The organism is Streptomyces sp. DSM 106670, from assembly GCF_055792845.1.
Map to the genome: position 1 here is coordinate 5,628,346 of NZ_CM147704.1, position 226,378 is coordinate 5,854,723.

Annotated in this window: 204 protein-coding genes, 2 tRNA genes, 2 pseudogenes and 1 riboswitch (2 of these 209 running past the window's edge); of the genes and pseudogenes, 109 read left to right on the forward strand and 99 right to left on the reverse strand. The window is 72.0% G+C overall.

Going from position 1 to position 226,378, the window contains the following annotated elements; all coding sequences use genetic code 11:
* A protein-coding gene (locus tag ACSMXR_RS25040) for a GNAT family N-acetyltransferase (protein ID WP_473169971.1) crosses the window boundary here: on the reverse strand, positions 1 to 607 show its 5' portion. The gene continues 389 nt to the left of window position 1, outside the view; only the first 607 of its 996 coding nucleotides appear in the window; the start codon lies at positions 605 to 607; the stop codon falls past the left edge of the window.
* 117 nt (positions 608 to 724) lie between these two features.
* Between ACSMXR_RS25040 and fdxA the strand changes: the two genes are divergently transcribed.
* Both fdxA and dapC read left to right on the forward strand, forming a co-directional pair.
* The gene (gene fdxA / locus ACSMXR_RS25045; protein ID WP_003966501.1) at positions 725 to 1,045 is read left to right on the forward strand and encodes a ferredoxin; all 321 of its coding nucleotides are present in this window, start codon (positions 725 to 727) and stop codon (positions 1,043 to 1,045) included.
* A 111-nt stretch (positions 1,046 to 1,156) separates the two neighbouring features.
* Positions 1,157 to 2,251 carry a succinyldiaminopimelate transaminase gene (gene dapC / locus ACSMXR_RS25050; RefSeq protein WP_473169972.1) on the forward strand — a complete coding sequence of 365 codons (1,095 nt, stop codon included), beginning with the start codon at positions 1,157 to 1,159 and terminating at the stop codon, positions 2,249 to 2,251.
* 93 nt (positions 2,252 to 2,344) lie between these two features.
* Here dapC and ACSMXR_RS25055 read toward each other — a convergent pair whose 3' ends face one another.
* Together ACSMXR_RS25055 and ACSMXR_RS25060 are read right to left on the reverse strand one after the other, a co-directional pair.
* Entirely contained in the window at positions 2,345 to 2,827 is a 483-nt protein-coding gene (locus tag ACSMXR_RS25055) for an ATP-binding protein (RefSeq protein ID WP_164615843.1), read from the reverse strand.
* A gap of 290 nt (positions 2,828 to 3,117) precedes the next feature.
* Entirely contained in the window at positions 3,118 to 4,047 is a 930-nt protein-coding gene (locus ACSMXR_RS25060; RefSeq protein WP_218524837.1) for a hypothetical protein, read from the reverse strand.
* Between the two features lie 61 nt (positions 4,048 to 4,108).
* Between ACSMXR_RS25060 and dapE the strand changes: the two genes are divergently transcribed.
* Together dapE and ACSMXR_RS25070 are read left to right on the forward strand one after the other, a co-directional pair.
* On the forward strand, positions 4,109 to 5,200 hold the full coding sequence (gene dapE / locus ACSMXR_RS25065) for a succinyl-diaminopimelate desuccinylase (protein ID WP_364891617.1): 1,092 nt from the start codon (positions 4,109 to 4,111) through the stop codon (positions 5,198 to 5,200).
* A gap of 131 nt (positions 5,201 to 5,331) precedes the next feature.
* Positions 5,332 to 6,117: an LOG family protein gene (locus ACSMXR_RS25070; RefSeq protein ID WP_137231847.1), complete on the forward strand. Its 786-nt coding sequence runs from the start codon at positions 5,332 to 5,334 to the stop codon at positions 6,115 to 6,117.
* Positions 6,118 to 6,332: 215 nt separating this feature from the next.
* Here the strand turns inward: ACSMXR_RS25070 and folP are convergent, their stop codons facing one another.
* On the reverse strand, positions 6,333 to 7,205 hold the full coding sequence (gene folP, locus ACSMXR_RS25075; RefSeq protein WP_137231846.1) for a dihydropteroate synthase: 873 nt from the start codon (positions 7,203 to 7,205) through the stop codon (positions 6,333 to 6,335).
* Between the two features lie 116 nt (positions 7,206 to 7,321).
* On the opposite strand from folP, the gene ACSMXR_RS25080 reads away from it, so the two are divergent.
* Positions 7,322 to 7,732 (forward strand): cell division protein DivIVA, encoded by a 411-nt coding sequence (locus ACSMXR_RS25080; protein WP_473172445.1) that lies wholly within the window; start codon positions 7,322 to 7,324, stop codon positions 7,730 to 7,732.
* The gene (locus tag ACSMXR_RS25085; protein ID WP_103511797.1) at positions 7,729 to 8,322 is read left to right on the forward strand and encodes a DNA-3-methyladenine glycosylase I; all 594 of its coding nucleotides are present in this window, start codon (positions 7,729 to 7,731) and stop codon (positions 8,320 to 8,322) included. Before ACSMXR_RS25080 ends, ACSMXR_RS25085 begins: the two co-directional genes overlap by 4 nt.
* Before the next feature lie 7 nt (positions 8,323 to 8,329).
* On the opposite strand, the gene chcB is transcribed toward ACSMXR_RS25085, so the two are convergent.
* Positions 8,330 to 9,142, reverse strand: a complete 813-nt coding sequence (gene chcB, locus ACSMXR_RS25090; RefSeq protein WP_137232037.1) for a 2-cyclohexenylcarbonyl CoA isomerase — start codon at positions 9,140 to 9,142, stop codon at positions 8,330 to 8,332.
* 316 nt (positions 9,143 to 9,458) lie between these two features.
* Here chcB and ACSMXR_RS25095 point away from each other — a divergent pair, with 316 nt between their 5' ends.
* Positions 9,459 to 9,626 (forward strand): DUF3117 domain-containing protein, encoded by a 168-nt coding sequence (locus tag ACSMXR_RS25095; RefSeq protein WP_003966491.1) that lies wholly within the window; start codon positions 9,459 to 9,461, stop codon positions 9,624 to 9,626.
* 97 nt (positions 9,627 to 9,723) lie between these two features.
* Here ACSMXR_RS25095 and ACSMXR_RS25100 read toward each other — a convergent pair whose 3' ends face one another.
* Positions 9,724 to 10,389, reverse strand: a complete 666-nt coding sequence (locus tag ACSMXR_RS25100) for an O-methyltransferase (protein WP_078846036.1) — start codon at positions 10,387 to 10,389, stop codon at positions 9,724 to 9,726.
* A gap of 178 nt (positions 10,390 to 10,567) precedes the next feature.
* Here ACSMXR_RS25100 and sigE point away from each other — a divergent pair, with 178 nt between their 5' ends.
* The 5 genes from sigE to ACSMXR_RS25125 all read left to right on the forward strand — a co-directional run bounded on the left by sigE (position 10,568) and on the right by ACSMXR_RS25125 (position 15,739).
* Positions 10,568 to 11,329 (forward strand): RNA polymerase sigma factor SigE, encoded by a 762-nt coding sequence (sigE, locus tag ACSMXR_RS25105; protein WP_170994517.1) that lies wholly within the window; start codon positions 10,568 to 10,570, stop codon positions 11,327 to 11,329.
* Entirely contained in the window at positions 11,326 to 12,387 is a 1,062-nt protein-coding gene (locus ACSMXR_RS25110; RefSeq protein WP_473169973.1) for an anti-sigma factor family protein, read from the forward strand. The genes sigE and ACSMXR_RS25110 overlap by 4 nt, the downstream gene beginning before the upstream one ends.
* A gap of 89 nt (positions 12,388 to 12,476) precedes the next feature.
* Positions 12,477 to 14,273 carry a S1C family serine protease gene (locus tag ACSMXR_RS25115; RefSeq protein WP_473169974.1) on the forward strand — a complete coding sequence of 599 codons (1,797 nt, stop codon included), beginning with the start codon at positions 12,477 to 12,479 and terminating at the stop codon, positions 14,271 to 14,273.
* 168 nt (positions 14,274 to 14,441) lie between these two features.
* A complete protein-coding gene (locus tag ACSMXR_RS25120) occupies positions 14,442 to 14,942 on the forward strand; it encodes a sec-independent translocase (protein WP_137231842.1) in 501 nt (166 codons plus the stop codon).
* Positions 14,943 to 15,079: 137 nt separating this feature from the next.
* The gene (locus ACSMXR_RS25125) at positions 15,080 to 15,739 is read left to right on the forward strand and encodes a hypothetical protein (protein ID WP_218524832.1); all 660 of its coding nucleotides are present in this window, start codon (positions 15,080 to 15,082) and stop codon (positions 15,737 to 15,739) included.
* Positions 15,740 to 15,875: 136 nt separating this feature from the next.
* Here ACSMXR_RS25125 and ACSMXR_RS25130 read toward each other — a convergent pair whose 3' ends face one another.
* The 3 genes from ACSMXR_RS25130 to ACSMXR_RS25140 are packed head-to-tail and all read right to left on the reverse strand — an operon-like array spanning position 15,876 to position 18,889.
* Positions 15,876 to 17,009: an Mrp/NBP35 family ATP-binding protein gene (locus ACSMXR_RS25130; protein WP_030082902.1), complete on the reverse strand. Its 1,134-nt coding sequence runs from the start codon at positions 17,007 to 17,009 to the stop codon at positions 15,876 to 15,878.
* A 43-nt stretch (positions 17,010 to 17,052) separates the two neighbouring features.
* Positions 17,053 to 17,613, reverse strand: coding sequence for a DUF1003 domain-containing protein (locus ACSMXR_RS25135; RefSeq protein ID WP_030082904.1), 561 nt, complete (start codon positions 17,611 to 17,613; stop codon positions 17,053 to 17,055).
* Positions 17,603 to 18,889, reverse strand: coding sequence for a magnesium transporter MgtE N-terminal domain-containing protein (locus tag ACSMXR_RS25140; protein WP_381853752.1), 1,287 nt, complete (start codon positions 18,887 to 18,889; stop codon positions 17,603 to 17,605). Before ACSMXR_RS25140 ends, ACSMXR_RS25135 begins: the two co-directional genes overlap by 11 nt.
* Before the next feature lie 222 nt (positions 18,890 to 19,111).
* Here ACSMXR_RS25140 and ACSMXR_RS25145 point away from each other — a divergent pair, with 222 nt between their 5' ends.
* On the forward strand, positions 19,112 to 19,879 hold the full coding sequence (locus ACSMXR_RS25145; protein WP_473169975.1) for a hypothetical protein: 768 nt from the start codon (positions 19,112 to 19,114) through the stop codon (positions 19,877 to 19,879).
* A gap of 26 nt (positions 19,880 to 19,905) precedes the next feature.
* Here ACSMXR_RS25145 and ACSMXR_RS25150 read toward each other — a convergent pair whose 3' ends face one another.
* Positions 19,906 to 20,421 carry a hypothetical protein gene (locus ACSMXR_RS25150; RefSeq protein ID WP_218524829.1) on the reverse strand — a complete coding sequence of 172 codons (516 nt, stop codon included), beginning with the start codon at positions 20,419 to 20,421 and terminating at the stop codon, positions 19,906 to 19,908.
* A gap of 34 nt (positions 20,422 to 20,455) precedes the next feature.
* Complete coding sequence (locus tag ACSMXR_RS25155; protein ID WP_137231837.1) at positions 20,456 to 21,580, reverse strand: magnesium and cobalt transport protein CorA; 1,125 nt, start codon at positions 21,578 to 21,580, stop codon at positions 20,456 to 20,458.
* 465 nt (positions 21,581 to 22,045) lie between these two features.
* On the opposite strand from ACSMXR_RS25155, the gene ACSMXR_RS25160 reads away from it, so the two are divergent.
* Complete coding sequence (locus tag ACSMXR_RS25160; protein ID WP_137231836.1) at positions 22,046 to 22,630, forward strand: suppressor of fused domain protein; 585 nt, start codon at positions 22,046 to 22,048, stop codon at positions 22,628 to 22,630.
* 20 nt (positions 22,631 to 22,650) lie between these two features.
* Here the strand turns inward: ACSMXR_RS25160 and ACSMXR_RS25165 are convergent, their stop codons facing one another.
* Complete coding sequence (locus ACSMXR_RS25165) at positions 22,651 to 23,889, reverse strand: MFS transporter (protein WP_137231835.1); 1,239 nt, start codon at positions 23,887 to 23,889, stop codon at positions 22,651 to 22,653.
* Positions 23,890 to 24,055: 166 nt separating this feature from the next.
* Between ACSMXR_RS25165 and ACSMXR_RS25170 the strand changes: the two genes are divergently transcribed.
* The 3 genes from ACSMXR_RS25170 (at position 24,056) to ACSMXR_RS25180 (ending at position 26,447) form a co-directional block, all read left to right on the forward strand.
* Entirely contained in the window at positions 24,056 to 24,733 is a 678-nt protein-coding gene (locus ACSMXR_RS25170) for a DUF6758 family protein (RefSeq protein WP_137231834.1), read from the forward strand.
* 100 nt (positions 24,734 to 24,833) lie between these two features.
* The gene (locus ACSMXR_RS25175; protein ID WP_137232036.1) at positions 24,834 to 25,700 is read left to right on the forward strand and encodes a PHP domain-containing protein; all 867 of its coding nucleotides are present in this window, start codon (positions 24,834 to 24,836) and stop codon (positions 25,698 to 25,700) included.
* Positions 25,701 to 25,841: 141 nt separating this feature from the next.
* Complete coding sequence (locus tag ACSMXR_RS25180) at positions 25,842 to 26,447, forward strand: MarC family protein (RefSeq protein WP_030087329.1); 606 nt, start codon at positions 25,842 to 25,844, stop codon at positions 26,445 to 26,447.
* A 90-nt stretch (positions 26,448 to 26,537) separates the two neighbouring features.
* On the opposite strand, the gene ACSMXR_RS25185 is transcribed toward ACSMXR_RS25180, so the two are convergent.
* Entirely contained in the window at positions 26,538 to 26,690 is a 153-nt protein-coding gene (locus ACSMXR_RS25185; protein WP_007446805.1) for a hypothetical protein, read from the reverse strand.
* Positions 26,691 to 26,907: 217 nt separating this feature from the next.
* Between ACSMXR_RS25185 and ACSMXR_RS25190 the strand changes: the two genes are divergently transcribed.
* Positions 26,908 to 27,819 carry an NYN domain-containing protein gene (locus ACSMXR_RS25190; protein WP_086779297.1) on the forward strand — a complete coding sequence of 304 codons (912 nt, stop codon included), beginning with the start codon at positions 26,908 to 26,910 and terminating at the stop codon, positions 27,817 to 27,819.
* A gap of 4 nt (positions 27,820 to 27,823) precedes the next feature.
* Here the strand turns inward: ACSMXR_RS25190 and ACSMXR_RS25195 are convergent, their stop codons facing one another.
* Positions 27,824 to 28,684, reverse strand: coding sequence for an alpha/beta fold hydrolase (locus ACSMXR_RS25195; protein WP_473169976.1), 861 nt, complete (start codon positions 28,682 to 28,684; stop codon positions 27,824 to 27,826).
* 158 nt (positions 28,685 to 28,842) lie between these two features.
* Positions 28,843 to 31,035 carry a DEAD/DEAH box helicase gene (locus tag ACSMXR_RS25200; protein WP_473172446.1) on the reverse strand — a complete coding sequence of 731 codons (2,193 nt, stop codon included), beginning with the start codon at positions 31,033 to 31,035 and terminating at the stop codon, positions 28,843 to 28,845.
* A gap of 475 nt (positions 31,036 to 31,510) precedes the next feature.
* On the opposite strand from ACSMXR_RS25200, the gene ACSMXR_RS25205 reads away from it, so the two are divergent.
* On the forward strand, positions 31,511 to 32,257 hold the full coding sequence (locus tag ACSMXR_RS25205; RefSeq protein WP_473169977.1) for a ferritin-like fold-containing protein: 747 nt from the start codon (positions 31,511 to 31,513) through the stop codon (positions 32,255 to 32,257).
* A 7-nt stretch (positions 32,258 to 32,264) separates the two neighbouring features.
* On the opposite strand, the gene ACSMXR_RS25210 is transcribed toward ACSMXR_RS25205, so the two are convergent.
* The 4 genes from ACSMXR_RS25210 to ACSMXR_RS25225 all read right to left on the reverse strand — a co-directional run bounded on the left by ACSMXR_RS25210 (position 32,265) and on the right by ACSMXR_RS25225 (position 34,131).
* Entirely contained in the window at positions 32,265 to 32,537 is a 273-nt protein-coding gene (locus ACSMXR_RS25210; protein WP_242741233.1) for a hypothetical protein, read from the reverse strand.
* Between the two features lie 201 nt (positions 32,538 to 32,738).
* Entirely contained in the window at positions 32,739 to 32,966 is a 228-nt protein-coding gene (locus ACSMXR_RS25215) for a DUF3107 domain-containing protein (RefSeq protein WP_010061602.1), read from the reverse strand.
* Between the two features lie 140 nt (positions 32,967 to 33,106).
* On the reverse strand, positions 33,107 to 33,748 hold the full coding sequence (locus ACSMXR_RS25220; RefSeq protein WP_010061601.1) for a TetR/AcrR family transcriptional regulator: 642 nt from the start codon (positions 33,746 to 33,748) through the stop codon (positions 33,107 to 33,109).
* A gap of 167 nt (positions 33,749 to 33,915) precedes the next feature.
* A complete protein-coding gene (locus ACSMXR_RS25225; RefSeq protein ID WP_137231828.1) occupies positions 33,916 to 34,131 on the reverse strand; it encodes a hypothetical protein in 216 nt (71 codons plus the stop codon).
* Between the two features lie 112 nt (positions 34,132 to 34,243).
* Between ACSMXR_RS25225 and ACSMXR_RS25230 the strand changes: the two genes are divergently transcribed.
* The 12 genes from ACSMXR_RS25230 (at position 34,244) to moeZ (ending at position 49,030) form a co-directional block, all read left to right on the forward strand.
* Positions 34,244 to 35,209 (forward strand): alpha/beta fold hydrolase, encoded by a 966-nt coding sequence (locus ACSMXR_RS25230; RefSeq protein WP_030087316.1) that lies wholly within the window; start codon positions 34,244 to 34,246, stop codon positions 35,207 to 35,209.
* An 8-nt stretch (positions 35,210 to 35,217) separates the two neighbouring features.
* Positions 35,218 to 36,666, forward strand: coding sequence for a DUF3152 domain-containing protein (locus ACSMXR_RS25235; RefSeq protein ID WP_473169978.1), 1,449 nt, complete (start codon positions 35,218 to 35,220; stop codon positions 36,664 to 36,666).
* An 80-nt stretch (positions 36,667 to 36,746) separates the two neighbouring features.
* A complete protein-coding gene (locus ACSMXR_RS25240; RefSeq protein ID WP_309544399.1) occupies positions 36,747 to 36,842 on the forward strand; it encodes an Ms4533A family Cys-rich leader peptide in 96 nt (31 codons plus the stop codon).
* A 232-nt stretch (positions 36,843 to 37,074) separates the two neighbouring features.
* Positions 37,075 to 38,799, forward strand: a complete 1,725-nt coding sequence (locus ACSMXR_RS25245) for an ABC transporter substrate-binding protein (protein ID WP_170994515.1) — start codon at positions 37,075 to 37,077, stop codon at positions 38,797 to 38,799.
* 2 nt (positions 38,800 to 38,801) lie between these two features.
* Positions 38,802 to 39,797 carry an ABC transporter permease gene (locus ACSMXR_RS25250; protein ID WP_137231824.1) on the forward strand — a complete coding sequence of 332 codons (996 nt, stop codon included), beginning with the start codon at positions 38,802 to 38,804 and terminating at the stop codon, positions 39,795 to 39,797.
* Entirely contained in the window at positions 39,794 to 40,783 is a 990-nt protein-coding gene (locus ACSMXR_RS25255) for an ABC transporter permease (RefSeq protein ID WP_137231823.1), read from the forward strand. Before ACSMXR_RS25250 ends, ACSMXR_RS25255 begins: the two co-directional genes overlap by 4 nt.
* The gene (locus ACSMXR_RS25260) at positions 40,780 to 42,426 is read left to right on the forward strand and encodes a dipeptide ABC transporter ATP-binding protein (RefSeq protein ID WP_473169979.1); all 1,647 of its coding nucleotides are present in this window, start codon (positions 40,780 to 40,782) and stop codon (positions 42,424 to 42,426) included. Before ACSMXR_RS25255 ends, ACSMXR_RS25260 begins: the two co-directional genes overlap by 4 nt.
* A 190-nt stretch (positions 42,427 to 42,616) precedes the next feature.
* The gene (locus ACSMXR_RS25265; protein WP_473169980.1) at positions 42,617 to 44,554 is read left to right on the forward strand and encodes a DUF3492 domain-containing protein; all 1,938 of its coding nucleotides are present in this window, start codon (positions 42,617 to 42,619) and stop codon (positions 44,552 to 44,554) included.
* 34 nt (positions 44,555 to 44,588) lie between these two features.
* Positions 44,589 to 45,779, forward strand: a complete 1,191-nt coding sequence (locus ACSMXR_RS25270; protein WP_473169981.1) for a hypothetical protein — start codon at positions 44,589 to 44,591, stop codon at positions 45,777 to 45,779.
* A 176-nt stretch (positions 45,780 to 45,955) separates the two neighbouring features.
* Positions 45,956 to 46,921 carry an NAD-dependent epimerase/dehydratase family protein gene (locus ACSMXR_RS25275; protein WP_030087305.1) on the forward strand — a complete coding sequence of 322 codons (966 nt, stop codon included), beginning with the start codon at positions 45,956 to 45,958 and terminating at the stop codon, positions 46,919 to 46,921.
* Positions 46,909 to 47,751 (forward strand): spherulation-specific family 4 protein, encoded by an 843-nt coding sequence (locus ACSMXR_RS25280; RefSeq protein WP_137231820.1) that lies wholly within the window; start codon positions 46,909 to 46,911, stop codon positions 47,749 to 47,751. Before ACSMXR_RS25275 ends, ACSMXR_RS25280 begins: the two co-directional genes overlap by 13 nt.
* A 100-nt stretch (positions 47,752 to 47,851) precedes the next feature.
* The gene (gene moeZ / locus ACSMXR_RS25285) at positions 47,852 to 49,030 is read left to right on the forward strand and encodes an adenylyltransferase/sulfurtransferase MoeZ (protein ID WP_137231819.1); all 1,179 of its coding nucleotides are present in this window, start codon (positions 47,852 to 47,854) and stop codon (positions 49,028 to 49,030) included.
* Between the two features lie 70 nt (positions 49,031 to 49,100).
* On the opposite strand, the gene ACSMXR_RS25290 is transcribed toward moeZ, so the two are convergent.
* From ACSMXR_RS25290 to ACSMXR_RS25300, 3 genes are all read right to left on the reverse strand, one after another.
* Positions 49,101 to 50,696: an alpha/beta hydrolase gene (locus tag ACSMXR_RS25290; protein WP_473169982.1), complete on the reverse strand. Its 1,596-nt coding sequence runs from the start codon at positions 50,694 to 50,696 to the stop codon at positions 49,101 to 49,103.
* 109 nt (positions 50,697 to 50,805) lie between these two features.
* Positions 50,806 to 52,398, reverse strand: a complete 1,593-nt coding sequence (locus tag ACSMXR_RS25295; RefSeq protein WP_473169983.1) for an alpha/beta hydrolase — start codon at positions 52,396 to 52,398, stop codon at positions 50,806 to 50,808.
* 153 nt (positions 52,399 to 52,551) lie between these two features.
* Positions 52,552 to 55,308, reverse strand: coding sequence for a lysylphosphatidylglycerol synthase domain-containing protein (locus ACSMXR_RS25300; RefSeq protein WP_137231816.1), 2,757 nt, complete (start codon positions 55,306 to 55,308; stop codon positions 52,552 to 52,554).
* A 221-nt stretch (positions 55,309 to 55,529) separates the two neighbouring features.
* On the opposite strand from ACSMXR_RS25300, the gene ACSMXR_RS25305 reads away from it, so the two are divergent.
* The 5 genes from ACSMXR_RS25305 (at position 55,530) to nudC (ending at position 65,686) form a co-directional block, all read left to right on the forward strand.
* Positions 55,530 to 56,024 carry an MGMT family protein gene (locus tag ACSMXR_RS25305; RefSeq protein ID WP_473169984.1) on the forward strand — a complete coding sequence of 165 codons (495 nt, stop codon included), beginning with the start codon at positions 55,530 to 55,532 and terminating at the stop codon, positions 56,022 to 56,024.
* Between the two features lie 236 nt (positions 56,025 to 56,260).
* Complete coding sequence (locus tag ACSMXR_RS25310) at positions 56,261 to 59,614, forward strand: ATP-dependent helicase (RefSeq protein WP_473169985.1); 3,354 nt, start codon at positions 56,261 to 56,263, stop codon at positions 59,612 to 59,614.
* Between the two features lie 54 nt (positions 59,615 to 59,668).
* Entirely contained in the window at positions 59,669 to 63,259 is a 3,591-nt protein-coding gene (locus ACSMXR_RS25315; protein ID WP_473169986.1) for a UvrD-helicase domain-containing protein, read from the forward strand.
* Between the two features lie 10 nt (positions 63,260 to 63,269).
* Positions 63,270 to 64,667: a dipeptidase gene (locus ACSMXR_RS25320; protein WP_473169987.1), complete on the forward strand. Its 1,398-nt coding sequence runs from the start codon at positions 63,270 to 63,272 to the stop codon at positions 64,665 to 64,667.
* A gap of 62 nt (positions 64,668 to 64,729) precedes the next feature.
* Positions 64,730 to 65,686 (forward strand): NAD(+) diphosphatase, encoded by a 957-nt coding sequence (nudC, locus tag ACSMXR_RS25325; protein WP_137231811.1) that lies wholly within the window; start codon positions 64,730 to 64,732, stop codon positions 65,684 to 65,686.
* 84 nt (positions 65,687 to 65,770) lie between these two features.
* Here the strand turns inward: nudC and ACSMXR_RS25330 are convergent, their stop codons facing one another.
* Entirely contained in the window at positions 65,771 to 66,025 is a 255-nt protein-coding gene (locus ACSMXR_RS25330; RefSeq protein WP_006127421.1) for a glutaredoxin domain-containing protein, read from the reverse strand.
* Between the two features lie 239 nt (positions 66,026 to 66,264).
* On the opposite strand from ACSMXR_RS25330, the gene ACSMXR_RS25335 reads away from it, so the two are divergent.
* From ACSMXR_RS25335 to ACSMXR_RS25355, 5 genes are all read left to right on the forward strand, one after another.
* A complete protein-coding gene (locus ACSMXR_RS25335; protein ID WP_473169988.1) occupies positions 66,265 to 68,484 on the forward strand; it encodes an ATP-dependent DNA helicase UvrD2 in 2,220 nt (739 codons plus the stop codon).
* Positions 68,485 to 68,651: 167 nt separating this feature from the next.
* Entirely contained in the window at positions 68,652 to 68,981 is a 330-nt protein-coding gene (locus ACSMXR_RS25340) for a hypothetical protein (RefSeq protein WP_218524813.1), read from the forward strand.
* A 176-nt stretch (positions 68,982 to 69,157) separates the two neighbouring features.
* Positions 69,158 to 69,526, forward strand: coding sequence for a WhiB family transcriptional regulator (locus tag ACSMXR_RS25345; RefSeq protein WP_006127424.1), 369 nt, complete (start codon positions 69,158 to 69,160; stop codon positions 69,524 to 69,526).
* Positions 69,523 to 69,882 (forward strand): hypothetical protein, encoded by a 360-nt coding sequence (locus tag ACSMXR_RS25350; protein WP_137231808.1) that lies wholly within the window; start codon positions 69,523 to 69,525, stop codon positions 69,880 to 69,882. Before ACSMXR_RS25345 ends, ACSMXR_RS25350 begins: the two co-directional genes overlap by 4 nt.
* A gap of 99 nt (positions 69,883 to 69,981) precedes the next feature.
* Positions 69,982 to 70,185: a hypothetical protein gene (locus ACSMXR_RS25355; RefSeq protein ID WP_137231807.1), complete on the forward strand. Its 204-nt coding sequence runs from the start codon at positions 69,982 to 69,984 to the stop codon at positions 70,183 to 70,185.
* 104 nt (positions 70,186 to 70,289) lie between these two features.
* Here the strand turns inward: ACSMXR_RS25355 and ACSMXR_RS25360 are convergent, their stop codons facing one another.
* Both ACSMXR_RS25360 and ACSMXR_RS25365 read right to left on the reverse strand, forming a co-directional pair.
* Positions 70,290 to 71,741, reverse strand: a complete 1,452-nt coding sequence (locus ACSMXR_RS25360) for an ABC1 kinase family protein (RefSeq protein ID WP_473169989.1) — start codon at positions 71,739 to 71,741, stop codon at positions 70,290 to 70,292.
* Positions 71,742 to 71,806: 65 nt separating this feature from the next.
* Positions 71,807 to 73,045: a ThiF family adenylyltransferase gene (locus ACSMXR_RS25365; RefSeq protein ID WP_473169990.1), complete on the reverse strand. Its 1,239-nt coding sequence runs from the start codon at positions 73,043 to 73,045 to the stop codon at positions 71,807 to 71,809.
* 270 nt (positions 73,046 to 73,315) lie between these two features.
* Between ACSMXR_RS25365 and ACSMXR_RS25370 the strand changes: the two genes are divergently transcribed.
* The 4 genes from ACSMXR_RS25370 to ACSMXR_RS25385 all read left to right on the forward strand — a co-directional run bounded on the left by ACSMXR_RS25370 (position 73,316) and on the right by ACSMXR_RS25385 (position 77,173).
* On the forward strand, positions 73,316 to 73,939 hold the full coding sequence (locus tag ACSMXR_RS25370; protein ID WP_137231804.1) for a M48 metallopeptidase family protein: 624 nt from the start codon (positions 73,316 to 73,318) through the stop codon (positions 73,937 to 73,939).
* A gap of 120 nt (positions 73,940 to 74,059) precedes the next feature.
* Positions 74,060 to 75,706, forward strand: a complete 1,647-nt coding sequence (locus ACSMXR_RS25375; RefSeq protein ID WP_473169991.1) for a TerD family protein — start codon at positions 74,060 to 74,062, stop codon at positions 75,704 to 75,706.
* A gap of 11 nt (positions 75,707 to 75,717) precedes the next feature.
* Entirely contained in the window at positions 75,718 to 76,398 is a 681-nt protein-coding gene (locus ACSMXR_RS25380; protein ID WP_030631285.1) for an AIM24 family protein, read from the forward strand.
* 19 nt (positions 76,399 to 76,417) lie between these two features.
* Entirely contained in the window at positions 76,418 to 77,173 is a 756-nt protein-coding gene (locus tag ACSMXR_RS25385; RefSeq protein ID WP_218524808.1) for an AIM24 family protein, read from the forward strand.
* Positions 77,174 to 77,259: 86 nt separating this feature from the next.
* On the opposite strand, the gene ACSMXR_RS25390 is transcribed toward ACSMXR_RS25385, so the two are convergent.
* Positions 77,260 to 77,808: an NUDIX hydrolase gene (locus ACSMXR_RS25390; protein ID WP_473169992.1), complete on the reverse strand. Its 549-nt coding sequence runs from the start codon at positions 77,806 to 77,808 to the stop codon at positions 77,260 to 77,262.
* Positions 77,805 to 79,253 carry a zinc-dependent metalloprotease gene (locus ACSMXR_RS25395; protein ID WP_473169993.1) on the reverse strand — a complete coding sequence of 483 codons (1,449 nt, stop codon included), beginning with the start codon at positions 79,251 to 79,253 and terminating at the stop codon, positions 77,805 to 77,807. The genes ACSMXR_RS25390 and ACSMXR_RS25395 overlap by 4 nt, the downstream gene beginning before the upstream one ends.
* Positions 79,254 to 79,443: 190 nt before the next feature.
* On the opposite strand from ACSMXR_RS25395, the gene ACSMXR_RS25400 reads away from it, so the two are divergent.
* The 3 genes from ACSMXR_RS25400 (at position 79,444) to ACSMXR_RS25410 (ending at position 82,676) form a co-directional block, all read left to right on the forward strand.
* Positions 79,444 to 80,595 (forward strand): SDR family oxidoreductase, encoded by a 1,152-nt coding sequence (locus tag ACSMXR_RS25400; RefSeq protein ID WP_098026620.1) that lies wholly within the window; start codon positions 79,444 to 79,446, stop codon positions 80,593 to 80,595.
* A gap of 105 nt (positions 80,596 to 80,700) precedes the next feature.
* Positions 80,701 to 81,162, forward strand: coding sequence for a molybdenum cofactor biosynthesis protein MoaE (locus tag ACSMXR_RS25405; protein WP_030087249.1), 462 nt, complete (start codon positions 80,701 to 80,703; stop codon positions 81,160 to 81,162).
* A gap of 398 nt (positions 81,163 to 81,560) precedes the next feature.
* The gene (locus ACSMXR_RS25410; protein WP_137231799.1) at positions 81,561 to 82,676 is read left to right on the forward strand and encodes a YlbL family protein; all 1,116 of its coding nucleotides are present in this window, start codon (positions 81,561 to 81,563) and stop codon (positions 82,674 to 82,676) included.
* A gap of 48 nt (positions 82,677 to 82,724) precedes the next feature.
* Here the strand turns inward: ACSMXR_RS25410 and ACSMXR_RS25415 are convergent, their stop codons facing one another.
* Positions 82,725 to 83,285 (reverse strand): PPA1309 family protein, encoded by a 561-nt coding sequence (locus ACSMXR_RS25415; protein ID WP_240805885.1) that lies wholly within the window; start codon positions 83,283 to 83,285, stop codon positions 82,725 to 82,727.
* Between the two features lie 135 nt (positions 83,286 to 83,420).
* On the opposite strand from ACSMXR_RS25415, the gene ACSMXR_RS25420 reads away from it, so the two are divergent.
* From ACSMXR_RS25420 to ACSMXR_RS25435, 4 genes are all read left to right on the forward strand, one after another.
* Positions 83,421 to 86,456 (forward strand): UPF0182 family membrane protein, encoded by a 3,036-nt coding sequence (locus ACSMXR_RS25420; protein WP_364890097.1) that lies wholly within the window; start codon positions 83,421 to 83,423, stop codon positions 86,454 to 86,456.
* Positions 86,457 to 86,498: 42 nt separating this feature from the next.
* Positions 86,499 to 86,572 (forward strand) — tRNA-Met (locus tag ACSMXR_RS25425).
* A 225-nt stretch (positions 86,573 to 86,797) separates the two neighbouring features.
* On the forward strand, positions 86,798 to 88,888 hold the full coding sequence (locus ACSMXR_RS25430) for a tetratricopeptide repeat protein (RefSeq protein WP_473169994.1): 2,091 nt from the start codon (positions 86,798 to 86,800) through the stop codon (positions 88,886 to 88,888).
* A gap of 144 nt (positions 88,889 to 89,032) precedes the next feature.
* Positions 89,033 to 89,106 (forward strand) — tRNA-Met (locus ACSMXR_RS25435).
* Between the two features lie 115 nt (positions 89,107 to 89,221).
* Here ACSMXR_RS25435 and ACSMXR_RS25440 read toward each other — a convergent pair.
* Positions 89,222 to 89,641 carry a Fur family transcriptional regulator gene (locus ACSMXR_RS25440; protein WP_137231797.1) on the reverse strand — a complete coding sequence of 140 codons (420 nt, stop codon included), beginning with the start codon at positions 89,639 to 89,641 and terminating at the stop codon, positions 89,222 to 89,224.
* Positions 89,642 to 89,812: 171 nt separating this feature from the next.
* Between ACSMXR_RS25440 and ACSMXR_RS25445 the strand changes: the two genes are divergently transcribed.
* The gene (locus tag ACSMXR_RS25445) at positions 89,813 to 91,282 is read left to right on the forward strand and encodes a catalase (protein WP_137231796.1); all 1,470 of its coding nucleotides are present in this window, start codon (positions 89,813 to 89,815) and stop codon (positions 91,280 to 91,282) included.
* Positions 91,283 to 91,361: 79 nt separating this feature from the next.
* On the opposite strand, the gene ACSMXR_RS25450 is transcribed toward ACSMXR_RS25445, so the two are convergent.
* Positions 91,362 to 91,763, reverse strand: a complete 402-nt coding sequence (locus tag ACSMXR_RS25450) for a CBS domain-containing protein (protein ID WP_473169995.1) — start codon at positions 91,761 to 91,763, stop codon at positions 91,362 to 91,364.
* Positions 91,764 to 91,899: 136 nt separating this feature from the next.
* Positions 91,900 to 92,700, reverse strand: coding sequence for a histidinol-phosphatase (gene hisN, locus ACSMXR_RS25455; protein ID WP_030087233.1), 801 nt, complete (start codon positions 92,698 to 92,700; stop codon positions 91,900 to 91,902).
* Between the two features lie 125 nt (positions 92,701 to 92,825).
* Between hisN and ACSMXR_RS25460 the strand changes: the two genes are divergently transcribed.
* Positions 92,826 to 93,482: a TetR/AcrR family transcriptional regulator gene (locus ACSMXR_RS25460; RefSeq protein ID WP_473169996.1), complete on the forward strand. Its 657-nt coding sequence runs from the start codon at positions 92,826 to 92,828 to the stop codon at positions 93,480 to 93,482.
* On the opposite strand, the gene ACSMXR_RS25465 is transcribed toward ACSMXR_RS25460, so the two are convergent.
* The 4 genes from ACSMXR_RS25465 to ACSMXR_RS25480 form a co-directional block, all read right to left on the reverse strand.
* Complete coding sequence (locus ACSMXR_RS25465) at positions 93,439 to 93,762, reverse strand: DMT family transporter (protein ID WP_030087230.1); 324 nt, start codon at positions 93,760 to 93,762, stop codon at positions 93,439 to 93,441. The two genes, ACSMXR_RS25460 and ACSMXR_RS25465, sit on opposite strands and share 44 nt — an antisense overlap.
* A 145-nt stretch (positions 93,763 to 93,907) precedes the next feature.
* Positions 93,908 to 94,924, reverse strand: coding sequence for a ribosome small subunit-dependent GTPase A (gene rsgA, locus ACSMXR_RS25470; RefSeq protein ID WP_103510551.1), 1,017 nt, complete (start codon positions 94,922 to 94,924; stop codon positions 93,908 to 93,910).
* A 3-nt stretch (positions 94,925 to 94,927) separates the two neighbouring features.
* A complete protein-coding gene (gene aroA / locus ACSMXR_RS25475; protein ID WP_381789714.1) occupies positions 94,928 to 96,280 on the reverse strand; it encodes a 3-phosphoshikimate 1-carboxyvinyltransferase in 1,353 nt (450 codons plus the stop codon).
* A gap of 103 nt (positions 96,281 to 96,383) precedes the next feature.
* On the reverse strand, positions 96,384 to 97,097 hold the full coding sequence (locus ACSMXR_RS25480; protein ID WP_030087216.1) for a M50 family metallopeptidase: 714 nt from the start codon (positions 97,095 to 97,097) through the stop codon (positions 96,384 to 96,386).
* Positions 97,098 to 97,149: 52 nt separating this feature from the next.
* On the opposite strand from ACSMXR_RS25480, the gene ACSMXR_RS25485 reads away from it, so the two are divergent.
* From ACSMXR_RS25485 to ACSMXR_RS25515, 7 genes are all read left to right on the forward strand, one after another.
* Complete coding sequence (locus ACSMXR_RS25485) at positions 97,150 to 97,965, forward strand: SOS response-associated peptidase (protein ID WP_473169997.1); 816 nt, start codon at positions 97,150 to 97,152, stop codon at positions 97,963 to 97,965.
* Positions 97,966 to 97,990: 25 nt separating this feature from the next.
* Positions 97,991 to 98,632 carry an alpha/beta hydrolase family protein gene (locus tag ACSMXR_RS25490; RefSeq protein ID WP_473169998.1) on the forward strand — a complete coding sequence of 214 codons (642 nt, stop codon included), beginning with the start codon at positions 97,991 to 97,993 and terminating at the stop codon, positions 98,630 to 98,632.
* Positions 98,633 to 98,944: 312 nt separating this feature from the next.
* Complete coding sequence (locus ACSMXR_RS25495; RefSeq protein ID WP_010061546.1) at positions 98,945 to 99,601, forward strand: sigma-70 family RNA polymerase sigma factor; 657 nt, start codon at positions 98,945 to 98,947, stop codon at positions 99,599 to 99,601.
* Positions 99,598 to 99,918: a mycothiol system anti-sigma-R factor gene (gene rsrA, locus ACSMXR_RS25500; RefSeq protein ID WP_030087211.1), complete on the forward strand. Its 321-nt coding sequence runs from the start codon at positions 99,598 to 99,600 to the stop codon at positions 99,916 to 99,918. The genes ACSMXR_RS25495 and rsrA overlap by 4 nt, the downstream gene beginning before the upstream one ends.
* 427 nt (positions 99,919 to 100,345) lie before the next feature.
* Positions 100,346 to 101,341 (forward strand): tetratricopeptide repeat protein, encoded by a 996-nt coding sequence (locus ACSMXR_RS25505; protein WP_030087209.1) that lies wholly within the window; start codon positions 100,346 to 100,348, stop codon positions 101,339 to 101,341.
* Positions 101,342 to 101,415: 74 nt separating this feature from the next.
* Positions 101,416 to 102,054 (forward strand): peptide deformylase, encoded by a 639-nt coding sequence (gene def, locus ACSMXR_RS25510; RefSeq protein WP_030087207.1) that lies wholly within the window; start codon positions 101,416 to 101,418, stop codon positions 102,052 to 102,054.
* A 168-nt stretch (positions 102,055 to 102,222) separates the two neighbouring features.
* Positions 102,223 to 102,960 (forward strand): D-Ala-D-Ala carboxypeptidase family metallohydrolase, encoded by a 738-nt coding sequence (locus ACSMXR_RS25515; RefSeq protein WP_381789709.1) that lies wholly within the window; start codon positions 102,223 to 102,225, stop codon positions 102,958 to 102,960.
* 16 nt (positions 102,961 to 102,976) lie between these two features.
* Here the strand turns inward: ACSMXR_RS25515 and ACSMXR_RS25520 are convergent, their stop codons facing one another.
* A complete protein-coding gene (locus ACSMXR_RS25520; RefSeq protein WP_103510544.1) occupies positions 102,977 to 103,957 on the reverse strand; it encodes a GlxA family transcriptional regulator in 981 nt (326 codons plus the stop codon).
* A gap of 81 nt (positions 103,958 to 104,038) precedes the next feature.
* Between ACSMXR_RS25520 and ACSMXR_RS25525 the strand changes: the two genes are divergently transcribed.
* The gene (locus tag ACSMXR_RS25525; protein ID WP_473169999.1) at positions 104,039 to 104,254 is read left to right on the forward strand and encodes a hypothetical protein; all 216 of its coding nucleotides are present in this window, start codon (positions 104,039 to 104,041) and stop codon (positions 104,252 to 104,254) included.
* Here the strand turns inward: ACSMXR_RS25525 and ACSMXR_RS25530 are convergent.
* The 7 genes from ACSMXR_RS25530 to ACSMXR_RS25560 all read right to left on the reverse strand — a co-directional run bounded on the left by ACSMXR_RS25530 (position 104,251) and on the right by ACSMXR_RS25560 (position 112,786).
* The gene (locus ACSMXR_RS25530; protein WP_218524800.1) at positions 104,251 to 105,267 is read right to left on the reverse strand and encodes a ribonucleotide-diphosphate reductase subunit beta; all 1,017 of its coding nucleotides are present in this window, start codon (positions 105,265 to 105,267) and stop codon (positions 104,251 to 104,253) included. The genes ACSMXR_RS25525 and ACSMXR_RS25530 overlap by 4 nt on opposite strands.
* Positions 105,267 to 107,681, reverse strand: coding sequence for a ribonucleoside-diphosphate reductase subunit alpha (locus ACSMXR_RS25535; RefSeq protein ID WP_218524799.1), 2,415 nt, complete (start codon positions 107,679 to 107,681; stop codon positions 105,267 to 105,269). The genes ACSMXR_RS25530 and ACSMXR_RS25535 overlap by 1 nt, the downstream gene beginning before the upstream one ends.
* Before the next feature lie 137 nt (positions 107,682 to 107,818).
* A riboswitch (cobalamin riboswitch) is annotated at positions 107,819 to 107,972 on the reverse strand.
* 33 nt (positions 107,973 to 108,005) lie between these two features.
* On the reverse strand, positions 108,006 to 108,515 hold the full coding sequence (locus ACSMXR_RS25540; RefSeq protein WP_473170000.1) for a GNAT family N-acetyltransferase: 510 nt from the start codon (positions 108,513 to 108,515) through the stop codon (positions 108,006 to 108,008).
* Positions 108,515 to 109,198 carry a hypothetical protein gene (locus ACSMXR_RS25545; RefSeq protein ID WP_473170001.1) on the reverse strand — a complete coding sequence of 228 codons (684 nt, stop codon included), beginning with the start codon at positions 109,196 to 109,198 and terminating at the stop codon, positions 108,515 to 108,517. The genes ACSMXR_RS25540 and ACSMXR_RS25545 overlap by 1 nt, the downstream gene beginning before the upstream one ends.
* 147 nt (positions 109,199 to 109,345) lie before the next feature.
* Positions 109,346 to 109,549, reverse strand: coding sequence for a YbdD/YjiX family protein (locus tag ACSMXR_RS25550; protein WP_010061528.1), 204 nt, complete (start codon positions 109,547 to 109,549; stop codon positions 109,346 to 109,348).
* A complete protein-coding gene (locus ACSMXR_RS25555; RefSeq protein ID WP_364890011.1) occupies positions 109,546 to 111,771 on the reverse strand; it encodes a carbon starvation CstA family protein in 2,226 nt (741 codons plus the stop codon). Before ACSMXR_RS25555 ends, ACSMXR_RS25550 begins: the two co-directional genes overlap by 4 nt.
* Positions 111,772 to 112,021: 250 nt before the next feature.
* Positions 112,022 to 112,786 (reverse strand): GntR family transcriptional regulator, encoded by a 765-nt coding sequence (locus ACSMXR_RS25560; protein ID WP_007458216.1) that lies wholly within the window; start codon positions 112,784 to 112,786, stop codon positions 112,022 to 112,024.
* 279 nt (positions 112,787 to 113,065) lie between these two features.
* Here ACSMXR_RS25560 and ACSMXR_RS25565 point away from each other — a divergent pair, with 279 nt between their 5' ends.
* The 4 genes from ACSMXR_RS25565 to ACSMXR_RS25580 all read left to right on the forward strand — a co-directional run bounded on the left by ACSMXR_RS25565 (position 113,066) and on the right by ACSMXR_RS25580 (position 117,894).
* Positions 113,066 to 114,364 carry a sugar ABC transporter substrate-binding protein gene (locus tag ACSMXR_RS25565; RefSeq protein WP_103510538.1) on the forward strand — a complete coding sequence of 433 codons (1,299 nt, stop codon included), beginning with the start codon at positions 113,066 to 113,068 and terminating at the stop codon, positions 114,362 to 114,364.
* A 114-nt stretch (positions 114,365 to 114,478) separates the two neighbouring features.
* Positions 114,479 to 115,486, forward strand: a complete 1,008-nt coding sequence (locus ACSMXR_RS25570) for a carbohydrate ABC transporter permease (RefSeq protein WP_030087188.1) — start codon at positions 114,479 to 114,481, stop codon at positions 115,484 to 115,486.
* Positions 115,483 to 116,355 (forward strand): carbohydrate ABC transporter permease, encoded by an 873-nt coding sequence (locus ACSMXR_RS25575; RefSeq protein ID WP_137231784.1) that lies wholly within the window; start codon positions 115,483 to 115,485, stop codon positions 116,353 to 116,355. Before ACSMXR_RS25570 ends, ACSMXR_RS25575 begins: the two co-directional genes overlap by 4 nt.
* Positions 116,356 to 116,364: 9 nt before the next feature.
* Positions 116,365 to 117,894, forward strand: coding sequence for a glycoside hydrolase family 3 protein (locus ACSMXR_RS25580; protein WP_137231783.1), 1,530 nt, complete (start codon positions 116,365 to 116,367; stop codon positions 117,892 to 117,894).
* 206 nt (positions 117,895 to 118,100) lie between these two features.
* Here ACSMXR_RS25580 and nagB read toward each other — a convergent pair whose 3' ends face one another.
* On the reverse strand, positions 118,101 to 118,886 hold the full coding sequence (nagB, locus tag ACSMXR_RS25585) for a glucosamine-6-phosphate deaminase (protein WP_137231782.1): 786 nt from the start codon (positions 118,884 to 118,886) through the stop codon (positions 118,101 to 118,103).
* A 240-nt stretch (positions 118,887 to 119,126) separates the two neighbouring features.
* Between nagB and ACSMXR_RS25590 the strand changes: the two genes are divergently transcribed.
* Positions 119,127 to 120,209 (forward strand): SIS domain-containing protein, encoded by a 1,083-nt coding sequence (locus ACSMXR_RS25590; RefSeq protein ID WP_473170002.1) that lies wholly within the window; start codon positions 119,127 to 119,129, stop codon positions 120,207 to 120,209.
* A 361-nt stretch (positions 120,210 to 120,570) separates the two neighbouring features.
* A complete protein-coding gene (locus tag ACSMXR_RS25595) occupies positions 120,571 to 122,037 on the forward strand; it encodes a sensor histidine kinase (RefSeq protein ID WP_137232033.1) in 1,467 nt (488 codons plus the stop codon).
* A gap of 172 nt (positions 122,038 to 122,209) precedes the next feature.
* Here ACSMXR_RS25595 and ACSMXR_RS25600 read toward each other — a convergent pair whose 3' ends face one another.
* Entirely contained in the window at positions 122,210 to 122,467 is a 258-nt protein-coding gene (locus ACSMXR_RS25600; protein ID WP_003953983.1) for a WhiB family transcriptional regulator, read from the reverse strand.
* A 320-nt stretch (positions 122,468 to 122,787) separates the two neighbouring features.
* Positions 122,788 to 123,756 carry a diacylglycerol/lipid kinase family protein gene (locus ACSMXR_RS25605; protein ID WP_137231780.1) on the reverse strand — a complete coding sequence of 323 codons (969 nt, stop codon included), beginning with the start codon at positions 123,754 to 123,756 and terminating at the stop codon, positions 122,788 to 122,790.
* Between the two features lie 327 nt (positions 123,757 to 124,083).
* Here ACSMXR_RS25605 and ACSMXR_RS25610 point away from each other — a divergent pair, with 327 nt between their 5' ends.
* Complete coding sequence (locus ACSMXR_RS25610; RefSeq protein ID WP_376188623.1) at positions 124,084 to 124,533, forward strand: hypothetical protein; 450 nt, start codon at positions 124,084 to 124,086, stop codon at positions 124,531 to 124,533.
* 35 nt (positions 124,534 to 124,568) lie between these two features.
* Here the strand turns inward: ACSMXR_RS25610 and ACSMXR_RS25615 are convergent, their stop codons facing one another.
* From ACSMXR_RS25615 to ACSMXR_RS25625, 3 genes are all read right to left on the reverse strand, one after another.
* A complete protein-coding gene (locus tag ACSMXR_RS25615) occupies positions 124,569 to 125,525 on the reverse strand; it encodes an RNA polymerase sigma factor SigF (protein ID WP_374202247.1) in 957 nt (318 codons plus the stop codon).
* The gene (locus ACSMXR_RS25620; protein ID WP_003966375.1) at positions 125,522 to 125,935 is read right to left on the reverse strand and encodes an ATP-binding protein; all 414 of its coding nucleotides are present in this window, start codon (positions 125,933 to 125,935) and stop codon (positions 125,522 to 125,524) included. Before ACSMXR_RS25620 ends, ACSMXR_RS25615 begins: the two co-directional genes overlap by 4 nt.
* A gap of 232 nt (positions 125,936 to 126,167) precedes the next feature.
* Positions 126,168 to 126,428 carry a UBP-type zinc finger domain-containing protein gene (locus tag ACSMXR_RS25625; protein ID WP_137231779.1) on the reverse strand — a complete coding sequence of 87 codons (261 nt, stop codon included), beginning with the start codon at positions 126,426 to 126,428 and terminating at the stop codon, positions 126,168 to 126,170.
* A 35-nt stretch (positions 126,429 to 126,463) separates the two neighbouring features.
* Here ACSMXR_RS25625 and ACSMXR_RS25630 point away from each other — a divergent pair, with 35 nt between their 5' ends.
* Positions 126,464 to 128,065, forward strand: a complete 1,602-nt coding sequence (locus ACSMXR_RS25630) for a Na+/H+ antiporter (RefSeq protein ID WP_473170003.1) — start codon at positions 126,464 to 126,466, stop codon at positions 128,063 to 128,065.
* Here ACSMXR_RS25630 and ACSMXR_RS25635 read toward each other — a convergent pair.
* The 3 genes from ACSMXR_RS25635 to ACSMXR_RS25645 form a co-directional block, all read right to left on the reverse strand.
* Positions 128,041 to 128,988 (reverse strand): 1-aminocyclopropane-1-carboxylate deaminase/D-cysteine desulfhydrase, encoded by a 948-nt coding sequence (locus tag ACSMXR_RS25635; RefSeq protein WP_473170004.1) that lies wholly within the window; start codon positions 128,986 to 128,988, stop codon positions 128,041 to 128,043. The genes ACSMXR_RS25630 and ACSMXR_RS25635 overlap by 25 nt on opposite strands.
* Before the next feature lie 37 nt (positions 128,989 to 129,025).
* A complete protein-coding gene (locus ACSMXR_RS25640; protein WP_381906295.1) occupies positions 129,026 to 130,222 on the reverse strand; it encodes a globin domain-containing protein in 1,197 nt (398 codons plus the stop codon).
* Between the two features lie 98 nt (positions 130,223 to 130,320).
* A complete protein-coding gene (locus ACSMXR_RS25645; RefSeq protein WP_137231775.1) occupies positions 130,321 to 130,767 on the reverse strand; it encodes an RrF2 family transcriptional regulator in 447 nt (148 codons plus the stop codon).
* A gap of 176 nt (positions 130,768 to 130,943) precedes the next feature.
* Here ACSMXR_RS25645 and ACSMXR_RS25650 point away from each other — a divergent pair, with 176 nt between their 5' ends.
* The 6 genes from ACSMXR_RS25650 (at position 130,944) to ACSMXR_RS25675 (ending at position 136,403) form a co-directional block, all read left to right on the forward strand.
* Positions 130,944 to 132,350: a family 2B encapsulin nanocompartment shell protein gene (locus tag ACSMXR_RS25650; protein ID WP_137231774.1), complete on the forward strand. Its 1,407-nt coding sequence runs from the start codon at positions 130,944 to 130,946 to the stop codon at positions 132,348 to 132,350.
* 91 nt (positions 132,351 to 132,441) lie between these two features.
* Positions 132,442 to 133,485, forward strand: coding sequence for a family 2 encapsulin nanocompartment cargo protein polyprenyl transferase (locus ACSMXR_RS25655; RefSeq protein ID WP_473170005.1), 1,044 nt, complete (start codon positions 132,442 to 132,444; stop codon positions 133,483 to 133,485).
* An 89-nt stretch (positions 133,486 to 133,574) separates the two neighbouring features.
* Complete coding sequence (locus tag ACSMXR_RS25660; protein WP_473170006.1) at positions 133,575 to 134,171, forward strand: GNAT family N-acetyltransferase; 597 nt, start codon at positions 133,575 to 133,577, stop codon at positions 134,169 to 134,171.
* A 56-nt stretch (positions 134,172 to 134,227) separates the two neighbouring features.
* On the forward strand, positions 134,228 to 134,896 hold the full coding sequence (locus ACSMXR_RS25665) for a DUF6304 family protein (RefSeq protein WP_381909731.1): 669 nt from the start codon (positions 134,228 to 134,230) through the stop codon (positions 134,894 to 134,896).
* A 179-nt stretch (positions 134,897 to 135,075) separates the two neighbouring features.
* Complete coding sequence (locus ACSMXR_RS25670) at positions 135,076 to 136,044, forward strand: SdpI family protein (protein ID WP_381856463.1); 969 nt, start codon at positions 135,076 to 135,078, stop codon at positions 136,042 to 136,044.
* A 2-nt stretch (positions 136,045 to 136,046) separates the two neighbouring features.
* Positions 136,047 to 136,403, forward strand: coding sequence for a GntR family transcriptional regulator (locus ACSMXR_RS25675; RefSeq protein WP_137231769.1), 357 nt, complete (start codon positions 136,047 to 136,049; stop codon positions 136,401 to 136,403).
* A 151-nt stretch (positions 136,404 to 136,554) separates the two neighbouring features.
* On the opposite strand, the gene snpA is transcribed toward ACSMXR_RS25675, so the two are convergent.
* Entirely contained in the window at positions 136,555 to 137,211 is a 657-nt protein-coding gene (snpA, locus tag ACSMXR_RS25680) for a snapalysin (protein WP_376188851.1), read from the reverse strand.
* Positions 137,212 to 137,526: 315 nt separating this feature from the next.
* Here snpA and ACSMXR_RS25685 point away from each other — a divergent pair, with 315 nt between their 5' ends.
* The 5 genes from ACSMXR_RS25685 (at position 137,527) to ACSMXR_RS25705 (ending at position 142,474) form a co-directional block, all read left to right on the forward strand.
* Positions 137,527 to 138,480: a LysR family transcriptional regulator gene (locus ACSMXR_RS25685; RefSeq protein ID WP_137231767.1), complete on the forward strand. Its 954-nt coding sequence runs from the start codon at positions 137,527 to 137,529 to the stop codon at positions 138,478 to 138,480.
* Positions 138,481 to 138,583: 103 nt separating this feature from the next.
* A complete protein-coding gene (locus tag ACSMXR_RS25690; protein WP_473170007.1) occupies positions 138,584 to 139,582 on the forward strand; it encodes an NAD-dependent epimerase/dehydratase family protein in 999 nt (332 codons plus the stop codon).
* Between the two features lie 127 nt (positions 139,583 to 139,709).
* Positions 139,710 to 141,194 carry a choice-of-anchor A family protein gene (locus ACSMXR_RS25695; protein WP_473170008.1) on the forward strand — a complete coding sequence of 495 codons (1,485 nt, stop codon included), beginning with the start codon at positions 139,710 to 139,712 and terminating at the stop codon, positions 141,192 to 141,194.
* A gap of 33 nt (positions 141,195 to 141,227) precedes the next feature.
* A complete protein-coding gene (locus ACSMXR_RS25700; protein WP_030079494.1) occupies positions 141,228 to 141,596 on the forward strand; it encodes a DUF952 domain-containing protein in 369 nt (122 codons plus the stop codon).
* On the forward strand, positions 141,593 to 142,474 hold the full coding sequence (locus ACSMXR_RS25705) for an SDR family oxidoreductase (RefSeq protein WP_103538094.1): 882 nt from the start codon (positions 141,593 to 141,595) through the stop codon (positions 142,472 to 142,474). Before ACSMXR_RS25700 ends, ACSMXR_RS25705 begins: the two co-directional genes overlap by 4 nt.
* Positions 142,475 to 142,489: 15 nt before the next feature.
* On the opposite strand, the gene ACSMXR_RS25710 is transcribed toward ACSMXR_RS25705, so the two are convergent.
* The 8 genes from ACSMXR_RS25710 to ACSMXR_RS25745 form a co-directional block, all read right to left on the reverse strand.
* Complete coding sequence (locus ACSMXR_RS25710; protein WP_374935572.1) at positions 142,490 to 143,704, reverse strand: DUF1266 domain-containing protein; 1,215 nt, start codon at positions 143,702 to 143,704, stop codon at positions 142,490 to 142,492.
* Entirely contained in the window at positions 143,701 to 144,879 is a 1,179-nt protein-coding gene (locus tag ACSMXR_RS25715) for a DUF1266 domain-containing protein (RefSeq protein WP_473170009.1), read from the reverse strand. Before ACSMXR_RS25715 ends, ACSMXR_RS25710 begins: the two co-directional genes overlap by 4 nt.
* Before the next feature lie 43 nt (positions 144,880 to 144,922).
* Positions 144,923 to 145,597: a response regulator gene (locus ACSMXR_RS25720; RefSeq protein ID WP_473170010.1), complete on the reverse strand. Its 675-nt coding sequence runs from the start codon at positions 145,595 to 145,597 to the stop codon at positions 144,923 to 144,925.
* Entirely contained in the window at positions 145,594 to 146,913 is a 1,320-nt protein-coding gene (locus ACSMXR_RS25725; protein WP_473170011.1) for a sensor histidine kinase, read from the reverse strand. Before ACSMXR_RS25725 ends, ACSMXR_RS25720 begins: the two co-directional genes overlap by 4 nt.
* 36 nt (positions 146,914 to 146,949) lie before the next feature.
* Positions 146,950 to 148,122, reverse strand: a complete 1,173-nt coding sequence (locus tag ACSMXR_RS25730; RefSeq protein WP_473170012.1) for an acyltransferase family protein — start codon at positions 148,120 to 148,122, stop codon at positions 146,950 to 146,952.
* Positions 148,119 to 149,084 (reverse strand): alpha/beta hydrolase, encoded by a 966-nt coding sequence (locus tag ACSMXR_RS25735; RefSeq protein ID WP_473170013.1) that lies wholly within the window; start codon positions 149,082 to 149,084, stop codon positions 148,119 to 148,121. The genes ACSMXR_RS25730 and ACSMXR_RS25735 overlap by 4 nt, the downstream gene beginning before the upstream one ends.
* A 140-nt stretch (positions 149,085 to 149,224) precedes the next feature.
* On the reverse strand, positions 149,225 to 150,094 hold the full coding sequence (locus ACSMXR_RS25740; protein WP_473170014.1) for an alpha/beta fold hydrolase: 870 nt from the start codon (positions 150,092 to 150,094) through the stop codon (positions 149,225 to 149,227).
* A gap of 141 nt (positions 150,095 to 150,235) precedes the next feature.
* The gene (locus ACSMXR_RS25745; RefSeq protein WP_473170015.1) at positions 150,236 to 150,907 is read right to left on the reverse strand and encodes a TetR/AcrR family transcriptional regulator; all 672 of its coding nucleotides are present in this window, start codon (positions 150,905 to 150,907) and stop codon (positions 150,236 to 150,238) included.
* 85 nt (positions 150,908 to 150,992) lie between these two features.
* On the opposite strand from ACSMXR_RS25745, the gene ACSMXR_RS25750 reads away from it, so the two are divergent.
* From ACSMXR_RS25750 to ACSMXR_RS25760, 3 genes are all read left to right on the forward strand, one after another.
* Complete coding sequence (locus tag ACSMXR_RS25750) at positions 150,993 to 152,156, forward strand: serine hydrolase domain-containing protein (RefSeq protein ID WP_473170016.1); 1,164 nt, start codon at positions 150,993 to 150,995, stop codon at positions 152,154 to 152,156.
* Positions 152,157 to 152,577: 421 nt separating this feature from the next.
* The gene (locus ACSMXR_RS25755; protein ID WP_473172498.1) at positions 152,578 to 152,766 is read left to right on the forward strand and encodes a hypothetical protein; all 189 of its coding nucleotides are present in this window, start codon (positions 152,578 to 152,580) and stop codon (positions 152,764 to 152,766) included.
* Positions 152,682 to 153,038: a DUF4262 domain-containing protein gene (locus tag ACSMXR_RS25760; RefSeq protein ID WP_473170017.1), complete on the forward strand. Its 357-nt coding sequence runs from the start codon at positions 152,682 to 152,684 to the stop codon at positions 153,036 to 153,038. The genes ACSMXR_RS25755 and ACSMXR_RS25760 overlap by 85 nt, the downstream gene beginning before the upstream one ends.
* Before the next feature lie 348 nt (positions 153,039 to 153,386).
* Here the strand turns inward: ACSMXR_RS25760 and ACSMXR_RS25765 are convergent, their stop codons facing one another.
* From ACSMXR_RS25765 to ACSMXR_RS25795, 7 genes and pseudogenes are all read right to left on the reverse strand, one after another.
* On the reverse strand, positions 153,387 to 153,794 hold the full coding sequence (locus ACSMXR_RS25765) for a hypothetical protein (RefSeq protein WP_473170018.1): 408 nt from the start codon (positions 153,792 to 153,794) through the stop codon (positions 153,387 to 153,389).
* Between the two features lie 47 nt (positions 153,795 to 153,841).
* Positions 153,842 to 153,994, reverse strand: a complete 153-nt coding sequence (locus tag ACSMXR_RS25770) for a hypothetical protein (RefSeq protein WP_473170019.1) — start codon at positions 153,992 to 153,994, stop codon at positions 153,842 to 153,844.
* A 65-nt stretch (positions 153,995 to 154,059) separates the two neighbouring features.
* Positions 154,060 to 154,647 (reverse strand): immunity 21 family protein, encoded by a 588-nt coding sequence (locus ACSMXR_RS25775; protein WP_473170020.1) that lies wholly within the window; start codon positions 154,645 to 154,647, stop codon positions 154,060 to 154,062.
* 78 nt (positions 154,648 to 154,725) lie between these two features.
* Entirely contained in the window at positions 154,726 to 155,658 is a 933-nt protein-coding gene (locus ACSMXR_RS25780; RefSeq protein WP_473170021.1) for a hypothetical protein, read from the reverse strand.
* A 345-nt stretch (positions 155,659 to 156,003) separates the two neighbouring features.
* Positions 156,004 to 156,828 (reverse strand): S1 RNA-binding domain-containing protein, encoded by an 825-nt coding sequence (locus ACSMXR_RS25785; protein WP_473170022.1) that lies wholly within the window; start codon positions 156,826 to 156,828, stop codon positions 156,004 to 156,006.
* Positions 156,829 to 156,838: 10 nt separating this feature from the next.
* Positions 156,839 to 157,369 carry an NUDIX domain-containing protein gene (locus ACSMXR_RS25790; RefSeq protein ID WP_473170023.1) on the reverse strand — a complete coding sequence of 177 codons (531 nt, stop codon included), beginning with the start codon at positions 157,367 to 157,369 and terminating at the stop codon, positions 156,839 to 156,841.
* A gap of 1 nt (position 157,370) precedes the next feature.
* A pseudogene (locus ACSMXR_RS25795) lies at positions 157,371 to 157,562 on the reverse strand (tetratricopeptide repeat protein); the annotation flags it as partial.
* Between the two features lie 320 nt (positions 157,563 to 157,882).
* Here ACSMXR_RS25795 and ACSMXR_RS25800 point away from each other — a divergent pair.
* Positions 157,883 to 158,686 carry a hypothetical protein gene (locus ACSMXR_RS25800; protein ID WP_473170024.1) on the forward strand — a complete coding sequence of 268 codons (804 nt, stop codon included), beginning with the start codon at positions 157,883 to 157,885 and terminating at the stop codon, positions 158,684 to 158,686.
* A gap of 44 nt (positions 158,687 to 158,730) precedes the next feature.
* On the opposite strand, the gene sodN is transcribed toward ACSMXR_RS25800, so the two are convergent.
* Complete coding sequence (gene sodN / locus ACSMXR_RS25805) at positions 158,731 to 159,126, reverse strand: superoxide dismutase, Ni (protein ID WP_015611295.1); 396 nt, start codon at positions 159,124 to 159,126, stop codon at positions 158,731 to 158,733.
* A gap of 189 nt (positions 159,127 to 159,315) precedes the next feature.
* On the opposite strand from sodN, the gene sodX reads away from it, so the two are divergent.
* Positions 159,316 to 159,744, forward strand: coding sequence for a nickel-type superoxide dismutase maturation protease (gene sodX, locus ACSMXR_RS25810; RefSeq protein WP_230543409.1), 429 nt, complete (start codon positions 159,316 to 159,318; stop codon positions 159,742 to 159,744).
* Here sodX and ACSMXR_RS25815 read toward each other — a convergent pair.
* Entirely contained in the window at positions 159,657 to 160,277 is a 621-nt protein-coding gene (locus ACSMXR_RS25815; RefSeq protein WP_030079464.1) for a CGNR zinc finger domain-containing protein, read from the reverse strand. The genes sodX and ACSMXR_RS25815 overlap by 88 nt on opposite strands.
* A gap of 88 nt (positions 160,278 to 160,365) precedes the next feature.
* Between ACSMXR_RS25815 and ACSMXR_RS25820 the strand changes: the two genes are divergently transcribed.
* Complete coding sequence (locus ACSMXR_RS25820) at positions 160,366 to 161,127, forward strand: class I SAM-dependent methyltransferase (protein ID WP_137233460.1); 762 nt, start codon at positions 160,366 to 160,368, stop codon at positions 161,125 to 161,127.
* Between the two features lie 81 nt (positions 161,128 to 161,208).
* Here ACSMXR_RS25820 and ACSMXR_RS25825 read toward each other — a convergent pair whose 3' ends face one another.
* From ACSMXR_RS25825 to ACSMXR_RS25835, 3 genes are read right to left on the reverse strand one after another with little or no spacing between them, the layout of a single operon-like run.
* On the reverse strand, positions 161,209 to 161,973 hold the full coding sequence (locus ACSMXR_RS25825) for an amino acid ABC transporter ATP-binding protein (RefSeq protein WP_030626119.1): 765 nt from the start codon (positions 161,971 to 161,973) through the stop codon (positions 161,209 to 161,211).
* Complete coding sequence (locus tag ACSMXR_RS25830; protein ID WP_137233461.1) at positions 161,970 to 162,938, reverse strand: amino acid ABC transporter permease; 969 nt, start codon at positions 162,936 to 162,938, stop codon at positions 161,970 to 161,972. The genes ACSMXR_RS25825 and ACSMXR_RS25830 overlap by 4 nt, the downstream gene beginning before the upstream one ends.
* A gap of 28 nt (positions 162,939 to 162,966) precedes the next feature.
* On the reverse strand, positions 162,967 to 163,929 hold the full coding sequence (locus ACSMXR_RS25835) for an ABC transporter substrate-binding protein (protein ID WP_098025097.1): 963 nt from the start codon (positions 163,927 to 163,929) through the stop codon (positions 162,967 to 162,969).
* Positions 163,930 to 164,452: 523 nt separating this feature from the next.
* Between ACSMXR_RS25835 and ACSMXR_RS25840 the strand changes: the two genes are divergently transcribed.
* The 6 genes from ACSMXR_RS25840 to ACSMXR_RS25865 all read left to right on the forward strand — a co-directional run bounded on the left by ACSMXR_RS25840 (position 164,453) and on the right by ACSMXR_RS25865 (position 169,814).
* Positions 164,453 to 165,694, forward strand: a complete 1,242-nt coding sequence (locus ACSMXR_RS25840) for an NAD(P)-dependent malic enzyme (protein ID WP_137233462.1) — start codon at positions 164,453 to 164,455, stop codon at positions 165,692 to 165,694.
* A gap of 276 nt (positions 165,695 to 165,970) precedes the next feature.
* Entirely contained in the window at positions 165,971 to 166,939 is a 969-nt protein-coding gene (locus ACSMXR_RS25845) for a zinc-binding dehydrogenase (protein ID WP_218524773.1), read from the forward strand.
* 66 nt (positions 166,940 to 167,005) lie between these two features.
* A complete protein-coding gene (locus tag ACSMXR_RS25850) occupies positions 167,006 to 168,448 on the forward strand; it encodes a glycoside hydrolase family 5 protein (RefSeq protein WP_473170025.1) in 1,443 nt (480 codons plus the stop codon).
* Complete coding sequence (locus tag ACSMXR_RS25855; RefSeq protein ID WP_473170026.1) at positions 168,426 to 168,965, forward strand: GNAT family N-acetyltransferase; 540 nt, start codon at positions 168,426 to 168,428, stop codon at positions 168,963 to 168,965. Before ACSMXR_RS25850 ends, ACSMXR_RS25855 begins: the two co-directional genes overlap by 23 nt.
* A gap of 31 nt (positions 168,966 to 168,996) precedes the next feature.
* Positions 168,997 to 169,206: a sigma factor-like helix-turn-helix DNA-binding protein gene (locus ACSMXR_RS25860; RefSeq protein WP_006127526.1), complete on the forward strand. Its 210-nt coding sequence runs from the start codon at positions 168,997 to 168,999 to the stop codon at positions 169,204 to 169,206.
* Positions 169,206 to 169,814: a Clp protease N-terminal domain-containing protein gene (locus tag ACSMXR_RS25865; RefSeq protein ID WP_137233465.1), complete on the forward strand. Its 609-nt coding sequence runs from the start codon at positions 169,206 to 169,208 to the stop codon at positions 169,812 to 169,814. The genes ACSMXR_RS25860 and ACSMXR_RS25865 overlap by 1 nt, the downstream gene beginning before the upstream one ends.
* A 58-nt stretch (positions 169,815 to 169,872) precedes the next feature.
* Here ACSMXR_RS25865 and ACSMXR_RS25870 read toward each other — a convergent pair whose 3' ends face one another.
* Positions 169,873 to 170,934 carry a PadR family transcriptional regulator gene (locus ACSMXR_RS25870; RefSeq protein WP_473170027.1) on the reverse strand — a complete coding sequence of 354 codons (1,062 nt, stop codon included), beginning with the start codon at positions 170,932 to 170,934 and terminating at the stop codon, positions 169,873 to 169,875.
* A gap of 1 nt (position 170,935) precedes the next feature.
* Complete coding sequence (locus tag ACSMXR_RS25875) at positions 170,936 to 171,793, reverse strand: DUF4097 family beta strand repeat-containing protein (protein ID WP_030079439.1); 858 nt, start codon at positions 171,791 to 171,793, stop codon at positions 170,936 to 170,938.
* Between the two features lie 153 nt (positions 171,794 to 171,946).
* Between ACSMXR_RS25875 and ACSMXR_RS25880 the strand changes: the two genes are divergently transcribed.
* Positions 171,947 to 172,768, forward strand: a complete 822-nt coding sequence (locus ACSMXR_RS25880; protein WP_381909702.1) for a hypothetical protein — start codon at positions 171,947 to 171,949, stop codon at positions 172,766 to 172,768.
* A gap of 38 nt (positions 172,769 to 172,806) precedes the next feature.
* Here ACSMXR_RS25880 and ACSMXR_RS25885 read toward each other — a convergent pair whose 3' ends face one another.
* The 5 genes from ACSMXR_RS25885 to ACSMXR_RS25905 form a co-directional block, all read right to left on the reverse strand.
* Positions 172,807 to 172,992: a DUF6104 family protein gene (locus tag ACSMXR_RS25885; protein WP_010061466.1), complete on the reverse strand. Its 186-nt coding sequence runs from the start codon at positions 172,990 to 172,992 to the stop codon at positions 172,807 to 172,809.
* A 90-nt stretch (positions 172,993 to 173,082) separates the two neighbouring features.
* Positions 173,083 to 176,898 carry a multifunctional oxoglutarate decarboxylase/oxoglutarate dehydrogenase thiamine pyrophosphate-binding subunit/dihydrolipoyllysine-residue succinyltransferase subunit gene (locus ACSMXR_RS25890; protein WP_218524768.1) on the reverse strand — a complete coding sequence of 1,272 codons (3,816 nt, stop codon included), beginning with the start codon at positions 176,896 to 176,898 and terminating at the stop codon, positions 173,083 to 173,085.
* 282 nt (positions 176,899 to 177,180) lie between these two features.
* Positions 177,181 to 178,257 (reverse strand): HAMP domain-containing sensor histidine kinase, encoded by a 1,077-nt coding sequence (locus tag ACSMXR_RS25895; RefSeq protein ID WP_137233469.1) that lies wholly within the window; start codon positions 178,255 to 178,257, stop codon positions 177,181 to 177,183.
* The gene (locus ACSMXR_RS25900; RefSeq protein WP_030079431.1) at positions 178,254 to 178,991 is read right to left on the reverse strand and encodes a response regulator transcription factor; all 738 of its coding nucleotides are present in this window, start codon (positions 178,989 to 178,991) and stop codon (positions 178,254 to 178,256) included. The genes ACSMXR_RS25895 and ACSMXR_RS25900 overlap by 4 nt, the downstream gene beginning before the upstream one ends.
* A gap of 235 nt (positions 178,992 to 179,226) precedes the next feature.
* Complete coding sequence (locus ACSMXR_RS25905) at positions 179,227 to 179,937, reverse strand: spermidine synthase family protein (RefSeq protein WP_473172447.1); 711 nt, start codon at positions 179,935 to 179,937, stop codon at positions 179,227 to 179,229.
* A 262-nt stretch (positions 179,938 to 180,199) separates the two neighbouring features.
* Here ACSMXR_RS25905 and lon point away from each other — a divergent pair, with 262 nt between their 5' ends.
* The gene (gene lon, locus ACSMXR_RS25910; protein ID WP_473170028.1) at positions 180,200 to 182,617 is read left to right on the forward strand and encodes an endopeptidase La; all 2,418 of its coding nucleotides are present in this window, start codon (positions 180,200 to 180,202) and stop codon (positions 182,615 to 182,617) included.
* Positions 182,618 to 182,739: 122 nt separating this feature from the next.
* Here lon and ACSMXR_RS25915 read toward each other — a convergent pair whose 3' ends face one another.
* A complete protein-coding gene (locus tag ACSMXR_RS25915) occupies positions 182,740 to 183,492 on the reverse strand; it encodes a polysaccharide deacetylase family protein (protein WP_376185263.1) in 753 nt (250 codons plus the stop codon).
* 310 nt (positions 183,493 to 183,802) lie between these two features.
* Here ACSMXR_RS25915 and ACSMXR_RS25920 point away from each other — a divergent pair, with 310 nt between their 5' ends.
* Entirely contained in the window at positions 183,803 to 184,285 is a 483-nt protein-coding gene (locus ACSMXR_RS25920; RefSeq protein WP_137233472.1) for a MarR family winged helix-turn-helix transcriptional regulator, read from the forward strand.
* A gap of 85 nt (positions 184,286 to 184,370) precedes the next feature.
* Here ACSMXR_RS25920 and ACSMXR_RS25925 read toward each other — a convergent pair whose 3' ends face one another.
* Positions 184,371 to 185,165, reverse strand: a complete 795-nt coding sequence (locus tag ACSMXR_RS25925) for a hypothetical protein (RefSeq protein ID WP_381789613.1) — start codon at positions 185,163 to 185,165, stop codon at positions 184,371 to 184,373.
* Between the two features lie 364 nt (positions 185,166 to 185,529).
* Here ACSMXR_RS25925 and ACSMXR_RS25930 point away from each other — a divergent pair, with 364 nt between their 5' ends.
* Genes ACSMXR_RS25930 through ACSMXR_RS25950 form a run of 5 tightly spaced genes read left to right on the forward strand, consistent with a single transcriptional unit; the run spans position 185,530 to position 191,641 of the window.
* Positions 185,530 to 188,799: a sensor histidine kinase gene (locus ACSMXR_RS25930; protein ID WP_473172448.1), complete on the forward strand. Its 3,270-nt coding sequence runs from the start codon at positions 185,530 to 185,532 to the stop codon at positions 188,797 to 188,799.
* Positions 188,796 to 189,302 (forward strand): roadblock/LC7 domain-containing protein, encoded by a 507-nt coding sequence (locus tag ACSMXR_RS25935; protein ID WP_050504843.1) that lies wholly within the window; start codon positions 188,796 to 188,798, stop codon positions 189,300 to 189,302. Before ACSMXR_RS25930 ends, ACSMXR_RS25935 begins: the two co-directional genes overlap by 4 nt.
* Positions 189,299 to 189,715, forward strand: a complete 417-nt coding sequence (locus tag ACSMXR_RS25940; protein WP_137233474.1) for a DUF742 domain-containing protein — start codon at positions 189,299 to 189,301, stop codon at positions 189,713 to 189,715. Before ACSMXR_RS25935 ends, ACSMXR_RS25940 begins: the two co-directional genes overlap by 4 nt.
* On the forward strand, positions 189,696 to 190,367 hold the full coding sequence (locus ACSMXR_RS25945; protein WP_103507136.1) for a GTP-binding protein: 672 nt from the start codon (positions 189,696 to 189,698) through the stop codon (positions 190,365 to 190,367). The genes ACSMXR_RS25940 and ACSMXR_RS25945 overlap by 20 nt, the downstream gene beginning before the upstream one ends.
* Positions 190,368 to 190,405: 38 nt before the next feature.
* Positions 190,406 to 191,641: a styrene monooxygenase/indole monooxygenase family protein gene (locus ACSMXR_RS25950; protein WP_030079408.1), complete on the forward strand. Its 1,236-nt coding sequence runs from the start codon at positions 190,406 to 190,408 to the stop codon at positions 191,639 to 191,641.
* An 80-nt stretch (positions 191,642 to 191,721) separates the two neighbouring features.
* On the opposite strand, the gene ACSMXR_RS25955 is transcribed toward ACSMXR_RS25950, so the two are convergent.
* From ACSMXR_RS25955 to ACSMXR_RS25975, 5 genes are all read right to left on the reverse strand, one after another.
* A complete protein-coding gene (locus ACSMXR_RS25955) occupies positions 191,722 to 193,023 on the reverse strand; it encodes a C40 family peptidase (protein WP_473170029.1) in 1,302 nt (433 codons plus the stop codon).
* A 165-nt stretch (positions 193,024 to 193,188) separates the two neighbouring features.
* On the reverse strand, positions 193,189 to 196,098 hold the full coding sequence (locus ACSMXR_RS25960; protein ID WP_473170030.1) for an outer membrane protein assembly factor BamB family protein: 2,910 nt from the start codon (positions 196,096 to 196,098) through the stop codon (positions 193,189 to 193,191).
* A 114-nt stretch (positions 196,099 to 196,212) separates the two neighbouring features.
* A complete protein-coding gene (locus tag ACSMXR_RS25965; RefSeq protein WP_086779598.1) occupies positions 196,213 to 196,488 on the reverse strand; it encodes a hypothetical protein in 276 nt (91 codons plus the stop codon).
* Between the two features lie 4 nt (positions 196,489 to 196,492).
* A complete protein-coding gene (locus ACSMXR_RS25970; RefSeq protein WP_137233477.1) occupies positions 196,493 to 197,269 on the reverse strand; it encodes a TetR/AcrR family transcriptional regulator in 777 nt (258 codons plus the stop codon).
* Between the two features lie 34 nt (positions 197,270 to 197,303).
* Positions 197,304 to 198,239, reverse strand: coding sequence for an AurF N-oxygenase family protein (locus ACSMXR_RS25975; RefSeq protein ID WP_137233478.1), 936 nt, complete (start codon positions 198,237 to 198,239; stop codon positions 197,304 to 197,306).
* 257 nt (positions 198,240 to 198,496) lie between these two features.
* Here ACSMXR_RS25975 and ACSMXR_RS25980 point away from each other — a divergent pair, with 257 nt between their 5' ends.
* From ACSMXR_RS25980 to ACSMXR_RS25990, 3 genes are all read left to right on the forward strand, one after another.
* A complete protein-coding gene (locus ACSMXR_RS25980) occupies positions 198,497 to 199,609 on the forward strand; it encodes a ferritin-like domain-containing protein (RefSeq protein ID WP_030079396.1) in 1,113 nt (370 codons plus the stop codon).
* Positions 199,610 to 199,676: 67 nt separating this feature from the next.
* Positions 199,677 to 200,609: an ADP-ribosylglycohydrolase family protein gene (locus tag ACSMXR_RS25985; RefSeq protein ID WP_473170031.1), complete on the forward strand. Its 933-nt coding sequence runs from the start codon at positions 199,677 to 199,679 to the stop codon at positions 200,607 to 200,609.
* 9 nt (positions 200,610 to 200,618) lie between these two features.
* Positions 200,619 to 201,476 carry a hypothetical protein gene (locus ACSMXR_RS25990; RefSeq protein WP_473170032.1) on the forward strand — a complete coding sequence of 286 codons (858 nt, stop codon included), beginning with the start codon at positions 200,619 to 200,621 and terminating at the stop codon, positions 201,474 to 201,476.
* 45 nt (positions 201,477 to 201,521) lie between these two features.
* On the opposite strand, the gene ACSMXR_RS25995 is transcribed toward ACSMXR_RS25990, so the two are convergent.
* The 9 genes and pseudogenes from ACSMXR_RS25995 to ligD all read right to left on the reverse strand — a co-directional run bounded on the left by ACSMXR_RS25995 (position 201,522) and on the right by ligD (position 212,211).
* Entirely contained in the window at positions 201,522 to 202,649 is a 1,128-nt protein-coding gene (locus ACSMXR_RS25995; protein WP_473170033.1) for an amidase family protein, read from the reverse strand.
* A gap of 38 nt (positions 202,650 to 202,687) precedes the next feature.
* On the reverse strand, positions 202,688 to 204,145 hold the full coding sequence (locus ACSMXR_RS26000; protein WP_381789593.1) for a peptidoglycan D,D-transpeptidase FtsI family protein: 1,458 nt from the start codon (positions 204,143 to 204,145) through the stop codon (positions 202,688 to 202,690).
* Positions 204,142 to 205,530 (reverse strand): FtsW/RodA/SpoVE family cell cycle protein, encoded by a 1,389-nt coding sequence (locus ACSMXR_RS26005; RefSeq protein ID WP_137233483.1) that lies wholly within the window; start codon positions 205,528 to 205,530, stop codon positions 204,142 to 204,144. The genes ACSMXR_RS26000 and ACSMXR_RS26005 overlap by 4 nt, the downstream gene beginning before the upstream one ends.
* A gap of 169 nt (positions 205,531 to 205,699) precedes the next feature.
* Positions 205,700 to 206,200 carry an SH3 domain-containing protein gene (locus tag ACSMXR_RS26010; RefSeq protein ID WP_137233484.1) on the reverse strand — a complete coding sequence of 167 codons (501 nt, stop codon included), beginning with the start codon at positions 206,198 to 206,200 and terminating at the stop codon, positions 205,700 to 205,702.
* A gap of 92 nt (positions 206,201 to 206,292) precedes the next feature.
* The gene (locus tag ACSMXR_RS26015) at positions 206,293 to 207,675 is read right to left on the reverse strand and encodes a sensor histidine kinase (protein ID WP_137233485.1); all 1,383 of its coding nucleotides are present in this window, start codon (positions 207,673 to 207,675) and stop codon (positions 206,293 to 206,295) included.
* Complete coding sequence (locus ACSMXR_RS26020) at positions 207,672 to 208,442, reverse strand: hypothetical protein (RefSeq protein ID WP_473170034.1); 771 nt, start codon at positions 208,440 to 208,442, stop codon at positions 207,672 to 207,674. Before ACSMXR_RS26020 ends, ACSMXR_RS26015 begins: the two co-directional genes overlap by 4 nt.
* Positions 208,443 to 208,585: 143 nt before the next feature.
* On the reverse strand, positions 208,586 to 208,903 hold the full coding sequence (locus ACSMXR_RS26025; RefSeq protein ID WP_098026030.1) for a zinc ribbon domain-containing protein: 318 nt from the start codon (positions 208,901 to 208,903) through the stop codon (positions 208,586 to 208,588).
* The gene (locus tag ACSMXR_RS26030; RefSeq protein ID WP_473170035.1) at positions 208,900 to 211,122 is read right to left on the reverse strand and encodes a HEAT repeat domain-containing protein; all 2,223 of its coding nucleotides are present in this window, start codon (positions 211,120 to 211,122) and stop codon (positions 208,900 to 208,902) included. The genes ACSMXR_RS26025 and ACSMXR_RS26030 overlap by 4 nt, the downstream gene beginning before the upstream one ends.
* Before the next feature lie 181 nt (positions 211,123 to 211,303).
* A pseudogene (ligD, locus tag ACSMXR_RS26035) lies at positions 211,304 to 212,211 on the reverse strand (non-homologous end-joining DNA ligase).
* Positions 212,212 to 212,289: 78 nt separating this feature from the next.
* On the opposite strand from ligD, the gene ku reads away from it, so the two are divergent.
* The 3 genes from ku (at position 212,290) to ACSMXR_RS26050 (ending at position 216,606) form a co-directional block, all read left to right on the forward strand.
* The gene (gene ku / locus ACSMXR_RS26040) at positions 212,290 to 213,501 is read left to right on the forward strand and encodes a non-homologous end joining protein Ku (RefSeq protein WP_473170036.1); all 1,212 of its coding nucleotides are present in this window, start codon (positions 212,290 to 212,292) and stop codon (positions 213,499 to 213,501) included.
* 165 nt (positions 213,502 to 213,666) lie between these two features.
* Positions 213,667 to 214,701 (forward strand): beta family protein, encoded by a 1,035-nt coding sequence (locus tag ACSMXR_RS26045; protein ID WP_473170037.1) that lies wholly within the window; start codon positions 213,667 to 213,669, stop codon positions 214,699 to 214,701.
* 135 nt (positions 214,702 to 214,836) lie between these two features.
* Positions 214,837 to 216,606, forward strand: a complete 1,770-nt coding sequence (locus tag ACSMXR_RS26050) for a serine/threonine-protein kinase (protein ID WP_473170038.1) — start codon at positions 214,837 to 214,839, stop codon at positions 216,604 to 216,606.
* Here the strand turns inward: ACSMXR_RS26050 and ACSMXR_RS26055 are convergent.
* Both ACSMXR_RS26055 and ACSMXR_RS26060 read right to left on the reverse strand, forming a co-directional pair.
* Positions 216,575 to 218,227 (reverse strand): hypothetical protein, encoded by a 1,653-nt coding sequence (locus tag ACSMXR_RS26055; protein ID WP_473170039.1) that lies wholly within the window; start codon positions 218,225 to 218,227, stop codon positions 216,575 to 216,577. The two genes, ACSMXR_RS26050 and ACSMXR_RS26055, sit on opposite strands and share 32 nt — an antisense overlap.
* A gap of 416 nt (positions 218,228 to 218,643) precedes the next feature.
* A complete protein-coding gene (locus ACSMXR_RS26060; protein WP_473170040.1) occupies positions 218,644 to 221,874 on the reverse strand; it encodes an AfsR/SARP family transcriptional regulator in 3,231 nt (1,076 codons plus the stop codon).
* Between the two features lie 277 nt (positions 221,875 to 222,151).
* Between ACSMXR_RS26060 and ACSMXR_RS26065 the strand changes: the two genes are divergently transcribed.
* Positions 222,152 to 223,402 (forward strand): hypothetical protein, encoded by a 1,251-nt coding sequence (locus ACSMXR_RS26065; protein WP_381789572.1) that lies wholly within the window; start codon positions 222,152 to 222,154, stop codon positions 223,400 to 223,402.
* Positions 223,403 to 223,847: 445 nt separating this feature from the next.
* On the opposite strand, the gene ACSMXR_RS26070 is transcribed toward ACSMXR_RS26065, so the two are convergent.
* The gene (locus ACSMXR_RS26070) at positions 223,848 to 226,079 is read right to left on the reverse strand and encodes an ATP-binding protein (RefSeq protein WP_473170041.1); all 2,232 of its coding nucleotides are present in this window, start codon (positions 226,077 to 226,079) and stop codon (positions 223,848 to 223,850) included.
* A 287-nt stretch (positions 226,080 to 226,366) separates the two neighbouring features.
* On the opposite strand from ACSMXR_RS26070, the gene ACSMXR_RS26075 reads away from it, so the two are divergent.
* Positions 226,367 to 226,378, forward strand: the 5' portion of a protein-coding gene (locus ACSMXR_RS26075) for a hypothetical protein (RefSeq protein WP_473170042.1). Its footprint extends 309 nt past the window's final position; 12 of the gene's 321 nt are visible here — the first part of the coding sequence; it begins with the start codon at positions 226,367 to 226,369; its stop codon lies off the right edge, out of view.

Consider the following 226,378-nt stretch of genomic DNA (forward strand, 5'->3'; position numbering starts at 1 on the left):
CCGCGACGTCCGCGGCCACGTCACCGACCGGCGCCAGCGCGGCGATCCGCACCTCCGCCGAGACCTCGCGCCGCCAGCCGTGCCGCTCCAGCTCCGCGCACAGGAGCTCCTGCGTGCCCTCGGCCCCGGTCGCCGTCTGGACGTACGCGGGCAGGCCCCGCTCCTCGTACCAGTCGCGGACCCGCCCCAGCGCCTCGCCGAGCGGCAGGCCCGGATCGCCGAGCGGCAGCGCGGAGTTGGCCCGCCGGGTGAAGCCCCCGGCGGCGCGCAGCCGCCAGTCGCCCAGCGGTTCGCTCTCCACGGGCTGCCAGGCGCGCGCCGTGACGGCGGCCAGTTCCTCGAAGGAGGCGGCGGGGCCCCGACGGCGGGCCGGCGCGGCGGGCACGATCTTGCCCGCGACCAGCGCGGATTCCACGATGTGGACGGACTCCCCGCTCTTTCGTGTGATCGCGAGCACACCGTGGTCCCATGATGTGAGCACCCCGACCGTGTCGGTGAACTCCGCGCCCGTGCCGCCGCCGTCCGTCCGGCGCCGCACGGACACGCGTTTGCCCACGTCAGCGGGGGTGATGCGGACTTCCAGCCGTCCGCCGATGGTGAATTCCACAGCTCTCTCCGCCCCTCCTGTTCGGATCGTGCCCGAGAACGGAGATACTAGGGGCGGGCATCGACGACGCCGCGCTCCCGCGCGAGAGCCAACGCCCTACCGAGGAGGAACGACAGCGTGACCTACGTCATCGCGCAGCCTTGTGTCGACGTGAAGGACAAGGCCTGCATCGAAGAGTGCCCCGTCGACTGCATCTACGAGGGCCAGCGGTCCTTGTACATCCACCCGGACGAGTGCGTCGACTGTGGAGCCTGTGAGCCGGTCTGCCCGGTCGAGGCCATCTTCTACGAGGACGACACTCCCGAGGAGTGGAAGGACTACTACAAGGCGAACGTCGAGTTCTTCGACGACCTCGGCTCGCCGGGCGGTGCGTCCAAGCTCGGACTCATCGAGCGCGACCACGCGTTCGTCGCCGGACTGCCGCCGCAGAACCAGTAGGCGACGGCACCACGCGCGCGGCCCGGTCCCGTACGGCTTGTCACCGTGCGGGACCGAGGCGTTTTCCGTACGGCCGGGAACGGCCTGAGCAACCCGAGAAAGCAGAGCCCCGTGTCCGCACTCTCCTCCCGCCTGCCGGTCTTCCCCTGGGACAAGCTCGCGCCCTACAAGTCGACGGCCCAGGCCCACCCGGACGGCATCGTGGACCTGTCCGTCGGCACCCCGGTCGACCCGGTCCCCGAGCTGATCCAGCGGGCCCTGGTCGCCGCGGCGGACAGCCCCGGGTATCCGACGGTGTGGGGGACCGAGGCCCTGCGGGACGCGCTCACCGGCTGGGTGGAGCGCCGGCTCGGCGCGGTCGGCGTGACCCACGCCAACGTGCTGCCGGTCGTCGGCTCCAAGGAGCTGGTGGCCTGGCTGCCGACGCAGCTCGGGCTCGGCGCGGGCGACAAGGTCGCCTACCCGCGGCTCGCCTACCCGACGTACGAGGTCGGCGCCCGGCTCTGCGGCGCGGAGCCCGTCGCCTACGACGACCCGACCGAGCTGGACCCGGCGGGGCTGAAGCTGCTCTGGCTGAACTCGCCGTCCAACCCGACCGGGAAGGTGCTGTCCCAGGACGAGCTGACCCGGATCGTCGCCTGGGCGCGCGAGCACGACGTCCTGGTCTTCAGCGACGAGTGCTACCTGGAGCTGGGCTGGGACGCCGAGCCGGTCTCGGTGCTCCACCCGGACGTCTGCGGCGGTCACTACGACGGCATCGTCGCCGTCCACTCGCTCTCCAAGCGCTCCAACCTGGCCGGCTACCGGGCCGCCTTCATCGCGGGCGACGCGGCCGTCCTCGGCGAGCTGCTGCTGATCCGCAAGCACGGCGGGATGATGACGGCCGCCCCCGTCCAGGCCGCCACCGTCGCCGCCCTCGGCGACGACGTGCACGTGTCCGAGCAGCGGGCCCGTTACGCGGACCGGCGGCTGGCCCTGCACGCGGCCCTGGAGGCGCACGGCTTCCGGATCGAGCACAGCGAGGCGAGCCTCTACCTCTGGGCGACCCGCGACGAGCCGTGCTGGGACACCGTGGCGTACCTCGCGGAGCTGGGCATCCTGGTGGCGCCCGGCGACTTCTACGGTCCGGCGGGCGCGAGCTTCGTCCGGGTGGCGTTCACCGCGACCGACGAGCGGGTGGCGGCGGCGGTCAAGCGCCTGTCCTGACCCCGCCCGCCGCCATGACGGCGGCACAACGTGCCGAGGGGCCTCGGGAGTGCGCACTCCCGAGGCCCCTCGGCACGTTCCTGGTGCGGCGGATCAGCCGCCGATCGGCAGACCACCCAGCGGCAGGCCGCCCTGGGTGAGGGAGTCGGTGGGCAGACCGCCACCGATGGCGTCCGTGGGCAGGCCGCCGCCGAGCGCGTCGGTGGGCAGGCCGCCACCGGCGGCGTCGGCCACGCCGCCCACGGCCTGGCCCGCGTTGCCCGCGGTCTGGCCGGCGGTCTCCTGGGCCGCCGGGACGGCCACCGCGGCGGACTTGCCGACGGTCTGGCCCGCGGCCGGGAGCGCCGTGCCGACGAGCCGGCCGCCGGTCTCACCGGCCGCCTGGGTGCCCTGCTGGGCGGCGCTGTCCACCGTGTTGCCGAGCCCGGCGCCGTCCAGCGCCGTCAGGCCGCCCAGGTCCGGGGTCGCCGGGAGATCTGCGGCGCTCGCGGCGCCGGCCGCACCGACCACGGGGGCTGCGCCTGCGGCGATCAGCAGCGCGGCACGAGCGATCCGACGGGTCAGGGGGAGGGACATGATGCTCCTTCAGCGGTTTGTGCACGAATCTGTCTGTCCGGTGATCGGACGCACTGACAACCGCTTCGGGGGAGGGGAAGGTTGCGGTGGGCAAAGGTAAAGGCTGAGTAATGCGTCCGATAATCCGCAGCGGAAGAACCCGGGCAAACAATCCATACCGCCGGAGTCCGATGAACCGTCACTTCCCTTGCACGGCAAGGGAATCGGACCAGGCCGGAGAGGCTTGGAGAAGTGGTGCGGAAAGGGTCCCGGGCCGTGGCCCGCAGGGTCCGAACGGGTGATGGGCCGTACTACTGAACGACCCTGATCCTGACCGCGGACGTGCCCGTTTCCGTCGCCTTCGAGCGTTCCGTCCGCCAGCCCGTACCGGCGTCCCAGACCCGGTCCGCGTAGCTCACGCGCTCGATCCGCAGCGCCTCGGACTGCGCCACGGCCCAGTGCGCCAGCTCCCAGCCGCGCCGCGGCGAGGCCTTGTCCTCGGCCCGCGCCGAGGTCGCCGGGACGGGCACCGAGACGGTCGAGGCGGCGGACGCGCCCGCGGCCTTCGCGGCGGGCAGCACATCCTTGCCGAAGGCCCGCACCAGCTCGGCCCGCACCTGCCCGGCATCCCCCGGACCGTCCGCCGTGGCCGTCGACGGGGTGCAGTTCAGCGAGGCCGGCCTGCGCCCGGTCAGCGCGGCGGCCAGCAGCGCGGCATCCGGCTCGTGCTTCGCGTACGCCTGCGGGAAACCGCTGCGCTGCACGCGCTGCGCGGCCACGGTCAGCGGCAGCCGCGAGTAGCCCGGGACCTCGGCGAGATGGTCGTAGAACTCACCGGCGGAGTAGACCGGGTCCATGAGCTGCTCGGGCGTGCCCCAGCCCTGCGACGGGCGCTGCTGGAACAGCCCCAGCGAGTCCCGGTCCCCGTAGTCGATGTTGCGGAGCGTGGACTCCTGGAGCGCGGTGGCCAGCGCGATCGTCACCGCCCGCTCGGGCATGCCCCGGGTGGTGCCGACCGCGGAGATCGTCGCCGCGTTCACCGCCTGGGCCAGGCTCATCTCGTACGTGTGCGACGCCCCGCCGTCCTCGTCGGTGGCCTCCACGACGCAGCGCGGCGGGTTCTTCGAGCCGGAGGAGGAGTACTGCACGGCCACATAGCCGCCCAGCGCCGCGAGCACGGCGAAGGCGGCCGCGAATCGGAAGAGGCGGCTGCGACGGGCGGGGCTGGCTGTCCGGGGCACGGGCCCACCGTACTGGAGGGTCCGGTCCGGACCGATACCCCTGTCGCTTAGGGTCGGGCCCATGGCCGACAGCACACCTGACCTCGCCCTGGACCTCACCCTGGACGGACCGGCGCTCACCGCCCGGCTCGTCGACTTCCCCTCGGTCAGCGGGGAGGAGAAGGCCCTCGCCGACGCGATCGAAGCGGCCCTGCGTGCCCTGCCCCACCTCACCGTCGACCGCCACGGCAACAACGTCGTCGCCCGGACGAACCTGGGCCGCGCCGAGCGCGTCGTCCTCGCCGGGCACATCGACACCGTGCCGATCGCCGACAACGTCCCCTCCCGCCTCGACGCGGACGGGATCCTCTGGGGCTGCGGGACCTCCGACATGAAGTCCGGTGTCGCCGTCCAGCTCCGGATCGCCGCGACGGTCCCCGAGCCCAACCGCGACCTGACCTTCATCTTCTACGACAACGAAGAGGTCGCCGCCCACCTCAACGGCCTCGGCCACATCGCCGACGCGCACCCCGAGTGGCTCGCCGGAGACTTCGCGGTCCTCCTGGAGCCCTCCGACGGCGAGGTCGAGGGCGGCTGCCAGGGCACGCTCCGGGTCCACCTGCGGACGACGGGCGAGCGGGCCCACTCCGCGCGCAGCTGGATGGGGTCCAACGCCGTCCACGCGGCCGCCCCGATCCTGGCGAAGCTGGCGGCGTACGAGCCCCGCCGCCCGGTCATCGACGGCCTGGAGTACCACGAGGGGCTCAACGCGGTCGGCATCGAGGGCGGCGTCGCCACCAACGTCATCCCGGACGCCTGCACCGTCGTCGTCAACTACCGCTACGCCCCCGACCGCACCGAGGAGGAGGCGATCGCCCACGTCCGCGAGGTCTTCGCCGACTGCGGTGTGGCCGAGATCGTCATCGACGACCACTCCGGCGCGGCCATGCCCGGCCTCTCCCACCCCGCCGCGAAGGCCTTCATGGCGGCGGTCGGCGGCACCGCCCGGCCCAAGTTCGGCTGGACGGACGTCTCCCGTTTCGGTGGCCTCGGCGTCCCCGCGGTGAACTATGGCCCCGGCGACCCGATGTACGCCCATAAGCGCGACGAGCACGTGGCGGTCGAGAAGATCACCCACTGCGAGACGCGCCTGCGCTCCTGGCTGACCGGCTGACCGGCCGAGGCGCTGACCGGCTGACCGGTGGACGCCCCGCATTCCCCCGTACGTAACCTCCGCCGATCTACGCTGGCCGTACGCAGTACGACACGACCCAGCACGATGCGGGTCGGTGGAGGGAGCGGAACATGGGCAACGCCGAGGACGCACGGATCCCCGAGGGCGCGGAGACTCCCGAGGGAGCGGTCAGCCCCGAGGAACAGTGGCTGGGCCCGGTCCTGCGCCGCAGGGAGCAGGTCCAGCCCGGCACGACCGACCAGCGGCTGCTGGACTCCGAGGGCGACTCCGAGTGGGTGCACACCGACCCCTGGCGGGTGATGCGGATCCAGTCGGAGTTCGTCGAGGGCTTCGGCGCGCTCGCCGAACTGCCGAGCGCGATCAGCGTCTTCGGCTCGGCCCGCACCCCGGCCGGATCGCCGGAGTACGAGGCCGGGGTGGCGATCGGAAAGGCGCTGGTCGACGCCGGCTTCGCGGTGATCACCGGCGGCGGCCCGGGCGCGATGGAGGCCGCCAACAAGGGCGCCCGGGAGGCGAAGGGCGTCTCGGTCGGCCTGGGCATCGAGCTGCCCTTCGAGTCGGGTCTCAACCCGCACGTCGACATCGGGGTCAACTTCCGCTACTTCTTCGTCCGCAAGACGATGTTCGTGAAGTACGCCCAGGGCTTCGTGGTCCTGCCCGGCGGCCTCGGCACCCTGGACGAACTCTTCGAGGCCCTGACCCTCGTCCAGACCGGCAAGGTCACCCGCTTCCCGATCGTCCTGTTCGGCACCGCCTACTGGGGCGGCCTCGTCGACTGGCTCCGCGACACGGTGGTGGCCGGCGGCAAGGCCTCGGAGAAGGACCTGCTGCTCTTCCACGTGACGGACGACGTGGAGGAAGCGGTGATGCTGGTGACGAAGGAGGTCGGCCGGTAACCCCCTCAAGCCTGCCCGGCGAAATCAAGCCTGCCCGGCCCCTTCAAGCCCGCCCGGCGATTGAGGGCATCTTTTCACCGGCACCTCCCGGACGGGCCCGCCAAAATCAAGCCCGTCCGGCGCTTGAGGACATCGGTTCCAGCCCCTCCGGCGCTTGAGGAGCGGGGCCCAGGGGCAGCGCCCCAGGCCCCGCCCGCCGGGCAGGCGGCCAGAAACTACGCCAGCCCCCGCCGCGCCACGGCCGGCGCCCGATGCCCCGCGATCGACGCCACCATGTCCAGAACCTGCCGCGTCTCCGCCACCTCATGCACCCGATACACCCGCGCCCCCAGCCACGCCGAAACCGCCGTCGTCGCCAACGTGCCGACGACACGTTCCTTCACCGGCCGGTCCAGCGTCTCGCCCACGAAGTCCTTGTTGGACAGCGACACCAGCACCGGCCACCCGGTCTCCGCCATCTCCCCGAGCCGACGCGTCGCCTCCAGCGAGTGCCGGGTGTTCTTCCCGAAGTCATGGCCCGGGTCGATCATGATCCCGTCCGCCCGCACCCCGAGCTCCACCGCCCGCTCGGCAAGCCCCACGGTCACCCGCAGGACGTCCGCCATGACGTCGTCGTACGCGATCCGGTGCGGCCGCGTCCGGGGCTCCGCGCCGCCCGCGTGCGTGCACACGAGCCCCGCCCCGTACCGCGCCGCGACCTCCGCCAGCTTCGGGTCCACCCCGCCCCACGCGTCGTTCAGCAGGTCCGCCCCGGCCTCGCAGACCGCCTCGCCCACGTCGTGCCGCCAGGTGTCCACGCTGATCACCACGTCCGGGTGGCGGCGGCGGACCTCGGCGACGAACCCGACCGTGCGGCGCGCCTCCTCCTCGGCGGTCACCTCCTCGCCGGGACCCGCCTTCACCCCGCCGATGTCGATGATCGCGGCGCCCTCGGCCACCGCCTGCTCGACCCGGGCGAGCGCCGGCTCGTCCCCGAACGTGGCGCCCTGGTCGTAGAAGGAGTCCGGGGTCCGGTTCACGATCGCCATGATCACCGGCTCGTGCGGCCCGAATTCCCGCCGCCCCAGCCTGAGTGCACCGCTTCGCATCCCGTATTTCCTCCTCAGATAGCCCGCCTGCGACCCTAAGGCCTCCCGAGGTCGGCCCCGACTGTCCGTGCCGCATGGCACGATCGGAGCCGGACGAGGTTTCCGCCCCCGGGGAGATGCGCGTGTTCTGGTTCTTGCTGCTCACGATGGTCGTGGTCGTCACCGCGGTCACCCTCGCGGTGGTCGGCGGCGGTGGGAGCGCGGTGCTCCAGGACGTCCCGCCCGAGCGGTTCACCGACCCCCTGCCCGCGAGCCGCCCGGTCGGCCGGGCGGACATCGAGGCGCTGCGCCTGCCCATGGCCGCCCGCGGCTACCGCATGGCGGACGTCGACGAGGCCCTGTCCCGGCTCGGCGCCGAGCTGGCCGAGCGCGACGCCCGGATCGCGGAGCTGGAATCCACCCTGGCCGGAGCCCAGGCGGCCGCGGTGACGAGCGGCACCGACCTGTTCAAGCAGCCCGGCGACCGGCCCGCGGAGCCGGCGGACCGGGGCGAGGGCCCGGACCGCGCCGAGGAGGACGGCCGATGAGCGCCGCCCTGCCCGCCCCCGACGGCGGCCTGCGCTGCCCGTGGGGCCTGTCCACCGAGGACTACCTCGCCTACCACGACACCGAGTGGGGCCGGCCGGTCCACGGGGACGACGCCCTGTTCGAACGGCTCTGCCTGGAGGCCTTCCAGTCCGGGCTCTCCTGGCTGACGATCCTGCGCCGCCGCGCGACCTTCCGTACCGCGTTCGAGGGATTCCGGATCGGGGCGGTCGCGAAGTTCACCGACACCGACCGGGAGCGGCTCCTGGCCGACCCGGGGATCATCCGCAACAAGGCCAAGGTCGACGCGACCCTCGCCAACGCCAAGGTGCTCGCCGAGTGGCGGGCCGGGGAGCTGGACGAGCTGATCTGGTCCTACGCCCCCGACCCGGCCGGCCGCCCCGCCCCGCGCGCGCTGTCGGACGTCCCCGCGGTCACGCCGGAGTCCACCGCACTCGCCAAGGCGCTGAAGAAGCGCTCGATCCGCTTCGTCGGCCCCACCACCGCCTACGCGCTGATGCAGGCCTGCGGACTGGTCGACGACCACCTCGTGGACTGCGTGGCGCGCGGCGGCGGCAGCGCACCGGGCTGAGCCGCGGCTACTTCCCGAGGTAGACCGGCTTCTCCTTGGCGAGGAACGCCTCCACCGCGATGGTGTGGTCCTGCGACGCGCCCGCCCGGGTCTGGAGTTCGTCCTCCTTCTCCAGGGTCTCCGCGAGCGTGTGCCCGGCGCCGTACGCCATCGACTCCTTCAGCGCCGCGTACGCCACCGTGGGGCCGTCCGCGAGGGTGCGGGCCACCGCGGCCGCCTGCTCGGCCAGCTCGGCCGCCGGGACGACCCGGTTGACGATCCCCAGCTCCAGCGCGTCCTGCGCGGAGATCGACCGCGGGAAGAACAGCAGATCGGCGGCGCGGCTCTGCCCGATCAGCCGGGGCAGGGTCCAGGACACGCCCGAGTCCGCGGTGAGTGCGACGCCCGCGAACGAGGTGTTGAAGGAGGCCGTGTCCGCGACCACCCGGTAGTCCGCCGCCAGCGCGAAACCGAACCCGGCCCCGGCCGCGACGCCGTTCACCCCGGCGACCACCGGCTTGGCCATCTCCGTGATCGCCCGCACGATCGGGTTGTAGTGCTCCTGCACCGTGCTCAGCGCGTTCCCGCCGCCCGCCTCACGGGTCGCCGTGAGCGTGGCGACGTGCTCCTTGAGGTCCTGGCCGACACAGAAGGCGCGCCCGGTGGCCGTGAGCAGCACCGCCCGCACGCCCGCGTCCGCCGACGCCGCCCGCAGCGCGTCGCGCAGCGCGACCTTCGCCGCGGTGTTCATCGCGTTCATCGCGTCGGGCCGGTTGATCGTGATCGTCGCGAGCCCCTCGCTCACGTCGTACAGAACGGTGTTCGCCTGCTCGTCGGCCATTCCGGTGTCCCCTCGCTGCTCGGGCATCGTTGCTCCTTGCAGGCAAGCATGGCCGACGCGGACCGGGGCAGGGATGTGACCTGCGTCTAACAATTGGCCCTCACCTGGGGGTCCTGGGCGGCGCAGTATCGCAGCCGGATCGCCGAATTGGGTGGTTTTGCGAGAGCGCGTTGCGCAAGCGATGCAGACCGATGTTGGTCATCGGGGTCCTTGATGCGGGATAATGGCGAAGAAGCAATGTGTTCGATGCCGGTGAGGCAGCGCCTGTCATGGGGCCGCCGGTTGCGATGAGCTGGTTTCAGGAAGGGGAACGAGCATGGCGGCCATGAAGCCGCGGACGGGCGACGGCCCGCTCGAGGTGACAAAGGAGGGGCGGGGCATCGTCATGCGCGTTCCGCTCGAAGGCGGCGGTCGGCTTGTTGTCGAGCTGACTCCGGACGAGGCCGATGCCCTCGGCGACGCGCTGAAGAAGGTCGTCGGCTGACGCGGAACGCCCATCACCTTCACGACTGCCCGGCACGGTCTCCGTGCCGGGCAGTCGTGCGTTCGCCCGCCTGTGGTTTTCGGGGGTCCCGCGCGGCTCAGCCGCGCCGGACCGCGCAGAGCAGTCCGTCGCCGACCGGCAGCAGGGTCGACATCAGCTCCTGGCTCTCGCGCACCGCCCGCAGCAGCTCGCGCAGCCGCAGCACCTCGGCCGGCTGGGCCGCGGAGTCGACGGTGCGGCCGTCCGCGAAGACGCCCTCGAAGCAGACCAGACCGCCGGGACGCAGCAGGCGCAACGATTCAGCGAGCACATCGAGGCTCTCGAGGCGGTCGCCGTCGCAGAAGACGAGGTCGTAACCGCCGTCCGCGAGCCGGGGCAGGACGTCCAGGGCGCGGCCGGGGATGAAGCGGGCCCGGTTGGTGGCGAAGCCCGCCTCGCGGAACGCCTCCCGGGCGAACTGCTGACGCTCGGGCTCGGGGTCCACCGTGGTCAGGACCCCGTCCGGCCGCATTCCGTGCAGGAGATAGATGCCGGACACGCCCGTGCCCGTGCCGATCTCCGCCACCGCTTTGGCGTCCGCGGCGGCTGCCAGCAGGCGCAGCGCAGCGCCGGTGCCCGGTGACACCGGGCGAAGCCCCAGCTCGCGAGCCCGCTCCCGGGCCACGTGCAGTGCTTCGTCCTCGGCGACAAAGGCGTCGGCGAACGCCCAGCTCGTCTGCCGGTTGGCGGTAATGACCCTCTCCTGTCCCCGTAGTTGGCGCAACGGTGACTGTATCCGCTGGACCCGGGAACCCGCAGATGGGACCGGGCGTTGTGCAAGGAGTGGGGAAAGCGCAGTGACCGGGTCCGCGGATCGGACCGGCGAGCTGCGGCGAAGTCCCGGGTGACGCCCGGCCCCATCAGGGAAAAAGGCTTATCCGGAGCTAACGGGCGAGGTGGCTATGGTAGGGGCTCCACTGGACACCACCAGAGCCGATAGGGGAGGTGCGGCTGCGCCTGTGGACCGGGGAGGGGTGCTGAGGCGCCTTCTCAGGTCGGCCGGTGAGCCGAAATCCGTGACCAACATTGCTGACCGTTCTTCCGAAGACTCCGCACCGACCGCGACCTTCGCCTCTGATGCGGATTCTCAGGCGTGGACCCCGCCCTCATGGGAAGAGATCGTCAGCACGCACAGCGGTCGCGTGTACCGCCTTGCCTACCGGCTGACGGGAAACCAGCACGACGCCGAGGACCTGACCCAGGAGGTCTTCGTCCGGGTGTTCCGCTCGCTGTCGACCTACACGCCCGGCACCTTCGAGGGCTGGCTGCACCGCATCACGACCAATCTCTTCCTGGACATGGTCCGGCGCAAGCAGCGCATCCGTTTCGACTCGCTCGGCGACGACGCGGCCGAGCGGCTGCCCAGCCGTGAGCCGTCCCCGCAGCAGGTCTTCAACGACACCCACTTCGACGCCGACGTGCAGCAGGCGCTGGACACCCTCGCGCCCGAATTCCGTGCGGCCGTGGTCCTCTGCGACATCGAGGGCCTCAGCTACGAGGAGATCGCCGCGACCCTCGGGGTGAAGCTCGGCACCGTCCGCAGCCGGATCCACCGCGGTCGCTCGCATCTGCGCAAGGCGCTCAAGCACCGTTCGCCCGAGGCCCGCGCCGAGCAGCGCTCCCTGGCGGACGCGGTCCTGGCGGGGGAGGGCGGACTGGCGTGAGCGGCACAGGACCCACCCCCGCGGAAGCACACCTGGGGGACCGCCTCGCCGCGCTGGTCGACGGCGAGCTGAAACACGACGCCCGCGAGCGGGTCCTGGCCCACCTGGCGACCTGCGCCAAGTGCAAGGCCGAGGCCGATGCCCAGCGCCGCCTCAAGAGCGCCTTCGCCATGTCCGCCTCACCCTCGCCCTCCGAGGGGTTCCTGGCCCGCCTGCAGGGCCTTCCCGGGGGTCCTGGCGGCGACGACACCGGCTCCGGCGGCCCGTTCGGCGGCCGGGGCCCCTTCGCCGACGAGTTCTTCCCCGGGCTGCGGCCCTCCGCCGGCAGCACCCGCGCCGACACCGCGCCCTCCCCGCTGGACGGCTTCGGCTACCTCCCCGCCACCCACGGCTCCACCGCCGTGCTGCGCGGCGGCGCCGCTTCCGGTTCGGCCTTCCGCATACACGAGGTGGCCCGCGACGCGGACCGTTCACCCTGGCGGGGGCGGCGCTTCGCGTTCGCCGCGGCCAGCGCCGTCTCCCTCGCGGCCATCGCGCTGGGCGGCACCCTGCCGCTGGGCTCCGGCCCCGAATCGCCCCTGCGCGCCGAGGGCACCGGGAACACCGTCACCCCGCTCGACGCCGAGACCCGCGCCGAGAGCGGTGCCACGGCGGTCAGCCGCCGGGGCGGCGGCGCCCTCGCGGCGACCGGCGACGGCCCGGCGGCCGAGCGGCCCGTGTCCGGCACGGCCATGGTCGGGACGAACGGCATGCCTCCGTCACTCACCGGGACGACCCCGGTAATCCCGGCCGTCACCCCTCCGCCGAACCGGCAGGCGCCGCCGGCCGTTCCGCACCTGTTCGGCGGCCCGGCCGCGGGTGTGCACCCCTTCACCCTTCCCGTGCTGAATGTGTCCGTGCCGCCCCTGATACGCCCGACGACGTCCGCGGCCCCGCTGCTGGCGGCGGCGCTCGGCGGCGGTGCGGTGCCGAAGTCCACGCCCTCCCCGGTCTTCTCGGGGCCGCCCCCGGGCTCGCCCACCAACGATCTGGCGAGCCCGCTGTCCCCCCGGCGCTGACCGGACCCTGCGCGGGGATTCGCAAACCTGGTTGAATTCCGGTGAGGGACGCCTCGGTGGGGCGTACAGAGGCCAGTTGCGGGGAGAGCATGGACGACGGGAAGCCCACCGGGCCGCAGGCGAAGTGGTGGAGCCGCCCCTCGGCGGCCGGCCCGGCCGCCGAGGACCGTACGCCGGCCGCGGAGGACCGCGAGCCGGTTGCCGAGGGCCGTGGTCCGGCCGTCGAGGACCGTGAGCCGGCCGCCCAGAGCCCGGCCCCGGTTCCGGTTCCGGCGCAGCCTTCCGACAGCTCCGGGCGGCCGGACGAGCACGGCCAGGAGGTCCCGGCCCCCCGCCCGTCAGGGCAGCCGCTGCACGAGCCCGACGAGTACAGCACCCCGCCCTACGGCGGCCCCGGCCCCTGGGCCCCCGCCCCGCCGGTGCAGCGGCCGACCCCGGCCCACGGCACCGTCGTACCGCCGGGCACCGGAGGACCGCCCCCGCAGTACGCCGCGACGAACGCCGCCGGCCCCCAGGCCCCCGCCCCACCCGCGCAGCCCGCACCCGCCGACGCCTTCGCACCCCCGCAGGGCGCCACGCCCGCCGACGCCTTCGCGCCTCCGCAGCCCGCACCCGCCGACGGCTTCGCGCCCCCGCCGCCGCACCCGCACCCGGGGCCGGCGGCGCCCGCGCAGCAGCAGCACACGCAGTGGCTCCAGTACGACCCGTGGGGCGCTCCGGGGCAGCCGCTGACCCGGCCCGGACCTCCCGAGGGCATGGAGCCCGGCGGCAGGAAGAAGCGCCGGGGCGGGGCGTTCATGGGGGTGCTCCTGCTGACCCTGGTCGCCGGCGGCATCGGCGGCGGGGTCGGCGCGTACATCGAGCGCAACGGCGGACTGACCACCGTCGAGCTGCCGCAGGCGACCCGCGACAGCGGCGACCGGGCCCCCGAGAGCGTCGCGGGCATCGCCGCCAGCGCCCTGCCCAGCGTGGTCACCCTGCACGTCAGCGGCACCGCCGAGTCCGGCACGGGCACCGGCTTCGTCCTCGACGGCCAGGGCCACATCCTCACCAACAACCACGTCGTCGCCCCGGCCGGGTCCAGCGGCGACATCACCGTGACGTTCAGCAGCGGCGAGACGGCCTCCGCCGAGCTCGTCGGCAAGGACAGCGGCTACGACCTCGCGGTCGTCCGGGTCCGCGGGGTCTCCGGCCTCACGCCCCTGCCGCTCGGCAACTCCGACAACGTCCAGGTCGGCGACCCGGTGGTGGCCATCGGCGCCCCCTTCGACCTGTCCAACACGGTGACCTCGGGCATCATCAGCGCCAAGCAGCGGCCGATCACCGCGGGCGGCGAGAAGGGCGACGGCAGCGACATCAGTTACGTCGACGCCCTCCAGACCGACGCCCCGATCAACCCGGGCAACTCCGGCGGTCCCCTGGTCGACACCCAGGCCCATGTCATCGGCATCAACAGCGCCATCCGCGCCGCCGACAGCGGCCGGGGCCCCGAGGCGGGCGGCCAGTCCGGCTCCATCGGCCTCGGCTTCGCCATACCCATCAACCAGGGCAAGCGCGTCGCCGAGGAGCTGATCAGCACCGGCAAGGCCACCCACCCGGTCATCGGCGTCACGCTGGACATGAAGTACACCGGCGACGGGGCCAAGGTCGGCGCCAAGGGCGCCGACGGCACTCCCGCCGTCGCGAAGGACGGCCCCGCGGACAAGGCGGGCATCAAGTCCGGCGACGTCATCACCCAGGTCGAGGGCCAGCGGGTGCACAGCGGCGAGGAGCTGATCGTGAAGATCCGGGCCCACCGTCCGGGCGACGACCTCGACCTCAAGCTGACCCGCGGCGGCAAGGAGCGGACCGTGACCCTGAAGCTCGGCTCGGCGAGCGGCAGCTGATGCGGCTCCGCCGGCCGCCCGCGCCCGTGGTCGCACGGTCACCCGCCCCGCGGCACCGCGAGGTACCGCCCGGACACCTTCGACAGGTACCTTTGAGCGGTCCGGGCAGCTGGGAGCCCCGGGCCGCGATCGCACGGAGAACACGCGGAGAACACGAGGAGCAGCAAGGTGTTCAATGACATAGGCGCACTGGAGCTGCTGACGCTCGGGGTGCTGGCCGTGCTGGTCTTCGGCCCCGACAAGCTGCCCAAGTTGATCCAGGACGTCACGCGCACCATCCGCAAGATCCGCGAGTTCTCGGACAGCGCCAAGGAAGACATCCGCTCCGAGCTGGGCCCGCAGTTCAAGGACTTCGAGTTCGAGGACCTCAACCCCAAGACGTTCGTCCGCAAGCAGCTGATGGACGGCAACGACGACCTGGGGCTGAAGGAGATCCGCGAGAGCTTCGACCTGCGCAAGGATCTTGCCGACGTCACCGACGCGGTCAACGGGCGTACCCCGGCCGCATCCGATACCGCCAACAGTGCGGCGAACGGCTCGGCGGGCGCATCGGCGGACGGTGCCACCACCAGCCTCACCAAGACCGGCGACACCGCTCCTGACCTGCTGAAGAAGACTCCGCCGCAGGCGCAGCCCGAGCGCCCGCCGTTCGACGCCGACGCCACCTGACGCGCCACCTGACCCCGGTCAATCCCGACTCGTCCGGACGGTATGGCTATTCTCCATCTGTCCGGTTGCGAGGACGCCCAAGCCCGCGGGGGGCGGGCCGCTCCGGATCATGACTGATCGAGGAGGCGGCCGCGCAGATGGAGACGACGAGTCGGATTGATACGGACGGAGCACCGGGCACGGCCACGGCGGAGGAGGTGCCGGCGGCCCGGCGTACCGTCGACGGCTACCTGAAAGCGCCCTTTTCCTGGTACGGGCTGGACGAGGCCTTCACCGGCCCGCGCTGGCTGATGCAGGTCGGCACCGCGGCGGACGGCACGGTGCAGCACGGGGCGGTCGGGCACGGCGACGAGCCCTCCGTGAAGACGGACGGCTCCGCCGACAAGGAGCGGTTCGCCGCCGTGATCACGGTGGCCGCGAGCCCGGTGAGACGCAGCGGTGACGGTACGGGCGTGCTGGACGCCACCACCGTGTCCTCGGCGGCCTGGCTCGCGGGCTCCGGACTGCTGGCGTACACCTGGCCGCCGCAGATGGACCACTCCCTGCGCGACGACTGGCTGGACCAGCAGACCGAGACGGCGTTCACCCTCGCCGACGACCTCGGCAACGCGCCCTGGTCGACGCTCTCGCTGCCGGTGGACGGCGTCCCGGTGGAGTTCCACTACCGCGAGTCCGAGTTCGGCTGGGTGCTCGCCGGGTCGGCCCACGAGGGCGTGCACATCGGGGCGTACGGGCGGGGGATGAGCGCGTACGGTCTGGGCTTCGCGGTGATCAAGGACATCGCGTCGTACGAGTAGGCCGGGGGCGTCCGGCGGGCCGCTTCGTCCTCGAGCGCCGGACGGGCTGGGTGGTGCTCGGCCTCGTCCGGCGCTGAGGTGAAGAGATGTCCTCAAGCGCCGGACGGGCTGATTGTGCTCGGGTTGAGTGGGTGGGTCAGAACTTGTTGCGGGGGGTGATTCCCAGCGACATGCCCGACAGGCCGCGCTGACGGCCGCCCAGCTTCTGCGCGATCGAGCGCAGCGCGCTGCCCGCCGGGGAGTCCGGGTCGGACAGGACGACCGGCTTGCCCTCGTCGCCGCCCTCGCGCAGCCGTACGTCGATCGGGATCGAGCCGAGCACCGGCACCTCGGCGCCGACCGTACGCGTCAGCCCCTCGGCGACGCGCGCGCCGCCGCCCGAGCCGAACACGTCGACCATCTCGTCGCAGTGCGGGCACGGCATGCCCGACATGTTCTCCACCACGCCGACGATCTTCTGGTGGGTCTGCACGGCGATCGAGCCGGCCCGCTCGGCCACCTCGGCCGCCGCCTGCTGCGGGGTCGTGACGACCAGGATCTCGGCGCCCGGCACGAGCTGCGCCACCGAGATCGCGATGTCGCCGGTGCCCGGCGGCAGGTCCAGGAGCAGGACGTCCAGGTCGCCCCAGAACACATCGGCGAGGAACTGCTGGAGTGCGCGGTGCAGCATCGGACCGCGCCAGACCACGGGCGCGTTGCCCGGGGTGAACATGCCGATGGAGATGACCTTCACACCGTGTGCGGACGGCGGCATGATCATGTTCTCGACCTGGGTGGGCTTGCCGTCCGCGCCGAGCATCCGGGGCACGCTGTGCCCGTAGATGTCCGCGTCCACGACGCCGACCTTCAGCCCGTCGGCCGCCATCGCCGCGGCGAGGTTCACCGTCACCGAGGACTTGCCGACGCCGCCCTTGCCGGAGGCGACCGCGTACACCCGGGTCAGCGAGCCGGGCTGGGCGAAGGGCACCTCACGCTCGGCGGTGCCGCCGCGCAGCGAGCTCGCCAGGTCCTTGCGCTGTTCGTCGCTCATGACGTCGAGGGTCACCTCGACCCGCGAGACGCCCTCGACCCGGGCGACCGCGTCGGTCACGTTCCGGGTGATCGTGTCGCGCATCGGACAACCGGAGACCGTGAGATACACCGTGACAGCGACTACACCGTCAGGATCGATCTCGACCGATTTCACCATGCCCAGCTCGGTGATCGGGCGGTGGATCTCCGGGTCGTTCACTGTCGACAGTGCCTCAAGCACCGCGTCTTCCGTAGCCATACCGACGATGTTACGGCGCTGGGCCCTACGGGCGGGTAGCCCGTCAGCGGTCGCCTTCGTCACTCTCGGACGTGAGGAGGATCTGCCGGTCCTCCATGTCTCTCACCATGTCCTGGAGTTCCGAGCGGATCCAGTCGCGGGTGGCGACCTCGCCGAGGCCCATCCGCAGCGCCGCGATCTCCCGGCTGAGGTATTCGGTGTCGGCGATGGAGCGCTCGTTCTGCTTGCGGTCCTGCTCGTGGGTGACCCGGTCGCGGTCGTCCTGCCGGTTCTGCGCGAGCAGGATCAGCGGGGCCGCGTACGAGGCCTGGAGCGAGAGCATCAGGGTCAGGAAGATGAACGGGTACTCGTCCCAGCGCAGATCCTTCGGCGCCCAGACGTTCCACGCCACCCAGACGATGATGATCAGCGTCATCCAGACGATGAACCGTCCGGTCCCCAGGAACCGCGCGATCCGCTCGGAGAACCGGCCGAACGCCTCCGGGTCGTACTCCGGCAGCAGCTTCAGCCCCGGCGCCTTCGGCTGGTCGAGCCGGGTGCGCGGCGGGCGCACCAGACCGGACGCGCCCGTCGACGCGGCCTTCGACCGCTCCTCACCGGCCATGCCGGATGCCCTCCTCGCCGTGGAAGTCGGTCTCGCGCCAGTCCTCGGGCAGCAGGTGGTCCAGGACGTCGTCCACGGTCACCGCGCCCAGCAGCGAACCGCTCTCGTCCACGACGGGCGCCGAGACCAGGTTGTACGCGGCCAGATAGCTGGTCACCGTCGGCAGCGGGGTGTCCGGGGGCAGCGGCACCAGATCGCTGTCGACGATCGAGCTGACCAGCGTGAACGGCGGGTCGCGCAGCAGCCGCTGGAAGTGCACGGTGCCCAGGTACTTCCCGGTCGGCGTCTCGTCGGGCGAGCGGCACACGTACACCTGTGCGGCGAGCGCCGGCGACAGGTCCTGCTGACGGACCCGGGCGAGCGCGTCGGCCACCGTGGCGTCCGGGCGCAGTACGATCGGCTCGGTCGTCATCAGACCGCCCGCCGTGCGCTCCTCGTACGCCATCAGCCGGCGCACATCGGCGGCGTCGTCCGGCCGCATCAGGGTCAGCAGCCGCTCCTTGTCCTCCTCGGGCAGCTCGGAGAGCAGGTCGGCCGCGTCGTCCGGGTCCATCGCCTCCAGGACGTCGGCGGCCCGCTCCTCCTTGAGCTTGCCGAGGATCTCCACCTGGTCGTCCTCGGGCAGCTCCTCCAGGACGTCGGCGAGCCGGTCGTCGTCCAGCGCGGCGGCCACCTCGGCCCGGCGCTTGGGGGAGAGGTGGTGCAGGGCGTTGGCCACATCGGCGGGGCGCAGCCGCTCGAACGTGGCGACCAGGTTCTCCGCGCCCTGCCCGTGCTCCTCCAGCGAGAAGCCGCTGACCGCGGACCAGTCCACCGTCAGCGTCTCGCCCTTGCGGCGCAGCGCCCCGCCGCGCCCCTTGCGGACGAAGTACTTGTCGATCTCCCAGTCGCGGCGGGCGGGCAGCTGCTGGATGGCCACATCCAGGACGGTGACCTCCTCACCTTCCCGGCCATGGCCGTCCACCAGCCGGACCCGCCGGTCGAGGAACTCGCCGAGGACGAGCCGTTCGGTGGGCCGCTGTTCGAAGCGGCGCATGTTGACCACACCGGTGGTGATGACCTGGCCGGACTCCACGCCGGTCACCCGGGTCATCGGCAGGAAGATCCGCCGCCGGCTGACCACCTCGACGACCAGACCCAGGATGCGCGGCGGCCGTCCGCCGACCCGCAACATCGCCACCAGGTCCCGGACCCGGCCGACCTGGTCACCGTTCGGATCGAACACGGGCACCCCGGAGAGATGCGAGACGAAGACCCTGGGGGCTCCTGCCGCCATGCGCCGCCTCCTTCTCCGTATTCCTTCGCGCTTCTCTGTGACCGCCTCCGCGACCAGCGCGTTTCACCGTACGCGGACAGTCGCACGCCGGGATCAGGCTAGCCCGTGCCGCCGCACCGCGCCCCGGCGGACCCGTCCGTACGGCTGGCCGCCGGAGGGCGCGCTCCGCCCGGGTACGCTGCCGTCTGCCACCCCCGATCGCAGTTGAGAGGCAGTGCGCCCGTGACCTCTTTTGCCCCGGCCGTGCGGAACCATCGCCGGACCGCCCTCGCTCTCGTGCTGTGCGGAGGGCTCACCGTGGCCCTGGCCGCCTGCGGCACGGAGGAGGACCCGGACAAGGGGACCAACGGCGTCGCCAGACTCACCGCAGCCGAGATCGACAAGAAGGCCAGAGCGGCGGCCGACGCGGCCAGTGCCGTACGGCTGTCGGGCACGCTCGTCAGCAAGGGCGGCACCTACCGGCTGGAGATGAAGCTCAACGCACGGGGCGGCATGGGCTCGGTGACCTCGAAGAAGCAGAGCTTCGCGCTGCTGCGGGTCGAGGACGAACTCTTCCTGAAGGCGCCCGCCGAGTTCTGGACCCACGAGGGCAGCGCCGACGCGGGCGGGTCCGCCGATGTGGCGGCCGCCGACAAGCTGGGCGGCAAGTACGTGAAGGTCCCCGAGGGCGACCCCAGCTACCGCCAGCTGCGCGGCTTCACCGACAAGAAGGTCCTGCTCGACGGGCTCCTCGCGCTCCACGGCAAGGTCAACAAGGGCGGCCGTGACACGGTCGCCGGGCAGCGCACCATCCAGATCCTGGGCGGCAAGGGAGAGGGCGGGGCCTTCGACGTATCGCTGGAGGAGCAGCCGTATCCGGTACGGGTGGCCCGGGGCGGCGGCGGGGGCACGGTCACCCTGGCCGACTGGGGCAAGACGTTCCCGCTGGAGGCCCCGCAGGAGGACGACACCGTGGACTACGGCGGCCAGCTCCCCAAGTCCTCCGGCTGATCCGAAGCCCCGGGCAGGACCCCGGCTCAGCGCTTCCCGCGCCGCTTCAGCAGCAGCCGGGGGAGCGCGGCCGGGGCGGGCCGGCGGGTGGTGGCCCCGGTCGGCAGCGGCACGGCCGCCAGCGAGCTGTCCGGCAGCGCGGCGCCGACCGTGTCGGGCGTCAGCCGCACCACCGTGCACCCGCTCGCCCACCGCTCCGTCAGCGACTCGGCGTCCGGCGCGTTCAGCCGCTTGCCCTTCAGCTCGGCGACCGCCGCCTCCCACTCCTCGGAGCGCGGCGGGAGGAAGGCCACGGTCGCGGTCCAGGCGACGATCCGGCCGCCCTTGTCCTTGCTCCGTACGGTCACCTCGGCGCGGCCGCCGTCGGCCAGCCCCTCGGGCAGCGGCTGCTCGCCGGGGCCGCCGACCAGCAGCGCCGCGCCCTCGTGCCAGATGTGCCACACGGCACGGGCCGGCCCGGTGCCCCGCACCCAGACGAGCCCGGACTTCTTCGTGGCCTCCTCGACGAGGGCCCTCTCCAGCAGGTCGGCGGCATCAGTCATGGCGCGAGCTTACTCAGCGACCCGGCGCGCGGGCTCAGAGCCAGCCGTTGCGCTTGAGGATGCGGTGGATGGAGAAACAGACCGCCCCGATGACGCCCAGCACGATCGGATAGCCGTACTTCCACTCCAGCTCGGGCATGTAGTCGAAGTTCATGCCGTAGACGCCGCAGATCATCGTCGGCACGGCGATGATCGCCGCCCAGGAGGTGATCTTGCGCATGTCCTCGTTCTGGGTGACGGTCGCCTGCGCCAGATTGGCCTGGAGGATCGAGTTCAGCAGTTCGTCGAAGCCGAGGACCTCCTCCTGGACCCGGGCGAGGTGGTCGGCGACATCGCGGAAGTACTTCTGGATGTCGGGGTCGATCAGCCGCATCGGGCGCTCGCTCAGCAGCTGCATGGGCCGCAGCAGCGGCGAGACGGCCCGCTTGAACTCCAGCACCTCCCGCTTGAGCTGGTAGATCCGGCCCGCGTCCGAGCCGCGCGGGGTGCCCTTGGCCGGGGTGGAGAAGACATCGATCTCCACCTCGTCGATGTCGTCCTGCACCGCCTCGGCCACCGCGATGTACCCGTCGACCACATGGTCGGCGATGGCGTGCAGCACGGCGGAGGGGCCCTTGGCGAGCAGCTCCGGATCGTCCTGGAGGCGGTGGCGCAGGGCGCGCAGCGAACCCTGGCCGCCGTGCCGGACCGTGATGACGAAGTCCCGGCCGGTGAAGCACATCACCTCGCCGGTCTCCACGACCTCGCTGGTCGCGGTCAGTTCGGCGTGCTCCACGTAGTGGATCGTCTTGAAGACGGTGAACAGGGTGTCGTCGTACCGCTCCAGCTTGGGCCGCTGGTGGGCGTGGACCGCGTCCTCGACGGCCAGCGGGTGCAGCCCGAACTCCCGGGCGATGCCGGCGAATTCGGCCTCGGTCGGCTCGTGCAGTCCGATCCAGGCGAAGCCGCCCTCCTCCCGCACCTGGAGCATCGCCTCGTGCGGCGTCGGGGTGGGTGTCACCAGCCGGCGGCCGTCGCGGTAGACCGCGCAGTCGACGACGGCGGAGGAGGCGGACGGGTCGCGGGTGGTGTCGTACGCGCTGTACGGGGCGGTGTTCTTACGGAGGGACGGGCGCAGGGACGGGCGCACGGCGGCGCGCAGGTCACGGATCATCGACATGGCTGGCTCCTTCACGGAGGGCCGTCGGCGAGGGCGTGGAACAGCCCGGAATGGGGACGTGTGCTCACGTCCGCAAAGCGGGCTCCACCGCGCGGGCGCGATGACGGCGTTCGCTACAGACAGGCAAAATTCGCTACAGGCAGGCAGGAACGAAGGGCTCTTCCGTCGTGCGAACCGCTGTCGGGGAGTCGTCCGGACACGACGGCGATGTCGGCCCGGAACGACCGACGAGGCGTCGGATCAACGGGAAGTGCGAGGCGCGGAAGAGCGGTCGGTACTGCACGGTCGACTTGGATCCATAGCAGTCCCCACCTCCTCCGGCCGGTCCCCCGTGGGGGACGACGTGTCGTCGGGACGAAGAAGAGCGACGCTTCTGCGTGCTGTCCCGACCGGCGGCCAGGCTATCAGCCGCCCAAGGCCCAATCCCGTACTTTGCCCATTCCCTACGCGATCTATGCTCGCCGCATGGCAGAAATTCTCGCTCTGGTCGAGGCACGGCTCATCTCCGCCCTCGGGGAACCGGACGCCCGCGCCGATGTGACCTTCCTCGGCACGGACCGCATCGAGGTGCTGCGCTTCCTCGACGGCGACATCGTGCGCTACGCGACGCTCGGCATGTCGGGGCAGCCGATGGCCGACCCCACCTCCCCGCTCGCCGACCCGGTGAAGGGCCCCCGCGCCGAGCTGGTCCTGTCCGTACGCGGCGGACTCGCCGACACCGACCAGGTGCTGCGCCCGCTCGCCGTGCTGGCCGCCTCCCCGCAGGTCGAGGGGCTGATCGTGGCCGCCGGCGCCTCGCTGGACCTGGGGGAGCCGCTGTGGACCGGGGCGCCGTTCACCTCGGTGCTGGTCGCGGAGTCCGGCGGTCTGGTGGAGGACCTGGAGCTGGACGAGCCGATGGACCCGGTGCGCTTCCTGCCGCTGCTGCCGATGACCCACAACGAGGCCGCCTGGAAGCGGGTGCGCGGGGCGCAGGAGCTCCAGGAGCGGTGGCTGACGCACGGTACGGACCTGCGCGACCCGCTGCGCACGTCCGTACCGCTGGACTGACCACCCGCCCTGAGGGGGCGTCAGTCGGCGAAGGCCGCCACCCCGTCCTCCCGCGCGTGGACCGGCGCCAGTTCCTCGGCCTCGTGGGTCAGCGCCGTACGCCGTACGCCCACGACGGCCGCTCCGACGAGGGCGGCGAGCGCGGCCACCACGAACGGGATGTGGAGGTCGGTCCACTCCTCGATCTTCGGGGCGAGGAAGGGGGCGGCGGCCGCGGCGAACCAGCGGACGAAGTTGTATCCGGCGCTCGCCACCGGGCGCGGCGCGTCCGAGACCCCGAGGGCCAGTTCGGTGAAGACGGTGTTGTTCATGCCGATGAACGCGCCGGAGACGATCGTGGCGACGATCGCCGTGCTGTGGCTGCCGTATCCGAGGACCAGCAGGTCGACGGCGAGCAGCACCAGCGAGGCCCCGAGCACCTTGAGCGAGCCGAAGCGGCGCTGGAGGCGCGGCGCGACGAGCACCGAGAAGACGGCCAGCAGCAGGCCCCAGGCGAAGAAGACCGCGCCGGACCGGTACGGGGTCATGTTCAGCACGAACGGGGTGAAGGCCAGGATCGTGAAGAACGCGTAGTTGTAGAAGAACGCCGAGGCCGCGACCGAGGCCAGGCCGCCGTGACCGAGTGCCTTGACCGGGTCGAGCAGTGAGGTCTTGACGGCGGGCTTCGGCTGCTCCTTGAGGAACGCGGCGATGCAGAGGAAGCCGATCGCCATCAGCGCCGCCGTACCGAAGAACGGGTAGCGCCAGCTGGCGTCCCCGAGCAGCGCGCCGAGCAGCGGCCCGCACGCCATGCCGAGGCCGAGCGCCGACTCGTACAGCAGGATCGCCACCGCGCTGCCGCCCGCCGCCGCTCCGACGATCACCGCGAGGGCGGTGGAGACGAAGAGGGCGTTGCCCAGGCCCCAGCCGGCCCGGAAGCCGACCAGTTCGGCGACGGAGGAGGAGGTTCCGGAGAGCGCGGCGAAGACGACGACGAGCGCGAGGCCGGCCAGCAGGGTCTTGCGGCCGCCGATGCGGCTGGAGACGAAGCCGGTGACCAGCATCGCGAACGCGGTGATCAGGAAGTACGAGGTGAACAGCAGCGACACCTGGCTCGCCGAGGCGTCGAGACCCTGGGCGATCGACGGCAGGATCGGGTCCACCAGGCCGATCCCCATGAAGGCCACCACCGAGGCGCCGGCCGTGGCCCAGACGGCCTTCGGCTGGCGCAGGATGCCGGCCCCCGTCGCCCCTTCGTCGAACGGATCCTCTTCCCGCATGGGCTCTCTCCTTCTCCTCGGGCCTCACAAGGTCGATGCGTTATGCACAGAATAAGTTAGACAATCTAATAAATGCAAGCTACATCTATTCTTCCCGGTCAGGGCCACGCTCCGGACGGGTGATCGTCCTTGACGCGAGGACCGGCGGGGAGGACGGTTGGTCCTTATGAGGGGCGAACCCAGTTGCCCGAAGTGCGGTGGCCGGGTCAGGGCGCCCGGTCTCTTCGCCGACGCCTGGCAGTGCTCCGTGCACGGCCAGGTCCACCCGATGCAGCCGGTCATCCCGCCGAGCGTCGAAGGCCTCGGCGTCGTGGTGCACCGCGCGCAGGTCCCCGTCTGGATGCCCTGGCCGCTCCCCGTGGGCTGGCTGTTCACCGGTGTCGCCAGCGCGGGCGACGACCGCAGCGGCGGACGCGCGAGCGCCGTGGCCTGTTCCGGACCCGGTCCGCTGGGCGGGATGGGCGAACTGCTGCTCGTCGCCGAGGAACTGGGCGTCGGACTCGGCGCCCGGTACGCCGGAATCGAGGGCCCGGACCCCGGCCACCACCTGAACGTCGACTCCGCCCCCGACGCCAAGGTGCACGCCGCCGGCCGCCCCACCCCGCTCTGGCACGTCAAGAACGCCCCGGAGGACCGCGCCGTCTTCGCGGGCGAGGCGCGCGGGCTCTGGCTCTGGGCGATCCTGTGGCCCGAGCAGTCGGGGCTCCTGATGTACGACGAGCTGGTGCTGACCGATCTGCGGGACGCCGGGGGAGAGGTGGACCTGGTGCCCTGCGGCGCGCTCACCCCGCGCCTCCTCACCGCCCCCGACGCACCGCCCCGGCAGGCGCCGGGCGAGCGGTAGATCACGTGGGACCGGGGGCTTTCGCGGCCTGAGGCCCGGTCCGCGACGGTTATCCTTGAGCGGTCCCCCCGTCCGCCCGCGAGCCCCGGAGTCCAGCGTCGTGCGCATCGATCTGCACACCCACTCCACCGCGTCGGACGGCACGGACACCCCCGCCGAGCTGGTCGCGAACGCCGCCGCCGCGGGCCTGGACGTCGTCGCGCTCACCGACCACGACACCGTGGGCGGCCACAAACAGGCCATCGACGCGCTGCCCGACGGGCTCACCCTCGTCACCGGCGCCGAACTCTCCTGCCGCGTCGACGGCGTGGGCATGCACCTGCTGGCGTACCTCTTCGACCCGGCCGACACCGAGCTGGCGCGCGCCCGGGAGCTCGTCCGCGACGACCGGGTGCCGCGCGCCCAGGAGATGGTCCGCAAGCTGCGCGCCCTCGACGTCCCCATCACCTGGGAGCAGGTCGCCCGCATCGCCGGGGACGGCTCGGTCGGCCGCCCGCACGTCGCCGCCGCCCTCGTCGAACTCGGCGTCGTACGCACCGTCTCCGACGCCTTCACGCCCGACTGGCTGGGCAACGGCGGCCGGGCGTACGCCGAGAAGCACGAGTTCGACCCCTTCGAGGCCGTCCGCCTGGTGAAGGCGGCCGGCGGGGTCACCGTCTTCGCCCACCCGGCCGCCGTGAAACGCGGCGCCGTGGTCCCCGAGTCCACGATCGCCGCGCTCGCCGAGGCCGGCCTCGACGGCGTCGAGGTCGACCACATGGACCACGACGAGCCCGCCCGGGCCCGGCTGCGCGGTCTCGCCCGCGACCTGGGGCTGCTCACGACCGGCTCCAGCGACTACCACGGCAGCCGGAAGACCGTCGAACTCGGCGCGTGCACCACCGACCCCGAGATCTACGGCGAGATCACCCGGCGCGCCACGGGAGCCTTCCCGGTGCCGGGCGCCGGTGGAGCCGGCCGCAGCTAGGCTTCCCCTTCTCCGCCGCACCTGTTTCTTTCTCCCCGCGCACCCCCGTGCGTGCCGCCGCTGTGCTCGACGCACCGCGACGGACGCTGCCCGGACCCGCGCCTCCTCCGTACCACCCGCTCTTCTCTCGCAAGGCTCACTGTGTTCGACGTCGCTGTCTTCGGATCCCTTTTTCTCACCCTATTTGTGATCATGGACCCGCCCGGGATCACGCCGATCTTCCTCGCCCTCACTGCGGGACGCCCCGCCAAGGTGCAGCGCAAGATGGCGCTCCAGGCGGTCACGGTCGCGTTCGGCGTGATCGCCGTCTTCGGCCTGCTCGGTCAGCAGATCCTCGACTATCTGCATGTCTCCGTGCCCGCGCTGATGATCGCGGGCGGACTCCTGCTGCTGCTCATCGCGCTGGACCTGCTGACCGGCAAGACGGACGAGCCGACGCAGACCAAGGACGTCAACGTGGCGCTCGTACCGCTGGGCATGCCGCTGCTGGCCGGGCCCGGCGCGATCGTCTCGGTCATCCTCGCGGTGCAGCACGCCGACGGCGTGGGCGGTCAGCTCTCGGTCTGGTCCGCGATCGTCGCCATGCATGTGGTGCTCTGGCTGACCATGCGCTACTCGCTGGTCATCATCCGCGTGATCAAGGACGGCGGCGTGGTCCTGGTGACCCGGCTCGCCGGCATGATGCTCTCCGCCATCGCCGTCCAGCAGATCATCAACGGCGTCACCCAGGTCATCCAGAACGCCTGAGGCCGCCGAGCGCTTCTGAGGCCCCGCGCACCACAGCGCCCCCGCACGGACGTTCCGTGCGGGGGCGCTTCGTCTTCACAACGTCAGGTGTTACGAGGCCGAACTGTCGGCCGGCCGGATGTAGATGCGCTGGCCCATCGCCGCGGCCTGCTGCACGATCCGGTTGACGGAGGCGGCGTCCACGACGGTGCTGTCCACGGCGGTACCGTCGACGTCGTCGAGTCGCATGATCTCGAAGCGCACAGTGCTTCCCTTCGTCTGATCCTCCTGCGGAGAACTGCTGGAGAACTACTGGCGCCGGTGGGGCGTCCCACCGGCAAGACTAGGAACGCGAGGCTTCCCTCGCGTTCCACGTGGGTTACAACGGCTTGCCCCTTACAAACATTCCCTACGCTAAGGAAATTTTTTGGATGTCTAAGTACCCGTCGGTAGCCACGTCACCACAGACCATGAGGTTCGCATGAACGAGGCGGACCCGCAGCTCATCGGCGGAGCCGACCTCGGCGCCCGCCTGGACCGCACCAACGAGCTGCTCCAGCGCATGCTCATCGAGGTTTCCAAGACTCCGTCGACGCATGCCATCTTCGTGGACGCCGGATATGTGTACGCGGCGGCCGGGCTGCTCGTCACCGGCACCGAGGACCGGCGCTCCTTCGACCTCGACGCCGAAGGGCTGATCGAGGCCTTCATCGACAAGGCCCGCACGATCTTCGCGGACAGCAGGCTGCTGCGCGTCTACTGGTACGACGGCGCCCGGCGCCGGATCCACACCACCGAACAGCAGGCCATCGCCGAACTCCCCGACGTCAAGGTCCGGCTCGGCAACCTCAACGCCAACAACCAGCAGAAGGGCGTCGACTCGCTCATCCGCACCGACCTCGAATCCCTCGCCCGGCACCGCGCCATCAGCGACGCGGCGCTCGTCGGCGGCGACGAGGACCTGGTCTCGGCGGTGGAGGCCGCCCAGGGCTACGGGGCGCGCGTGCACCTCTGGGGCATCGAGGCGGCCGAAGGCCGCAACCAGGCCGAACCGCTGCTGTGGGAGGTCGACAGCCAGCGCACCTTCGACCTCGACTTCTGCCGCCCCTACGTCACCCGGCGCCCCGTCACCACGTACGAGGACGACACCCCGGCCCCCTCCCGCGAGGACGTCCGCTTCGTCGGCGCGCAGATCGCGGCCGCCTGGCTCGCCGCCCGGGGCCGCGCGTCCCTCGCCGACCTGCTGCCGGGCCACCCCTATCTGCCGGGCTCCGTCGACCAGGACCTCCTGGTGGAGGCCGAACGCCTGCTCCAGCACTCGCTGCGCGGCCACGCGCATCTGCGGCGGGCGCTCCGCGACGGCTTCTGGCAGCACCTGCAGTCGCAGTACTGACCCGTCAGACGGCCGGCAGGCCGTCCCAGAACGCGGCCAGCGCCTTCGCGGTCTCCTGCGGGCGCGCGGTGTTGGGGGAGTGCTCGGCGCCGGCGATCGTGGTGCGGCGGGCGCCGAGACGCCGCGCCATGGAGTCGAACAGCTCCACCGGCCAGACGTCGTCGCGCTCCCCGGACAGCACATGGACGGGCAGCCCGACGGCGGCCAACTCGTCCACCCGGTCCGGTTCGGCGGCCAGCTGCGCCCCGGTGGCGATCAACTGGGCCGGGTGGTGGGCCAGCCAGCGACGGCGCAGGTCCGCGCCGTCGCCGGTGTCCGCGTCCTGCGGCGGATCCAGCGCCTGCATCGCCTGCCACACCTCGTCCATGGACAGCACGGACAGCGCGTCGCTCAGCATCTTCACCTTGTCCCGCTGGGCCGCGACGACCTCGGCCGGACCCGAGGACATCAGCGTCAGCGAGCGGAACGGAGCGGCGTCCAGCAGGACGGCGGCCCGGGCGATCTGACCGCCGAGCGAGTGCCCGAGCAGATGCAGCTCCCCGTCGCCGACCTCGTCCAGGGCCGCTGCCTGGGCCAGCACATCACGGGCCAACTCGCCCTGGGCGTACGACTCCTGACGGTCCGTACCCTGCGACTCGTACTGCCCCCGGCCGTCCACGGCGACCACCCGGTAGCCCGCATCGGTCAACGGTTCCAGCAGCGCGATGAAGTCCTCCTTGCTGCCCGTGTAGCCGGGCAGCAGCAGGGCGGTGGCCCGTGCCGGGGTACGCGGTACGGCGTCCAGGACGGCGAAGTCGCCGCGCTCGGTACGCAGGACACGGGCGCGGGCGCAGGGCGGCGGGGTGAAGGTGGGCGGGCGGCTCATACGGCGAGGCTATCCCCGCCGCCCCTTTCCCGACGCCACCGGGCGGCCCGCCCGGCGTCATCGGCCGGCTCCTCCGACGCCACCGGACCGCGAAACGGCCCCGGCCCCCGCGTGTGCGGGGGCCGGGGCCGTCGGGTATCGCGGTGTCGCCGGAAGCGTCAGCTCTCGGTCGTCGTCACCGATGCCTTGCCCGCCGGGCGGGTGGCACGGCGGCGGCGCGGCTTCGTCTCGGCGGCGGCCTCGCTCACCACGGCCTCGGCCTCGGAGACCACGGCGGCCTCCTGGGCGGTGGTCGAGGTGACGGCGCGCGTGGCACGGCGGCGACGCGGCTTGGCCTCCGCCTCGGCGGCCGGGGCCTCGACGACGGGCTGCTCGGCGGCGACCGCCTTCGAGGCGACCTTCGCGGTGGACTTCTCGGTGACCTTCTCCGCGGTCTCCGCCTTCGCCCGGGACCGGGTCGCGCGGGGCGCCTTCGCCTTCGGCTCGGCGGACGCGGCCTCGGCCTTCGGCTCCGACTTCTTCGCCGTGGCGCGGGCCGGACGACGACGGGTCTTCACCTCGGGCTCCGGCTCGGCGGCCGGGGCGATCTGGAAGTCGACCTCGTCGGCCGGCTTCACGATCCGGGCGCGGCGGCGCGGCTTGACGGCCTTCGGCTCGGCGACCGGCTCCGCGATGCCCGCGGCGACCGCCACGGTCTGGAACTCGGCCGGGGCCTCGGCGACGGGCGCGGCCGTCTCCTCGGTCACCGGCTTCGCGACGGCACGGCTGCGACGGCGACGCGGCTTGGTCTCCGCCACGACGGCCACGGCCTCCGCGACCGGCTCGGCCACGGGCGCGGCCTCGATCACCGGTGCGGCCTCGGCCACCGGGGCGGGAACCACCGGCGCCTCGGCCACCGCCACGGCCGTCTCGACGACGGCCTCGGGGGCGCTGGCACGGGTACGGCGGCGACGGCGCGGCGTACGCGGGGCCTCGGGAGCCTCGTCACCGGCCGGGGTGACCGGTGCGGCCTCCTTGGCGGGTGCGGGCACCGTCGCGGCGCCCGTTTCCTCCGCAGCGGCTCCGCCACGGGTGCGGCGGCGCTGGCGCGGCGTACGGGTGCGCGGCTCGCGCTCCTCACGGGCGGGGGCCGGGGAGGCGGCCTTGCGGCCGCGGCCGCCGGTCTCGCCGAGGTCCTCGACCTCCTCCGCGCGCAGCCCGGCACGGGTCCGCTCGGCGCGCGGCAGCACACCCTTGGTGCCCGCCGGGATGCCCAGCTCCTCGAAGAGGTGCGGCGAGGTGGAGTACGTCTCCGGCGGGTCCGGGAACTTCAGGTCCAGGGCCTTGTTGATCAGCTGCCAGCGCGGGATGTCGTCCCAGTCGACCAGCGTGATCGCGATGCCCTTGGCGCCCGCGCGGCCGGTGCGGCCGATGCGGTGCAGATAGGTCTTCTCGTCCTCGGGCGACTGGTAGTTGACGACGTGGGTCACACCCTCGACGTCGATACCGCGCGCGGCGACGTCGGTGCAGACCAGGACGTCGACCTTGCCGTTGCGGAAGGCGCGCAGCGCCTGCTCGCGGGCGCCCTGGCCGAGGTCGCCGTGGACCGCGCCGGAGGCGAATCCGCGCTTCTCCAGCTGCTCGGCGATGTCGGCGGCGGTGCGCTTGGTCCGGCAGAAGATCATCGCGAGCCCGCGGCCGTCGGCCTGGAGGATGCGGGCGAGCATCTCCGGCTTGTCCATGTTGTGGGCGCGGTAGACGTGCTGGACCGTGTTCTTGACGGTCGTGCCCTCGTCGTCGGGCGACGTGGCGTTGATGTGCGTCGGCTGCGACATGTAGCGGCGGGCGAGGCTGATGACGGCACCGGGCATGGTGGCCGAGAACAGCATCGTCTGGCGCTTGGGCGGCAGCATCGTGATGATGCGCTCGACGTCGGGCAGGAAGCCCAGGTCCAGCATCTCGTCGGCCTCGTCGAGGACGAGCCCGCGGATGTGGGAGAGGTCGAGCTTGCGCTGGCCCGCCAGGTCCAGGAGACGGCCCGGGGTGCCGACGATCACGTCGACGCCCTTCTTGAGGGCCTCGACCTGGGGCTCGTACGCCCGGCCGCCGTAGATCGCGAGAACGCGGACGTTCCGGACCTTGCCGGCGGTCAGCAGGTCGTTGGTGACCTGCTGGCAGAGCTCACGGGTGGGGACGACGACGAGCGCCTGCGGCGCGTCGGTCAGCTGCTCGGGGGTGGCGCGGCCCGCCTCGACGTCGGCGGGGACGGTCACGCGCTCCAGGAGCGGAAGACCGAAGCCGAGCGTCTTGCCGGTGCCGGTCTTGGCCTGGCCGATGACGTCGGAGCCGGAGAGGGCTACGGGGAGCGTCAGCTCCTGGATGGGGAAGGGGGACGTGATGCCGACCGCCTCGAGGGCTTCGGCCGTCTCGGAAAGAATGCCGAGGTCGCGGAACGTAGTCAGGGTGCTGCCTCTTCTGTGAGACGCGGCCCGAGGCGAACGCTGGGGGTCGTACCGTGCCGGGGTTGGTCATCCGGCCGTGGATGGGCCGGGTGGCGCGGGACCACTGCCGTCGCTCGAGCGCTCGTGCCGCTGAGGGGGCCCCTCATCTGCAGTCGTACGTGTCGTACGCACCGCGTGGAGGGCTGTCGGGTCGGAGCCGATCGGGCCACCGACCGGGCATCCTCATTCAAAGGGCGCGCCTCTGGCACAGCACAGTGCTCAGTAGGCGCATTACCACTGTACCCCGGATTCGCGCATGTGTGTTGGACGAATTCATCGGAACGGTATGAGGTCCCCGGCTGACCAGGCCCTTCCGCCCTGCGCTGAGCGGGCTATCGTTCCGTTCATGGAGACGCCTGACCACGCCACAGAGAACCCCGCCGAAGCTTCCGGAGCCACCGGGATCGCCGCCCAGGACTGGGCCACCGCGGCCGCCGACCCGCAGTACCGCGCCGCGGTCGTGGACCTGCTCGGCGCCCTCGCCTACGGAGAGCTGGCGGCCTTCGAGCGGCTGGCCGAGGACGCGAAGCTCGCACCGACGCTCGGCGACAAGGCGGAGCTGGCGAAGATGGCCGCCGCGGAGTTCCACCACTTCGAGCAGCTGAACCGGCGGCTCACCGAGGTGGACGAGGACCCGACCGCCGCGATGGAGCCGTTCGCCAAGGCGCTCGACGACTTCCACCGCCAGACGGCGCCGTCCGACTGGCTGGAAGGCCTGGTCAAGGCGTACGTCGGCGACTCGATCGCCAGTGACTTCTACCGCGAGGTCGCGGCCCGCCTCGACATCGACACCCGGTCCCTGGTGCTGGCCGTGCTGGACGACACGGGCCACGGGAACTTCGCCGTGGAGAAGGTGCGCGCCGCGATCGAGGCGGACCCGCGGGTCGGCGGGCGGCTCGCGCTGTGGGCGCGCCGGCTGATGGGCGAGGCGCTGTCGCAGGCACAGCGGGTGGTCGCCGACCGCGACGCCCTCTCGACGATGCTGGTGGGCGGCGTCGCGGACGGCTTCGACCTGGCCGAGGTGGGCCGGATGTTCTCCCGGATCACCGAGGCCCACACCAAGCGGATGGCCGCGCTGGGGCTGGCCGCGTAACACCCCGCTACTGGGCCGCCGCCGACCGGGCGAGGCGGCGGCCGCGTGGGCGGATCAGGAGCGACAGCGTCACCGCCCCGACGGACACGGCTCCGATCAGCGTCGCCAGGACATGGCCGGGACCCAGCGCCGCGTGCGTCAGATACGCGCCGAACAAGGCGCCCAGCGCGCCGGTGAGATAAACCGCACGGCCGGACGGCAGCCGGTCCGAGAGTGATCGCAGGGCCGCCCAGGACAGGGCGAGCCCGAGCAGGGCGGCGGTGAAGGATTCCCAGATCACAGACGATCACCTCGCGGGGGTGTGCGGGGCGGGCAAATCGGTCGTAGGCGGTACTACCCCCCGCTCGCGGAGAACAACCCTCCGGCGGCCCGTTCCGACCCGTACGGGAACGGGCGGAGTGGTCCTCCCGCACACGACACAGGAGCGGCCCGGCGGGGAAACCCCCGCCGGGCCGCTCCTGCGATCAACGCGTCCGGTGGACTACAGCGCCCCGAACCCCACCCGTCGGGTGGTCGGCTCACCGATCTCCACATACGCGATCCGGTCGGCCGGCACCAGAACCTTGCGGCCCTTGTCGTCCGTGAGGCTGAGCAGCTCCGCCTTGCCGCCCAGTGCCGCGGCGACCGCGCTCTCGACGTCCTCGGCGGAAAGCCCGCTCTCCAGAACGATCTCGCGGGGCGTGTGCTGCACCCCGATCTTGACCTCCACGGCTATGTCCCTCCGACGGTCAGTCCTTGCGCGGCGAACCGCGCCGTACGCAGCCACATTAGCCCGGCGGGAGCGGCGCTCAGGGCCCGACCGGCAACGCCCGCAGCGAACACGGCGTCCCCCGTCCCGTCACGGAGGGCTCAGTGCTGCTCGACGCCGTGCAGCGGGAAGCCCGCGATGCCCCGCCAGGCCAGCGAGGTGAGGAGCTGTACGGCGGTGTCGCGCGGGATGGCCGACCGGCTGGAGAGCCAGTAGCGCGCCACCACCTGGGAGACGCCGCCCAGCCCCACCGCCAGCAGCATGGACTCGTCCTTGGACAGCCCGGTGTCCCCGGCGATCACGTCGGAGATGGCCTCGGCGCACTGGAGGGAGACCCGGTCGACGCGCTCGCGCACGGCGGGCTCGTTGGTCAGGTCGGACTCGAAGACCAGCCGGAAGGCGCCGCCCTCGTCCTCCACGTACGCGAAGTAGGCGTCCATCGTCGCCTCGACGCGCAGCTTGTTGTCCGTCGTCGAGGCCAGCGCCGTGCGCACGGCCTGGAGCAGCGACTCGCAGTGCTGGTCGAGAAGGGCCAGGTAGAGCTCCAGCTTTCCGGGGAAGTGCTGGTAGAGCACCGGCTTGCTGACCCCGGCCCGCTCGGCGATGTCGTCCATCGCGGCGGAGTGGTAGCCCTGCGCGACGAAGACCTCCTGTGCGGCGCCCAGCAGCTGATTGCGTCGGGCGCGGCGGGGCAGCCGTGTGCCCCGCGGGCGCGCCGCCTCTGTCTGCTCGATGGCTGTCACGCCGCCTCCCAAATATGTGTTCCAGCACAGCCGGTCCGTGCACGCTGCGCCGTACAGCCATCGTACTTTTGGGTAACCCTGGTATGCGCGGCGCGGACGCAGAATTTCATGGACCGGACGGCTGTGGAAGCCACAGTTCATTGTGGTCGTGAGCAAACCGGGGCGTATCAGCGGTAATCGTCCTCGTCGAGGGGGATCACCCTGCGCTGTTCCGCCACATCGGCCTCATTGGCGGTGGCCAGGTCGGCGTTCTCCAGCCGTTCGTCGTCCTCGGGCCGGACGTCCGCCCGCTGCTCGGCGGTGTCCGCCTCGGGGGCCTCGGGCCCCGCGTCCGCCGGTTCGGTGTTCTCGAACGTGTCCGGGTCGCTCGGGTCGACCGTCATGGCGCGCTCCCTTCCTTCCCCTAGAGCCTAGGAGTTACCCGTCCACCCCGCGATGCGGGCTTGTGACGGCGAACACATGAATGAGGGCGTGATCGTCTCGTAACATTGCCGCATGTCTTCGACCGAGCTGCCGGGTGTCCAGGCCGCCGCCGCCGCGGTGGCCCCCACGGTCAGTGCCGTCCGGGTCGCCGACGGCGAACGGCTGCGCTCCGTGTCCCTGCCGGGGATCGGTCTGAACATCCGCTGCCGGCCGGGCGACCGGACCGGACTGCCTCCCGCGCTGTACGTGCACGGGCTCGGCGGATCGTCGCAGAACTGGTCCGCGCTGATGCCCCTGCTGTCCGACCTGGTCGACGGCGAGGCGGTCGACCTGCCCGGATTCGGGGACTCGCCGCCGCCGGACGACGGCAACTACTCGGTGACCGGACACGCCCGTGCGGTGATCCGGCTGCTGGACGCGGAGGAGCGGGGCCCCGTCCATCTGTTCGGCAATTCGCTGGGCGGCGCGGTCGCCACCCGGGTCGCCGCCGTCCGCCCCGACCTGGTGCGCACCCTCACCCTGATCTCGCCCGCCCTGCCGGAGTGGCGGGTGCAGCGGCCCGCCGTCCCGACCGGTCTGCTGGCCGTGCCGGGGGTCGCCTCCCTGTTCGCCCGGCTCACGAAGGACTGGACGGCGGAGCAGCGGACGCGTGGAGTCATGGCACTCTGTTACGGCGATCCGGCACGGGTCTCCGACGAAGCCTTCCGTCACGCGGTGGCCGAGATGGAGCGCCGGCTGGAGCTGCCGTACTTCTGGGACGCGATGACGCGTTCGGCCCGGGGCATCGTGGACGCGTACACCCTGGGCGGCCAGCACGGACTGTGGCGCCAGGCCGAGCGGGTGCTCGCACCGACCCAGCTCGTGTACGGCGGACGGGACCAGCTCGTCTCGTACCGGATGGCACGCAGGGCGTCCGCGGCCTTCCGCGACGCCCGGCTGCTGACCCTGCCCGACGCGGGGCACGTGGCGATGATGGAGTACCCGGAGGCGGTCGCCCAGGCGTTCCGGGAACTGCTGGACGATAGCGGCGGGAGCTGATCCGGGGCGTGGGACGACACAGTCGAAAGGGCTCCGGGGCGATCCGCCCGGACGCGGCGGAACCCGGCGGCGAACGCGTCGCGGCGAGGCCCGCGTCCGGCGGCGGCCGGCGCAGGCGGACCGGGCCCCCGCCGACCGGTGACGGGCGGGGCCCGTTCACCGCGGACGCCCCGCAGGTGCGCGGCGGCCACCCCGAACAGCGTGAGCAGGGCGGCGGCTGGGGGACCGGCCCGGTGCCCCGCTACGGCCAGGGCCACGACGCCCCCGCACCGCACAGCGCCCCCCAGCAGCATCCGCCCCACCCGTACGCCGGTCCGGGCGGCCACCCCGCCGACGCCCGGTCGTACGCCACCGGGCCGGGCGGACCCGGTGGATCCGGCGGGCCCCAGGACGCCGCCCGCCGGCAGGCCGTGGCCCGTCAGGTGTCCGCCCAGCGCGCGGCCCAGCGCGCCGCGGACGGCCGGGCGGCCCAGCAGCCGACGCTCGACGGCCCCCCGGTGCCGGGCCCGCGCCGGGAGTTCCTGGACGCCTTCGACGCCGAGGCCCCCGACACCGCCCCCGCCGCGCCGCCCGCCGGACCCTCCGACGGTGCGGACGACGCCGAGGCCGGTGAGCCGGACGAACGCCCCGCGCCCCGGGGCTCCAAGGGCCGCACGTTCACCGGGATCGCCGCCGCCGCGGTGACCACCGTGCTCGCGGTCGTGGTGGCCGGACAGGTCGCCGAGGACTCCGGCGACCGTGCCGCGGCCGCCCGCGCCGCCGAGGTGGAGCGGCAGGGCCAGGGCGAGGAGGCCTCCCGCTCCGACGCCCGCCCGACCCCGGAGCAGCCCTCGGCCAAGCCCGAGGTCAAGCCCCTCTCGTACGCCGCCAAGATGGCGCAGCCGTATCCGCTCGCCGCGGATCTGAAGGCGAGCGGCACGTTCGAGGCCGTGCCCGGTCTGGCGAAGGCCCCCGGAAAGGGGCAGAAGCACCGCTATCGCATCGATGTGGAGAAGGGCCTCGGTCTCGACGCCGGACTTTTCGCCGAAGCCGTGCAGAAGACGCTCAACGACAACCGGAGTTGGGCGCACAACGGCGCGATGACCTTCGAGCGGATCTCGTCGGGCACCCCGGACTTCGTGATCACGCTCGCCAGTCCCGGGACCACCGGCGACTGGTGTGCCAAATCCGGTCTGGACACCACGATCGACAATGTCTCCTGCGATTCCGCCTCGACCGACCGCGTCATGATCAACGCATATCGCTGGGCGCAGGGCGCCGCCACCTTCGGCCCGGACCAATTGCTGCCCTACCGTCAGATGCTCATCAATCACGAGGTCGGCCACCGGCTGGGTCACAACCATGTGAGCTGCCGCACTCCCGGCGCCCTGGCTCCGGTCATGCAGCAGCAGACCAAGACCCTTGAGCTGGAAGGCATCAAGTGCAAGCCCAACCCCTGGGTGCACCCCACCGGCTGACCCCCCGTACGTCCGCATGATGAGACGGCCGTCTTGTTCCGCTTTGACAGCGGTCAGGGCGGTCGTTCATATTTCTCGGCATGTCGCGCAGCCCCGCACCTTCCGAGATCGCCGCCCTTGAGCTGGCGCTTCTCGGCGTGACCGGGCACTGCGTAGCCGACATTCTCTGTCGCTGACGCCTGTCCGAGCGCGCGTCGGCCCTTTTTCTTCACCTTTCCCGTGAGCCCCTTCCCCGGCTCCGGCGGGCCCCCATGACTGCCGCGCCCGGACGTATTTCCGTCCGCAGGCGCGGCCTTTTCCTTTTCGTTCCCCGACAGCGGGGTCCGGTCCGTCTTCTCGTCGTCGCCTGCGCGGATGCCGCCCTGTTCCGCTCTTTTCCGCCGCAGCATTCCGAGAGGTCATCTTCCGATGCGTCAACCGTCGCTCATATCCCGCCGCGTGGCAGCGTCCACCGCCGTTCTCGTCCTGGCCGCGGGCGTCGCGGCCTGCGGCCCCGAGGACAGCAAGAACGCCTCCGGCGCCTCCGGGGCCGATGGCAAGCCGCAGAAGGGCGGCACCCTCACCATCCTGAACAGCAACGCGCAGCAGGACTTCGACCCCGCCCGGCTCTACACCTCCGGCGGCGGCAACGTCCCCTCCCTCGTCTTCCGCACCCTCACCACCCGCAACCGCGAGGACGGGGCCGAGGGCGCGAAGGTCGTCCCCGACCTGGCCACCGACCTGGGCACGCCCAGCAGAGGCGCCACCGTGTGGACGTACACCCTCAAGGACGGCCTCAAGTACGAGGACGGCACCGCGATCACCTCGGCCGACATCAAGTACGGCATCGAGCGCTCCTTCGCCGCCGAACTCTCCGGCGGCGCGCCCTACCTGCGCGACTGGCTGATCGGCGGGGCCGACTACCAGGGCCCGTACAAGGGCAAGAAGGGCCTCGACTCCATCGAGGTGCCCGACGAGAAGACGATCGTCTTCCACCTCAACAAGCCCGTCGGCGAGTTCCCCTACCTCGCCACCCAGACCCAGACCACCCCGGTCCCGCAGGCCAAGGACACCGGCACCAAGTACGAGGAGCACCCGCTCGCCTCGGGCCCGTACAAGGTCGTCACCAACGAGAACGACGGCGAGCGCCTCGTCCTGGAGCGCAACCCGCACTGGTCGGCGAAGACCGACGAGGAGCGCAAGGCCTACCCCGACCGGATCGACGTCCGCTCCGGCCTCGACTCCGCCGTCATCAACCAGCGCCTCTCCGCCTCCCAGGGCGCGGACGCCGCCGCCGTCACCACCGACACCAACCTCGGCCCGGCCGAACTCGCCAAGGTCGGCAGCGACAAGAAGCTCGCCGCCCGCGTCGGCACCGGCCACTTCGGCTACACCAACTACCTCGCCTTCAACCCGAAGGTGAAGCCCTTCGACGACCCGAAGGTGCGCCAGGCGATCTCGTACGCCATCGACCGCTCCTCGATCGTCAACGCGGCCGGCGGCTCCTCGCTCGCCGAGCCCGCGACCACCTTCCTGCCGGAGCGGGACTCCTTCGGTCACACGCCCTACGACCACTTCCCGGCCGGCGAGACCGGTGACGCGGCGAAGGCGAAGGAGCTGCTGAAGGAGGCCGGGCACGACAAGGGCCTGACCATCACCCTCACCCACTCCAACGACAAGGACTTCGAGACCAGCCCGGAGATCGCCACCGCGATCCAGGCCGCGCTGAAGAAGGCCGGCATCACCGTCAAGCTCCAGGGCCTGGAGAGCAACGACTACTCCGACACCATCCACAGCGCGAAGAAGGAGCCCGGCTTCTTCCTCGCCCACTGGGGCGCCGACTGGCCCTCCGGCGGTCCCTTCCTCGCCCCGATCTTCGACGGCCGGCAGATCGTGAAGGACGGCGCCAACTTCAACACCGGCTTCCTGAACGACCCCGAGGTCAACAAGGAGATCGACGAGATCAACAAGATCACCGACCTGAAGGCCGCCGCCACCCGCTGGGGCGCGCTCGACCAGAAGATCGGTGAGAAGGCCCTGACCGTCCCGCTGTTCCACCCGGTCTACAAGCGGCTGTACGGCGAGGACATCAAGAACATCGTCATCAGCGACTGGACCGGCGTCCTCGACGTCTCCCAGGTCGCGGTCAAGTAACCATGTCCGAAGCCCTGTTGGTCCAGGAGGCGGGAGCGGCGCCGGCCGTCGCCCCCGCCTCCGGGGCCCGGCTGTTCCTGCGGAGGCTGCGCGCCCAGCGCGCGGCCTCCGCCGCGGCCCTCGTCGTCCTCCTGCTCGTCCTGGTCGCGCTCGCCGCACCGCTGCTCACCGCACTGGCGGGCCAGGACCCCAACGCCTACCACCCCGACCTCGTCGACTCGGCGGCCGGCGGCGTCCCCATCGGCCCCTTCGGCGGCATCAGCGCCGAGCACTGGCTCGGCGTCGAACCGCAGACCGGCCGCGACCTGTTCGCCCGCGTCGTGTACGGAGCCCGGGTCTCGCTCGGCGTCGCCCTCGTCGCCACCGTCCTCCAGATCACCCTCGGCCTGGTCATCGGGCTCGCCGCCGCCCTCGGCAGCCGGTGGGTCGACCAGCTCCTCGGCCGGATCACCGACATCAACGTGGCCCTGCCGGTCATGGTCATCGCGCTGGCGCTCCTGGCGATCGTGCCCGAGTCCTTCCCCCGGCCCGTCCTGATCGCCCTCGTCATCGGGGGGATCGGCTGGTCCGGTACGTCGAAGATCGTGCGGGCCCAGGCGCTCACCCTGAAGTCCCTCGACTTCGTCTCGGCGGCCCGGCTCAGCGGGCGCGGAAAGTGGTCCATCGCCCGCCGCGAGCTGCTGCCCTCGCTGGCCGCGCCCGTCATCACCTACGCGGCGCTCGCCTTCCCCACCAACATCATCGTCGAGGCGGCCCTGTCCTTCCTCGGCGTCGGCATCAAACCGCCCACCCCGTCCTGGGGGCAGATGCTCACCGAGGCCGACACCTGGTACCAGGCGGCCCCCACGTATCTGCTGATCCCCGCCGGGCTGCTGTTCATCACCGTCCTCGCGCTCACCGTCCTCGGCGAGGGCATCCGCACCGCACTCGACCCGCGCGCCGCCTCCCGGCTGCGGGTGGGCACCGGCAAGCACGACACCGAGGGAGGTGCGGCATGACCGGCTTCCTGCTCCGCCGGCTCGGCGGGGCCGCCCTCGTCCTGCTCGCCCTGACCGCCATCCTCTACGCGATCTTCTACGTGGCCCCCGGCGACGTCGCCCAGATCGCCTGCGGCCCCCGCTGCTCACCCGCCCAGGTCGCCCAGGTCACCGAGCAACTGCGGCTGGACGACCCGGTGTACGTGCAGTACGGGCACTTCCTCCAGGGCATCGTCGCCGGCCGCGACTTCTCCACCGGCACCGGCACCGAGCACTGCGCGATGCCCTGCCTCGGCGTCTCCTACCAGTCCGACCAGCAGGTCACCCAGCTCATCCTGGCCAAGCTCCCGGTCACCGGCTCCCTGGTGATCGGCGCGTTCGCCGGCTGGCTGCTGCTCGGCGTCGGCACCGGCGTGCTCTCCGCCTGGCGGCGCGGCCGGATCACCGAACGGGTGCTGACCTGGCTGACCCTGGCCGGCTCCGCCACCCCGGTCTTCGTCATCGGGCTGCTGCTCATCATCGTGTTCTGCTCCACCCTCCAGTGGCTGCCCGCCCCCTCCTACGTACCGTTCACCGAGAACCCCGAACAGTGGGCCTGGGGACTGCTGCTGCCCTGGACGTCGCTGGCGCTCATCGAGTCCGCGAAGTACGCCCGCCTCACCCGCAGCGCCATGCTGGAGACCCTCGCCGAGGACCATGTGCGCACCTTCCGCGCGTACGGCGTCGGCGAGCGGGCCATCATCGGCCGGCACGCGCTCCGGGGCGCGGTGGCGCCCGTCATCGCGCTCAGCGCACTGGACTTCGGCTCGATGTTCGGCGGCGCGGTGCTCACCGAGTCGCTCTTCGGCATCCCCGGCATCGGCCGCGAACTGGTCCACGCGGTCAAGGTCGTCGACCTGCCCGTCGTGGTCGGCATGGTGCTGGTGACCGGCTTCTTCGTCGTCCTCGCCAATGCCGTCGCGGACCTGCTGTACGCGCTGGCCGACCGACGGGTGGTCCTGTCATGACACCGCACGAACCTCTGGTCGAGGTCTCCGGCCTCACCGTCGACTTCGGTTCCGTCCGGGCCGTCGACGGGCTCTCCTTCACCCTGGAGGCGGGCGGCGCGCTCGGCGTGGTCGGGGAGTCCGGATCCGGCAAGAGCGCCTCCGCCTACGCCCTGCTCGGCCTGCACCGGGGCACCGGCGCCCGGGTCGGCGGCCTGGTCCGCGTCGCCGGTACGGACGTGAACGCGGCCGACGACCGCGGCCTGCGGGCGCTGCGGGGCGCGAAGGCCGCCATGGTCTTCCAGGACCCGCTGTCCTCGCTCGACCCGTACTACCCGGTCGGCGACCAGATCGCCGAGGTGTACCGGGTCCACCGCCCCGTCTCCCGCAAGGCTGCCCGCGCCCGGGCCGTCGAGGTGCTGGACCGGGTCGGCATCCTGGACGCGGCCCGGCGCTCCCGGCTGCGCCCGCACGAGTTCTCCGGCGGCATGCGGCAGCGGGCCCTCATCGCGATGGCGCTCGCCTGCGAACCGCTCCTCCTGATCGCGGACGAGCCGACCACCGCGCTCGACGTCACCGTGCAGGCCCAGATCCTCGACCTGCTGCACGACCTGCGCCACGAGACCGGCATGGGGCTCCTGCTGGTCACCCATGACGTGGGCGTCGCGGCGGAGAGCGTGGACGAGGTGCTGGTGATGCGGCACGGCAAGGAGGTGGAGCGCGGCCCGGTCGCCCGGGTGCTCGGCGCGCCGCGCGAGCCGTACACCAAGGAGCTGCTGGCCGCGGTGCCGAGGGTGGAGACCCGCCGGGTCGTGCCGGTGCCCGTGCCCCGGGCGGAGGAAACCTCCGTACCGCTGCTCGAAGCCGTCGGTCTGCGGCGCGAGTTCGGCCGGGGGAGCGGGCGGGTCGCCGCCGTGGACGGGGTCTCGCTCACCGTGCACGCCGGGCGCACGCTCGGCATCGTCGGCGAGAGCGGCAGCGGCAAGACCACGCTCGGCCGGATGCTGGTCCGGCTGCTCGACCCGACGGCGGGCCGCCTCCGTTACGGGGGTACGGAGATCGGCTCGCTGCCCGAGAGGGAGCTGCGGTCCTTCCGCCGCGACCTCCAGATGGTCTTCCAGGACCCGGTGGCCTCGCTCAACCCGCGCCGCTCGGTCGGGGAGTCCGTCGCCGATCCGCTGCGGGCGGCGGGGGAGAGCGACGAGGGGCGCATCCGGGACCGGGTGGGCGCGCTCCTGGAGCGCGTCGGGCTGGACCCGGCGCACTTCGAGCGCTACCCGCACGAGTTCAGCGGCGGACAGCGCCAGCGCGTCGGGATCGCCCGCGCCCTGGCCGCCGAACCGAAGCTGATCGTCTGCGACGAACCGGTCTCCGCACTGGACGTCACCACCCAGGCCCAGGTCATCGAACTGCTCTCGGAACTCCAGCGCGAGCTGGGCATCGGCCTGGTCTTCATCGCCCATGACCTCGCCGTGGTCCGGCAGGTCAGCGACGAGGTCGCGGTGATGCGCCGGGGCGTGATCGTGGAGCAGGGCGGCGCCGACGAGGTCTACGGGAATCCGCGGGACCCGTACACCCGGCAGCTGCTGGCGGCCGTTCCGGCCCTCGATCCCGGCCTCGCGGACACCCGCAGGGCCGCCCGCAAGGAGCTGGCCCGGGCCTGACCCTCCGTAACAACCGACCGCTGTATCGCGACGGAACGCGACCGGGGCGGGAAAGTTACGACGGTTCACCCCTTTCGGTGGCGCGACGGACAACCGTCCGTCGCGCCACCGGCGTATCCGCTTACGGTCGTCCCGCTGCGAGTCGCCGTTTCAACGGCGGCCGCCCACAAGGGAGATCGGGGGTGTACTCGTGCGGATCGGACTGCTCACCGACGGTGGTTATCCGTATGCGACCGGTGAGTCCAGACTCTGGTGCGACCGACTGGTGCGCGGGCTGCCGCAGCACGAGTTCGACCTGTTCGCCCTGAGCCGCTCCGCCCACCAGGAGGACCAGGGCTGGGTCCGGCTGCCGCACCAGGTCAGCCGGGTGCGCACCGCACCGCTGTGGACCCCCGAGGACGGCACCCTGCGCGGCAGCGGCGAACGCGGCCTGCTGGCCCGGCTGGTGACCGGCGGCGAACAGTCCTACGGACGACGCGACCGCCGACGCTTCACCGAGCACTTCACCGCCCTCGCCACCGCGATCTGCACCTCCGACGAGGCCGGTACGGAAGCGGGCACCGGCCCCGGCGCGGAACTCTTCGCCGAAGGGCTCTACGGCCTCGCCGAGCTCGCCCGCGAACGCGGCGGACTCCACCTCGCCCTGCGCTCCGAGACGACCGTCCGGATCCTGGAGGCCGCCTCCCGCGCCCACGGCACCGGCCGCACCGTGCAGAGCGCCACCGTCCCCGACCACCTCGCCCTCGCCGCCGAGCTGGAACGCGCGCTGCGCCCGCTCTCGCTGGACTGGTACGACCAGGAGAGCCTCGGCGCGGTCGACCTCTGCCACGCGGCCTCCGGCGGGGCGGCCGCCCTTCCGGGGCTCCTGGCCAAACGCTTCTTCGGGGTGCCGCTGCTGGTCACCGAGCACGGCGTCCCGCTGCGCGCGCACTTCCTGGCCGCCTCCGACACCCCGTACGGCACCTCCGTGCGCGCCCTCCTCGCCGGCTTCCACGGCCGCCTCGCCACCGAGGTCTACCGCCAGGCCGCGCTCGTCACCCCCGGCAACACCCACGTCCGCCGCTGGCAGCAGCGCTGCGGAGCCGACCCCGCCAAGCAGCGCACGGTCTACCCGGGCATGGCCGCCGAGCGCTTCGGCCCGGTCGGCGAGGACGCCGAACGCCTCGGCGCGGCGGGCGAGGACGACGGACCGGGCGGCCCCGGCACCCTGGTCTGGGTCGGCCGGATCGAGCCCGCCAAGGACCTGATCGCTCTCCTCCACGCCTTCGCCGAGGTCCGCCGCGCCGAGCCCGCCGCCCGGCTGCGGGTCTTCGGCGCACCGGCCGAGAGCGAGGAGGCCACCACCTACCTCGCCCACTGCAAGGCCCTGGCCGCCCAGCTCTTCCCGGACGAGGCCACCGGCGCGCACACCGAGGGCGTCAGCCCGGTCACCTTCGAGGAGATCGGCGGCCCCGAGATCCCCGACCTCGCCGAGGCCTACGGCGCGGGCGGCGTGATCGTGCTCTCCAGCGTCGTCGAGGGCTTCCCGGTCAGCCTCGTCGAAGCCATGTTCTGCGGCCGGGCCACCGTCTCCACCGACGTGGGCGCGGTCGTCGAAGTCATCGGCGGCACCGGCCTGGTGGTGCCCCCGCGCAACCCCAAGGCGCTCGCCGACGCCTGTATCGCGCTGCTGCGCGACCCCGAGCGCCGGGCCCGGCTGGGCGCCGCCGCACGGGCCCGCGCGCTCGAACTCTTCACCGTCGAACAGAACCTCGCGGCATTTCGCGGCATTTACCTGGAGCTGATGTCGCACACCCCGGTGCGCCGGGAGGCCGACACGGTGGACGCCCACGGCGACCCGCTGCCCTTCGCCACCCCGCCGGAGGCACGCCTCCTCGGCCACTGGACCCAGCCCGGGGCCCACCTTCGGCCGGCGGCGGACCCGGACGGTTCGGGTCGGCCCGATGTCGATGCCGATGCCGGTGCTGACGTCGCCGCCGTCGCCGCCGCAGCGCCGAGCTGGGCCGCCGCGCCCGGGGGCCGGCTGCCGGACCGGCCGGGCGAGCCCGAGCCGCAGCACAGCCGGGAGCCGGAGCCCGAAGGCGTCTGCGCGGTCGCGGCGGGACCGGCGGGGGACGGCGATGCGTGACCACCCGACCCGCCACGACCACGGAGACCACCCGATGACCCGTCCGGACGACCCGGCGACCCTTCCGGCCGACCCGGCGCCCTTCGCCCCCGTCCCGGAGCGGCCCGCCGAGATCCCGCCCCGCTCCACGGCACGCCGGGCGCAGTCCGGCACCGCCCGCCGCGGCCCGGCCGACCCGGTGAAGTCCCTGCTGCACCACCACCGCGACCTGTGCGAACGGGCCGTGGACCCGCTGGAGATCGCCGCCGGTCTGGAGGCGCACGGCCTCACCGACCGCACCGCCGCCCGCTACCGCCACCGGGACGTCTTCGCCCTCGCCGAGGAGCTGTACGCCCGGATGCCGCCCCGTACCCGGGAGCCCGCCGCCGGCGGGCCGCCCGGCCCCGGACCCGACACCGACGCGCGGGCCGCCTGGGCGCTCCTCGCCCTGCTGCCCGGGGCCGCCGCGCTGGCCACCGCCGGGGTGCTCCGGGTCACCGAGGGCGTCCTCGGCGACGGCACCCGGGCCCTGGTCACCGTCGTCGGCGCCGTCCTGGCCTGCCTGGGACTCCGGGCCTGCCTCGGCCGGGGGCCCCTGCGCGCCCCCGAAGGAGCGGGCCGGGCCGGGATGTACGCCTGCTGGCTGCTCAGCTACGCGGTGTACGGCGAGGGGCTGCTGGGCCAGGTGATGACCGGCGGCCCGGACGGCCCCTGGGTCGGCACCCCCGGCGCGCTGCTCGGACTCGCCGCCGCCGTCGCCCCGGCCGCCTGGTGCGCCCACCTCTTCACCGTCCAGGCCCACCGCAAACTGGCCGGCAGCCGCGCCCTGGAGGAGTTCGGCGCGGGCGTGCGCCCCCTGCTGCTGGCGGCCGTCACCCTCTTCCTCCTCGCACTGCTGCCCCTGCTGTACCTGGCCGACCTCGGCCTCGGCGGGGGCGGCACGCCCGTCGCGGCGGTCGCCCTCGGGGTGCTGTTCTTCGTGGCCCGGCTGCTCGCCGCCCACGGGCTGCCCGAGCCGGGCACCGTCGCGCTGGCCGGCGCGTGTGCCGTCGAGGCCGGCGCCCCGGCCCTCGTCCTCGCCGCCCGGCTCCCCGGGCTCGAACCCCTCGCCCGGCCTGTGGACGCCCTCGTCTCGGCAGGCGGGACGGGCGCCGTGTCCGCGCTGGCCTGCGGCGGGGCCGCCATCGGACTGCTGCTGCACGCGGCCCTCGCGCTCTCCCGGGCCTCCGCCCACACCCGGAGCTGAGAGACCCGAGAACCCACGCCGCCCCACCGACGTACCACCCGCCCCACTCCCGCGGAGCCGACGCCGCGGGCCCCGCCCCAGCACCGTACGACCGACTGACTGACCTAGGAGAACCCCGCCATGACCCCCCAATCCCCCGCACCGGCAGCCCGCCGTCGGCACCGAGGCGGTGCGCGATGAGGGTGCTGCTGCTCGGAGCCAACGGATTCCTCGGCCGCTTCGTCGCCGACCGTCTGCTGGCCGACCCCGCCGTCCACCTCACGGCCCTCGGCCGCGGCGACGACGCCGACGTCCGGTTCGACCTCGCGGGCGGCAGCCCCGGGGCCCTCACCCGCTTCCTGGACGCCGTCCACCCCGGCGTCGTCGTCAACTGCGCGGGCGCCACCCGCGGCGGCGCCCGGGACCTCACCCGGCACAACACCGTCGCCGTCGCCACCGTCTGCGAGGCGCTGCGCCGCAGCGGCTGCGGGGCCCGGCTCGTCCAGGTCGGCTGCGCCTCGGAGTACGGGCCCTCGCAGCCCGGCTCCTCCACCGCCGAGGACGCCGTGCCGCGCCCCGGCGGCCCGTACGGCGTCAGCAAGCTCGCCGCCACCGAACTGGTCCTCGGCTCGGGCCTCGACGCCGTCGTGCTGCGGGTCTTCTCGCCCGTCGGCCCCGGCACCCCGGCCGGCTCGCCGCTCGGCCGGCTGGCCGAGGCGATGCGCCGGGCCATGCAGATGGGCGACGGCGAGCTGAAGCTCAGCGGGCTCGGCGTGCAGCGGGACTTCGTCGACGTACGGGATGTGGCGCGGGCCGTCCACGCCGCCTCGCTCTCCGCCGCCCAGGGCGTCGTCAACATCGGTACCGGGCGGGCCGTCCGGCTCCGCGACGCCGCCGCCGTCCTGGCCAGGGTCGCCGGGTACGCGGGCGCGCTCCACGAGCTGGACTCGCCGCCTCCGCGGCTGCCCATCGGCGCCCCGCGCACCTCCGCCGAGTCCGTCATGGAACACCTCTCCGCCACCCCGTCCCCGTATCCGGACGGCTGCGGGGCCTGGCAGCAGGCCGATGTCCGCACCGCCCGGGACCGGCTCGGGTGGCGGCCCCGGATCAATCTGGAGGAATCCCTCGCGGACATCTGGATGGAGGCGGCGTGCCGTATCTGACCGCTCCCGCCGACGCCCGCCGGACCGCGGGCGGCGAACAGCTCGGCTTCGGCGTCCCGGGCTACGCGCACCCGCTGCTCGCCCCCGCCGAATGGGCCGAGCTGGCCCGCCCCGGCACCCCGCTGCACTGGGCCGTCCTCAACATCGCGAACGGCCCCGGCACCCGGCCCGACCCGCACTGCCTGGAGGCGGCGGGCCGGCTGCGCAACGCCCGCGAGCGCGCCCTGCACGGCGAGGCCCCGGACGACACCGTCCGGGCCTCCGGCGGCCGGCTGCTCGGCCATCTCGACCTGGCCCACGGCGAGCGCCCCTTCGACGAACTGATCGCGGACGCCCGGTCCTTCATCGACTGGTACCGCATCGGCGGCTTCTATCTCGCCCGCTGCCCCACCGAGCGGGCCGAGCTGCCCGCCGTCCGCCGCCTCACCGGCACGCTCCACGCCCTGCTGGCGGAGAGCGACAGCGCGGACGGCGGGGGCCGCCTGGTGCTGGGCCACGGCGCCCACCCGTATCCCGGATACGCGGAGGCGGCCGACCAGCTGGTCACCTTCCAGGGCCCCTGGACCGACTACCGCTGGTCGCAGGTGGCCGAATGGACGGCCGACTATCCACCGGAGCGGTTCGCCCACTTCGTCCACGGGGTGCCGCGCACCCATCTGGAGGAGGCCATGCGGATCGCCCGCTGGCAGGGCGCCGGGACCATCTTCTTCACCGACCGGAACGACCGGAACGACCGCGACGGCCGAACCGGACAAAGCGATCCATTCGCGACGCTGCCCAGGTACTGGGACGAAATCGTCTCGCGGATCGGACCCGGTATCTCGGAATGAGAAGGGGCGTGGCAGTGTTACGGGGAGAACAACCGTACGTAGTCGACCGTAAGAAGCCGGTCTACGTAGACATCCGACCACCTGCATTGTTGAGGTTCCTGTGTCGCTGCCACCCCTGGTCGAGCCAGCTGCTGAGCTCACCGTCGACGAGGTCCGCAGGTACTCCCGCCACCTGATCATCCCGGATGTCGGGATGGACGGACAGAAGCGCCTGAAGAACGCCAAGGTGCTGTGTGTCGGCGCCGGCGGCCTCGGCTCGCCGGCCCTGATGTACCTGGCCGCGGCCGGTGTCGGCACGCTCGGCATCGTGGAGTTCGACGAGGTCGACGAGTCGAACCTGCAGCGCCAGATCATCCACAGCCAGGCCGACATCGGCCGCTCCAAGGCCGCGTCCGCCAAGGACTCGGTGCTGGGCATCAACCCGTACGTCAACGTGGTCCTTCACGAAGAGCGGCTCGAAGCCGACAACGTGCTGGAGATCTTCGCGCAGTACGACCTGATCGTGGACGGCACGGACAATTTCGCCACCCGCTATCTCGTCAACGACGCCGCCGTGCTGCTGAACAAGCCGTACGTATGGGGCTCGATCTACCGCTTCGACGGCCAGGCCTCCGTGTTCTGGTCCGAGCACGGCCCCTGCTACCGCTGCCTCTACCCGGAGCCCCCGCCGCCGGGCATGGTCCCCTCCTGCGCCGAGGGCGGCGTGCTGGGCGTGCTCTGCGCGTCGGTCGGCTCCATCCAGGTCACCGAGGCCATCAAGCTGCTCGCCGGCGTCGGCGACCCGCTGGTCGGCCGGCTGATGATCTACGACGCCCTGGAGATGCAGTACCGCCAGGTCAAGGTCCGCAAGGACCCCGACTGCGCGGTCTGCGGCGAGAACCCCACCGTCACCGAGCTCATCGACTACGAAGCCTTCTGCGGCGTCGTGTCCGACGAGGCCCAGGAGGCGGCGCTCGGCTCGACGATCACTCCCAAGCAGCTCAAGGAGTGGATCGACGGCGACGAGAAGATCGAGATCATCGACGTCCGCGAGCCGAACGAGTACGAGATCGTCTCGATCCCCGGCGCCACGCTGATCCCGAAGAACGAGTTCCTCATGGGCACCGCCCTCCAGGACCTCCCGCAGGACAAGCGCATCGTCCTGCACTGCAAGACGGGCGTCCGCAGCGCCGAGGTCCTCGCGGTCCTCAAGTCCGCGGGCTTCGCCGACGCGGTGCACGTGGGCGGCGGCGTGATCGGCTGGGTCAACCAGATCGAGCCCGAGAAGCCGGTGTACTAGAGCATTCCGTACGGGCAGGGGCCCGGTCCGCGCACCGCGGACCGGGCCCCTTTCCCGTGCGCGCGTCCGGTCACCCGCAGGTGGTGCCGTCCGCCGGGACCTTGCCGTCCAGGAAGTAGTCGTCGATCGTCGAGGTCACACAGTCGTTGGAGCCGTAGGCCCCGTGCCCCTCGCCCTTGTTGGTCACCAGGACGCCGACGCCCTCGCCCAGCTCGTCCGCCATCCGCCGCGCTCCCTCGTACGGGGTCGCCGGGTCGCCGGTCGTCCCGACGACCAGGACCGGCCCCGCGCCCGGCGCACTGGTCTCCGGCGTCTCGTGCTCGCCCTCCACAGGCCACTGGGCGCACCAGCCCGCGGTGTCCCAGGCCAGGAACGGGCCGAAGACCGGCGACAGCTTCCGGAACTCCGGCAGCAGCGCACGGGCCTCGTCCACCGTGGGACGTGACGTCGAGTCGGCGCAGGAGATCGCCCGCTGGGAGTGGCTCTGGGTGTCGTAACGGCCCTGCTCGTCCCGGCCGTTGTACGAGTCGGCGAGCCGGAGCAGACCGTTGCCCGTGCCGTTGTTCTCCGCCTCGTCGAGGGCGGCGGTCAGGGCGGGCCAGGACGACTCGGAGTACAGCGGGGCGACGATGCCGGTGATGGCGAGCGACTCGCTCAGCTCCCGGTCCGAGTCGGTCGGCAGCGGACTCCGGTCGATCCGGGCCAGCAGCCGGGCGATGCGCTCGGAGCCCTCCTTCGGACTCCGGCCCCGGTCCTTCAGATAGTTCTCCAGGGCGCGCTGGAAGCCCATGGTCTGGTTCCGGGCGTGCCCGATCCCGTCGGCCGTCGGGTCGACGGCCGCGTCCAGCACGGTGCGCCCCACCGTGTGCGGGAAGAGGTGCGCGTACGTTCCGCCCAGCTCCGTACCGTAGGAGAAGCCGAAGTACGACAGCTTCTCGTCGCCCAGGACCTGGCGGATCAGGTCAAGGTCGCGGGCGGCGTTGGCGGTGCCGACGTGCGGCAGGACCGCGCCCGAGCGGCGTTCGCAGCCGGCGCCGAACTCCGCGGCGTCCTCGATGAAGGCCGCCTCCTCCGCCGCCGTGTCCGGGGTCAGGTCGACGTTGCGGTGGGCCTGTTCCTGTTCCTTGTCGGTGCGGCAGCGCACCCCGGAGCTGGCGGCGACCCCGCGCGGATCGAAACTCACCAGGTCGTAGCGGGTGTTGAGCTTCGCGTACGACCGGGAAGCGCGCGGCAGGGTCGCGACGCCGGACCCGCCGGGGCCGCCGAAGTTGAACAACAGCGAGCCGAGCCGCCGCCCCTTGTCACGGGCCTCCTTGCGGATCAGCGCGACGGACAGCGTCTCCCCGGACGGATCCGCGTAGTCCAGCGGTACGTCCACCCGTGCGCAACGCCAGGCGGAACCGGGGGCGTTGCCGCCGCGCGGGGCCGTGCAGCGCTTCCAGTCTAGGCGCTGGGAGGTGAGCTCCGACGGCAGCTCCGGCGTCCTGGGGTAGTCCTTGTGCCCGGTCGGCGTGGGCGCGGCGGAGGCGTCGCCGGGGCGGCCGTCGGCGGGCGCGTCCGCATCCGGCTCCGAGCCCGACAGCCCGCAGCCGGCGAGCAGTCCCGCCGCGAGCAGGGCCGCTCCTGTCGTGACGGCGGCCCGCTGGGCACGACGGTGCGCACGCATGATCCGGCTTCCCTCCCTCGGAGGCCCGAAGCCGGTGGCGACGCGTCGGGCGGCTGTGGTGTGCGGACATGCTAACCGCCGTGCGGCGTACGGGAGTCGGGGCCCGGGATCAGCCGCAGACCGTTCCGGACGTGGGTACCTTCCCGTTCAGCAGATAGCCGTCCACCGTCCGTTGCACACAGGCGTCCTTGCTGTTGTACGCCCCGTGCCCCTCGCCCTTGTAGGTGAGTTCGACGCCGACGCCCTTGCCCAGCTTCTCCACCATCGCCTTGGCGCCCGCGTACGGGGTCGCCGGGTCGCCGGTGTTGCCGATGACCAGGATCGGGGCGGCGCCCGGGGCGCTGACGTCCGGGGTCTGCCAGGCGCCCGCGACCGGCCAGCCGGTGCAGCTCATCAGGCCCCAGCCCAGATAGTCCCCGAACAGCGGGGACGCCTTGCGGAACGCGGGCAGGGCCGCCTTCGTCTGCTCCAGCGAGAACCGCTGCTTGCTGTCGGCGCAGTTGATGGCGATGTTGGCGGCGTTGGAGTTGTCGTAACGCCCGTCCTCCGAGCGGCCGTTCAGCGAGTCGGCCAGCGCCAGCAGCAGCCCGCCGTTCTTGCCGTCCGCCTCGTCCAGCCCCTGTTCCAGCAGCGGCCAGGTCTCCTTGGAGTAGAGCGCGGACGCGATACCGGTGGTCGCCAGCGTCTGGGTCAGCGCCCGGTCGCCGAGACCGTCGATGGGCTGCTCCTCCAGCTCGGCCAGCAGATCGGCGATGAACTGCTCGACCTCCTGCTGGGTGGCCCCGGGCAGTGCGCAGTCGTCGCGCTCCGCGCAGTCCTTCGTGAAGTTGTCCAGGGCGAGCTGGAAGCCCTCGGCCTGGCCGAGGGAGGACTGCTCGGCGTCCTTCGTGGGGTCGACCACCGCGTCGAAGACCGCCCGCCCGACCTTGTCCGGGAAGAGGTGGGCGTACACGCCGCCCAGCTCGGTGCCGTACGAGATGCCGAAGTAGTGCAGCTTCTCGTCGCCCAGCACCGTGCGCATCAGGTCCATGTCGCGGGCGGCGTTCGTCGTGCCCACGAAGGGGAGTTCGGCGCCGGAGTTCTCCTCGCAGGCCGCGATGAAGTCCTTCTGCCCCTGGACGAACTGCTTCTCCTCCGCCGCGTCGTCCGGGGTGGCGTCCTCCTGGTAGAAGGCGTCCAGCTGGGCGTCGTCCGCGCACTGGACGCCCTCGCTGCGGCCCACCCCGCGCGGGTCGAAGCTCACCAGGTCGTAGCGGGTGCGGAGCTTGTCGTACTCGGTGCCGAACGCGGGCAGCGTCGCCACCCCGGACGCCCCGGGCCCGCCGAAGTTGAACACCAGCGAGCCGATCCGCCGCTGCTGGTCCTTGGCCTTCGCCCGCACCAGCGCCAGCTCGATCGTGCGGCCGTCCGGCTTCGCGTAGTCCAGGGGGGCGTCCATGAAGGAGCACTCCCACACCACACCGCCGGGCAGCGGCGACGGCGACTCCCCACCGCCCTGGGACGTGTTCGGCGGCGGACAGGGGGACCACTCCAGCTTCTGCGAGGCCAGGTCCTCGGCGGTGGCGGTCGGCGAGGCGGTCGAGGCCCCGGTGGGCGTCGAGGACCCCTCCCCGTCGCCGTCGTCCGAACAGGCGGCCAGCGGCAGCAGCACGGTGGCGGTGGCGGCGAGGGCGGCGGCGCGCAGAGCGGGGGAAGTCCTCATGCCCCCATCGTGCGGCGGGGCGCCGGGGAGCGCGGCCGGGCGCGGTCCATGCGGGTGGCGGCGGGGGCCGCTACGGGCGGTCGGCGGGCGGCGGCACCGCCCCAGCCCGACCCGGCGGCTACTGCTCGCCCGGCCACCGGATGTGCGTACGGATCACAGCTCGCCCTTGCGGGTCAGCTGGTTGAAGGCGATCCACCCCGGCAGCACCGGCAGCCACAGCGTCATCACGCGGTACAGCAGCACCGCCGGAGCCGCGACCTCCTTCGGCAGCCCGACCGCGATCAGGCCCAGCGTCAGGGCGCCCTCGACCGCGCCCATACCGCCCGGCGTCGGGGCGGCCGAGCCGAGCGCGTTCCCGGCGAGGAAGACCACCGCGATGCTCGCGTAGCTCAGCTGCGGCACGTCCGGGCCGCTGAACGCCCGGATCGAGGCGTCCAGACAGAGCACGAACAGACCGGTCAGCAGCAGCATGCCGCCGATGCCGGTGAGCAGCTTCTGCGGCCGCTGCACCACGTCCAGCATGCGCGGCACGACCCCGGCGAACAGCGAGCGCACCCGGGTCACCACGAACTTCCGCAGGAACGGAATCGCCGTCACCACCAGCACCAGCACCGCGACCGTCAGCAGACCCGCGATCACCGTCCGGGACGGGGTCAGCGAGTCCGGGGTCTTCTCCGTGCCCGTGAGATAGCCGAACAGCGCCAGCAGCATGATGTGGGCGCCGAGACCGAACAGCTGCGAGGCCCCGACGCTCGCCACCGCCAGACCGGGGCGCACCCCGGCCCGCTGGAGGAAGCGGGTGTTCAGCGCCACGCCCCCGACCGCGGCGGGCGCCACGATCTTCACGAACGACCCGGCCACCTGCGCCTGCACGGTCTTCAGGAACGACACCCGCTCCGGTACGAAGCCCAGCAGGCTCATTGCCGCCGCCACGTAACTCAGCGCCGAGAAGCCGAGGGCGGCCGCCACCCAGCCCCACTCCGCCTGCTCCACGACCGCGCCGAAGTCGGCCTGGGTGACCTGCGAGATCAGGAAGTACGCGGCGATGGCGCCGGCGATGAAGCTGAACAGGGTGCGCGGCTTGATGCGCTCCAGGCGGACCGGTTCGACCGGGGCCTGCGGGCGGATCAGCAGCACCTGGCGGCGGATCTGGGCGAGCAGATCCTCCTCGCGGGCCTCCTCCAGCGCATCGTCCATGGCGCGCTTCTCGGCCTGCTTCTCGGTCCGCAGCGACTTGCGCTCCGCCTTGGAGCCCGCCTTGCCGTCCACCGGGCCCGCGGTCAGCTCGGCCCTCGCCTGCTTGGCCGCCTGCGAGGCCTCCAGCACCGCCTCCCGCTCGCGCTGCGAACGCTCACGGGCGATCCGGCGCAGCGTCGCCCGGGTGGAGCGGCTCAGCGCGATCGGCTGGAGCAGCGGCAGACAGTCCGCCACCGCGTCCGGGCCGAGCACGGCCAGCGCCCCGGCCACCGACCGCTCGGCGCCCACCCGCAGCCCCAGCGTGGTCAGCAACTGGGCCACGTCCATCCGCAGCACCAGATCACCGGCGGCGATCTCGCCGCCGCGCAGATCCGTCACGAACGCCCTGCCGGAACGATCCACCAGGAGGGCGTCACCGGTCAGCCTGCGGTGCGCGATCCGCCGCGACTGGAGGGCCTTCACCTGACGCCAGGCGCTGCGCACCAGATCGTCGGTGATCTCCTCGTCCTCCATCGAGTCCAGCGACCGGCCGCCGATGTGCTCGTAGACGAGCATCACCGCGTCCGGGCCCAGCTCCGAGGTGGCGATCAGCTTGGGCGCGTTCGCCCCGGCGGCGATGGCCGCGTACGCGAGCAGCGCCTCCTGCTCCAGCGCCTGGCGCAGCGACTGGATGGAGCGCCGCTGGGTGATCCCGCGCAGGGTGAGCCGCCGCCAGGCCCGGTAGAAGAACCCCTGGGCCTGCTGCTCCCGGTCGACGACGGTGACGTCCAGCGGCGGCCCGTCCTCCAGGGTCACCAGATAGCGCCGCCCCCGGTCGCCCTGGTCGGTGCCGTCCTTGTCCGGGGTGTCCTCGGTGCGCATCGCCGCGACCGGGCGGAAGCCCACGTGCCGCAGACCGGCCATCAGGTGCTGGCCGGTGGGGCGGACGTTCGGCGAGCCGACCGCGTACAGCGTTCCGTACGCCACCGTCCAGCCGATCAGCACGGTGAGGATGATCGAGAACGGGGTGGTGTACCCGCCGACGAGCATCGCGAACGCGTCGAGCAGCAGCACCACCCACAGCACCACGCGCCAGCGCGGCCGCCGGGCCATGCCGACCGCCGTCATGTACGCGATGACCGGTGCGAGATAGCCGTGCACCGGGTCGGTCAGCCCGCCGGCCGTCTGCGGCTGGGTCAGCGCGTCCTGGATGGTGCCGGGAGCGGTCCGCGACACCCACAGATCGGTGGCGAGCGTCACCCCGTGGGCGAGCACGGCGGCGAGCACCCCGTCCGCGATCCGCAGCCCGTCGCGTTTGATCAGGCGCTCGATGGCGAAGGCGACCGGCACCAGCAGCACGGCGATGCTGGAGACCAGACCGGCGATCTTGATCAGCAGATCGGGCGCCTGCTCGGTGCCCTTGGAGATGTCGTCCTCAAGACCGGTGGTGGTGCCCTGGGCGAACGCGGCGATCGAGAACAGGACCGCGATCGCGAGCACCCCGATGAGCAGCCGCATCAGGTCGGAGGGGCGGTGCACCCGGGCGGGGAGCAGCGGTTCGTCGCCGGAGACGCGGTCGGTCAGGGCGGCCTCGGCGGAGGCGAGCGTCGAGCCCGCCAGATGTCCGGTGGTGGACGTCGTGGGGCCGTCGGCGCGGGGGGCTGCGGGGGACTCGGGACCGCCCTGCGGGCGCTCCCCGGCATCGGAGGCGTCCGCCGCCTTCGGTGGCTGCACGCCCTGCTCCTTCGTCGCCTCTGGTTCGTCTTCGTGTTCTGGTATCACCGGTCACCGCCCGCATGATGGTGGCACGGCCCGTAGACGGAGGAGGGCATCAGGGTGCATCGCACGGGCGCGGGAAGCGCAACATACGCCCCTTTGCACCCGCGCGCACGCTGTGTGCGCGGACGGACACCGTTTCGGCCGGGCTGTCGGTGGCGTACGGCAGGATGGGGCGGATGAGCCAGCACCAGACGGACGGGGGCGGCCCCGGCACCGCCCCGGCCGGCGGCGGTCCGCCGGAATACGCGGAGCTGCCGGAGTACGCGGAGCGCGTCCTCGACGTGGCCGATCTCATCCCGCCCGGCCGGGTGATGACGTACGGCGACATCGCGGAGTGGCTGGGCGAGGGCGGGCCCCGCCAGGTCGGCCGGGTCATGGCGCTGTACGGATCGGCCGTGCCGTGGTGGCGCGTCGTCCGCGCCGACGGGACGCTGCTGCCCGCCCACGAGCTGCGGGCACTGGACCACTACCGCGCGGAGGGCACCCCGCTGCGCGAGGCGTCGCGCCGGGCGGAGGGGCACATCCCGCGGATCGACGTGCGCCGCGCCCGCTGGGACGGGCACGCGGGTGGCGACGGGGGCGGTCCGGGCGGTTCCGGTGACCCGGTCGGTTCCGGTGATCCGGATGGTCCGGTCGGTCCCGGCGGTCCGGGCGAGAAAGCTCACACCTGACAGCTTCCGCCATCGGCCCGCCGAGGCGGCGCCCCGACGCGGCAGCGCACGTGACGAGGGACGCAGCGCGGCCGCCGCCTCCCGCGCCGTCGCTGGCGTAGCGTCGTCATCGCGCGGCACGCTCCGCCCCTTCCTCTTCCCCGTCTGCACCGACCCTGATCCTCTTCCCCCGTACATCCACGCACACCCACGCACACCACGTACATCCACGCATATCCACAGGACCGGCGATCCACGTGAGTTCCTCCTCCACCCGGCACAGTCCGCACCGTGAGTCACGGCCGCGGACCACGGGTGCGTACCGGCTGGTGCGCACTCCGCCGGGTTCGGTGGATCCTCCTCTGCTGGACGCAGGCCAGCGCGCGGTGGTTGACCACCCGGGCGGCCCGCTGCTGGTCCTCGCCGGGCCCGGCACCGGCAAGACCACCACCCTCGTCGAGTCCGTCGCCGCCCGGGTGAACCGGGGCGCCGACCCGGCCCGCATCCTCGTCCTCACCTTCAGCCGCAAGGCCGCCGTCGAACTGCGGGACCGGATGGCCGCCCGTCTCGGCGCGGCCCGGGGCCCGCAGGCCACCACGTTCCACTCGTACTGCTACGCCCTGGTCCGGGCCCACCAGGACGCCGATCTCTTCGCCGATCCGCTGCGGCTCCTCTCCGGGCCCGAGCAGGACGTCACCGTCCGCGAACTGCTCGCGGGCCAGCTCGACCTGGAGAAGGAGGGACTGGCCCATGTCCGCTGGCCGGACGAGCTGCGGTCCTGCCTGACCACCCGCGGCTTCGCCGACGAGGTGCGCGCCGTGCTGGCCCGCAGCCGTGAGCTGGGCCTCGGCCCGGACGCGCTGGCCGCCTTCGCCCGCCGCACCGGCCGCCCGGACTGGAGCGCGGCGGCCCAGTTCCTCGCCGAGTACCTCGACATCCTCGACGCCCAGGGCGTCCTGGACTACGCGGAGCTGGTGCACCGCGCGGTGCTGCTCGCCGAGCGCCCGGAGGTGGCTGCGGAACTGGCCGACCGGTACGACGCGGTGTACGTCGACGAGTACCAGGACACCGACCCCGCCCAGGTGCGCCTGCTGCACGCGCTGGCCGGGAACCGGGGGCGCGGCGAGGACCCGAGCGGCGGGCGGACGCTGATCGCCTTCGGCGACCCCGACCAGTCGATCTACACCTTCCGGGGCGCCGATGTGAACGGCATCCTCGACTTCCCGGACACCTTCCGCCGGGCGGACGGGGGGCCCGCGCCGGTGGGCGTCCTCACCACCTCCCGCCGCTCCGGGGCCGGACTGCTGGCGGCGACCCGACTGCTCACCCGCCGGATGCCGCTGACCCGGCTGCCCGGCGACACGGTCCGCGCCCACCGCGACCTCCACGCCGTCCGGGACGGCGGCCGCGTCGAGACGTACACCTACCCGACCGCGTCCACGGAGCTGGAGAACATCGCGGACCTGCTGCGCCGCGCCCACCTGGAGGACGGGGTGCCGTGGCAGGAGATGGCCGTGCTGGTACGGGCCGGAGGCCGCTCGCTGCCCGCCGTCCGCCGCGCCCTCACCTCCGCCGGCGTCCCCCTGGAGGTCGACGGCGACGATCTCCCGCTGCGCCACGAACCGGCCGTCGCCCCGCTGCTGACGGCCCTGCGGACGGTGGCGACGGCGGCACTGCACCACCGCCCGGCCGAAGCGGAAGCCGAAGCGGAGGATCAGCCGGAGGGCGGGCCCGCCTCCTGGCCCGACACCGAGACCGCCCTCACCCTCCTCACCTCCCCGCTCGGCGCCATGGACGCCGCCGACCTGCGCCGCCTCGGCCGGGCCCTGCGCGACGAGGAACGCGCCGCCGGAATCCGGGTGCCCGCGCCCTCCGACGACCTGCTGGCCCGCGCGCTGGCCGAGCCCGAACGGCTCGTCACGCACGACCCGGCGTACGCCCACGGAGCGCAGCGCCTCGGCGCGCTCCTGCGCAAGGCCCGCGAGCTCCTCGAAGGCGGCGGCACCGCCGAGGAGGCCCTGTGGATCCTGTGGAACGGCACCCCCTGGCCGGGCAGGCTGGCGCGGGCCGCGCTGCGCGGCGGGGCGGGCGGGCGCAACGCCGACCGCGATCTCGACGCGGTGTGCGCCCTGTTCGACACGGCCGCCCGCGCCGAGGAGCGCACCGGCGGGCGCGGGGCCCTCAACTTCCTCGAAGAGGTCGACGCCCAGGACATCGCCGCCGACACCCTCTCCCGGCGGACCGCCCGCCCCGACGCCGTACGCCTGATGACCGCCCACCGCTCCAAGGGCCTGGAGTGGCGGCTCGTCGTCGTCGCCGGGGTCCAGGAGGGCGTCTGGCCCGACCTGCGCCGCCGGGGCTCGCTCCTGGAGGCGGACCGGATCGGCCGCGACGGACTCGCCGAACCCCTCTCGCCCGGGGCCCTCCTCGCCGAGGAGCGCCGGCTCTTCTACGTCGCCGCCACCCGCGCCCGCGACCGCCTGATCGTCACCGCCGTGAAGGCCCCCGCCGACGACGGCGACCAGCCCTCCCGCTTCCTCACCGAGCTGGGCGTCGAACCCCGCGACGTCACCGGCCGCCCGCGCCGCCCCCTCGCCGTGGCCGCGCTCGTCGCCGAACTGCGCGCCACCACGGTCGACCCGGCCGCCTCCGATGCGCTGCGCGAGGCCGCCGCCCACCGCCTCGCCCGGCTCGCCGCGCTCACCGACGACGAGGGGCAGCCGCTGGTGCCGGCGGCCCACCCGTACCGCTGGTGGGGTCTGGAGGAACCGACCCGCTCCGCCGTCCCGCTGCGCGACCGCGACCAGGCCCTCTCCCTTTCTCCTTCGGCTCTGGACCAGCTCGCCAACACCTGCACCCTCCAGTGGTTCCTGGGCCGCGAGGTGAAGGCCGACGCCCCGGCCACCGCCGCCCAGGGGTTCGGCAACGTCGTCCACGTACTCGCCGACGAGGTCGCCTCCAGCCGTACGCCCGCCGACCTCGACGTCCTCATGGAACGCCTGGACTCCGTGTGGAACGGCCTCGCCTTCGACGCCCCCTGGAAGTCCGAGCAGGAGAAGGACCAGGCCCGCGCCGCCCTGGAACGCTTCCTGCACTGGCACGTCCTGGACCGGGGCGGCCGCACCCCCACCGCGAGCGAGCACGACTTCGACGTGACCCTGGAGGCGGGGGAGTACGCGGTGCGCATCCGGGGCTCGATGGACCGGGTCGAACAGGACGCCGAGGGCCGGGCGTACGTCGTCGACTTCAAGACCGGCAAGGGCGCGCCGACCAAGGACGAGGTCGCCGCCCACCCCCAGCTCGCCGTCTACCAGCTCGCCGTCCGGGAGGGCGCGGTCGACGAGGTCTTCGACGGAAAGCGCCCCGAGCCGGGCGGCGCCGAACTGGTCCAGCTCCGTCAGCCCGCCCCCAAGAAGGAGGGCGGCGACGCCTTCCCCAAGGTCCAGGCCCAGGAACCGCTGGCCGGGGAGTGGGTCTCCGACCTGCTCGCCACCGCCGCCGGAAAGGTCCTGGACGAACGCTTCACGCCCACCACCGGCGCCCACTGCGCCCACTGCGCCTTCCGCGCCTCGTGCAGCGCACAGCCGGAGGGGCGGCAGGTGGTGGAGTAGCCGTCGCATCCGGTTCGTGCCGGGTTGTCAGTGGCTCCGGTTACCGTTTCTCACGTGTCCCCACGCATCACCGATCCCGAGCAGCTCAAGGAGCTCCTCGGGATCCCGTTCACCCCGGAGCAGACGGCCTGCATCATCGCGCCGCCCGCCCCGCAGGTGATCGTGGCCGGAGCCGGGTCGGGCAAGACCACGGTGATGGCCGCCCGCGTGGTCTGGCTGGTGGGCACCGGACAGGTCGCGCCCGAACAGGTCCTCGGCCTCACCTTCACCAACAAGGCGGCGGGCGAGCTGGCCGAGCGCGTCCGCAAGGCGCTGATCGCCGCCGGGGTCACCGACCCCGACGCCATCGACCCGGACAACCCCCCGGGCGAACCCACCATCTCCACGTACCACGCCTTCGCCGGCCGTCTCCTCACCGAGCACGGCCTGCGCATCGGCCTGGAGCCGACCACCCGCCTCCTCGCCGACGCCACCCGCTACCAGCTCGCGGCCAAGGTGCTGCGCGAGGCCCCGGGCCCGTATCCGGCGCTCACCCGCTCCTTCTCCACCCTGGTCAGCGATCTGCTCGCGCTCGACGGGGAGCTGTCCGAACACCTCGTACGCCCGCAGACGCTGGAGACGTACGACACCGAACTGCTGCACGAACTGGCCACCGCCAAGCTCAGCAACGCGGACCTGCGCAGGATCCCCGAGACCGCCGAGGCCCGCCGCTCCCTCCTCGGCCTCACCGAGCGCTACCGCTCCGCCAAGCGCGGCCGCGACCTCATGGACTTCGGCGACCAGATCGCCCTCTCCGCCGAGCTGGCCCTCACCCGGCCCGAGGTGGGGGCGATCCTGCGCGAGGAGTTCCGGGTGGTGCTGCTGGACGAGTACCAGGACACGTCGGTCGCCCAGCGGCTGCTGCTCTCGGCGCTGTTCGGCAGCGGTACGGAGTCCGGAGCGGGCGGCCACCCGCCTCCCACCGGCCACGCGGTGACCGCCGTGGGCGACCCCTGCCAGGCGATCTACGGCTGGCGCGGCGCGTCCGTCGCCAACCTCGACGACTTCCCCGAGCACTTCCCGCACGCCGACGGCACCCCCGCCACCCGCTACAGCCTCAGCGAGAACCGCCGCAGCGGCGGCCGCCTCCTCCAGCTCGCCAACGGCCTCGCCGAACCGCTGCGCGCGATGCACGAGGGCGTCGAGGCGCTGCGCCCCGCCCCGGGCGCCGAGCGGGACGGCCTGGTCCGCTGCGCCCTGCTGAACACGCACACCGAGGAGATCGACTGGCTCGCCGACTCGCTCGCCCACCTCGTGCGCACCGGCACCCCGCCCGGCGAGATCGCCGTTCTGTGCCGCACCGCGGGGGACTTCCCCGAGATCCAGGCGGCCCTGGTCGCCCGGGACATCCCGGTCGAGGTCGTCGGCCTCGCCGGGCTGCTGCATCTGCCCGAGGTGGCCGACCTGGTCGCCGTCTGCGAGGTGCTCCAGGACCCGGGGGCCAACGCCTCGCTGGTCCGCCTCCTCACCGGACCGCGCTGGCGCATCGGCCCCCGCGACCTCGCGCTGCTCGGCCGCCGTGCCCGCCTCCTCGTGCACCGGGCGGGCCACGCGGACGAGGCCGACGCGGACCAGCGGCTCGCGGAGGCCGTCGAGGGCACGGACCCGGCCGAGGTGATCTCGCTCGCCGACGCGCTGGACACCTTCCTGGTCGCGGGGGACGAGGGTGACGACGGGCTGCCGTTCTCCGCCGAGGCCCGGGTCCGCTTCGCCCGCCTCGCCCGGGAGCTGCGCGACCTGCGCCGCTCGCTCGCCGACCCCCTGATGGACGTGCTGCACCGGGTCCTGGCCACCACCGGCCTGGAGGTCGAGCTGTCCGCCTCCCCGCAGGCGCTGGCCGCCCGCCGGCGCGAGACCCTTGCCAACTTCCTGGACATAGCGGCCCGGTTCGCCTCGCTGGACGGCGAGGCGTCGCTGCTCGCCTTCCTCGGCTTCCTGCGGACCGCCGCGCAGTACGAGAAGGGCCTCGACAACGCGCTGCCCGGCGGCGAGAACACCGTCAAGGTCCTCACCGCCCACAAGTCCAAGGGGCTGGAGTGGGACGTGGTCGCCGTGCCCGGACTGGTCACCGGCCAGTTCCCGAGCGGCCAGTCCAGGGACGCGTGGACCGCTCAGGCCAAGGTGCTCCCGCACGCCCTGCGCGGCGACGCGGCGACGCTCCCGGCCGTCGACAGCTTCGACGCCAAGGGGCTGAAGGCGTTCAAGGAGGAGATGAAGGAGCACCAGCACACGGAGGAACTGCGCCTCGGCTACGTCACCTTCACCCGCCCCCGCTCCCTGCTCCTCGGCTCCGGCCACTGGTGGGGCCCGTCCCAGAAGCGGACGCGCGGCCCGTCCGCCTTCCTGGACGCGCTGTACGAGCACTGCGCCGCGGGCCACGGCGAGATCGAGGTCTGGGCGGACGAGCCCGCCGAGGACGAGGAGAACCCGGCTCTCGCGGAACGGGACGCCGACCTGGCCTGGCCGCTCCCGCTGGACGCCGATGCCCTCGCCCGCCGACGCGCCGCCCGCGACACGGTGCTGGCCCACCTGGAACGCCTGGCCGTCCAGGGGGACGAGCGGCCACCGGCGTACGCCCCCGGACCCGACGACGTACCGGCGCACGACCTCTGGGACGACGAGCCACCGACCGACGAGCCCCCGGCCGACGAGGACTGGGACTGGGACGCGCTGCCCACGGAGCGCCCCGTGGGCGAGGCGGAGGCCGAACCGGACACGGCGGAAACGGCCCGCGAGCCCGCCCCGGAGCCCGTACGGGAGCCGGTCACGTACACCGAGCCCGCCCCGGCGTCCGTACGGGAGACGGGACCGCAGCCCGCACGGCAGCCCGCCCCGGAGCCCGCGAGCGCATCCGCCCCGCACATCCCCGCCGCCCGCCACCCGCAGGAGGACCCGGCCGGGCGGCTCACCCCCGAGGAGGCCCGCACCCTCGCCTCCTGGGACCGGGACCTGGACGCGCTGGCCGGGGAACTGCGCCGGGCCCGCGCCACCGTGCGTGAGGTCCACATCCCCGCCTCGCTCTCCGCCACCCAGCTGCTCCGCCTGGCCGAGGACCCCGACGCCTTCGCCCAGGAGCTGGCCCGGCCCATGCCCCGCCCGCCCGCAGCCGCCGCCCGCCGGGGCACCCGCTTCCACGCCTGGGTGGAGTCGCGCTACGAGGAACTGCCGCTGCCCCTGCTCGGCCCCGACGAGCTGCCCGGGGGCGACGAGAACGACACGGAGATCGCCGACGAGCGCGACCTCGCCGAGCTGAAGGAGGCGTTCGAGCGCACCGCGTACGCCCGGCGCACGCCGTACCGCGTGGAGACCCCCTTCCAGATCACCCTGGCGGGCCGGGTGATCCGGGGCCGGATCGACGCGGTGTACCGCACGGGCGACACCTACGAGATCGTCGACTGGAAGACCACCCGCCACCGCACCGCCGACCCGCTCCAGCTCGCCGTCTACCGCCTGGCCTGGGCCGAACTGCACGATCTGCCGCTCGACGCGGTCACCGCCACCTTCCTCTACGTACGCACGGGCGAGACCGTCCATCCGCGGGGACTGCCCGGCCGGGCCGAGCTGGAGCGGATCCTGCTGGACGAGCCCGCCCCCGAGGGCGGATAGGCTCAAGAGCATGAGCGAGACCCCGGACAGCGCCGTCCGTACGTACACCGAACAGCACCGCGCAGCCTTCCTCGACGACCTCGCCGAGTGGCTGCGCATCCCGTCCGTGTCCGCGCAGCCGGAGCACGCGGGGGACGTACGGCGCAGTGCCGAATGGCTGAGCGCCAAGCTCAAGGAGACCGGCTTCCCGGTCGCCGAGATCTGGGAGACCCCCGGCGCCCCGGCGGTCTTCGCCGAGTGGCCCAGCGAGGACCCCGGCGCCCCGACCGTCCTGGTCTACGGCCACCACGACGTGCAGCCCGCCGCCCGCGAGGACGGCTGGGCGACCGACCCGTTCGAGCCGGTGATCCGGGACGGCCGGATGTACGGACGCGGCGCGGCCGACGACAAGGGCCAGGTGTTCTTCCACACCCTCGGCGTCCGCGCCCACCTCGCCGCGACCGGCCGCACCACCCCCGCCGTCAACCTCAAGCTGCTGATCGAGGGCGAGGAGGAGTCCGGCTCGCCGAACTTCCGCGCGCTGGCCGAGCAGCACGCCGACCGGCTCGCCGCCGACGCGGTGATCGTCTCCGACACCGGCATGTGGGACGAGGACACCCCGACCGTCTGCACCGGCATGCGCGGCCTCGCCGAGTGCGAGATCCAGCTGTACGGGCCCGCCCAGGACATCCACTCCGGATCGTTCGGCGGCGCCGTCCCCAACCCCGCCACCGAGATCGCCCGTCTGGTCGCCGCCCTGCACGACGCGGACGGCAAGGTCGCGATCCCCGGCTTCTACGACGGGGTCACCGACCTCACCGACACCGAGCGGGCCCTCTTCGCCGAGCTGCCCTTCGACGAGGCCACCTGGCTGCGCACCGCCAAGTCGGGCGCCGCATCCGGCGAGGCCGGGTACTCCACGCTGGAGCGCGTCTGGGCCCGCCCCACCGCCGAGGTCAACGGCATCGGCGGCGGCTACCAGGGCGCCGGCAGCAAGACGATCATCCCCTCCTCCGCCCTGGTGAAGATCAGCTTCCGGCTGGTCGACGGCCAGGACCCCGACCATGTACAGCGGGCGGTCCAAGCCTGGGCCGAGTCCCGTATCCCGGCGGGCATCCGCCACCGGATCACCTTCCAGCCCGCCACCCGCCCCTGCCTGACCCCGCTGGACCATCCCGCCCTCCAGGCCGTGGCCCGCGCGATGGGCCGGGCCTTCGGGAAGAAGATCCTCTTCACCCGCGAAGGAGGCTCGGGGCCCGCCGCCGACCTCAGGGACGTGCTCGGCGCCCCGGTCCTCTTCCTCGGCATCTCCGTACCCTCCGACGGCTGGCACGCCCCCGACGAGAAGGTCGAACTGGACCTCCTCCTCAAGGGCGTGGAGACGACCGCCCACCTGTGGGGCGACCTGGCCACGGCGCTGGGCCGATGAATCCGCCGCACCTCCACGTACCTCCGCACACCCGATCCACCCAGGGGGAGTAGGAAGCACCTGTGAGCACCTTCGACAACGCCACCGCAGACCGCCCGATCGGCCTCACCGCGCCGAGCGGCATCGACCGCGCGGCACACCACCGCCTCGACGAGGCGTGGCTGGCCGTGGCGTGGAGCCACCCGACGACCCGCGTCTTCGTCGTCTCCGGCGGGCAGGTGCTGATCGACGACACCCCCGACGGGGGCACCGAGATCGTCATGACCCCGGCCTTCGAGGCCCCGGTCACCGAGACCCACCGGTACTTCCTCGGCACCGACGAGGACGGCGTCAGCTACTTCGCGCTCCAGAAGGACTCGCTGCCCGGCCGCATGGACCAGTCGGCCCGGCCCGCCGGACTCCGCGAAGCCGGCCTGCTCCTCGGCCCCCGCGACGCGGGCCTGATGGTGCACGCCGTCGCCCTGGAGAACTGGCAGCGCCTGCACCGCTTCTGCTCCCGCTGCGGCGAGCGCACCGTCATCGCGGCGGCCGGCCACATCCGCCGCTGCCAGGCCTGCGGGGCCGAGCACTACCCGCGCACCGACCCGGCGGTCATCATGCTGGTCACCGACGACCAGGACCGGGCCCTGCTGGGCCGCCAGGTGCACTGGCCGGAGGGCCGCTTCTCCACGCTCGCCGGGTTCGTCGAGCCGGGGGAGTCGATCGAGCAGTCCGTGGCCCGTGAGGTCTACGAGGAGGCCGGGATCACCGTCGGCGAGGTCGAGTACATCGCCAGCCAGCCGTGGCCCTTCCCCTCCAGCCTGATGCTCGGCTTCATGGCCCGGGCGACCTCCTTCGACATCAACGTCGACGGCGAGGAGATCGAGGAGGCCCGCTGGTTCTCCCGCGAGGACCTCACCGCCGCCTTCGAGTCCGGCGAGGTCATGCCCCCGTTCGGCATCTCGATCGCGGCCCGCCTGATCGAACTCTGGTACGGCAAGCCGCTCCCGAGGCCGGGCGCCGTGAAGCGGACCGCCTGAGGTCCGTGCCCCCGGACACACGACTGCCCCCGGCGGTGCCGGGGGCAGTCGTACGCGCGACAGGCAGTCGTTCCATCGGCCGGATCAGGCGGCGAGGGCCTGCTTCACCTGGGCGAGCGACGGGTTCGTCATGACCGACTCGGTGCCCGAGGGGGCCACGATCAGCAGCGTCGGGACCGTCTGGTTTCCGCCATTCGCCTTCTCGACGAACGCGGCCGACTCCGGGTCGTGCTCGATGTTGACCTCGTTGTACGCGATGCCCTCGCGGTCCATCTGGCTCTTCAGCCGACGGCAGTAGCCGCACCAGGTGGTGCTGTACATCGTCACAGTGCCCGCCATGTCGCTGGCGCTCCTTCGTCTCGTCCGTCCGCTGCGCGGCCGGCAGCGTCACTCGCGGTCCGGCCGCTCACCGCAGCGCTCCCGCAAGGTTAAAGAACGTACGGGGGGCGGCCGCCATTCCCGCAGCGCCGGTACGGGCCCCGGCGGCCGGGTCCCGCACGGCCCGCCCGGTACGACGAATACCTCACCCCTGTGGACAACCGCCGCATCCGCCCCGTGGGACCTGGCAGCATGGCGGGGTGACAGCAGCAACGCACTCCACTCTCTTCCCCCAGGTTCCCGAGACCCCGGACGCCGTGCTCGACGGGCTCGACCCCGAGCAGCGCGAGGTGGCTCTCGCCCTGCACGGACCGGTGTGCGTGCTGGCCGGAGCCGGTACGGGCAAGACCCGCGCGATCACCCACCGCATCGCGTACGGGGTCCGGGCGGGCATCCTCCAGCCGGCCACCGTGCTCGCCGTCACCTTCACCAACCGGGCCGCCGGAGAGATGCGCGGCCGCCTCCGTCAGCTCGGCGCGACCGGCGTCCAGGCGCGGACCTTCCACTCCGCCGCCCTCCGGCAGCTCCAGTATTTCTGGCCGAAAGCAGTCGGTGGCGAGCTGCCCCGGCTGCTGGAGCGGAAGGTGCAGCTGGTCGCCGAGTCCGCCGCCCGCTGCCAGCTCCGGCTCGACCGCAACGAGCTGCGGGACGTCACCAGCGAGATCGAGTGGGCCAAGGTCACCCAGACCGTCCCCGCCGACTATCCGGCCGCCGTCGCCAAGACCCAGCGGGACGCCCCCCGCGACCCGGCGGAGCTCTCCCAGATCTACTCCATGTACGAACAGCTCAAGCGCGACCGGTCGGTGATCGACTTCGAGGACGTGCTGCTGCTCACCGTCGGCATCCTCCAGGACCGCGGCGACATCGCCGAGCATGTGCGCGGCCAGTACCAGCACTTCGTCGTCGACGAGTACCAGGACGTGAGCCCGCTCCAGCAGCGGCTGCTCGACCTCTGGGTCGGCGACCGGGAAGACCTCTGCGTCGTCGGCGACGCCAGCCAGACGATCTACTCCTTCACCGGGGCCACCCCCGACCACCTGCTGAACTTCCGCACCCGCCACCCCGGGGCGACCGTGGTCAAGCTGGTGCGCGACTACCGCTCCACCCCCCAGGTCGTCCACCTCGCCAACGGCCTGCTGAGCCACGCCCACGGCAAGGCCGCCGACCACCGCCTGGAGCTGGTCTCGCAGCGAGACAAGGGCCCCGAGCCGGTCTACGCGGAGTATCCCGACGAGCCCACCGAGGCCGAGGGCACCGCCCGGCGCATCCGCGACCTCATCGCCGCGGGTGTGCCGGCCGGCGAGATCGCCGTGCTCTACCGCGTCAACTCCCAGTCCGAGGTCTACGAACAGGCCCTGGCGGACGCCGGGGTGCCCTACCAGCTGCGGGGCGCCGAGCGGTTCTTCGAGCGGGCCGAGGTCCGCGAGGCGGGCACCGCCCTGCGCGGCGCGGCCCGCGCCGGGCGCAACGACTCCCTGCTCGACGGCGCCGAGGACCTGGCCTCCCAGGTGCGGGCGGTCCTCTCCACCAAGGGCTGGACCACCCGGCCGCCCGCCGGATCGGGGGCCGTGCGTGACCGCTGGGAGTCGCTGGCCGCGCTGGTGCGCCTCGCGGAGGACTTCGAGACGGCGAAGCCCGGGGCGACCCTGACCGACCTGGTCCGTGAACTGGACGAGCGGGCGGCCGCCCAGCACGCCCCGACGGTCCAGGGGGTGACCCTGGCGTCGCTGCACTCGGCGAAGGGCCTGGAGTGGGACGCGGTGTTCCTGGTCGGCCTGATCGAGGGCATGATGCCGATCGCGTACGCCAAGACCGACGAGCAGGTCGAGGAGGAGCGGCGCCTGATGTACGTGGGGATCACCCGCGCCCGCGTCCACCTCTCGCTCTCCTGGGCGCTGTCCCGGTCGCCGGGCGGCCGGGCGAGCCGACGGCCGACCCGCTTCCTGAACGGGCTGCGGCCGGGCTCGGCGGCCACGGGCGCGCGCGGTGGGGCGGGCGGCGGCGGAGGGATCGACCGGGGCACCGGCCGGGCCGCGGCGGCCGGGCGGACCCCGGCCGTCGAGCGCAAGCCCCGGAGCCCGGTGCGCTGCCGGGTCTGCGGACGGACGCTCACCGACGCGGGCGAGATGAAGCTGATGCGCTGCGAGGAGTGCCCCTCGGACATGGACGAGGCGCTGTACGAGCGGCTGTACGACTGGCGGGCCGCCCAGGCGGCCCTGCTGGGACAGCCGGACTTCTGCGTGTTCACCGAGAAGACCCTCATGGCCATCGCCGAGGCCGTGCCGTCCACCGAGGGCGAGCTCGTCGTCATCGCCGGTGTCGGCAACCGGAAGTTGAGCCGCTTCGGCACCGACGTTCTGGCCATCTGCGCAGGTGAGACGGTTGATGACGAGTCCGAGCAGGGCGTCGGGGAGAGCTGAGAAAAACTCGTCCAGAAAATAGTTTGCGCCCGCACCAGTCGTCACCATAGGTTCTTAACCACGGGAACAGCGACTTCTCTGAAGCCCTGATTCCGTGCTGTACTTATCCGAATACGCAGGACCGGTCCCGGCCGGTCCCCCTGAGACGCCGAGAGGAGGCGATTGAAGTGATCAGCATCATCGAAACCCAGAAAATGACCGATCTCTCGGTCGTCTCCGCCTGCTCGCTCGGCCTCGCCCGCTCCTCGGCTGCCTCGCTCCGTGCCACCGGTCTGTCCGGCATCTCTGCCGCCCGTCCGCTGTCCCTGGCGAGCCTGCCCGTGACGCGGGAGCGCAATGAGCGACCGACCGAGGCACCGGCGGCAGCAGTAGCGAAGGCAGCACAGGCTCAGGCCTATGCCTTTGCGGCAGCCGGTGCCGGATTCACGAAGCAGACGCAGCACCACCACGAGATGTGGGCCTTCCGTGGGCCTGAACCCTGGAGTGATCCAGCCTGATCCAGCATCAGGCCGGCGCCTTCAGGGCCGCGGAACCCCACTCGGGATCCGCGGCCCTTTTGTTTTGTCCGAACGGACGAGACGGAACGAAGGAGCCTCGGGACAAGCAGGACCTGGTACCAGAAGCCGCCAACCGGCCAACAGGCCGGCACGACCAGACGAGGACACCACCCACCGTGCACATCGAAACGCACGCCCCGTCAGTACCGCTTTCCACCCCGATCTCGCCGCCCGGCTCCACGGAGGACTCCACCTTGACCCCGCTCACCACGCTCACCGCGCTCGACGACGCCATCGAGAACCTCGGCGTCCCCGTCCCGTGTCGCTCCTACGACCCGGAGGTCTTCTTCGCCGAGTCGCCCGCCGACGTCGAGTACGCCAAGTCCCTCTGCCGTACCTGCCCGCTCGTCGAGGCCTGCCTCGCCGGCGCGAAGGACCGCCGCGAGCCCTGGGGTGTCTGGGGTGGCGAGCTCTTCGTCCAGGGTGTCGTCGTGGCCCGCAAGCGTCCCCGTGGCCGTCCGCGCAAGAACCCGGTCGCAGCGTGACCGCGACCTGTGGGGTCCCCGCCCCCACACGCAGACTCCGCCTCGGAACGATCGACCGTCCCCAGACCCATGACCCCCGGAATCAGGCACCAATGATCACCCCCACGAAGGAGCCCGTCGGCTCCGCAACCCCCGACGTCACCATCATCGGCGCGAACGACTCGCGTCAGAACAGGACCCGCGAAATGCAACTCATCCCAGAAGCCCTGGCTCGTGCGCATATGCACGACCGCCTGCGGGAGGCCCAGGGGGACCGCCAGTCGGTCCGCCTGATCACCGCCCGCCGGATGCAGCGCCGGGCGGAGCGCGCCTCGCTGCGCGCCCGCCGCGCGCTGGCCATGGCGGTCATGCACTGACCGTGCAGCCATCACCCGCACCGCGGGGCCGTCCGGACACGGACGGCCCCGCGGTGCGTTGTGCCGTCACTCGTTCGGTCACGGGGATATCGTCAGGAGGTGGACGAGGAGACCCATCCCCCCGAACAACCCGCCGAGGGACGCGTGGTGTGCGCCCGCTGCGGCACCGCCGCCGAAAGCGACACGGCCCCTCCGACCTGGCTCTGCTCCGTGGAGGACGGACGCCGCCTCCACTTCTGCGAGGGCTGCGCACGCCTCCACATCCGCGCGATCGAGAGCCGCCTCGACTCACTCTGGTGGTGACCACACGCCGGTGACCGCACGACGATTACCGCGCGCGCCGGGGACCACCTGGCGGCGGCCGCGCAACGGTGACCACCTGACGACGGCCGCCCACCCGGCCCGCTCTACGCCTGGACGGTCTCGCCCTCCGGCTCCGGCTCGCCCTCCTCCTCGGCGTACTCCGCCTCCGCGTACTCCGCCTCCGCGTCCTGCGTCTCCGTGTCCTCCGCGAGGAACCCCGGCAGCCACGCTTCGAGCTCCTCGCGCAGCCGGACCGTCGCGCCGAGCTGGCACAGCACCCCGATCGTGCTGAGCGTGACCCGGTGTATCAGGACGTAGGACGGAGGAAGGTTCAGCTGCCTGCCGAGCTGATGGGCGGGGGAGCGCGGATCGGCTATCCGGGCCGCCTGCTCACGGATCCAGCCCCGGCCGAAGGTGAACTCCTCCACCTGCGTGGGCTCGATGATCGGGAGCAGATAGTCGAGCACCTCGTCCGGGTCCAGGTCGATCGACTCCTTGACGAAGCCCTCCTGGCGCAGCTTCGCGTACACCCCCGCCGCGTCGCCCTCCAGCGTCAGCCGCAGAGAGTCGCCGATGGTCCGCGGCAGCCCGCCCGGAAGCCGGTCCACCGTGCCGAAGTCCAGCACCCCCAGCCGCCACGAGCCGGCCGCGCCGTCATCCTCCCCCTTCTCCTTCTTGCCCTCCGGCAGCAGCCGGAAGTTGCCCGGATGCGGGTCGGCGTGCAGCAGCCCGGTGCGCGCCGGACCGGAGAAGAGGAAGCGGGCCAGCAATTGCCCCGCACGGTCGCGCTGTTCCGGTGTGCCGTCCGCGATGATCCCGGACAGCGGGATCCCGTCGATCCACTCCGTCACCAGCACCTGGTCGGACTGGTGCACCACCTGAGGGATCACCACATCCGGGTCGTCCGCGAACTCCGCCGCGTGCTCCCGCTGCGCCTGCGCCTCCAGCTCGTAGTCCAGCTCCTCCGACACCCGGTCGCGCAGCTCCTTGATCAGCGGCTTGACGTCCACCCCCGGCACCAGCGGGCCGAGCAGCCGGGCGAAACGGCTGAGTTGGGCGAGGTCGGAGAGCAACGCCTCGCCCGCGCCGGGATACTGCACCTTCACGGCGACCTCTCGGCCGTCGTGCCACACCGCCCGGTGCACCTGACCGATCGAGGCGGCAGCGGCCGGGGTGTCCTCGAACTCCAGGAAATACTCCCGCCAGTCCTCCCCGATCCGTGTCGCGAGCACTTCGTGGACCGTGCGCGCGGGCAGCGGTGGCGCGGCCTCCTGCAGCTTGGTCAACGCCGCCCGGTAGGGGCCGGCGACCTCCTCGGGCAGGGCCGACTCGAAGACGGAGAGGGCCTGGCCCAGCTTCATGGCCCCGCCCTTCAGCTCGCCCAGGGTCTTGAACAGCTGGTCCGCCGTGCGCTGCTGCACCTCTCGGGCCACCAGCTCGGCCGACTTCCCGCCGATCCGCTTGCCCAGCCCCCAGGTGGCACGGCCGGCGAAGCCGAGCGGAAGCGCGGCCAGCTTGGCCGTACGCGTAACCGCCTTCCGGGGAAGATCAGACATGTGCCCCTCCAGTTCCCAGACTGCCGTGCCGCTCGGGCCTGAAGGTGTCACTCCGGCGACGGCGGTCACCCCGCCATTGTGTCCTGTGCCGGAACACCACCGGAGGCCCGTTCTCCCGTAGCGTCCCCGGCCGCCCCGCAGGAACAGTCCGCATGCGGGCCGATCGGCTCGGAACGCCAGTCCAGCAACGGCAGAGCGGCCTCCCAGCGTGTTCCGGTACTTGTCGGGAGGTCCCCGTCCAGAAACGCGAGGGCGTGCGCCGCGGCGAGACCGGCGACCGCCGTCGCGAGCCCCAGATCGCAGGCGGGCACCGCTCCCCGCCGCCCGGAACGCCACTGCGCCAGCATCCGGGGCCACTGCGGATCCCGGTCCGCCCGGTGCAGTTCCAGGCAGCCCGCACAGCCGGTGCCCCCGGGCAGGACCAGAGGCCCGACCACCCCCGTGGCCTCGATCACCCCCGCGTAGAGATGAGGAGTACCCGACGCGATCCAGGGACCGGCCGTGTCCACGACCGGTGCGTACACCGAGAGGCCGTCCCGGGGAGCGACGACGATCAGGGACAGACCGGGCGGCTGCCCGGCACTCCCCGCCAGGCCCGCCCCCGCCAGGCCGGCCCTTGCCGGATCGGCGCCCGCCCTGTCGGTCCCGGTCCGGTCAGCTTCCACCCGGTCGGCCGCCGTCCCGGCCCCCTTCGCCCGTCGGGGCGCGGGCCCGGGCGCGGACCGGTGGACGAGTCGGCGGGCCGCCACATCGCGCCGTTCCCCCACGGCTGCCGGAGGAAGGCCCCCGGGAGCCACGTCCCAGGGCTCGGCCCGGCCCCCGTCGAGCACCTCCACCTGTCCCACCCCCGCACCGGACAGCACCGAGGCGATGGCCGCCCCGACCCGCCCCGCTCCCCGCACCTGGACCCGCATCGCCCGCCGGGCCGCCATCCGGCGCAGTCCGCCGCCCGGTTCGGGACGGACGACCGACAGCGAGGCCACATCGGGACGCTGGCGGTCCATCACCTCGGCGCGTCGGCGCAGCGCGTCGGCCCCCGGACCGGCCGACCTCGGATCGTCGAGGAGCCCCGCCTCCGCCAACCGACTCAGCAGAACGTCCACATGATGTTCCGACAGGTCCAGCGCACGGGCCTCCTCACGCAGCAGCGGCAGACCGCGCGTGCCGTCGAGCAGCTCCAGGAAGCTCCCCGTGGCGATGTCCACCGGACCCAGCGTCACGGCGTGCGCGGGTGTCACACCGAACTGCACGGTGTTCCGTCCGCGCCAGGCGCGACGCAGTGCGGGCTTCAGCATCGGATACATCGGATACCTGACCTTCCCCCGAGCGGAGTCGCGAGCACGGATGTGCTCGCGGACCGGTGATCCGCGGAGCTCTTTCCGCAGGACCTCCGCCAGAATGCGCGCCCGCGCCGAACCGTGCGCCGAGTTGTCCACAGGCCCGGGCTGTTCATCATGCAATCCCGGAATCGCCCAATCCCGGAATCAATCCCGGAATCGCGCAATCCCGCGGATCGTCGCGGAACCGTCACCCGGGACGGGACTTCTCCCGTGGACAGCGGGTAACGTCGTGGCGTGCCCGCCGACCCGTCGTCCGGCCTCGCCGGGGAGATCCCCGCGCGCGGTGCCGGTACCCATCAGCGCAGCGCGGAGGCCCGCCCGCCCCGCGCTTCGGCGACGAGCGCCGTCGAGGTCCGCAGGAGCACCCGCCGCAGGAAGTCGGTCACCGCGTACCGGGAGGGCGACCGCACGATCGTGCTCATCCCGGCCCGGATGTCGGAGGCGGAGGAGCGGCGCTGGGTGGGGGTGATGCTCGACAAGCTCGCCGCCCAGGAGAGCAAGCGGGTCCTGGGCGACACCGAGCTGGAGGAGCGGGCCGTACGGCTGTCCGCCCAGTATTTCGACGGCCGCGCCCGGCCCGCCTCGGTGCGCTGGGTGACCAACCAGAACACCCGCTGGGGCTCGTGCACCCCGGCCGAGGGCAGCATCAGGCTCTCGCACCGACTGCAGGGCATGCCGGAGTACGTCGTCGACTACGTGCTCCTCCACGAGCTGGCTCATCTGCTCGTTCCCGGACACGGTCCGGGGTTCTGGCGGCTCCTGGAGGCGTACCCGCGGACCGAGCGCGCCCGCGGATATCTGGAGGGCGTGGTGGCCGCCGAGCAGCTGCCCCACCTGCCCGCCGCCCGCGAGGAGTGACCGGGCCCGGTCGCGTTCGCCGATTCTGTACCGGGTGTGTACCGGCTTGGTCCGTTGTCCTTGTTTGCGGTTAGCCTGACGCGACGCATTTACCTTCGGGATGGGGGACGGTCGTTACGCATGGCCAGGGAATTCCAACGCGGCCACAAGGCCAAGATCAGTGATCTCACGCCAGGGACGGATCTGTACGTAGGCGTGCAGATCGCAGCCCCGGGGCTGACCTTCGACATCAGCTGCTTCGGTCTCGACGCCAACGAGCAGCTCTCCGACGACCGGTACTTCATCTTCTTCAATCAGCCGAAATCGCCCGAGGAGTCCATCCAGCTCCTCGGCGCGCAGTCCGGTGACACCGAGTCGTTCCGCGTCACGCTCGACCGCATTCCGGCCGCCATCCAGAAGCTCTCCTTCACCGCGACGCTCGACGGCGCCGGGCAGATGTCCCAGATCGGTCCGGGGTACATCCGGATCGTCGCGGGCGGCGAGGAAGTGGTGAGGTACGCCTTCACCGGGTCGGAGTTCACCACCGAGCGCGCGGTGATGCTCGGCGACTTCTATCTGAAGGACGTCTGGCGCTTCGCCGCCGTCGGCCAGGGTTTCGACGGCGGTCTCGACGCGCTCCTGAAGAACTTCGGCGGCGAGGTCGCCGAGGAAGAGCCGCCGCCCGCCGCCGCGCCCGCCGCCGTCCCGGGCTTCGCCCCGCCGGCCCAGGCAGCCGCGCCCCCGGCCTTCGGCGCCCCGCCCGCACCCCAGGCCCCGCAGCCCGCACCGTCCTTCGGAGCCCCGGCCGCGCCCACGCCGCCGCCCGCGCCCCAGCAGCCGATGCACGCGGCGCCGACGATCGCGGCCCCGCTGGCCCCCCAGGCGCCGCATGCCCCTGCGGCCCCGCAGGCTCCCCAGGCCCCGCCCCCGTACGGCCAGCCTCAGCAGCCCCAGCAGCCGCAGTTCGGCCAGGTCCCCGGTCAGGGCGCACCGCCCGCCGCCCCCTTCGGCCAGCCGGCCCCCGCTCCCTACGGTCAGCCCGCGCCGGCCCCGTACGGTCAGCAGCCCCCCGGCGGTATGCCTCCGGGCGTCCCGCAGGGCGTGCCCCAGGGTGTGCCGGCCGCGGGTGCGGGTCTGCAGGCGGCCCTGCAGCCGTACAAGGAGACCGCGACCGGGCAGCGCTGGACCCCGCAGAACCAGCAGCTCATGCGGGTCGACCTGACCATAGGCGGATCCGGAGTGCTGGCCCGCCAGGGCAGCATGGTGATGTATCAGGGCAAGGTGGACTTCGGCTACAAGAGCGCCGGCTTCGTCGGCCGCGCCGTGGGCAACGCCACCGGCCAGGAGATGCAGCTGATGCGCTGTACCGGCCGGGGTCAGGTCTTCCTCGCCGAGGAGGGCTCGCACCTGCACCCGATCGAGCTCCAGGGCGACGGCATCTGCGTCTCCGCCGAGAACGTCCTCGCCTTCGACGAGTCCCTCCAGTACGAGGTGCGCAGGGTCGAGGGCCACGGCATCCCCGGCGGCGCGCTGTTCACCATGCTCTTCCAGGGCACCGGCACCGTGGTCGTGAAGACCCACGGCACCCCGGTCGTCCTGCCGGTCACGCCCACCACGTTCGCCGACTGCAACGCCGTCGTCGCCTGGTCGGCCGCCTCCCAGGTGATCGTCTCCAGCCAGGTCCGGCTGCGCCGCAACGCGTACCCCGGACACAGCGGGGAGACCGTGAACCTCCAGTTCCGGGGCGCCCCCGGCAACTTCATCGTCGTCCAGCCCTACGAGGTCTGAGGGAGCCCGTCATGAACCAGCAACTCGCGGGCTACGCCCCGACCCCCGTCACGGCCCGGATGGAGAACCACGGCAAGACCATGCTCAAGGTCGCCATGGCCTCCGGGCAGGACCTCTTCGCGCGCACCGGCTCGATGGTGGCGTACGAGGGCTTCATCCAGTACGAGCCCAACCCGCCCGCCGTCCGGCAGATCGCCTCCCAGTGGATCACCGGCGAGGGCGCACCCGTCATGAAGTGCTCCGGCGACGGGCTGCTCTATCTCGCCGACTACGGCGCCGACGTGGTCGTCATCAACCTCAACAACGACTCGCTCTCCGTCAACGGCACCAATCTCCTCGCCTTCGACGCCCACCTCACCTGGGGCGTCGAGAAGGTCAAGGGGATGGCCAAGTTCGCCGGGCAGGGCCTGTGGAACGTCGTCGTCCAGGGCACCGGATGGGTGGCCATCACCTCCCGGGGCACCCCGATCGTCGTCGACTGCGGACGCGGCGAGGACGAGACGTACGTCGACCCGGACGCGCTCGTCGCCTGGTCCCCGAACCTCAAGGTGAAGGGCAAGCGCAGCTTCAAGGCCGGCTCGCTGATCGGCCGCGGCAGCGGCGAGGCGTACCAGATGGCCTTCTCCGGCCAGGGCATCGTCGTCGTCCAGCCGAGCGAGGACAGCACGGACCGCCTGCGGATCCGGAACTGAGGGGGAGGGGGAACACATCATGCAGAGTCCGCTTTTCAGCCACACCGAGCAGCAGACCCAGGACCGGTACGCGGTCCAGAACCCGCAGCTCCTGCGGGTCTCGCTGACCGGCCAGGACGACGTCCTCGCCCGTAAGGGCGCGATGGTCGCCTACCAGGGCCTGATGGACTTCGACGGGGAGTACCAGTCCCAGGGCCAGCGGCGTGCCCGCGCGCACACCGGCGAGGGCCTGGACCTGATGCGGGTGTCCGGCCAGGGCACCGTCTATCTCGCCAACCTCGCGCAGTACATCCACGTCGTGGACGTCGACCGCGAGGGGATGACCGTGGACAGCTCCTACGTCCTCGCGCTCGACTCCTCGCTGCACACCGAGGTCATCGCGGTGGACAGCCAGTACGGGATCTCCGGCAGCGGCAAGTACCAGCTCAACATCTCCGGCTCGGGCAAGGTCGCCCTCATGACCTCGGGCCGGCCGCTGATGATGCAGGTCACACCCGAGAAGTACGTCAACGCCGACGCGGACGCGATCGTCGCCTGGTCCAGCTCCCTACGGGTGCAGATGCAGGCCCAGACGCACTCCTCCGGTGTCTTCCGGCGGCGCGGCAACACCGGCGAGGGCTGGGAGCTGAGCTTCCTCGGCCAGGGCTTCGCGCTGGTCCAGCCGAGCGAGGTCATGCCGCCGCAGAACGCCCAGATCGGCCAGGGCGCCCGCGCCCAGTTCGGCATGGGCCAGCAGGGCGCGCACGGCCAGAACCAGAACAACGCCTGGAACTGACCGGCACCCACAGAGCACCGCGGTGGACAGCGGTAAGGGGCGGCCTCCATGGAGGCCGCCCCTTACGCATGTCGTTCGGCCCGCCGCTACAACCGGGCCCGCGTCTGCTCCACCAGCCGTACGACCGAGGTGTCGGCGACCCCGGGTACGTCCGCGTAGTCGAACCAGCGCAGCTCCAAAGACTCCTCGCTGATCCGCTCCGCCGCACCGGCCGGAGCCAGAGCGGCGTACTGCACGTCGAGGTGCCAGTTGCACGGGGACGGAATCGGGTGGCGGTCCAGCCGGACCGGTCCGCCGGGCAGCAGGGTGAGCCCCGTGATGCCGGACTCCTCCGTCGCCTCACGGAGCGCCGCCGCCGCCAGGGTGGCGTCCTGCTCCTCGCAGTGGCCGCCCATCTGGAGCCACATCCGGAGCTTGCGGTGCAGGGTCAGCAGTACCTTGCCGCGCTCCGGATCGATCACCAGGGCGCTGGCCGTCAGATGCCCGGCCCCGCACGCCTTCCACATACCGTCGTCGTGGAGTGCCAGGTGGTCCAGGTAGACCCGGCGCAGCTCCGCCTGGTCGCCGTGCGTGTCCTCGGGGCCGTCGGGGGCGTACCCCTTCAGTACGAGGGTGGCGTCGTCGTGCAGGCTCACTGGGCGGGGCCGCCCTTGCCGTCCTCGTCGTCCTTGTCGGCGTCGGCCTCGGCCTCGGCCTCGGGGGCCTTCGGCTTGCCGGAGCCCTTCGCCGCCTCGCCGAGCATCTTGTCCAGCTCGGAGAAGTCGGCCTGCTCGTGATGGACGAAGCCGTCCGGATCGTCCAGGTCATGGGCCGTCGGCAGCATGTCCGGGTGGGACCAGAGCGCGTCACGGCCCTCCAGACCCCGGGCGTCCGTGAGCGAGGCCCACAGGCGCGAGGCGTCCCGCAGCCGGCGCGGACGCAGCTGGAGACCGATGAGCGTGGCGAACGTCTGCTCGGCGGGTCCGCCGGACGCCCGGCGCCTGCGCATCGTCTCGCGCAGCGCGTCGGACGAGGTCAGCCGGGACTTCGCGGCCTCGTGGACCACCGCATCCACCCAGCCCTCCACCAGCGCGAGAGCCGTCTCCAGCCGGGCCAGGGACGCCTTCTGCTCGGGCGTGTCCTCGGGCTGGAACATGCCCTGCTGAAGGGCGTCCTGCAGCTGCTCCGGCTGCGAGGGGTCGAACTGGCCGACGACGTCCTCCAGCTTGCTGGTGTCGACCTTGATGCCCCGGGCGTACGCCTCGACCGCGCCGAACAGATGCGACCGCAGCCACGGCACATGGGCGAAGAGCCGCTGGTGAGCGGCCTCGCGCAGGGCCAGATACAGCCGGACCTCGTCCTGCGGGACGCTGAGGTCCTTGCCGAACCGCTCCACGTTCAGCGGGAGCAGCGCGGCCTTGCCCGCCGGGCCCAACGGAAGTCCGATGTCGGTGGAGCCCACGACCTCACCGGCCAGCACGCCCACGGCCTGTCCGATCTGCTGCCCGAACATGGCGCCGCCCATCGACCGCATCATGCCGATCAGCGGGCCCGCCATGGCCTGCATCTCCTCGGGCAGCACATCGCCCATCGCCAGGCCTACCCGCTCGGCCACCGGGTCGACCAGCTGCTGCCAGGCCGGCAGCGAGGCCTCGACCCACTCCGCGCGGCTCCACGCCACGGTGGAGACCGAACCGGAGGGCATCGAGGTGACGCCGTCCAGCCAGAGGTCCGCCAGCCGCAGCGCCTCGTCGACCGCCGTGCGCTCGGACGGGCCGACGCTGGCGTCCTTGGTGCCGTCCGGGGTGCCCTGCGAGACCGTCTGGCGGGCGATCTGCTTGGCCATGTCCCAGTTCACGGGACCGCCCTCGTAGCTCAGCATCTGGCCGAGCTGCTGGAAGGCCGCGCCGAGATCGTTCGGATTCATCGAGCCGAACATTGCGGCGAACGGGTTGTCCCCGCCCGCCCCCGGCCCGAATCCGAACGGGCCGCCGGGCCCGCCCGCGCTCTGCCCACCTTCGGTGGGGTCCTTCTTCTTGCCCTCGTCGCCGTTCTCCGGCTCCTCCGGCGGAAGGCCGAATCCGAATGGGGTGTCACTCACGGGTTTCCTCGGCTCGTAGGGCCGCCGGCTCGAACCGACGGCGACTGCCCGACATCACCATCCAGCGTAGACACCACGCCCGCTTCGGGCCTCAGTGCTCCGCCGACTCCCGGCCTGCGGCAGGATGGACGCCACCTGGTACGTACGCGTCATTCGGGTACGTACTGAAGACAACCGCTGGAGACGCCCGGTGAGTTCCCCAGATCCGCAGGTTCGCGCAGCGCGAAACCTGACCGACCCCTCGCCCGAGAACGCGCCTGAAGAGAAACGCCCCAGGGCGCCCAGAAACCGGGGCCCCGTCGTCGCGGTCACCGGCGCCGCCACCGGCATCGGCGAACTGCTGACCGCCCATCTCGCCGCTTCCGACGCGATCAAGCAGGTCATCGCGATCGACGAGCGCCGTGGTGAGGTCTCCGAGGCGACCTGGCACATCCTGGACGTACGGGACCCGGCGATCGCCGAGAAGCTGCGCGGCGCGGACGTCGTCGTGCACCTGGCCCTCGACCTCGACCTGGAGACCGACCCCGCCGCCCGCACCGCGTACAACGTACGCGGCACCCAGACCGTGCTCACCGCCGCGGCCGCCGTCGGGGTCCACCGGGTCGTGCTGTGCACCTCGGCGATGGTCTACGGGGCGCTCGCCGACAACGACGTACCGCTCTCCGAGGACGCCGAGCTGCGCGCCACCGCCGAGGCCACCGGCGTCGGCGACCTCCTGGAGATCGAGCGGCTCGGCCGCCGGGCCCCGCGCGCCCACCCCGGGCTCAACGTCACCGTCGTGCGCCCCACCGTCCTGGTCGGCGGCACCGACACCGCCCTGACCCGCTACTTCGAGTCCCCGCGTCTCCTGGTGGTCGCCGGATCGCGTCCCACCTGGCAGTTCTGCCATGTCGAGGACCTGGTGACGGCCCTGGAGTACGCCGCCCTGGAGAAGATCGACGGCGAGTTCGCGGTCGGCTGCGACGGCTGGCTGGAGCAGGAGGAGGTCGAGGAGCTCAGCGGCGTACGCCGGATGGAGCTGCCCTCCGCCGTCGCGCTCGGGGCCGCCGCCCGGCTGCACCGGATCGGTCTCACCCCGTCCCCGGCGGGCGACCTGGCCTACACGATGCACCCCTGGGTGGTCAGCGTCAGCCGGCTGCACGATGTGGGCTGGCGGCCGAAATGGACGAACGAGGAAGTGCTCGGCGCCCTCCTCGAAGAGGTCGAGGGCCGCCACACGCTCGCCGGACGCCGCCTCGGCCGCAAGGACGCCACCGCCGCCGGAGCCGCCGGAGCCACGGTCGCCCTGCTCGGCGCCGCCGCCGTGGTCCGCCGCGCCCGCAAGGCCCGCCGCCGGATCTGACCGCCCACCGCTCCCGCGGGCCTGTAGAAGGCTCCAAACCGGTCGGTCGGCCGCCGGTAGAAGAGGCAATTCCGGGATGTCGGTGCCGTACGGCACGATGGGAGCATGGCACGCACCCACGACCACCCCGGCGAGCACGCGGCAGCCGACCCCGTCCGGCTGCTGGCGATCCGGGACACGGCGCTCTCCGTCGACGAGGTCTTCCGCGCCGTCGGCGACGACGCGGCGGGCGGCATCGCGCTCTTCGTCGGCACCGTGCGCAACCACGACGGCGGACAGGACGTCGGCGCGCTCGGCTATTCCTGTCACCCCTCGGCCGAGGACGAGATGCGCCGAGTGGCGGAGAAGGTCGTCGCCGACTTCCCGGTCCGCGCCCTGGCGGCCGTCCACCGAGTGGGTGAACTGGAGGTGGGCGATCTGGCGGTGGTCGTCGCCGTCGCCTGCCCGCACCGCGCCGAGGCCTTCGAGGCCTGCCGCAAGCTCATCGACGACCTCAAGCACGAGGTTCCGATCTGGAAGCACCAGCGCTTCTCGGACGGTACGGAGGAGTGGGTCGGAGCCTGCTGAGCGCAAACCGCCCCGGGGCGCATCGGCCCCGATTTGCGTAACCGCACCCCCGCCACGAGCGTTGGTCTTCCGGATCGTTAATCTGCTGATCGGGCATCCGGTCGCTCATGGGGTAGGGAGGTCGTGATGGCGGCACTCGCTTGGCTGTTGATTCCACTTTTCGCTGCTGTCGGTGGTGCGATATGGGCGAGTTGGGCTGCCCGCAATCGCACGACCGGCGATGTCACCGAACTCGCCGGCTACGCCAGATTCCGTGACGCGATGGAGAAATCGCACTCCGGTTCCGAGGCTCTCTGAGACCGCCGCACGCCGCGTGACCACCTGCCGCCGCGTTCCGGTCGCCCCGTACGGACCGGCCCCGGCGGTGCACTGACAGGCCCTTCCCGTACTGTCGTTCCATGCCACGCCGCACCGCGACGATGCTCGCCTCCACCCTCGTCCTCATCGCGCTGCTCTGCGCAGGCGTGCTGATCAAAGTGCCGTACGCGGAGATGTCTCCCGGACCGACGGTCAACACCCTCGGCGAAGCGCGTGGCGAGCCCGTCCTGCAGATCTCCGGTCGCAAGACGTACCCGGCCTCCGGCCATCTCAACATGACGACGGTCCGCGTCACCGGAGCGGACTACCGGATGAACATCGTCGAGGCCGTCTACGGCTGGCTGGCCCACGACAGCGTCGTGGTGCCGCACGACACGCTCTACCCGGACGGCAAGACCGAGGAACAGTCCACCCAGGAGAACGCCGAGGAGTTCAGCCAGTCCCAGGAGAGCGCCAAGGTGGCCGCCCTCAAGGAGCTGGACATCCCGGTCTCCACACAGGTCGTGGTCTCCTCGGTGGTCAAGGGCAGCCCCTCCGAGGGCAAGCTGCACGCGGGCGACGTGATCAAGGCCGTCGACGGCACGGCGGTCACGGAACCCGGCGACGTGGCGAAGCTCGTCACCAAGCACCAGCCGGGCGAGAACGTCACCTTCACCATCGTTCCCGCCAAGGAGGCCGCGGCGGCGGAGAAGGCCGGCCGCGAACCCGAGGGCGGCGAGAAGATCACCATCAGGACCGCGAAGGCTCCCGCCGCCGAGGACGGCGCCGAGGAGGGCGGGAAGAGCCGGGCGATCGTCGGGATCAAGGCCGGGACCGACCACACGTTCCCGTTCGAGATCGACATCAAGCTCGCGGACGTCGGCGGACCGAGTGCCGGACTGATGTTCTCCCTCGGCATCATCGACAAGCTCACCCCGGGCGATCTCACCGGCGGCAAGTTCGTCGCGGGCACCGGCACCATCGACGACGCGGGCACGGTCGGCCCGATCGGCGGCATCACCATGAAGCTGGTCGGCGCCCGCAACGCCGGCGCACGCTACTTCCTCACCCCCGACGACAACTGCGCCTCGGCCGCCGCCGACACACCGGACGGGCTCACCCTGGTGCGGGTCAAGACCATCGAGGACGCCACGAAGTCGCTGGAGCAGATCAAGGCGGGGAAGACCGCCGGCCTGCCGAGCTGCTCGACCGGCTGACGGCCGCGCCGCCCGGGAACCGCGGTGCGGCCCCGGGCAGCGGCCGGATCAGGACTCGAACGTCGCGGCGAGCGCCTCGGCGAGACCGGGCACCAGACCGGCGCCGGTCAGCACCTCGGTGGGGGAGTCCTTCTCGCGCAGCCGCACGGCGGACTCGCGGGCCCCGTCCCGCAGGACGGCCACGGTCATCCGCACCTCCTGCCGGTCCGGGTGCTTGGCCACCCACTGGGTCAGCTTCTTGTCGCTGAGCCCTTCCGGCACGGAGGCCTCCGCGGACGGCGGCAGCATCAGCCGCTCCACCGTCATGGCGCAGCCGACCACGGCGTCGGGCCAGGCGATCGTGCCGAGGAAGTCGTCGAGCGCGGTGCCCGGCGGAAGTTCGTCCTGCTCGATCGGGGTGAGCGCGGCGACGGACGAGCTGGGGTCCTCAAGGCCCAGCTGAGCGGCGAGACCGGGCTCCTGGACCCGCAGCTGTGCGGTGTCGACCAGGGCGAACAGCCGGGCGGGCTGGTCCCAGCCGAGGTTGGAGGCATAGGCGTCGATTTCGAGGACGGCGACGGTGAGCGGACTCGCGGCCATCGGGGGTCCTGCGGGGGAAACGTTGGGCATGGGCAATATCCTGCCTCCTTCCGCCCCGGGAACGGGAACTAGGTAAAGCCTCAGTAAGTTGCATAGGTGGGCTCTAGGATCGCTGGGCCTGTCCACACGACCGCGAACTTCGAGGTGCGCACGTTGGCTTTCCAGATGCCGGACCGCGGCGGAGGCCCGACCGGGCCACGGATCAGAGTCGGCCGCCCGTCCCGGCGCGCCCGTACCCTGCTCATGACTTTGGGTGTCCTGGCGGTTCTCGCCATGGCCTTCGTCATGTTCGCCGGGTTCTGGACGGACTGGCTCTGGTACAGGTCGGTCGCGTATTCATCCGTCTTCACCACCACCCTGTGGACCAAGATCGGGCTGTTCCTCGTCTTCGGACTGCTGATGGCGCTCGCCATCGGTGTGAACATCTGGCTCGCGCACCGGCTCCGGCCGCCGCTGAGCGCGATGTCGCTGGAACAGCAGAGCCTGGACCGCTACCGCATGAGCATCGCCCCCTACAAGAAGTGGGTGCTGCTCGCCGTCACGGCGCTCGTCGGACTGATCGCCGGAGCGTCCGCCTCCGGCCAGTGGCGCACGTGGCTGATGTACGTCAACGGCGTGGCGTTCGGGCAGAAGGACCCCCAGTTCCAGCTGGACGTCTCCTTCTACGCCTTCGACCTGCCGTGGTACCGCTTCCTGCTGGGCTTCGGCTTCGCGGCGACCGTGCTGTCGCTGATCGCCGCCGCGCTGACCCACTATCTGTACGGCGGGCTGCGCATCACCAGCCCCGGCGCCCGCGCCACCGGGGCGGCCACCGGCCACCTCTCGGTGCTGCTCGGCATCTTCGTCTCCCTGAAGGCCGTGGCGTACTGGCTCGACCGGTACGGGCTGGCCGTGAAGTCCAGTGACTTCAAGGCCACGGACAACTGGACGGGCCTGCGGTACGTCGACGCCAACGCCTATCTCCCGGCGAAGACCATCCTGTTCTGCATCGCCGCGATCTGCGCGGTGCTGTTCTTCGCGACGCTGTGGCGCCGCACCTGGCAGCTCCCGGTCATCGGCTTCGGCCTGATGGTGCTCTCGGCGATCCTGATCGGCGGGCTCTACCCGGCGATCGTGCAGAAGTTCCAGGTCCAGCCGAACGAGCAGGCCAAGGAAGCGCCGTTCATCAAGAAGAACATCAATGCCACACGCGACGCGTACGACATCGATGACGCCAAGGTGGACGACTACGACGGCCAGTCGACCACGAACGACGACACCAAGCTGCGGGCCGCGGCCAACACCGCCGCCAGCTACCGGGTGATGGACCCCAACGTCGTCTCCCCGGCCTTCCAGCAGCTCCAGCAGCGGAGGAACTACTACCAGTTCCCCAAGACGCTGGACGTCGACCGCTACAAGGGCAAGGACGGCAAGGAGCAGGACACCGTCATCGGTCTGCGTGAGCTGAACATCCAGGGCCTGCCCAAGCGGAACTGGATCAACGACCACTTCACGTACACCCACGGCTACGGCGCCATCGCGGCCCGCGGCACCACCACCGGCACCAACCCGACGGGGTCTCCGGACTTCACCGAGTCGGGTCTGCCCTCCACCGGTGAGTTCGGGAAGTACGAGCAGCGGATCTACTACGGCGAGAAGACCGAGCAGTACTCCATCGTCGGCGGGCCCCAGAAGGAGCTCGACTACGAGGAGGACGGCGAGAAGACCACCAGTTACGAGGGCGACAGCGGGGTCAGTCTCTCCAACGCCTTCAACCGTGCCGCGTACGCGGTCTCCTTCAGCGAGCCGCAGATCATGTATTCGGGAGCCATCGGTGACGGCTCGCGGATCCTGTACAACCGCACGCCCAAGGAGCGCGTCGAGGCGGTCGCCCCGTGGCTGACCATCGACGGCGACGCCTACCCGGCGGTCGTCGGCGGCCGGATCCAGTGGATCGTCGACGCGTACACCACGAGCAACGGCTACCCGTACGCCTCCCGGACGACGCTCGGCGACACCACGGCCGACTCGCTGACCACCAACCAGCGCGCGGTCGTCGCCCAGCAGAACCAGGTCAACTACATCCGCAACTCGGTGAAGGCCACCGTCGACGCGTACGACGGCAAGGTCAGGCTCTACGAGTGGGACACCGAGGACCCGGTCCTCAAGACCTGGCGCAAGGCGTTCCCGGGCACGGTCAAGGCCCGTACGGACATCCCGCAGGACCTGATGGACCACCTGCGGTATCCGCAGGACCTCTTCAAGGTCCAGCGCGAGCTGCTCACCCGCTACCACGTCGAGGACCCGGCGCAGTTCTACAGCGGCAGTGACGCCTGGCAGGTGCCGGACGACCCGACCAACAAGGAACCGGGCTCCGTTCCGCCGTACTACCTGAGCATGAAGATGCCCGGCGAGGAGGCGCAGCAGTTCTCGCTGACCACCACGTTCACTCCACGAGGGCGGCCCAACCTGGGTGCCTTCATGGCGGTGAACGCGGACGCGGCCAGCAAGGACTACGGCACCATGCGGCTGCTACGGGTCACCTCCACGGTGAAGGGCCCGGGCCAGGTACAGAGTGAGCTCAACGGCAACGACGACGTCGCCGAGTTCGTGAGGAACCTCAAGGGCACCGACTCGGACATCGAGTACGGAAACCTGCTGACGGTTCCGCTGGAGGGCGGGTTCCTCTACATCGAGCCGGTCTACACGCGCGGTGGCAACCAGAACTACCCGCTGCTGCGCAAGGTCGCCGCCTCGTACGGTTCGAAGATCGTCTTCGAGAACAACCTCAAGGACGCGCTCAACGCGGTCTTCGGGGTCGAGGACGACGGAGCCACGACACCGCCCGACACCGATGATCCGCCGGGCGAGACCGACGAGCCGCCGGCCACCGGCAGCGCCGCGCTCAAGAAGGCCATCGCGGACGCCCAGAAGGCCTACGCCGACGGCGAGAAGGCACTGAAGGAGCAGGACTGGCCGGCCTACGGCAAGGCCCAGGAGGCTCTTCAGGAGGCCCTGGAACGTGCCGCCGCCGCGCAGCCCAAGGCGGGCAGCGAGGGGGACAAGGCCGACAACGCCGAGAAGCCGGCGGGCGACGCCAAGCCGGAGAGTTCGGCCGAGCCCGCGAGCGCCGCGAAGCCCGCAGACGCGGACAAGGCGGATCCGGCGCGGGAGCCGGATGCGGCCGGCGGGGCCGAGAAGGGCTCCGACCAGGGCAGCTGAGCAGAGTCCACCCCGCGTCGTGGTACGGTTTGAACACAACGACGCGGGGTGGAGCAGCTCGGTAGCTCGCTGGGCTCATAACCCAGAGGTCGCAGGTTCAAATCCTGTCCCCGCTACTGAAAAGACGAAGGCCCGGATCCCTTGGGATCCGGGCCTTCGTCATGTCTGTCGTGGGTGAGGCCGTGTCTATCCCAAGCTGTGGGCGTGAAGTGCGGTTCGCTGGGCAGCAGTTGCCTCCAGGCGTGTTTGACTTGTCTCCCTGTGGGCATGTCGACAAAACGCTGTAGTGACCTCACTGGCCGCGATATACCAGGTGTACGCGGGTTACAGGTGGTGCGACGATGGTATTTATGGGGGACAGGGCAACTCTGTTGGAGACAGGGCGGTTTGTGCAGCAGCGCGGCCAAGATGCGGAAAGCGCGGTAGACACGGCTTTCGCCGCTGCCATCGCCGGGACGGGCGCACCGGTCCAGCGGACCGGCGCCACCGACCCGAGCCCTGCCGCGAGCATCTCCGACGAGGACACCACGGACGCGGTCGACGCCGCGGACAGCGCCGAGAGCGAGGCGCGTCACCGGCGTGCCGCCGACGCGGGCGACACCGCGTCCATGAGCGTCCTGGGCGCGCTGCTGCTGCGCCGGGGCGAGCTCGACGGCGCCGAGCGGTATCTGCGCGCCGCCACCGCCGACGGGGACCGGGCCGCCGCGAACAACCTGGGCGTCCTGCTGCACCAGCGCGGCTACCCGGACGAGGCCGCGGGCTGGTGGCGCATCGCCGCCGTGGCCGGATCCGCCGCCGCCGCGCACGCGCTCGGCCGGCACTTCCGCGAGCGCGGCGACGAGCCCGGCGCGGAGTACTGGCTGCGCCAGTCCGCCGAGCAGGGCCACGCGCTGGGCGCGTACGCGCTGGCCGACCTCCTGGAGCACCGCAGCGACGTCGGCGCCGAGCGCTGGCTGCGCGCCGCCGCCGAACAGGGCCACCGCGAGGCCGCCTACCGGCTGGCCCGCACCCTGGAGCGGAAGGCCGTCGAGGACCCGCACGACGCCTTCGACCTGGGCCGGAGCGCCGGTTCCGGACGAACCGGAACGGGCCTCGGCCTGCCCGGCGGCCCGCCCGTGCCCGCTCCCGACGCACGGGAGTCCGGTGCGCGGGAGTCCGCCGCCAAGGGCACGGCCAAGGGTGCGGCCGAGGGCGACGGTCCCGTGGCGGGCCCCGCCGCGGGCCGGGTCGGCGAGGCCGAGCAGTGGTACCGCCAGGCCGCCGCCCGTGGCCACCGGCGGGCCGCCCTGCACCTCGGCGCGATCCTGGAGCAGCGCGGCGAGCTCAAGGAGGCCGGACGCTGGTATCTCACCTCCGCCAAGGACGGCGAGCCGCGCGCCGCGTGCGCGCTGGGCTTCCTGCTGCGCGACGCCGGTGACGAGGAGAGCGCCGCCGTGTGGTGGCTGCGCGCCGCCCAGGACGGTGACGGCAACGCCGCCAACGCGCTCGGCGCGCTGCACGCCGCACGCGGTGAGCAGCAGACCGCCGAGCGCTGGTACCGGGCCGCCATGGACGCCGGTGACGTCAACGGGGCGTACAACCTCGGGCTGCTCTGCGCCGCCCAGGACCGCGTCCCGCAGGCCGAGCAGTGGTACCGCCGTGCCGCGTACGCCGGACACCGCGAGGCCGCCAACGCGCTCGCCGTGCTGCTGCTCCAGGCGGGCGACCACACCGGGGCCGAGCCCTGGTTCTCCAAGGCGGCCGAGGCGGGCAGCGTCGACGCGGCCTTCAACCTCGGCATCCTGCACGCCGGTCGCGACGAGGACCGTACGGCGCTGGGCTGGTACGAGCGCGCCGCGGCGGCCGGGCACACCGACGCGGCGCTCCAGGTCGGCATGGCCCTGCTGCGGGACGGCGACGACCGCGAGGCCGAGCGGCATCTGCGCTGTGCCGCGGGCGGCGGCAGCGCCGAGGCCGCGTTCCGGCTGGCCGGAGTGCTGGACGCGCGCCAGCCGCCGCCGGGACCGCCCGCACTGGGCGAGCCGATGCCGGAGAAGACCGAGTGCGAGGAGTGGTACGAGCGGGCCGCCCAGCAGGGCCACCGCCGTGCCCAGGTCCGGGTCGGCATGCTCGCGGCGGCGCGCGGGGACGTGGAGAGCGCCGCCCACTGGTACCGGGAGGCGGCCGAGGCGGGCAGCCGCAACGGGGCGTTCAACCTCGGGCTGCTGCTGGCCCGCGAGGGCAGCGAGCGCGAGGCGGCCCTGTGGTGGACCCGTGCGGCCGGCGCCGGACACGGCCGGGCCGCGCTGCGCCTGGCGCTTCTCGCCGCCCGGCGGGGCGAGCTCACCGAGGGGCAGCGCTGGTGCGCGCGGGCGGTGGAGCTGGGCCCCGCCGAGGTGGCCGAGCGGGCCGCGCGGCTGCGCGAGGCGCTGCACCAGGAGCTGACCGCGTAACACCGCGACGGGCCGGACGCCGACCACGGCCGCCCCGGACGTCGGCCCCGGACACCGGCCCCGGCCCCGGGGTGCCGGGCCTCCGGGGCCGGTGTGAATGAATTTGCGCCGTTCGACCCGCTGGCGTAATGTTGCATTCACCGACGCGGGGTGGAGCAGCTCGGTAGCTCGCTGGGCTCATAACCCAGAGGTCGCAGGTTCAAATCCTGTCCCCGCTACTGAAGACGAAGGCCCGGATCTCATCGAGATCCGGGCCTTCGTCATGTCCGGTGACCGCGAAGCCGGGCCCGCCTGTCGAACAGGCGGGCCCGGCTCTCGTCGTCAGCGGGCGGCTCAGGCGGTGGCGGCGCAGTTCGGGCAGATGCCGCGGTACGTCACCTCGACGCCGGAGACCGTGAAGCCGTAGCGCTCGTCCGCCGGCAGGTCCGCCAGCGGGTTGCCCGCCGGGTGCACGTCCCTGATGGCGCCGCATTGCGCGCACACCAGGTGGTGGTGCGGGCGGTGCGCGTTCGGGTCATAGCGTTTGGCCCGGCGGTCGGTGGAGACCTCCAGCACCTCGCCGAGGGACACCATCTCGCCGAGGGTGTTGTAGACGGTGGCGCGCGAGATCTCGGGCAGCCGGGAAACGGCCCTCGCGTGGACCTCGTCCGCCGTCAGGTGTACGTGGTCCCCGTCGAGGACCTCGGCCACGACACGCCGCTGCGCCGTCATGCGCCAGCCGCGTCCACGAAGTCGTTCCAGCAGGTCGCTCATGCAGCCCAGCCTAACAGTGGCGGGATTCGAGTCCCGATCGAGTGTGACTTTGGATGTTCACTTGACTTAGACATTGTCCATTGTAGGATCGGCACCGGCATACGCCAAGGGACAGGCTGTGCGGAACATCGGCCCGGTGAACGAGGCCGGTCGATCACCGAAGTGCAGGACATGACGCAGGAGGCGCACGTGACGCAGGGACCGCTCACCACGGAGGCCGGGGCTCCGGTCGCCGACAACCAGAACAGTGAGACCGCGGGCGCCGGCGGTCCGGTCCTCGTCCAGGACCAGGCGCTGCTGGAGAAGCTCGCCCACTTCAACCGTGAGCGCATTCCGGAGCGCATCGTGCACGCCCGCGGCGCCGGCGCGTACGGCACGTTCACGCTGACCCGCGACGTCTCGCAGTGGACCCGGGCGAAGTTCCTCTCCGAGGTCGGCAAGCAGACCGAGACCTTTCTGCGCTTCTCCACGGTGGCGGGCAACCTCGGCTCCGCCGACGCCGTGCGCGACCCCCGCGGCTTCGCGCTGAAGTTCTACACCGAGGAGGGCAACTACGACCTCGTCGGCAACAACACCCCGGTGTTCTTCATCAAGGACGCCATCAAGTTCCCCGACTTCATCCACACCCAGAAGCGCGACCCGTACACCGGCTCGCAGGAGGCGGACAACGTCTGGGACTTCTGGGGTCTGTCGCCCGAGTCGACGCACCAGGTGACCTGGCTCTTCGGCGACCGCGGCATTCCGGCCACGCTGCGCCACATGAACGGGTACGGCTCGCACACCTACCAGTGGAACAACGAGGCCGGCGAGGTCTTCTGGGTCAAGTACCACTTCAAGACCGACCAGGGCATCAAGAACCTCACCCAGGACGAGGCCAACAAGCTCGCCGGTGAGGACCCCGACAGCCACCAGCGCGATCTGCGCGAGGCGATCGAGCGCGGTGACTTCCCGTCCTGGACGGTGCAGGTCCAGATCATGCCCGCGGCGGACGCGGCCGGCTACCGCTTCAACCCGTTCGACCTCACCAAGGTGTGGCCGCACGCGGACTACCCGCCGATCGAGATCGGCAAGCTGGAGCTCAACCGCAACCCGGACAACATCTTCGCCGAGGTCGAGCAGTCGATCTTCAGCCCCGCGCACTTCGTGCCGGGCATCGGCCCGTCCCCGGACAAGATGCTCCAGGGCCGCCTCTTCGCGTACGGCGACGCCCACCGCTACCGCGTCGGCATCAACGCCGACCACCTGCCGGTGAACCGCCCGCACGCCACCGAGGCGCGGACCAACAGCCGGGACGGCTTCCTCTACGACGGCCGTCACAAGGGCGCCAAGAACTACGAGCCGAACAGCTTCGGCGGCCCCTTCCAGACCGACCGGCCGCTGTGGCAGCCGCTCCCGGTCACCGGTGCCACCGGCAACACCGAGGCCCCCTCGCACGCCGAGGACAACGACTTCGTGCAGGCGGGCGACCTCTACCGGCTCTTCTCCGAGGACGAGAAGGTCCGGCTGATCGAGAACCTCGCCGGGTTCATCGCCAAGGTCTCGCGCGACGACATCGCCGAGCGCGCGATCAACAACTTCCGCCAGGCGGACGGCGACTTCGGCAAGCGGCTGGAAACCGCGGTCCAGGCCCTTCGCGGCTGACCGGACGCCTGTCGTCGACGGTGGGCCGGATCCTCTGACGGGGGTCCGGCCCACCGGTCGTTCCGGCCCCCGGCGGGCGTCAGCCGGCGGCCGCCACCGTACGGCGGCGGGCGGGAGCCCAGCAGCGGATGATGTCGCGCACCGAGACGATGCCCACCGGGCCGTCGCCGTCCAGCACGATCAGGTGCCGGAACCCACCGTGCGTCATGGCTTCCGCGGCCTCCTCCAGGGTCCAGGCCGGGGCGGCGAACACCACGTCGGTGGTGGTGTGGGCGGACGCGGTCTCCCGGTCGGGGTCCAGCCCCGATCCGACCGCGTCGAGGATGTCGCGCTCGGTGATGATGCCGAGCCCGCAGGTGTCCGTGTCGTGGACGACAGCTGCCCCGATGCGGCGGGCCGACATCAGCCGGGCCGCCTGGCGGAGCGTATGGGTGGGGCCGATGGTGAGGACCACCGTGCTCATGGCGTCACGGACGAGCATGAATCGAGCCACCTCCTCGGTGAGCCGACTCTGTGAGTCGATTCACAAGTTCACAAGTGGGGGGACTCTCAGAGTTGCACCCTTGGGGCGGGTCGACAAGGGGTGGGCGGGCGCGCGCCGGGGGAGTGCGCGTAGCTCAGTAGCGCTGGTTGAGATAGCCCAGCAGTTCGTCGTGGAGCGGCCCGTTCGAGGCCGCCGCGTTTCCGCCGCCCGGTCCGTCCACCCCGTCCAGCGAGGTGAACCGGCCGCCCGCCTCCTGCACGATGATCGCGGTCGCCGCCATGTCCCACAGCGACAGCTCCGGCTCCGCGCAGATGTCCACGGAACCCTCCGCGACCATCATGTACGGCCAGAAGTCCCCGTACCCCCGCGTCCGCCAGCAGGCCCGGGTGAGGTCCAGGAGGCCGTCGAGGCGGCCCTGCTCCTCCCAGCCGGACAGCGAGGAGAACGCGAACGAGGCGTCGGCGATCCGCGCCACCTTCGACACCTGCATCCGGGTCGCGGAGGTGAGGCTGCGGCCGGTGAACGCGCCCGCGCCCTTCGCCGCCCACCAGCGCCGGTTCAGCGCGGGCGCGGAGACCACGCCCATCACCGGCTGGAAACCGTCCTCGCCCGCCTCCATCAGCGAGATCAGCGTGGCCCACACCGGCACCCCGCGCACATAGTTCTTGGTGCCGTCGATCGGGTCGATCACCCAGCGCCGCGGTCCGCTGCCCTCGATCCCGTACTCCTCGCCCAGGATCGCGTCCCTCGGGCGGGCCCGATGCAGGTGGCCCCGGATCAGCTCCTCGGCGGCCTTGTCGGCCTCGCTCACCGGCGTCATGTCCGGCTTGGTCTCCACCTTCAGGTCGAGAGCCTTGAACCGGTCCATCGTCGCCGCGTCGGCGGCGTCCGCCAGTACGTGGGCCAAGCGCAGATCATCGTGGTAGTCGGGCATGCCGTCACAGTATCCAGCGCCGCGGGCCGCGGGCTACAGCGCCCCTGCCGCCGCCCGGAACCCTTGACAGCCCCCGGGACCGCGTCAACTCTGAACCGCAGGATCCCGGGGCGGGGGAGGCGACGATGCCGACAGCGCGGCAGGCCCTGCTGGACGCCGCCCTCCGGGCGCTGGACGGCGGGCCCTGGTGCGCCGTGCGCATGGTCGACGTCGCCGCCCTGGCGGGTGTCTCGCGGCAGACCCTCCACAACGAGTTCGGCACCAAGGACGGACTGGCCGAGGCGCTGCTGCGACGGGCCGCCGACGGCTATCTCGCCGGGGTGGACCGCGCCCTGACCGCCCCCGCGCCCGACCGTCCGGCCGCCGTCGCGCTCTGGACCCTACGGGCCGCCCGCCGGGACGCGCTGGTCAAGGCGCTGCTCACCGGGCACTGGGCGGAAGGGCTGCCCCGCCCGGACCGCCGGCCGGGCTCCCGGGGGCGTGCGGCCGCCGTACGACCGCCGCCGACCCCCGAGGAACTGCTCGCGCTGGTACGGGACCGGATGGCGGCCGCGACGCCCGGGGCCGCCGACGGGCGCGGCGAGATCGCGTTACGCCTCGCGCTGTCCTGTGTGATCGTCCCGGTGCCGGGCGACGACGCCGCGGACAGCCGCGCACTCCGCCTCGTACGGGAGGCGTCGCGGCCGGTGGTTCCGGGGGCGGTGGCTCAAGGGCCCGTGGTCCGGAGCCCCGCTGGTCTCAGTGCGCGGAGCCCGACAGCTGGAGGCCGATCACACCGATGATCACCAGCGAGATCGACACCAGCTTCAGCGTGGAGACCACGTCGCCGAGGAAGATCATGCCGTAGATCGCGGTCCCGGCCGCCCCGATCCCGGTCCACACCGCGTACGCCGGACCGACATCCAGCTTCCGCAGCGCCAGGGTCAGCAGACCGAAGCTGCCGAGGGCGAACGCGGCGAACGCGATCGTCGGCCAGAGCCGGGTGAATCCGTGGGAGAGCTTCAGACACACGGCGAAGCCGGTCTCCAGCAGTCCTGCGACCACGACCAGCAGCCACGCCATCGTCAGTTGCCTCCCGCATAGGTGACGGCTTCGTCCCGCTCGGTGCGATTATGCCTTTACCAGTCGTTGAAGCTCGCAAACGTGTCCGCGTGGCCGGAACCGAATCCGGCCGGACGGTGCGGCCGCCGGCCGCCCTCGCACCGCTTCAGTCGCCCTCGCGCCGTTCCCGGGTCGCGAGGAGCCGACGCAGCGAGTCCAGTCGCGCCGGGTCGGCATGGCCTTCCGCCACCCAGGCGTCCAGCGCGCACTCGGGCTGGTCCTCGTCGTGCGTGCAGCCGCGCGGGCAGTTCTCGGTGCCCGGCTCCAGGTCCGGGAAGGCGTGGATGACACGCGACGGGTCGACGTGGTGCAGCCCGAAGGACCGCACGCCCGGGGTGTCGACGACCCAGCCCCGGTCGCCGGGCAGCGGCAGCGCGAGGGCCGAGGTGGTGGTGTGCCGGCCCCGGCCGGTGACCGCGTTGACGATGCCCGTGGTCCGCCGCCGGTCCTTCGGCACCAGGGCGTTGACCAGCGTCGTCTTGCCGACCCCGGAGTGCCCGACGAAAGCGGTGACCCGGCCGTTGAGGAAGGTGCGCACCTGGTCGGCCGCGTCCCCGTTCTCCAGCTCCTCGCGGCTGGTCACGATGTACGGGACGCCGAGCGGGGTGTACGCCTCCAGCAGCTTGTCCGGCGAGGCCAGGTCGGACTTGGTCAGCACCAGCAGCGGGGTCAGCCCGCCGTCGTACGCCGCCACCAGACAGCGGTCGATCATGCGCGGGCGCGGCTCCGGGTCGGCCAGCGCGGTGACGATCGCCAGCTGGTCCGCGTTGGCGACGACCACGCGCTCGTACGGATCGTCGTCGTCCGCGGTGCGGCGCAGCACCGTACGGCGCGGGGCGATGCGCACGATCCGGGCCAGCGTGTCCTTCTCGCCCGAGAGATCGCCGACGATGGAGACGGTGTCGCCCACCACGGCGGCCTTGCGGCCCAGCTCGCGGGCCTTCATGGCCACCACGGTCCGGCCCTCGACGAGGCAGGTGAGCCGGCCCCGGTCGACGGTGAGGACCATGCCGTCCTCGGCGTCCTCGTGCTTGGGCCGGATGTGCGTCCGCGGCCGGTTGCCCTTGCGGTTGGGGCGGACGCGGATGTCGTCCTCGTCGGGGTTCTTCCCGTAGCGGCGCATGTCCTAGACCCCGAGCATTCCGGTCCACATGTCCGGGAAGTCCGGCAGGGTCTTGGCGGTCGTGCCCACGTTCTCGATCTCCACGCCCTTCACCGCCAGGCCGATGATCGCCCCGGCGGTGGCCATGCGGTGGTCGTCGTACGTGTGGAAGACGCCGCCGTGCAGCGGGCGCGGGCGGATGCGCAGTCCGTCGGCCGTCTCGGTGACATCGCCGCCCAGTTCGTTGATCTCCTTGGTCAGCGCGGCCAGCCGGTCCGTCTCGTGCAGCCGCAGATGGGCGACGCCGCTCAGGGTGGAGGGGGAGTCGGCCAGCGCCGCGACCGCCGCGATGCCCGGGGTCAGCTCGCCGACCTCGCCGAGGTCCACGTCGATGCCGTGGATCCGGCCCGTACCGGTGAAGGTCAGACCGCGCTCGGTCAGCTCGCAGCTGCCGCCCATCGCGGTGAAGATCTCCCGCAGCGCGTCACCCGGCTGGGTGGTCCGCTCGGGCCAGTCCGGGATAGTGACCCGGCCGCCGGTCACCAGGGCCGCGGCCAGGAACGGCTGGGCGTTGGACAGATCCGGCTCGATCGTCAGGTCCCGGCCGAGCAGGGCGGAGGGCGAGACCCGCCACACGTTCGGCTCGCCGCCCGTCTCCGGCTCGTCCACCTGGGCGCCGACGGCCCGCAGCATGTCGACGGTCATCCGGATGTGCGGCATCGAGGGGAGCGTGGATCCGGTGTGCCGGACCTCCACGCCCTGGTTGAAGCGCGGCCCCGACAGCAGCAGCGCCGAGACGAACTGCGAGGAGGACGAGGCGTCGATCGACACCGGACCGCCCTCCAGCGCCCCGCCGCCGTGCACGGTCAGCGGGAGCGCCCCGCGCCCGTCGTCGTCGATCCGCGCGCCCAGCGCCCGCAGGCCCTCGATCACCCCGGTCAGCGGGCGCTCGTAGGACCGCGGGTCGCCGTCGAAGCGGATCGGGCCGTCGGCGAGCGTGGCGACGGGCGGCAGGAAGCGCATGACCGTGCCCGCGTTGCCGACGTCGACCGTGGCCGGGCCGTGCAGCCCCGCCGGAATGACGCGCCAGGCCTCGCCCGAGCTGTCCGGGGAGGCCGCGGCGGACGGGCTGCTCGCGGACGAGGAGGAGACGGTCTCCTCGATGCCGACGCCCATCGCGCGCAGCGCTTCGGCCATCAGCAGGGTGTCGCGGGAGCGCAGCGGGCGGCGCAGCCAGCCCGGCTCGGCGGCCAGCGAGGCCAGCACGAGCGCGCGGTTGGTGACCGATTTGGATCCGGGCACGGTGACGGTCGCGTCGACGGCTCCGCTCGCGTGGGGAGCGGGCCAGAGGGCAGGGTGCACGGAACTCTCGGTCATGGCCATCACTTTAGTGGCTTTACGCCGACCCGGATCCTGGCCAAAACCGGGTGAACCGTCCCGTAACGAAGGAGTGGTACGGACCGCGGCTCCCCACCCGGCCTCACCAGCCCAGCAGCCACCTGCCGCCGCCGATCAGGGAGCACAGCGACACCGCGTGGAAGAGGAACAGCCACAGCACCGCCGGGGCGTGGGTCAGCCGGGCCAGCTGGTCCGCGTCGGAGTCCGGGGCACCGCCGTACCGCCGCTTCGACTGGAGCTCGAACGGCGGCCGCACCCCGCCCAGCAGCAGGAACCACACCACCACGTACGCGAACGCCGACTGCACGTCCGAGTCCGCCAGCCAGGACACCAGCAGGAACGTGGTGCCGGTCAGGATGACGGTGAGGGCCCCGTACACATTGCGGATCATCACCAGCATCACCGCGAGCAGCGCCGTCGCCACCCACAGCAGCAGGGTGATCCGGCCGTTGGTCAGCAGCCAGGCGCCGCCCAGCCCCAGCAGCGAGGGGGCCGTGTAGCCCGCCGCCGCCGTGAGGATCATCCCGATGCCCGTCGGCTTGCCGCGGCTGACCGTCAGCCCGCTGGTGTCCGAGTGCAGCCGGATGCCGGAGAGCTGCCGCCCGGTGAGCAGGGCCACCAGACCGTGACCGCCCTCGTGCGCGATGGTGATCGTGTTGCGGGCCAGCCGCCATATCGGGTTCGGCACGACGGCGATGAGCGCCAGGGCGGCCGTCACCACCACCAGCCACTGCTCGGGAGCGGACTGGGTTCCGGTGACGCGATCCCACAGATCGCCCAGTTCGGTGCTGTTCATCGTCGGGCGACTCCTTGCGGTGGAGGTGGGCGGTCGTGGCAGTCTGGCATCCATGTGCGGACGGTTTGCAGCCAGTCGGGCGCCCGAGGACCTGACCGGGCTCTTCGGTGTCGAGAAGTGGGAACCCACCGAGACCCTGGAGCCGGACTGGAACGTGGCGCCGACCAAAGAGGTCTACGCGGTTCTGGAGCGTCCTGTTAAGGACGCCGACGACCGGCGTCCGGTTCGCCAGCTGCGCGCCCTGAAATGGGGACTCGTGCCGTCCTGGTCGAAGACCCCCGAGGGCGCCGCCCGGATGATCAACGCCCGCGCGGAGACCGTGCACGAGAAGCCCTCCTTCCGCCGTGCCTTCGCCCAGCGCCGCTGCATCCTGCCCGCCGACGGCTACTACGAGTGGGTCACCGGCGCCGAGGAGCGGCAGCTGGAGGAGAAGAAGGGCAAGAAGCGGGCCCGGAAGCAGCCGTACTTCGTGACCCCGGCCGACGGGTCGGTCTTCGCGATGGCCGGGCTCTACGAGTTCTGGCGCGATACGACGCTGCCCGGCGACCACGAGAACGCCTGGTGGGTGACGTGCTCGGTGATCACCACCGAGGCCGAGACCACCCCGCTGGCCGTCGCCCCCGCCGAGGGCCCCGGCGCGCTCGCCGACATCCACCCCCGGATGCCGCTGATGCTCACCCCGGACCGCTGGGACGCCTGGCTGGACCCCTCGCGCACCGGCGAGGACGAGCTGCGGGGCCTGCTGGAGCCGCCGGCCGGCGGGCTGATGCGCGCCTACCCGGTCGCCACCGCCGTCAGCAACGTCCGCAACAACGGGCCCGAACTGCTTCAGGAGCTGGCCGCGCCGGAGGAGTCCACGCTGTTCTGAGCCGTGCGCGGGGGAGGATGGCGCGGTGAGCCGTCGACCACGTACCCAGAACGTCACCACCGACGCCGGTGAGGCCAGGATCACCTGGGTCCCCGCGTCCGCACCCCGCCTCGTGCTGGCCGTGAGCCACGGGGCGGGCGGCGGCATCGAGGCCCGCGATCTGCGGGCGCTGGCCGCCGCCCTGCCCGGACACGGTGTCACCGTCGCCCTGGTGGAGCAGCCCTGGCGGGTGGCCGGCAAGAAGGTGGCCCCCGCCCCGAAGACCCTGGACACCGGCTGGCGCGGACTGTGGCCCGCCCTGACCGTTCCCGGGCTGCCCGTCGTCGCCGGGGGTCGCAGCGCCGGGGCCCGGGTCGCCTGCCGGACCGCCACCGAACTGGGCGCGGCGGCCGTCCTCGCCCTCAGCTTCCCGCTGCACCCGCCGGGCAAGCCGGAGAAGTCCCGCGCCGACGAACTGCTCGGCACCGGAGTGCCCACCCTGGTGGTGCAGGGCGGCAACGACCCGTTCGGCAGGCCCGACGAGTTCCCGTCCGGCTCGTACACGCTGGCCGAAGTGCCCCACGGCGACCACGGGTTCGCGGTGCCGAAGAGGTCCGGTCTCACCGAGGAACAGGCGATGGGCATCCTCACGGAGGCGGTCACCGGGTGGCTTTCGTCACTCGGATGACCCTGTGGCCACCGGACCGCACGGTCGTCACACACGTGTCACCGGCCCCGGGAATGCTCCGCGCGGGGGCGCTGTTGTTCGGGACGTCGGTACAACAACGTCGTACGTGGAGAGGGAGTCCGTCGCATGGGTTCGACCATCTGCCCCAGCCGCTCGAACGCCGCTGACCTGGAGTGGACCGTGCTGCCCGCGGCGAAGACCACCTCCGAGCGGGCGAAGGGCGGCGCTGATCGACAGGCCGTCTCCAAGCAAGGTCGACTATTCTCCGAGGCGAGCGGGTCCGGTTTCGGCTCCGCCACATCGTTGGAGGAGGTGGGTCCGGTCACTGGGACCGACACAGGGACCGACGACGGCCGTGCACCGGAGACGCCGGCCGAGCGCAACGCGCGCTTCGAGCGCGACGCCCTCGGCTTTCTCGACCAGATGTACTCGGCCGCGCTGCGCATGACGCGCAATCCGGCCGATGCCGAGGACCTGGTGCAGGAGACCTACGCCAAGGCGTACGGCTCCTTCCACCAGTTCCGCGAGGGCACCAACCTCAAGGCGTGGATGTACCGCATTCTCACCAACACCTTCATCAACTCGTACCGCAAGAAGCAGCGGGAACCTCAGCGCAGCGCCGCCGAGGAGATCGAGGACTGGCAGCTGGCACGGGCCGAGTCGCACATGTCGACCGGTCTGCGCTCGGCGGAGTCCCAGGCACTCGACCATCTCCCGGACTCCGACGTGAAGTCGGCGCTCCAGGCGATTCCCGAGGAGTTCCGCATCGCCGTGTATCTCGCCGATGTCGAGGGCTTTGCCTACAAGGAGATCGCGGACATCATGGGGACTCCCATCGGTACGGTGATGTCCCGGCTGCACCGCGGCCGTCGCCAGCTGCGCGGCATGCTGGAGGACTACGCCCGTGAGCGCGGGCTCGTCGCGGCCGGTGCCGGTGACTCGGACGATCGGAAGGGCTCGGCCTCATGAGCTGCGGAGAGCCGCACGAGACGGATTGCTCGGAGGTCCTCGACCATCTCTACGAGTTTCTCGACCGGGAGATGCCCGAGGGCGACTGCACGAAGTTCGAGGTGCACTTCGAGGAGTGCTCCCCGTGCCTGGAGAAGTACGGCCTCGAACAGGCCGTGAAGAAGCTGGTCAAGCGCTGCTGCGGACAGGACGACGTCCCGACCGACCTGCGCTCCAAGGTGATGGGCCGGATCGATCTGATCCGGGCGGGTGAGACCGTGCCCGATCACGATGTGACGGCGCAGGGCCCGGACCGCTCGGCGACCGCCGCCGAATAGCCGTCCGGCAGTCCGGCCGCCCGCTCGTCCGCGCGGCTCACCGGGTCCGTAGGGGCCCGGTGAGCCGCGCAGCCGTTTCCGGCCCCTGTCCGTCGACTGTCCGTCGGCCTCCCTCCCCGGCGGGGCGGCGGTGGCGGCCGCTCGCCGCCAGGATCGCCGGGATCGTCAGGACGGTCGACGCATACGACGGCCCGCGCGGGGCATGCGTGGGCGGGCCGCCCGGCACGCCGGAGCGGCCCGGGTCCGGCACCGGGCGCGACCACCGGCCGCAGGCGGCCGAGGCCCTGGGACGCGTCCTCGCGCGGGGCGGTCTGACCCCGGCCGGAGCTGGGTAACCCATGGGTAATGAGCGGGCGTCCGGCTGGGCATGGTTGGATGCGAAAGCAGAGCGGATGACGAGGGTGTCCAGTCGGGACAGGCGGGAATCGTGAGGATCTTCGGGAAGGTACGGCATCGGCCGTCCGCCTCTTGGCGGCAGGCCACGGACCGCGCGTTCACGCTGATCGGCGACGGCCGGTACGAGGACGCGGGGGCGCTGCTGACGCGCGCGGCGGATCTGGAGCCCTGGCTCTCGGAGTCCTGGTTCAATCTGGCGCTGCTGCACAAGTTCCGGCACGACTGGGAGCAGGCGCGGGCCGCGGGTCTGCGGGCCGTCGCGCTGCTGGACCGCGAGTCCGGCGCCCCGGACTGGTGGAACGTGGGGATCGCGGCCACCGCGCTCCAGGACTGGCCGCTGGCGCGGCGGGCCTGGCAGGCGTACGGCCTGAAGGTCCCCGGCGGCGGCCAGCACAGCGCGGCCACCACCGAGCCGACCGGCATGGAACTGGGCAGCGCCGCCGTGCGGCTCTCGCCGGAGGGCGAGGCCGAGGTGGTCTGGGGCCGTCGGCTGGACCCGGCCCGGATCGAGGTGCTGTCCATCCCGCTGCCGTCCTCCGGGCGGCGCTGGGGCGAGGTCGTCCTGCACGACGGAGTGCCCAACGGCGAGCGGGTCACCGCGGCCGGGCCCGCGTATCCGGTGTTCGACGAGATCGAGCTGTGGGCGCCCTCGCCGGTGCCGACCTGGGTGGTGCTGCTTGAGGCGGCCACCGAGGACGACCGGGACGCGCTGGAGAAGCTGGCCTCGGACGCCGGGTTCGCCGCCGAGGACTGGTCCTCCTCCGTACGGCTGCTGTGCCGGGCCTGTTCGGAGAGCCGGATGGACAGCGACGAGGGCGACGGCGAGCACCTGGACCCGCACGACCACAGCGAGCCGGGCCACCCGGGACCGCTCGGCCACCGCACCGCGGGCGCCGGCGATCTGTGGGTGCCGGAGCGCGAGTGCGGTCTCGCGGCCCCCGCCGGACTGGTGCGCGGGCTGCTGGACGGCTGGGTCGCCGACAGCCCGGACAGCCGCGAGTGGCGGGATCTCGAAGAAGTCTGCTGACCGCTGCCCGTAGGCTGTAGGCGCACCGGTCGCGGTGCGGTTCCCCAGGTTTTGCAGGAAGGCGTACGGCGGACATGTCGCAGCAGGAGACGGACGGGCGGATCGGCGTGGACGACGAGGGGTTCATCGTCGACACCGAGGACTGCGAGGAGCGCGAGGCGGCCTACCGCGCGCGCGGCACCTCGCGTCCGATCACGGTCGTGGGTAACCCGGTGCTGCACAAGGAGTGCAAGGACGTCACCGCGTTCGACGACGAGCTGGCGCAGCTGATCGACGACATGTTCGCCAGCCAGAAGACGGCCGAGGGCGTGGGGCTCGCGGCCAACCAGATCGGCGTGGACCTGAAGGTCTTCGTCTACGACTGCCCGGACGACGACGGCAAGCGCCACACCGGTGTCGTCTGCAACCCGGTCCTGGAGGAGCTGGCCCCCGAGATGCGGGTGCTCGACGACTCCAACGAGGGCTGCCTCTCGGTCCCGACCGCGTACGCCTCGCTCGCCCGCCCCGACTACGCGGTGGTGCGCGGGCAGGACGCCCAGGGCAACCCGATCCGGGTCAGGGGCACCGGCTACTTCGCGCGCTGCCTCCAGCACGAGACGGACCACCTGTACGGCTACCTCTACATCGACCGGCTCTCCAAGCGGGAGCGCAAGGACGCGCTGCGGCAGATGGAAGAGGGCACGCCGCGCTACGAGACCGTCCCGAACAGCTGAGTACGCCCGGGCAGGGGCTCGGCGCCGGTTCGTCGGCGCCGGGTCCCTGTTGCGTTTCCCGGGGCCTCTTGGCAGATAACTGCAGTTTCCCCAGGGGCAGTTGACGCGCGTAGCTGACTGGGCCAGGCTCGCACGCACATTGACCGTGACGTTCAGAGGGAGGCCCCTGTGCTGAGACGCACCGCACGCGTTCTGCTCGGACTTGTCATGACCATTTCGTTCGCCTTGGGCGGTGTGGTGCTGACCGCCGGCACCGCGCAGGCCGACGGCTGCTACACCTGGACCCGCACCCTGAAGTCGGGCGCCACCGGCAACGACGTCACCCAGCTCCAGATCCGGGTGGCCGGATACCCGGGCTACAACTCCGTGCTCGCCATCGACGGCTCGTACGGCCCCGCCACCACCGCCGCCGTCAAGCGGTTCCAGGCGGCCTACGGCCTGGCGGCCGACGGCGTCGCCGGACCCGCGACCCAGGCCAAGCTCTACGCGCTCCAGGACAACGACTGCACGCCGATCCACTTCACGTACCCCGAGCTCAACAAGTGCAACAGCACCTGGGCCGGCGGGAAGGTCGCGGCGGGCACGGCCAAGGCCAACGCGCTGAGCAGCATGTGGAAGCTGGAGGCGCTGCGCCACGCGCTCGGCGACAAGTCCATCCGGGTCACCAGCGGCTTCCGCTCCGTCTCCTGCAACGCCGCCGTCGGCGGGGCCTCCAACAGCCGCCACATGTACGGCGACGCGGTCGACCTCGGGGTCTCCCCGCACTCGCTGTGCACGCTGGCCAAGCAGGCCCGCTACCACGGCTTCCGCGGGATCCTCGGCCCGGGCTACGTCGGCCACAACGACCACGTGCACGTCAACCAGGGCCCCAACCGTCACTGGTCCGCGCCCAGTTGCGGCGTCTGACCCTTCCGCGCCGCTCTCAGGCGACGTCGGGCACGGCCGTGGCCGCCGGGCCCCGGAACGTACGGCGGTAGGCGTTCGGCGTGGTGCCCAGTGACCGCACGAACTGGTGTCGCAGTGTCGCCGCCGTACCGAAGCCCGTCTGGCCCGCGATCGTGTCGATCGTCCGGTCGGAGGTCTCCAGCAGGTGCTGGGCCAGCAGGACCCGCTGCCGCAGCAGCCAGCGGTAGGGCGTGGTCCCGGTCTCCTGCTGGAACCGCCGGGCGAAGGTGCGCGGCGACATGTGCGCCTGCGCCGCCAGCTGCTCCACGCTCATCTCCTGGTCGAGGTGCTGCTCCATCCAGGCCAGCGTGGAGCCGACGGTGTCGCAGGCGTTCCGGGGCAGCGGGCGGCTGATGTACTGCGCCTGCCCGCCGTCCCGGTGCGGCGGCACCACCATGCGCCGGGCCAGGGTGTTGGCCGCGTCCTGGCCGTACTCCTGCCGGATCAGGTGCAGACAGGCGTCGATCCCGGCGGCGGTGCCCGCCGAACTGATCACCGGGCCCTCGTCCACGTACAGCACGTCCGGCTCGACGATCGCCTTCGGGTAGCGCCGGGACAGCTCCGCCGCGTGCCGCCAGTGGGTGGTGCAGCGGCGGCCGTCCAGCAGACCGGCCGCGCCGAGGACGTACGCCCCCGAGCAGACGCTCAGCACCCGCGAGCCGCGCTCCACGGCCCGGCGCAGCGCGTCGAGGACCTCCTCCGGATACTCCCGCTGCATGAAGTGGCTGCCCGCGGGCACGGCGATGAGGTCGGCCTCCTCCAGCCGCTCCAGACCGTGCGGCGTGGTGATGGTGAAGCCCGCGTGGGTGTTCAGGACGGGGCCCTCGGCGGAGACCACCGCGAAGTCGTGCACCGGCAGGCCCTCGTCGCTGCGGTCCAGTCCGAACACCTCGCACAGGACGCCGAGTTCGAAGGGGTGGACCTCGTCGAGGAGGAGGGCGGCGACATTGGTCAGCATGGAGCGAGTGTGGCAGCTATTTGATGCCCCATGGCAGTCCTGCCACTGATGTTTTCTGTCCGGGCGGGCCAGAGTAGAGGCATGAACACATTCCTGAACTACCTGGTCGTAGCGGCACTTTTCGCCCTCGTCCTCGCGCCCGCCGCCCTCGGCTCCGCCCGCGAACGCCGGATCGACCGCCAGCTGCGGGAGGCGCAACGCGGCCGGCGGGCCGCCGGACCCCCGGAAACGGAAAGCGCCGCGCGGCCTGTCGCGGCCACGCGGCGCCCTCACCTGAGGATCTGGGTCAGGGTCTAGAAGTCGTCGTCGAACCCGACCGAGCCCTCGACCGCCACCTGGTAGGCGGACGGGCGGCGCTCGAAGAAGTTCGTCAGCTCCTGGACGCCCTGGAGCTCCATGAAGGAGAACGGGTTCTCCGAGCCGTACACCGTCGGGAAGCCGAGGCGGGCGAGCCGCTGGTCGGCGACGCACTCCAGGTACTGGCGCATCGACTCGGTGTTCATGCCCGGCAGGCCCTCGCCGCACAGGTCGCGGCCGAACTGCAGCTCCGCCTCGACCGCTTCCTTCAGCATGTCGGTGACCTGCTGCTGGAGCGCGTCGTCGAAGAGCTCCGGCTCCTCCTTGCGGACGGTGTCCACGACCTCGAACGCGAAGTTCATGTGCATCGTCTCGTCACGGAACACCCAGTTGGTGCCCGTGGCGAGACCGTGCAGCAGACCGCGCGAGCGGAACCAGTACACGTAGGCGAACGCACCGTAGAAGAACAGGCCCTCGATGCACGCCGCGAAGCAGATCAGGTTCAGCAGGAAGCGACGGCGGTCGGCCTTCGTCTCCAGCCGGTCGATCTTCTCGACCGAGTCCATCCACTTGAAGCAGAACTGGGCCTTCTCCCGGATCGAGGGGATCTCCTCGACCGCGTCGAACGCCGCCGCCCGGTCGTCCGGGTCGGGCAGATAGGTGTCCAGCAGCGTCAGATAGAACTGGACGTGCACGGCCTCCTCGAAGAGCTGCCGCGACAGATACAGCCGCGCCTCGGGGGAGTTGATGTGCTTGTACAGCGTCAGCACGAGGTTGTTCGAGACGATCGAGTCACCGGTCGCGAAGAACGCCACCAGCCGGCCGATCATGTGCTGCTCACCCGGCGACAGCTTGGCGAGGTCGGCGACGTCCGAGTGGAGGTCGACCTCCTCGACGGTCCAGGTGTTCTTGATCGCGTCCCGGTAGCGCTCGTAGAAGTCCGGGTAGCGCATGGGACGCAGGGTCAGCTCGAATCCCGGGTCGAGCAGGTTCTTCTCTTCGTTGGAGCTCATTACTGGCAGGCCTCGCAGGACTCGGGGTTTTCGAGGGAGCAGGCGATGGCGTCCGCGTCGGGAGCCGAAGCCTGCTGTACGGGAATGGGGGCGGCGGCCGCCGCCTGGCCGGACGCGGCACGGGCGATCCGGGTCGCCGGGCGCGAACGCAGGTAGTACGTCGTCTTCAGCCCCTGCTTCCAGGCGTACGCGTACATCGAGGAGAGCTTGCCGATCGTCGGCGTCTCCAGGAACAGGTTGAGCGACTGGCTCTGGTCGAGGAACGGCGTACGGGCCGCCGCCATGTCGATCAGACCGCGCTGCGGGATCTCCCACGCCGTGCGGTACAGCGCCCGCACGTCCTCGGGGATCCAGGCGAAGCCCTGCACGGAGCCGCTGGCCTCGCGCAGCGCCTCACGGGTGCGGGCGTCCCACACGCCGAGCTTCTTCAGCTCGTCCACCAGGTAGGCGTTCACCTGGAGGAACTCACCGCTGAGCGTCTCGCGCTTGAACAGGTTGGAGACCTGCGGCTCGATGCACTCGTACACCCCGGCGATCGAGGCGATCGTGGCGGTCGGCGCGATGGCCAGCAGCAGCGAGTTGCGCATGCCGGTCTTCGCGACCCGGGCGCGCAGGGCGTCCCAGCGCTCCGGCCAGTTCAGCTCGGTGTCGTAGTGGTCGGGGTGCAGCACACCGCGCGCGGCACGCGTCTCGGACCACGCGGGCAGCGGGCCCGAGCGCTCGGCGAGGTCGCAGGACGCCTCGTACGCGGCGAGCATGATGCGCTCGGAGATCTTCGTGGAGAGCGCGCGCGCCTCGGGCGAGTCGAACGGCAGACGCAGCTGGAAGAAGACGTCCTGGAGGCCCATCGCACCCAGGCCGACCGGCCGCCAGCGGGAGTTGGAGCGCCCGGCCTGCTCGGTCGGGTAGAAGTTGATGTCGACGACCCGGTCCAGGAAGGTCACGGCCGTACGCACGGTGGCGTCCAGACGCTCCCAGTCGATCGAGCCGTTCGCCACGAAGGCGCCCAGGTTGACCGAGCCCAGGTTGCAGACGGCCGTCTCGCCGTCGTCGGTGACCTCCAGGATCTCCGTGCACAGGTTCGAGGAGTGCACGACCCGGCCCGGCTCGGCGGTCTGGTTCGCGGTCCGGTTGGAGGCGTCCTTGAACGTCATCCAGCCCTGACCGGTCTGCGCGAGGGTCCGCATCATCCGGCCGTACAGCTCACGCGCCGGAATCGTCCTGCGGGCCAGGCCCTTGGCCTCGGCCGCGCGGTAGGCCGCGTCGAACGCGTCGCCCCACAGGTCGACCAGCTCGGGCACGTCCGCCGGGGAGAACAGCGACCACTCGGTGTCCGCGTCGACCCGGCGCATGAACTCGTCCGGGATCCAGTGCGCCAGGTTCAGGTTGTGCGTACGCCGCTGGTCCTCACCGGTGTTGTCGCGGAGCTCCAGGAACTCCTCGATGTCCGCGTGCCAGGTCTCCAGGTAGACCGCCGCCGCGCCCTTGCGCCGGCCACCCTGGTTCACCGCCGCGACGGAGGCGTCCAGCGTCTTGAGGAACGGCACGATGCCGTTGGAGTGCCCGTTTGTGCCCCGGATCAGCGAACCCCGGGCACGGATGCGGGAGTACGACAGACCGATGCCGCCCGCGTGCTTGGAGAGCCGCGCCACCTGGTGGTAGCGGTCGTAGATCGAGTCCAGCTCGTCCTTCGGCGAGTCCAGCAGATAGCAGGAGGACATCTGCGGGTGCCGGGTACCGGAGTTGAAGAGGGTGGGGGAGGAGGGGAGGTAGTCCAGCTTGCTCATCAGCCCGTAGAGCGCGGCGACCTCGTCCAGCGCCCGCACCGACTCGTCCTCGGCGAGGCCCGCGGCCACGCGCAGCATGAAGTGCTGCGGGGTCTCGATGACCTCGCGGGTGAGCGGGTGGCGCAGGAGGTAACGGCTGTGCAGCGTCCGCAGACCGAAGTAGCCGAAGCGGTCGTCGGCGCCGTCCGCCAGGGCCTGCTCGACGAGCTGGTCGAGCGCGGCCGCGTGCAGCGCCACGAACGCGGCGGTGCGGTCGGCGATCAGGCCCTCGCGGTGCCCGACGGCGACCGAGGCGGAGAAGGACGTCGCGCCCTGCCCCGCGGCCTCGTCCGCGATTGTGCGGGTCAGCAGCCGGGCGGCGAGCCGGGAGTACGCCGGGTCCTCGGAGATCAGCCCCGCGGCGGCCTCGGTGGCCAGCGAGCGCAACTCGGCCTCGTCGGAACGGGCGTTGCGCCCGCGCAGCGCGGCGGCGGCGACCCGGCCGGGGTCGGTGTCGGGCAGATCGACGGTGAGGTCGGTCAGGGTCCGCAGCAAAGCGGTCCCGGGTCCGTCGTTCGGGGCGTTACCGGCCGTGGTGGACTCGGCGGATTCGGTGGCTGAAACCGGATCGGCGGGCGCGATGGTCACTGGGCTTTCCCTCGCTCGGCAGGGGGCCGGCAGCAGGCGGGGGAGCCGGGCAGCGCGAAGCCCGGGGCAGGGCAGCACAGCTGACGGCGTCCACCGGCCTATCCGCGAGGCCCGGACGTCTGGCATCCGGTTCGGTCGATCCGGACGCGCTGTCGGCAGGTCATCGGACTTCAGGTGTGCAAAAACACACTGATCACACCGTTGCGGGACAGTTCCGGATTCGCACCGGATTCCCCTGCGACGACAGCGAGGTCGAGCATACATGTGGGGGCCGCCAGATGCTGCGGCCCCCACATGTTGTGTCGCGTCGATTTAATACGCCCCTCAGGACGCCGCCTCCAGCCACAGCCGGAAGGTCATGAGCCGCAGGCCCGGCACCGGCTCCCAGTCCCGTTCAGGGGTCCGCAGAAAGCCGAGCCGACGGTAGATCCTATGGGCCGCGAGCATGCCCGGCTGCGTCGACAGCACCAGTGCCCGGACATCTTCCGCCGACCGGGCCCGCTTGACGCACGCCCGCACGAGAGCCTCTCCCACGCCCCGTCCGCGCCCCGCGCGGGCCACGGCCAGCATCCGGAATTCGGCCTCGTCCGGACCGGCGATGTCGCGCCACGGAGTGCCGGGAGCGGCATAGGTCACACCGCCGAGCACCGTCCCGTCCGCGTCGAGCGCGACCAGCACCTCCGCCTCGGCCGCCCGTTGTTCCACCGCCCGCAGCTTGAGCAGATACGGGTCCTGCGGGCCGTCCAGCAGATCGTCGCCGAGATACGCCTCGGCGATGATCCCGCCGAGCACGGCGAACTCGGCGGGCTCCGCCACCCTGATCGTCAGATCCATCAGCCACTCGCTCCCACATCGTTGTTCGGCGCGCCGTCGCCCACCGGTGGCAGATCGCCGCGCTCGACCGGCTGCCGCCCGGCGGCCTCCCCGGCCGGCGGCAGCACCCGGTCCAGTTCCCGGTCGTCGGCGCGGTGGGCGGCCCGCGCCGCCGAACGCAGCGTCGTCCGGTCCACCTTGTCGCGCGGCCCGCTCACCGTGACCACGAGTTCGCCCTGCTCCCAGGCGTACGCATGGCCCGACTCGGTGGCCCGGTACCACTGTTCGCCGTCCCGCTCGCACGTCACCAGGGGCTCCTGACCGCTCGCGGCCGCGGAGCCCTCCGTACAGTCGGCCTCGGCGTGCGGGCGGCGCTCCACCGACAGCTGGAGCGTTCCGCCGTCCGGCGCGGTGTAGGAGCTGCTGAACCCGTCGTCACCGAGCACCCCGACCGACTGGCGCGCCAGGGCGTAGCCCGCGGCCTCGGTCACCCACACATGCTCCGCGACGAGCTGCGCGGCGCTCGCCCGCGCCTCCAGCTCCGCCCGGTCCGGTGCCGGACCGTCCGAGGAACTCCGGCCCGCCGCCATCGTGTCGGGCGCGGGCTCGGTGCCGCAGCCCGTCGCCGCCAGGGCCAGTGCCAGCGTCAGCGGCAGGGTCAGGAGGAGGGGCCGGAGCCGGGGCGACCGGGAACGCGATGTCATGGGCACATCTTTTCGTACGGTGAGGGGTCCGTGCACCGGGAAATCGAACGGTGGACGGACACCGGAACGGCCGCCGGGCCGCCGCCCGCTCCATCGGGGGAGGGGCGACGGCCCGGGATCCAGGACCCGCTGACCGGCCGACGGTGCTCAGCAGCAGCGGAAGCCCTCGCGCGGATCGGCCTCGCGGGCGTCCGTGCGGCTGCGCTCGAACGCGCGGCGGGTCATCACCGGCGCGTCCGGATCGTGCGTCCTCGCGTGCGCCACATAGCGGTCGTACGTGGACTCACCGGTCAGCTCACGGACGTACCAGCGGATCCGTCCCGCCACCCGCCGGACGTCCGCGACGGTCATGTCGGACTCCCCGTTCCCGCGGCCTCCTTGCGGATGCCGCCCTCGGGGCCGACGCCGGCGGCGGCCAGTTCGGCCTTCTCCTCCGGGGTCGCGATGAGCGAGGCCGGGGCGACGAGCCTGGACTCGACGTACGGCGTCTCGTGGAGCTTGACGCTCTCCGGGTCGCGGATGGCCTTGTAGCAGACCCGCCCGGCGTCCACGAGCACCACGATGATGAGGAGCGCGAAGAGCGCGCTCAGCACCCCGTCGACGGTGGAGTTGGTGACGACGGTCCGCATGTCGTCCATGTTCTTCGCGGGGGCCAGCACCTCGCCCGCGTCGATACCCGCCTGGTACTTGTCGCGCTGGGCGAAGAAGCCGACCTTCACGTCCTCGGAGAAGATCTTCTGCCAGCTCGCGGTGAGGGTGACCGCCACGTCCCAGGCGAGCGGGACCGCGGTGACCCACGCCCACTTCAGCCGGCCGGACTTGACGAGCAGCGTGGTGCAGACGGCCAGCGCGACGGCGGCCAGCAGCTGGTTGGCGATGCCGAAGAGCGGGAAGAGCTGGTTGATGCCGCCCAGCGGGTCGTGCACACCGACCCAGAGGAAGTAGCCCCAGCCGCCGACCACGACGGCGCTGGCGAACCAGACGCCCGGCTTCCAGCTGACCTCGCGGAACGGCTTGTAGGCGTTGCCCAGCATGTCCTGGAGCATGAAGCGCCCGACCCGGGTGCCGGCGTCCACGGTGGTCAGGATGAAGAGCGCCTCGAACATGATGGCGAAGTGGTACCAGAACGCCTTCATCGCGGTCCCGCCGACCACCGCGGAGAAGATCTCCGACATGCCGAGCGCGAACGTGGGCGCGCCACCGGTCCGGGAGAGCAGGCTCGCCTCCTCGACGTCCTTGGCGGCCTGGGCCAGGGCGTCGGGGGTGATGGTGAAGCCGAAGTTGGCCACGGCCTGGGAGGCGGACTGGACGCTGTCGCCGATCACACCGACGGGCGCGTTGATGGCGAAGTAGAGCCCGGGGTCGATGATGCAGGCGGCGATCATCGCCATGATCGCCACGAACGACTCGACCAGCATGGCGCCATAGCCGATCATCCGGATCTGCGTCTCCTTCTGGACCATCTTCGGCGTGGTGCCGGAGGAGACCAGGGAGTGGAAGCCGGAGAGCGCGCCGCAGGCGATGGTGATGAAGACGAACGGGAACATCGAGCCGGCGAAGACCGGGCCCGAGCCGCTGGAGGCGAAGTCGGTGACCGCGGGCATCTTCAGCGTCGGCAGCGCGACGACCACGCCCAGGGCGAGCAGCCCGATCGTGCCGACCTTCATGAAGGTGGAGAGGTAGTCGCGCGGGGCCAGCAGCAGCCACACGGGGAGCACGGAGGCGAGGAACCCGTACACGATCATCCAGATGACCAGCGTGCCCGGCTCCAGCGTGAAGAAGTCCGCCCACGACGACTCCGCGACCCAGCCGCCCGAGACGATCGCGAGGAGCAGCAGCGCGACGCCGATCAGGGAGACCTCGCTGACCTTGCCGGGCCGCAGGATGCGCAGATAGACGCCCATGAAGAGGGCGATCGGGATCGTCATGCCGATGGAGAAGACGCCCCACGGCGAGTGGGCGAGCGCGTTCACGATCACCAGCGCGAGGACCGCGAGCAGGATGATCATGATGATGAAGACCGCGACCAGGGCGGCGATCCCGCCGACCGGCCCTATCTCGTCGCGCGCCATCTGGCCGAGCGAACGGCCGTTGCGGCGGGTCGAGAAGAAGAGCGTCACCATGTCCTGGACGGCGCCGGCGAAGATGACGCCGACGACCAGCCAGATCGTGCCCGGCAGATAACCCATCTGCGCGGCGAGCACCGGACCGACCAGCGGGCCCGCGCCCGCGATGGCGGCGAAGTGGTGGCCGAACAGGACCCGGCGGTCGGTGGGATGGAAGTCGACGCCGTTGTCCAGCCGTTCGGCCGGGGTCGCACGGTTCTTGTCGACCTTCAGGACCCGGTTGGCGATGAACCGGGAGTAGAAGCGGTACGCGATGGCGTACGAGCCGAGGGCCGCGGCCAGCATCCAGGCGGCGGAGACCTCTTCACCCCGCGAGAGCGCGAGGGTGGCCCAGCCGATGGCGCCGGCCAGGGCCACCAGGCTCCAGACGACTATGGACTTCGGGGTCGGGGCCCGCCGTCCGGGTGCGGGTGGAACCGGTGGTGCTGATGTGGGCGTTTCCGGCATATCGATCCGTCCCCTCGCGCGATCACTGTCGTAACGTGCGCGAAATCTAGGTGGTACGGCCGCTCTCCGGAACCCCTGTCCGCATACCGGTCGTGTTTCGCCGATGTCTCCACCGAAGTTCCGCAGTCATGACACGGACGGGAGAGGGCATCGGTTCACGCGATGCCCGCTTCCCTCGGGGTGACCGAAAACAGGCGGTGGCCCGGGGAAGGGATCCCCGGGCCACCGCCTGTTCGTTCGCTGCCGGCTCTCAGTCCGTCGGACGTTTCAGACGGGCCACGAACTTGTAGCGGTCGCCCCGGTAGACCGAGCGCACCCACTCCACCGGTTCGCCCTGGCCGTCCACGGAATGACGGGACAGCATGAGCATCGGCAGGCCCACGTCGGTGCCCAGCAGGCCGGCCTCGCGCGGGGTGGCGAGCGAGGTCTCGATGGTCTCCTCCGCCTCGGCGAGGCGGACGTCGTACACCTCGGCGAGCGCGGTGTAGAGCGAGGTGTACTTCACCAGCGAACGGCGCAGCGCCGGGAAGCGTTTGGCCGAAAGGTGGGTGGTCTCGATCGCCATCGGCTCCCCGCTGGCGAGCCGGAGCCGCTCGATGCGCAGCACCCGGCCGCCCGTCGAGATGTCCAGCAGACCGGCGAGCGTGTCGTCCGCCGTGACATAGCCGATGTCCAGCAGTTGGGACGTCGGCTCCAGTCCCTGGGCGCGCATGTCCTCGGTGTACGAGGTGAGCTGGAGGGCCTGGGAGACCTTCGGCTTGGCGACGAAGGTGCCCTTGCCCTGGATGCGTTCGAGGCGGCCCTCGACGACCAGCTCCTGGAGCGCCTGGCGCACGGTGGTGCGCGAGGTGTCGAACTCGGCCGCCAGGGTGCGTTCGGGCGGCACCGGGGTGCCGGGCGGCAAGGTGTCCGTCATGTCGAGGAGATGGCGCTTGAGCCGGTAGTACTTCGGTACGCGCGCCGTGCGCGTACCGGCACCGGTCTCGCTCCCCGTACTGCCCCCGTCGGCACCCATGGCCCGCCTTCCCGACTGCTGCGTTGCTGCCGTCACCGGCTCCTCCGTCTGTCGCGGCTCACATGGTGGCACGGTCCGGTCACGGGTCGTCGCCCTCCCTTAGGTGTCGGTCCTATAACGGACGCGAGTGCACTTCTTATACACCCTTGACACCCCTAAAGGTCTAGGCCAAGCTCCCGGTACTGGTCTAAACCATTAAAGACCAGGTCCAGCCCCAGCAGAACTCGTCGAATGTCTTCGCGGTGGGTGGGGTTGCAGCATCCCTGAGGAGGGTTTGACGTGAAGCGCAAGCTCATCGCGGCTATCGGTGTCGCGGGCATGTTGGTTTCGGTCGCGGCGTGTGGTTCCGACGACAAGAATTCGTCCGCGGACCCGAAGGACCGCAAGGAAACCCTGACCGTCTGGCTCATGGGCGAGGCCCAGTCCACCTGGCCCGAGCTGGTCAAGGACGTCAACGCCGAGTTCAACAAGAAGTACCCGGGCGTCACGGTCAAGATTCAGTACCAGCAGTGGGCCGACAAGGTCAAGAAGCTGGACACCTCCCTCGGCGGCGACAAATTCCCGGACGTCGTGGAACTCGGCAATACCGAGACCATGCAGTACATCCTCAATGGTGCGCTCGGAGAAATCGACCCCAAGAAGTACGAGAACTCGGACACCTGGATCAAGGGTCTGAAGGACACGTGCTCCTTCGAGGGCAAGACCTACTGCGTCCCCTACTACGCGAGCGCCCGTCTGGCCGTGTACAACAAGGACATGCTGAAGGCCGGCACCGGCAGCGACGCCCTCCCGCAGACCGAGGACGAGTTCCTCGCCGCGATGGACAAGGTCGACGCCGAGCTGGGCAAGAAGGACAAGCGCGCCTCCTCCCTCTACTTCCCCGGCCGCTACTGGTACGCCGCGATGTCCTACGTCGCCGCCTACGGTGGCCAGATAGCCACGTACGACGAGGGCGGCAAGGAGTGGAAGGCCGCGCTCTCCACCCCGGAGGCCCAGAAGGGCATCCAGCACTTCGTCGACCTGGTCAAGAAGTACAACAAGGCCGACGTGACGAAGGACGAGCAGGACCACGCCAACGTCATGGCCAACGAGAAGGCCGCGGTCATCTACGGCCAGGCCTGGGAGGCCGGCAGCGTCACCACGGGTGAGAACGGCAACCCGAAGCTCGAGGGCAAGATCGCCACGGCCGGTATGCCCGGCCCCGAGGGCAAGGCCCTCCCGTCCTTCATCGGCGGCTCGGACCTCGCGACGATCTCCAAGTCCAAGGTCCAGGACCTCGGCGAGGAGTGGATCTCCCTCTTCACCAACGCGAAGTCCATGGAGGTCCTCGCGTCGAAGAACATCCTCCCCAACAACGAGAAGCAGCTTGAGCCGCTGAAGGCCAAGCCGGAGACCGCCGCCATCGCCAACGCGGTGCCGGACGCCTGGTTCACGCCGATCGCGCCGGGCTGGGCCTCCATCGAGAAGGAGGAGATCCTCCAGAACATGCTCCTGGAGATCGTCAAGGGCTCCTCCGTCGCCGACGCCACCAAGAAGGCCGACGACAAGATCAACGCGCTGATCAACAAGGAATCCTGACCTTCCGATCGCCAGGCGGGGCCCGGCGTCAGCGCCGGGCCCCCGCTCCTTTCCCGCAAGTGAATGCCGTGAATTCCGGGGCCCGCCCCGGACCCGCGATGGAAGGTCAGCCACGTGTCTGCCGCTGATACCAAGGCCGCCGGGCCGCCGGTCCCCGTACCACCCGACCCGCAGGCGACGGGGAAGTCGTCCTTCGACGACGACGCGCCCCGGGTGCAGAAGAGAAAGCGGAAGAAGGGGGAACTGCTCCCCTACTTCCTGATTCTCCCGGCGATCGTGGCGATCGCCGCCGTCTACCTCTACCCGCTCGGCAAGACGGTCATCATGTCCTTCCAGGACATGGGCCGACGTGAGCTGTGGTCCGGAGAACCGGCGCCATGGGTCGGCTTCGAGCAGTTCACCAACATCCTCGGCGACTCCGAGTTCTGGTGGGTCACCTTCCGCACGGTCGTCTTCATGGCCATCTGTGTGACGCTGACGATGGGGATCGGGCTGCTGGTCGCCCTGCTGATGCGCAAGCTCACCACCTGGGTCCGGCTCGTGCTCACCGCCTGCCTCATCGCCGCCTGGTCGATGCCGCTGATGGTGGCCGCCTCGATCTTCCGCTTCATGGCCGACTCCGACTACGGCCTGATCAACACCCTGATCGCCAAGGTCGTCGGCGAGGACTGGCTCGGACACAACTGGTACCTCAACCCGATCCAGGGCTTCGGCATCATCACCCTGCTGGTCGTCTGGGGCGCCATCCCGTTCGTCGTCGTCACCCTGTACGCCGCCCTCACCCAGGTTCCCCAGGAACTGGAGGAGGCCGCCGCCCTCGACGGCGCCAGCGCCTACGGCATCTACAAGTTCGTCACCTGGCCGGTCATCAAGCCGGTCTTCACCATGGTCGCCACCCTCTCGGTGATCTGGGACTTCAACGTCTTCGGCCAGATCTGGCTGCTGCGCGGCAACAAGCCCGAGCCGGAGTACGAGACCCTCGGCCTCTACTCCTACTCCAAGGCGTTCGAGTCCACCTCCTTCAGCCAGGGCACCGCGATCGCCCTGATCACGGTGCTGCTGCTGTCCGGCGTGGCCGTGTACTACCTGCGCCAGCTCATGAAGACGGGAGAGGTCGAATGAGCAGCTCGACCCAGACACAGGTCCAGCCGCAGGTACTGCGACCCGACCGCAAGAAGAGCCGGCTGCACTTCGACCTCATCGGCCTCGTCGTCGCCCTGGTCATGGTCTTCCCGGTCTACTGGCTGGTCATCAGCGCCCTGCGGCCCAACCGGGAGATCCGCAGCTACGACCAGACCCTGTGGCCCACGTCGATCACCTTCGACAACTTCGTCCGGGCCACCGAGCAGCCGAACTTCGGCACCGCCATCCAGTCCAGCCTGATCGTCGCCGTCACCGCGGTGGTCGGCGGCATGATCATCGCGACCCTGGCGGCCCTGGCCATCGGCCGGTTCCGGTTCTTCGGCCGCAAGGCCCTGGTCCTGATCATGATCCTGGTCCAGATGCTGCCGCCGACGGCGATGCTCATCCCGATCTACGCCCAGCTCAACGCCATGGGCGGGATCGACGAGTACTGGGGCCTGATCGTCGTCTATCTGGTCTCCACGCTGCCCTTCGCCACCATCATGATCCGCGGCTTCGTCGTGAACATCCCGGTGGAGCTGGAGGAGTCCGCGATGGTCGACGGCTGCACCCGCTTCCAGGCCTTCCGGCGGGTGATCTTCCCGCTGCTCGCCCCCGGGCTCGCCGCCGCGTCGATCTTCGCCCTGGTGAACGCGTGGAACGAGTACCTCTTCGCGTACATCCTGATCAACGACAACTCCAAGTACACGCTGAACGTCTGGCTGATGACGTTCACGACCGAGCGCGGAACGGACTACGGCGCCCTCATGGCGGCATCGACCATGATCGCCATCCCGGTCGTCGTGTTCTTCATGATCATTCAGAAGAAGATGGCCGCAGGCCTCACTTCCGGCGCCGTGAAGGGATAGTGCGGGCTCATGACCACCCTCGTTTCCACCACGGACACCGTGACGCGCGACGCGCTCGCTGTGCTCCAGCCCGGGTTCACCGGAACCACCGCACCGGACTGGCTGCTGCGCCGCGTCGGTGAAGGCCTCGCCTCCGTCGGCCTGTTCGGGCGCAACATCACCTCGCCCGAGCAGCTCACCGCCCTCACCGGACGGCTGCGCTCCGAGCGGGACGACGTCCTCGTCGCCATCGACGAGGAGGGCGGCGACGTGACCCGCCTGGAGGTCACGCACGGCTCCTCCTTCCCCGGCAACTTCGCCCTCGGCTCGGTGGACGACGTCCACCTCACCCGGGCCGTCGCCCAGGAGCTGGGCCGCCGGCTCGCCGAGTGCGGCGTCAACCTCAACTGGGCGCCGTCCGCCGACGTCAACTCCAACCCGGGCAACCCGGTCATCGGCGTGCGCTCCTTCGGCGCCGACACCCGCCTGGCCGCCCGGCACACCGCCGCGTACATCGAGGGGCTCCAGGCCGCCGGTGTCGCCGCCTGCACCAAGCACTTCCCCGGGCACGGCGACACCGCGGTCGACTCGCACCTCGCGCTGCCCCGCATCGATGTGGACCTGGACACCCTGCACGCCCGTGAGCTGGTGCCCTTCCGGGCGGCCATCGCGGCGGGTTCCAAATCGGTGATGAGCGCGCATATCCTTCTTCCCGCACTCGACCCGGACCGCCCGGCGACCCTGAGCCCGCAGATCCTCACCGGTCTGCTGCGCCAGGAGCTGGGCTACGACGGCCTGATCGTCACCGACGCCGTGGAGATGGACGCCATCGCCGGTACGTACGGCATCGAGCGCGGGTCCGTCCTCGCCCTCGCGGCGGGCGCCGACGCCATCTGTGTGGGCGGCGGCCTGGCCGACGAGGAGACGGTGCTGCGGCTGCGCGACGCCCTCGTCGCGGCCGTGCGCAGCGGGGAACTGACCGAGGAGCGGCTCGCCGACGCGGCCGCCCGTGTACGAGCCCTCGCGTCCTGGACGCAGAGGGCCCGGGGGGATGTCCCGGAGCCGGGCGCGGCAGTGCAGGAGGGGACCGCGCCCGGCACCGGTGTCAGCTCCGACATCGGCCTGGTGGCCGCCCGCCGCGCGGTCCGGGTGACCGGCTCCGGCGACCGGCTGACGGAGGCGGCGTACGTCGCCTCGTTCAGCGCGGTGGCGAACATCGCGGTCGGCGACGAGACCCCGTGGGGCATCGCCGCCGAGCTGGACAGGATCCTGCCCGGCACCGGCACGGACACCTACACCGAGGAGACCGAGGCCGTCGCGGACGCGATCCTGGCGGCGGCGGGGGAGCGGCGCATCGTCGCCGTGGTCCGCGACGAGCACCGGCACGCCTGGATGAGCGCGGCGCTCGACGCCCTGCTGGCGGCCCGCCCGGACACGATCGTGGTCGAGATGGGCCTGCCCCAGTCGGACCCGAGGGGCGCGCTGTATGTCGCCACCCACGGCGCGGCAAGGGTCTGCGGCACAGCGGCGGCGGAAACACTGACGGGCAGCAAGGCCTGACCTTTCAAGCCCGGCCACACCAAGCCCGTCCGGCGATTGAGGACGAACGCTCGGGCCGACTGATTCAAGCCCGTCCGGCGATTGAGGACAGAGCCTCCCGCCGGACGGGCCGCACCATTCACCGCACCGCACCGCACCGCACGGCAAAGGGCCGAGACACCACCAAGGCGTCCCGGCCCTCGGCCGTACAGGGAAGGGGCCGAGCCCTACAGCCCCTGCCACTGCGGCTTCGCCGCATACGTGGCCCGGAAGTAATCCCCCAGCTTCAGCTTCGACGCCGCCGCCTCGTCCACCACCACGGTCGCGTGCGGATGCAGCTGGAGCGCCGAGGCCGGCACGATCGAGGCGACCGGCCCCTCCACCGTCTGGGCGATGGCCTCCGCCTTGCCCTCACCGGTGGCCAGCAGGATCGGGTGCCGGGAGTCCAGGATCGTCCCGATGCCCTGCGTGATCACGTGGTGCGGCACCTGCTCGATGTCGTCGTCGAAGAAGCGCGCGTTGTCGACCCGGGTCTGCTGCGTCAGCGTCTTGATCCGGGTGCGCGAGGCGAGCGAGGAGCACGGCTCGTTGAAGCCGATGTGCCCGTCCGTGCCGATGCCCAGGAGCTGGAGGTCGACACCGCCCGCCTCCGCCAGCGCCCGGTCGTACGCCTCGCAGGCCGCCTGGACGTCCTCGGCCGAGCCGTCGGGGCCCATGAAGGAGGCCTCGGAGAGCCCGAGCGGCTCGACGACCTCGCGCAGCACCACCGAGCGGTACGACTCCGGGTGGCCCGCGGGCAGGCCGACGTACTCGTCGAGCTGGCAGATCCGGGCGCGCGAGGCGTCGACGGCCCCGGCGGAGACCTTGGCCGCCAGCGCGCGGTAGATGGGCAGCGGGGTCGAGCCGGTGGCAACGCCGAGCAGGGCGTCGGGCTTGCGGCGGAGCAGCGCGGCGATGGCCTCCGCGATCAGTTCGCCGCCTGCCGCGGCGTCCGGGACGATGACAACTTCCACGCTGTGCCTGCCGATCTGACTAGGGGAGCCGGTGGTATAGACCAATCAAGTTCCCAATTTAGCAGAATCGAGCAGCCGTACGGTGAACAGTCCGCCCATCGGCCGCCCCCGGTCCCGCACGCCCCGGCCCGCTGGCGGGCCACCGCATTGCCTGGTCGACTTGTCCGGTACGGCGCCGATCGCGTACCCGCCCGCGCGCCGTCCCGTATGCCGTTGCCGACAGCCCAGGGAGGCCCCCACATGTCCGCCACCCCTCCGGCCGACCGGATCGGCCAGGGCGACGAGCCCGGCCGCATCATGTCCGGCGAAATGGCCGAGCAGCCCGCGATGCTGCGCCGGATCCTCGAACAGGGCGCGCCCCGCATCAACGAGGTCGCCGCCGAGATCGCCGCCCGGAAGCCCCGGTTCGTGCTGCTCACCGCCCGGGGTACGTCGGACAACGCGGCGCTCTACGCGAAGTACCTGCTGGAGATCCGCCTCGGGCTGCCCTGCGGACTGGCCTCGATGTCCACCACCACGGCCTACGGGGCCAAGCCCGATCTGCGGGACGTCCTGGTGATCACCGTCAGTCAGTCGGGCGGCTCGCCGGACCTGGTGGCCTCCACCCGGGCCGCCCGGGAGGCCGGGGCCGTCACGCTCGCCGTCACCAACAACCCGGACTCCGCGCTCGCCGCCGTCTCCGAGTACCACATCGACATCCTGGCGGGCCCGGAGAAGGCGCTGCCGGCCACCAAGACGTACACCGCCTCCCTGCTCTCCCTCTACCTTTTCGTGGTGGGCCTGGGCGGCGGCGACGGCACCACGGCCGCCGCGGGCCTGCCCGACCTCGCCGGCGCGACCCTGGGCCGCCGGGCCGAGGTCAAGGCGCTGGCCTCCCGCTACCGCTTCGCCGAGCGCATGGTGATCACCTCGCGCGGCTACGGCTACCCGACGGCCAAGGAAGCGGCCCTGAAGCTCATGGAGACCAGCTACATCCCGGCTCTCTCCTACTCCGGCGCCGATCTGCTGCACGGCCCGCTGGCGATGGTCGACAACATCTCCCCGGTGATCGCCGTGGTCACCGACGGCCGGGGCGGCGAGGCCCTCCAGCCGGTGCTGGACCGCTTGCGCGGACGCGGCGCGGATCTCTTCGTGGTCGGCCCCAAGGTCCAGGTGGAGGCGGCCTCGGCCGGCTTCTCGCTGCCCACGGCGGGCGTCCCGGAGGAGTTGCAGCCGATCCTGGAGATCCTGCCGCTGCAGATGCTGGCGTACGAGGTGACGATCGCCCGGGGCCAGGACCCCGACGCGCCCCGCGCCCTGGCGAAGGTCACCGAGACCCGCTGAGGACCGGAGGCGTACGGCCCCGGAAACACCCGCGGGCCGCGGCGCCAGAGCGGGACCCTCAGCCCGCCCGGCACCGCAGCCCGGAGCTACCTGGCCGGCGGTGTGCGGTGCCTCCGGCCACTGGAGGCACCGGCGCGGTCAGGGCAGAGAGCGCCGGGTGCCTCGGTCCACTCTCCTGTGCGGGGAGAGCGGAGGTCTTGATGAACATTGTGGACTAGACCAATACCCGTGTCCATCCACCTGCACGACATTCTCGGGCCGGCCGCCGCACCTGTCCATCGTCCTGCCCACTGCACGGTCCGCCGGGCCGATCGGTTCGAACGCTTCCGGTAACCACAGGTACGCTCCACACGTGCCCTCCATGAACGACCTCGTCCGCCAGCACACCGCTCTGAGCGACACCGACCTCGAGTGGCTCCATCTGCTGGTCTCGGAGTGGCAGCTGCTCTCCGACCTGTCCTTCGCCGACCTCGTGCTGTGGGTTCCGACCCGCGACGGCACGCGGTACGTCTCCGTCGCCCAGATGCGCCCCAACACCGGACCCACCTCCTACCAGGACGACATGGTCGGCCACCTGGTGCCGCGCGGCCGCCGCCCGCTGCTGGACGCGGCCCTGGACGAGGGCCGGATCGTGCGCGAGGGCGACCCGGAGTGGCGCGAGGAGGTGCCCGTACGGGTCGAGTCCATCCCCGTACGCCGTGACGGCCGGGTGCTCGGCGTCATCGCCCGCAACACCAACCTGCTCACCGTGCGCACCCCCTCACGGCTGGAGCTCACCTATCTCCAGTCCGCCTCCGACCTGGCCCAGATGATCGCCGCAGGGTCCTTCCCCTTCCCCGGCCAGCAGGTCGACATGGACGCCTCCCCGCGGGTGGGCGACGGCCTGATCCGGCTCGACGCCGACGGGATCGTGCAGTACGCCAGCCCCAACGGCCTCTCCGCCTACCACCGCCTCGGCCTCGCCTCCGACCTGGTCGGCCACCACCTCGGCACCACCACCGCCGAACTGGCCCCGTCCCGGGGGCCGGTGGACGAGGCCCTGGTCAAGGTGGCCAGCGGTTACGCGCCCCGGGAGTTCGAGGTCGAGTGCGCGGGCGGGGTGATCCAGCTGCGGGCCATTCCGCTGAAGCCCAAGGGCGTCCGCATCGGCTCGCTCGTCCTGCTCCGGGACGTCACCGAACTGCGCCGCCGCGAACGTGAGTTGATCACCAAGGACGCGACCATCCGGGAGATCCACCACCGGGTGAAGAACAACCTCCAGACGGTGGCCGCCCTGTTGCGCCTCCAGTCCCGCCGGATGGACTCCGAGCAGGGCCGCGAGGCGCTCAACGAGGCGGTCCGGCGGGTCGGTTCGATCGCCATCGTCCATGAGACGCTGTCCCAGAATCTGGACGAGCGGGTCGAGTTCGACGAGATCGCCGACCGGGTGATCGCGATGGTCTCGGAGATCTCCCCGGGCAAGGTGACCTGCCGGCGCACCGGACGCTTCGGCATCCTCGACGCCGAGGTCGCCACCCCGCTCTCCATGGTGCTGACGGAGGTTCTGCAGAACGCCCTGGAGCACGCCTTCGCCGTGGCCGACCACGGGACGGTGGAGGTCTCCGCCGTGCGCGGCGGATCGCCCGCCGACGGGCGGCTGCTGATCACCGTCACCGACGACGGCCGCGGACTGCCCGAGGGGTTCGACCCGAAGCGGGCCGGCAACCTCGGACTCCAGATCGTACGGACGTTGGTGGAGGGGGAGTTGGGCGGCACGTTCGGCATGGTCCCGGCCCCCGAGCGTGGCACCCAGGTGGTGCTGGACCTTCCGGTCAGCGGCGACAAGTAGAACCGCGCGAGCGCACACAGCAGAGCGGGCCCGGACCGTGGTGACGGTCCGGGCCCGCTCCGTGATGCTCACGTTGCGATGCGCTCCGGGGTACTGCGCGCTGCGACTCGAAGGCGGGGCTGTGCGTACGCTCTGTACGCGCCGCCGGGCTGAGGCTTGGTGCGGTTCTCGCTCAGGCGCTTGCGTTGCGCGCCCGGTTGCGAGCGGCGCGGCGCTTCATCGCGCGGCGCTCGTCCTCGCTGAGGCCACCCCAGACGCCGGAGTCCTGGCCGGACTCGAGCGCCCACTGCAGGCACTGCTCCATGACGGGGCAGCGGCGGCAGACAGCCTTGGCTTCCTCGATCTGCAGCAGCGCAGGACCGGTGTTGCCGATGGGGAAGAACAGCTCGGGGTCTTCCTCACGACAAACGGCGTTGTGACGCCAGTCCATGGCTGCTACCTCTCCTTGGTATTACACGCTTGTTGCTTGTGAATGTGAACGCTTTCACGAATCCCCCCGCAGATGACGGGCCGACCCCCAGATGGACTGGGTGTGGTCTGTGATGGTGAGGAGGGGTTCTGGCTCTCAGTGGAGGCCGGTGTTGCGGGCCGTCCCGATCGCCATGAAGAGATTCCCAAACCTCGGCGACGGATACAACCCCTTCTGGAAAGTTTTTTTTGATTCCTCGGTGTCGACTAGGTCACAGGCGCACTTCTTAGGGGTGGGACCCAGTCCAAACGTTCGAGTTAAAGGACTTTCGGCCCTTCCACTCACACAATCACACGCAGTGCACGGCGTACGCCTGTGAACGTCACGCTCGTACGCAGTCCCAGGTGGTCACCGTCCATCTGGAAGGGCAGCGGGACCTTTGAATGCAAGGTGAAGTCCGTGAGGTCATGCCGTGAAACAGCGTGCTTGCCGCGGGGCCCCTTCTCGGGGCTCGAAGTGAGCAGCTGGGTGCCGTAGAGGGCCACCGCCGGGGTGGACAGACGCTTCAGTCCGAGGACGTCCAGCGCGGTGTCGAAGGAGGCCTTCGGCGAGGCGTAGACCGGGCGATTGCCCAGGTAGGTCCAGGGGGCGGTGTTGCAGATTATGGAGAGTGCGAGGTCGGTCACCGGCTCCTGGCCGGGCACGTCGAGCGTGATCGTCCCGTGCCGGCGATGGGCCTCGTTCAGGAACTGCCGCACCACCTGGCGTACGTACAGGGCGTGCGTCGAACGCTTGCCGCCCTCGCGTTTCTGTTCGACCCGGCCGACGACTCCGGCGTCGAACCCGAGTCCGGCACAGAAAGTGAACCAGCGTTCGGGAACGGACTCGTCCTCGGTTCCCGGGGTGCCGGCGGCCAGACCCAGACCGACCGTGCGTTCGGTCCGTTTCTCCAGGGCGTCCAGAATCGCGCCGGTCGCCTCCACCGCGTCGTTCGGCAGCCCGAGGGCGCGCGCGAAGACATTGGTGGACCCGCCGGGAACCACGGCGAGCTTCGGGAGGGCGTCCACGTCCGGGCCCCGGTGCAGCAGCCCGTTCACGACCTCGTTCACCGTGCCGTCGCCGCCGAGGGCGACCACCAGATCGATGTCGTCGCTGTCCGCCGCCCGCCGCCCCAGGTCGCGCGCGTGCCCCCGGTACTCCGTGGTCACCGCCTCCAGCTTCATCTCGCTGGCCAGCGCGTGGATGAGCACATCTCGGGTGCGGGCACTGGTGGTGGTAGCAGCTGGGTTGACCACGAGGAGTGCGCGCATGACGGCCAGCCTACCTACCGGGCGGTTCAGGTCCGTAGGGCCTCCCGTTTGGATCATGTCGGGCTCGCGGGGTCCGGCACGCGCATCTGCGGCGTTGTCGTCAATCACCATGGCTCCGCCATGCCTCAATCCTCCGCCTTGCAGCTGCACGCACCGGACCCCGCTCCCTGATCCGACCTGATCCAAACAGGAGGCCCTAGCCCCCGTTCGCTGCGCTCGGAACCGGTGACGGAACGTGACCGGACGCCGTGCCGTGCGCCCGGACGGGTGAGGCTCACTCGCACCCCGGCTTCACTTCCGGGCCCCGGGGATGCCAACCTGAAAGGCGTGAGTACTCAAGCGACCCCCTCCACGCCGTCGCCCTCCACCGCGGAGCGCCCGACCAGGATCACCGTCCTCGCCGGGGTCAACGCGCTCGAAGGCCTGGCGCTCGCCCTCGGCGGTGTCTACATGCTCGTCATGGGGCTGCTCGGGAAGCTGGAGAGCACACAGCAGGCCGAGACGGTCGGGATCACCCTGGTCGCGCTCGGCGCGATCCCGCTGATCGCCGCCCGCGGGCTGCTGCTGCTGCGCAGCTGGAGCCGGGGGCCCGCGCTGATCACCCAGATCATGGCGCTGCCGGTGGCCTGGACGCTGCTGCGCTCGCAGGGCGCCCTGATTCCCACCGGAATCGTGCTGGCGGCGGTCGCCGTCACCGGACTCGTGCTCGTCCTGAACCCGGCGACCACCCAGGACCTCGGCATCCGCCGGGGGCCGAGGGCGACCCCCGAGGCCTGAGCCGACGGACCCCGCCCCGCCGGCCCGCTCCTCGCCTACTCCTCGACGAGCAGCCGCTCACGCAGCTGCGCCAGGGTGCGGGCCAGCAGCCGCGAGACGTGCATCTGCGAGATGCCGACCTCCTGGGCGATCTGCGACTGGGTCATGTTCCCGAAGAAGCGCAGCAGCAGGATGCGCTTCTCGCGCGGCGGCAGGTCCTCCAGGAGCGGCTTGAGCGACTCCCGGTACTCCACGCCCTCCAGCGCCTCGTCCTCCGAGCCCAGCGTGTCCGCGACCGCCGGCGACTCGTCGTCCGTGTCCGGCACGTCCAGCGAGAGCGTGCTGTACGCGTTGGCCGACTCCAGACCCTCCAGCACCTCCTCCTCGGAGATGCCGAGCCGCTCGGCCAGCTCGTGCACCGTCGGCGAGCGGCCGTGCTGCTGGGAGAGCTCCGCGGTGGCCGTGGTCAGCGAAAGCCGCAGCTCCTGGAGGCGGCGCGGCACCCGCACCGCCCAGCCCTTGTCCCGGAAGTGGCGCTTGATCTCGCCGACCACCGTGGGGGTGGCGTACGTCGAGAACTCCACCCCCCGGTCCGGGTCGAACCGGTCCACGGACTTGATCAGCCCGATCGTGGCGACCTGGGTCAGGTCGTCCAGCGGCTCGCCCCGATTGCGGAAGCGGCGCGCCAGATGCTCCACCAGCGGCAGATGCATCCGCACCAGCCGGTTGCGCAGCTCGGCCTTCTCCGCCGAACCGTCGGGCAGTTCCCGCAGCTCGAAGAAGAGGGCCCGGGCCCCGCTGCGGTCGTGTGGATCGTGGTGCCCGTGCTCGCTCATCTGGCCCGCCCGCTCTGCCTGCGACTGCTGCTCCACCGCGACGTTGAGGCTCTCGGGCCCGTCCGCTCCGTCCACCGGATGCGGCCGGGCCTGTTGTTCCGGGATGCCTGCTGGGCGCACCACCCCGGATCGGATCGTCTCGTCCCGCACAGGACCGTCCCCGTTCCCGTCGCTCACGCCGGCCCGGGGCCCGCGCCGCGCTGTTTGTAGAGGCTGATGCTGACCGTACGGTCGTCGGCGACCGTGGAGTCGACCTTGCCGGCCAGCGCGGAGAGCACCGTCCAGGCGAAGGTGTCGCGCTCGGGCGCCCGGCCGTCCGTGGTGGGCGCCGACACCGTCACTTCGAGGGAATCGTCGACGAGACGGAAGACGCAGCTGAGGACGGAGCCGGGCACGGCCTGCTGGAGCAGGATCGCGCAGGCCTCGTCGACCGCGATGCGAAGATCCTCGATCTCGTCGAGAGTGAAGTCCAAACGCGCTGCGAGACCGGCCGTGGCCGTTCGCAGCACCGACAGGTAGGCACCCGCAGCGGGCAGCCGGACTTCCACGAAGTCCTGATTCCCGGGCTCGCCTGCGATCTGGGACACCCTCACCTCCAAGGTGGCACAAACTCTTTCGAGGTTCCGGGAAGGGTGGCCCGGAGCCATGCGGTCCGTCGACGGTTCTTCGGCTCGGCGACGTTATCGGATCCATGATGCCGTGTCGTACGGACCCCATACCCCGACCGTCACTCATGGTAAGCCCATGAGTACGCACAGTGGCTAGGGGTCTGCGGCGTCCAATTGCGAAGAACCAGCGCCGCATTGACGTACCCAGGCGTCAGACGATCGAACCGTCCTCGAAGCACCAGCGCCAGCTCTCGCCCGTCTCGAAGCTCCGCATCACGGGGTGACCGGTCGCCCGGAAGTGTCCGGTGGCGTGCCGCAGCGGCGACGAATCGCAGCAGCCGACGTGCCCACAGGTCAGACAGAGCCGCAGCTGCACGGGGTGGGTGCCCGCCTCCAGGCACTCGGGACAGGTCTCGCCGAGCGGCACGGGCTCGGGGCGTGGCAGATCCGCTACATGCGCACACTCGCTCATGATGGGCAGATTACGACGGATCCGAGGACGGTGGGATGGACGCGCTGCCGCTGGTGGCCCTGGTCGCGGCCAGCGCCGCGGTCGCCGGAGCGGCCCGCCGCACCCCGGTGCCCGCCCCGCTCGTGCTGGTCGCGGTGGGGCTCGTGGCCGGCTATCTGCCGGGTGTTCCGACGTACCACCTGGACGCGCACGTCGTGCTGCCGCTGCTGCTTCCGCCGCTGCTCCACACAGCGGCCGTGGACAGCTCCTACCTGGATCTGCGGGCCAACATCCGGCCGGTCGCCCTGCTCTCGGTGGGCTACACCCTCTTCGCGACCGTCGCGGTGGGCTGGCTGGCCTACCGGATCATCCCGGACCTGCCGCTGACCGCCGCCCTGGTCCTGGGGGCGGTCGTCGCCCCGCCGGACGCCGTGACGGCCGCCGCCATCGCCCGCCGGGTCGGGCTGCCCGCCCGGGTGACCACGATCCTCCAGGGCGAGTCGCTGGTGAACGACGCCACGGCGATCACCGCGTTCCGGGTGGCGCTGGCCGCCGCGGTGGGGGAGGGGATGAGCTGGGCCGCCGGGATCGGCGAGTTCCTGCTGGCGGCGGTCGGCGGCGTCGGTGTCGGGCTGCTGCTGATGGTGCCGCTGCACTGGCTGCGTACGCATCTCAAGGAAGCGCTCCTCCAGAACACGCTCTCCCTCCTGATCCCCTTCGTGGCGTACGCGGCGGCCGAACGGGTGCATGCCTCCGGTGTTCTCGCCGTGGTCGTCGTCGCCCTCTATCTGGGCCACCGCTCCTGGCAGGTCGACTTCGCCACCCGTCTTCAGGAGGCGGCCGTCTGGAAGATGGTGGCGTTCATCCTGGAGTCGACGGTGTTCGCCCTGATCGGGCTCCAGCTGCCGTTCGTCCTGAAGGGGCTCGGCTCGTTCGGGGTGGGGGAGGCGCTCGGTTACGCCGTCCTCGTGTTCCTGGCCGTCGTCGTGGTCCGCTTCGTCTGGGTCTACCCGGCCACCTATCTGCCCCGGTGGCTCTCGCGCCGCGTCCGGGAGCGCGAGCCGGGCACCGACTGGACCGCGCCGCTGATCGTCGGCTGGGCCGGGATGCGCGGGGTCGTCTCGCTCGCCGTCGCGTTCTCGATCCCGCTGGTCATGCAGGACGGCGAACCGTTCCCGGCCCGCAGTCTGGTGCTGTTCCTGACCTTCACCACCGTCATCGGCACGCTGGTGATCCAGGGGCTGACGCTGCCCGTCCTCGTCCGCGTACTGAAGCTGTCGGGCCCCGATCCGCAGACCGTCACGCTGGTCGAGGCGCAGGCCCAGAGCGAGGCCTCCGCGGCCGCCGAGGCCCGTCTGGACGAACTGCTGGCCGACCCGCACAGCAGCCTGCCGCCGCCGCTGGCCGACCGGTTGCGCAGTGTGCTGGAGCGCCGCCGCAACGCCGTGTGGGAGCGCCTGGGCGCGGCCGACCCGGTCACCGGGGAGTCGGCGGACGACACCTACCGGCGGCTGTCGCGGGAGATGATCGAGGCCGAACGCGAGGTCTTCGTGCGGCTCCGCGACGAGCGGCGGATCGACGACGAGATGATGCGCACGCTGCTGCGCCGGCTGGATCTGGAGGAGGCCGCCGCCTACCGGGAGACGGACGACTCCTGAGGCGGCGCGGGCGGCGTCCCGGGGGTGCCGGTGATCACCGCGGCCACCCGGGCGCCCGGCGCGAACGCGCCCTCCCCGGCCAGCGCGGTCAGCGCGAACAGCAGCTTGGCGACGTAGACGCGTTCCATGGGCAGTCCGTGCCGGTCCTCGAAGTCCGCGGCGAAGGCCTCCAGCTCCGGGGTGGAGCGGGCGTAGCCGCCGAAGGTGAAGCGCTCGTCCAGCGTCCAGCCGCCGGACGGGCCGCCGAACGCCTCGCGCTGGAGCCGCTCCACCTCCCGCCCGAGAAAGCCGCCGCGCAGCACCGGCACGCCCAGGGCCCGCTGCCCGGGGTCCAGACCGGCGGCGAGCCCGGCCAGGGTGCCGCCCGTACCGCAGGCCACGGCCGCGACATCGGCCGCTCCGGCCAGCTCGCGCCCCAGCGCCGTACAGCCCTGTGCGGCCAGGGCATTGCTCCCGCCCTCCGGGATGACCTCCACGTCCCCGTACCGGCTCAGCAGCCCCTCCAGGACCTCGGGGGAGGCCTTCGCGCGGTACGTCGTACGGTCCACGAAGTGCAGCCGCATACCGTCGGCGGCGCACCGGGCGAGCGACGGGTTGAGCGGGCGATGGGCCAGCTCGTCGCCGCGGACGACGCCGATGGTGGGGAACCCGAGCAGCCGTCCGGCCGCCGCGGTGGCCCGGAGGTGGTTGGAGTACGCGCCGCCGAACGTGAGCACGGGACGCCCGGCGGCGGCCTCCAGATTGAGGACGAGTTTGCGCCACTTGTTGCCCGGCAGGTCCGGGTGGATCAGGTCGTCCCGCTTGAGGAGCAGGGTCACCCCGTGGCGCGCGAAGCGCTCGTCCCGGACGTCCAGCAGCGGGGAGGGCACCCGGGGCCGCAGGAGGGCGTCGAGGCGGGGCGGGTGGTCGGGCGGGCTGTTCACCCGCCCATTGTCGTCCGCCCCTCGCGCCGGCGACGTTTCAGGATGCGGCCAGCCAGAGGTCCGGGCCGAACACCTCGTAGTGGACGTCGGCCGGCCGGACGCCCGCCTCCAGCAGCCGGGCGCGGACGGCCCGCATGAACGGGAGCGGGCCGCAGAGATAGGCGTGCGTGCCCGGCCGTACGGTGATGCCGTCCAGGTCGACGAGGCCGGTGCGGTTCACGGGGTGCCCGGCCTCCGGGGTCTCGTACCAGAAGTGCGCCTCGGCGTCCGGGAGCTTCTCCGTCAGCCGGACGTGGTCGTTGCGCAGGGCGTGGTCGGCCGGTGAGCGGTCGCCGTGCACGACGGTGACCGGCCCCTGGTGGCCCTCCTGGGCGAGGTGCTCCAGCATCGACAGCATCGGGGTGCAGCCGATCCCCGCCGAGGCCAGCAGCAGGGGCGCGTCCAGGTGGTCGAGCACCAGGTCCCCGTAGGGGACGGAGACGCGCAGCAGGTCGCCCGCGCGGGTGTGCTCGTGCAGGTGCCGGGAGACCTCGCCGTCGGGCGTGGCCTGGCCGCGTACGTGTTTCACGGTGATCGACCGGAGCCGGGAGCCGGGGGCGCAGGAGAGGCTGTACTGGCGTATCTGGCGGGCCCCGTCGGGGAGTTCGACCTGTACGGAGACGTACTGGCCGGGCCGGAAGGCGGGCGGGGGCGTGTCCTCGGCGGGGCGCAGCAGGAAGGTGGCGACGTCCTCGGTCTCCTCGACCCGGGCGGCGACCTCCCATTCCCGCCACACGTCTCCCGCCGCGACGCCCTGCTGGGCGTAGAGGCGCTTCTCGACGGCGATGAGGGCGTTCGCCATCAGCCAGTAGACCTCGTCCCAGGCGGCGGCGACCTCCGGGGTGACCGCGTCGCCCAGGACGTCGGCGATGGCCGCGAACAAGTGGGTGTGCACCACCTCGTACTGCTCCGGGGTCACCCCGAGCGAGGCGTGCTTGTGGGCGATCCGGTCCAGCATCACGTCCGGCCGGGTGCCGGGCCGCTCGACCAGCGCGGTCGCGAACGCGGCGATGGACCCGGCCAGAGCCCTGCGCTGGTCGCCGGAGGCCTGGTTGCCCCGGTTGAACAGGTCCCGCAGCAGCTCGGGGTGGGCGGCGAAGAGCTTCTCGTAGAAGAGGTCGGCGATGTCCCCGATGGCCGCGCCGACGGCGGGAAGGGTGGCGCGGACGGTGGCGGTGGACCGGTCGGAGAGCATGGGGCTCCTTATAATTGGAATGGCAGATGCATATTTAAGGGCGGCGGAAACCGCCCCGGCGGGCGGACGCGTTCGAGGGGTTGGGGGCGGGTCGGGTCTCAGTCGGGCGGGGGGCCGCTGCCGATGCCCAGCAGTAGCGGCCCGGTGGGGGAGGCGACGAGGTCGGTGACGGTGATCGGGTCCAGTGCCGCGTAGAACGCTTCCTGGGCTCCCCGCAGGGCTCCGCGCAGCCGGCAGCCGGAGCGGAGCGGGCAAGGGGTGTCGCCCTCGCACTCCACGACCTCCTCCGGCCCCTCCAGCTCCCGCACCAGCGAGCCGATCGACGCGGAGTGACCGGCGGAGGTCAGGGTGAGCCCGCCGCCCCGGCCGCGCCGGGCGTCGAGGAGGCCGAGGTGCTGGAGGCGGGCGACGACCTTCGCGGTGTGCGTGTACGGGACCCGCATGGTCGCCGCCACCTCGCGGGTGGTCGGCGGCTCCTGGCCCTCGGCGACCGCCAGCCGCATGAGGACGCGGAGTGCCACGTCGGTGAATCTCGTCAACCGCATGGGGTCAGGATAGATAAGTGGTATGTGAGATGCAAATTAAGCGGCCCGCCCGGCGACGGGGATCAACGTGCCCCGCCCGAAGGCGGATTAATCGCACTCTTTTGTGTAATGGCGGGCCGCTCCTCCTGCTGAAAGGCTTCTGTACGCAGGTCAGCCCATGATCGAAAGGACGTCAGATGTCCGTTGGTGAAGAGGTTCGCGACACGCAGGCGCCGCCGCAGCAGAGTCTGGGGACGGCAGCTGCGCGGAACCTCGCGACGACCACCAAATCCGCGCCGCAGATGCAGGAGATCACCTCGCGGTGGCTGCTGAAGATGCTGCCGTGGGTGCAGGTACAGGGCGGTACGTACCGGGTGAACCGTCGGCTCAGCTATTCGGTCGGTGACGGCCGGGTGACGTTCGTCCAGACCGGGGACCGGGTGGCCGTGATCCCCGCCGAGCTGGGAGAACTGCCCGCTCTGCGTAATTTCGGGGACGAGGAGGTCCTCGCCGAGCTCGCCCGCAGGTGCGAGCAGCGGGACGTGGCCGCGGGGGAGGTGCTCGCCGCCTCGGGGGACGCGGCGGACCGGGTCTTCCTGCTGGCGCACGGCAAGGTCGAGAAGATCGGAGCCGGACTCTACGGCGACGAGACGGAGCTCGGGGTCCTCGCCGACGGCGCGTACTTCGGTGACCAGAGCCTGCTCGACGGCGACGCCGTCTGGGAGTACACCGCCCGCGCGGTCACCCCGTGCACGCTGCTCACCCTGAGCCGTGCCGATGTGTTCAACCTGGCGGAGCGCGCCGATTCGCTGCGCGGCCACCTCGCCGGTCTGCTGTCCATCCCGCATCAGCGGACCAACCACTACGGCGAGGCGGAGATCGACCTCTCGGCCGGCCATGTGGGGGAGGCGGTCGTCCCGCACACCTTCGTCGACTACGACGCGGCGCCGCGCGAGTACGAACTGAGCGTCGCCCAGACGGTGCTGAAGGTGCACAGCCGGGTCGCCGATCTCTACAACCAGCCGATGAACCAGACCGAGCAGCAGTTGCGGCTCACGGTCGAGGCGCTGCGCGAGCGCCAGGAGCACGAGCTCATCAACAACAGGGAGTTCGGACTGCTCAACAACTGCGACTACGGGCAGCGGCTCCAGCCGCACGACGGGGTGCCCAGCCCGGACGACATGGACGAGCTGCTCTCGCGCCGGCGCGGATCGAAGCTCTTCCTCGCCCACCCGAAGGCCATCGCCGCCTTCGGCCGCGAGTGCAACCGGCGCGGGCTCGTCCCGGAGAGCGTCGACATCGGCGGCCACCATGTGCCCGCCTGGCGCGGGGTGCCGATCTTCCCGTCCAACAAGATCCCGGTCACCGACGCCCGCACCACCTCCATCATCTGCATGAGGACCGGCGAGGCCGAGCAGGGCGTCATCGGCCTCCAGCAGACCGGCATCCCCGACGAGATCGAGCCGAGCCTCTCGGTCCGTTTCATGGGCATCGACGAGCAGGCGATCATCTCCTACCTGGTGACGGCGTACTACTCCGCCGCCATCCTGGTACCGGACGCCCTCGGTGTGCTGGAGAACGTCGAGGTCAGCCGCTGGCGCTGACCCCGAGTCACCCCGGGGGTCCGGGCGGCAGCGGCCGCCCGGACCCCCGGGTCCCGCACCCATCGCCTCGCCCCAGGGAGTGACCGTGACCATGACCAGTACGGACGCAGCGACGGAAGGGCACGAGGCCGCGGCGCTCCTGGAGCGCACCCGCGCCGTCGTCGACCCCCATCTGCGATCGGCCGTGGAGTCGTTGCCCGGCGGCATACGCCGGATCGCGATGTACCACTTCGGCTGGGAGAACGCCGACGGAACCCCCGCCGCCGGCCAGGCGGGCAAGGCCATCAGGCCGGCCCTCGTGCTGGCCGCCGCCCGTGCGCTGGGCGGCGATCCGGAACGCGCAGTCCGGGCCGCCGTCGCCGTCGAGCTCGCCCACAACTTCACCCTGCTCCACGACGACGTCATCGACGAGGACACCACCCGCAGGCACCGGCCCACCGCCTGGGCGGTCTTCGGCATCCCGGACGCCATCATCACCGGCGACGCCATGCTCGCCCTCGCTCAGCGCCTGCTCGCCGAGGACTCCCACCCGGCCGCCGCCCGCGCCGCCGCCCGCCTCTCCTCCTGCGTCATCGAGCTGTGCGCGGGCCAGCAGGCGGACTGCGCCTTCGAGGAGCGCGGCCCCGACGAGGTCACGCTCGACGAATGCCTCGCCATGGCGACCGCCAAGACCGGCGCCCTGCTCGGCTGCGCCTGTGCGCTCGGAGCCCTCTACGCCGGGGCCGAGGACCGGGCGGTCCGCGCGATGGACGGGTTCGGCCGGGAGGCCGGGCTCTCCTTCCAGCTCATCGACGACCTGATCGGCATCTGGGGCGACCCGGACCGCACCGGCAAGCCCGTCGGGGCCGACCTGGCCGCCCACAAGAAGTCGCTGCCCGTGGTCGCCGCCCTCACCTCGGGCACCCCGGCCGCCGCGGAGCTCGCCGCGCTCTACCGGGGTCCCCTGAACACCGCCGCCGAGGTGAGCCGGGCGGCCGACGCGGTGGACCGGGCCGGCGGCCGGGACTGGGCACAGGTCTGCGCGGCCGACCGGATGGCCCGCGCGGTCCACCACCTCTCCCGGGCGGTCCCCGACCCGAGCGCGGCGGGCGACCTGCTGGCGCTGGCCGAGTTCGTCACCCGCAGGACCAGCTGAGCCACCTCGCGTGACCGGCTCCGCCCTCTCAACTCTAGTATTCCGGAGGTTGGTTGACAGGAAAGCGTGCAGAGAGGCGGCGGCCGGTCATGGGCATACGGATTCAGCGGGCGGAGCAGCGGGACCGGGAGCTGGTCGTCTCGGTCATGGAAGAGGCGTTCCACCGCGACCCGGTCAGCAGCTGGGTGTTCCCCGACGAGGAGCACCGGCGCGCGGTGCACGGAAGGTTCCTCGGCGTCTTCGTCGACGTGGCCCTCGCCGAGGGCCGTATCGACATCGCCGAGGACGGAGCCGCGGTGGCCCTGTGGCTGCCGGTGCCCGCCGGCGCCCCCGAGGAGGAGGACCCCACGCCCGCCCTGATGCGACAGACGGCCGACCCCGACAACGAGCGCTGCGAACTGGTGGGCAGGCTCACCGGAGCGATCCACCCGCACGACCGTGCGCACGCCTATCTGCTGATGATCGGCGTCACCCCCGACCGCCAGGGGGAGGGCATCGGCGCGGAGCTGATCGGGGCGGAGCTGGAGCGCTGCGACCGGGACGGGCTGCCGGCCTATCTGGAGGCCAGCAGCGCCCGGAGCCGGACGCTGTACGAGCGGCTCGGATTCCGCTTCCTCGGCCGCGCCGTCGAGCTGCCGGACGGCCCGCCGATGTACCCCATGTGGCGTGAACCCCAGGCTGGTTGAGCCACTACGGAGGGTGGTACGGAAGCCACCCCGGGCAGGGGCTACAGTCCCTGCTCATGACAGATGAGTCGTGGTCCGGCTGGTACCGGGACGCCAAGGGTTCCGATGCCGTCGTTCTCACCACGGACGGACAGCAGCTCCGGCTCCGGATCCGGGGCGTCGACTTCGAGGGCGAGAGCTTCGACCGCCTGGGGCCGGTCGCCGGCGCACCGCCGGAGGGCGGGACGTTCGCCCTCGCGGACGGCGCGCTCACCGACTGTGTACTGGAGTGGGACCTGCCGTTGCCCGTCCTCGTCGCGGGCGCGCTCCGCCACGCCACGCTCAGCTGTCTGCTCTCCCTGCGCCGGACCGACCCGGACCTCCACCTCGCCCTCCATCTGGACGGCGCGGTGTACGAATCGGCCCGCGCCGAACGCGACTTCGCCGTGGCCCTGGCCGCCGTCCAGCGGATCCTTCCGGACTCCATCCGGATCCAGACCTGTATCGCCTGCGCCTTCTCCGACTACTTCCCGGCCCCGGGCCGGGGCCTCTCCGGCGGCCTCGCCTGCTTCCGCGGGGCCAAGGACGCCTACCGGGGATCGGCGGGCGAGGGCGATGTCCTGGGGCTGTGGGACCGGCGGTCCGGGTTCGTCCAGGAGATCTGGAGCTGCCGCGAGTTCGAGATGCGCCCGGCCGACGGCGCGGGCACCGGCCACCGGGGAGCCTTCCCCCTGGAACACGCCTGATCCGACCGGCATCCCGACCGGCCCCGACCGGCATCCGGCCGCCCCCTGACCGGCCTCCGCCCGCCGCCCCACCGCTCACCTGCCTCCGCCCCGTACCGCATCCCGGTACGGGGCGGACGTGCGTACCCCGTTGCCGCCACCTCATTGTTCTACTAGCATGCGAACAACGGAGGTTTTCCATGACAAGCAAGAACCTTGGCCGCGTAACGTTCGCCGCCCTGCCCTTTGTCCTCGCACTCCTCATCGACCTCACCCTCTACGCCACCATCGCGGACCGTCTGCCCGACCGGCTGGCCGTCCACTTCGACGCCGGCGGCACCGCCAACGGGTACCTGGGCTCCACCGCGTATCTCCTCTACTCGGTCCTGTCGCTGCTCGTGCTCGGAGCCGTGTGGGCCCTCATCGCGGTCGCCGGCAGGCTCTACGGCCGGTTCCACCGCTGGTACGCCGGTGGAGGCTTCGCCGTCGCCGCGTTCCTCGGCTATCTGCAGATCGCCGTCCTGTACGTCAACGTGGACGCCCCCGAAGGCGGCCGGGCCGACGGCTTCCCGCTGTGGCACATCGCCGTGGCCCTCGGCGCGGCCGTCGCCGCCGGAGCCCTCGGTCTGCTGCTGGCCCGGCTCGTCCCCGTACCCGAGGACCCGCGCGACGGGGAACCGGCGGTCCGCGAGCGGCTGACGCTCGCCGACGGCGAGGTGGCCGGCTGGGCGCGCGGGATCGGCGCGTGGTGGGCGCCGATCGCGGTGCTGCTGTTGCTGGCGGCCGGTGTCACCGTCGGCCGCGAGCTGAACTGGTTCGCCGGGGCGCCGCTGATCCTCGTCGCCCTGGTGATGGCCACCTTCTGCCGCCCCCACGTCACGGTGGACCGGCGTGGCCTGACCGTCTCCGGCCTGCTGCCCCGGCCCCGGGTGCGGGTGTCGCTGGAGCGGATGGCGGGAGCGGAGAGCCGCCGCGTCAACGCCCTCGCGGAGTACGGCGGATGGGGCTACCGCATCCGCCCCGAGCGCAGCGGGGTCATCACCCGCTCGGGTGAGGCCATCGTCGTCAGCCTGACGAGCGGCCGTGAGTTCGCCGTCACCGTCGACGACTCGGCCACCGGCGCGGCGCTGCTCAACACGCTGCTCGACCGGCAGCGGGCGGGGCGCTGACCATGCTCTTCCGGGTCGACCCGACCTCCACCGTGCCGCTCGGGGACCAGATCGCCGCCTCGGTCCGGCGTGCTGTCGCCGAGGGGGCGGTGACCCCGGGCGAGCGGCTGCCCGCCGCCCGGGTGCTCGCCGAGTCCCTCGGCGTGAACGTCCACACCGTGCTGCGCGGCTACCAACGGCTGCGCGAGGAAGGGCTGATCGAGCTGCGGCGCGGCCGGGGCGCGGCGATCACCGCGGGTGCCTCGCCGCAGCGGGCCCGGCTGCTGGAGCGGGTCCGCGAAGCGGTCGCGGACGCCCGGGACCTGGGCATGACCGAGGACGAGCTGCTGGCCCTCGTCCGCAGCGAACTCGACGCCTGACGGGGTTCGGGCGGGGCCCACCGCGCAGAGGACCGTTCCGTGAGCGGAACGGTCCTCTGTCGTGTGGGGGGTGCCGGCCGGTCCCGGGACACGGGACCGGCCGGCCACAGCCGCTGGTACGGCCGTTGTCGCCGACGCGTGCGCCCCGGTGTCAGGAGGCGGAGCGGGCGAGCGCGGCCAGGCCGTTCTGCCAGAGCTGGTTCACCCGGGCCCGCTCGTTGGCGTCCGGCTGGGCGTTGGTGCAGGACGGGCCGGGTCCGCCACCGGACATCAACTCGCTGCACGGGCCGGAGTAGTTGTCCGGCAGACCGAGCACATGGCCGGTCTCGTGCGTGGTGACGCGGGTCGAGTCGTACTGCTGGTTCTGGGCGTAGTCCAGGAAGATGTAGCCGCGGCCGTGCCCGTCGGTGCTCGCGTAGGAGCCGCGCGGGTCGTTGCCCTCGCGGTACGTGAAGTCCGCGCCGGAGCCCTCCTGGAGCTGGACGTTGGAGACCGAACTGTTCCAGATCTGCGTGCTGTTGGCTATCTGGCTGCGGAAGGACGGCGCACCGGAGGCGTCGTAGGTGACCGTGACGGCCTTGATGCCCGGGTTGGCGGCGCGCTTCTCGGCGACGGACTTCATGACCGCGTCGAGGAAGGCGCGGTTCGCCTCGGCGTTCTCGCCGGAGCCGTTGTACGCGGCGATGGTGGAGGAGGCGGAAGGGGCGGCAGGGGCCGGAGCGGCGACAGCGACCGGTGCGGTGCCCAGCGCGGCGACGAGACCGAGGCCGGCGGCGGCGGTGGCGACGGCGTTCTTGAGGTGTCTCATGGGGGGATTTCTCCTACCTGTCCGAACGAACCCACGCCGTGGGGGTGTCCGCTGGGCGGACAAGGCGTGGGGCGGTACGGGGAAGAGTGTGGTGCAGCGCACAGTCGCCGGGGATGATGCCGAACGGCGATAGCGCCGCCCTATCGCCGCCCCGCCCCGCTCTTTGTGCACGTCAGCCGCTCGTCACCATGACAGGCGCACGTCATCCGCACGGCATCGTCACAGGCCTCCAGGCCCAACACTCCCTGAATTGCCGCTGTTTGGTGGGGTTGCGACGTCTGGTGCGCGGTGGCCTGCGGTCATAGTCTCCGCTGCATGGAGCTGGAGGTGAGACACCTCAGGGCGCTGGTCGCCATCGCCGACGCGGGCAGCCTGCATCAGGCGGCCCGTCGCCTCGGCGTGAGCCAGCCCTCCCTGACCACCCAGCTCCGGCGGATCGAGAACGTGCTCGGCGCCGAACTCTTCCGCCGCGAACGCACCGGCTGCCGGCCGACCTCCCTGGGCCGGGCCGTCCTCGGTCGGGCCCGCCCCCTCGTCGACGGCATGAGCGAACTGGTCGCCGAGGCGCTGGCGGAGGCCGAGGCCGCCCGGCCCCGCGGCTCCCGGCTGCGCATCGGCTCCACCGCGAGCCGGGTCATCGGCGGCTGGCTGCGCCGGCTGCGGGTCGCGCTGCCCGGCGCCGACATCTCCCTGCGGGTCGACGTCTCCGCCCACGCACTGCTGCGCTCGGTCGAGGCGGGCCGCCTGGACGTCGCCTTCGTGCACGAGGTGGAGGGCTGCCCGCTCGCCGTGCCGGAGGGCCTGGAGCAGCGCGTACTCGTGGACCGGGAACCGCAGTTCATCTCGCTCTCGCGGGACCATCCGGCCGCCCGCCGCCGGGTGGTGGAGCTCGGTGATCTGGCGGGCGACCCGTGGATGGTCGACCCGACGGTGGACGGCGAGTGGGACGGGGTGCGCCGGGTGCTCGGCGCCGCCGGACTGAACCCGCCGGTCCTGCACGGCGATTACCTCACCGCCGCCTCGCTCGTCGTGCTCGGCGAGGCCGTCGCCCCCTGCCAGCCGACGTCGGGCCCGCGCGACGACATGGTGATCCGCCCGCTGCTGGGCGACCCGCTCGCGGTGCGGCTACTCCTGGTCTCGCGGCCCGGCACGGACATCGAGGTGGTGTACGCGCAGTTGGAGGACGCCTACCGGGACGCGGCGCGCCGGGCGAGCGGCTACCACGAGTGGCTGCTGCGCCACCGCTCCCCGCTGGCCTGCACGCCCTGACCTCTGGCCGCCGACCGCTCCGCCGCCCCGGCCGGGAAGTTCCCCGTTCTGCTGACAGCGTGGCCGTGTTCCCCCGCCCCCGTCCGGTGGGCAGGGTCGTCCCATGAGGCTTCTGATGCTGGGTGGTACGGAGTTCGTCGGGCGGGCCGTCACCGATGCGGCGCTGGAGAGGGGCTGGGACGTCACGGTGTTCCACCGGGGCCGTCACGCGCCGCCGCCCGGCGCGAGAGCGCTGACCGGGGACCGGGCCGCGGGCCCGGCCGGACTCGCGGCGCTCACGGGCGGCGGGCCGGACTGGGACCTGGTGGTCGACACCTGGAGCGGTGCGCCGTCCGCCGTCCGGGACGCCGCCCGGCTGCTGTGCGGCCGCGCCGGGCACTTCAGTTACGTCTCCAGCCGCTCGGTGTATGCCTACCCGGCCGCCGCCGGGCTCGACGAGGAAGGCCCGCTGGTGGCCGGCGCCTCGCCCGACGACGGCGGGGACGTGCCGTACGACCGGGCCAAGCGCGGCGGTGAGCTGGCCGCCCTCGACGCCTTCGGGGACCGGGCGCTGCTGGCCCGGGCCGGGCTGATCATCGGGCCCGGGGAGAACATCGGCCGGCTGCCCTGGTGGCTGTCGCGGATCGCCCGGGGCGGACCGGTGATCGCCCCCGGCCCGCCCGGAACGGAGCTCCAGTACATCGACGCCCGGGACCTGGCCGAGTGGCTCCTGGACGCGGCGGCGGGCGGGCTGCACGGCGCGTACAACACGGTCAGCCGCCCCGGCCACGCCACCATGGGCGAGCTGTTGACGGCCTGTGCGCGCGCCACCGGTTCCGACGCCGAGCTGCGCTGGACCGATCCGGAGGTTCTGCTGGCCGCCGGGGTCGAGCCCTGGAGCGACCTGCCGGTCTGGCTGCCGCCGGGCGAGCTGTACGACACGCTCCACCGGGGCGACCACACCAAGGCGTACGCCGCGGGGCTGCGCTGCCGCCCGGTCGGGGAGACCGTCGCGGACACCTGGACCTGGCTGCGCACGCTGGGCGGCGTCGCCCCCCGGCGCCCCGACCGCCCGGCCGTCGGCCTCGACCCGCATCTGGAGGCGAAGCTGCTGGCCCCCTGACGCACCGCCTGACACACCGCTTCCGTGTGCGTGTCGCGGCGAAGAACCCTCCTATAGGCCTACACAAGGGAGCAAGAGCGGCGTGTCATACAAAATGACTAAGTGATGACCATGCATATTGCGCGGCATGGAACAGAAGGCGCGCAGGCGCGGCAACGCAATCCGGGCAGCAGTGACAGTGGCCACGGCCGCGGCGATGGTGGGCGTGCTGGCCCCGGCCGCGGGTGCCGATCCGCTGCCGGGTGGACTGGGACCCTGCCTCGGCAGCTCCTGCCCGCCCAGCTGGAACAACCCCAGCAATGATCCGGTCGAATACTTCGACAGCAACATCAACGTCTTCGTCGGCGGGGACTTCCTGGTCCGGGAGGCGGCGGCCGAGGCGGAGGGCAAGGTCGTCACCCTCGGCCGGTTCGACATGGACAAGCGGGACGGGGTCTCGCAGATCTACAACGTCGGTATCGCGGGCGTCGGTTCACGGGTGCCGCCGCCGGACGGTTCCGACTATCTGACGGCCGGCGGGGACATCAGCATCGCCGACGGCGAGCGCCTCGTCGCCGAGGAGGGCTCGCACTCCGGCCGCGTGGCACACGCGCAGGGCCTCACGGGCACGGTGAGCCCCACCACCGCCCCGCGCTTCGACACGGACGCGGTGGCGCCGTACACCGCGCTGCGCCCGCAGCTCACCGAGGCCAGCCACTGCTACGCGTACGACGGCGACGAGCACCGGCAGGCCACCGGCACCTGGCAGGTGGTCGGCGACACCATGACGTTCACCGGGGACGGTTCGTCCGCGATCCAGATCTTCGACGTGGACGCGGACCTGGAGTCGGAGGCGGGCGGCAACACGGGCTTCGTGTTCAACGGCATCCCCGCGGGCGCGACCGTCCTGGTCAACGTCTACGGCACCACCCGGAGCGTCGCCACGTTCATGGGCTCGTTCCCGAACGAGGGCCTCCGCGAGAACCTGCTGTGGAACTTCCCGGACGCCACCGATCTGTCGCTGACCGGTCCGGCCCAGTTCGCGGGCAGCGTCCTGGTCGGCCAGCCGACGAGCAACACCGTGCTCAGCATGAGCGGCACCAACGGCCGCTTCTACACGGCGGGTTCGCTCACCCACACCTCGTCGGGCAGATCCGGCGGCCAGGAGATCCACGCGTACCCCTTCAACGGCGACCTGCCCACCTGCACACCCGACCCGACGCCGACCCCGACGGATCCCACGCCGACCCCGACGGATCCGACGCCCACGCCGACGGACCCGACGCCGACTCCGACGGATCCCACGCCGACCCCCACGGACCCGACGCCCACGCCGACCCCCACGGACCCGACGCCGACCCCGACGGACCCGACGCCGACGCCCACGGACCCCACCCCCACCGATCCGACCGACCCCACCCCGACCCCCACCGACCCCACGGACCCGACGCCGACCCCCACCCCCACCGGCCACACGCCGCACCCCACGCACTCGCCGAGCCACCCGGGTGAGCTGCCCGACACCGGCTCCCGGGGCGGCGAATGGATCCTCGGGTCCATCGCGGCAGCGCTGGTGGCCGCCGGCGGTACGGTCCTCGTGGCCACGCGCAGGGCGCGTCGCCGCACCTTCTAGCAGGCGCGGAGCAGCGCCGGTTAGCGTGGTCCGATGACCGAACAGCCGACCGGACCGCTGCTGCACCTCGCCGAAGCACCTCTGTGGGAGGCGGCCCGCGGGTCGGGGACGTACGAGATGTCCACCCGCGGCCGCACCCTCCAGGAGGAGGGCTTCATCCACCTCTCGCTGCCCCGGCAACTCCCCGGTGTGGCCCGGATGCTGTACGGGGACGACGACCGGGACCTCGTGGTCCTGGTCGTCGACCCCGGCCGCCTCGCCGACCCCGTCCGGTACGAGGCGATGAAGCCCGGCGGCGAGGAGTTCCCGCATCTGTACGGACCGCTCCCGGTGGACGCGGTCGTGGAGGTGCGGCCCTGGCACGGCGACGGAGAACGACGAGAGGAAGACGAACCCCAGTGATCGGCCCCCTCACCGCGGTGACCGGAGCGAGCGGAGCGGTCGGCGGCCGGGTCGCCCGGCGGCTCGCCCGGACCGGCGTACCCGTACGGCTCCTCGGCCGCGACCCCGCCCGCCTGCCCGACGTGCCCGGCGCCGACCATGCGCCCGCCGCCCCCTACGGCGACGGGGAGGCCATGCGCCGGGCCCTCGACGGGGCCCACACCCTGTTCCTGGTCTCCGCCCACGAAAGCCCCCACCGGGTGCGCGAGCACACCACCGCGATCGACGCCGCCGTGGCGGTGGGCGTGGAGCGGATCGTGTACGTGTCCTTCCAGGGGGCCGCGCCCGACGCCACGTTCACCTTCGCCCGCGACCACTGGGAAACCGAGGCCCACATCCGTACGGCCGAGGTGCGCCACACCTTCCTGCGCGACAACTGGTACCTGGCCGGGCTGCCCGCGATGACCGGGACCGACGGCGTGCTGCGCGGGCCCGGCGGCGACGGGCGGGTGGCGGCCGTCGCCCACGAGGACATCGCCGACGCGGCGGCGGCCGTGCTGCTGGACGAGGGCACGGACCACGACGGCCGGGTCTACGACCTCACCGGACCGGAGGCGTTCACCCTCGCCGAGGCGGCCGAGGAGCTGAGCCGCGTCACCGGACGCCCCGTCGTCTACGTCCCCGAGACCCGCGAGGAGGCCTACGCGTCCCGGGCCGGCTACGGGGCCGAGGACTGGGAGGTGGCCGGCTGGGTCACCTCGTACGAGGCCATCGCGGGCGGCGAACTGGCTGCCGTCTCCGACGCGGTGCCCACGCTCACCGGCCACCCCGCCATGAGCTTCGCGGAGTTCCTGGTGGAGAACCCGGACAGCTACCGTCACCTGCTGCCCGGCGGCTGACCGGGAGCCCCCGCCTCACCGCCACGGGATGTGCCGCCACGGGCTGCCCTCGCTCTCCGCCAGCAGACGGTGGGCGACGACGTTCTTCTCGTAGAACGGCCCGTACTCCTCCTCGTCGAACCGCAGCACCCGCCCCAGCGAGTAGCCCGCCGAGAACTCCTCCCAGGACCGGTGGGCCGACTTGCTCAGCGCCCCCGCGTAGACGATCGCCTGCTCCGCGTCGGCGGGGGCGCAGTAGCGTGCCGCCAGCCCCCAGCGCGCCAGGTTCACCGCCCGCCCGTAGTCGTAGGCGACCGTCGTGTGCACCCGGCCGTCCGGCGGCAGCAGCCCGTCCGCGCGGAACCGGGCCTCGTAGCGCATGATCCGGCGCACCAGCTCCTCGATGCCCTTCACCGTGCCGGAGTCCGCCCCCAGATCCTGGGCGTGGCCCGCCGCGGTCTCGCGCCACAGGTCGGCCGAGGGCAACTCGCCCATCGCGGACGCCAGCTGGTCGCGGGTACGCAGCACGAAGTCCGGCTCCGGCGGGCTGTTGGCGGCCTCCAGCAGCGCGTCCAGCTGCTTGCGCCACTCCGCGTGGTCGGTGATGCCCCAGGAATCGCGCAGCAGCTCGCGCTCGGTGGTGTACTCGCGGTAGACCGTCCCGACCTCGTTCCACGGCACCGCGTTCCCGATCGCCAGATGCGCGCCGCAGGCCAGCCCGTACGCCAACGGCCCGTGCAGCGCGCCGTGGCGCAGCGCGAGCAGCCGGTTCTCCCGGAGACGGTCGTTCTCCGCGTAGGCGCGCTGCCACAGCGCCAGGTCGGTCGGGGCCGTCGGCAGCAGCAGCTGGCCGGGCGTGCCCACGTTCACCCCGAGGAACATGCGGGGGTCGGACCAGCCGAACTCGGCGGCCCAGCGCAGCGAGACCCCGTGGAAGACCCAGTCCGGATGCCACGCGGGCAGCATGCCCCGGGTGAGCACCGGCCGGCAGACGAAGCCCGACGGGTCGTGGTGGGCGCGCCAGGTGATGGTGTCCGGCCGCGCGTCCACCTCGGCGCGCGGGGCCGGGATGTACAGCTCGGCCCCGGCCAGGGCGGCCAGTTGGGCCCGCCCGTCGCCGCGCAGCGCCGCCTCGTGCAGGAGCTGCTCGGTCTCGGACGGCGGAACCCAGGGAGCCGGGGGAGCCGGGTGGGCCGGGGCTGCCGGGGGAGCCGGGTAGTGGTGCGGCTGGTTCGGGTGGATCGGGTTCATGACCACGCGATGTTCCGGTAGGGGCTGGTGGGGTCCTGGAGCAGGGTGCGGTGCTCGGCGAGCGACTGCCGGTACGTGGGCTCCGCCGCCTCCGCGCCGTCGTCCTCGGCCCGGTGGACGATGCGGGCCATGAGGTAACCGAGGGAGAAGTCCGCCCACGACGAATAGGCGCCCCGGGCCAGCTCGCCGAGGCGCAGCACGTCCTGCTCGGCCTCGTGCGGATCGCCGTACCGGGCGCCGAGCGCGAGCCGTACGACGTTGACCGCCCGGCCGAGGTCGAAGGCGGCCAGGGTGTCCACACGGCCGTCCGGGGCCAGCGCACCGTCGGCCCGGAGCCGGTCCTCGTACCGGGCGATGTGGTGCAGCGACCGTTCCGCGAGCGCCCGGTCGTCGGCGTCGCGCGCGGCGAAGGCCCGGGCCACCGCATCGGACCACTCCTCGCGGGACGGCGTACGCCCCAGCCGGGCGGCCAGGGTGTGCCGGGTGCGCAGGACGGCCTCCTGGACCCGCCCGACCAGCTGGTTCCTCATCAGCGACGCGAGGCGGTCGCGGTACTCGGCGCGGTGCGGGACGCCCCACGGGCTGCGGAGCCGGGCCCGGTCGCTCGCGTAGTCCTCGTAGACGGCGCCGAGCCGGTTCCAGATCAGGCCGTTGGTGACGGCCAGATGGGCGCCGAGCGCCAGCCCGTGGGCGAGCGGGCCGTGCAGCGGACCGCCGCTGTCGGCGAGCAGCACCCCGCGCTCGGGTCCCCCGGAGTGCTCGTCGGCCTTCAGCCAGGCCTTCAGGTGCCTGGGCCGGGCGTCGACCGTCACCGCGTACGGGGTGCCGTGGTTCACCGCGAGGCGGCGCACGTCGTACGGCCAGGTCCGGGCCAGCTCGCCGAGGCTCACCGCGCGGAACACCCACTCCGGGTGCCAGGGCGGCAGCACCCCCGGGGTCAGGACCGGGACGCAGGTCCGCCGGGTGGCCTCGTCGCGGATCGTGGGCAGCGGGGCCGTCCAGCCCGGGATGTCCGCGTGCAGCCGGGCGACGAGCACGTACAGCCGGGTCCGCGCGAGCACCTCCACCACCGCGTCGGCGCTGCCGCCCGCGACCGCGGCGGACAGCGCGCGCTCGATCCCGGTGGGCGCCACCGCTCCGCCGCTCTCTGTTCCTGCCCCGTTCCCCGTTGTCACGGAGCCGATCCTACGAAACGGGCCCCGCGCCCGGCCCGGGTGGTCAGAGGCCCGCCGGGCGCACCAGCCCCGACTCGTACGCGAACACCGCCGCCTGGGTCCGGTCGCGGACGCCCAACTTGACCAGGATGCGGCCCACATGGGTCTTCACCGTCTGCTCCGCGAGGACCAGTCGACCGGCGATCTCCGCGTTCGACAGGCCGCCCGCGATCAGCGACAGCACCTCCGTCTCGCGCTCGGTCAGATCACCGATCCGCGCCTTGAGCGGTGGACGCGGGGCCCCGGCCGTCCGGGAGAACTCCACGATCAGCCGCTTGGTGATGTTGGGGGAGAGCAGTGCGTCGCCCGCCGCCACCACCCGTACCGCATGGGCGAGTTCATCGGCGGAGGCGTCCTTGAGCAGAAAGCCGGAGGCGCCCGCGCGCAGTGCCTCGTAGACGTACTCGTCGAGATCGAAGGTGGTCAGCACGAGCACCTTCACCGCGGAGCCCACGCGCGCGGTGATCCGGCGGGTCGCCTCGATCCCGCCCAGCTCGGGCATCCGGATGTCCATCAGCACGACGTCCGGGGCGAGTTCGCCGACCTTGGCGACCGCGTCCAGACCGTTCACGGCCTGTCCGACGACCTCGATGTCCGGCTCGGCGTTCAGCAGGACCGTGAAGCCCTGGCGGACCATCATCTGGTCGTCGGCGATCACGGCACGGATGGGCGGGGTCATGGGACTTCCTCGGTCGTCGTGTCCGGCTCGGTCGTCCCGGTGCCGGCGGGCAGGATCGCGGTGACTTCCCAGCCGCCGTCGGGGGTCGGTCCGGTGGCCAGCTCGCCGCCGAGCATCGCGGCGCGCTCGCGCATGCCCAGCAGGCCGTGCCGGACACCGGCGGAGGGGGTGGCCGGGCGCTCCGGCGGGGAGTTGACGACCCGGACGGTCAGCCCGGTGAACCGGTGTCCGATCACCACCTGGGCGCTCGCCCCGGGCGCGTGGCGCATCACGTTGCTCAGGGCCTCCTGCACGATGCGGTACGCGGACAGCTCGACGCCCGGCGAAAGGGGGCGAGGTGCGCCGGTGGTGGAGACGGCGACGGCGAGACCGGCGGAACGCACGGTGGCCACCAGCTCGCCGAGCCGGTCGAGACCGGGCTGCGGGGCATGCCGCGTACTCCGCGCGGGCGCGTCCTCCGAGCGCAGGACGCCGAGCACCCGGCGCAGCTCGGCCAGCGCCTCCAGGGCGTTCTCGCGGATGCCGGTCAGATTCTCCCGCAGCTCCTCGGTGGGGTGCTCCACCAGATGCGGGGCGACCTGCGCCTGGATGGAGATCACCGACATGTGATGGGCGACCACGTCGTGCAGCTCCCGGGCGATCCGGTTGCGCTCCTCCAGCAGGGTGCGCCGCGCCCGCTCCTCGGCGGTCAACCCGGCCTGGACGACGAGGTCCTTACGGGCGAGGCGCAGGCTGCGCAACGCCGCGCCGAGGACCAGGGCGACGACGAACACCGGTGCGGAGCGGTCCAGGTCGAGGTTGTGCCGCTGGGTCTGGTGCAGCGTGAGGGCCATGCCCGCCAGCAGCGTGAGGGCCAGCGCTCCCGTCGCACGGCTCAGCGGGACGCGCAGTGCCAGCAGGAACAGCGCCCCGCCCTGGAACACCATCCCCATGACGCTCCAGGGGAACAGCCGGTCCGGGCTCATGACCGGCTCGGTGACCAGGACCGTGGTCACCGACAGCGCGGTCGCCGCCCACCACGCCCCGACCGGGCGGATCATCCCGGCGACCAGCACCACGGACTGCGCCAGGGCGGCCAGCACGGCCCACCCGCTGACTCCGTCGCTGGCCTCCGTGACCAGTTCATTGGTACGGGGCACCGCGAAGCAGGCGGCCGCGATGATCAGCAGCACGAGCAACGACGGCCGCCACACCGGCGCGTCCGGCTCGCCCATGCGCGGCACCCGGTCGGCGGGCGCGGCCCACAACTCCTCGTACAGCGCACGCGGCGCCCGGCGCACCGCCGCCCGCAGACGCACCGCCCTCGATGACGTCACGGCCCCACCGCCCCCTCGGCTCGACCAGCCCACAGACTAGGCACGTCGCGCCCGTCCCCTCCGCTCGGGGGCGGACTCCCGTACGACGAGGGAGCCCCCGCCGCCGCGCCGCCCGCCCTGCTCGCAGCCCCGGAACGCCGCCCAGCACCCCAGCAGGGCCAGGGCGAACACCGGCAGCCAGAGCAGCCGGGCCACCACCCAGCCGGCGTTGTCGGGCACGGTGTGGAGCCCCGGCAGCGGGCCGTCCGCGATCAGCAGCGCGCTCGCCGTGACGACGATCATCGCGGTCTGGTGCCAGAGGAACACGGTCATCGCCGACAGGTTCACCACCGCCACCACCGCCCACACGGCGGGCCTGCGCAGCACCCGCCGCAGCGGCCCGAGCAGCAGCAGCGCCGCCCCGCACTGGGCCAGCCCGAAGGCGGCGGCGGCCAGGCTCGGCGGGTCCAGATTCGACATCCGGCCGCCCGGAACGCCGACCATGGAGGCCGGATAACCCGCCCACCGGACGAGAGCCGCGGCCGCGACCGTCCCACCGAGCAGCAGCGCCCAGCGGCCCGCCCGGCCGCGCAGCCCGCCCCTGGCGACCAGCGCCCCCAGGCAGTACGGCACCAGCCACCCCGCGACCACGTTGATCCACCCCAGCTCCCGCGGACCGCCGAGACCCAGCCGTACGAGATCGACGTGCAGTACCACCACGAGCGGCCACAGCGGGTGCAGCCGGGCCACCAGCGGCGTCAGCGCGGTCAGCGCGGCGAAGACGAGCAGGAACCACAGCGGCGACCAGACCAGCTTGGCCAGCGCCCGCACGGTCGACTCGCCCACCCCGGCCACCAGCATGACGGCCGCCGCGAGCGCCCACACCACGAGCACCGCCGCCACCGGCCGGAACAGCCGCGCCAGCCGGCCGCGCACCCACCGCCCGTACGGCACACCCCGCTTCCGCGCCGAGGCCCAACTCCCCGCCGCCACCTGCCCGCCGACCAGGAAGAACACCGCGAGCGTCTGGAACACCCAGGAGACCGGAGTGAGTTCGGGCAGCTGGGCCAGCGGGCTCGCCCCGCGTACGGTGCCGCTGTCGGCGACCAGCGCGGTGACCAGCCAGTGCCCGCCCACCACGCCCAGGATCGCCAGGGCCCGCAGGGCGTCCACGGCCCGGTCACGGCCGGGCGGGGTGGCGGCCTCGACGCGCGCGACGAGGCCGGTCATCGGGCGGCCTCCAGTGGTTCGGCGCCCGCCGCGATCCGGGCGAGATTCGTCAACGACCGTGACCCGGGCCGCAGATAGTCGCTGTGGCCTCCGTCGCCCGCGTCGAACACCTCGGCCCCGAACCGTTCCGCCACCGGATCGGTCCCGAACCCCACCGTGGCGACGAACGGCACCCGCACCCGCACATGGGGCACCCGGGCGATCCAGTCCCCGCCACTCCGGCCCGCCCACACCCGCGCACCGGTGCGCAGCGCGGCCACGTTCTTGGCTCCGACACCGGGGCTGCCGTAGAGGACGAGGGCGTCGGCCGGGGTCCCGGAGGCGGCCCGTGCGCAGATCACCGAACCGTACGAGTGGCAGAGCAGGCTGATCCGGGCGGCGGGCCGCACCGCGTGCAGCCCGTCCACCAGTGCTCGCAGCCCCGGCGCGGCCCGGTCGGCCCGCCCGGTGGTCAGGGCGGCGGGGCTGACGGTGGCGGGCGAGCGGTACCCCAGCCAGGCGACGACGGCCGCGCCCTCGCCCAACTCCCGGTGCAGCGCCCGGGCATCACGCCGCAGCCGCCAGTACGCGTCCAGCCCGACGCCGGCACCGGGCACCAGCACCGCGATCCGCCGGGCCGAGGACAGCGTGCCCACGACCTCCACGCTCCGGCCGCCGTCGCGCCCGTCGAAGGACAGGAACTGCCGCCCCGGCGCGGCCATCGCCCGCAACGAGGCGGCCCGCTTGAGGTCCCCGTGCGCCTCCGCCGCCCGCCCGGCCGCGCGGATGTCCCGCCGACTCACCGCGTACCGCTCCGCCAACCCCACCGGGCTCGCGTCCCGCAGCGGCCCGAGGGCGGTCGGCGTGGGGGCGGGCACGGCGGCGGGCCGGGCCGCTCCGGACACCGGCACGGCCACCGCGAAGGTGACCAGGGCGGCGAGCAGGGTGCGGCGCAGACGGGGTCTGCGCGGGCGGTCGGGCATGGGGCGAGGTCCTTCCGTACCGGGGGCATGGGGTGCTTCCGGTAAGGAAGTTATGGACGGGGGGTGGTAGTCGGCGTCCCGCTGGAGGGGGGCACCTCCGACGTGGCTCTCAGGTATGACGCGGGCGATGTGGCACGGCGTCAGCTCCGGCCGGTGTGGGCCAGGATCGCGGCCGCGAGCGGGGCGTGGACCTCGCGGGGAAGGGCGTGGCCCATGCCGGGGATCTCGACGAGCCGGGCGCCGCGGATCACCTGGGCGAGGTGCTCGGCGTGCGGGGGAGGGGCGACCGGTTCGGCGGGGGCCGAGATGATGAGGGCGGGCACGCGGGTGCGGGCGAGCTGCTCGGTGCGGTCCATGCCGGAGTAGTCGGCGCGGGCGTGCGCGGTGCCGGCGTGGTGGTGCCCGGTGTGCGCGATGATCCGCCGTTCCAACTCGCGCGCGTACGCGGCGTCGAACGGGATCAGGTCACCGCCGAGCACCCGCCAGTGCTCGACCCGCCGCTCCAGCTCGGCCTCCGGCCCGAGGTCCTCGACGGGCCGCGACCACAGCTCCATCAGCTCCGGGGCGACGCCGGGCAGCTCCTCCGGCGGGATGCGGCCGTCCGGCGCGACGTACGGCACGGAGCTGAGCGCGTTCGTCCCGATGACGGTGGCGCTGAGCAGCCGCTCGGGGTGGTCCGCGACGAGCAACTGCGTGAGCATGCCGCCCATCGACATCCCCACCACATGCGCCCGCTCCACGCCGAAGGCGTCCAGCACGGCGACGGCGTCCTCGGCCAACGCGGTGAGCGGATAGGGCTGTTCGTTGAAGGAGGCGGTGGAGCGGCCGGTGTCCCGATGGTCGTACCGGATCACCCGGTGCCGCACGGCCAGCAGCTCGACCAACTCGTCGGGCCAGCCGAGCCCGGACGCCTGCGCGCCCATGATCAGCAGCAGGACAGGCGTGTCCGGAGCACCGCGCTCCTCGGCCCAGAGGCGGACGCCGGGGGCGGCATCGACGAAGCGTTCCATGGCGGACCTCGCTGTTCCGGTATGATTAGACGAGACGTATCGTCTCGTTTTGAGGCTAGCGTATTGCCGGGTGCGAGGCCAGTGGCGGTGCGGTGCGGTCCGAGCGAGGCGGCGGCACCCGCCTCCGTCTGTCGACCCTCGCTAGCCGGTCGGCTGGCCGGCGCGCACCGCCGCCTCGATATCGGCGAGCTGGGCGGCGAGGAGCTCTTCGAACACGGCGCCGCGATCCGCCCCGAGCGGGCGGACGTCGCGGGCGAAGTGGGCCAGGGCGGGGAAGCGTTCGGGGTCGGCGCCGAGCACCGTGACACGGAACAGCTCCATGCCCTGTTCGTACTCCTCCGAAGTGATGCTGCTGATTCCGGCCTCTGAGGCGACCAGGGCGGCGATGAGGACCGCGAGCCGGTGATAGCGCAGCGGGATCTCCTCGTCGGGCAGCCCCGATGTGCGCAGGGCTTGGAGCACCTCCTCCACGACCAGCCGGGAACCGGCGCCGCCCGATGCGTACTGCCCCCAGATCGCGGCGAGTTCGGGCTGCCGGCCGAACGTCTCTCGCACGCGCAGGGCCAGGGTGGTGATGCGCTGCTTCCAGTCGCCCTCGGGGCGGTAGCCGTCCATGGAGGTCAGGAGGATCCGGTCGGCGACCGCGCGCAGCAACTCCGTCTTGCTGCGGAAGTGCCGGTAGAGGCTGGAGGAGTCGGTGCCGAGGCTTGCGGCGAGTTTGCGCACACTGAACGACTCGGTGCCGCTCGCGCACAGCAACTCCGCTGCCGCGTCCAGGATCTCCTCGGTCGACCAGCGCTTTCGACCTGCCATTTCGCCCCTCTCGTCGGGCTCAGCCTAACTCATGCACTCAGCATGCGCTCGGTATGCACTCGCCGTTGCACGCAGTGCGTGCATAATGAGGGCATGGGCTCATCCCAGACCGAGCGAAAGGACGCATGCCGTGAGAAGAACACTGGATTGCGCTGAGCTGGACGCGGCCATCGAGAACGTGCACCGCTCCGGGATACCCGGCCTGTTCGCCGAAGTCCGGGACGGCGAACAGGTCTGGCGCGGCGCCGCCGGGGTCGCCGACGTCGTCACCGGCCGCCCTGTCACCGCGGACCTGCGGCACCGGGTCGGCAGTGTCACCAAGACCTTCACGGCCGCCGCGGTGCTCCAGCAGGTCGAAGCCGGCCGGATCGGCCTCGACACACCGATCGGCCGGTATCTACCGAAGCTGGTGCCCGGAGAACGCGGTGACGCGATCACGGTCCGGATGCTGATCAACCACACGAGCGGTCTGGCCGAGTACCTCCCGTACGCCTACCCCTCGTTCAAGGGGCTCCCTGCCGTCGCGGACACCGACCCCAGGAGCCTGGACGACCACCGGTTCACCCGGTTCGACCCCGTCGAACTGATCGGTCTGGGTGTCACCGCACCCGCCGTCGGCACCCCGGGCGTCGCTCCGGGTGTGTACTCCAACACCAACTACCTGCTCCTCGCCCAACTCCTGGAGCAGGTGACCGGCACCACGGCCGAGCAGTGCATCACCCGGAACGTCATCGAGCCCGCCGGGCTCCGGGACACCGGATTTCCCGACGGACCGCACGTCGACGGGGGGCACTCGCGGCTCTACGAGGCGTGGTTCGGCATGATCGATCCGCCGCGCGACTACAGCGTCTACGACATGTCGTTCGCGGGGCCGGCGGCCTCCCTGATATCGACCGTCGCGGACCTCAACCGCTTCTACCGCCTGCTGCTGGCCGGAAAGATCGTCGGCCCGTCGTCGCTGGCGCAGATGCGACGGACCGGCCCGGTCATCTCCCAGGAGGGAAAGCCGATCGACTACGGCCTCGGCCTGTACCCGATGGAGGGCCCCGGCCAGGACGTCTTCTGGGGCCACGGCGGCACGGTCTGGGGCGGCGGGACGCTGGCCATGATCCGCGCCGACGGCGAACGGCAGATGGCGGTCGCGATGAACCTGCAGCGGTGGAACAGGCTCGATGCCTCAGGCGAACCGCAGCCGCACCCCATCGACGAGGCACTCGCGACGCTCTACCGCGTGGCGATGTACGGCTGACCGGACCCGGACCCGGACCCGGACCGTCCGCCGGAGCGAAGACCGGACTGCCCACCGAAACGGAAAAGGCGATGCGACCCGCGAATCCGCGGGTCGCATCGCCATCGCCCGGCCGAAGATCAGGCCTTCTTGGTCTCCTGGTAATGGGCCAGGCCAGTGACCTGCAGGGATCTTCCCTGTGGGGCGCTGACCTGGCCTTTTGCTGATAACTGGCGATGGGGTGTGACGGTCGTGATCGGGTGTCCTGCGGACTGTGTGCGGACTGCTCAGGGGCCAGCATGGCTTTGTTTACGAGTCTCGGGTTCTGGCACAGATCTTGGGGAGCAGTCGCGGAGGGTGACGACGTCATTCGATTGAATGGGGGGCATGCCCCCTGGCTGCCTGACTCGAACGCTCCTCTCGTAGCCTCCGCACATGACTGATGATCCGTTCCGGTGCCGTTGTGTCCTTTGCCCATGACTACGGTGATCGAGATGAAGCGGACCGCCTTGGCCTGACGATCATCGAGAATGTGCGGCAGCACGGATGGCACGTCGTGATGGTTCCCGAGGACGAGATCGGTCCTGGATTCGCATATTCGGAGCGAAATCCGCCGCAGGCACTGTGCTGACTGAAGGCCAGAGGCATCCTGACATTGCCGACGGCCACCAAGTCGCGCTCAGGCAGCTGGATCTCCGCTGGTACAGGACCTTCTTCGGGCAGGCCATCGGATTCTACCGGCGGCCTCCTTTCCCCGTGTTGCAAGTTGCGTGGCCCGACGTGGATGACCGGTTTCATGGGGAAGAACAGGCTGAGGAGGGGCATCGAGAGTCGCAACCTAAGCTGTGGCTGCCGCCGAGTGAGCACCCTGTCGGGACCTGGACGGCCGAGCTCGGACCGTGAAGGCGCCAGCCAGCGCCAGACCGGCACCCTCTCTCGCGTTCAGAGCCAGCCAGCAGGATCGAAGCCGTTGCATGGAGCCGACTGGCCTACGTCATCAGCTCGGCGGTACCACCGAATCAACAACCTCGGCAACGCGGTGCACCTGCCACCCTTCTTCGCAACGCCACGTGTACACGTTCTCGAGCGAGAAGAAGCTGCCCAGCCAGATGGTGTGGATGTGGTTTGGCACCGTCGGTGCGTCGCTCGGAAGCCATCCCCGTTTCAATGCGAACCCCACACTCGTGTGTGACACGTCAGACCAGATGAAGAGGTGCTGCCGCTTGCCCGAGCCCTTCTCGGTCAACTTCTTTATTTGTTGGCCCCCGTAGTCGTGTTCAGGAAGTCGTTTACGTAAGGGGAGACTGCATCGGCCGTTGCTCGGGCAATACCAGTGGGCGCGAAACTGGAGGGGAAGATGCGTCCTGCTAGGTCGGGTGAGTCCGCGATCTGGTGCACGACGTTGAGGCCGAGTTCGCGAGCGGTGGCTGCATCGCGCAGGTTGTCGGTCGAGGGAAAATGGTTCCCAACCTGGAAGAGATCGACGGGGTCTGAACTGACCTTGGTTATGCCTCGCTTTTCGAGATCGACGAGGAAGGCGATGACACGGTTCGACACCCCCTTGCCTATGGTTGCGCCGTGCTGGAACTGGACAGCCCATCCACAGAGCAGCCCCTCATGGACATGCCCGTCGTAGACCCGGTTGATCTGCTGCCACATCGCGTTGGTGTCTCGATCCCGCTTTGACGAGACCTCCAAGACATCCGTTACTTCGGCGTCCACCCGGGTCCCAGCCCGAAGTCCACAAGCCCCGGCGCGCTCTGGTCATCGAAGCGGATCCTCACCGTGCCCATGGCTGCGTTCACGATGGCCTCGGCGATCAGCTCGTCGTAGGTGGGCTGGATGAGCTTTTTCGGCATGACGTGCAGGGTAGCGACGCGGGTCACCACCCGGCAGTGAACAACAGCGAGAACGGGACGACGCGCTAGTCCGCGACGGCCAGGAGCTGCACCAGGCCAACCCAGTTCTCCTCGTCGGCCTCGGTGTGGACGGCGCGGACCCTCCAGCGGCCAGGGGGCAGCGAGACTCCTGCCTGTGCAGGAAGTCCACCACCCGGATACTCCACGTTCAGCTCAGCACCTGCTTCGGCGGAGTCCATGAGTACAGCCGGACCGTCCGTGATCCACATCCCGTGCTCCTCCCACTGGGTGGCGGGATCTGCGAGGACAGCTTCGGCGGCGGCCTTGAGCCCGGTTTCAGAGTCGGCGGCGAGCCAGCGGAGGAAGGCGTGATGCTCAGGCATGTAACAGGTTGTGGCGGGCTCGTCCCCCAGGACCAGCGCCTGTGCCCCCTCCTCGCCGACGGCGATCGCGCCGGCCAGATCGTCCACCGCGCAGGCCCTGTGGTAGTCGTCCGGATCGGCTCCGTCCCCCACGACCATCCCGCTCTCCGTGCACCCGCGCCATGCATCCAGCGCCGAGACGGGAATCACGATCAAAGGACCGCCCATCGACTCCACCCAGTCAAAGGGGGCTTGTGACGTCTCGGCTGCGATGGACGAGGAAGATCTCATAGCGGCAGTGTGCACTCAGGCATCGACAGCGCCCCTCCGCGGGCACGTGCCGACCGGTTTGGGCGGCTCAGGCCCGACTCACGTCTGGCGGGATGCGTCGCGATACCTGCGCAGCCGGGTGCCTCGTACGGCGGGAAGCCCGACCAAGGTGTACTCGAAGGCGCGGTGGTGGGGCGTCAGCGGGTACCAGGGGAGTGGCGGCAGAGGGTAGTCGTCGCGCAGCACGCCCTCCGGTAGAACCCCCGTCGCGGGCATCGGCGAGGTCTCGCCCGGGTGGGCGAGGTATGCCCAGACTCCGCTGTCCAGCGATACCACGGCCTCCACGTCGCCGAGCGGGCGCCAAGGCGCGCCCGTAAGGGGGTGGCGGGGGACGAGGAGGATGTCGGGACGGGGCCGGGGCGTGCGGATCCCCGGGCCGGCCAGCCCCACGGACCGAGTTCCAGGCCCGGCGGGTAGGTACTGGTTGACGGCGTGGCCGAGCAGCTCGGCGACGGGGCCGGAAGGGAGTGCCACCGGGCGCCCCTCGGTAGTCGCCACGAGGTGGGCCAGCGCGACTCCGACCGCCGCCTCCCAGCGGCGACTCCACGACCCGTCGGGTTCGACGGGTGGGACGCGGTGCTCGACACGCTCCAGGTCGTCCCATCCGGAAGGTGGACCGGCCAGGTGTCCCGAGGAACGGGGTACGACCGCGTCGGGCTCCAGCCACACCGCCTGCCACGATCCGCAGTCGTCCATGCGGGTCCCCACGGCTCGCCCGCACCCCTCGCACGCCAGGTTGGGACCGTCCCGGCCGTCCAGACCCTGGCAGTAGCCCTCGCACTTCTCGGGGATCAGGGCCATGGACCGGGAGTCGCCGGGACCGATGACGATTCTGTTCCGCGCGCCGAAGGAGACCGCGTACACAGGGGCGTAGACACCCTGCCGGGCGGCCGCGTCTTCTCCGACCTCCTCCCACAACCGCCAGGGTGGTCCAGTGGGCCGGGGGTCGACGGCATACGTGGCGGGCTCCATCAGCGCCGGATGGAGTTCCTCCCACCCCCCGTGGTGAGCGTGGACGGGGAGGGCAACCCGGGACACCGGCACCGTCAGCTCCGTGCCGCACTCGGCACACGCGAACACGTCCAAACAAGCTCCCCCTCGCCCCGGTTCCCAGGCGGATTGTGACTCGCCAGCAGCGGAGGATCCACCGGATTTCGGAGTGACTCCAGTGACCTGAGTCGGATGTTGCTCAGTAGTTCTCGACCTCTATCGGTCGGTGGTCGGGTCTGCTTCCGATCGAGGTTCGGCTTGTCGCGGCATCACTTGCCGCAGTGCGGGGAGGAGGGCGAAACTCTCAGGAACCTCCGACTCAGGTCACTAGTTGCCTGCTCCGTCAGCAGCGCACAGTCGCACCCGGTGACGCTGAAGGTCGACCTCGGCGACCTTCACTGCGATCAGCTCGCCTTCGCGGACGAGTTGGGCAGGGGTCTCAACCGGATCGTCGGTCAGCTCTGAGATGTGAAGGAGCCCTTCGACCTCCGGAGCAAGCTGTACCAGCACACCGAAGGGAATGATCTTGGTGATCCGCCCTGTGGTGACGCGGCCTACCTGGTCCGCGAAGCGGATGAGTGGATCTTCCTGCAGGGCTTTCAGCGAGAGGGTGACTTGTCCGGATCGCGTCTCGGCGACGATCACCTCCGCCGTGATCCGCTGGCCGGCTTTGACGGCTTCGGAGGGGTGGTCGATCCGAGACCACGTCAGGTCTGGCACTCGGATGAAGCCGGTGCACAAGCCATCGGGCTCGGCGTCGAGGTGGACGAAGACCCCGAAGTTGCGCACTTCCGCGACGGTCCCTGTGACAACCTGTCCGCGTTCCTTGGCGAGGAGAAAGGACCGCAAGGACGGGATCTCGCACGCTCTGGTGGAGAGATGAAGCTGACCCTCACCCCAACGTCCGATCTCCTCGGCGTTGATCTCTTGGCCGATCTTGAAGAGCTCGGACGGGTGCTCCAGTCGACGCATCGAAGCCTCGTGCCGGGGGATCCGACCGATCTCGGGGTTCTCTCCTTCGCCATCCACAAGCTTCACCAGGACATCCGCTCCGTCGAACCCGATGACCTCCACCGTTCTCACGGGGCCCGGGCCCGTCCGAAGCCGGTTGATCAAGGCTTGCAGGCGAGGGTCAGGAGTTGGATCGGGCATGGAAGTGAGCCTAGCTCCAGCCGTTCAGGGAGACCTCCGGTCCTCCCATGAGGTACCGGTGGAGGGCGCTTGAGGTGGTGTCCACGAAGCTCTCGGGGATTGCGTGGGTGTCGACCCAGCGGACTTGGGAGTGCTTCCGGGGTTCGCGGTTCTCGGGTTCGCCGGCCCATTCGTGGGTTGCGAAGACGACCGTGAGGAAGCCATTGGGGGACTCAACGCCCCAGGCTCCGTGAATGATGTGCGCGACCTTGAGATTCTCGGGCTTCACCGTGAGGCCCGTCTCCTCGTAGAGCTCGCGGACCGCGGTCTCGGTGATGGGCTCGCCCGGCTCGCTCTTGCCGACCGGCAGGTCCCACTTCCCCTGGGCGAACTTGGCGTTCTCGCTGCGCTGGAGGAGGACGACGCGGTTGGTGGCCTTGTCGTGGACGATGACGGCCGCGACCAGCAGGGTCATGGAGTCGAGTGCCGGCTTGAGGGCCGGGGGACGGTTGTCGGTCGGCTGGGCCACGGGGTTCCCTTCGCCGGGCGGGTTGTCGGGCATGTTAGGCGAGGGCCTCGCGGGCTCGGCGGGCGAGATCTGCGGCTCCGGGGACGCGGCCGCGCTGGTAGATCGCGAGCGTGGATCGGATCGAAGCGATCGCCTTCCGGGTGCGGTCGGAGGTCATGCCTTCCATGAGGACCAGGGCCTGAGCCGGATGACGACTGATGCCCTCGCTGCCACGAGCAGCGAGGGCATCAGGGGGCGCTGTGGAGGCTGGCTGCCTGGGTGCCTTTGGAAGTCGGGACCCACTCAGGCGGTGCCGACCGTCCTCCCGGACCTACGGGTCGGCCGGCCGAGAAGCAGCTCGACCACGGGACTCTCCACCATGGCCCGATGCCATCGAGTCGCTCGGGTGAGGACTGAGGACTGAGGACTGACGACTGTGGACAGATCCTTCACGGAACCTTGGCCCCCTTCCGTTCGGGCGGTCAAGGTACTGCGTGAGAGTGGGTGTGTGGCTGATATCCTGCGATCTTCGCCGGTCACCCGGACGGAGTTTCCCGGCAGGTCTTCATGTTTTGCTCTGAGCAACTCACGACAGCTCTCGATGCCCTGGACCGTGCCTTCGCCTCAGAGGATCCTTTCCTCGTCGCAGGGTGTACGTACTGCTACGCCGAGGAAGACTTCGCTGAGCTCTCGGGGCCTCTGCACCTCATAGCCGACAGCCTGGTCTCCTCGGTTGCCGCAGAGGTGCCTGGTCATTGGGAAGACTTCCCTCGCCTCTACCGCCGCCTCGCCCCGCGCATCATTCGCTCACTCGTCACCGATCGGCTCCACGTCGACGAGGATCTCATCGCCTCCCGCCTGGTTCAGGCGGGCTGGACTGCCTGGGACTTGCCCTTGGCCGAGGCTCTACGGGACGTCTGGTCCGCCTGGTGGCAGAGCACACTGCACACCCACCCCAGTCCCGTGCCCATCAGGTATTCCCTCAGCTTCATCACCGTGGTCACCGACAGTCTGCGTCCTTGGCTGAACACATGGACCGCGACCAGTACCCCAGCCGCTGACGCGCACTTGGCAGACCTCGTCGACGACGTGATGTTCGAGTTCGAGATCACCGACGTGCGCATGGGCTTCTACGACGAGTACGACGCCACTGCCGAACTGCTGGGCTGGCTTCTCACCGAAGTACGCGGTCGTGTCATCGACGCACGTCTCGACGAGCCCTTCCTCCTCGAGCACTTTCAGCAATTGCTCAGCGCTCCAGCTGATCCGGTACGCCATCCGGAACTGAACGGAAGGCCCGTGAAGAAGACCGCACCCGGCCCGCCATGGCCGCCGTGCTCGGCGGCCTGCGGACCGGGTGCGGACCGGTAGGAAGTCTGACCTCGAAACCGCAGGTCAGACGGCCCAGCCGAAGATCAGGCCTTCTTGGTCTCCCAGAAGATCCGGTCGACCTCGGCGATGAGGTCCAGGGCCTTCTGGCCCGTCTTCGGGTCGTTCGAGCCCTTGGCCGCGGAGAGCGCCTTCAGGGTGTCGTTGATCAGCTGGTGCAGCTCCGGGTACTTCTCGAAGTGCGGGGGCTTGAAGTAGTCGCTCCAGAGCACCGACACGTGGTGCTTCGCGAGCTCGGCGCGCTGCTCCTTGATCAGGATGGCGCGGGTGCGGAAGTCCGCGTCCTCGTTGGCCTGGTACTTCTCCTGGACGGCCTTGACCGACTCGGCCTCGATGCGGGCCTGGGCCGGGTCGTACACGCCGCAGGGCAGGTCGCAGTGGGCGCTGACCTTCACCTTGGGGGCAAACAGGCGGGAAAGCATGGAGCTGTCCTCCTCGTGATCGTCTTCTCAGGTGGGACATTACTCCGTGGAGCGCCGCTTTCCGTGGCTGCCCCAGGGGCTTAGGTCAAAAGTCCGGGGTGGGAATCGGGCCGTCGGCCGAATGTACGGAGCCGTACCCGGGGCGATGTACTGACGATGTGCTGGAGGAGGAAGCGGGAGGTGTCGGAGATGCCGGAGCGGCGACAGGTGTCCGGAGGCAGGCGGGTGACGCGGCGTCCGTTGCAGGTCGTGGAGGTGACGGGGCCCTCGATGGTGCCCACGTTCTACCACGGCGACCTGCTGCTCGTGCAGTACGGAGCGCCCGTGCGCCCCGGAGACGTGGTGATCCTGCGGCACCCCTTCCAGCAGGACCTGCTGGTGGTGAAGCGGGCCACCGAGCGGCGGCCCGGCGGCTGGTGGGTGCGGGGTGACAACACCTTCGCGGGCGGGGACAGCACGGATTACGGGACCGTGCCGGAGGAGTTGGTGCTGGCCCGGGTGCGGGCCCGCTACCGGCCCCTGGCGAAGGGTCAGCGGTCGGTGACGGCGGTGCTGGGCTGGGCGGTCTCCGCGCTGCGGCCGGTGCGCTCGGCCTCCTCGCGCTTGCGGGCCCGGTAGGCGGCCACGTTCGCCCGGGTCGCACAGCGGTCCGAGCAGTAGCGCCTGGAGCGGTTGGTGGACGTGTCCAGGTAGGCGTTGCGGCAGGGGGCCGCCTCGCAGAGGCCGAGCCGGTCCACGCCGTGCCCGGTGAGGTGGAAGGCCAGGCCCATCGCCGCGATGGCCGCGTAACCGGCGGTCGCGTTCGACGGATGGTCCGCCAGGTGCATGTGCCAGTCCGGCCGGCCGTCCTCGTCCCGCACCTCGTGCCCCGAGATCTGCGGGCTCACCGGGAACTCCAGCAGCAGCGAGTTCAGCAGGTCGACCGCGAGCGTCTCCTCGCCGTCGTCGGCCGCCTCGAAGACCGCGCGCAGCCGTGCCCGTACGGAACGGAACCGGGTCACGTCCGCCTCCGTGGCCCGCCGTGCCGCCTGCCGGCTGCCGCCGAACAGCTCCCGGACCGCCTCGACGGAGGTGAGCGTGTCCTTGTTGCGGGCCGGCTCCTCGGTGTTGACCAGGCGCACGGCATAGTCCGAGTAAGAGGCCAGTTCCACTTGTAGTCCTTACGGTGTCGGTCTAGAGTCGGAGTTGCGTTCAGTGTAATGGTCGATTTGCAGGTATGGGTATTACGTGGAGGTTGGCGTGACGGAGACGGCTACGGGCACCGACTGGCAGTCCTGGCAGGAGAGCTGGGACCGGCAGCAGGAGTGGTACATGCCCGACCGCGAGGAGCGGTTCCGGGTGATGCTGGACATGGTCGAGGCGGTCGTCGGACCGGAACCGCGGGTGCTGGACCTCGCGTGCGGTACGGGAAGTATTACGGACCGGCTCCTCAAGCGGTTCCCGAACGCCACGAGCACCGGCGTCGACCTCGACCCCGCGCTGCTGGCCATCGCCCGCGGCACCTTCGACGGCGACGACCGGGTCTCCTTCGTCACCGCCGACCTCAAGGACCCGCGGTGGACCGAGCGGCTGCCCCACACCTCGTACGACGCCGTCCTCACCGCCACCGCCCTGCACTGGTTGCACAGTGAGCCGCTTGCGGTCCTCTACGGGCAGATCGGCGGGCTCGTCCGGGACGGCGGGGTGTTCATGAACGCCGACCACATGATCGACACCGGCACGCCCCGGATCAACGCCGCCGAGCGCGCCCACCGGCACGCCGCGATGGACCGGGCCAAGGCCGCCGGGGCGCTGGACTGGGCCGCCTGGTGGGCCGTCGCCGCGAAGGACCCGGTCCTCGCCGCGCCCACCGCCGAGCGGTTCGCGATCTACGGCGAGCACGCGGACGGCGACATGCCCTCCGCCGACTGGCACGCCCGTACGCTCATCGCCTCCGGCTTCGGTGAGGCCCGCGCGGTCTGGGCGTCCCCCTCGGACACCCTGGTCCTCGCCGTGAAGTAGACCGTCGGTGTACGTACGCGAGAGCGCCCCGGACCGATGAGGTCCGGGGCGCTCTCGTCCGCGTACGTACGGCAGGCAGTCCTACAGCACCTTCGACAGGAACGACTTCGTCCGGTCGTGCTGCGGGTTGGTCAGCACCTCGCGCGGGTGGCCCGACTCGACCACCACACCGTCGTCCATGAAGACCAGCGCGTCGCCCACCTCGCGGGCGAAGCCCATCTCGTGGGTGACGACGATCATCGTCATGCCGTCCTCGGCGAGGCCCCGCATGACGTCCAGGACGTCGCCGACCAGCTCCGGGTCGAGCGCGGAGGTCGGCTCGTCGAAGAGCATCAGCTTCGGCTCCATCGCCAGCGCGCGGGCGATGGCCACGCGCTGCTGCTGGCCGCCGGAGAGCTGCGAGGGGTAGTTGCCCGCCTTGTCGGCGAGGCCCACCCGGTCCAGCAGTTTCTCGGCGCGGGCCCGGGCGACCGCCTTGGCCTCGCCCTTGACCTGGATCGGCGCCTCCATGACGTTCTCGATGGCCGTCATGTGCGGGAACAGGTTGAAGCGCTGGAAGACCATGCCGATGTCACGGCGCTGGAGGGCGACCTCGCTGTCCTTCAGCTCGTAGAGCTTGTCGCCCTTCTGCCGGTAGCCGACCAGCTCGCCGTCGACCGAGAGCCGGCCGGCGTTGATCTTCTCCAGGTGGTTGATGCACCGGAGGAAGGTCGACTTGCCGGAGCCGGACGGGCCGATCAGGCAGAACACCTCACGCGGGGCGACCTCCAGGTCGATGCCCTTGAGGATGTGGGCGGCGCCGAAGGACTTGTGGACGCCCTCGGCCTTCACCATGGGGGTGGTCATGCGGAGACACCTCCGGAGGGCCGGTTGCTGAACGCGGCGAGGTTGACCTTGACGCGCTGCCACGGGGTGAGCGGCAGCGAACGCAGCGAGCCGCGGGCGTAACGGCGCTCCAGGTAGTACTGGCCGACGCTGAACACGCTGGTCATCACGATGTACCAGATGGACGCGACGAACAGCATCTCCATCACCGCGTACGACGTGGAGCCGATCTGCGAGGTGGAGCGGAGCAGCTCGTTGTACGTGACCGCGTAGACCAGCGAGGAGGTCTTCAGCATGTTGATGAACTCGTTGCCGGTCGGCGGGATGATCACGCGCAGCGCCTGCGGCAGGACCACGCGGCGCATGGTCTTGGCCTGGGTCATGCCCAGCGCGTGCGAGGCCTCCGTCTGGCCCTCGTCGACCGACTGGATACCGGCGCGGCAGATCTCCGCCATGTAGGCGGCCTCGTTCAGCGCGAGACCCAGCAGGGCGCACATGAACGGGGTCATGACGTCCGTCATCTCGTCCTTGTAGATGAACGGGATGTTCAGGACCGGGAAGATCAGCGCCAGGTTGAACCAGAGCAGCAGCTGTACGTAGACCGGGGTGCCGCGGAAGAACCAGATGTACAGCCAGGCCACCCAGCTGGTGACCGGGTTCTTCGACAGCCGCATCACGGCCAGCACGACGCCGAGGATCACGCCGAGGATCATCGCGAGGACGCTGATCAGCAGGGTGCGGCCCGCACCGGCGACGACGGTGCTGTCGAACAGCTTGTCGCCGACGGCCTGCCACTGGATGTTGCCCTGCGAGAAGGCGTACACGAGGGCGACGAGGAGGCCGATGACCACGACGCCGCTGATCCAACGGCCGACATGGCGGACGGGAATGGCCTTGATGTTCTCCGGGGCCGTGGTGGCGGCCTTGGAGACGGACACCTGGCCGGCCGGTGAGCCGGGGGGCGTCTTGTCGAACTTGTCAGTCATGGTGACTGCCCTTCGGTGAAGCGTCCGGTCACTTGCCGCCGTTGATGGCGGCCTTGTCGATCGCTCCCGTGCCGGCGCCCCACTTGTCGAGCACCTTCTGGTACGAACCGTCGGCGATGATCGCGTCGACGGCCTCCTTCAGGGCGTCGCGCAGCCCCGTGTTGTCCTTCTTGACGGCGATGCCGAACGGGCCGGCGTCCACCTGCTCGCCCACGACCTCGAAGGCCTTGCCGCCGTCGGCCTTGCGGGCCAGGTCGACCGCGACCGGGTAGTCGTTGACGCCGGCGACCGAGCCGCCGGACTTCACGCGGGTCTGGGCCTCGGTGTCGTTCTCGAACGACTCGATCTTGATGGCCTTCTCGCCGCCGTCCGTACAGGCCTTCGACTGCTTCTTGAGGGCCTCCTCGTACGTGGTGCCGCGCTGCACCGCCGCCGGCTTGCCGCACAGGTCCTCGATGGACTTGATGTTCTGCGGGTTGCCCTTCTTCGTGTACACCGCGGTACCCGCGAGGAAGTAGTCGACGAAGTCGACGCCCTCGCCCAGCTTCTTGCCGGAGTCGTCCAGGCCCTCCTGGCGCTGCTTGTTGTCCGTGATCGACGACATCGCGATGTCGTGGCGGCCGGAGTTCAGGGCGGTGATGAGACCGTCGAAGGAACCCGAGGTGAACTCGAACTTCACCCCGAGCTGCTTGCCGAGCGCCTCGGCCAGATCGGGGTCGACACCCACGATCTTTCCGTTCTCGACGGACTCCATCGGGGCGTATTCGGCATTCGTGCCGACCTTGATCACACCGGACTTCTGGTACTTCTCCGGCAGCTTCGAGAAGAGCGGAGCGCCGCTCTTGGTCTCCTTGCCGCTGCCGCTCTCCTGGGAGGCGCTGTCGGTCTGGTCGCCACAGGCGGTGAGGAGCAGCGTGCCGGCGACCGCGATGGCGCCGACCGCCGCGATCCGGGCCCTGGCGGTCGTACGACGCGTGGTGCTTGCGGTCATGTCGGGATCCTCCGGCAGGTGAGGGTGAGGTGCTGGTGGGGCGGCTTGGCACGCACCTTCGAGTGTCGCCACCTCGTGTGAACGGCATCCTGCCATTCGGACTGGCCCATTCAGGGGTCCCGCCATGTCAAAATCGGATAACGGGCGACCCCCGAACATCAACGGCCGGTACGCCAGGACCGGACCTTCTATGGGGATTCATTCCCCTCGCCGGAGAATCTTCGGCACGTCTCGACCAGTGGACGGCATTTATACCGGTTTGCCGACTTGTCCAGATATTCGACTATGAGTCACGTCACCGCGTCGATATGGACTCGTCCGTAACACCGTTCGTCCGGTAAGAAAGACGTTTACACCCCTCATCCGGGGCTCAGGGCGCGTGTGCGGCGCGCCCGCGCGTATGTACCTCTCCCTGCCGGGGCGGGCCAACCGCTCGGTGCGGGGCACGTACGCGGTGCCCGCCCACCCCTCCTCAACCAGGAGTGGCCACCCTCAAACGATGAAGACTTAAGGGGTCAACACCATGGCAGCGGAGATCGTCAATCCTCGCAGCGACAGCACCACCGACAGTGGCATCCAGCGCACGAGCGCAGCGGACACCGGGGCCGACGAGCCCTTCGATCCGGCCTTCGCCCTCCACCGGGGCGGGAAGATGGCCGTGCAGGCCACCGTCCCGATCCGGGACAAGGACGACCTTTCCCTGGCGTACACGCCCGGTGTGGCGAAAGTGTGCAGCGCCATCGCCGACAACCCCGAGCTCGTCCACGACTACACCTGGAAGTCCCAGGTCGTGGCCGTCGTGACGGACGGCACCGCCGTGCTCGGCCTCGGCGACATCGGGCCCGAGGCGTCCCTCCCCGTCATGGAGGGCAAGGCCATCCTCTTCAAGCAGTTCGGCGGCGTCGACGCGGTGCCGATCGCGCTCGCGACCACCGACGCCGACGAGATCGTCGACACCGTCGTCCGGCTCGCCCCGTCCTTCGGCGGCGTGAACCTGGAGGACATCTCGGCGCCCCGCTGCTTCGAGATCGAGCGCAAGCTCCAGGAGCGGCTGGACATCCCGGTCTTCCACGACGACCAGCACGGCACCGCCGTCGTCACCCTCGCCGCCCTGCGCAACGCCGCGAAGCTCTCCGGGCGGACGCTCGGCGATCTGCGCGGTGTGATCTCCGGTGCGGGCGCGGCGGGCGTGGCCATCGCCAAGTTCCTGCTGGAGGCGGGGATCGGCGACATCGCGGTGGCCGACCGCAAGGGCATCGTCAGCCGCGACCGCGACGACCTCACCGAGGTCAAGCGCGAGCTGGCGGAGCTCACCAACCGGGCGGGCATCTCCGGTTCGCTGGAGCAGGCGCTCGCCGGTGCGGACGTCTTCATCGGCGTCTCCGGCGGTACGGTCCCGGAGGCGGCGGTGGCCTCGATGGCGCCCGGCGCGTACGTCTTCGCGATGGCCAACCCGAACCCGGAGGTCCACCCGGAGGTCGCGCACAAGTACGCGGCCGTCGTGGCGACCGGGCGGTCGGACTTCCCGAACCAGATCAACAACGTGCTGGCCTTCCCGGGCATCTTCGCGGGTGCGCTCCAGGTCCGGGCCTCCCGGATCACGGAGGGCATGAAGATCGCGGCGGCGAACGCGTTGGCCGACGTGGTCGGCGATGAGCTGGCGGCGGACTACGTGATCCCGTCGCCGTTCGACGAGCGGGTCGCTCCGGCGGTCACCGCGGCGGTTGCCGCGGCGGCTCGGGCGGAGGGTGTGGCTCGGCGCTGAGGCTGCGCTGCGCTGTGCTGCGCTTGAACGGTGCGTGATCGGGCGGGGCCTGTACGGGTACGGGTCCCGCCCGTGCACGTACAAGCCCCTTCGGCGATTGAGGAGGGGGGCGCCCACCTCAGCCTCTGCGGCGATTGAGCAGCGGGGTCCGGGGCAGCGCCCCGGGGGCTCCGCCCCCAGACCCCCGCTGCTCAATCGCCGCAGGGGCTTGAATGTTGGTGTGCGTCACACGCGTAGGCGGTTTCGTGGGCGGCCCGCCCCGCCTATCGTCGAGCCATGTTCGCCGCCTACGCAGCCCGCATCGACCCCGACCAGCCGCTCGACGGGCTGGAGCTGGGGGACCGTCCCGCCCCCGAGGCGCGTCCCGGGTGGTCCACCGTCACCGTTCGGGCCGCCTCCCTCAACCACCACGACCTCTGGTCCCTGCGCGGCGTGGGCCTCTCGCAGGACCGGCTGCCGATGATCCTCGGCTGCGACGCGGCCGGCGTCGACCAGGACGGCAACGAGGTCGTCCTGCACTCCGTCATCGGGCAGTCGGGGCACGGCGTCGGTCCGAAGGAGCCCCGCTCCATCCTCACCGAGCGCTACCAGGGCACCTTCGCCGAGCAGGTCACCGTCCCCACCTGGAACGTCCTGCCCAAGCCGAAGGAGCTCAGCTTCGCCGAGGCCGCCTGTCTGCCGACCGCCTGGCTCACCGCGTACCGGATGCTGTTCACCAACGCCGGGGTGCGGCCCGGCGATTCCGTGCTCGTCCAGGGCGCCGGCGGCGGGGTCGCCACCGCCGCGATCGTCCTCGGGAAGGCCGCCGGGCTGCGGGTCTTCGCCACCAGCCGGGACAAGGCCAAGCGCGAGCGGGCCGTCGAACTCGGCGCGCTGGAGGCGTACGAGCCCGGCGCCCGGCTGCCGCAGCGGGTGGACGCCGTCATCGAGACCGTCGGCGCCGCCACCTGGTCCCACTCCGTGAAGTCGCTGCGCCCCGGCGGCACCCTCGTCATCTCCGGGGCCACCAGCGGCGACCGGCCCGCGCACGCCGAGCTGACCCGGATCTTCTTCCTGGAGCTGAAGGTCGTCGGGTCCACCATGGGGTCCAAGGACGAGCTGGAGGACCTGCTCGCGTTCTGCGCGACCACCGGGGTGCGCCCGGTCATCGACGAGGTGCTGCCGCTGGACCGGGCCCGTGAGGGGTTCCAACGGCTGGAGTCGGGCGACCTGTTCGGGAAGATCGTGCTCACGCCGACCTCCTAGCTCCGCCGGAAACTCGTCGGTGACAGATACTTGAGGGATGCTCAGCTTTGCTGATGTGCTCTGCCCATGCGAATGGGCAGAGCACTCACGGCAGTTGTCGTCGCGTCCGTGCTCGCGGCCGGGGCCCTCGCCCCCGCCGCCGCGGCGCGCCCCTCACCCGGCTCCTCGTCCCCCTCCTCGTACGAACGCGTCATCCCGCCGCTCACCGACGACCGGGGCCGCACCCTGACCCTCCGCGGCTGGAACGTCGAGGACAAGGCCAACCGCGGCGAGGACGCCCTCACCGCCATCACCGAACGCCACTTCCGCGACCTGCGCGCCAACGGCTTCAACTTCGCCCGGCTGCTGGTCTTCTGGGACGATCTGGAGCCCCGGCGCGGCCAGTACAGCGAGCGCTACCTCCGGCGCGTCGAACGCATCCTGGACTGGGCCCGCAAGCACCGTGTCCATGTCCTCATCGACGCCCACCAGGACGTCTTCGGGCCCGCGTTCGGGCACCGGGGCATCCCGGAATGGGCCACCAGGACCGACGGGCTGCCGTTCACCCCGAACCCCGACGACTGGTTCTCCGAGTACTTCGAACCGGCCGTGCAGCGGGCCTTCACCCACCTCTACGAGGACCCCGACCTCCAGCGCGCCCAGGCCGCCATGTGGAAGGTCCTCGCGGCCCGCTTCCGCGACCACCCGGCCGTCATCGGCTACGACCTGATCAACGAGCCGATGGGGGAGCTGCGCGCGGGCGAGGACCTGCCCACCGCCGCCCGCCGGATCGAGGCCGAGCACCTCACGCCGATGTACAACCGGCTGGCCCGCGCCGTTCGGGCCGAGGACCGGGACACCTGGCTCTTCGTCGAGCCCACCCCTATCGTCGGCGAGGGTGTGCCCACGGGTCTCGGGCGCATCCAGGACCGGCGGACCGTCTACGCCCCGCACTTCTACAACACCGCCATGGAGGCGGGCGCCGACTACGACCCGGACGCGGGCTGGATCGAGGCGTACGAGGCCGCCGTCACCGCCTACCCGGCCCGGTACGGGATGCCCGTGGTCGTGGGGGAGTGGGGGCCGCTGAACAACGCCCTCCCGAACATGGGCCGCTTCTACCGTGAGGCCGTCGCCTCCCTGAACCGCTACAGCTCCGGCTGGGCGGGGTACGTCTGGTGCTACGGCGGCGGCTACTGCGCGGTCGACGAACGCGGCCGTTTCCGTACGAACAAGGAGCAGACGGCCACCCCGTACGCCCCGGCCGTCGCGGGAACCGTCCGCTCCCAGGCGTACGACCCCGGCACCCGCGCCTACCGCCTCGCCTACCGTGCGGCCGCCCGTCCCGGGGCGACGGAGCTGTCGCTGCCGCCCTCGCCCAAGGGGTGGCGGGTCACCGTCACGGGCCCGGCGCACGTCCTCGGCGCGCCCTCGCGCGGTGGACGGCCGGTCGTCCTGGCACGGCCCGGGGCGGAGGTGGTGGTGACCGTGCGGGAAGCTGGCCGGTATGGACGAACTGACCACCCCTGAAGGGTTTCTGCTGCGCCCCTGGCTGCCCGACGACGCCTCGGCGGTGCTTCGCGCCTTCGCCCCGGCGGACATGGACCGTCAGACGGACCGGCCCGTGGACGACCGGTCCGGGGCGCTGGCCTGGATCGCGGAACGTACGCGCGAACGGGGGGCGCGCACCGGCTACTCCTGGGCCGTCGTGGAGGAGGAGGGCGAGGCGCTCGGCTGTGTGGCGCTCAATGTCGTCAACCGGACGCATGAAACCGGCTGGGTCTCCTACTGGACCACCGAGTCGGCGCGCGGCCGGGGCGTCGCCGCGGCCGGCGTGCGGGCGCTGGCGCGCTGGGCCTTCGACGAGCTCGGGCTGTACCGGCTGGAGCTGGGCCATCGCACCGACAACCCGGCCTCCTGCCGGGTCGCGCTCCGGTCCGGATTCGCGCCCGAGGGCATCGACCGGGCCAAGCTGCGGTACGGCGACGTCCGCTACGACGTCGAGCGGCACGCACGCCTGGCCGACGATGATGTCAACTTTCGTTGACGAGAGGATGGTGTCAATGTAGGTTGACATCATGACCGAAGCAACGGATCTGGCCGCACGTGCCGGTGACCGCGACCCGCGCGTCGGGCTGCGGGCGGTGGCCGCGCTGCGGCGGCTGCTGGAGCAGCTCGAAGCCGTACAAGTCAGAAGTGCCCGCGTGCAGGGCTGGTCCTGGCAGGAGATCGCCGCCGAGCTGGGCGTCAGCCGGCAGGCCGTGCACAAGAAGTACGGGAGGCGTTGATGTTCGAGCGATTCACCCGAGGGGCCCGCGCGACCGTGAAGGGCGCCGTGGTCCAGGCCGAGCGCACCGGGGCCGACGCGGTCACCGAGGAACATCTGCTGCTCGCGCTGCTGGAACAGGAGGGCGGCCGGGCCGCGTTCGCCGTCACCGCCCTCGGCCTCCACGACCGCCGGGCCTCCCTGGAGGCCTCCTTCGCCGAGGCCCGCCGCCGTGGCGGGCTCACCAGGGCCGACACCGACGCCCTCGCCGGCATCGGGATCGACGTCGGCGCGATCGTGTCCCAGGTCGAGGGGGTCCACGGCGAGGGTGCCCTGGACGCCGACCGCCGCAGCCGCCGGTGGTGGTCCGGGCACCGCGCCTTCACCCCGGGCGCGAAGACCGCGCTGGAGAACTCGCTACGGGTGGCCCTCGGCCGCGGCGACCGGTTCATCGGCGAGGAACACCTGCTCCTGGCCCTCACCGCGAAGCCCGGAGTCGTCGCCGATGTCCTCGCCGAGCACGGTGCGACCCACGCGGCCGTGCAGCGCGCGCTGTACGGCCCCGACGCGGACAGGGGCGACGGACGCGACGGGGGCGATGGGGGCCAGGGGCACGCCAAGGCCGGGTGAGAGGGGGGGGGAGGGGCGGGGGGGCGTCGAGCCCCCAGCCCGGCCCCCCCCGGGCCTCTCAGGCCTTCCCGCCGCCCTCGCCCTCGCCCTCGTCCTCCGCCGTCAGCAGCGCCTCGATCCGCGCCGTCGCCGCGCCCAGGTGGCGGCGGGCCTCCGCGAGCTGGGTCTCCGTCACCCCGTGATCGCGGGCCGCGTCCCGGATGCCGTCGCGGAAACGGTCCAGCAGGCGGTCCAGATCGCGCACCGGGTCGCCGGTCGTCGGCGCGTCCTGCCCCCAGTCCGCCCCGGGAGCCGGGTCCTGGACGGGCGGGGCGGTCTCCGGCCCGGGCTTGCCGAACGGGGGCCAGGCGCCGGACCGTGCGAAGCCGCCGAGCTGGCCGGTGATCTCCGCGAGGCCTTCCCGTACACCGGAGGGCCAGTCGCCCCGCGCGAAGTGCTCCTGCACCTGGCGGGCGGCGGTCTGCATCTGCTCGCGCGCCTTCTCCTGGGCCTCCTTGGCCTGACGGCGGGCCTGCTGGGCGTCCTCGCGGGCGCGCCGGGACTCGTCCTTCGCCCGGCGGGCCTGCTCCTTCCACTCCTGCTTGGCCCGGCGCAGCTCCTCCTTCGCCGTGCGCCACGCCTCGCTGTCGCCGAGGTCGCCCAGATTGCCGAAGTCACCGAAGTCGCCGAAGGGGGAGGACGGGTCGCCCTTGCTCCGGCCCTTGCGGCTCTCGGCCCCCGTGCCCGTACCGTGCCGGGACTCCGAGGCGGCCGCCCGCATGTCGCTGCGGAGCCGGCCCGCCGCGCCCCGGACGTCGTCGCGTATCTCGGCGGCCAGCTCGGAGACCGAGTCGCGGATCTCCAGCTCCAGATCGGCCAGTTCACCGCTGCGGCCCGCCAGCTCCTCGCGGCCGGCGTCGGTGATCGAGTAGACCTTGCGGCCGCCCTCGGTGGCATGGGTGACCAGGCCCTCGGCCTCCAGCTTGGCCAGCCGGGGGTAGACCGTGCCGGCGGACGGGGCGTACAGGCCCTGGAAGCGCTCCTCCAGCAGCCGGATGACCTCGTAGCCGTGGCGCGGGGCCTCGTCCAGGAGCTTGAGGAGATACAGCCGCAGACGGCCGTGGGCGAAAACGGGAGCCATGTCAGAGAACCTTTCCGGTCGGCTCGGCGGTGTGGGCGTCGTCCTCGGCGGGCGGCCTGCGCAGCAGGGCGATCGAACCGGAGACGGTCGTCGCCCGCAGGGTCCCGGTCCCGGCGCCCAGCGTGCCGGTGATCTTCTTCGCGCCCCACTGACCGCCGACCCGCAGGTCCTCGAAGGCGTTGGAGACGGCCCCGCTCGCGGTGTTCGCCTCGACCCGGGCGTCGGCCGGGTGCGGCAGCCGGATCGCGATCTCGCCGGACACCGTGGTCAGCCGGATGTCCGTGGGCTTCCCGGACGGGTCGACGTCCAGCACCATGTCGCCGCTGACCGACTCGGCCCGGACCGAGGTGCCCGCCCCGTCGACCACCGTCAGATCGCCGGACACCGAGTGGAAGCGCAGATCCCCCGTGACGCTCTGGGCCTCCAGGCTGCCCGACACGGACTCGCCGCGCACCGCGCCGGTCAGCCCGACGAGCGTGGAGTCGCCGGTGATGCCGCGGACCTCGGTGCGGCCGCTGATCCCGGAGACGACGGCCCCGGCGCCGATCACGCCGACCTCGACCGAGGAGGCGGCCGGTACGACGAGCGTGACGACGGCGCTGCGGCGGCGGCCCTTGGGGTCGAACCAGCGCAGAAAGTCCTGCCAGGGCAGATCCTCGTAGGCCACGGTCAGCCGGCCGTCCTCCTGGGTCACGATCAGCGGCGGGCCCTCGACCGCGGAGATCTCCAGCCGGGCGTCCGGCTCGTCGGTCCCGACCACGTTGACCGTGCCGTCGACGATGCGCACATGCAGCGCCGCCACCGGATCGTCGAAGGCGAGCTTCCGCGGCTCGGCGATGGTCCATGTCGACACAGGCATGGATGTGACCTCCCGGAACGCGTGGCGACGCAACATATCGCGTCTCGTACAGAACACGATATATCGCGGATCGGTGAAGTCAAGGCCGGGTGAGGGGCCGTCGAGCGGTACCAAGACCGTCAAACTCTGACAAATTGCCCTAGCGTGTGAGCCATGAACGCGACATCCACCGGGGCCCTCCTGCTGTGCCGGGCCGACCCCGAGACCGTACGGCCGCTCGCCCACCTGCTGCGCGAGCAGATGCTGCTGGCCCGCGCGGGCGAGGAGTGGAGCGTGCTCGTCCCGGAGGGGAAGCCCTGGCGGAACGGGGGCGCGGAGCAGGACGCCGAGCCGGTGGACCGGGTCCTGGGCGGCTGGGCCACCGCGCTCGCCGTCGGCTCCACCTGGCCGGTGCTCGCCCTGTGGTGGGACGCCGACCGGGCCGGATACACGCTCGCCGCCGGATTCCGCAGGCCCGTGGGGTACATCTGGCTGACCGACGGCACCCCGGTGGGCGAGGACGAGGCCATGCGCACCTTCGCGGTCCGCCTCGGCCTCGACCCGGTGCTGGACGTGCAGGCGCTGGAAGGACTCACCCGCCCCGACCCGGAGGCGGGCGCGGAAGCCAGGCTGCGCGGACTGCTCGCCGTCCTCACCGGTACGGGGCTCGCCCTGCCCGCCGGACTCTCACCGGGCGAGAGCGCCGACCGGCTGCGCAGCGTCGCGGCGGTGCAGCGCGGGGTGGAGCGCGTCGAGTGGGCCGGCTGGCGCGATGCCGTACGCGTAGAGCTGGACGCGGTCGAGAGCAGCCGGATCGGCCCGTGGGTACGCGGCCCCCGCGCCCGGGCCGTCGCCGCCGTCCAGCTCGCGGCCGGGCTCCCGCTCCTGCTGTGGGGCGCCCGCCGTCGCAGCGGCGGCTGGGCGGCGGCCGGCGCGGTGCTCCTGGCCCAGGGCGCGCTGGGACTCGCGTACGAACGGGCCAGGGCGGGCACCTGAGCCGGGCGGATCAGACCCCGCGGATCAGGCCCTGAAGGTCACTCGTCCTCGTCGTCCTCGTCGTCCAGCCGGGCCAGCCAGGTCGCGAGGCGCTCGACGGGCACCTCGAAGTCGGGGTTGAGATCGACGAAGGTCCGCAGCTGCTCGGCGAGCCACTCGAAGGTGACCTCCTCCTCGCCGCGCCGCTTCTCCAGTTCCTCGATGCCACGGTCCGTGAAGTACATGGGAAAAGGATATCCAGCGGGGAAACGCCGGAGACCCGGCCCCGCGACAAGCGCGGAACCGGGTCTCCGGGATGTTCGGCGTTACGGTCCTCAGGCCTCGAAGACCTCGTTGACCAGCTGCGTCTGCTCCGCCTGGTGACGCTTGGCCGAGCCGACCGCCGGGGACGAGCCGTGCGGCCGCGAGATGCGGCGCAGGCGCTCGCCGTGCGGCACGTCCGAGCCGACCGCCAGGTCCAGGTGGTCGATCAGGTTGAGCGCGATGAACGGCCACGCACCCTGGTTCGCCGGCTCCTCCTGCGCCCAGAGGTACTTCTCGGCGTTCGGGTACTTCGCGATCTCGGCCTGGATCTCCGCACCCGGCAGCGGGTACAGGCGCTCGAGGCGGATGATCGCCGTCTCCGTGTCGCCGCGCTTCTCCCGCTCGGCGTCCAGGTCGTAGTACAGCTTGCCGGAGACGAAGACGACCTTGCGGACGTCCTCGGCCTTGACCGACGCGTCGCCGATCACCGGGCGGAAGCCGCCGGTGGTGAACTCCTCGATGGACGAGGCCGCCGCCTTCAGACGCAGCATCGACTTCGGAGTGAAGACGATGAGCGGCTTGTGGTGCGGGTTGTGCACCTGCCAGCGCAGCAGGTGGAAGTAGTTCGACGGCAGGGTCGGCATCGCGACCGTCATGTTGTCCTGCGCGCACATCTGGAGGAAGCGCTCCGGGCGGGCGGAGCTGTGGTCCGGGCCCTGGCCCTCGTAGCCGTGCGGCAGCAGCAGCGTGACGCCGGAGGTCTGGCCCCACTTCTGCTCGGCCGAGGAGATGAACTCGTCGACGACGGTCTGCGCGCCGTTGACGAAGTCACCGAACTGGGCCTCCCAGATGACCAGCGACTCCGGACGGGCCAGCGAGTAGCCGTACTCGAAGCCCATCGCCGCGTACTCCGAGAGCAGCGAGTCGTAGACGTTGTACCGGGCCTGGTCGTCGGCCAGGTACAGCAGCGGGGTGTAGTCCTCGCCGGTGACCTGGTCGACCAGGACCGCGTGGCGCTGGCCGAACGTGCCGCGGCGGGTGTCCTGGCCGGCGAGCCGGACCGGGGTGCCCTCCATCAGCAGCGAACCGATGGCCAGGGTCTCGCCCATGCCCCAGTCGATCGTGCCGTTCTCCACCGAGGCCGCGCGACGCTGCATCTGCGGCATCAGACGGGGGTGGACGGTGATCGACTCGGGGATGTTGACCTGCGACTCGGCGATCCGCTTGACGACCTCGGCGGAGACCGCGGTCTCCACGGCCACCGGGAACGCGGCCTGCGGCTCCGGGACGTGCGGGGAGGCGGGCTGCGAGGTGGCCTCGCGGACCTCCGCGAAGACCTTCTCCAGCTGGCCCTGGAAGTCCTGGAGCGCCTGCTCCGCCTCTTCCAGCGTGATGTCGCCGCGACCGATCAGCGACTCGGTGTAGAGCTTGCGCACCGAGCGCTTCTTGTCGATCAGGGTGTACATCTGCGGGTTGGTGAACTCCGGGTTGTCGCCCTCGTTGTGACCGCGGCGGCGGTAGCAGATGAGGTCGATCACGACGTCCTTGTTGAACGCCTGCCGGAACTCGAAGGCGAGCCGCGCGACGCGGACCACGGCCTCCGGGTCGTCGCCGTTGACGTGGATGATCGGCGCCTCGATCATGCGCGCCACGTCGGTGGCGTACATCGAGGAGCGCGAGGACTCCGGGGCGGCGGTGAAGCCGACCTGGTTGTTGATCACCACGTGCACGGTGCCGCCGGTGCGGTAGCCGCGCAGCTGCGACATGTTGAGCGTCTCGGCGACGACGCCCTGGCCCGCGAAGGCCGCGTCGCCGTGGAGCGCGACCGGCAGGACCGTGAAGTCCGTGCCGCCCTTGTTGATGATGTCCTGCTTGGCGCGGGCGATGCCCTCCAGGACCGGGTCGACCGCCTCCAGGTGCGAGGGGTTGGCGGCCAGCGAGACCTTGATCTGCTCGCCGTCCAGACCGGTGAAGGTGCCCTCGGCGCCCAGGTGGTACTTGACGTCGCCGGAGCCGTGCATCGAGCGCGGGTCGAGGTTGCCCTCGAACTCGCGGAAGATCTGGGCGTACGACTTGCCGACGATGTTCGCCAGGACGTTCAGCCGGCCGCGGTGGGCCATGCCGATGACGACCTCGTCGAGGCGGGCCTCGGCGGCGGAGTCGATGACCGCGTCGAGCAGCGGGATGACGGACTCGCCGCCCTCCAGCGAGAACCGCTTCTGGCCGACGTACTTCGTCTGCAGGAAGGTCTCGAACGCCTCCGCGGCGTTCAGCCGGCGCAGGATCCGCAGCTGCTCCTCGCGCTCGGGCTTCGGGCGCGGGCGCTCGACCCGGTCCTGGAGCCACTTGCGCTGCTTCGGGTCCTGGATGTGCATGAACTCGATGCCGGTGGTGCGGCAGTACGACTCACGGAGCACACCGAGGATGTCGCGGAGCTTCATCATCGTCTTGCCGGCGAACCCGCCGACCGCGAAGTCCCGCTCCAGGTCCCACAGGGTGAGGCCGTGCTCGGTGATGTCCAGGTCGGGGTGCTTGCGCTGGTGGTACTCCAGCGGGTCGGTGTCGGCCATGACGTGGCCGCGGACCCGGTAGGAGTGGATCAGCTCGAAGACCCGCGCGGCCTTGGTGACGTCGTCGTCGTGCGAGGCGTCGATGTCCTTGAGCCAGCGGACCGGCTCGTAGGGGATGCGCAGCGCCTTGAAGATCTCGTCGTAGAACTCGTTCTCGCCGAGCAGCAGCTGGGAGAGGACGCGCAGGAACTCGCCGGAGGCGGCGCCCTGGATGACCCGGTGGTCGTAGGTCGACGTGAGCGTCATGACCTTCGAGATGCCGAGCTTGTTGAGGGTGTCCTGCGAGGTGCCCTGGAACTCCGCCGGGTAGTCCATCGCGCCGACGCCCATGATGAGGCCCTGACCGGGCATCAGGCGGGGCACCGAGTGGACGGTGCCGATGCCGCCGGGGTTGGTCAGCGAGGCGGTGACGCCGGTGAAGTCGTCCATGCCGAGCTTGCCGATGCGGGCGCGCCGGACGATGTCCTCGTACGCCTGCCAGAACTCGAAGAAGTTGAGCGTCTCGGCCTTCTTGATGGCCGCGACGACCAGCTGGCGGTCGCCGTTCGGCTTCACCAGGTCGATGGCCAGACCGAGGTTGATGTGCTCCGGCTTGACCAGGGTCGGCTTGCCGTCCCTCTCCGCGAAGGAGTAGTTCATCGACGGCATGGCCTTGAGGGCCTGCACCATCGCGTACCCGATGAGGTGCGTGAAGGAGATCTTCCCGCCGCGGGCGCGCTTGAGGTGGTTGTTGATGACGATGCGGTTGTCGAAGAGCAGCTTCACCGGGACCGCGCGGACGGACGTGGCCGTCGGCAGCTCCAGCGAGGCGTTCATGTTCTTCGCGACGGCGGCCGAGGGGCCGCGCAGCGTCACGTACTCCGGCCCTGCCGGGGCCTCGGTGGACTCGTCGGCCTTCGCCTTGGGCTTGGCGGGCGCGGCGGCGGGCTTCGCCGCCGCGGGCTTCGCCGGAGCCGGGGCCGGGGCCGCCGGGGCGGCCTTGGCCGGGGCGGGCTGCGCGGGAGCCGCCGGAGCGGCTGCGGGCGCGGCCTTCACCGGAGCCGGAGCGGCGGCCGGAGCGGGCGCGGCCGCCTCGGTCGCCGGAGCCCCCGAGGCCCCGGCGCCGGGAGCGGGCTTGTCCGCCGTGCCGGTGGCACCCGGCTTGTAGTCGGCGAAGAAGTCCCACCAGGCGCGATCGACCGAACTGGGATCCTGGAGGTACTGCTGGTAGATCTCGTCGACGAGCCATTCATTGGCGCCGAAAGCCGCGGCCGGGTTGGTGCCCGGGCTGGCTTGGTCGGTCGAGATGCTCGAGTTACTGGGGGACTGAGACGACACGGCGGCAACCGCCCTCTTCCGCTTCACAAGGTGATGGACAGCGGAAATCAAGGCTACGCCCCCCGAACCGTTCCTTGCAGACCGGGCCGGTGCTTCGTCGTGCACATCACATCGAAGGGCGGGTTTCGGCGCAGGAAATGGCGGGAAACAAGCGAGGTTCCACTGCACTCCGGGTACGCAGGACCGTGGGTACGGTCTTCCGACCGAATCCCCGTGCGGTCCCCAGCTGGCAGGACACGGATGAACGTGCCCTTCCGGTTCGACCCTATGTCAACGATGCCGTCAACCGCGCTGCTCGGGGATTCCCGGGAGGGTGACCTGGATGCGGCAGCCCCTTGCGGATTCGGCCACTCCGATCCGGCCGCCGTGCAGATCGACCGCCCAGCGGGCGATGGCCAGACCCAGTCCCGTACCGCCGTCGCTGCCCGGACCGTGCGGGGACGGCGCCTGACCCCGGTTGAAGCGCTCGAACACCCGGTGGCGCTCCGCCTCCGGGATGCCGGGCCCCTCGTCCATGACCTCCAGCTCCAGCGACTCGGGATACGCCCCGCGCCGCGCGAGCACCGTCACCCGGCCGTGCGGCGGACTGTGCTTGACGGCGTTGTCGATGAGGTTGGCGACCACCTGGTGCAGCCGCTCCGCGTCCGCGTGCGCGGTGAGCTCCGGCGGCGAGACGTCCAGGTGCAGATGGACGTCCGTACGGGAGTGATTGCCCGAGCCCGACGACAGGCGTCGCTGGGAGGCCGCGAGATTGGCCTCTTTCAGTACGCCCGAGAGATACGGCCACACCTCGAAACGGCGTGCCTTGAGCGCCACCACCCCGTTGTCCAGGCGCGACAGGTCCAGCAGCGTCTCGACCAGCCGGCCCAGCCGCTCCGTCTGTTTCAGCGCCGTGCGCATCGTCTCCGGATCGGCGGCGGACACCCCGTCCACCACGTTCTCCAGCACGGCTCGCAGCGCCGCGATGGGCGTACGCAGCTCATGGCTGACATTGGCGACCAGCTCTTTCCGGTGCCGGTCCTCCGCCTCCAGATCGTCCGCCATGCGGTTGATCGTCTGCGCCAGGTCGCCCAGCTCGTCCCGCCGCCCGGCGCCGCTCACCCGGCGCGTGTAGTCGCCGTGCGAGATGGACCGGGCCACCGCTCTCATCTCGTCCAGCGGCGCGGTCAGACCGTGCGCCACGAACTGCGTGATCAGCAGCGTCGCGATCACCGAGAACACGGTGATGAACTGGAACTCGGTCCGGGTCCGCAGGGCGACGATCAGCAGCCCGGTGGTGATGAACACCGAGACCACGACGAGCGTGCCCAGCTTGGCCTTGATGGAGAAGGGCCGCATTCCGGGCCCTGGCCAGGTCATGGCGCCGGAGTCTCCAGGGCGTAGCCCACACCGTGCACGGTACGGATCCGCTCCGCGCCGATCTTCCGGCGCAGCGCCTTGATGTGGCTGTCGACCGTACGGGTGCCCGAGGCGTCAGCCCAGTCCCACACCTCGGCGAGCAGCTGCTCCCGGGAGAGCACGGCGCGCGGGGTGTTGGCGAGGCAGACCAGCAGGTCGAACTCGGTCGGCGTGAGGTGGACGTCCTCCGCGCGCACCCGGACCCGGCGCTGCGCGTGGTCGATCTCCAGCTCACCCAGACGCAGTATCCCGCTGCGCGGGGTCACGGCGGCCAGCGCGGCCCGCTCCACCCGGCGCAGCAGCACGTGCACCCGGGCGGCCAGCTCCCGCATGGAGAACGGCTTGGTCATGTAGTCGTCGGCGCCGACCCCGAGCCCGACCAGCATGTCGGTCTCGTCGTCGCGTGCGGTGAGCATCAGCACCGGCACCGGACGCTGCGCCTGCACCCGGCGGCAGACCTCCAGGCCGTCGAAGCCCGGAAGCATGATGTCGAGCACCATCAGGTCGGGCTGCCAGGCCTCGGCCGCGTCCACGGCCGCGGGGCCGTCCAGCGCGGTCTGCACCAGGAAGCCCTCCGCCCGCAGCCGGGCGGAAATGGCGTCGACGATCGTGGCGTCGTCCTCGACCACCAGCACCCGGCGCTGAGCCCCCGGGGTGGCCGCGACGCCGTTGTGGGTGGTGTGTGTCTGTTCCATCGCCCCGCCCCTGCCCGTTCTCGCGGGAGCCATTCCCCCGCAAGGCACGGTCTTCGCTCGTGGATTTCGTGGGTGATCCCGTGTGCCGGTCAGCAGCGTAAAGGCAGCGGAGGGCTCCCGGCTACGCAGGGTGTTGCCCCGGAGGGACGAGTTCACACCCACCGGGCAACCGGATCGTCGCCCTTGTGCCGGTTGGCCCGTGCCACCACCGGGTCCCGCATACCGGGAGGGGGGTTCAGACGGCCCGGAGTGCGAGATGGACCACGTCGGGCACACCTCGGGCAACGGCCACCTCTTCCGTCCTAACCCCGCTGAACCCGGCATTCCGCAACGCCTGTTCGAAGGCCGGCGACGGCTGCGCGGACCAGACGGCGAGCACGCCGCCCGGGGTCAGCCGGTCGTGGCAGTGCGCCAGACCGGCGGCGGAGTAGAGGCTTCCGTTGTCCTCCGTGACGGTCCAGTCGGGCCCGTTGTCGATGTCCAGGCAGAGCGCGTCGTAACGCTCCGTGGCCGTACGGAGGTGGGCCACGAGATCCGTGTGCAGGATCTCGGTCCGCGGGTCCGCCAGCGCCGGCCCGGAGATCCGGTCCAGCGGCCCGTCCCGGTGCCAGTCCACGATCGCCTGCTCCCGCTCCACGACCGAGATCCGCCCCCAGCGCTCCTCCTCGGCGGCCCGCACCAGGGAGAAGCCGACGCCCAGGCCGCCGATCAGCACCGAGGGGCCCGTCCGCCCGGCGGGCAGCGCGGCGAGCGCGGCGTCGATCAGCAGCCGCTCGGAGCGCCCGTCGGAGGTGTCCATCAGGAAGCAGCCGTTGGCGATGATCTCGAAGTGCTCCCCGCGCTCCCGCAGCACGACCTCGCCGAACGGACCCTCGCGGCGGTCGAGGACGACGGGGGAGTCGGCCGGGCGCGTCGGCAACGGATCGGGGGCGGGCGTCGAGGGCATCGCGGCCGTCGCAGACATCGTGGGTCTCTCCGGTCTCCGGTCGTGGTGGTCGGTGTCCGCCATCCTGTCCCGCCGCCCGCGCCGAGTGCCAGCGGGTTCCCCGCTCCGGGCACGGGGAACAAGCGTCCGCCCCGCGGTGCTCCCGTAGACGGGCGGAAGCCCCGAGCGGCTGATCGCTCAGAGCGAACAGACCATGGGGAACATTCGGCGGCTCAGGAGCATTGAGTCCACATAGCTCAACTTGCCTGCCGAAGGGGAGATCATGACTAACGAGTCCCAGGCGTTCACACCGATCGACCTGCCCGTGCTGCCGCTCGACGACGAGGTCGTCCTGCCCGGCATGGTGGTGCCGCTCGACCTGTCCGACACCGAGGTCCGCGCCGCCGTCGAGGCCGCGCAGGCCGCCGCCCGTCCCGGCGGCGGAAAGCCCGAGGTGCTGCTGGTCCCGCGGATCGACGGTACGTACACGGGGACCGGCGTCCTCGGCACCGTCGAGCAGGTCGGACGCCTGTCGGACGGCGACCCGGGCGCGCTCATCCGGGCCCGGGACCGGGTCCGCATCGGCGCCGGGACCAGTGGCCCCGGCCGGGCGCTCTGGGTCGAGGGCACCGTCCTCGACGTCGCCGCCCCGGACCCGCTGCCCGGATCCGCCGCCGAGCTCGTCAAGGAGTACAAGGCGCTCGCCACCAGCTGGCTGAAGAAGCGCGGCGCCTGGCAGGTCGTGGACCGGGTCCAGCAGATCGACGACGTCTCCGCGCTCGCCGACAACTCCGGATACTCGCCGTTCCTCTCCACCGCCCAGAAGGTCCAGCTCCTGGAGACCGTGGACCCGGTCGCCCGGCTGAAGCTCGCCATCCAGTGGCTGAGCGAGCACCTCGCCGAACAGGACGTGGCCGAGTCCATCGCCAAGGACGTCCAGGACGGCGTCGACAAGCAGCAGCGCGAATTCCTGCTGCGCCGCCAGCTGGACGCCGTACGCAAGGAACTCGCCGAGCTCAACGGCGACCCGGAGGACGAGTCCGACGACTACCGGGCCCGTGTCGAGGCCGCCGACCTGCCCGAGCACGTCCGCGAGGCCGCGCTCAAGGAGGTCGAGAAGCTGGAGCGCTCCAGCGACCAGTCGCCCGAGGGCTCCTGGATCCGCACCTGGCTGGACACCGTCCTCGAACTGCCGTGGACCGAGCGGACCGAGGACGCCTACGACATCCGCGGCGCCCAGGAGGTCCTGGACGCCGAGCACGCCGGCCTGGCCGACGTGAAGGAACGCATCACCGAGTACCTGGCGGTGCGCAAGCGCCGTGCCGACCGCGGTCTCGGTGTCGTGGGCGGCCGCCGTGGCGGCGCCGTGCTCGCCCTGGTCGGCCCGCCCGGCGTCGGCAAGACCTCGCTCGGCGAGTCCGTCGCGCACGCCATGGGCCGTAAGTTCGTCCGTGTCGCGCTCGGCGGTGTCCGGGACGAGGCGGAGATCCGCGGCCACCGGCGTACGTACGTGGGCGCGCTCCCCGGACGCATCGTGCGGGCCATCAAGGAGGCCGGTTCGATGAACCCGGTCGTCCTGCTCGACGAGATCGACAAGGTCGGCTCCGACTTCCGGGGCGACCCGGCCGCCGCCCTCCTCGAAGTCCTCGACCCGGCGCAGAACCACACCTTCCGCGACCACTACCTGGAGGTCGAGCTCGACCTCAGCGACGTCGTCTTCCTGGCCACGGCCAATGTGCTCGAAGCCATCCCGGAGGCCCTGCTCGACCGCATGGAGCTGGTCCGCCTCGACGGCTACACCGAGGACGAGAAGGTCGTCATCGCCCGGGACCACCTGCTCCCGCGCCAGCTGGAGCGAGCGGGTCTGGAGAAGGACGAGGTCGCTCTGGAGGAGTCGGCGCTGCGCAAGCTGGCCGGCGAGTACACCCGCGAGGCGGGCGTACGGAATCTGGAGCGGGCCGTCGCCCGGCTGCTCCGCAAGGTCGCGGCCCAGCACGAACTGGGCGACCGCGAGCTGCCGTTCACGGTGACCGACGCGGATCTGCGCGGCCTCATCGGCCGACCGCACCACGTGCCCGAGTCCGCCCAGGACCCGGCCGAGCGCCGCACCGCGGTGCCGGGCGTGGCCACCGGGCTCGCGGTGACCGGGGCGGGCGGTGACGTCCTCTTCGTCGAGGCGTCACTCGCCGACCCGGAGACCGGGGCGTCCGGACTGACCCTGACCGGTCAGCTCGGCGACGTCATGAAGGAGTCGGCGCAGATCGCGCTGAGCTTCCTGCGGTCGCACGGCGCGGAGCTGGAGCTGCCGGTCGCGGACCTCAAGGACCGGGGTGTGCACATCCACTTCCCGGCCGGCGCGGTCCCGAAGGACGGCCCGAGCGCCGGTATCACCCTGACGACCGCCCTGGCCTCGCTGCTCTCCGGACGCCTCGTCCGTACGGATGTGGCGATGACCGGTGAGGTGTCGCTGACCGGACGGGTGCTGCCGATCGGCGGCCTCAAGCAGAAGCTGCTGGCGGCCCACCGCGCGGGCATCACCACGGTGGTGATCCCCCAGCGCAACGAGGCCGACCTGGACGACGTGCCGGCCGAGGTGCTGGAGAAGCTGGACGTCCACCCGGTCACCGACGTCCGCCAGGTGCTGGAGATCGCCCTCGCCCCGGCCTCGGCCCCGGCGGAGAGGATCCCGGCCGCGGCCTGACCGCCACGCAGTGACGGGCGCGGCATCAGGTGCGCGACCGGTACGGACGGCCCGCTTCCCGAGTCAACGGGGGGCGGGCCGTTCCGCGTGCCGTGAGGGCCGGCCGGTCGTCGGGCCGCGGCTCAGGGGCGGTAGATCGTGCCCGGCTCCGGCTCGGCGGGGGCCATCAGCTCGGGGACGGTCACGAAGGTGTAGCCGTCCTTCTGGAGCGCGTCGATGATCCCGGGCACGGCGGGCACGGTACCCCGGTAGATGTCGTGGAGCAGGATGATGCCGTCCTTGCTGGCCTGGTCCAGGATCCGCTTCTTGATCAGCGCCGAGTCGTTGGTCGAGTAGTCCTTGGCGGTGGCGCTCCACAGCACCTGGGAGAGTCCCAGGTCCTTGCTGATCTCCGAGACCGTGTCGTCGGTGCGGCCCTGCGGCGGGCGCATCAGCCGGGGCTTCTTGCCGGTGATCTTCTCGATGGCCAGCTGCGTCTTCTCCAGCTCGGCCCGTATCTGATCCGGCTTCTGATCGGTCAGGACCTGGTGCGTCCAGGTGTGGTTGGCCACCTCGTGGCCCTCGTCCTCGATGCGCTGCACCACGGCGGGGTGCTTGACGACGTGGTGCTTGCCCAGCAGGAAGAAGGTGGCGTGCACCTTCTTCTCCTTGAGGATGTCCAGCAGCCTCGGCGTGTCCTTGCCCGGCCCCGCGTCGAAGGTCAGGGCGATGCACTTGGCCTTGCGGCAGTCCACCGGACCGAACGAGCCCTTGGCGTCCGAGGCCGCCTCGCCCCGTGCCGAGCCCGGCGCCGTCGTGTCCATCGAGCAGCCGCTCAGCGTCAGTGTGAGCGCGGTCACCAGCGCCGCGGCCAACCCCATCCCCCGCAACGGCATCTTTCTGGGCACGACGCATCACTCCTCTGTGCGGAAATCCGCACAGGTGTGCGGTACGCCGAGGACTATACACAGCGCGTATACGCGGAGTGCATAGTGGGGTCCCGGGCCGCGAAAAGCCCCGGTGACCTGGGGTGCGGTCGCCGGGGCCGGGGAGCGGGCGCTCGGTGCGGGGCCGGCCGTCCGCGTTGCGCCGCCGGTCCCCTTCTGCGGAATACTGTCCGGGCTACGACGTCGGCCGGTCGCGGAAGAGGCTTGCATCGGCAGGACGCCGTGGGAATCGGCAGGGCACCGTATGAGGGGTACCGACGTGCGCGGGAACGACATCGAGCCGGAGCCGGGCACGCCCGACGAGAGCGGCGTGGACCATGAGTTCCTGGCGCTGGAGCGCGAGCTGGCGGTGTTCCTGCGCCGGGCGCGGGCCAGCTCGGGCGAGATGGCCCGGGAGGTCCACCCCGAACTGGAGCCCGCCGCCTACGGGCTGCTCGTCCGCCTGGAGGCGGCGGGCCGGCAGCGGGCCACCGAGCTGGCCGCCTACTTCGGCGTCGGCAAGGCCACCATGAGCCGCCAGCTGCACTCCCTGGAGAACCTCGGGCTGGTGGCCCGCGAACCCGACCCGGCCGACGGGCGCGCCTGGCTCGTCCACCTCACCGACGACGGCCTGGCCCGCTTCCGCAGCGTCCGGGACGCCCGCCGCGGGCGCTATGTGCGCAAGCTGGCCGACTGGGACCGGGCCGAGATCGCCGAGCTGGCCCGGCTGCTGCACCAGCTGAACACCCGCGCGGAGAGCTGACCCGCCGCCCGTACGGCCTCGGGTATCCGCCTCCCGTACGGGCCTGCGGCACCCGCCGCCCGTACAGGCCTCCGGCCTCCGGCGGTCAGCCCAGCTCCACCAGGAGCGCGGTCGCGTCGTCGTGCGTCTTGCCGCGCCCCAGCCGTACGCGCCCCGCCTCCGCATCGGCCAGCTCCAGCTCCCGCACCCGGTCGATCAGCCCCTGCGGCCCCGCCTTCCGCAGCAGCCCCAGCGTGCCCGCCCAGTCGCCCTCGCCGAACACCTCCGTCCAGCGGCTCGCCCCGTCCGTGAGCGCGGCGAGGGCCCGGACGCCGGCCGCCGGGGTGCTGCCCGTCACCGCGCGCGCGGCCACCGACGGATCCGCGGCGGCCGTGAAGAAGCCGCCCTCCTTGTTACGGACCGTGGAGTCGGCGATCTCGTTGGACGCGAGCGAGCCCGGCGGCAGCCGGTCCAGCCGGTCGTCGAGAACCGCCCGGACCGTGCCGTCGGCGGACTCCAGCAGCAGGGCCGAGTCGGAGAGCACCAGGTGCTCGATCGTCTGTTCGTTCCAGCGCGCCAGGACCACGGTCGCCTGAGGCGTACGCACGTGAGAAAGGTCACAGGTGACCCGATGGGCGTCGGCTGTACGGGAGATGGCCGCGGCCAGGATCTCGGCCAGGGTCAGATCAGGGCGGGAACCGGACAGTTCCACCAGCGCGCCGCCCAGCCGTGCGGTGAACCACGGGACCGAGTGCACACAACCGTCGTCCCCGCGCGGCGGGGTGACGCCGTCGAGCAGGACCAGCACACCACCCTGGCCGGACGCGGGAAGAGACCCGGACACCCAGTCCTCGTTGGGGCGTTCGGGACTGCCGGGAGCGGTGGCGAGTTCGATGCGCATACGGTCAGTCTGCACGAGCCCTTCACCGTCCCCGCACGCGACCGGATTTGGCCTGTACCAGCAGGTCAACGGGTGCGCACCGGCCGGAAGGGGCGGCTCCGGACCGATTGCGGGCGGGCATCCTGCCAAAGGCGGAGCGGAAGTTCCACCCCATGGTCCATGCATGGTCAGAGGCGCCCCAGGGCAGACTTGTTCGCCAACTCCGGAGTGATGTTCACTCCTTCGAGTGGCGGAGCGGTTGATGCGCGCCCCCCTCTCATAAGCGCTGGAATGGTCGGAAGCCGTACCAGGAGCGGGGCGCCCTTCCATGTGACCGTGCGTCACCTCTGCTTCAAGGGTGGACGAGTCAAGATTGCGAGCACCGGTGCAGAAGAAGCGGCCGCGGAGCAAGGGCACGACGCGCGACGGTTCCGGGGCGACGCCTCCGGCACCCGGCGCGGACAAGCGGACCGTGCGGGTACGCAGCCGACTGGTCGCCGGTGTCGCGGTCGTCGGCGTCATCGTCCTGGCGGCGGGCGCCCCCGCCGCGCTCGGGGCCTCCGCCGATCTGAGCGAGTCCCAGCGGCTGGTCACCCTCGCCGAGCTGAACCAGCAGGCGGTCACCCTCGCGCACTCCCTCGCCGACGAACGTGACGCCGTCACCGCGTACATCGCCGACGGCCGCGCCGAGGACGCCGACGACAAGGACGGCGCGAAGAACCGCGCCGCCCGCACCACCCGCGTCGACCAGCAGATCGACGAGATCCACGAGGCGGCCTCCGCGGCCCTGCGCCGCGACCTCTCGACGGTCGCCTCGCTGCGCCGCGAAGCGCTGACCGGCAAAGGCTCGGCCCTGGAGGCGCACCAGGCGTACTCCGACGTCATCGCCAAGCTGCACGGCATCGCCGCCGAACTGGCGGAGAAGACCCCGCCGCGCGCCGCCGACGCCACCCGGGCCCCGCTCACCCTCGGCGGCGCGTCCGAACAGGCCTCCGCCACCCGCGGGCTCCTCCTCGCCGCGCTCGCCGTGCCGAGCCCCGAGCCGACGGCCCCGCAGACCGACCCCTTCACCGGGCTGCCCGTGCAGACCCAGGACGAGGACGCCACCCGGGCCGACCGCGAACGCGACGAGCTGAGCGCCGCCGCCCAGCAGGCCCGCGTCCGGGAGCTGGCCGCGCTCGCCGACTTCGACCAGGCGGCGGACCCGGAAGCCCGCGACAAGCTCTCCGCCACCGTCACCGGACCCGAGGTCAACGACGCGGAGAAGTACCTCACCCGGCTCACCGACCGCCCCGAACTCTCGGACGCCGAGCGCAGGGTGAGCCCCAAGAAGCTGGAGGCCGCGCTCTCCGCCCGCGTCGACCGGATGCGCAGCGTCGAGTCCGCCCTGACCACCGGCCAGGTCCGCCATCTGGAGGGCCTGCGCGACGACGACGTCACCGCCCTCGAACTGAGCATCGCCCTGCTCGGCGGCTGCTTCCTGCTCGCCGTCGGCGTCTCCACGGCCGTCGCCCGCACCCTCACCCAGCCGCTCGCCGTCCTGCGCATCGGCGCCGCGCGCCTCGCCGAGGACCCCGCGAACGCCGAACCGGTCCGCTACACCGGCCGCAACGACGAGTTCGCCCAGGTCGTACGGTCGATGAACGCCCTGCACGGCCGGCTCACCACCCTGCACCAGGACCTCGGCGGACGCGTCGAGAACCTCACCGCCGAACGGTCCGGCCTGATCAAGAGCCGGGAGACCCTGGCCGAGCAGCGGACCGAACTCCAGGAGCGGACCGCCGAGCTGACCACCCAACTGGAGCAGCTGCGGAACACGGTCAACCACACCTTCGTCAACCTCTCGCTGCGCACCCTCGGCCTGGTCGAGCGGCAGCTCGGCGTCATCGAGGGCCTGGAGGAGCGCGAGCAGGACCCGGAGCGCCTGGCCACCCTGTTCAAGCTGGACCACATGGCCACGGTCATGCGCCGCCACAGCGAGAACATGCTCGTCCTGGCGGGCGCCGAGCACGGCCACGGCCACGCCGGTCCGATCCCGCTGGTCGACGTGGCGCGCGCCGCCGTCAGCGAGATCGAGCGGTACGAGCGGGTGACCATCCAGTCCCTGCCGCCGCACGCCCAGATCGCCGGGTTCGCCGCCGACGACCTCAGCCACCTGCTGGCCGAACTCCTGGAGAACGCCACCTCCTTCTCGCCGCCGGACTCCCATGTCGAGCTGTCCGGCTGGCTGCTGGAGAGCGGTGAGGTGATGCTCTCCGTGTCGGACGAGGGCATCGGCATGTCGACGGTCCGGATGGACGAGCTGAATGCCAGGCTGGCCGACCCGGCCTCGTTCGAGGCCGGTGAGCAGAATGCCGACGGCGCCGGACTCGGTCTCCAGGTGACGTCGTTGCTGGCCGCCCGGCACGGAGTACGGGTCCAGCTGCGCGAGCAGAAGGGAAGTGGAGTGACGGCCGTCGTCGTCCTGCCGCAGGCCCTGCTGCCCAAGACCCTGCCCGCCGCCACCCCGCCCGCCGTGCAACTGCCCGGTGACGCGCCCACGCTCAACCTGCCGGGCTCGGTGGCCGAGGCCAACTCCAACGCCCTGCCGCGCCGTTCACCGCTCCCGGCGACCGCACCGGAGCCGGGCACGCCCGCCGGGGCCGCTTCGGACCCGGCAGACTCGTCTGACCTGTCTGACCTGTCTGACCTGTCGGACAGCGACGAGGCGGACGCCCCGGAGCCGGTCGCCGAGCCGGTCGCCGAGGCGCTGCCCGCCGTGGACCCGATGATCGCCGCCGCCGAGCGGACGATCCGTGAGAACGCCGCCGAGAGCGCCGCAGCCGAGGACGCCGGGGTCGACGAGACCCCGGAAGCCACCGCCGTACCGCAGCAGGGGCAGCAGGAGCAGGACGCACAGCAGCCGTTCACGGAAGCCGAGCCCGAGGCCGAGCTTGCTGCCGTGACTGGTGCTGGCACCGACGCCGGACCGGGCACCGAACCGGACGCCGAGCCGGACGCCGAGTCGGAGTCCGAGATCACGCTGCAGGTCCGCCTGCCGAAGCCCCCGACCGCTCCGGCCGACCCGACCGCCCCGGCCGGCCCGGGGCTTCTGTCGGACCCCGCCGTCCCGGCGCCGGCCGACCCGTACGCCATCGGCCCCGACCGCCACGAGCGCCCGGCCGAGAACGGCCCGGGCGACCAGGACCCGGACGGGCCCGCGTTCCGCCCCGCGCCGCACGCCGAGGCCGCCGCCGGTTCCGCGCCCGCCGAGACCGTCCCCGGACCCCGCCGCCCCGAGGCTGGACGGATCACCGACAAGGGGCTGCCGAAGCGCACCCCCAAGGTGGTCCGGCCCGACACCGCTCCCGCCACCGGGCGCACCGGCAGCCTGGACCGGGACGCCCTGCGCCGCCGGCTCGGCAGCTTCCACCAGGCGGCGAAGGAGGGCCGGCGCGACGTCGAGGCGGAGATCGCCGAGACCGGCGGCATCGCCCTCGCCGGTCTCGGAGGCGTACCCGCCGACCGCACCGGGCACCAGAGCACCACCGCACCGACCACGGACACCGCACAGGACGCACGGAACGCAAGGACCGCCCGGGCCGCCGAGACCGGCGGCCGGGCGGACGGCCGGAACGAAGAGACGGGGGACACAGTCGAGGAGGCACGCAGTTGACTGCGCCCAGCACATTCGGGCTGAGTACCGAGGCCCGGAACCTTCACTGGTTGCTGAGCAATCTCGTGGAGGAGGTGCCAGGGGTCCACTCGGTCACCGTCGTCTCGTCCGACGGCCTGATGCTGCTCTCCTCCGACCCCGGCCATCTGACCGCGAAGGCGGCCGGACCGGCCACCGGGACGTCGGACGGACCCACCTCGGACGGGCCCAAGGGGTCCAGCGCCGACCTGGCCACGATCGTCTCCGGCATCGGCTCGCTGACCGTCGGCGCGGCGAAGCTGATGGACGGCGGCGGCGTCAAACAGACGATGGTCGCCATGGACGAGGGCAGCGTCTTCGTCATGTCGATCAGCGACGGCTCCCTGCTCGGCGTCCACGCCACCCCGGACTGCGACATGAGCGTCGTCGCGTACCACATGGCGCTCTTCGTCGGCCGGGCCGGACACGTACTCACCCCCGAACTCCGCAGCGAGCTGCGCACATCGTTGGAGAGCGCCCAGTGACCACCGCCGCCGCAGAACCCGCCCCCCGCCTCCCCGTCCGCGGGGCCGACAAGCGCGCCGCCCGGGTCCGCCCGTACTCCCTCACCGGCGGCCGCACGCGATTCGGGCACGTCCTGCTGGTCGAGACGTTCGTCGCCGCCCTCGAAGCACCCGACGAGCGCCGCGAACTCACCAACGGCAACCTCGCGTCGCGGGTGATGCCGGAGCTCCAGGCCATCGTCGAACTCTGCCGCCGGATGCGTACGGTCGCGGAGATCTCGGCCCTGCTGAAGATGCCGCTCGGAGTCGTCCGGGTGCTGCTCAGCGACCTGGCCGACCAAGGAAAGATCCGCGTGTACGGGACCGGTCACGGCACCGGCCAGCCCGACCGCGCACTGCTCGAAAGGGTGCTCAATGGACTCCGCCGTCTCTGAGGCGCCGCTCTTCGCCCCGCGTCAGCCGGGGGCCCGGGACCAGGCGTCAGGGCCCGTGGACCAGGCCGAGGAGTCGCTCCAGGCCTGGCAGCTCGACCACACCCGCGCGCCCACCGCCACAAAGATCGTGGTGGCGGGCGGCTTCGGCGTCGGCAAGACCACGTTCGTCGGCTCGGTCTCCGAGATCACGCCGCTGCAGACCGAAGCGCTGATGACGCAGGCCAGCGAGGAGACCGACGACCTCTCCGCGACACCGGAGAAGACCACCACGACGGTGGCCATGGACTTCGGCCGGCTCACCCTCGACGACGACCTCGTCCTGTACGTCTTCGGCACCCCGGGCCAGCAGCGCTTCTGGTTCATGTGGGACGACCTGGTGCGCGGGGCGATCGGCGCGGTCGTCCTCGCCGACACCCGGCGTCTGGAGGACTGCTTCCCGGCGCTCGACTACTTCGAGAGCTGCGGCCTGCCGTACATCGTGGCGGTCAACCACTTCGAGGGAACACCGGGTTACGAGCCGGAGGACGTCCGCGAGGCCCTGACCGTACCCCCGCAGGTGCCGATAGTGATCATGGATGCGCGTAACAGGATCACGGTCGTCGAGTCGCTGCTGGCCCTCGTGGGGCATGCTCTCGACGTCACCCCCGCCTGACGCCTCGAATCAGAAACAACGGAGCACGGAGAGCCGCGATGCGGAAGATACTCATAGTCGGAGCCGGTCAGTCCGGGCTCCAGCTGGCCCTGGGGCTGCAGTCCAGAGGCTACGAAGTCACCCTGATGTCCAACCGCACCGCCGACGAGATCCGCACCGGCCGGGTCATGTCCACCCAGTGCATGTTCCACACCGCGCTCCAGCACGAGCGGGACTACCAGCTGAACTTCTGGGAGTCCCAGGCCCCGAAGATCGAGGGCCTCGGCGTCTCCGTCGCCGCCCCCGACTCCTCCCGCGCCGTCGACTGGGTCGGCAAGCTCGACGGCTACGCCCAGTCCGTCGACCAGCGCGTGAAGATGGCCGGCTGGATGGAGACCTTCGCCCAGCGCGGCGGGCAGCTCGTCATCCACGGCGCCGCCGTCTCCGACCTGGACTACTTCTCCCGCACCTACGACCTGGTGATGGTCTCGGCCGGCAAGGGCGAGCTGGTCTCCATGTTCGGCCGGGACGCGGCCCGTTCCCCGTTCGACGCCCCGCAGCGCGCGCTGGCCGTCGCCTACGTCCACGGCATGGGCCCGCGCCCGGAGCACCCGGAGTTCGACGCGGTCCGGTGCAACCTGGTGCCGGGCGTCGGCGAACTGTTCGTGATGCCGACGCTCACCACCTCCGGCCGCGCCGACATCCTCTTCTGGGAGGGTGTCCCGGGCGGACCGCTCGACGCCTTCCAGGGCATCAAGGACCCCTCCGAGCACCTGGCGAAGACGCTGGAGCTGATGGAGAAGTTCACGCCGTGGGAGTACGCCCGCGCCACCAGGGTCGAGCTGACCGACGCCAACGGCACCCTCGCCGGCCGCTACGCCCCCACGGTCCGCAAGCCGATCGGCCGGCTGCCCGGCGGCGGCCTGGTCCTCGGCGTCGCGGACGTCGTCGTGGCCAACGACCCGATCACCGGCCAGGGCTCCAACTCGGCCTCCAAGTGCGCCAACTCCTACCTGGACTCGATCGTCGAGCACGGCGAGAAGGAGTTCGACGCGGCGTGGATGCAGTCCACGTTCGACCGTTACTGGGACACCGCGCAGCACGTCACGAAGTGGACCAACGCGATGCTCGGCGTCCCGCCGGAGCACGTGCTGAACCTGATCGGCGCGGCCGGCCAGCTCCAGCCCGCCGCCGACCGCTTCGCCAACGGGTTCAACGACCCGGCGGACTTCGAGAACTTCTTCTACGAGCCCGAGAAGACGAACGCCTACCTGGCCTCGCTCACCGGGGCCTGAGCGCCCCGACCACCCGCTTCGGCGGCCGGACCAGCACCGCCGGTCCGGCCGCCGAGCTCTGCCCGTACTCCTTGGCTCTTCTAGGAGGCGTCCGGTGGTGCCGCGTCCGTGCTGTATCCGGTGTCCGCGCCGTCGCGTGCGCCCTCGGGGAGTTCCGGGAGCGTGTACGTGGACAGCGGGGCGCCGCCGGGGTCGGGGCGGACGGCTCCCAGCAGCGGGTTCGACGCCAGGGGCGAGACCTTGACCTTGGTGCCGGGGCGGGGCGCCTGCACCACCAGGCCGTTGCCGATGTACAGCGCCACATGGGTCGCCTTCGGGAAGTAGATCACCAGGTCGCCGGGGCGCAGCGCGGAGACCGGCACCTTCGGGAGCTGCTTCCACTGCTCCTGCGAGGTGCGCGGGATCGCCCGCCCCGCCGCCGCCCAGGCCTGGGAGGTGAGCCCGGAGCAGTCGAAGGAGCCGGGGCCCTCGGCGCCCCACACGTACGGCTTGCCGATCTGCCGGACCGCGTACGCGACGGCGTCGCCGCCCTGTCGGGTCGGCGGCCGGGTGGAGCTGAGCGCCCCGGAGGCCACCAGTTCGCGCTGGGCCTTGTCCACGCCCTGCTGTTCGAGGCCGGCGAGCTGGGCGATCTGCTCCTCGGAGAGCGTGGCCAGCAGCCCCTCGACCTCCTTGAGTCTGCCGTTCACGGCATCGCGCTGCTTCTTCTGCCGCGCGGCGAGCTTTTTCTGGTCGTCCAGCGCCTTGCGGGCGGCGGCGGCCAGCTTGTCGGCCCGCCCGGCGCTGTCGGTGAGCCGGTCCACCGTCGCCGCGCGGTTCGCGGCCAGCCGCCCCACGACATGGCTCTGGTCCAGGGCGCGCAACGGGTCGCGGGCCAGCAGCAGTTGGAGGTACGCGGAGAATTCGGTGCGCCCCTGGTACTGCTCCCGGGCCAGCCGCCCGGCGTCCCCGCGGCTGAGCTCCAGCGCGGCCCGGGCCTTCGCCAGGTCCGCGTTCACCTTCTTCACCTGCGCGGTCCGCTGCTTCAGCTTCTCGGCGGTGGCGTTGTAGGTCTCGGTCGCCTCCTCCGCCGCCCGGTAGCGGGTCTGCAACTCGCGCAGCAGGGCGACGACGCTCCTGGGCGCCTCGGGTGCGCCGAGGGCGGTCTCGGCATCGACCTCCGGAGCATCGGTCGGGTCGGTCGTGCCGGGCACGTCGGTCGCGTCGATCTCGTCGGTTCCGTCGGCCTCCTCCGGAGAGCCCGATGCGTCCGGGGCGTCCGCCTCGTCGGATTCCCGGGAGGGTACGGGGCCGGGCTCGGCCCGTGCGAAGGTGGCGGGCGAGACCGTGAGCGCCGTGGTCAGCACGGTCGCGCAGACCGCGCGCAGGAGTCTGCCTGACACGACATCACCTCCGTGACGGAGACGAAGCCCGGCACCGGGCTCGTCCATAAATGGGCGAATCCGATAATCCGGTCACTCGATGTCAGGTGACGCAAGCACCGCGCGGCGCGCCGTCCGGGGGATCCCCCGGACGGCGGTGGTGGCGACGCGAGGGCGCCGGTCCGCCTAAGCCACCGGGAAGGCGTAGAAGGACCGGTCCCGCTGGACGACGACGGTCTCGCCGAAGGCGAGCGCCCGGTACGGCGCGCTCACCGTCGCCCCCTTCGGATCGGCCGACCCGATGTCCTGGAACTTCCACAGCCGCTCGCCGTCGGCCGCCGAGAACACCGTGACCTGGATGGCGTCGGCGGCGATCAGGGTCTTCTCGCTGCTGCTCAGGGTGAGCGAGGGGGCGTTGCCGATGCCCGGCACCTCGGTGGAGCGACGCCACACCAGCCGGCCGCTCTCCCGCTCCACCGCGCCGACCAGCCGGCTGCGTTCGGTGGTGTGGATCAGGGGCCCGGCGATCAGCGGGGTGCCGAACCAGGAGCCGTCACTGCCCTCGACGCGCCACAGCGGCTTCGTCGTGTCCGCCTCGAAGGCCTGGAGATCCCGGCCGACCGCCGCGTACAGCGTCCCGTCCTCGTCGCCCGTGGTGGCGGCCTCCAGGGAGGCCGCGCCGTACTTCTTGGTCCACAGCAGCTTGCCGGTCTTCTGGTCGAACGAGCGGACCGAGCCCTTGCCCTTGGCCGCCTTGACCTCGGCCGCCGTCAGGCTGACCGCGTCCTGCCGTACGAGAACGTCGGCGGAGCGCTCCGCCACCACCCGGTAGACGGGGGTGCCCGGGGAGCGGCCCGCGGGCACGGCGGTCCGCCACAGCTCCTTGCGCTGCACGATGTCGTACGCGAAGAAGTGGGCCTGGACGACTTCCTTGTCCTTCTCCTTCTTCTTGCCCTTCTTCGGCTTCGGGGCCTTCACGGTGACCGTGTGCGATCCGGTGAACCAGATGACCGGCCCGGAACTCCCGGCCAGCCGCCCGACGGTGAGGCCCGGCAGGTCGGCGAAGGCTTCGGTGTAGCGCACGCGGTGCACGACCTTGCCGTTCTTCGGCGACAGCCACAGGAACTCCGTGGGGCTCGCCACAAAGACCAGATCGTCGCCCGCCGCCAGCGCGGCCTGCCCCTTCGCCCCGTCCGCGCGCTGCCACAGCCGCTTGCCGGTGCGCAGGTCCACGGCGCTCGCCTGGCTCTCGCTGGTCACCACCAGGAGCTTGTCCTGCCATACGGCGGTGGTGAGCGGGGACGACTCGGAGGCCGGGTGCGCGTAGATCCAGCGCGGCTCGGGGGCCTGCCCCGGGAGCGTACGGCGGGGCTTCGGCGCGGGCTTGTCGTCGGTCGCCGCCGCCGTGTCCCCGGAGCCGAGCGCGGCGACCGAACCGCCGCCCACGACCAGCCCGCCGACGGCCGCCGCCGCGACGGTCAGCAGCGTCCGGCGGCTCGCACCGGGGTCGGGCGCCGGGGCGGGCGCGGGAGGCAGCGGCAACGACACCATCGGGCCGCCGCCGGATCCACCGGGCCCCGCCGGTCCGGCCGGCAGCGCGGCGGCGGGGTAGGGGGCGGGCCCGCCCTGCGTGTGGCTCGGCCGCTGGTGCAGTTGTTGCGGCTGCGGCTGCGGCTGCTGAGGCTGTTGCGGGGTGCCGGGGGCGGCGGGCAGCGCGGGCGGCATCGGGTGGGCCGCCGGGACGAGGGCGGCGCCCGGGGGTGCGGTGAGTTCGTGGGGGAGCGCGAGCTGGGTCGTCGGGCGGTCGTTCTGCGGCGGTCGCGGTCCGGTGTTGAGGAACCGCGTGGTGCCCCGGTCCTCACCGATGTCCCCGTCGGACGCGGACGCGGAAGCGGATACGGATGCGGCGGTGGGTGCTTGCGATGAGGGGGCGTTCACCGGCGAGGCGTCGGCCGGTGACGCGTCCGCCGGTGGGACGGGCAGCGGCCGGGCGTCCTCGGGCTCCGGGGCCGTACGGGCGTCCTGCGGCTCCGGGAGCGCGCGCGGGTCCTCGGGCCGGGCGGCGTCCGTACGCGGGTCCTCGGGCCGGGCGTCCTCGGGCTCCGGGGTGTCCTCCGGCCCGGACTCCTCGGCCCCGGCCTCCGCCCCGGCCGCCAACTCGGCCTCCGGCTCCTCCTCCGGCGGCTCCAGGGCCAGGACCCGTGCCTCCTGGTCCGTGACCGCCGCCGCGAGCCGTTCGGGGAGCCAGCCGCCCCGGGCGAGGCCCGCCGCGCCCTCCAGGGCCAGTTCGGCGGCGACCGTGCCGGCGGCGGGCCGCTCGGCCGGGTCCTTCGCCAGGCAGCTCGCGATCAGCTCGCGCAACGGGTCCGGTACGGCGTCGAGTTCGGGCTCGTCCTCGGCGATCCGGCGGGCGGCCTCCTCGGCCGGGCCCTCCGTGAACGGGGTCGTCCCGGTCGCCGCGTACGCCAGCAGCAGCCCCAGCACGAACAGGTCGGAGGCGGCGGAGACCTCCTTGCCCTCGATCTGCTCGGGCGTCAGATAGCCGAGCCGTACCGAGAGCTGGCCGCCCGGACCCACCTCCGCCGAGGCGGCGGCGCCCAGCGGGCCGAAGGCGGTGAGGCGGGGCCCGTCGGCGGCCAGCAGCACCGTGCCGGGGGCCAGCCCCTGGAGCACCGAGCCGGAGGCGTGCACCCGGGAGAGGATCTCGGCGATGCCCGCGCCCAGTATCCGCAGGGCCCGCTCGGGCAGCGGACCGGCGATCGCGACCGCCTCGGCCAGCGGCAGCGCGGGCACGTAACCCGCCGCCGTCCACAGCGGCTCCGGTCCGTCCGCAGGGGCCTCCGGCTCCTCGCCGGTGTCGACGGGCGGGCTCACCCAGCCGCCCGCGAGCCGCTCGGCGGTGCGCGCCTCGGCCCGGAAGCGGCGGCTGAAGACCGGTACGGCGGCCAGTTCGGGGCGCGCGGCGGTGACGAGGGCCACCTCGCCGGTGGCGGTGTCCCGGGCCACGTACCGTACGGCGCTCGCGCCTTCGTGGAAGCGGGCCAGCGCGGTGAAGCGGCCGAAGCGGCGTGGATCGTCCTGACGCAGCGCCTCCATGGCGCACCCCCCTTGTGACCGTCCTCCGGCGACCGAGTGACCCGGCGCTCGGCACCTGACCGTCGATCTTAGACCGACCGGCCCGTGCCGTACGCGAGAGCCGCCCGCCGGGGTTCAGTCGCGGCTCGGCGGCTTGGACCAGGGCCACTTGAGCGTGCGGTGCTCGCGGCCGCCGGGGGCGTACTCGTACACCCAGCCGCGCTGGAGCCCGAGCCGCTTGGTGTAGCCGGCCGGGACGCGCTGGTACGCGTACACGGTGGCGGGGCCGCCGTCGGGGGAGGGCACCGGGACCTCGTACCACTTCGGCGGGTGGCCGGTCGGGCCGAGCAGGATCGGCAGGACCCGGCCGTCCAGGGGGCCGCCGCGGAAAGGGGTGTTCTCGCTCTTCACCCGGTCAGTCTGACGCAGCGGCCGGGGACAGCAGGTGCGCCGCCTCCGCGACGACCGGAATAACCCGTTCCGCCAGCTGTCCCGCCGGGCCGTCGGGCCGCTCCAGGGCCAGCAGCTCGTTCACCACCACCGCGGTCTCCGGGTCGGTGGCGGCGGTCGCGGTGAGCAGGGCGATCAGATGGTCGACCAGCCAGCCGCGCAGCTCGGCCGCGTCCGGCCGCTTCCCGTCGTCGAGCCAGATCAGCGAGGCCGCCTCGACGGCCGCGATCCAACTGCGCACCATCATCCGCAGCCTCGGCCCGGCGGGCTGCTCCCCGGCCCCGCCGATCCGCCCGAGATGGCGCAGGATCTCGTCGGCCGCCGCCCGGCGCACCCCGTCCACGATCGTCGTCGTACGGGAGGTCTCCACCACGCTGCCGCCGCGCAGCAGGGCGCTGAACCCGGTGTCGTGCTCGTCGACGAAGCGCAGATAGCGGTCCAGGACCCGGGCGACCCGCTCGGTGGGCGGGCCGACCGGCGGTTCGGTGAAGCACAGCGTCAGCTCGTCGGCCGCCGAGCCGAGCGCCGCCTCGTACAACTGCTGCCGCCCGCCCGGGAAGTAGCGGTAGACGAGCGGCCGGGACACCCCGGCCGCCACCGCCACCTCGTCGAGCGAGACCTCGTCGGGCGCCCGGTGGGCGAAGAGGCCGAGCGCGGCGAGCAGCAGCTGGGAGCGGCGCTCCTCGACGCTGAGCCTGCGGTACGTCGCCCGGGGCGGCGGGACTGCGGCGGTTGAGGTCATGCCACCGAGCCTAAGCGCTGACCCGCGATACACCTCAGGCCAGCAGGCCGGAGCTTCGCCACAGCCGGCGGCCGACGCCGTTCAGCAGCCCGATGTCGTCGAAGAAGTCGGTGAGCCGTTTCGCGCCGGTCTGCATCACCTCGGCGCGGTGGCCGCTGGCCTTCACCTGGGCGACGGCCTCGCGGCGGTCCAGGCCGACGTTCTCGTACACCTGCGGGTTCACGAAGCAGACGGAGAAGACCCGGGCCGCCTCGCCGCAGCTGACCTTGGTGAGTTCGCGCTCCCAGCGCGGGGCGGTCACCATCTGGCGGCGCAGCTCCTCGCGGGCGTACCGGACGTGCCGGGCCTCCTCGATCACATGGATCCGGGTCACGCCGCGCACCAGGGTCTGCACCCGCTCGTCCGGGAACGTCAGCCGCTGCATCCAGTCGAGGATCTCCTCGCCCAGCAGGGTCGCGGCGAACGAACCGGGGGTGGTGGAGACGGTCTTCAGGACGCGCGCGAGGTTGTGGTAGACGCGCGGCACCGGGTACGTCGGGGCGCCGCCCCAGTCGATCATGCGGCCGAACATCATCGAGTGCCGGCACTCGTCGGCTATCTCGGTGAGCGCGTAGCGGACGTGGTTGCTGGTCACCGGCTTGTCGTAGATGTGCCGGACCAGCAGCTGCATCAGGATGATCTCGAACCAGATGCCGAGCGAGGCGAGCGCCGCGCCCTCGTGCCGGGAGAGGTCCAGGCGCTGTTCCTCCGACATCCGGTGCCACATCGGGGTGTCGTACAGCGAGAGCAGCTCCGGCGGCCAGAACCACCTGCCCTCCTCGACGGCGGAGTCCCAGTCGAGTTCGGTGTCGGGGTCGAAGGAGTGCTTGGCCGAGGATGCGAGCAGCCGCAGGGCGATCTGCTCGCGGTCGCGGAGCGGCCCGAGCGCGTCGCGGAGCACGGTCACATCGCGAGCGGTGACGGTCGTCATGGCGGGAGCACCTCACACAGGGGTTACCGGGAACGGGGGTTACCGGCGGTCACCCCTTATGAGACTGCTTGTCAGCAAGGCCGTCAATCCCTTGCGCACGACTCCGCACGACTCCGCGCGGCTCCGTACGACTTGTTGACCCGCTGTCTACCAACGTGTGAACCTGCCGGGGAGGCGGCTGACGCACGCGCTCAACTGCCTTCGGTGCCACGGAACTTGTCGATCACGTCCCGCTGTCCGAGGCGAAGGAGCCGTCCGTGTCCACTCATGACCTCTACACCACCCCGCCCGCCGAACCGGTCTGGCAGGTCCCCGCCACCGGAGCCGCCCGGTTCAGCTGGGACTACGACGACGGCCGCGAACGCCTTCTCGCCCTCTACCAGAAGGGCAAGGACAAGCAGTGGGACGGCAACAAGCGCATCGACTGGTCCCTGGAGGTCGACCCCGCCGACCCGCTCGGCACCCCCGACGAGGCGCTCACCCTGTACGGCACCCCGCACTGGGCGAAGATGACCGAGAAGGACCGGGGCGAGCTGCGCAAGCACTACACCTCCTGGCAGTTCAGCCAGTTCCTGCACGGCGAGCAGGGCGCGATGGTGTGCGCGGCGCGCATCGTGGAGTCCGTCCCCGACCTGGACGCCAAGTTCTACTCGGCCACCCAGACCATGGACGAGGCCCGGCACGCGGAGATCTACGGCCGGTTCCTGCACGAGAAGATCGGCATGCTCTACCCGGTCAACGACAACCTCCAGGGACTGCTGGGCGACACCCTGCGCGACTCCCGCTGGGACATGCCCTACCTCGGCATGCAGGTCCTCATCGAGGGCCTGGCGCTGGCCGCCTTCGGGATGATCCGCGACACCACGACCAAGCCGCTGCCCAAGCAGATCCTCGCGTATGTCATGCAGGACGAGGCCCGGCACGTCGCGTTCGGGCGGATGGCGCTGCGCGACTACTACAAGCAGCTGAGCGACGCCGAACTCCGCGAGCGCGAGGAGTTCGTCATCGAAGGCTGCTACCTGATGCGCGACCGGCTCAGCGGCGTCGAGGTCCTGGAGAACTTCGGCATCGGCAAGCAGGAGGCGAAGGACCTCTCCGAACACTCGGAGTACCTCCAGCTCTTCCGCAAGCTGCTCTTCAGCCGGATCGTCCCGTGCGTCAAGGACATCGGCCTGTGGGGCCCACGGCTCCAGAAGGCGTACGTCGACATGGGCGTCCTCGAACTCGGCGACTCCAACCTCGACCTGCTGATGTCGCAGGACGAGGAGATAGCCGAGGAACTGGACCGCGAACGCTTCGCCGCGGAGGAGCAGGCCCGGGTGGCGGAGGTCGCGGACGCGATCGACGAGGGCGCCGCCGACGCCGCCTGAGGGGCGGTGCGGCGGGAGGGGCCGATAAGGGATGTACGCGGACGGGCCAGGCGGTCACGATGCTGACATGACGACGAACCCGCCCGCAGCCACCCCGGTCGGCGCAGCCGGTCACGCCGCCGCCCGCCGCAGCCTCGAAGCACTCGCCCTCGGCGACGCGTTCGGCGAGCGCTGGTTCCCGCTCTTCCGTGAACCCCGGCAGGCCGTGAACGAGATCCGGGCCCGCCGCACCCCGCCCGAACCCCGCTGGCACTGGACCGACGACACGGCCCTCGCCCTCGCGCTGATCCGCTCCCTCGACGAGCGCGGCCACGTCGACCAGGACCACCTGGCGCTCTGCTACGCCCTCGCCTTCGACGCCGACCAGGCCCGCGGCTACGGCCACGGCATGCACCTCCTGCTGCCCCGGCTGCTCGACGCCCCGGCCGACTGGCGCACCCTGGCCCCCGAACTCTTCGACGGCGGCAGCCTCGGCAACGGCGCGGCCATGCGGGTCGCGCCGCTCGGCGCCCGCTTCCACGAGGATCTGGACCTCGTCGCCGCACAGGCCGCGCTCTCGGCGGAGGTCACCCACGCCCACCCGGACGGCATCGCGGGCGCGGTGGCCGTGGCGGTGGCGGCGGCGCTGTCGGCGCGCGGCGAACTGACGCTGGACGCGGTCGCGGAACGTACGCCCGAGGGGCCGGTACGCGACGGGGTGCGGCGCGCCGCGCGGACGCCGTTCAGCACCGAACCGTGGCGGGCCGCGGACCTCCTCGGCAACGGGCAGCGCATCCGCGCCGACGACACCGTGCCCTTCGCGCTGTGGAGCGCGGCCCGTCACGGGGACGACCTGGAAGCGGCGCTCTGGGCGACCGCGGCGGGCCTCGGCGACGTCGACACCACGTGCGCCATCACCGGCGGTGTGGTCGGGGCGGCGACCGGGACGGCCGGGGCGCCGGAGGCGTGGCTGCGCAGGCGTGAGCCGTTGACCGAAAATCCGTTCGCGAACGTGTCGTAACGTGAGCCCATGACCACCCCGCCGCACCCGCCGCAGGGCCCCTACGGGCCGCCGCCCCCGCAGAACCCCTACGGCCCGCCGCCGGCCGCCCCCGGGGCCGTGCCGCAGCAACAGCCCTACGGCTACCCGCAGCAGCCCCCGCCGCCGCCCCAGCAGGGCGGCTGGGGGCAGCCCGGCATACCCGGCGGGGGCGGCCCGGCGATGGGCGGCTGGCCGCCGGCGGGCCCGCAGCCGCCGCGCCGCAAGCGGACCGGGCTGATCGTCGGGATCGCGGTCGGCGCGGTGCTGGCGGCGGGCGGCATCGTCTACGGCGTCACCCAGCTCGCCGACAAGGGCAGCGACCTGGTGTACCCCAAGGCGGAGTACCGGCTCACCGTGGAGAAGAAGCTTCTGGACGGCGAGTTCACCCTGGGTCAGGACCTGTCGGAGACCGAGGGCAAGGAGATCGAGGACACCCCCGACCCCAGCATCCGGAACGCCGAGGCGGTCGTCGCGCACTACACATCGGCCAAGGGCGGCGCGCTGGTGCTCTCGGGGATGTACGGGCGGCTGGCCAGCCCCGGCTTCATGCGCGGCGAGATCATGAAGGGCGCGGCGGACGCCGACGGCGCGAAGCTCATCGTGCCTCCCAAGGAGTTCCGGCCCGAGGGGTACGACATCACGATCGAGTGCCAGGTCGTGCAGTCGAAGGAGGCCGGCGGCGCCGTGAACATTCCCATGTGCGCCTGGGGCGACGACAACACCGCCGCGATGGTCGCGCTGATCCGCCCGGAGTCCGTGCTCAAGGACGCCAAGTCCGTGGACCTGGCGACCGCGGCGGCGGAGACGGCCAAGGTCCGCGAGGAAGCCCGCAAGCCGATCGGCTGACCGGGGTTCCTCGTCCGGGGCGGCCGAGCGCCCGGGGCCGGATCGTCACCGCGCGGCCGCGGGCGGTCTCCGGGCCGGGGGCAGGGCGTCCTCCACCGCGCGGGCCGCGGCGAGCAGCCGGAGGTCCGCGCCGTGCGCCGCCACCAACTGGAGCCCCACCGGGCAGCCGTCCCCGGTGAATCCGGCGGGCAGGCTCGCCGCCGGATGCCCGCTCAGGTTGAATGCCCAGGTGAGCGCCGTGGAGTAGAAGGCGCCCGGACCCTCGTGGCCGTGCGGCCGGTTCGGTGTGGCGGGGGTCAGCAGCAGGGCCCCGCCGGCGAGCAGCGCCGCCAGCCGCTCGTCGTTCGTCCGCCGCACCCGGACCGCCTCCGGGTCGTCCGGCGCCCCGCCCCGTACCGCCGTCCAGGCGCCCACCGGGTCGAGCAGCCCGGCATCGCGCTCCACCAGGCGTACGGTCCCCGCCGCGACCAGCCGGTCCACCGCCCTGCCGACGACAGCGGCCACCTCCGGGTCCACGTCCGCGAATCCGAGGTCCTCGCTGTACACGGCGGGCAGAGGCAGACGTACGGGCGTCGGCATCTTCAGGGGCGAGGCGGCGGCGGGCGGCTCGTACCCGTCCAGCACGTGCCGCAGATACGGCTCCGCCGCGGCCACCGACCGGGCGAGCACCCCGGCCGATGCCAGCCCGGACCGGTCGGGCGAGGGGAGCAGCCCGTTCGTCGTCTTCAGCCCGAACACCCCGCACCAGGCGGCCGGGATGCGGACCGACCCGGCCCCGTCGCTGCCCGTCGCCAGCTCCACCATTCCCGCCGCCACCGCGACCGCCGACCCGGCCGATGAACCGCCCGGAGTACGGTCCGCCCGCCACGGGTTGACCGTACGGCCGTGCGCGCCCTGCCCCCAGGTCTGCCAGTGGGTGCCGGGCCCGGGCACCGAGGTCGCGCCGACCGGGACCCCGCCCGCCGCGATCAGCCGGCGGGCCGTGAAGGACCGGATCCCGGAGGGGCCCTTCACCGCGAACGGCAGCCCGCCCAGCGGCAGTCGCCGGGCCAGAGCCTCCCGTTCGCGGGCGAGCGCCTCGTCCGGCCAGACCTCGATGAACGCGTGCAGCGCCGGGTCCAGCCGGTCGATCCGCTCCAGGGCCCGCGCCACGGCGGACGGTGTCGGTGTCACGGGACCAGTCTGCCGCTGTCCCGACGCACCGGCGGCGCTCACTCCTCCAGCGCCGCCTCCATCACCGCCCGGGCGATCGGGGCCGCGCTGCCGCCGCCGCTGATGTCGGCCCGGTCGGCGGAGGCGTCCTCCACGACCACCGCCACCGCGACCGCCGGGCGGCCGGAGTCGGGGGCCTGGGCCCAGGAGATGAACCAGGCGTACGGCAGCCCGGAGTTGTCGACGCCGTGCTGGGCGGTGCCGGTCTTGCCGCCGACCTTCACCCCGTCGATCGCCGCGTTCGCCCCGGTGCCGCTCTCCACCACGTCGACCATCATCCGCTGGAGCTGTACGGCCGTCGACGGGTTCATCGCCCGCTCGTACGGGCGCGAGCCCTCCTGCCGGACCGTGTCCCCGTCGTTCGTCGTCACCCGGTCCACCAGATGCGGGCGGCGCAGATCCCCGCCGTTGGCGACCGCCGATGCGACCATCGCCATCTGGAGCGGGGTCGCCGTCGTGTTGAACTGGCCGATCGAGGACAGGGCCAGCTGGTCCTCGCTCATGTCCGTGTCGAAGTTGCTCCGCGCCACCCCGGACGGGATCCGCAGCCCGGCGTCGTTGAAGCCGAACCGCTCCGCCGCGTCCACCATCCCGTCCAGCCCGACCTCCACGCCCAGATGGGCCATCACGGTGTTGCAGGAGACCCGGATCGCATCCGCCAGGGAGGCGTTCTCGCAGCCGCTCGACTCGTTCGGCAGGGTCGTCCTCGTACCGGGCAGGACATACGGCGACGGGGTGTCGGTGGCCGCGTCGGCGTCCGTCACCGTCCGGGAGTCCAGCGCGGCCGCCGCCGTCACGATCTTGAAGGTGGAGCCCGGCGGATAGGTCTGCCGGATGGCCCGGTTGAGCATCGGCAGGCTCTTGGCCGCGTTGAGCCGGGTCCATGCCTCGGTCACCGCCGCACCGGTCCCGGACAGCCGCTCGGGGTCGTACGACGGGGTCGAGACCAGCGCCAGGATCGCGCCCGTCGACGGATCCAGGGCCGCCACCGCGCCCCGCCGCCCGCGCAGTCCCTCGTACGCGGCCTGCTGCATCGACGCCTTGATGGTCGTGACGACATCGCCGCCCGGCTGCCGGCCCCGGGTGAACTCGTTCCAGAAGGGCAGCGGCGCCAGCAGCGAGTCCGTACCGGACAGGACGGCGTCCTCGGCGTTCTCGATGAGCGTGGTGCCGTACGTCTGCGAGGCGTAACCGGTCACCGGGGCGTACAGCGGGCCGTGCAGATAGGTGCGCTCGAAGCTGAGCTGCTCGCGGGTCTCCTTGTTGCCGGTCACGGGCCGGTCGCCGACCAGGATGTTGCCGCGCGGCTGGTCGTAACGGGCGATGGAGTTCCGGCGGTTCGCCGGGTTGGCGTCCAGCTCGTCGGCCTCGAAGAGCTGGACGCGGGCCGCGTTGACGAGCAGCGCCACGAGCAGCAGCAGACAGAAGGCGGCGGCCCGCCGGATGTAGCGGATCACCGGTCGTCCTCCCCGGATTCCACGGCCGCCGCGATGACCCCGGTCTCCACCTGCTCCGGCTGCGGTCTGCGGGAGACGTCGCTGACCCGGATCAGCAGCGCCACGATGATCCAGTTGGTGACGACGGACGAGCCGCCCTGCGCGAGGAACGGCATCGCCATCCCGGTCAGCGGGATCAGCCCCATCACCCCGCCCGCGATGACGAACACCTGGAGCGCCAGGATCGACGCCAGACCGATGGCGAGCAGCCGCCCGAACGGGTCGCGCAGGGCGAGCCCGGCCCGGTAGCCGCGCGCCACGAGCAGTGCGTAGAGCAGGAAGATCGCGGTGAGCCCGCTCAGCCCCAGCTCCTCGCCGGCCGTCGCCAGGATGAAGTCGGACTTGGCGGCGAAGCCGATCAGGATGGAGTGGCCGGAGCCGAGCCCGGTCCCGAGCATTCCGCCCGCCGCGAAGGCGAACAGCGACTGGGCGAGCTGGCCGGGCCCCCGGCCCGCGTCGATCGAGGCGAACGGGTCCAGCCAGTCCTCCACCCGGCCGTGGACATGCGGTTCGAAGGAGCCCACGGCGAACGCCCCGACGGCGGCCAGCAGCAGACCGACCGCGATCCAGCCGGTCCGGCCCGTCGCCACGTACAGCATGATGACGAAGAGTCCGAAGAACAGCAGCGAGGTGCCGAGATCGCGCTCCAGCACCAGCACACCGACGCTCAGCAGCCAGATCGCCACGATCGGCCCGAGCACCCGCCCGGCGGGCAGTTGCAGCTTCCACACCCTGCGGCCGGTGTGGGCCAGCGCGTTGTGGTTGGCCGCCAGATAGGCGGCGAAGAACACCGCGAGCAGGATCTTGGCGAACTCGCCCGGCTGGAAGGAGAGTCCGCCGATCCGGATCCAGATCTTCGCCCCGTTCACGGCCGGGAAGAAGATCGGCACGATCAGCAGCGCGAGCGCGGAGGCCACCGAGAGATACGCGTACCGCTGGAGCACCCGGTAGTCGCGCAGCAGCACCACCACGACGGTGAACAGCGCGACGCCGAGCGTGGACCAGACGAGCTGGGTGGGCGCGGCCTGGTCCCTCGGGGTCTCCAGATCGAGCCGGTAGATCAGCACCAGGCCGAGACCGTTGAGCAGGACCGCGATCGGCAGCAGCAGCGGATCGGCGTACGGGGCCCGGAAACGGACCGCGACATGGGCGAGCAGCGCGAGCGCGCCGAGCCCGGCGCCGTACCCGGCGACATCGGGGGGCACGGCGCCGTCGTGGGCGAGGCCGACCACCGCATAGCCGAGGACGGAGATCAGGACGCCCCCGACGAGGAGGGTGAGCTCCACCCCGCGCCGCTTGGGCAGGCGTAGCTCGGGCGGGGGAGCGTCCGCCGTCGTTGCGGTCATGCTCCGCAACGTAGCAAGAGGTGCGAGGTATTTCCCTTATGTCACACCTTTGCTCATGTCAGCCCCGCCCGGGCCGGCGCCCCCTGAGCGCGGGTCCGCCCGTGGAGCGCGCGGCGAGGGGCCGGACTCCACGGGCGGACGGACACGCGGGTGTGCGGGTGACGAGAGGTCAGCACCACTTCGGCGCGGAGCCGATGTTCTCGATGTAGCGCGCCGAACCCCAGGCCCAGGTGCCGTCGGTCAGCAGGTACCAGCGGTTGTTGCCGTCGACGTTGTCGCCCTGCGTCTTGCAGAAGATGTTGACGACCGAGCCGTACTTCACCGAGCCGACGATGCGGCTGCTGCGGGTCGGCTTGTCACGGAGCAGCAGGTACGGCTTGGCGATGACCCGTCCCTTGTAGGTCCGCTTGGGCGCCTGGGGCTTGGCCTGGCCCTGCTGCTGCGCCTCCTGGCGGGCCTCCTTCTGCTGCGCCTCGTGCTCGCGCTGGAGGGCCGAGGCGGAGAGCTCGTCGGACGTCGGGTCCGGCGCGGTGGCCTCCGCGCGCTGTCCGACCGGCTGGGGGTCGGCCGCCATGGCGGCGGGAGCGGCGGCGGTGAGCGCCGCGAGCGTGCCGGTGGCGACGCAGAGACCGAGCCGGCGGAGCCGCGAGGGGCGGGACAGGGGGGACATGCTGCCTCCATACGATGAGGAAGGGACCGTGGGGGACACGAGCTGGGCTCGTGCTCGTCACGCTAAGTTCGCCACTTACGGTCCGCAACGCGTCACGATGCGTGAGGGCGGTCCTCCGTTGAGCCGTCCGGGGTGTCGGTGCCCTCCGGGCCCCCGTCCTGGCCCGGATTTCCGCCGGAATCCCCGTCGTCGAGCCGCACGTACTCCGGCAGGGTCAACCGGGCGAGCGCCCCGCCGTCCGGCGGATCGGCGAAGTCCAGCCGGGCGCCGATGACCTGGGCCTGGCCGAGGGCGATGGTCAGCCCGAGACCGTGGCCCTTGCCCGCGCCGTCCGTGCGGAACCGCTGCGGCCCGCCGTCCAGCAGATACGCCGGGAACCCCGGGCCGTGATCGCGTACGGAGACCACCGCGCCGTCCACGCTCACCACCACCGGAGGGCCTCCGTGCCGGTGGGCGTTGGCGACCAGGTTGCCGATCACCCGCTCCAGGCGCCGCCGGTCGGTCTCCACCCGGGCCGCGCCGCTCACCCGTACCTCGGTGTCGGTGCCCGAGGCCCGGACGACCCGCTCCACCACCGGCGCGAGATCGTGCACGGCCAGGTCGACCTGCTCGGTACGGGCGTCCAGCCGGGAGATCTCCAGCAGGTCCTCCGTCAGCGCCCGCATGGCCTTCACCCGGTCGCGCACCAGCTCGGCCGGGCGGCCCGGCGGCAGCAGTTCGGCGGCTGCCGACAGACCGGTCAGCGGGGTGCGCAGCTCGTGCGCCACGTCGGCGGTGAACCGCTGCTCGGTCTGGAGCTTGCGCTGGAGGGTCGAGGCCATCGTGTCGAGCGCGCCCGCCACGATCGCCACCTCGTCCTGGGCGCGGACCGGACGCGCGGTGCGCGGGTCGTTCACCCGGGCGTCGAGGTCGCCCGCGCTGATCCGGCGGGCCACCCGGGCGCTCTGGTGGAGCCTGCGGGTCACCCGGCCGACGGCGAACAGCCCGACGAGCAGGGTGGCGGCGATGGCCAGCAGCGAGGAGCCGATGATCGCCCGGTCGAGGCCGCCGATGGTGCGGGCGCTGTGGCTGTAGTCCGTCCAGGTGGCCAGCGCCCGCCCGTCCGCCGGGCCCGCCGCCCACATGGCGGGGCCGCCCTGCCCGTCCGGGTCGCCCGGCCGGTGCGGTCCGTCCGCGACCACGGTGCCGCGCTCGCCGCCCGCCGCCAGGGCCCGCAGCGACGCGGGCAGGCCCGGCGGGTCGATGCCGGACCCCCGGGGCAGCGGCTCCCCGGCCTCGTACGCGTCGGTGACCACCTCCAGCCGGGCCAGCGCCTTCTCGCGGGCGTGGTCGACGGTCTGCCGGGTGACCGCGGTGTGCACCAGGACGCCGAGGAGGGCAGCCAGGGTGCAGCACATGGCGGTCAGGAAGACCGCGGACTTCCAGGTGAGGCTCGCGGTCCAGGAGGGCGAGCGGAACCGGCGCCGACGCCTCATGACGTCTCCGCAGGCGTACGGGTGGCGGAGCCGGGGGACGGCGTCGGTGTCGGTGTCGGAGTGCCCGACGGTGTCTGCTTCCGCTTCGGGGCCTTCCGGTGCTCGGGCGTCCGGAGGATCTCGTCCCGGGTGGGCAGCATCGCGCGCTGCCGGTCGTCCCAGGACCACGCGGTGCGGTACTCGTACCCCGGGATCACCGACGGAGCCCGCATGATCACGTCCCGGCCCGCCAGCTCGACGCTGATGACGGCGTCGTAGGTGGACATGATCCGGGTCAGCCCGCCCTTGTCCGGCATGTACACGCGCACGGCGAGCTGTCGATCGGGCATACGGATGCCGAGCACCAGTTCGTCCCTGCCGTCGCCGGTCAGGTCGCGGTAGTACGGCGCGAGCACCGGGCAGTCGTCCGGGGCGGTCCGGCACGCCTTGATCTGCCGGACGGTCGCGTCCGGCAGCTCGTCCAGCCCGCTGTCCCGGTTCGTTTTGGCCTTCAGGCCCGCCTGCGCCACGGTCACCGGGTCCAGCCGGCGCACATCGCCGTCGGTCACCCGGATGCCCGGGATGCGCGCGGTCTCGCCCTCGCCGTAGTCGTACGGGGCGGAGGAGGCGGGCGGCAGATCCGGCCAGAGGTGCTTGGGCTCGACGGCCGACGGCGCGTCCCCGGCGCTCTTCAGCCCGCCCGCCCCGCCGCAGCCGGACAGCAGGGCGAGCGCGGCGACGGCGAACACGGCGGTACGGGTCGCCGCCGGGACGCGGTGCGGGCGCACGGCTCGCCTCCTCCTCGACGACAGAGGCTTCACACCCTAATCGGACGGCCGTGTGCAATGCCCGGTTCGCACCGTTGCGTGACGGTGCGTGGCCCTACGGTCGCCGCAGGGTCAGCGCTGGGAAGGGCGGGCTCAGGTCCGGGTCAGCGCTGGTACGGGTTCTGTCCGGGCGGTGTGACGCCGGGCTGCTGCGGGGCCTGGCCGTAGGCGTTGCCGTCCTGCCCGGCCGCGGCCTGGGCGAGCAGCCGGTCCGCCTCCTCCTTGGGTATCTGCCGCTCCCCGCCGCAGAACGTGCACTGCGTGGCGTACTTCGTCGAGAACGGGAACAGCGGCACGAAGAACAGCGTGAACTTCGTGACCCGCTTGCGCAGGGTGTGCGCCGCCGGATTGCCGCACCAGCCGCAGACCATCGTCAGGACGGCCAGCTGGTAGAGATAGCCCTTGGTACCGAAAATGATCATGTCGTGGTCCCTTTCCCCGTCCCCCGGAGCGCCCGTCGGCACAGCTCCAGGAGCTTCTCGTCCTCGTGGATGTCATGACTGCCGTACCCGCCGTCCATCGCGTTGTGACGGCGTACGGAGGCGAGTTCGCTCCGCAGGACGTGTGCCGCTGCCGACCCTTCCGGGACCGGCCCCATCCGTGCCACGCATTCTGCCACCCGGACCCGGACATGACGGCTCCGCTCCCAGCCGGCGAGCAGCGCCTCGGTGGTCTCCTGCGGCCGGCCGGTCACCTCCCACAGCGCGACCGCCGCGTCCACCCGCAGCCACAGCTCCTCGTGCGCCAGCAGCCCGCGCAGCCGGGGCGCGACCACCGCGGCGCGCGGCCCGAGCGCCCCCAGCGCCGTCGCCGCCGCCCGCCGGTCGTGCACCTGGTCTGACTGGAGGCCCTCGACCAGCACCGGCAGCACCGCATCGGCGTCCCCGGAGATCGCGAACAGCGCCTCGGCCGCCTCCGTCGCGGAGGCCGTCCCCGGGCGGCGGATCAGCGCCCGCAGCTCCGGCACCGCCTCGTGCGCCGCGGGCCCGAACGAACCCAGCGCCCGCAGCGCCGCCGTACGCAGCCACTCGCCCCGGTACTCCGGCGCCCCGCGCAGCACCCGCAGCACCTCGGGGGCCGCCTCGCCCGCCCGCAGCCCGGTCAGCCCGGCCAGCAGCGGGCTCGCCCGGTCGTAGGCGCCCTCGTCCAGCTCGACCTCCGCGAGCCTGCGCCGCAGCGTCCCGGCGAGCGGCCGGGCCGCCGCGCCCAGATGGCCCACCGCGAACCCCACGTCGTGCGCCACCTGCTCCAGCTCCAGCGCCGCCGCGAGCGCGGGCACCGCGCGGGCGTCGCCGAGGCGGGCCAGGGCCTTGACGGTGGAGCCGAGCCCGGGCGGACCGCTGGCCCAGGTCTTCACCCAGCTCCCGGGGTCGGCGGCCAGCCGGGCGGCCAGGGCGTCGGCGGCGGGCGCGGCGAGGCCGAACAGCTCCTCCAGGACATGGGACGCGGCCTCGGACAGGCGGGGATCGGGATCGGCGAGCTGATCGCCCACCAGCGCCACCAGCTCCTCGTACGGGCCGCGCCAGGCCCGTATGAGCCCGCCGCTCATCCGTACGGCGTCGATCCGCTGGCGGCGGTCGGGGCTGCGCAACTGGTCGGCGAGCAGCGCGGTGCGGTCGCCCACCCGGTCGTCGAGGCCGACGTGCAGGGTGCGCAGCAGATCGGCGGCCCAGGGGGTGCCGTGTCCGGCGTTCTCCTGGGCGGAGAGCGACCGCAGCTGCCCCACGAGCGTCGGCGTCACGACGTGCTCGCCCCGCCCGGTCTCCGCCGGGGCCACCGGCTCGGGGTCCGCGGGCTCCGCGTCCGGTTGCGGGTCCGGCGTCGGGTCCGGGCCGGCGTCCGGCTCGTCCCCCGCCTGCGCGGCGTCCTTTTCGGGCGCGGCGGGCCCTCCCGGGGCGGTGGGCTCCTCCGGCGCCGAACGCATCTCGCGCAGCAGCCCCGAGACCACCGGCACCACATCGCCGGGCAGCCCGTCGGGCGAACACCGTGCCAACTGCGCCAGGGCCGCGAGCCGCAGCCCCGGCGAGTGCGCCCGGGACGCCAGCCGGCCCAGCCACTCCGCGGCCCGCCCCGCCAGCGGCCGGTGCCGCAGCGCGACCCGGCCGGCCGCCTCCACCAGGGCGAGCCGCACCTCCTCGTCGGGCTCCACCGGCAGCCGCTCCCGCAGCAGCGCGAGCACCCGCACGGGGTGCCGGTGCAGCGTGGCGAGCGCCAGCGGGGCCGCGAGCCGTACGCCGCGGTCCTCGTCGGCGATCAGCTCGAAGAACACCCCCGCGCCCGCGGTGACCGCCGCGGCCGCCATCGCGTAGTTCGCGGCGCCCTCGATCTCGTCCTCGTCGATCTCCGCCTCGTCGTCCTCGTCGAGGTCGAAGCCGCCGATGCTGGTGAGCAGTTCGACCACACTGCCCCGGTCCTGCACGCCCGGATCCACGACCAGCTCGAACAGGAACGGGATGCACGCGAGCGTGCACGCGTACACATCGCCCTGGTGGTGCACCGCCCCGTACATGCCGTCGAGCGCCGCCTCCCGCTCCGCCGGATCGTCGGAGGCGAGCCCCCGCAGCAGCTCCGGCACATCGTCGGCAGGCCCGTAGGCATGCTCCATCGAAGCCCAGTCGACCTCATCGATCCCCGAGAACACGCCATCCCCTCCCCACGACCACGACAGCGCCCGGACCGGCGCGCACGGTGGCGCGCCCTGTCCGTCACACCCCTCCCGGCGCGCCCCGTAGAAAGCGCCTGCGCAGAGTGTGCACCACGGCTCCGACAATCCACCCGCCACTTGTGGCCTTTCCTCGGGCCGTAACGAGGTCATGACCCGGTCAAGATGATTCGGTGGTGCGGGGGAGCGGACGCGCCTGCTCCGGATCGTTCAGCGGGGCGAGCGGATCGCCGTGCCGGTCCAGCCGCGCGGCCATGTCCCCGGCGCGGAACACCAGAGCCCCGGCCTCCCGGCACCCCGCGATCTCGTCCCAGGTGACCGGGGCCGAGACGGTGGGCTCGGGCCGGGCCCGGAGAGTGTAGGGCGTGGCAGTCGTCTTCGAGGCGGCGTTCTGGCTGAAGTCGACGAAGACCTTGCCCGGCCGCAGGGCGCGCTTCATCCGGTGCAGCGCCAGCCCCGGCAGGGCCGCCTCCGCCTCCACCGCGAGCCGCCTCGCGTACGCGGACACCTCGCCGGAGGGGGTGGGCTCCAGCGGGACCAGCAGATGCAGCCCCTTGGACCCGGACGTCTTCCCGTACGCCGCCAGCCCGTCGGCCGCGAGAGCCGCTCCCGCAGCCAGAGCGCCACCGTGCAGCACTCCACGACGGTCGCGGGGGAGCCGGGGTCCAGGTCGAAGACCATCCGATCGGCGATCTCCGGCGCGTCGGTGCGCCACTGCGGGGTGTGGAACTCCACCACCAGATTGGCCGCCCACATCAGCGAGGCCAGATCCCGCACGACCACCTGCCGGGCGCTTTGGTCCTCGCTCCGGGGAACGGCGGCGGTGGCCACCCAGGCGGGCGTACCGGGCGGCGGATTCTTGGTGAAGAAGAGCTGGCCGCCCGGCCCGTCCGGATACCGCAGGAAGGACACCGGACGGTCGCGCAGATGGGGCAGGATCACGCCGCTCACCGTGGCCGCGTAGTAGTGCAGCACCTCGCCCTTGGTCGTCCCGGTGGCCGGATACAGAACCTTGTCGAGATTACTGAGCGAGACCCGTCGCCCCTCCACCTCGGTGATCGGCGTCATACGATAAGAGTCACACGAAATCGGTCTAAAACCTCTCTGTCTGTCAGAGAGTCCTTGACGGTCGACAAGGGGTGAACGGTGAGGTCCATATGGAACGGCGCGATCTCCTTCGGGCTGGTCAGCATCCCGATCAAGCTGGTCAACGCCACCGAGAACCACTCGATCCACTTCCGGCAGATCCACCTCGCCGACGGTGGCCGGATCCGGTACCGCAAGGTCTGTGAACTGGACGAGAAAGAGGTCGGGACCGGCGACATCGGCAAGGCCTACGAGGACGCCGACGGCACGATGATCCCGATCACCGACGAGGACCTCGCCCAGCTCCCGCTGCCCACGGCGAAGACCATCGAGATCGTCGCCTTCGTACCCGCCGACCAGATCGACCCGCTCCAGATGGACGCGGCGTACTACCTCTCCGCCAACGGCGTCCCGGCCGCCAAGCCGTACACCCTGCTCCGCGAGGCACTCAAGCGCAGCAACAAGGTCGCCGTCGCCAAGTACGCGCTGCGCGGCCGCGAACGGCTCGGCATGCTCCGCGTCGTCGACGACGTGATCGCCATGCACGGCCTCCTGTGGCCGGACGAGATCCGCGCCCCCGAGGGCGTCGCCCCGGACGGCGACGTCACGGTCCGCGACGCCGAACTCGACCTGGCGGACGCCCTGATGGACACGCTCGGCGAGGTCGACATGGACAGCCTCCACGACGACTACCGGGAGGCGGTGGAGGAACTCATCGCCGCGAAGGCCTCCGGCGAGAACGTACGCCCGGCCGAGACCGAGGACGCCGGCGGCGGCAAGGTCATCGACCTGATCGCGGCCCTGGAGAACAGCGTGCAGGCGGCCAGGAAGTCCCGGGGCGAGCAGGGCGCCGATGAGCAGGACGCGGACGAGGGCGACGGCGAGATGGCCGACGTCCACCCCATCAAGAAGTCCGCCGGGAAGTCCGCCGGAAAGTCCACGGGAAAGACCTCCGGAGGGTCCGCCGGGAAGACAACGGCGAGGTCGTCCGGGGGCACCACGAAGAAGACCACGCACCGCACCCCGACCGGCAAGACGGTCACCCGCTCCGGAAGCTCCACGACGAAGAAGTCCGCCCCCAAGTCCACCGGCGCGAAGAAGTCCACGTCGACGGCGAAGAAGTCGTCGGGAAGCGGTGCGAGTTCCGGGAGCAGCGGCAGCGGCGGAAGCCGGGCGACCGGAAAGAAGACCGCGGCGAAGAAGCAGACGTCGTCGAGCGGCGGCACCACGGCCAAGAAGACGGCCGCCACTCGCAAACGCGCCTCGGCCTGACGGCAGTCGCCGACTCTCTCTGCGCTGCTCGTCTCAGAGGGCAGCGCAGACCCCGCCCGGGCTCATTTCGCGCCGATTGGCCGAGAACGCCCCCTTTCCCGCCCCTGCCGGGCCGCCGCACGCTGGATGCGGACGACGGGCGCGTGAAGCATCGAGGGGGCCGCCATGTCCGCACCGCTGCCGTTGTACGTGCCGAGGCTTCCGACCCGTTCGTCCGCGACGCGCGCGTACGGCGATCTCACGCCGGACGTCCGGCGCAAGGTGGCCCCCTTGTGGACGTTGCCGCCGTGCACGACCGGCGACACCGCGCAGCTGCGCAAAGCAGCTCACCGGGCCGCCCATGCACAGCGCCACAGTCCGGCCTGGCTGGACGCCCCCTACGCCGACCGGACGGCGGGGTTTCCGGCCACTCTGCTTCCCGAAGTGTGGGCCGAGTCGTCGCTGCGGCCGGTGACCGGGCCGGAACGTCCCCCGGGACAGCAACGGTCGGCCATCCGGTCGGCGGTGGCCGGTTTCGGTGAGATCGGCATACGCGTCGCGCTCCCGGGCGGCTGGAACGAAGGGTGCACCGACGACACCCGACGCCTGCTCGACTCCCTCGACCACGGGGTCCGCCGAGACCTTCTCCTCGACCTGGACGCGGTGCCGGAAACCCGGCCGGACGCGGGGAAGGAAGCCTTACGGGCCCTGGACGCCCTGCTCCCGCTGACGGCCTGGAACCGCGTCGCGGTGATCGCGGGTGGATTCCCCGAGGACGTCAGCGGGATCGAGGTGGCGGGAACCGATGAGCTGCCGCGTCACGAACTCGCCCTGTGGCACGAGATCCTGGAGAACAGGCCCGGCTACCGGGAGCTGCTTCGCTACGGGGACTACGGCCCGCTCGCCGCCCGCTCCGTGGGGCAGGAGCACCGGGGCGGGGGAGGCCCGCCGTGGGGGCTGCTCCGCTACACGACCGGGCGCGCGTATCTGCTCGCCAAGGTTCCCACCCGTGGGGACGCTCGTGCGGAGACGATCCGTGCGGCGGCCCGGTGGATCACGGATCAGGAGGACTACCGGGGGCCGTCCGCAGGCGCGGGTGAGCGTTGGCTGTGGAACTGCGCCCGGGGCGAGGGACGCGAGGGCACCGGCGGAGCGGCCGACTGGGGACGAACAGCGATCAGCCAACACCTGGCCCACGTCGTACGGCAGTCGGCCGGCTGAGCCCGTACCGCGCCGTACCGACATACCCGCCTGCCGCACCGCTTCCGTCCACTGCCGTACGGCCGCCGACCCGGCCCGCTCCCGACCCCCCGCCCCCGCAACCCGCTGTCGTACGCCCCCCGTACGCTACGGCCCATGAGCGAAGAGGCCCCTGCGAGACGGGTGATCGACGGCCGCTTCACGCTGGTGGAGCGGCTCGGCAGTGGTGGTATGGGCATGGTCTGGCGGGCCCGGGACGAGGCGCTCCACCGTGATGTCGCGCTCAAGGAAGTCCGGCCCCCGGACCCGGCGCTCGCGGACTACGACCCCGAAGGCGCCCGCACGCTGCGTGCCCGGGTGCTGCGTGAGGCCCGCGCTCTGGCCCGGGTCGACCATCCCAACGTGGTCACCGTCCACCACATCGTCGACCCCGGCGAGGAGGGCTACCCGTGGATCGTGATGGAGCTGGTGGCCGGCTCCTCGCTGCACGAACGGCTCGCTGCCGGGCCCATGGCGCCCGCCGAGGCCGCCGAACTGGGGCGCGGCATCCTCTCCGCCCTCCGCGCCGCCCACGCGGTCGGTATCCAGCACCGTGACGTCAAGCCCGCCAACGTGCTCCTGCGCACCGACGGCCGCCCCGTCCTCACCGACTTCGGCATCGCCGCGATCCGGGAGTCGACGAGCCTCACCGCCACCGGCGCCCTCATCGGCTCGCCCGACTACATAGCCCCCGAGCGCATCCGGGGCACCGAGGGCGACCCGTCCTCCGACCTGTGGTCGCTCGGCATGATGCTGTACGTCGCCGTCGAGGGCCGCCACCCGCTGCGCCGGGCCACCACCCTGGCCACGCTGGCCGCCGTGCTCGACGAGGAGATCCCGCCGCCGGTACGGGCCGGGGCCCTCACCCCGGTGCTGAGCGCACTCCTCACCCGGAACATCCCGGCCCGCCCGGACGCCGAGGCCCTCGACCGCATGCTGGCCGAGGCCGCGCGGACCGGCGGGAGCACGGCCCCGACGCCCACGGAGCCCGTACGGGAACGGCCCGCGCCCGCGCAGCCCGCGTCCGTGCACACCACGCCCACGCAGACGGCCTCCGTGTCTCCGCCCGCCGCGCCGGAGGACCGTGTACCGACGGGCTACGGCTACGGCCACGGCCACCAACAGGTCGTCACCGGACCGGCCGCCACCCCGGGCGCCGCCGGTGCCCCGGAGGAGCGCGAGCGCCGGGTTCTGCGCCGGGTCCGGATGATCAGCGCCGCCTCGTCCGTCGTCTCGGCCGTGGTCATCGCGGGCGTCATCCTCTGGATGGTCGACCCGTTCTCCAAGGGCTCCGACAGCGACGACCGCCCGCGCGACAGCGCCAGCGCACCCCAGGCATCAACCCCGGCTCCGGACCCGGCCGCCGACGCTTCCGGTGGCTCCGACGGTTCGGGCGCCTCCGACCCGTCCGACGAGAAGGACGTACCGAAGCCCGAGAACCTGCTGACCCCGGACGGAGCGCGGGCCGCGATCAAGGCGCTGAAGCCGCTCATGGGCGGAACGAAGGTCACCGACTTCACCCTCTACGGCGAACACGCCTCCGCCGAGGCGCCGCTGAAGTCCAACGCCGCGCTGTACGACCGCTTCAGCTACCGCGACGGCCGGGCGGAGAACGACGACATGGGCGGCACCCTGATGTCCGGGTCCGCGACGATCGACCTGAACTCCGTCGACTGGGACGTGCTGCCCGCCCTGCTGAAGACGGCGGAGAAGACGCTCAACGTCGACGAGCCGGAGAGCCGTTACGTGATCGTGGACCCCGCCTCGCCCTTCCACGAGGACCGCCCGGTGCTGCGCGTGTACGTCTCCGACTCGCACGGCGGCGCCTTCCTCACCGCCGAGCTGGACGGCCGGGTCATCGAGAAGAACCCGCGCCCCAAGGGCTGAGCACCGGCTGGATCGGGTCCGGGAGCAGCGGCAGGTCCAGGTCGAACGGGCTCCGCTCGATGACGTACGTGCAGCTGGTGTAGGTGTAGCCGGGCTGGACCTTCGTGCCGGAGGAGTAGCTGTCCACCCGGGCGGTCACGCCCGTGCCGTGCTTGTAGAGGAAGTGGTACTCCCCGGCGGGCAGTTGAAGCCGTGCCTTCGGGTAGTTCCTGCCGCCTGCCCTGCAGGCCTGCCGCGCTCCTTCGGAGGCGCTGTACCGCTTGCAGCCGGCGCAGGCCTTCAGCGTGACGGTGCCGGTGACCGGGCCGGTGTAGAGCACCTCGACCGCGTTCGGCGCGTCATTGCTGATGACCAGCTCCATCCGGGCTCCGCCGGGCCGCTTCGACGGCGGCAGCCGCTTGCCCGCGGCCGGCCGGTCGTCGGCTATCTCCGCGGCGATGGCGATGTCCCGCGCCTGCCGCACCCGCCCGTCGCCCTTGTACGTCCGGGCGAAATCGGTCAGCGTCGTGCGCGCTTCGCCGAACTTCCTGTCCTTGAACTGGTCGACCCCGCAGGCGTACGAACCGTCCTTGACGCCCTCGTCGGCATCGGCGCGCAGCGACTTCACGCTGTCGGCGGGGAGTCCGGACGCGGTGGCGCCGAGGCTGCGCAGCACACCGGTGGCCGCACAGGGCTCGGCCCCCTTCACCGCCTTCACCTGGGCCTTGATCCGCCGGCTGATCTCCGGCCCCACCTGCCGCGCGGACGCGGAATCGGGGAACGTACGCAGCAACTCGCCCAGCTCCGTGCCGCCCCCGCCCGCCGCGCCCAGGCGCGAGACGCCGCAGCCGTACAGCGACTCGGCGAGGGGCTCGTCCGGCCAGGCGGCCAGGGCCCCGAGGAGCTTCGCGTCGACCGAGTCGGGCAGCCCGCGCAGATAGGTCAACGGCTCCACGGCCTCGCAGTGCCGCTTCTTCGCGTACGGGGCGGAGACGGCGTCGTAATACCTCTTCAGGCGGTCCGGGACCAGCTCGGCGGCCCGGGAGCCGGGATGGTCGTCGCCGAGCGCGCGATAGACGTCGAGCCCCTTCTCGTACTCACCCCTGGCCGAACCGAACGGCTGCCGCGAGGCCACCGCGACCCGCTCGTCCCCGGCCGCCAGCCGGTCCAGCAGCATCTGCTCCCGCGCCTCGTCCCGCGCGGAGCCGTACACCACCGCCCCGCCCGCCGGCACGGCCAGCAGCACCACCCCGAGCCCGACCGCCAGGACGGGCCGCCACGCCCCGCCCAGCGCCGAACGCCGGGCGATCCGGGCCCCGTCGGCGGCGGCGAGCACCAGCACCAGCAGATACCCGACGAGCACACCCGCGGGCACCCCGTCCGGATCGGCCGGCAACGCCACCCACAGCAGCACCGCCGTGGCCGCCCAGCACCAGGCAGCCCGCACCCAGCGCCCCAACAGGGCGTAACCCAGCCCGAGTCCGGTCAGATTGAGCAACGCGGCCCCGACCGCACGCAGCGCCGCACCGGGCGGCGGCGGCCCGACGGAAGGCGCGTGGGCAGGAGGCGGCGGCACGGGCCCGTCGGCCCCGGGCCGGCCCGCGCTCTGTCCCGCAGCCCTGTACTGATCGTCGGACTCCATACGGTCCCCCCACCGCCGAGTCTCATGAGTCCCCGACACTCTGCCCGGATCCGCCCCGTTCCACGCCACAGCCGATGGGCGTTTTTCCGTCGGTCCGCCGGTGATCGATCTGATGCATGATCCGGGCGGAAACGCACGTGACATGGCCGTCGCGCGGTCGGCATTCACTCGAACGAAAATACAGTTCGACAAGGTGCCACCACGCCCGCAAGGATCATGCCCGTCGGCTCCGCGGAGCCGGGCAATCCGTTCGTGCAGATCCGTTTGTGCCGTCAACTCGGCCTGGGAAGAAAGTGATTCGGAGAGACATGTTCTCGATCGACCAATGGATGTGGTGAGCCCACACGGCCGGACCGGCCCTGTCGGCAGAGGGTGATCACCGCCCCTCACTCGAACGGGACCGGCTGCCCGCTCCGTCAGGCGCCGGTCCCCCTCGTACTCTCCAGCAACAGCCGCCGCAGGGATTCCGCCTCGGCCTCGGAGCCCAGGCCCCGGTACACCTCCTCCGCCCTCCTGCCGTACTCCAGAGCCAGGTCGGCCCGGTGCGTGCTCAGCGCCGCACGCGCGAGACCTGCCAGCGCCCGCGCCGCGGCGGGACGGGAGCCGGTGCGCTCGGTCAGCCGGAGCGCCTGGCCGTAGACCTCCAGGGCCACCTCCGGCCGGCCCGCCGACCGGTGGACGTCGGCCACGCCGAGCAGGGCCCTGGTGCGCTCGTAGGCGCTGTCGATCCGCCGCGCGACCTCCTCCGCCAGGGTGAAGTGGAGCAGCGCCCCGTCGTCGTCACCGCTCGCGGCCTGCGCCGCGCCCATGCTGATCAACGCGTTCGCCTCGCCCAGCGAGTCACCCCGGGAACGGTGACTCTCCAGCGCCCGTCGGAAGCCCGCCAGCGCCCGCGGAGTGTCGCCCATGGCCTGGTACACGGCGCCGAGATTCGTGTCCAATATGGCCAGCTCCTGCGCTCCGCTGTGCAGCCGGGCCAGCACCCTCGACCGTTCGAAATGGTCGTGGGCGTGCTCGATGCGGCCCTGGAGATGGTGGATCTCGCCCACGTTGTTGTGCGCGCGGATCTGCCCCAGCAGATCGCCCGTCCCCTCGTGGATCTGCAGCGTGAGGCGCGCCCGCCCGAGCGCCTCGTCGTACCGGCCCTCGTAATACAGCGCCGCCCCCTCGACGTTGAGGCAGTCCGCCTTGCCGTGCACATCGCCCAGGTCGCGGTAGAGCGCCAGCGCCCGCGCCACCATGCGCAGCGCCGGGCCGGTGTGCCCGGCGGCCAGGTGCGCACGGCTCGCCTGGAGCGAGCTGTCGGCGCACCCCGCCGGGTCGTCGAGATCCTGGAACAGGGTCAGCGCCTCGCCCGCGCAGCTCAGCGCCTCCCCGGGCCCCGTCTGCGCCAGTACGTCCGCCGCCTCCACCAGCGTCTGTGCCAGCAGCAGCGGATTGCCCCGGGAGCGCAGCGCCTCCACGGCCGCGCCGTACAGCTCGTTGGTGACCGCCCAACTGCCCCAGAGCCTGAGCGAGGGGGCGAGCACGTGCGGGAAGAGCGCCGCGTGGTCCGGGTCCTCCGCGGCCGCCGTGCGGGCGGCGGCCAGCAGGTTGGCCCGCTCGGCGTCCAGCCAGGCCGCCGCCTCCTGGGCGTCGCCGAACTCGGCCGCGTACACCGACAGCTGCCCGGGCTCCAGGGCCCGGCGGCGCGGATGGGTGAGCCGGTGGGCCCGGTGCGCGGAGGTCAGGCAGTACCCGAGAAACCTGCCGACGGCTTCGCCGCGAGCGCTCTCCGGCTCCTCGGCGGCCGACATGCGCAGCGCGAACGCCCGCGTGAGGTCGTGCAGTTGATAGCGGCCGAGCACCGGCTCCGCCAGCAGATGGCAGTCCAGCAGCTCCTCGATGCTGCGCCGTACGCCCTCGGACCCGCCGCCGGGTCCGGGCCCGGCCCCCGTCCCCGCCAGGGCGGCCGCGGCCGCCGCCGTGATGTCGGGCCCCGGATGCAGCGCGAGCAGCCGCAGCAGGCGGCGCGTGCCCGGCGCGAGCTCCGCGTAGGAGAAGCGGAACGCCGAGACGAACACCTCCTCGTCGAGCTCGTCCAGCGGGTCGCTCGACTGCGCCAGCCGCTCCAGCAGATGGCGCAGGTCCCAGATCTCCCGGTGCCGGAAGCGGCCCGCGAGCAGGGTCGTGGCCAGCGGATGGCGGCCGCAGGCGTCCACCAGCAGCTCCAGTGCCTCCGGGTCGCGGGAGGTGCGGGCGGTGCCCGCGATCCGGGTGAACAGGGCAGCCGCCTCCCGGGCCGACAGCGCGTCCAGCAGCAGGGAAGCGGCCCCGTCCAGCGCGGAGAGCCGGTTGCGGCTGGTCACGATCGCCAGACACCCGGCCGAACCGGGCAGCAGCGGCCGGACCTGGGCGGCGTCCCGGGCGTTGTCGAGCACCACCAGCACCCGGTGGCGCGCGGTCCACTCCCGCCACGCCGCCGCCCGCCCGTCGAGGGTGTCCGGCAACGTGCCGTCGGTCCCGTCGGCCCCGGCGGCACGCAGCAGCAGAGCCAGCGCCTCGGCCGGGTCGAGGGGCCGCCGCCCGCTGAACCCGTGCAGATCGACGTACAGCTGACCGGCCGGATAGTCCTCGGCCAGCCGGTGCGCGGCATGCACCGCCAGCGCGGTCTTGCCGATGCCGGGCATCCCGTGCAGCACGGCGAGCGGCAACGCGTACCCGTCCGCGCCGGCGATCGCCTCGCGCAGCAGCGTCAGCTCCCGGGCCCGGCCGGTGAAGTCCCGGGTGTCGCGCGGGAGGTTGTTGCGGACCGGGGCGGCGGACGGCGCCGGGGGAGCGGCGGCGGCAGGCGCGGGCACGGGGGTGATGGCGGCGGCGGCCCTGACCGCGACGGCCGCCGACCGGGGCTCCGTCAGGTCCCGGTCCTGCTCCAGGATCCGCTGGTGCAGCGCCTGCAGCTCGGCCCCCGGATCCATGCCCAGCCCTTCCCGCAGACGGGTGTGCGTCGTGCGGTAGAGCTCCAGCGCCTCGCTGTGCCGCCCGCTGCGGTGGAGCGCCAGCATCAGGGAGCCGACCACCCCTTCCGCCAGCGGGCTCTCCGCCGCCAACTCGCGCAGCTCACCGATGAGATCGGCATGCCGGCCGAGCTCCAGCTCCAGCCGGATGCGCTCCTCCCGGACATGACGGTGATCCTCCAGCAGCCGCGTACGCACCGACGCCGCCCACTCGCCGGAGCTCTCCGGCAGCGGCTCGCCCCGCCACATGCTCTCGGCGGTCCGCAGCAGCCCGATCGCCCAGTCCGTGCGGCCCTGCTCCGCCGCCACGGCGGCCTCGGCGCGGAACCGCTGGAAACGGACCAGGTCCAGATCGTTGAAGTCGTTCATCCGGAGCCGGTACATCCGGGGCGGCACATGGTCCACCCGCACGAGAGGCCCCACCGCGGCGTGCAGCCGCCGACGCAGCTTGGAGAGGTACGTCTGGAGCGTCGCCGGACCCTTGGGAGGAGGTTCGTCGCCCCAGACCCGCTCCATGAGCGTGTCCACGGCGACCGGTTCTCCGCGCGCGTGTACCAGAACCGCGAGCACGCAGCGGTGTTTCACCGAACCGAGCATGTGCTCCTGGTCCCCGTGCCATAGTTCCAGAGGTCCCAGAGCAAGAAGGTCCATATCGCCCCCCGATGGGTGCGCCACTTCCTGCCGCCACCGGCAGCGTCCGCACGTCTGTGCGGAACAGTCCACTGTTCCCTGCGCCACCGGCCCGGACCAGAGCGCACAGGGGGCGTGAGCGGGGCGCATGACGCAGCGCTGTTCCGCGTACAGCTGGAACACAGGATTCCTGCAAGCCACCCGTCCACCTCGGTGGGCAGACGCTTCCCCGGGCCGCCGTCAGCCGCGGCCCACGCGGACCCACCGGTCCGCGGCGACGGAAACGGGGACTGATCAGATGAGCCTGACCATGCCGGACGCGCACCGGACCCTTGTACCGGTACGCCTCGACGTCGAACGCTGGGCCACCCGGCGGACCCGCAGGAAGATCCTGGCCGTGGTGCACACCGTCACGGCGGGGCAGCGGCTGCTCGAAGCCGTGCGGCTGCTGGAGGGCGACGCACGGGTGCAGGTGTTCTTCACCCAGGCGCCCGATGTGTTCAGCCACGGGGTGGACCACTTCCTGGAACGGCTGGGCGGCCTGGTCCTGCCCTGGCACCAGGTGGTCCAGATGCCCTTCGACCTGGCACTGGCGGCCGCCCACGGCGGACTCCAGGAACTGCACGCCCCGGTGATCGTGCTGCCGCACGGCGCCGGGCACAACAAGCTGCTCCCCGCCGGGCAGCGCGGCCGCCGGATCACCGGGCGCGGGGTCTACGGGCTCGGCCGGCAGTGGCTCGTCCAGGACGGCCGGGTGGTGCCCGAGTCGATCGTGCTGGCCCACCACGAGGACCTGACCCGCCTCGGCCGCGAATGCCCCGAGGCGCTGCCCGCCGCCGAGGTGGTGGGCGACCCCTGCTTCGACCGGATCACCGCGAGCCTGCCGCAACGGGCCCTCTACCGCGACGCGCTGGGGGTCGGAGCGCGGCAGCGGCTGGTGACGGTCTGCTCCACCTGGGGGCCGGGCTCCTTGCTGGGCCAGCAGTGGGAGCTGCTGGAACGGCTGGTCGACGAGCTGCCCCGGGAGGACTTCCGGGTCGCGCTCCTGCTCCACCCGCACGTTTGGAACGCCCACGGCGAATGGCAGATCCGCAGCTGGCTCGCCGGGCTCGTACGCTCCGGACTCCTGGTGATCAGCCAGCACGCCGACTGGGTGGGGGCGCTGGTCGCCGCCGACCACATCGTGGGGGACCACGGCTCCGTCTCGCTGTACGGGGCGATGACCGGGGTCCCGGTCCACCTGGGCCACGTCCCCGAGGGCGACCTCGACCCCGGCTCGCCCGCCGCCGAACTGGCCTCCTTCGCCCCGCGGCTGCACGCCGGCCGCCCCCTGGACCGCCAGCTCGCCCGCGCCGCCGCGGCCCACCGCACGGAGCGGTACGAGCAGGTGGCGGCCCGGATCACCTCGGAGCCGGGGCGGTTCGCCGTCCGGATGCGGGCCCTGATCTACCGCAAGCTCCGGCTGCGCGCCCCGGCCGTCCGGCCGCGCACGGACCACGCGCCGCTGCCGGTGACGGCGCGTCACGACGAACGGGGACCCGGCCGATGACCGCGACGACCGTACGGCTCACCGAGGACGTCCCGCAGCGCGGGGTCCGCCGGGCCGGAGCCGCCCTGCTGCACCCGGACCGCCCGCTGCGGATCGTCGACGAGCACCTGCGCGTCCGGCTCTCGGCCGCGCACCCGATGCCGCTGCTGGCGGACGCCCTGGTGGCGGAGGCCGCCGCCGAGGGTCTCCCGCCGTACGAGGACCCCGCCCGGTACGCCGCGGAGCTCGCCGACTGCCACCCCGGCGCCCTGGTGGTGGCCGTGTACCGGGGCGACCGCTGCTGGCTGCGGCTCGGCGGCATGCCCCGGCTGCTGGTCCACGAGCCGGGCCGGCCGGTGCAGCCCTGGGCGGTCTGGGCCTCGGTCGCGCATGTGTGGCTGGTGGCGGGCCTGGACCCGGCCGCGTTCGACCCGGCCGGCGTACAGGTCGTCAGGACCGTACGCGGCTACACGCCGGCCCCGCCCCGGCCGTCCCCGGACGGAGCAGGCGGCGGCCCGGGCGACTCCAGCGGATCCGGCCGGTCCAGCGCACCGAGCCGGGCCTCCGCCTCGACCGCGTCCGCCGACCGCGACCGCCCGGCGGAGGAGTACAGGGACAGCGCCTCCCGGTAGTACAGCCGGGCCTGCCGTGGCTGCCCGCGCCGCTCGGAGAGCTGGGCCAGGCCTCCGAGCACGCGGGCCGCCTCGAACCCGGCCGCCGTCCGTAACGCGCTCAGCGCCGCCGACAGCTCCGCGTCCGCCCGGTCGAGCCGGCCCAGACCCACACAGGCCCGGCCGGTCAGACCGGCGGCCCGCGCGGCGTTGTACGTGTCGCCGGCCGCCTCCAGCGTGATGCGGGCGGCTTCGGCGTCGATGACGGCGTCCTCGTACCGCCCCTCGGACAGAGCGACATCGGCCAGATTGAACCGGGCCAGCGCCCCGGCCCGGAGGTCACCGAGGGCGGGCAGCTCGGTGGCCGCGCGCGCGAAGAACCCGGCCGCGCGGTCCAGGTGCCCGAGCCGCTGATGGGCCAGGCCCCGGTAGTTCAGCGTCCGGGCGTGGCCGAGGGCGTCGCCGCACTCCAGGAAGGCGGCGGCGGCCCGCTCGAACATGGCCAGCCCCTCGGCGTGGTCACCCGTGGCGAGCTTTCCCAGCGCGCCGGAGGTCAGCATCCGGCAGACGGCCGCACCGTTCCCCGCCTCCTCGGCGGCCAGCAGACCCTCCTGGTGCGCCTCGGTCCCCTCCCGGTACAGCTTGCGACGCGGGAACAGCGGCCACAGCGCGTCGGTGAGCTGCCAGGCGAGCTCCGGAGCGCCCATCGGGCGCGCCAGACGGACCACCGCCATCAGATTGGGCAGCTCCCGCTCCAGCCAGTCCAGCGCGGCTTCCGCCTCCGTCCGCCCGTCGACCGGACCGAAGTCCTCCTCCGCGACGGACCCCGGCCCGGCGTCCCGCCCGAAGTCCCGCTCCAGGGCGGCGCGTCCGGGCTCGATGATCTCCTCGGCCCGGCCGGTGTTGGCGAGATAGTGGCGGCCGATGCGGTGCAGCGCGGCGGTCCGCTCGTCGCCGCTCTCGTCCTGTGCGGCCCGTGCGGCGGCGTGCAGCCGCACCAGATCGTGGAACCGGTAGCGCTCGCCGCCCGACTCCTCGGCGACATCGACGAGCAGATTCGCGTCGTGCAGGGCGTCGAGCGCCTCGACCGGATCCCGGCCCAGCAGGGTCCGCGCCACCGGGGCGCCGAACTCCCGTCCCGGGTGGAGCCCCAGCAGCCGGTAGAGCCGGGCCGCCGTGGGCGGCAGGCCCTGGTAGGAGAGGTCCAGCGCCGCCCGCACATCGTGGTCGCCCTCTATGGCCAGCGCCTCCAGCCGCTCGTGCTCCTCGGACAGTGCCCGGACCATCGCGGTGATGTTCTGCCGGGGGCGGGACGCCAGCCGTGCCCCGGCGATCCGTACCGCGAGCGGCAGCCCCGCGCAGAGCAGGACGAGGGCCCGCGCCTCCTCCGGCTGGGCGGCGACCCGGCCGTCGGCCAGGGTCGCGTCGAGCAGTTCGACCGCCGCCTCGGTGGAGAGGGGCTCCAGGTGGACCACATGGCCCCCGTCGAGGCTCAGCCCCGGCATCCGGCGGCGGCTGGTCACCGCCGTCACACACCGCCCCGCCGGTAACAGGGGCCGCACCTGGGCCGCGGTCGCCGCGTCGTCCAGCAGCACCACGAGCCGCCGGCCGGCCGTCAACGACCGGTAGAGCGCGACCCGTTCGCCCAGCGCGGGCGGCACCTGACCGGTGGGTACGCCCAGCGCCCGCAGGAACCGGCCCACCACCTCGCCCGGGTCGGCGGGACCGTCCGGGGCCTGCGCGCCCAGATCGGCGTACAGCTGACCGCCGGGGAAGTGCGGGCGCAGATGGTGCAGCCAGGCCAGCGCCACCGCGGTCTTCCCCACCCCGCCGAGCCCGCTCACCGCCGCCAGTGTGGGATGCCCGTCCTGGGTGGCCCGGCACCGGTGCGTCTCCAGGGCGCGGAGCTCTTCCGTACGGTCGGTGATCCGGACCGGGGGCGGTAACTGCCAGGGCGGCGGCACCTCCTCCCGCGCCACGGGCCCCGCCACATGGATGCCGCCGTGCACGCTTCCCGCCTGCACCACGAAGCCGTGCACCGTACCGCTCAGGTCGTTGTCGTTCTCGCTGTGCTCGTGCCCCCGCATGCGCGTCCCCTCCGGACAGCCGAGTACCAGCTTCCGCAGACATCCTTTCCGTACAGGCGGTCGATACCCGGGCCCACGGCGAACGGCTGCGGCTGGTGGCCGAATCCTCCATCGGATCGCAGGTTTTGGCATATGCCATGGGTATGAGCAACCCGTACGAGTGACCGTACGCGTCACGCACACCGCCCCGGCCTTTTCACAGGTTCTCCGCCCTCCGCGCCGCGCGCTGTGACACCGTGGATCAACTGATGGCTCGGGTGTCCGGGCGTCCGCGTAGGGGGATCTTCATGCGTTTTCGC

Bases quoted from the DNA above. Each gene is read 5' to 3' on its own strand.
- ACSMXR_RS25055 (WP_164615843.1), bottom strand. From the start codon at position 2,827: ATGTCCCTCCCCCTGACCCGTCGGATCGCTCGTGCCGCGCTGCTGATC.
- dapE (WP_364891617.1), top strand. From the start codon at position 4,109: ATGGCCGACAGCACACCTGACCTCGCCCTGGACCTCACCCTGGACGGA.
- ACSMXR_RS25070 (WP_137231847.1), top strand. From the start codon at position 5,332: ATGGGCAACGCCGAGGACGCACGGATCCCCGAGGGCGCGGAGACTCCC.
- folP (WP_137231846.1), bottom strand. From the start codon at position 7,205: ATGCGAAGCGGTGCACTCAGGCTGGGGCGGCGGGAATTCGGGCCGCAC.
- ACSMXR_RS25080 (WP_473172445.1), top strand. From the start codon at position 7,322: ATGCGCGTGTTCTGGTTCTTGCTGCTCACGATGGTCGTGGTCGTCACC.
- ACSMXR_RS25085 (WP_103511797.1), top strand. From the start codon at position 7,729: ATGAGCGCCGCCCTGCCCGCCCCCGACGGCGGCCTGCGCTGCCCGTGG.
- chcB (WP_137232037.1), bottom strand. From the start codon at position 9,142: ATGGCCGACGAGCAGGCGAACACCGTTCTGTACGACGTGAGCGAGGGG.
- ACSMXR_RS25095 (WP_003966491.1), top strand. From the start codon at position 9,459: ATGGCGGCCATGAAGCCGCGGACGGGCGACGGCCCGCTCGAGGTGACA.
- sigE (WP_170994517.1), top strand. From the start codon at position 10,568: ATGGTAGGGGCTCCACTGGACACCACCAGAGCCGATAGGGGAGGTGCG.
- ACSMXR_RS25115 (WP_473169974.1), top strand. From the start codon at position 12,477: ATGGACGACGGGAAGCCCACCGGGCCGCAGGCGAAGTGGTGGAGCCGC.
- ACSMXR_RS25125 (WP_218524832.1), top strand. From the start codon at position 15,080: ATGGAGACGACGAGTCGGATTGATACGGACGGAGCACCGGGCACGGCC.
- ACSMXR_RS25130 (WP_030082902.1), bottom strand. From the start codon at position 17,009: ATGGCTACGGAAGACGCGGTGCTTGAGGCACTGTCGACAGTGAACGAC.
- ACSMXR_RS25135 (WP_030082904.1), bottom strand. From the start codon at position 17,613: ATGGCCGGTGAGGAGCGGTCGAAGGCCGCGTCGACGGGCGCGTCCGGT.
- ACSMXR_RS25140 (WP_381853752.1), bottom strand. From the start codon at position 18,889: ATGGCGGCAGGAGCCCCCAGGGTCTTCGTCTCGCATCTCTCCGGGGTG.
- ACSMXR_RS25150 (WP_218524829.1), bottom strand. From the start codon at position 20,421: ATGACTGATGCCGCCGACCTGCTGGAGAGGGCCCTCGTCGAGGAGGCC.
- ACSMXR_RS25155 (WP_137231837.1), bottom strand. From the start codon at position 21,580: ATGTCGATGATCCGTGACCTGCGCGCCGCCGTGCGCCCGTCCCTGCGC.
- ACSMXR_RS25160 (WP_137231836.1), top strand. From the start codon at position 22,046: ATGGCAGAAATTCTCGCTCTGGTCGAGGCACGGCTCATCTCCGCCCTC.
- ACSMXR_RS25165 (WP_137231835.1), bottom strand. From the start codon at position 23,889: ATGCGGGAAGAGGATCCGTTCGACGAAGGGGCGACGGGGGCCGGCATC.
- ACSMXR_RS25170 (WP_137231834.1), top strand. From the start codon at position 24,056: ATGAGGGGCGAACCCAGTTGCCCGAAGTGCGGTGGCCGGGTCAGGGCG.
- ACSMXR_RS25190 (WP_086779297.1), top strand. From the start codon at position 26,908: ATGAACGAGGCGGACCCGCAGCTCATCGGCGGAGCCGACCTCGGCGCC.
- ACSMXR_RS25195 (WP_473169976.1), bottom strand. From the start codon at position 28,684: ATGAGCCGCCCGCCCACCTTCACCCCGCCGCCCTGCGCCCGCGCCCGT.
- ACSMXR_RS25205 (WP_473169977.1), top strand. From the start codon at position 31,511: ATGGAGACGCCTGACCACGCCACAGAGAACCCCGCCGAAGCTTCCGGA.
- ACSMXR_RS25225 (WP_137231828.1), bottom strand. From the start codon at position 34,131: ATGACGGTCGACCCGAGCGACCCGGACACGTTCGAGAACACCGAACCG.
- ACSMXR_RS25230 (WP_030087316.1), top strand. From the start codon at position 34,244: ATGTCTTCGACCGAGCTGCCGGGTGTCCAGGCCGCCGCCGCCGCGGTG.
- ACSMXR_RS25240 (WP_309544399.1), top strand. From the start codon at position 36,747: ATGTCGCGCAGCCCCGCACCTTCCGAGATCGCCGCCCTTGAGCTGGCG.
- ACSMXR_RS25245 (WP_170994515.1), top strand. From the start codon at position 37,075: ATGCGTCAACCGTCGCTCATATCCCGCCGCGTGGCAGCGTCCACCGCC.
- ACSMXR_RS25250 (WP_137231824.1), top strand. From the start codon at position 38,802: ATGTCCGAAGCCCTGTTGGTCCAGGAGGCGGGAGCGGCGCCGGCCGTC.
- ACSMXR_RS25255 (WP_137231823.1), top strand. From the start codon at position 39,794: ATGACCGGCTTCCTGCTCCGCCGGCTCGGCGGGGCCGCCCTCGTCCTG.
- ACSMXR_RS25260 (WP_473169979.1), top strand. From the start codon at position 40,780: ATGACACCGCACGAACCTCTGGTCGAGGTCTCCGGCCTCACCGTCGAC.
- ACSMXR_RS25270 (WP_473169981.1), top strand. From the start codon at position 44,589: ATGACCCGTCCGGACGACCCGGCGACCCTTCCGGCCGACCCGGCGCCC.
- ACSMXR_RS25275 (WP_030087305.1), top strand. From the start codon at position 45,956: ATGAGGGTGCTGCTGCTCGGAGCCAACGGATTCCTCGGCCGCTTCGTC.
- ACSMXR_RS25290 (WP_473169982.1), bottom strand. From the start codon at position 50,696: ATGCGTGCGCACCGTCGTGCCCAGCGGGCCGCCGTCACGACAGGAGCG.
- ACSMXR_RS25295 (WP_473169983.1), bottom strand. From the start codon at position 52,398: ATGAGGACTTCCCCCGCTCTGCGCGCCGCCGCCCTCGCCGCCACCGCC.
- ACSMXR_RS25305 (WP_473169984.1), top strand. From the start codon at position 55,530: ATGAGCCAGCACCAGACGGACGGGGGCGGCCCCGGCACCGCCCCGGCC.
- ACSMXR_RS25320 (WP_473169987.1), top strand. From the start codon at position 63,270: ATGAGCGAGACCCCGGACAGCGCCGTCCGTACGTACACCGAACAGCAC.
- ACSMXR_RS25330 (WP_006127421.1), bottom strand. From the start codon at position 66,025: ATGGCGGGCACTGTGACGATGTACAGCACCACCTGGTGCGGCTACTGC.
- ACSMXR_RS25360 (WP_473169989.1), bottom strand. From the start codon at position 71,741: ATGTCTGATCTTCCCCGGAAGGCGGTTACGCGTACGGCCAAGCTGGCC.
- ACSMXR_RS25365 (WP_473169990.1), bottom strand. From the start codon at position 73,045: ATGTATCCGATGCTGAAGCCCGCACTGCGTCGCGCCTGGCGCGGACGG.
- ACSMXR_RS25375 (WP_473169991.1), top strand. From the start codon at position 74,060: ATGGCCAGGGAATTCCAACGCGGCCACAAGGCCAAGATCAGTGATCTC.
- ACSMXR_RS25380 (WP_030631285.1), top strand. From the start codon at position 75,718: ATGAACCAGCAACTCGCGGGCTACGCCCCGACCCCCGTCACGGCCCGG.
- ACSMXR_RS25385 (WP_218524808.1), top strand. From the start codon at position 76,418: ATGCAGAGTCCGCTTTTCAGCCACACCGAGCAGCAGACCCAGGACCGG.
- ACSMXR_RS25405 (WP_030087249.1), top strand. From the start codon at position 80,701: ATGGCACGCACCCACGACCACCCCGGCGAGCACGCGGCAGCCGACCCC.
- ACSMXR_RS25410 (WP_137231799.1), top strand. From the start codon at position 81,561: ATGCCACGCCGCACCGCGACGATGCTCGCCTCCACCCTCGTCCTCATC.
- ACSMXR_RS25415 (WP_240805885.1), bottom strand. From the start codon at position 83,285: ATGCCCAACGTTTCCCCCGCAGGACCCCCGATGGCCGCGAGTCCGCTC.
- ACSMXR_RS25420 (WP_364890097.1), top strand. From the start codon at position 83,421: ATGCCGGACCGCGGCGGAGGCCCGACCGGGCCACGGATCAGAGTCGGC.
- ACSMXR_RS25430 (WP_473169994.1), top strand. From the start codon at position 86,798: ATGGTATTTATGGGGGACAGGGCAACTCTGTTGGAGACAGGGCGGTTT.
- ACSMXR_RS25440 (WP_137231797.1), bottom strand. From the start codon at position 89,641: ATGAGCGACCTGCTGGAACGACTTCGTGGACGCGGCTGGCGCATGACG.
- ACSMXR_RS25445 (WP_137231796.1), top strand. From the start codon at position 89,813: ATGACGCAGGAGGCGCACGTGACGCAGGGACCGCTCACCACGGAGGCC.
- ACSMXR_RS25450 (WP_473169995.1), bottom strand. From the start codon at position 91,763: ATGCTCGTCCGTGACGCCATGAGCACGGTGGTCCTCACCATCGGCCCC.
- hisN (WP_030087233.1), bottom strand. From the start codon at position 92,700: ATGCCCGACTACCACGATGATCTGCGCTTGGCCCACGTACTGGCGGAC.
- ACSMXR_RS25460 (WP_473169996.1), top strand. From the start codon at position 92,826: ATGCCGACAGCGCGGCAGGCCCTGCTGGACGCCGCCCTCCGGGCGCTG.
- ACSMXR_RS25465 (WP_030087230.1), bottom strand. From the start codon at position 93,762: ATGGCGTGGCTGCTGGTCGTGGTCGCAGGACTGCTGGAGACCGGCTTC.
- rsgA (WP_103510551.1), bottom strand. From the start codon at position 94,924: ATGCGCCGCTACGGGAAGAACCCCGACGAGGACGACATCCGCGTCCGC.
- aroA (WP_381789714.1), bottom strand. From the start codon at position 96,280: ATGACCGAGAGTTCCGTGCACCCTGCCCTCTGGCCCGCTCCCCACGCG.
- ACSMXR_RS25480 (WP_030087216.1), bottom strand. From the start codon at position 97,097: ATGAACAGCACCGAACTGGGCGATCTGTGGGATCGCGTCACCGGAACC.
- ACSMXR_RS25485 (WP_473169997.1), top strand. From the start codon at position 97,150: ATGTGCGGACGGTTTGCAGCCAGTCGGGCGCCCGAGGACCTGACCGGG.
- rsrA (WP_030087211.1), top strand. From the start codon at position 99,598: ATGAGCTGCGGAGAGCCGCACGAGACGGATTGCTCGGAGGTCCTCGAC.
- def (WP_030087207.1), top strand. From the start codon at position 101,416: ATGTCGCAGCAGGAGACGGACGGGCGGATCGGCGTGGACGACGAGGGG.
- ACSMXR_RS25520 (WP_103510544.1), bottom strand. From the start codon at position 103,957: ATGCTGACCAATGTCGCCGCCCTCCTCCTCGACGAGGTCCACCCCTTC.
- ACSMXR_RS25525 (WP_473169999.1), top strand. From the start codon at position 104,039: ATGAACACATTCCTGAACTACCTGGTCGTAGCGGCACTTTTCGCCCTC.
- ACSMXR_RS25530 (WP_218524800.1), bottom strand. From the start codon at position 105,267: ATGAGCTCCAACGAAGAGAAGAACCTGCTCGACCCGGGATTCGAGCTG.
- ACSMXR_RS25540 (WP_473170000.1), bottom strand. From the start codon at position 108,515: ATGGATCTGACGATCAGGGTGGCGGAGCCCGCCGAGTTCGCCGTGCTC.
- ACSMXR_RS25545 (WP_473170001.1), bottom strand. From the start codon at position 109,198: ATGACATCGCGTTCCCGGTCGCCCCGGCTCCGGCCCCTCCTCCTGACC.
- ACSMXR_RS25550 (WP_010061528.1), bottom strand. From the start codon at position 109,549: ATGACCGTCGCGGACGTCCGGCGGGTGGCGGGACGGATCCGCTGGTAC.
- ACSMXR_RS25555 (WP_364890011.1), bottom strand. From the start codon at position 111,771: ATGCCGGAAACGCCCACATCAGCACCACCGGTTCCACCCGCACCCGGA.
- ACSMXR_RS25560 (WP_007458216.1), bottom strand. From the start codon at position 112,786: ATGGGTGCCGACGGGGGCAGTACGGGGAGCGAGACCGGTGCCGGTACG.
- ACSMXR_RS25575 (WP_137231784.1), top strand. From the start codon at position 115,483: ATGAGCAGCTCGACCCAGACACAGGTCCAGCCGCAGGTACTGCGACCC.
- ACSMXR_RS25580 (WP_137231783.1), top strand. From the start codon at position 116,365: ATGACCACCCTCGTTTCCACCACGGACACCGTGACGCGCGACGCGCTC.
- ACSMXR_RS25590 (WP_473170002.1), top strand. From the start codon at position 119,127: ATGTCCGCCACCCCTCCGGCCGACCGGATCGGCCAGGGCGACGAGCCC.
- ACSMXR_RS25595 (WP_137232033.1), top strand. From the start codon at position 120,571: ATGAACGACCTCGTCCGCCAGCACACCGCTCTGAGCGACACCGACCTC.
- ACSMXR_RS25600 (WP_003953983.1), bottom strand. From the start codon at position 122,467: ATGGACTGGCGTCACAACGCCGTTTGTCGTGAGGAAGACCCCGAGCTG.
- ACSMXR_RS25605 (WP_137231780.1), bottom strand. From the start codon at position 123,756: ATGCGCGCACTCCTCGTGGTCAACCCAGCTGCTACCACCACCAGTGCC.
- ACSMXR_RS25625 (WP_137231779.1), bottom strand. From the start codon at position 126,428: ATGAGCGAGTGTGCGCATGTAGCGGATCTGCCACGCCCCGAGCCCGTG.
- ACSMXR_RS25630 (WP_473170003.1), top strand. From the start codon at position 126,464: ATGGACGCGCTGCCGCTGGTGGCCCTGGTCGCGGCCAGCGCCGCGGTC.
- ACSMXR_RS25640 (WP_381906295.1), bottom strand. From the start codon at position 130,222: ATGCTCTCCGACCGGTCCACCGCCACCGTCCGCGCCACCCTTCCCGCC.
- ACSMXR_RS25645 (WP_137231775.1), bottom strand. From the start codon at position 130,767: ATGCGGTTGACGAGATTCACCGACGTGGCACTCCGCGTCCTCATGCGG.
- ACSMXR_RS25650 (WP_137231774.1), top strand. From the start codon at position 130,944: ATGTCCGTTGGTGAAGAGGTTCGCGACACGCAGGCGCCGCCGCAGCAG.
- ACSMXR_RS25655 (WP_473170005.1), top strand. From the start codon at position 132,442: ATGACCAGTACGGACGCAGCGACGGAAGGGCACGAGGCCGCGGCGCTC.
- ACSMXR_RS25660 (WP_473170006.1), top strand. From the start codon at position 133,575: ATGGGCATACGGATTCAGCGGGCGGAGCAGCGGGACCGGGAGCTGGTC.
- ACSMXR_RS25665 (WP_381909731.1), top strand. From the start codon at position 134,228: ATGACAGATGAGTCGTGGTCCGGCTGGTACCGGGACGCCAAGGGTTCC.
- ACSMXR_RS25670 (WP_381856463.1), top strand. From the start codon at position 135,076: ATGACAAGCAAGAACCTTGGCCGCGTAACGTTCGCCGCCCTGCCCTTT.
- ACSMXR_RS25675 (WP_137231769.1), top strand. From the start codon at position 136,047: ATGCTCTTCCGGGTCGACCCGACCTCCACCGTGCCGCTCGGGGACCAG.
- snpA (WP_376188851.1), bottom strand. From the start codon at position 137,211: ATGAGACACCTCAAGAACGCCGTCGCCACCGCCGCCGCCGGCCTCGGT.
- ACSMXR_RS25685 (WP_137231767.1), top strand. From the start codon at position 137,527: ATGGAGCTGGAGGTGAGACACCTCAGGGCGCTGGTCGCCATCGCCGAC.
- ACSMXR_RS25690 (WP_473170007.1), top strand. From the start codon at position 138,584: ATGAGGCTTCTGATGCTGGGTGGTACGGAGTTCGTCGGGCGGGCCGTC.
- ACSMXR_RS25695 (WP_473170008.1), top strand. From the start codon at position 139,710: ATGGAACAGAAGGCGCGCAGGCGCGGCAACGCAATCCGGGCAGCAGTG.
- ACSMXR_RS25700 (WP_030079494.1), top strand. From the start codon at position 141,228: ATGACCGAACAGCCGACCGGACCGCTGCTGCACCTCGCCGAAGCACCT.
- ACSMXR_RS25710 (WP_374935572.1), bottom strand. From the start codon at position 143,704: ATGAACCCGATCCACCCGAACCAGCCGCACCACTACCCGGCTCCCCCG.
- ACSMXR_RS25720 (WP_473170010.1), bottom strand. From the start codon at position 145,597: ATGACCCCGCCCATCCGTGCCGTGATCGCCGACGACCAGATGATGGTC.
- ACSMXR_RS25730 (WP_473170012.1), bottom strand. From the start codon at position 148,122: ATGACCGGCCTCGTCGCGCGCGTCGAGGCCGCCACCCCGCCCGGCCGT.
- ACSMXR_RS25735 (WP_473170013.1), bottom strand. From the start codon at position 149,084: ATGCCCGACCGCCCGCGCAGACCCCGTCTGCGCCGCACCCTGCTCGCC.
- ACSMXR_RS25740 (WP_473170014.1), bottom strand. From the start codon at position 150,094: ATGGAACGCTTCGTCGATGCCGCCCCCGGCGTCCGCCTCTGGGCCGAG.
- ACSMXR_RS25745 (WP_473170015.1), bottom strand. From the start codon at position 150,907: ATGGCAGGTCGAAAGCGCTGGTCGACCGAGGAGATCCTGGACGCGGCA.
- ACSMXR_RS25750 (WP_473170016.1), top strand. From the start codon at position 150,993: ATGAGGGCATGGGCTCATCCCAGACCGAGCGAAAGGACGCATGCCGTG.
- ACSMXR_RS25755 (WP_473172498.1), top strand. From the start codon at position 152,578: ATGATCCGTTCCGGTGCCGTTGTGTCCTTTGCCCATGACTACGGTGAT.
- ACSMXR_RS25760 (WP_473170017.1), top strand. From the start codon at position 152,682: ATGGCACGTCGTGATGGTTCCCGAGGACGAGATCGGTCCTGGATTCGC.
- ACSMXR_RS25765 (WP_473170018.1), bottom strand. From the start codon at position 153,794: ATGTGGCAGCAGATCAACCGGGTCTACGACGGGCATGTCCATGAGGGG.
- ACSMXR_RS25770 (WP_473170019.1), bottom strand. From the start codon at position 153,994: ATGCCGAAAAAGCTCATCCAGCCCACCTACGACGAGCTGATCGCCGAG.
- ACSMXR_RS25775 (WP_473170020.1), bottom strand. From the start codon at position 154,647: ATGAGATCTTCCTCGTCCATCGCAGCCGAGACGTCACAAGCCCCCTTT.
- ACSMXR_RS25780 (WP_473170021.1), bottom strand. From the start codon at position 155,658: ATGGAGCCCGCCACGTATGCCGTCGACCCCCGGCCCACTGGACCACCC.
- ACSMXR_RS25785 (WP_473170022.1), bottom strand. From the start codon at position 156,828: ATGCCCGATCCAACTCCTGACCCTCGCCTGCAAGCCTTGATCAACCGG.
- ACSMXR_RS25790 (WP_473170023.1), bottom strand. From the start codon at position 157,369: ATGCCCGACAACCCGCCCGGCGAAGGGAACCCCGTGGCCCAGCCGACC.
- ACSMXR_RS25800 (WP_473170024.1), top strand. From the start codon at position 157,883: ATGTTTTGCTCTGAGCAACTCACGACAGCTCTCGATGCCCTGGACCGT.
- sodN (WP_015611295.1), bottom strand. From the start codon at position 159,126: ATGCTTTCCCGCCTGTTTGCCCCCAAGGTGAAGGTCAGCGCCCACTGC.
- sodX (WP_230543409.1), top strand. From the start codon at position 159,316: ATGCCGGAGCGGCGACAGGTGTCCGGAGGCAGGCGGGTGACGCGGCGT.
- ACSMXR_RS25825 (WP_030626119.1), bottom strand. From the start codon at position 161,973: ATGACCACCCCCATGGTGAAGGCCGAGGGCGTCCACAAGTCCTTCGGC.
- ACSMXR_RS25830 (WP_137233461.1), bottom strand. From the start codon at position 162,938: ATGACTGACAAGTTCGACAAGACGCCCCCCGGCTCACCGGCCGGCCAG.
- ACSMXR_RS25835 (WP_098025097.1), bottom strand. From the start codon at position 163,929: ATGACCGCAAGCACCACGCGTCGTACGACCGCCAGGGCCCGGATCGCG.
- ACSMXR_RS25840 (WP_137233462.1), top strand. From the start codon at position 164,453: ATGGCAGCGGAGATCGTCAATCCTCGCAGCGACAGCACCACCGACAGT.
- ACSMXR_RS25845 (WP_218524773.1), top strand. From the start codon at position 165,971: ATGTTCGCCGCCTACGCAGCCCGCATCGACCCCGACCAGCCGCTCGAC.
- ACSMXR_RS25850 (WP_473170025.1), top strand. From the start codon at position 167,006: ATGCGAATGGGCAGAGCACTCACGGCAGTTGTCGTCGCGTCCGTGCTC.
- ACSMXR_RS25855 (WP_473170026.1), top strand. From the start codon at position 168,426: ATGGACGAACTGACCACCCCTGAAGGGTTTCTGCTGCGCCCCTGGCTG.
- ACSMXR_RS25860 (WP_006127526.1), top strand. From the start codon at position 168,997: ATGACCGAAGCAACGGATCTGGCCGCACGTGCCGGTGACCGCGACCCG.
- ACSMXR_RS25865 (WP_137233465.1), top strand. From the start codon at position 169,206: ATGTTCGAGCGATTCACCCGAGGGGCCCGCGCGACCGTGAAGGGCGCC.
- ACSMXR_RS25870 (WP_473170027.1), bottom strand. From the start codon at position 170,934: ATGGCTCCCGTTTTCGCCCACGGCCGTCTGCGGCTGTATCTCCTCAAG.
- ACSMXR_RS25875 (WP_030079439.1), bottom strand. From the start codon at position 171,793: ATGCCTGTGTCGACATGGACCATCGCCGAGCCGCGGAAGCTCGCCTTC.
- ACSMXR_RS25880 (WP_381909702.1), top strand. From the start codon at position 171,947: ATGAACGCGACATCCACCGGGGCCCTCCTGCTGTGCCGGGCCGACCCC.
- ACSMXR_RS25885 (WP_010061466.1), bottom strand. From the start codon at position 172,992: ATGTACTTCACGGACCGTGGCATCGAGGAACTGGAGAAGCGGCGCGGC.
- ACSMXR_RS25895 (WP_137233469.1), bottom strand. From the start codon at position 178,257: ATGACCTGGCCAGGGCCCGGAATGCGGCCCTTCTCCATCAAGGCCAAG.
- ACSMXR_RS25900 (WP_030079431.1), bottom strand. From the start codon at position 178,991: ATGGAACAGACACACACCACCCACAACGGCGTCGCGGCCACCCCGGGG.
- ACSMXR_RS25905 (WP_473172447.1), bottom strand. From the start codon at position 179,937: ATGCCCTCGACGCCCGCCCCCGATCCGTTGCCGACGCGCCCGGCCGAC.
- lon (WP_473170028.1), top strand. From the start codon at position 180,200: ATGACTAACGAGTCCCAGGCGTTCACACCGATCGACCTGCCCGTGCTG.
- ACSMXR_RS25915 (WP_376185263.1), bottom strand. From the start codon at position 183,492: ATGCCGTTGCGGGGGATGGGGTTGGCCGCGGCGCTGGTGACCGCGCTC.
- ACSMXR_RS25925 (WP_381789613.1), bottom strand. From the start codon at position 185,165: ATGCGCATCGAACTCGCCACCGCTCCCGGCAGTCCCGAACGCCCCAAC.
- ACSMXR_RS25945 (WP_103507136.1), top strand. From the start codon at position 189,696: ATGGACTCCGCCGTCTCTGAGGCGCCGCTCTTCGCCCCGCGTCAGCCG.
- ACSMXR_RS25950 (WP_030079408.1), top strand. From the start codon at position 190,406: ATGCGGAAGATACTCATAGTCGGAGCCGGTCAGTCCGGGCTCCAGCTG.
- ACSMXR_RS25960 (WP_473170030.1), bottom strand. From the start codon at position 196,098: ATGGAGGCGCTGCGTCAGGACGATCCACGCCGCTTCGGCCGCTTCACC.
- ACSMXR_RS25970 (WP_137233477.1), bottom strand. From the start codon at position 197,269: ATGACCTCAACCGCCGCAGTCCCGCCGCCCCGGGCGACGTACCGCAGG.
- ACSMXR_RS25975 (WP_137233478.1), bottom strand. From the start codon at position 198,239: ATGACGACCGTCACCGCTCGCGATGTGACCGTGCTCCGCGACGCGCTC.
- ACSMXR_RS25985 (WP_473170031.1), top strand. From the start codon at position 199,677: ATGACGACGAACCCGCCCGCAGCCACCCCGGTCGGCGCAGCCGGTCAC.
- ACSMXR_RS25990 (WP_473170032.1), top strand. From the start codon at position 200,619: ATGACCACCCCGCCGCACCCGCCGCAGGGCCCCTACGGGCCGCCGCCC.
- ACSMXR_RS26005 (WP_137233483.1), bottom strand. From the start codon at position 205,530: ATGACCGCAACGACGGCGGACGCTCCCCCGCCCGAGCTACGCCTGCCC.
- ACSMXR_RS26010 (WP_137233484.1), bottom strand. From the start codon at position 206,200: ATGTCCCCCCTGTCCCGCCCCTCGCGGCTCCGCCGGCTCGGTCTCTGC.
- ACSMXR_RS26015 (WP_137233485.1), bottom strand. From the start codon at position 207,675: ATGAGGCGTCGGCGCCGGTTCCGCTCGCCCTCCTGGACCGCGAGCCTC.
- ACSMXR_RS26025 (WP_098026030.1), bottom strand. From the start codon at position 208,903: ATGATCATTTTCGGTACCAAGGGCTATCTCTACCAGCTGGCCGTCCTG.
- ACSMXR_RS26045 (WP_473170037.1), top strand. From the start codon at position 213,667: ATGTCCGCACCGCTGCCGTTGTACGTGCCGAGGCTTCCGACCCGTTCG.
- ACSMXR_RS26050 (WP_473170038.1), top strand. From the start codon at position 214,837: ATGAGCGAAGAGGCCCCTGCGAGACGGGTGATCGACGGCCGCTTCACG.
- ACSMXR_RS26055 (WP_473170039.1), bottom strand. From the start codon at position 218,227: ATGGAGTCCGACGATCAGTACAGGGCTGCGGGACAGAGCGCGGGCCGG.
- ACSMXR_RS26060 (WP_473170040.1), bottom strand. From the start codon at position 221,874: ATGGACCTTCTTGCTCTGGGACCTCTGGAACTATGGCACGGGGACCAG.
- ACSMXR_RS26065 (WP_381789572.1), top strand. From the start codon at position 222,152: ATGAGCCTGACCATGCCGGACGCGCACCGGACCCTTGTACCGGTACGC.
- ACSMXR_RS26070 (WP_473170041.1), bottom strand. From the start codon at position 226,079: ATGCGGGGGCACGAGCACAGCGAGAACGACAACGACCTGAGCGGTACG.